This window comes from Pseudomonas sp. H3_C08 (genome assembly GCF_054669455.1).
The window spans coordinates 738,188-968,873 of record NZ_CP162803.1; the positions used below are offsets into that span (position 1 = coordinate 738,188).

186 protein-coding genes and 1 other RNA gene (2 of these 187 cut by a window edge) are annotated in these 230,686 nt (G+C 59.8%); 104 read left to right on the top strand and 83 right to left on the bottom strand.

All coding sequences use genetic code 11. The features are described 5' to 3' along the window. Positions 1–493: the 3' portion of an NACHT domain-containing protein gene (locus AB4N74_RS03525; RefSeq protein ID WP_460098223.1), read on the top strand. 1,316 nt of this gene lie to the left of the window's left edge; the window shows 493 of its 1,809 coding nt (coding positions 1,317–1,809); its start codon lies beyond the left edge, outside the window; its stop codon occupies positions 491–493. A gap of 227 nt (positions 494–720) precedes the next feature. On the opposite strand, the gene AB4N74_RS03530 is transcribed toward AB4N74_RS03525, so the two are convergent. The 9 genes from AB4N74_RS03530 to AB4N74_RS03570 all read right to left on the bottom strand — a co-directional run bounded on the left by AB4N74_RS03530 (position 721) and on the right by AB4N74_RS03570 (position 6,983). After that, the gene (locus AB4N74_RS03530) at positions 721–1,905 is read right to left on the bottom strand and encodes an Arm DNA-binding domain-containing protein (protein ID WP_460098226.1); all 1,185 of its coding nucleotides are present in this window, start codon (positions 1,903–1,905) and stop codon (positions 721–723) included. Positions 1,906–2,011: 106 nt separating this feature from the next. Further along, the gene (locus tag AB4N74_RS03535; protein WP_460098229.1) at positions 2,012–2,182 is read right to left on the bottom strand and encodes a hypothetical protein; all 171 of its coding nucleotides are present in this window, start codon (positions 2,180–2,182) and stop codon (positions 2,012–2,014) included. After that, entirely contained in the window at positions 2,172–2,423 is a 252-nt protein-coding gene (locus AB4N74_RS03540) for a hypothetical protein (protein ID WP_460098232.1), read from the bottom strand. The genes AB4N74_RS03535 and AB4N74_RS03540 overlap by 11 nt, the downstream gene beginning before the upstream one ends. A gap of 63 nt (positions 2,424–2,486) precedes the next feature. Continuing rightward, a complete protein-coding gene (locus AB4N74_RS03545) occupies positions 2,487–2,780 on the bottom strand; it encodes a hypothetical protein (protein ID WP_460098234.1) in 294 nt (97 codons plus the stop codon). A 15-nt stretch (positions 2,781–2,795) separates the two neighbouring features. Further along, positions 2,796–5,594 (bottom strand): toprim domain-containing protein, encoded by a 2,799-nt coding sequence (locus AB4N74_RS03550; RefSeq protein WP_460098237.1) that lies wholly within the window; start codon positions 5,592–5,594, stop codon positions 2,796–2,798. Positions 5,595–5,596: 2 nt separating this feature from the next. After that, positions 5,597–5,830 (bottom strand): hypothetical protein, encoded by a 234-nt coding sequence (locus AB4N74_RS03555; RefSeq protein WP_095050507.1) that lies wholly within the window; start codon positions 5,828–5,830, stop codon positions 5,597–5,599. 75 nt (positions 5,831–5,905) lie between these two features. After that, a complete protein-coding gene (locus AB4N74_RS03560) occupies positions 5,906–6,271 on the bottom strand; it encodes a hypothetical protein (protein WP_064392759.1) in 366 nt (121 codons plus the stop codon). Next, positions 6,268–6,741 carry a YmfL family putative regulatory protein gene (locus AB4N74_RS03565; RefSeq protein ID WP_460098241.1) on the bottom strand — a complete coding sequence of 158 codons (474 nt, stop codon included), beginning with the start codon at positions 6,739–6,741 and terminating at the stop codon, positions 6,268–6,270. The genes AB4N74_RS03560 and AB4N74_RS03565 overlap by 4 nt, the downstream gene beginning before the upstream one ends. 29 nt (positions 6,742–6,770) lie before the next feature. Next, on the bottom strand, positions 6,771–6,983 hold the full coding sequence (locus tag AB4N74_RS03570) for a helix-turn-helix domain-containing protein (RefSeq protein ID WP_460098244.1): 213 nt from the start codon (positions 6,981–6,983) through the stop codon (positions 6,771–6,773). Between the two features lie 78 nt (positions 6,984–7,061). Between AB4N74_RS03570 and AB4N74_RS03575 the strand changes: the two genes are divergently transcribed. Next, positions 7,062–7,418 carry a helix-turn-helix domain-containing protein gene (locus AB4N74_RS03575; protein ID WP_460098246.1) on the top strand — a complete coding sequence of 119 codons (357 nt, stop codon included), beginning with the start codon at positions 7,062–7,064 and terminating at the stop codon, positions 7,416–7,418. A 102-nt stretch (positions 7,419–7,520) separates the two neighbouring features. Further along, positions 7,521–7,706, top strand: coding sequence for a hypothetical protein (locus tag AB4N74_RS03580; RefSeq protein ID WP_220556597.1), 186 nt, complete (start codon positions 7,521–7,523; stop codon positions 7,704–7,706). A 55-nt stretch (positions 7,707–7,761) separates the two neighbouring features. On the opposite strand, the gene AB4N74_RS03585 is transcribed toward AB4N74_RS03580, so the two are convergent. The 3 genes from AB4N74_RS03585 to AB4N74_RS03595 all read right to left on the bottom strand — a co-directional run bounded on the left by AB4N74_RS03585 (position 7,762) and on the right by AB4N74_RS03595 (position 10,918). Next, on the bottom strand, positions 7,762–8,019 hold the full coding sequence (locus AB4N74_RS03585) for an ogr/Delta-like zinc finger family protein (protein ID WP_064392752.1): 258 nt from the start codon (positions 8,017–8,019) through the stop codon (positions 7,762–7,764). Between the two features lie 75 nt (positions 8,020–8,094). Further along, positions 8,095–8,964 (bottom strand): phage portal protein, encoded by an 870-nt coding sequence (locus AB4N74_RS03590; protein ID WP_460101053.1) that lies wholly within the window; start codon positions 8,962–8,964, stop codon positions 8,095–8,097. Continuing rightward, complete coding sequence (locus tag AB4N74_RS03595) at positions 8,876–10,918, bottom strand: terminase large subunit domain-containing protein (protein WP_460101055.1); 2,043 nt, start codon at positions 10,916–10,918, stop codon at positions 8,876–8,878. Before AB4N74_RS03595 ends, AB4N74_RS03590 begins: the two co-directional genes overlap by 89 nt. Positions 10,919–11,080: 162 nt before the next feature. Between AB4N74_RS03595 and AB4N74_RS03600 the strand changes: the two genes are divergently transcribed. The 24 genes from AB4N74_RS03600 to AB4N74_RS03715 all read left to right on the top strand — a co-directional run bounded on the left by AB4N74_RS03600 (position 11,081) and on the right by AB4N74_RS03715 (position 28,434). Then, entirely contained in the window at positions 11,081–12,007 is a 927-nt protein-coding gene (locus tag AB4N74_RS03600; RefSeq protein WP_460098249.1) for a GPO family capsid scaffolding protein, read from the top strand. 1 nt (position 12,008) lies between these two features. Further along, the gene (locus AB4N74_RS03605) at positions 12,009–13,028 is read left to right on the top strand and encodes a phage major capsid protein, P2 family (RefSeq protein ID WP_064392744.1); all 1,020 of its coding nucleotides are present in this window, start codon (positions 12,009–12,011) and stop codon (positions 13,026–13,028) included. Then, positions 13,025–13,747: a phage terminase small subunit gene (gene gpM / locus AB4N74_RS03610; RefSeq protein ID WP_460098251.1), complete on the top strand. Its 723-nt coding sequence runs from the start codon at positions 13,025–13,027 to the stop codon at positions 13,745–13,747. Before AB4N74_RS03605 ends, gpM begins: the two co-directional genes overlap by 4 nt. Before the next feature lie 96 nt (positions 13,748–13,843). Beyond that, a complete protein-coding gene (locus tag AB4N74_RS03615) occupies positions 13,844–14,305 on the top strand; it encodes a head completion/stabilization protein (RefSeq protein ID WP_460098253.1) in 462 nt (153 codons plus the stop codon). Next, positions 14,302–14,748: a phage tail protein gene (locus AB4N74_RS03620; RefSeq protein ID WP_460098255.1), complete on the top strand. Its 447-nt coding sequence runs from the start codon at positions 14,302–14,304 to the stop codon at positions 14,746–14,748. The genes AB4N74_RS03615 and AB4N74_RS03620 overlap by 4 nt, the downstream gene beginning before the upstream one ends. After that, positions 14,738–15,418, top strand: coding sequence for a phage virion morphogenesis protein (locus tag AB4N74_RS03625; protein WP_460101058.1), 681 nt, complete (start codon positions 14,738–14,740; stop codon positions 15,416–15,418). Before AB4N74_RS03620 ends, AB4N74_RS03625 begins: the two co-directional genes overlap by 11 nt. 11 nt (positions 15,419–15,429) lie before the next feature. Further along, on the top strand, positions 15,430–16,545 hold the full coding sequence (locus tag AB4N74_RS03630) for a DUF2586 domain-containing protein (RefSeq protein ID WP_460098257.1): 1,116 nt from the start codon (positions 15,430–15,432) through the stop codon (positions 16,543–16,545). Positions 16,546–16,550: 5 nt separating this feature from the next. After that, positions 16,551–17,000: a phage protein gene (locus tag AB4N74_RS03635; protein WP_460098259.1), complete on the top strand. Its 450-nt coding sequence runs from the start codon at positions 16,551–16,553 to the stop codon at positions 16,998–17,000. Continuing rightward, on the top strand, positions 17,000–17,212 hold the full coding sequence (locus tag AB4N74_RS03640; RefSeq protein ID WP_460098261.1) for a TraR/DksA family transcriptional regulator: 213 nt from the start codon (positions 17,000–17,002) through the stop codon (positions 17,210–17,212). Before AB4N74_RS03635 ends, AB4N74_RS03640 begins: the two co-directional genes overlap by 1 nt. Continuing rightward, a complete protein-coding gene (locus AB4N74_RS03645) occupies positions 17,209–17,415 on the top strand; it encodes a hypothetical protein (protein ID WP_217855665.1) in 207 nt (68 codons plus the stop codon). The genes AB4N74_RS03640 and AB4N74_RS03645 overlap by 4 nt, the downstream gene beginning before the upstream one ends. Then, complete coding sequence (locus AB4N74_RS03650; protein ID WP_460098263.1) at positions 17,412–17,945, top strand: lysozyme; 534 nt, start codon at positions 17,412–17,414, stop codon at positions 17,943–17,945. Before AB4N74_RS03645 ends, AB4N74_RS03650 begins: the two co-directional genes overlap by 4 nt. After that, positions 17,945–18,400: a lysis protein gene (locus AB4N74_RS03655; RefSeq protein ID WP_460098265.1), complete on the top strand. Its 456-nt coding sequence runs from the start codon at positions 17,945–17,947 to the stop codon at positions 18,398–18,400. The genes AB4N74_RS03650 and AB4N74_RS03655 overlap by 1 nt, the downstream gene beginning before the upstream one ends. A 41-nt stretch (positions 18,401–18,441) precedes the next feature. Continuing rightward, positions 18,442–18,735: a putative phage tail assembly chaperone gene (locus AB4N74_RS03660; protein WP_460098267.1), complete on the top strand. Its 294-nt coding sequence runs from the start codon at positions 18,442–18,444 to the stop codon at positions 18,733–18,735. A 23-nt stretch (positions 18,736–18,758) separates the two neighbouring features. Further along, positions 18,759–18,899, top strand: a complete 141-nt coding sequence (locus tag AB4N74_RS03665; protein ID WP_045123218.1) for a DUF6890 family protein — start codon at positions 18,759–18,761, stop codon at positions 18,897–18,899. Between the two features lie 6 nt (positions 18,900–18,905). Next, a complete protein-coding gene (locus AB4N74_RS03670) occupies positions 18,906–20,891 on the top strand; it encodes a phage tail tape measure protein (protein ID WP_460098269.1) in 1,986 nt (661 codons plus the stop codon). Beyond that, positions 20,888–21,205, top strand: a complete 318-nt coding sequence (locus AB4N74_RS03675) for a DUF2590 family protein (RefSeq protein ID WP_460098271.1) — start codon at positions 20,888–20,890, stop codon at positions 21,203–21,205. Before AB4N74_RS03670 ends, AB4N74_RS03675 begins: the two co-directional genes overlap by 4 nt. Then, the gene (locus AB4N74_RS03680; RefSeq protein ID WP_008084698.1) at positions 21,202–22,377 is read left to right on the top strand and encodes a baseplate J/gp47 family protein; all 1,176 of its coding nucleotides are present in this window, start codon (positions 21,202–21,204) and stop codon (positions 22,375–22,377) included. Before AB4N74_RS03675 ends, AB4N74_RS03680 begins: the two co-directional genes overlap by 4 nt. After that, a complete protein-coding gene (locus tag AB4N74_RS03685; protein WP_460098273.1) occupies positions 22,370–22,894 on the top strand; it encodes a phage tail protein in 525 nt (174 codons plus the stop codon). Before AB4N74_RS03680 ends, AB4N74_RS03685 begins: the two co-directional genes overlap by 8 nt. Positions 22,895–22,905: 11 nt before the next feature. Further along, on the top strand, positions 22,906–24,615 hold the full coding sequence (locus AB4N74_RS03690) for a phage tail protein (RefSeq protein WP_460098275.1): 1,710 nt from the start codon (positions 22,906–22,908) through the stop codon (positions 24,613–24,615). A gap of 7 nt (positions 24,616–24,622) precedes the next feature. Then, a complete protein-coding gene (locus AB4N74_RS03695) occupies positions 24,623–25,309 on the top strand; it encodes a DUF4376 domain-containing protein (protein WP_460098276.1) in 687 nt (228 codons plus the stop codon). Continuing rightward, complete coding sequence (locus tag AB4N74_RS03700) at positions 25,306–26,232, top strand: hypothetical protein (protein WP_460098278.1); 927 nt, start codon at positions 25,306–25,308, stop codon at positions 26,230–26,232. The genes AB4N74_RS03695 and AB4N74_RS03700 overlap by 4 nt, the downstream gene beginning before the upstream one ends. Continuing rightward, on the top strand, positions 26,229–26,783 hold the full coding sequence (locus tag AB4N74_RS03705) for a baseplate complex protein (RefSeq protein ID WP_460098280.1): 555 nt from the start codon (positions 26,229–26,231) through the stop codon (positions 26,781–26,783). Before AB4N74_RS03700 ends, AB4N74_RS03705 begins: the two co-directional genes overlap by 4 nt. Continuing rightward, entirely contained in the window at positions 26,780–27,484 is a 705-nt protein-coding gene (locus tag AB4N74_RS03710; protein WP_273877992.1) for a hypothetical protein, read from the top strand. Before AB4N74_RS03705 ends, AB4N74_RS03710 begins: the two co-directional genes overlap by 4 nt. Then, positions 27,457–28,434: a phage baseplate assembly protein V gene (locus AB4N74_RS03715; RefSeq protein WP_460098283.1), complete on the top strand. Its 978-nt coding sequence runs from the start codon at positions 27,457–27,459 to the stop codon at positions 28,432–28,434. The genes AB4N74_RS03710 and AB4N74_RS03715 overlap by 28 nt, the downstream gene beginning before the upstream one ends. Positions 28,435–28,555: 121 nt before the next feature. Here AB4N74_RS03715 and AB4N74_RS03720 read toward each other — a convergent pair whose 3' ends face one another. Further along, complete coding sequence (locus AB4N74_RS03720; protein ID WP_460098285.1) at positions 28,556–29,215, bottom strand: hypothetical protein; 660 nt, start codon at positions 29,213–29,215, stop codon at positions 28,556–28,558. Between the two features lie 2 nt (positions 29,216–29,217). Beyond that, positions 29,218–30,444, bottom strand: coding sequence for an AAA family ATPase (locus AB4N74_RS03725; protein ID WP_460098287.1), 1,227 nt, complete (start codon positions 30,442–30,444; stop codon positions 29,218–29,220). 1,184 nt (positions 30,445–31,628) lie between these two features. Here AB4N74_RS03725 and AB4N74_RS03730 point away from each other — a divergent pair. Further along, complete coding sequence (locus AB4N74_RS03730; protein ID WP_099758444.1) at positions 31,629–31,949, top strand: YbjQ family protein; 321 nt, start codon at positions 31,629–31,631, stop codon at positions 31,947–31,949. 61 nt (positions 31,950–32,010) lie between these two features. On the opposite strand, the gene AB4N74_RS03735 is transcribed toward AB4N74_RS03730, so the two are convergent. Next, the gene (locus AB4N74_RS03735) at positions 32,011–32,418 is read right to left on the bottom strand and encodes a hypothetical protein (RefSeq protein WP_460098289.1); all 408 of its coding nucleotides are present in this window, start codon (positions 32,416–32,418) and stop codon (positions 32,011–32,013) included. A 116-nt stretch (positions 32,419–32,534) separates the two neighbouring features. On the opposite strand from AB4N74_RS03735, the gene AB4N74_RS03740 reads away from it, so the two are divergent. From AB4N74_RS03740 to AB4N74_RS03755, 4 genes are all read left to right on the top strand, one after another. Further along, a complete protein-coding gene (locus tag AB4N74_RS03740) occupies positions 32,535–32,723 on the top strand; it encodes a hypothetical protein (RefSeq protein ID WP_093441821.1) in 189 nt (62 codons plus the stop codon). 324 nt (positions 32,724–33,047) lie between these two features. Then, positions 33,048–33,419 carry a glycine zipper domain-containing protein gene (locus tag AB4N74_RS03745; RefSeq protein WP_016983669.1) on the top strand — a complete coding sequence of 124 codons (372 nt, stop codon included), beginning with the start codon at positions 33,048–33,050 and terminating at the stop codon, positions 33,417–33,419. A 137-nt stretch (positions 33,420–33,556) separates the two neighbouring features. Then, positions 33,557–33,976: a YMGG-like glycine zipper-containing protein gene (locus AB4N74_RS03750; RefSeq protein ID WP_007914081.1), complete on the top strand. Its 420-nt coding sequence runs from the start codon at positions 33,557–33,559 to the stop codon at positions 33,974–33,976. Between the two features lie 122 nt (positions 33,977–34,098). Beyond that, positions 34,099–34,260 (top strand): hypothetical protein, encoded by a 162-nt coding sequence (locus tag AB4N74_RS03755; protein WP_163019620.1) that lies wholly within the window; start codon positions 34,099–34,101, stop codon positions 34,258–34,260. A 75-nt stretch (positions 34,261–34,335) separates the two neighbouring features. On the opposite strand, the gene AB4N74_RS03760 is transcribed toward AB4N74_RS03755, so the two are convergent. After that, complete coding sequence (locus AB4N74_RS03760; RefSeq protein WP_320337267.1) at positions 34,336–34,764, bottom strand: DUF6896 domain-containing protein; 429 nt, start codon at positions 34,762–34,764, stop codon at positions 34,336–34,338. Next, the gene (locus AB4N74_RS03765) at positions 34,761–39,536 is read right to left on the bottom strand and encodes an RHS repeat-associated core domain-containing protein (RefSeq protein ID WP_460098292.1); all 4,776 of its coding nucleotides are present in this window, start codon (positions 39,534–39,536) and stop codon (positions 34,761–34,763) included. Before AB4N74_RS03765 ends, AB4N74_RS03760 begins: the two co-directional genes overlap by 4 nt. A gap of 243 nt (positions 39,537–39,779) precedes the next feature. On the opposite strand from AB4N74_RS03765, the gene AB4N74_RS03770 reads away from it, so the two are divergent. Beyond that, complete coding sequence (locus AB4N74_RS03770; RefSeq protein ID WP_099758446.1) at positions 39,780–40,475, top strand: HAD-IA family hydrolase; 696 nt, start codon at positions 39,780–39,782, stop codon at positions 40,473–40,475. 73 nt (positions 40,476–40,548) lie between these two features. Here the strand turns inward: AB4N74_RS03770 and AB4N74_RS03775 are convergent, their stop codons facing one another. Then, complete coding sequence (locus tag AB4N74_RS03775) at positions 40,549–41,295, bottom strand: 3-oxoacyl-ACP reductase family protein (RefSeq protein WP_460098294.1); 747 nt, start codon at positions 41,293–41,295, stop codon at positions 40,549–40,551. 126 nt (positions 41,296–41,421) lie between these two features. Between AB4N74_RS03775 and AB4N74_RS03780 the strand changes: the two genes are divergently transcribed. Beyond that, on the top strand, positions 41,422–42,345 hold the full coding sequence (locus AB4N74_RS03780) for a LysR family transcriptional regulator (protein WP_093431729.1): 924 nt from the start codon (positions 41,422–41,424) through the stop codon (positions 42,343–42,345). Positions 42,346–42,465: 120 nt separating this feature from the next. Here AB4N74_RS03780 and AB4N74_RS03785 read toward each other — a convergent pair whose 3' ends face one another. The 3 genes from AB4N74_RS03785 to AB4N74_RS03795 all read right to left on the bottom strand — a co-directional run bounded on the left by AB4N74_RS03785 (position 42,466) and on the right by AB4N74_RS03795 (position 46,102). After that, positions 42,466–43,194: an aspartate/glutamate racemase family protein gene (locus AB4N74_RS03785; RefSeq protein ID WP_460098296.1), complete on the bottom strand. Its 729-nt coding sequence runs from the start codon at positions 43,192–43,194 to the stop codon at positions 42,466–42,468. A 55-nt stretch (positions 43,195–43,249) separates the two neighbouring features. Next, a complete protein-coding gene (locus AB4N74_RS03790; protein ID WP_099758447.1) occupies positions 43,250–44,788 on the bottom strand; it encodes an NCS1 family nucleobase:cation symporter-1 in 1,539 nt (512 codons plus the stop codon). Positions 44,789–45,367: 579 nt separating this feature from the next. Continuing rightward, a complete protein-coding gene (locus AB4N74_RS03795) occupies positions 45,368–46,102 on the bottom strand; it encodes a phosphoadenylyl-sulfate reductase (RefSeq protein WP_460098299.1) in 735 nt (244 codons plus the stop codon). A gap of 165 nt (positions 46,103–46,267) precedes the next feature. Between AB4N74_RS03795 and thrH the strand changes: the two genes are divergently transcribed. Then, positions 46,268–46,885, top strand: a complete 618-nt coding sequence (gene thrH / locus AB4N74_RS03800; protein WP_007916444.1) for a bifunctional phosphoserine phosphatase/homoserine phosphotransferase ThrH — start codon at positions 46,268–46,270, stop codon at positions 46,883–46,885. 86 nt (positions 46,886–46,971) lie between these two features. Here thrH and pabB read toward each other — a convergent pair whose 3' ends face one another. Beyond that, positions 46,972–48,315, bottom strand: coding sequence for an aminodeoxychorismate synthase component I (gene pabB / locus AB4N74_RS03805; RefSeq protein WP_460098301.1), 1,344 nt, complete (start codon positions 48,313–48,315; stop codon positions 46,972–46,974). 268 nt (positions 48,316–48,583) lie between these two features. Between pabB and AB4N74_RS03810 the strand changes: the two genes are divergently transcribed. After that, positions 48,584–49,285 (top strand): hypothetical protein, encoded by a 702-nt coding sequence (locus AB4N74_RS03810; RefSeq protein ID WP_460098303.1) that lies wholly within the window; start codon positions 48,584–48,586, stop codon positions 49,283–49,285. Between the two features lie 22 nt (positions 49,286–49,307). On the opposite strand, the gene AB4N74_RS03815 is transcribed toward AB4N74_RS03810, so the two are convergent. From AB4N74_RS03815 to rloA, 3 genes are read right to left on the bottom strand one after another with little or no spacing between them, the layout of a single operon-like run. Then, positions 49,308–50,294, bottom strand: a complete 987-nt coding sequence (locus tag AB4N74_RS03815; protein WP_093431747.1) for an alpha-L-glutamate ligase-like protein — start codon at positions 50,292–50,294, stop codon at positions 49,308–49,310. After that, complete coding sequence (rloB, locus tag AB4N74_RS03820; protein WP_093431750.1) at positions 50,294–51,829, bottom strand: osmotic stress tolerance membrane protein RloB; 1,536 nt, start codon at positions 51,827–51,829, stop codon at positions 50,294–50,296. The genes AB4N74_RS03815 and rloB overlap by 1 nt, the downstream gene beginning before the upstream one ends. A 5-nt stretch (positions 51,830–51,834) precedes the next feature. Beyond that, positions 51,835–52,371, bottom strand: a complete 537-nt coding sequence (gene rloA / locus AB4N74_RS03825) for a retropepsin-like aspartic peptidase RloA (RefSeq protein ID WP_053116866.1) — start codon at positions 52,369–52,371, stop codon at positions 51,835–51,837. A 357-nt stretch (positions 52,372–52,728) separates the two neighbouring features. On the opposite strand from rloA, the gene AB4N74_RS03830 reads away from it, so the two are divergent. From AB4N74_RS03830 to prpD, 6 genes are all read left to right on the top strand, one after another. Beyond that, complete coding sequence (locus AB4N74_RS03830) at positions 52,729–53,451, top strand: GntR family transcriptional regulator (protein ID WP_172828118.1); 723 nt, start codon at positions 52,729–52,731, stop codon at positions 53,449–53,451. Then, entirely contained in the window at positions 53,448–54,341 is an 894-nt protein-coding gene (prpB, locus tag AB4N74_RS03835; protein ID WP_093431754.1) for a methylisocitrate lyase, read from the top strand. The genes AB4N74_RS03830 and prpB overlap by 4 nt, the downstream gene beginning before the upstream one ends. 140 nt (positions 54,342–54,481) lie before the next feature. Continuing rightward, the gene (gene prpC, locus AB4N74_RS03840) at positions 54,482–55,609 is read left to right on the top strand and encodes a bifunctional 2-methylcitrate synthase/citrate synthase (RefSeq protein WP_116255222.1); all 1,128 of its coding nucleotides are present in this window, start codon (positions 54,482–54,484) and stop codon (positions 55,607–55,609) included. Positions 55,610–55,811: 202 nt separating this feature from the next. After that, entirely contained in the window at positions 55,812–58,406 is a 2,595-nt protein-coding gene (gene acnD, locus AB4N74_RS03845) for a Fe/S-dependent 2-methylisocitrate dehydratase AcnD (RefSeq protein ID WP_116255224.1), read from the top strand. 54 nt (positions 58,407–58,460) lie between these two features. Continuing rightward, positions 58,461–59,651, top strand: coding sequence for a 2-methylaconitate cis-trans isomerase PrpF (gene prpF, locus AB4N74_RS03850; protein WP_460098307.1), 1,191 nt, complete (start codon positions 58,461–58,463; stop codon positions 59,649–59,651). A 376-nt stretch (positions 59,652–60,027) separates the two neighbouring features. Then, entirely contained in the window at positions 60,028–61,512 is a 1,485-nt protein-coding gene (gene prpD, locus AB4N74_RS03855; RefSeq protein WP_320337273.1) for a 2-methylcitrate dehydratase, read from the top strand. On the opposite strand, the gene AB4N74_RS03860 is transcribed toward prpD, so the two are convergent. Beyond that, a complete protein-coding gene (locus tag AB4N74_RS03860; RefSeq protein WP_460101062.1) occupies positions 61,505–62,410 on the bottom strand; it encodes a DMT family transporter in 906 nt (301 codons plus the stop codon). The genes prpD and AB4N74_RS03860 overlap by 8 nt on opposite strands. Before the next feature lie 113 nt (positions 62,411–62,523). Here AB4N74_RS03860 and AB4N74_RS03865 point away from each other — a divergent pair, with 113 nt between their 5' ends. Further along, positions 62,524–63,933, top strand: coding sequence for an aminotransferase-like domain-containing protein (locus tag AB4N74_RS03865; protein ID WP_460098309.1), 1,410 nt, complete (start codon positions 62,524–62,526; stop codon positions 63,931–63,933). A gap of 114 nt (positions 63,934–64,047) precedes the next feature. On the opposite strand, the gene ppsR is transcribed toward AB4N74_RS03865, so the two are convergent. Next, the gene (ppsR, locus tag AB4N74_RS03870; RefSeq protein WP_016773826.1) at positions 64,048–64,866 is read right to left on the bottom strand and encodes a posphoenolpyruvate synthetase regulatory kinase/phosphorylase PpsR; all 819 of its coding nucleotides are present in this window, start codon (positions 64,864–64,866) and stop codon (positions 64,048–64,050) included. A gap of 174 nt (positions 64,867–65,040) precedes the next feature. Here ppsR and ppsA point away from each other — a divergent pair, with 174 nt between their 5' ends. From ppsA to AB4N74_RS03910, 8 genes are all read left to right on the top strand, one after another. Beyond that, positions 65,041–67,416 carry a phosphoenolpyruvate synthase gene (ppsA, locus tag AB4N74_RS03875; protein WP_099758458.1) on the top strand — a complete coding sequence of 792 codons (2,376 nt, stop codon included), beginning with the start codon at positions 65,041–65,043 and terminating at the stop codon, positions 67,414–67,416. A gap of 98 nt (positions 67,417–67,514) precedes the next feature. Next, positions 67,515–68,504 (top strand): alpha/beta fold hydrolase, encoded by a 990-nt coding sequence (locus AB4N74_RS03880; protein WP_093431775.1) that lies wholly within the window; start codon positions 67,515–67,517, stop codon positions 68,502–68,504. 224 nt (positions 68,505–68,728) lie between these two features. After that, positions 68,729–69,220, top strand: a complete 492-nt coding sequence (rraA, locus tag AB4N74_RS03885) for a ribonuclease E activity regulator RraA (RefSeq protein WP_093431777.1) — start codon at positions 68,729–68,731, stop codon at positions 69,218–69,220. A gap of 22 nt (positions 69,221–69,242) precedes the next feature. Continuing rightward, positions 69,243–70,238, top strand: a complete 996-nt coding sequence (locus AB4N74_RS03890; protein ID WP_460098312.1) for a zinc transporter ZntB — start codon at positions 69,243–69,245, stop codon at positions 70,236–70,238. Between the two features lie 63 nt (positions 70,239–70,301). Then, positions 70,302–70,550 (top strand): hypothetical protein, encoded by a 249-nt coding sequence (locus AB4N74_RS03895; RefSeq protein ID WP_008076827.1) that lies wholly within the window; start codon positions 70,302–70,304, stop codon positions 70,548–70,550. A gap of 2 nt (positions 70,551–70,552) precedes the next feature. Then, positions 70,553–71,377: a mechanosensitive ion channel family protein gene (locus AB4N74_RS03900; RefSeq protein WP_007916401.1), complete on the top strand. Its 825-nt coding sequence runs from the start codon at positions 70,553–70,555 to the stop codon at positions 71,375–71,377. Between the two features lie 90 nt (positions 71,378–71,467). Further along, on the top strand, positions 71,468–72,058 hold the full coding sequence (gene sigX / locus AB4N74_RS03905) for an RNA polymerase sigma factor SigX (RefSeq protein WP_011333251.1): 591 nt from the start codon (positions 71,468–71,470) through the stop codon (positions 72,056–72,058). A 107-nt stretch (positions 72,059–72,165) separates the two neighbouring features. After that, positions 72,166–73,200 (top strand): OmpA family protein, encoded by a 1,035-nt coding sequence (locus AB4N74_RS03910; protein WP_034152869.1) that lies wholly within the window; start codon positions 72,166–72,168, stop codon positions 73,198–73,200. 96 nt (positions 73,201–73,296) lie between these two features. Here the strand turns inward: AB4N74_RS03910 and cobA are convergent, their stop codons facing one another. The 8 genes from cobA to AB4N74_RS03950 all read right to left on the bottom strand — a co-directional run bounded on the left by cobA (position 73,297) and on the right by AB4N74_RS03950 (position 84,988). Beyond that, positions 73,297–74,064, bottom strand: coding sequence for a uroporphyrinogen-III C-methyltransferase (cobA, locus tag AB4N74_RS03915; protein WP_460098315.1), 768 nt, complete (start codon positions 74,062–74,064; stop codon positions 73,297–73,299). 13 nt (positions 74,065–74,077) lie between these two features. After that, positions 74,078–76,792, bottom strand: a complete 2,715-nt coding sequence (locus tag AB4N74_RS03920; RefSeq protein ID WP_460098317.1) for a nitrate reductase — start codon at positions 76,790–76,792, stop codon at positions 74,078–74,080. Beyond that, a complete protein-coding gene (gene nirD / locus AB4N74_RS03925) occupies positions 76,792–77,109 on the bottom strand; it encodes a nitrite reductase small subunit NirD (RefSeq protein WP_016985592.1) in 318 nt (105 codons plus the stop codon). Before nirD ends, AB4N74_RS03920 begins: the two co-directional genes overlap by 1 nt. Then, positions 77,106–79,559, bottom strand: a complete 2,454-nt coding sequence (gene nirB, locus AB4N74_RS03930; RefSeq protein WP_257357969.1) for a nitrite reductase large subunit NirB — start codon at positions 79,557–79,559, stop codon at positions 77,106–77,108. Before nirB ends, nirD begins: the two co-directional genes overlap by 4 nt. 421 nt (positions 79,560–79,980) lie before the next feature. Further along, complete coding sequence (locus tag AB4N74_RS03935; protein WP_460098320.1) at positions 79,981–81,651, bottom strand: protein kinase domain-containing protein; 1,671 nt, start codon at positions 81,649–81,651, stop codon at positions 79,981–79,983. 7 nt (positions 81,652–81,658) lie between these two features. Continuing rightward, the gene (locus AB4N74_RS03940) at positions 81,659–82,870 is read right to left on the bottom strand and encodes a nitrate/nitrite transporter (RefSeq protein WP_175554896.1); all 1,212 of its coding nucleotides are present in this window, start codon (positions 82,868–82,870) and stop codon (positions 81,659–81,661) included. A 315-nt stretch (positions 82,871–83,185) separates the two neighbouring features. After that, on the bottom strand, positions 83,186–83,761 hold the full coding sequence (locus tag AB4N74_RS03945) for an ANTAR domain-containing response regulator (protein ID WP_007916390.1): 576 nt from the start codon (positions 83,759–83,761) through the stop codon (positions 83,186–83,188). Positions 83,762–83,776: 15 nt separating this feature from the next. Continuing rightward, complete coding sequence (locus AB4N74_RS03950) at positions 83,777–84,988, bottom strand: CmpA/NrtA family ABC transporter substrate-binding protein (RefSeq protein ID WP_460098323.1); 1,212 nt, start codon at positions 84,986–84,988, stop codon at positions 83,777–83,779. 222 nt (positions 84,989–85,210) lie between these two features. Between AB4N74_RS03950 and AB4N74_RS03955 the strand changes: the two genes are divergently transcribed. After that, positions 85,211–86,230 (top strand): quinone-dependent dihydroorotate dehydrogenase, encoded by a 1,020-nt coding sequence (locus AB4N74_RS03955; RefSeq protein WP_034152862.1) that lies wholly within the window; start codon positions 85,211–85,213, stop codon positions 86,228–86,230. A 252-nt stretch (positions 86,231–86,482) separates the two neighbouring features. On the opposite strand, the gene rmf is transcribed toward AB4N74_RS03955, so the two are convergent. Further along, complete coding sequence (gene rmf, locus AB4N74_RS03960) at positions 86,483–86,698, bottom strand: ribosome modulation factor (protein WP_003223300.1); 216 nt, start codon at positions 86,696–86,698, stop codon at positions 86,483–86,485. A gap of 532 nt (positions 86,699–87,230) precedes the next feature. Between rmf and rlmKL the strand changes: the two genes are divergently transcribed. Together rlmKL and AB4N74_RS03970 are read left to right on the top strand one after the other, a co-directional pair. After that, a complete protein-coding gene (gene rlmKL / locus AB4N74_RS03965) occupies positions 87,231–89,501 on the top strand; it encodes a bifunctional 23S rRNA (guanine(2069)-N(7))-methyltransferase RlmK/23S rRNA (guanine(2445)-N(2))-methyltransferase RlmL (protein WP_116255232.1) in 2,271 nt (756 codons plus the stop codon). A 147-nt stretch (positions 89,502–89,648) separates the two neighbouring features. Then, the gene (locus AB4N74_RS03970; protein ID WP_460098326.1) at positions 89,649–92,030 is read left to right on the top strand and encodes a sensor domain-containing diguanylate cyclase; all 2,382 of its coding nucleotides are present in this window, start codon (positions 89,649–89,651) and stop codon (positions 92,028–92,030) included. Positions 92,031–92,150: 120 nt separating this feature from the next. On the opposite strand, the gene dacB is transcribed toward AB4N74_RS03970, so the two are convergent. Then, on the bottom strand, positions 92,151–93,611 hold the full coding sequence (gene dacB / locus AB4N74_RS03975; protein WP_116255233.1) for a D-alanyl-D-alanine carboxypeptidase/D-alanyl-D-alanine endopeptidase: 1,461 nt from the start codon (positions 93,609–93,611) through the stop codon (positions 92,151–92,153). 233 nt (positions 93,612–93,844) lie between these two features. On the opposite strand from dacB, the gene AB4N74_RS03980 reads away from it, so the two are divergent. Continuing rightward, on the top strand, positions 93,845–94,189 hold the full coding sequence (locus AB4N74_RS03980) for a YggL family protein (RefSeq protein WP_007916365.1): 345 nt from the start codon (positions 93,845–93,847) through the stop codon (positions 94,187–94,189). A 263-nt stretch (positions 94,190–94,452) separates the two neighbouring features. On the opposite strand, the gene AB4N74_RS03985 is transcribed toward AB4N74_RS03980, so the two are convergent. Next, positions 94,453–95,643: a benzoate/H(+) symporter BenE family transporter gene (locus AB4N74_RS03985; RefSeq protein WP_320337282.1), complete on the bottom strand. Its 1,191-nt coding sequence runs from the start codon at positions 95,641–95,643 to the stop codon at positions 94,453–94,455. Between the two features lie 357 nt (positions 95,644–96,000). On the opposite strand from AB4N74_RS03985, the gene AB4N74_RS03990 reads away from it, so the two are divergent. Beyond that, a complete protein-coding gene (locus tag AB4N74_RS03990; protein WP_007918375.1) occupies positions 96,001–96,765 on the top strand; it encodes a GntR family transcriptional regulator in 765 nt (254 codons plus the stop codon). Positions 96,766–96,924: 159 nt separating this feature from the next. Here the strand turns inward: AB4N74_RS03990 and guaD are convergent, their stop codons facing one another. From guaD to xdhA, 4 genes are all read right to left on the bottom strand, one after another. Further along, positions 96,925–98,229 carry a guanine deaminase gene (gene guaD, locus AB4N74_RS03995; protein ID WP_093431807.1) on the bottom strand — a complete coding sequence of 435 codons (1,305 nt, stop codon included), beginning with the start codon at positions 98,227–98,229 and terminating at the stop codon, positions 96,925–96,927. A 13-nt stretch (positions 98,230–98,242) separates the two neighbouring features. After that, the gene (gene xdhC / locus AB4N74_RS04000) at positions 98,243–99,100 is read right to left on the bottom strand and encodes a xanthine dehydrogenase accessory protein XdhC (RefSeq protein ID WP_122597606.1); all 858 of its coding nucleotides are present in this window, start codon (positions 99,098–99,100) and stop codon (positions 98,243–98,245) included. A gap of 118 nt (positions 99,101–99,218) precedes the next feature. Then, entirely contained in the window at positions 99,219–101,618 is a 2,400-nt protein-coding gene (xdhB, locus tag AB4N74_RS04005) for a xanthine dehydrogenase molybdopterin binding subunit (RefSeq protein WP_460098330.1), read from the bottom strand. After that, positions 101,611–103,065: a xanthine dehydrogenase small subunit gene (gene xdhA / locus AB4N74_RS04010; protein WP_095047730.1), complete on the bottom strand. Its 1,455-nt coding sequence runs from the start codon at positions 103,063–103,065 to the stop codon at positions 101,611–101,613. The genes xdhB and xdhA overlap by 8 nt, the downstream gene beginning before the upstream one ends. Positions 103,066–103,333: 268 nt before the next feature. On the opposite strand from xdhA, the gene AB4N74_RS04015 reads away from it, so the two are divergent. The 6 genes from AB4N74_RS04015 to ffs all read left to right on the top strand — a co-directional run bounded on the left by AB4N74_RS04015 (position 103,334) and on the right by ffs (position 112,699). Then, the gene (locus AB4N74_RS04015) at positions 103,334–103,993 is read left to right on the top strand and encodes a GntR family transcriptional regulator (protein WP_034152853.1); all 660 of its coding nucleotides are present in this window, start codon (positions 103,334–103,336) and stop codon (positions 103,991–103,993) included. 2 nt (positions 103,994–103,995) lie between these two features. Further along, a complete protein-coding gene (gene smc, locus AB4N74_RS04020; RefSeq protein WP_460098333.1) occupies positions 103,996–107,484 on the top strand; it encodes a chromosome segregation protein SMC in 3,489 nt (1,162 codons plus the stop codon). A gap of 261 nt (positions 107,485–107,745) precedes the next feature. Next, a complete protein-coding gene (gene zipA / locus AB4N74_RS04025) occupies positions 107,746–108,609 on the top strand; it encodes a cell division protein ZipA (protein ID WP_034152851.1) in 864 nt (287 codons plus the stop codon). A gap of 160 nt (positions 108,610–108,769) precedes the next feature. Next, positions 108,770–111,127, top strand: coding sequence for an NAD-dependent DNA ligase LigA (gene ligA, locus AB4N74_RS04030; RefSeq protein WP_257357994.1), 2,358 nt, complete (start codon positions 108,770–108,772; stop codon positions 111,125–111,127). A gap of 177 nt (positions 111,128–111,304) precedes the next feature. Continuing rightward, a complete protein-coding gene (locus AB4N74_RS04035) occupies positions 111,305–112,468 on the top strand; it encodes a zinc-binding metallopeptidase family protein (protein ID WP_460098336.1) in 1,164 nt (387 codons plus the stop codon). A gap of 134 nt (positions 112,469–112,602) precedes the next feature. Beyond that, positions 112,603–112,699, top strand: an RNA gene (gene ffs, locus AB4N74_RS04040) — signal recognition particle sRNA small type. 194 nt (positions 112,700–112,893) lie between these two features. Here ffs and AB4N74_RS04045 read toward each other — a convergent pair. Continuing rightward, positions 112,894–113,643: a substrate-binding periplasmic protein gene (locus tag AB4N74_RS04045; RefSeq protein ID WP_093431831.1), complete on the bottom strand. Its 750-nt coding sequence runs from the start codon at positions 113,641–113,643 to the stop codon at positions 112,894–112,896. Positions 113,644–113,788: 145 nt separating this feature from the next. Between AB4N74_RS04045 and dnaX the strand changes: the two genes are divergently transcribed. The 5 genes from dnaX (at position 113,789) to AB4N74_RS04070 (ending at position 119,623) form a co-directional block, all read left to right on the top strand. Then, positions 113,789–115,891: a DNA polymerase III subunit gamma/tau gene (gene dnaX, locus AB4N74_RS04050; RefSeq protein WP_460098339.1), complete on the top strand. Its 2,103-nt coding sequence runs from the start codon at positions 113,789–113,791 to the stop codon at positions 115,889–115,891. Between the two features lie 67 nt (positions 115,892–115,958). Next, positions 115,959–116,297 carry a YbaB/EbfC family nucleoid-associated protein gene (locus AB4N74_RS04055; RefSeq protein WP_016984747.1) on the top strand — a complete coding sequence of 113 codons (339 nt, stop codon included), beginning with the start codon at positions 115,959–115,961 and terminating at the stop codon, positions 116,295–116,297. Positions 116,298–116,578: 281 nt separating this feature from the next. Then, a complete protein-coding gene (locus tag AB4N74_RS04060) occupies positions 116,579–117,613 on the top strand; it encodes an NADP-dependent oxidoreductase (protein WP_194934562.1) in 1,035 nt (344 codons plus the stop codon). Between the two features lie 66 nt (positions 117,614–117,679). Next, a complete protein-coding gene (gene recR, locus AB4N74_RS04065; RefSeq protein WP_460098342.1) occupies positions 117,680–118,282 on the top strand; it encodes a recombination mediator RecR in 603 nt (200 codons plus the stop codon). Positions 118,283–118,474: 192 nt separating this feature from the next. Further along, positions 118,475–119,623, top strand: a complete 1,149-nt coding sequence (locus AB4N74_RS04070) for an acyl-CoA dehydrogenase family protein (protein WP_460098344.1) — start codon at positions 118,475–118,477, stop codon at positions 119,621–119,623. Positions 119,624–119,732: 109 nt separating this feature from the next. Here AB4N74_RS04070 and AB4N74_RS04075 read toward each other — a convergent pair whose 3' ends face one another. Together AB4N74_RS04075 and fnr are read right to left on the bottom strand one after the other, a co-directional pair. Beyond that, entirely contained in the window at positions 119,733–120,281 is a 549-nt protein-coding gene (locus AB4N74_RS04075; protein WP_034152844.1) for an adenine phosphoribosyltransferase, read from the bottom strand. Between the two features lie 78 nt (positions 120,282–120,359). Then, positions 120,360–121,094, bottom strand: coding sequence for a fumarate/nitrate reduction transcriptional regulator Fnr (gene fnr / locus AB4N74_RS04080; protein WP_007918332.1), 735 nt, complete (start codon positions 121,092–121,094; stop codon positions 120,360–120,362). 154 nt (positions 121,095–121,248) lie between these two features. Here fnr and AB4N74_RS04085 point away from each other — a divergent pair, with 154 nt between their 5' ends. Beyond that, positions 121,249–121,731, top strand: coding sequence for a hypothetical protein (locus AB4N74_RS04085; RefSeq protein ID WP_093431846.1), 483 nt, complete (start codon positions 121,249–121,251; stop codon positions 121,729–121,731). Here AB4N74_RS04085 and hemN read toward each other — a convergent pair. The 7 genes from hemN to AB4N74_RS04120 all read right to left on the bottom strand — a co-directional run bounded on the left by hemN (position 121,728) and on the right by AB4N74_RS04120 (position 129,170). Next, positions 121,728–123,110 carry an oxygen-independent coproporphyrinogen III oxidase gene (gene hemN, locus AB4N74_RS04090; protein WP_460098347.1) on the bottom strand — a complete coding sequence of 461 codons (1,383 nt, stop codon included), beginning with the start codon at positions 123,108–123,110 and terminating at the stop codon, positions 121,728–121,730. The two genes, AB4N74_RS04085 and hemN, sit on opposite strands and share 4 nt — an antisense overlap. A 200-nt stretch (positions 123,111–123,310) precedes the next feature. Continuing rightward, entirely contained in the window at positions 123,311–123,994 is a 684-nt protein-coding gene (locus AB4N74_RS04095) for a sulfite exporter TauE/SafE family protein (protein WP_064116888.1), read from the bottom strand. Continuing rightward, positions 123,987–124,199, bottom strand: a complete 213-nt coding sequence (ccoS, locus tag AB4N74_RS04100; RefSeq protein ID WP_093431851.1) for a cbb3-type cytochrome oxidase assembly protein CcoS — start codon at positions 124,197–124,199, stop codon at positions 123,987–123,989. Before ccoS ends, AB4N74_RS04095 begins: the two co-directional genes overlap by 8 nt. Positions 124,200–124,223: 24 nt before the next feature. Then, positions 124,224–126,674: a heavy metal translocating P-type ATPase gene (locus AB4N74_RS04105; protein WP_093431854.1), complete on the bottom strand. Its 2,451-nt coding sequence runs from the start codon at positions 126,672–126,674 to the stop codon at positions 124,224–124,226. 212 nt (positions 126,675–126,886) lie between these two features. After that, a complete protein-coding gene (locus AB4N74_RS04110) occupies positions 126,887–127,426 on the bottom strand; it encodes a FixH family protein (RefSeq protein WP_093431857.1) in 540 nt (179 codons plus the stop codon). 11 nt (positions 127,427–127,437) lie between these two features. Further along, positions 127,438–128,853, bottom strand: a complete 1,416-nt coding sequence (ccoG, locus tag AB4N74_RS04115; RefSeq protein ID WP_093431860.1) for a cytochrome c oxidase accessory protein CcoG — start codon at positions 128,851–128,853, stop codon at positions 127,438–127,440. Further along, on the bottom strand, positions 128,853–129,170 hold the full coding sequence (locus AB4N74_RS04120) for a hypothetical protein (protein WP_460098351.1): 318 nt from the start codon (positions 129,168–129,170) through the stop codon (positions 128,853–128,855). Before AB4N74_RS04120 ends, ccoG begins: the two co-directional genes overlap by 1 nt. A gap of 270 nt (positions 129,171–129,440) precedes the next feature. Between AB4N74_RS04120 and AB4N74_RS04125 the strand changes: the two genes are divergently transcribed. Beyond that, a complete protein-coding gene (locus tag AB4N74_RS04125; protein WP_460098353.1) occupies positions 129,441–130,445 on the top strand; it encodes a metallophosphoesterase family protein in 1,005 nt (334 codons plus the stop codon). A 38-nt stretch (positions 130,446–130,483) separates the two neighbouring features. On the opposite strand, the gene AB4N74_RS04130 is transcribed toward AB4N74_RS04125, so the two are convergent. The 10 genes from AB4N74_RS04130 to ccoN (AB4N74_RS04175) all read right to left on the bottom strand — a co-directional run bounded on the left by AB4N74_RS04130 (position 130,484) and on the right by ccoN (AB4N74_RS04175) (position 138,586). Further along, complete coding sequence (locus tag AB4N74_RS04130; RefSeq protein ID WP_093431866.1) at positions 130,484–130,903, bottom strand: type II toxin-antitoxin system VapC family toxin; 420 nt, start codon at positions 130,901–130,903, stop codon at positions 130,484–130,486. After that, the gene (locus AB4N74_RS04135) at positions 130,903–131,157 is read right to left on the bottom strand and encodes a type II toxin-antitoxin system Phd/YefM family antitoxin (protein WP_175559588.1); all 255 of its coding nucleotides are present in this window, start codon (positions 131,155–131,157) and stop codon (positions 130,903–130,905) included. Before AB4N74_RS04135 ends, AB4N74_RS04130 begins: the two co-directional genes overlap by 1 nt. Positions 131,158–131,687: 530 nt before the next feature. Beyond that, positions 131,688–132,671, bottom strand: coding sequence for a cytochrome-c oxidase, cbb3-type subunit III (gene ccoP / locus AB4N74_RS04140; protein ID WP_093431872.1), 984 nt, complete (start codon positions 132,669–132,671; stop codon positions 131,688–131,690). Continuing rightward, positions 132,668–132,853 carry a CcoQ/FixQ family Cbb3-type cytochrome c oxidase assembly chaperone gene (locus AB4N74_RS04145; RefSeq protein WP_003175465.1) on the bottom strand — a complete coding sequence of 62 codons (186 nt, stop codon included), beginning with the start codon at positions 132,851–132,853 and terminating at the stop codon, positions 132,668–132,670. The genes ccoP (AB4N74_RS04140) and AB4N74_RS04145 overlap by 4 nt, the downstream gene beginning before the upstream one ends. A gap of 5 nt (positions 132,854–132,858) precedes the next feature. Next, complete coding sequence (ccoO, locus tag AB4N74_RS04150; RefSeq protein ID WP_093431874.1) at positions 132,859–133,467, bottom strand: cytochrome-c oxidase, cbb3-type subunit II; 609 nt, start codon at positions 133,465–133,467, stop codon at positions 132,859–132,861. Then, entirely contained in the window at positions 133,467–134,909 is a 1,443-nt protein-coding gene (gene ccoN, locus AB4N74_RS04155; protein ID WP_093431876.1) for a cytochrome-c oxidase, cbb3-type subunit I, read from the bottom strand. Before ccoN (AB4N74_RS04155) ends, ccoO (AB4N74_RS04150) begins: the two co-directional genes overlap by 1 nt. A 482-nt stretch (positions 134,910–135,391) precedes the next feature. Next, positions 135,392–136,345 (bottom strand): cytochrome-c oxidase, cbb3-type subunit III, encoded by a 954-nt coding sequence (gene ccoP / locus AB4N74_RS04160; protein WP_460098356.1) that lies wholly within the window; start codon positions 136,343–136,345, stop codon positions 135,392–135,394. Next, positions 136,342–136,539: a cbb3-type cytochrome oxidase subunit 3 gene (locus tag AB4N74_RS04165; protein ID WP_095124863.1), complete on the bottom strand. Its 198-nt coding sequence runs from the start codon at positions 136,537–136,539 to the stop codon at positions 136,342–136,344. Before AB4N74_RS04165 ends, ccoP (AB4N74_RS04160) begins: the two co-directional genes overlap by 4 nt. Positions 136,540–136,542: 3 nt before the next feature. Beyond that, positions 136,543–137,151, bottom strand: a complete 609-nt coding sequence (gene ccoO / locus AB4N74_RS04170; protein WP_003223389.1) for a cytochrome-c oxidase, cbb3-type subunit II — start codon at positions 137,149–137,151, stop codon at positions 136,543–136,545. A 10-nt stretch (positions 137,152–137,161) separates the two neighbouring features. Beyond that, positions 137,162–138,586, bottom strand: coding sequence for a cytochrome-c oxidase, cbb3-type subunit I (gene ccoN / locus AB4N74_RS04175; RefSeq protein WP_008082029.1), 1,425 nt, complete (start codon positions 138,584–138,586; stop codon positions 137,162–137,164). 95 nt (positions 138,587–138,681) lie between these two features. On the opposite strand from ccoN (AB4N74_RS04175), the gene AB4N74_RS04180 reads away from it, so the two are divergent. Both AB4N74_RS04180 and AB4N74_RS04185 read left to right on the top strand, forming a co-directional pair. Then, positions 138,682–139,362: an alpha/beta family hydrolase gene (locus tag AB4N74_RS04180; RefSeq protein ID WP_460098358.1), complete on the top strand. Its 681-nt coding sequence runs from the start codon at positions 138,682–138,684 to the stop codon at positions 139,360–139,362. 710 nt (positions 139,363–140,072) lie between these two features. Continuing rightward, on the top strand, positions 140,073–140,438 hold the full coding sequence (locus AB4N74_RS04185; protein ID WP_099758482.1) for a DUF6124 family protein: 366 nt from the start codon (positions 140,073–140,075) through the stop codon (positions 140,436–140,438). 731 nt (positions 140,439–141,169) lie between these two features. On the opposite strand, the gene AB4N74_RS04190 is transcribed toward AB4N74_RS04185, so the two are convergent. From AB4N74_RS04190 to inhA, 3 genes are all read right to left on the bottom strand, one after another. Continuing rightward, positions 141,170–142,735: a methyl-accepting chemotaxis protein gene (locus tag AB4N74_RS04190; protein WP_460098360.1), complete on the bottom strand. Its 1,566-nt coding sequence runs from the start codon at positions 142,733–142,735 to the stop codon at positions 141,170–141,172. 101 nt (positions 142,736–142,836) lie between these two features. Next, a complete protein-coding gene (locus AB4N74_RS04195; protein WP_099758484.1) occupies positions 142,837–143,628 on the bottom strand; it encodes a CPBP family intramembrane glutamic endopeptidase in 792 nt (263 codons plus the stop codon). Positions 143,629–143,881: 253 nt separating this feature from the next. Next, positions 143,882–144,568: an isonitrile hydratase gene (gene inhA / locus AB4N74_RS04200; RefSeq protein WP_257358027.1), complete on the bottom strand. Its 687-nt coding sequence runs from the start codon at positions 144,566–144,568 to the stop codon at positions 143,882–143,884. 89 nt (positions 144,569–144,657) lie between these two features. Between inhA and AB4N74_RS04205 the strand changes: the two genes are divergently transcribed. Next, positions 144,658–145,641 (top strand): GlxA family transcriptional regulator, encoded by a 984-nt coding sequence (locus AB4N74_RS04205; RefSeq protein WP_099758485.1) that lies wholly within the window; start codon positions 144,658–144,660, stop codon positions 145,639–145,641. Here the strand turns inward: AB4N74_RS04205 and AB4N74_RS04210 are convergent. The 6 genes from AB4N74_RS04210 to AB4N74_RS04235 all read right to left on the bottom strand — a co-directional run bounded on the left by AB4N74_RS04210 (position 145,610) and on the right by AB4N74_RS04235 (position 151,630). Beyond that, positions 145,610–146,509: an alpha/beta fold hydrolase gene (locus AB4N74_RS04210; RefSeq protein ID WP_099758486.1), complete on the bottom strand. Its 900-nt coding sequence runs from the start codon at positions 146,507–146,509 to the stop codon at positions 145,610–145,612. The genes AB4N74_RS04205 and AB4N74_RS04210 overlap by 32 nt on opposite strands. 12 nt (positions 146,510–146,521) lie before the next feature. Beyond that, positions 146,522–147,154, bottom strand: a complete 633-nt coding sequence (locus tag AB4N74_RS04215) for a BRCT domain-containing protein (protein WP_099758487.1) — start codon at positions 147,152–147,154, stop codon at positions 146,522–146,524. A gap of 12 nt (positions 147,155–147,166) precedes the next feature. Further along, positions 147,167–147,556 carry a hypothetical protein gene (locus tag AB4N74_RS04220; RefSeq protein ID WP_093431912.1) on the bottom strand — a complete coding sequence of 130 codons (390 nt, stop codon included), beginning with the start codon at positions 147,554–147,556 and terminating at the stop codon, positions 147,167–147,169. Positions 147,557–147,950: 394 nt separating this feature from the next. Then, positions 147,951–149,777: a glycoside hydrolase family 15 protein gene (locus AB4N74_RS04225; protein WP_460098364.1), complete on the bottom strand. Its 1,827-nt coding sequence runs from the start codon at positions 149,775–149,777 to the stop codon at positions 147,951–147,953. Beyond that, a complete protein-coding gene (locus tag AB4N74_RS04230) occupies positions 149,770–150,570 on the bottom strand; it encodes a glucose 1-dehydrogenase (RefSeq protein ID WP_099758490.1) in 801 nt (266 codons plus the stop codon). Before AB4N74_RS04230 ends, AB4N74_RS04225 begins: the two co-directional genes overlap by 8 nt. A gap of 91 nt (positions 150,571–150,661) precedes the next feature. Continuing rightward, positions 150,662–151,630 (bottom strand): family 2 encapsulin nanocompartment cargo protein terpene cyclase, encoded by a 969-nt coding sequence (locus AB4N74_RS04235; protein ID WP_186623367.1) that lies wholly within the window; start codon positions 151,628–151,630, stop codon positions 150,662–150,664. 296 nt (positions 151,631–151,926) lie between these two features. Between AB4N74_RS04235 and AB4N74_RS04240 the strand changes: the two genes are divergently transcribed. From AB4N74_RS04240 to AB4N74_RS04270, 7 genes are all read left to right on the top strand, one after another. Continuing rightward, positions 151,927–153,099 carry an MFS transporter gene (locus AB4N74_RS04240; protein ID WP_093431924.1) on the top strand — a complete coding sequence of 391 codons (1,173 nt, stop codon included), beginning with the start codon at positions 151,927–151,929 and terminating at the stop codon, positions 153,097–153,099. A 72-nt stretch (positions 153,100–153,171) separates the two neighbouring features. Further along, positions 153,172–153,912, top strand: coding sequence for a thioesterase II family protein (locus tag AB4N74_RS04245; RefSeq protein WP_093431927.1), 741 nt, complete (start codon positions 153,172–153,174; stop codon positions 153,910–153,912). Positions 153,913–153,951: 39 nt separating this feature from the next. Next, positions 153,952–154,935, top strand: a complete 984-nt coding sequence (locus tag AB4N74_RS04250; RefSeq protein ID WP_460098367.1) for a TauD/TfdA family dioxygenase — start codon at positions 153,952–153,954, stop codon at positions 154,933–154,935. A 178-nt stretch (positions 154,936–155,113) separates the two neighbouring features. Further along, the gene (locus tag AB4N74_RS04255; RefSeq protein ID WP_460098369.1) at positions 155,114–158,515 is read left to right on the top strand and encodes an amino acid adenylation domain-containing protein; all 3,402 of its coding nucleotides are present in this window, start codon (positions 155,114–155,116) and stop codon (positions 158,513–158,515) included. Further along, entirely contained in the window at positions 158,512–166,335 is a 7,824-nt protein-coding gene (locus tag AB4N74_RS04260) for an amino acid adenylation domain-containing protein (RefSeq protein ID WP_460098371.1), read from the top strand. The genes AB4N74_RS04255 and AB4N74_RS04260 overlap by 4 nt, the downstream gene beginning before the upstream one ends. A gap of 13 nt (positions 166,336–166,348) precedes the next feature. Beyond that, positions 166,349–178,669 (top strand): non-ribosomal peptide synthase/polyketide synthase, encoded by a 12,321-nt coding sequence (locus AB4N74_RS04265; protein ID WP_460098373.1) that lies wholly within the window; start codon positions 166,349–166,351, stop codon positions 178,667–178,669. Positions 178,670–178,744: 75 nt separating this feature from the next. Further along, on the top strand, positions 178,745–179,701 hold the full coding sequence (locus AB4N74_RS04270) for an alpha/beta hydrolase (RefSeq protein WP_460098375.1): 957 nt from the start codon (positions 178,745–178,747) through the stop codon (positions 179,699–179,701). Positions 179,702–180,658: 957 nt separating this feature from the next. Here the strand turns inward: AB4N74_RS04270 and AB4N74_RS04275 are convergent. The 5 genes from AB4N74_RS04275 to pvdM form a co-directional block, all read right to left on the bottom strand. Beyond that, a complete protein-coding gene (locus AB4N74_RS04275; protein WP_460098377.1) occupies positions 180,659–183,139 on the bottom strand; it encodes a TonB-dependent siderophore receptor in 2,481 nt (826 codons plus the stop codon). A gap of 114 nt (positions 183,140–183,253) precedes the next feature. Beyond that, the gene (locus AB4N74_RS04280; RefSeq protein ID WP_460098379.1) at positions 183,254–184,903 is read right to left on the bottom strand and encodes a cyclic peptide export ABC transporter; all 1,650 of its coding nucleotides are present in this window, start codon (positions 184,901–184,903) and stop codon (positions 183,254–183,256) included. A 109-nt stretch (positions 184,904–185,012) separates the two neighbouring features. Further along, positions 185,013–185,906, bottom strand: a complete 894-nt coding sequence (gene pvdO / locus AB4N74_RS04285) for a dihydropyoverdine dehydrogenase (protein ID WP_460098381.1) — start codon at positions 185,904–185,906, stop codon at positions 185,013–185,015. 37 nt (positions 185,907–185,943) lie between these two features. Beyond that, on the bottom strand, positions 185,944–187,230 hold the full coding sequence (pvdN, locus tag AB4N74_RS04290) for a pyoverdine-tailoring periplasmic protein PvdN (protein ID WP_460098383.1): 1,287 nt from the start codon (positions 187,228–187,230) through the stop codon (positions 185,944–185,946). Then, positions 187,227–188,597: a pyoverdine-tailoring dipeptidase-like protein PvdM gene (gene pvdM, locus AB4N74_RS04295; RefSeq protein WP_095111778.1), complete on the bottom strand. Its 1,371-nt coding sequence runs from the start codon at positions 188,595–188,597 to the stop codon at positions 187,227–187,229. Before pvdM ends, pvdN begins: the two co-directional genes overlap by 4 nt. A 207-nt stretch (positions 188,598–188,804) precedes the next feature. Between pvdM and pvdP the strand changes: the two genes are divergently transcribed. Continuing rightward, positions 188,805–190,430 (top strand): pyoverdine maturation tyrosinase PvdP, encoded by a 1,626-nt coding sequence (gene pvdP, locus AB4N74_RS04300; RefSeq protein ID WP_116255266.1) that lies wholly within the window; start codon positions 188,805–188,807, stop codon positions 190,428–190,430. 160 nt (positions 190,431–190,590) lie between these two features. Here pvdP and AB4N74_RS04305 read toward each other — a convergent pair whose 3' ends face one another. The 3 genes from AB4N74_RS04305 to AB4N74_RS04315 are packed head-to-tail and all read right to left on the bottom strand — an operon-like array spanning position 190,591 to position 195,130. Next, entirely contained in the window at positions 190,591–191,985 is a 1,395-nt protein-coding gene (locus AB4N74_RS04305; protein ID WP_460098386.1) for an efflux transporter outer membrane subunit, read from the bottom strand. Between the two features lie 7 nt (positions 191,986–191,992). After that, positions 191,993–193,966, bottom strand: coding sequence for a MacB family efflux pump subunit (locus AB4N74_RS04310; RefSeq protein WP_460098388.1), 1,974 nt, complete (start codon positions 193,964–193,966; stop codon positions 191,993–191,995). Next, positions 193,967–195,130 (bottom strand): efflux RND transporter periplasmic adaptor subunit, encoded by a 1,164-nt coding sequence (locus tag AB4N74_RS04315; RefSeq protein WP_460098390.1) that lies wholly within the window; start codon positions 195,128–195,130, stop codon positions 193,967–193,969. Between the two features lie 322 nt (positions 195,131–195,452). Here AB4N74_RS04315 and AB4N74_RS04320 point away from each other — a divergent pair, with 322 nt between their 5' ends. The 19 genes from AB4N74_RS04320 to AB4N74_RS04410 all read left to right on the top strand — a co-directional run bounded on the left by AB4N74_RS04320 (position 195,453) and on the right by AB4N74_RS04410 (position 222,497). Next, complete coding sequence (locus AB4N74_RS04320) at positions 195,453–195,935, top strand: sigma-70 family RNA polymerase sigma factor (RefSeq protein WP_042704912.1); 483 nt, start codon at positions 195,453–195,455, stop codon at positions 195,933–195,935. A gap of 131 nt (positions 195,936–196,066) precedes the next feature. Further along, a complete protein-coding gene (locus AB4N74_RS04325) occupies positions 196,067–197,401 on the top strand; it encodes a lysine N(6)-hydroxylase/L-ornithine N(5)-oxygenase family protein (RefSeq protein WP_093431973.1) in 1,335 nt (444 codons plus the stop codon). Between the two features lie 573 nt (positions 197,402–197,974). Beyond that, positions 197,975–200,674, top strand: a complete 2,700-nt coding sequence (gene mgtA / locus AB4N74_RS04330) for a magnesium-translocating P-type ATPase (RefSeq protein ID WP_460098392.1) — start codon at positions 197,975–197,977, stop codon at positions 200,672–200,674. Positions 200,675–200,820: 146 nt separating this feature from the next. Beyond that, positions 200,821–201,537: an MgtC/SapB family protein gene (locus AB4N74_RS04335; protein WP_007913384.1), complete on the top strand. Its 717-nt coding sequence runs from the start codon at positions 200,821–200,823 to the stop codon at positions 201,535–201,537. A gap of 312 nt (positions 201,538–201,849) precedes the next feature. Beyond that, on the top strand, positions 201,850–202,383 hold the full coding sequence (locus AB4N74_RS04340) for a fimbrial protein (RefSeq protein WP_093431979.1): 534 nt from the start codon (positions 201,850–201,852) through the stop codon (positions 202,381–202,383). A 147-nt stretch (positions 202,384–202,530) separates the two neighbouring features. Continuing rightward, positions 202,531–204,912: a fimbria/pilus outer membrane usher protein gene (locus AB4N74_RS04345; protein ID WP_245398032.1), complete on the top strand. Its 2,382-nt coding sequence runs from the start codon at positions 202,531–202,533 to the stop codon at positions 204,910–204,912. Positions 204,913–204,941: 29 nt separating this feature from the next. Beyond that, positions 204,942–205,676, top strand: coding sequence for a fimbrial biogenesis chaperone (locus AB4N74_RS04350; protein ID WP_093431982.1), 735 nt, complete (start codon positions 204,942–204,944; stop codon positions 205,674–205,676). Beyond that, positions 205,673–206,695, top strand: coding sequence for a fimbrial protein (locus tag AB4N74_RS04355; RefSeq protein WP_256573864.1), 1,023 nt, complete (start codon positions 205,673–205,675; stop codon positions 206,693–206,695). The genes AB4N74_RS04350 and AB4N74_RS04355 overlap by 4 nt, the downstream gene beginning before the upstream one ends. 115 nt (positions 206,696–206,810) lie before the next feature. After that, positions 206,811–207,998, top strand: coding sequence for an EAL domain-containing response regulator (locus tag AB4N74_RS04360; protein WP_460098396.1), 1,188 nt, complete (start codon positions 206,811–206,813; stop codon positions 207,996–207,998). A 150-nt stretch (positions 207,999–208,148) separates the two neighbouring features. Further along, positions 208,149–208,775 carry a response regulator transcription factor gene (locus AB4N74_RS04365; RefSeq protein ID WP_093431991.1) on the top strand — a complete coding sequence of 209 codons (627 nt, stop codon included), beginning with the start codon at positions 208,149–208,151 and terminating at the stop codon, positions 208,773–208,775. After that, on the top strand, positions 208,776–212,411 hold the full coding sequence (locus AB4N74_RS04370) for a transporter substrate-binding domain-containing protein (RefSeq protein ID WP_460098398.1): 3,636 nt from the start codon (positions 208,776–208,778) through the stop codon (positions 212,409–212,411). It abuts the gene before it with no gap. Positions 212,412–212,541: 130 nt separating this feature from the next. Continuing rightward, complete coding sequence (locus AB4N74_RS04375; RefSeq protein ID WP_245398035.1) at positions 212,542–212,955, top strand: DUF4398 domain-containing protein; 414 nt, start codon at positions 212,542–212,544, stop codon at positions 212,953–212,955. Between the two features lie 10 nt (positions 212,956–212,965). Further along, the gene (locus AB4N74_RS04380; RefSeq protein WP_460098400.1) at positions 212,966–213,739 is read left to right on the top strand and encodes an OmpA family protein; all 774 of its coding nucleotides are present in this window, start codon (positions 212,966–212,968) and stop codon (positions 213,737–213,739) included. Positions 213,740–213,969: 230 nt separating this feature from the next. Then, a complete protein-coding gene (locus tag AB4N74_RS04385; RefSeq protein ID WP_320337321.1) occupies positions 213,970–216,108 on the top strand; it encodes an autotransporter outer membrane beta-barrel domain-containing protein in 2,139 nt (712 codons plus the stop codon). Between the two features lie 166 nt (positions 216,109–216,274). Then, positions 216,275–216,685 (top strand): hypothetical protein, encoded by a 411-nt coding sequence (locus AB4N74_RS04390; protein ID WP_093432000.1) that lies wholly within the window; start codon positions 216,275–216,277, stop codon positions 216,683–216,685. Continuing rightward, positions 216,657–217,967, top strand: coding sequence for an EAL domain-containing response regulator (locus AB4N74_RS04395; protein ID WP_460098402.1), 1,311 nt, complete (start codon positions 216,657–216,659; stop codon positions 217,965–217,967). Before AB4N74_RS04390 ends, AB4N74_RS04395 begins: the two co-directional genes overlap by 29 nt. Positions 217,968–218,056: 89 nt before the next feature. Further along, positions 218,057–218,500, top strand: coding sequence for a chemotaxis protein CheY (locus tag AB4N74_RS04400; protein ID WP_093432006.1), 444 nt, complete (start codon positions 218,057–218,059; stop codon positions 218,498–218,500). A gap of 135 nt (positions 218,501–218,635) precedes the next feature. After that, positions 218,636–219,262 carry a response regulator gene (locus tag AB4N74_RS04405; protein WP_460098404.1) on the top strand — a complete coding sequence of 209 codons (627 nt, stop codon included), beginning with the start codon at positions 218,636–218,638 and terminating at the stop codon, positions 219,260–219,262. A 10-nt stretch (positions 219,263–219,272) separates the two neighbouring features. Continuing rightward, on the top strand, positions 219,273–222,497 hold the full coding sequence (locus AB4N74_RS04410) for a transporter substrate-binding domain-containing protein (RefSeq protein WP_460098406.1): 3,225 nt from the start codon (positions 219,273–219,275) through the stop codon (positions 222,495–222,497). 11 nt (positions 222,498–222,508) lie between these two features. Here the strand turns inward: AB4N74_RS04410 and dkgB are convergent, their stop codons facing one another. Together dkgB and AB4N74_RS04420 are read right to left on the bottom strand one after the other, a co-directional pair. Beyond that, entirely contained in the window at positions 222,509–223,312 is an 804-nt protein-coding gene (gene dkgB / locus AB4N74_RS04415) for a 2,5-didehydrogluconate reductase DkgB (protein ID WP_460098408.1), read from the bottom strand. A gap of 228 nt (positions 223,313–223,540) precedes the next feature. Then, the gene (locus AB4N74_RS04420) at positions 223,541–224,449 is read right to left on the bottom strand and encodes a LysR substrate-binding domain-containing protein (protein ID WP_460098410.1); all 909 of its coding nucleotides are present in this window, start codon (positions 224,447–224,449) and stop codon (positions 223,541–223,543) included. A 105-nt stretch (positions 224,450–224,554) separates the two neighbouring features. Between AB4N74_RS04420 and AB4N74_RS04425 the strand changes: the two genes are divergently transcribed. The 3 genes from AB4N74_RS04425 (at position 224,555) to AB4N74_RS04435 (ending at position 228,030) form a co-directional block, all read left to right on the top strand. Next, positions 224,555–225,421, top strand: a complete 867-nt coding sequence (locus AB4N74_RS04425; RefSeq protein ID WP_099758515.1) for a pirin family protein — start codon at positions 224,555–224,557, stop codon at positions 225,419–225,421. 317 nt (positions 225,422–225,738) lie between these two features. Next, the gene (gene ycaC / locus AB4N74_RS04430; RefSeq protein ID WP_102900931.1) at positions 225,739–226,365 is read left to right on the top strand and encodes an isochorismate family cysteine hydrolase YcaC; all 627 of its coding nucleotides are present in this window, start codon (positions 225,739–225,741) and stop codon (positions 226,363–226,365) included. 222 nt (positions 226,366–226,587) lie between these two features. Continuing rightward, positions 226,588–228,030: a mechanosensitive ion channel family protein gene (locus tag AB4N74_RS04435; protein WP_093432023.1), complete on the top strand. Its 1,443-nt coding sequence runs from the start codon at positions 226,588–226,590 to the stop codon at positions 228,028–228,030. A 4-nt stretch (positions 228,031–228,034) separates the two neighbouring features. Here the strand turns inward: AB4N74_RS04435 and AB4N74_RS04440 are convergent, their stop codons facing one another. Then, positions 228,035–228,610, bottom strand: a complete 576-nt coding sequence (locus tag AB4N74_RS04440) for a GNAT family N-acetyltransferase (RefSeq protein WP_320337325.1) — start codon at positions 228,608–228,610, stop codon at positions 228,035–228,037. Positions 228,611–228,739: 129 nt separating this feature from the next. Here AB4N74_RS04440 and xth point away from each other — a divergent pair, with 129 nt between their 5' ends. Continuing rightward, entirely contained in the window at positions 228,740–229,534 is a 795-nt protein-coding gene (gene xth, locus AB4N74_RS04445) for an exodeoxyribonuclease III (RefSeq protein WP_116255279.1), read from the top strand. A 101-nt stretch (positions 229,535–229,635) separates the two neighbouring features. Continuing rightward, positions 229,636–230,469, top strand: coding sequence for an arylamine N-acetyltransferase family protein (locus tag AB4N74_RS04450; RefSeq protein ID WP_460098414.1), 834 nt, complete (start codon positions 229,636–229,638; stop codon positions 230,467–230,469). Here the strand turns inward: AB4N74_RS04450 and AB4N74_RS04455 are convergent. Further along, positions 230,466–230,686: the 3' portion of a BrnA antitoxin family protein gene (locus tag AB4N74_RS04455; RefSeq protein WP_099758519.1), read on the bottom strand. 106 nt of this gene lie beyond the right edge of the window; 221 of the gene's 327 nt are visible here — the last part of the coding sequence; its start codon lies off the right edge, out of view; the stop codon is at positions 230,466–230,468. The genes AB4N74_RS04450 and AB4N74_RS04455 overlap by 4 nt on opposite strands.

A 230,686-nucleotide genomic window follows, 5' to 3' on the forward strand; every position in this document is an offset into this window, starting at 1 on the left:
TGATTCGTATAGATTTAATAAGTTTTATTTTCTAAAGTTTGTATATGAAGATTGGTTGGAATGTCAGCAGGCTACCGAGCAATCCGATCCGGAAAAGTTTATAAAATACACCGATGAATTGTTTGAGGAAACTCGGATTGAAAAACGAGAGTCGGGCATGATGACTCACTTTAAACCAAAGGAAAGGACTGAATTCTCTCTGGCTTGCGTCAGGGCGATGTCAACTGGGTGCAATCGACCGATCATGTTGGATAACACCTTGGAGGGGATGAAGAATAAATTTATAGATGCTCCGGGTGTACACTTTGAACTTCTTGAGAATGGAGATATTGGATTTTCTCTAAAGAGTGCTCAATTAGTAATCGGTTGTGAGTCCATGATGCGCGAAGTTAAAGTTGTAGTTGATAAATATGAAGAGAGTTTTTCAAAGGCGCGCCAGGAGGTGGCGGCAGCAGAAGAGCGTGAGAGAATGATCGAGATGAATCTTGATTAACTGAGCGTAACTGAGTCATGACGTCAGGCGGCTAATGGTCATTGACCAATTGTTGCTGGCCTACTGCGACCGTTGACATTGATACCTTATGTTCAACAGGCCCCTACGCCGCAAGTCGGTGTGGGGGCATTTTTGGGGGGCGTGACTTTTTGGCTGATCAGGCGATTCCCTACTATCTGGTTAAATGGGACTGATCCTTTACAGAAAAATCCGTGGCATGAGCTGATTCAGTGTTTAGCTGTGACAGGTGGTAGCTTCAGGGCCAGCTGCAGCATTCCCACCACGTCCGGCCCGTCTTCGTTGATCCACGTCCCGTAGTGCTGGCGGATCATGTTGCCGTTGGTATGGCCCATCTGTTCGGCGATCCAGTCTATCGACGCCACCCCGGTGGTCAGCAACTGACTGGCGTAGGTGTGCCGGCACTGCCCGGGTCCCCGATAGCGAACGCCGGCCGTGTGCAGGTGCGCCTTGAAGAAACGATCGCGTACCACGAAATCATTGGCGTGCGGCAGGCCGCTTTTGGTGTTCAGGAACACAAAGTGCAGCTTGTGTTTTCGAACCGTCTTGTTGTCCCGCTCGACCACTTCCACAGTTTCCGCTTTGCGTTTGCGGGTCAACGCATCGATCTTCCGCAGCGCGTCCCACGCCGGGGCCAGCAGACGAACTCGGCGCGTCGATCGGCGGGTTTTCGTTACCCGGTAGGCGCCGCGTACCTTGGACCGGCGAAAGGTCACCGTGCCTTGCGCTAGGTCGACATCCTCCCAGGCCAGTGCGATCGTTTCCGACACCCGTGGGCCTGCCCATAACATGAACTGCACCATCAGCAGTTCATGCGTGCGGCTGGTGGGGGTGTCGAGGATCTGTTTGATTTCCGCTCGGGTGAACGGGTCCGGGGCTTCCGGATCGGGCAAACGCACCATCAAGCCCTCGGTCGGATCGTGCGCGACTTTCATCCGTGTGCGGTACAAGCGAAACACCTGACGCACGTTGCTGATGATGTCGCGAATGGTCTTGTTCTTCAGGGTTTTCGACAGCGTGTCCTGTATCCATTCCTGCAGGTCCAGGTGATCGATCTGGTTGATCTGGACCTTGCCCCAGCGCGGTCGCACATGCACCTCGGCCTTGTTGGCATAGCCCCGGTAACTCGAGGCCGCGACGCTGTTGGCCTTGATCTTCAACCACAGATCCAGGTAATGGCCGAAGGTGTTTTCCACCAGTCTGGGCGAGTTGGGAAAGTGCCGGGCGTAATCGAAGGTGCCGGTCTGGATCTCGTATTCAATGATGTCGGCCAGGCGTTTGGCTTGGGCCACGGTAGCCGGTGTGTTGACGCCCGGGACCGTTTCCCGGCATTTCTCCCCTTTGTATTGAAAATAGATTCTCACGGACTTGCCGCGAGCTTCGACCCCACTCATGTAAACCCCTAAAGCTGTACTCGTATTTCGACAGTCTGACGATCGGAAACAAAAAGGCCCGTTTCCGGGCCAAGTATCTGCAAGCGCGTTTTCTGGTGGACGCGGCTTATGATTTGGGCTTGTGCCGGCGCAGGTGGGCATTCAACAGCTGACGCCGCCGGCTGCAGGCCTGGTGATTGCCCTGGGCGCGCCACTTGCCACACTGGTCGCACACGCTGGTGTGATCCATGTTCCAGGGAAAGCGGCGCACCGGTGTTGCGGCAGGGTCATTGGTCATGGCGTAACACTCCCCGAGTGGCCGGGGTGGCCAGCAGTTGGCTGATCACGGCGACATCCGTGTCGCTCAGGTCGCCCAGGGTGCTGGCCATCTGGCTGAGGCTTTCCAGGCGCGTTCGGGCTTCAGGGGTTTTATGCACCAGGTAGCCGATGACGGCGGCGCCGATGATCGCGGTCGCCACCAGGTGCCGCGCCGGTGTGGTAGCCTTCGTGCCGCTGCTGCTGGGGTTCTGTGCTTGCATGGTATGGTCCTCGTAAGTGGTCGGGTGTCGAGGAGCTGCAACTCCTCGGCACTGTTTTTAAGATCAGTCCTTTCGTGCCAGGTGGATCACCAGGCCGTCAAAATCTGGCTCATGCTCAACACATGATTGCCATTCCAGTACCCGCAAGATTTGTTGCCTGCTGCAGTCGTCCACGAGGATTTCTCGCTGGCCAGCGGCTGCCCGCACTTCCAGAATCTGCAGCAAACCTTCCTCGCCGTACGCACCGGCCTGAATGATCGGTGCGCCTTGGCCGGCGAAGTCCAGCCGGTCCTGGACCGACTGGAGCTTGTTGGTTCGGCCGTCGCCGGCATTGCCCATAAACACTTGAATCTGCATCGGTGTTGCCCTCCTTTACGCCTTGAATGTCCAGCACTTGACGGTGGTCGGCCGGGGTTGTGAAACGGGGTTGCGGTGGTTGAAGGCGGCGCGTACGGCGCTGTGTACGGCCTTGTTGCTGTCGAGGAATTTGCGCGATCGCGACTCTTTGAGCAGGTCGCGCAACGTGGCCACGTCGGCCAGCTTCTGTTTGTGTTCGGCGGCGCGCTCGCAGAATTCGTTGAGGTTGATGGCGATCACGGCCGTGTCACTGCTGTGGTCGACTACAGGGTCCTCACTCAAGGATTCGAGGTAGTCGTAGACCTCCCAGAATTCGGCGACGGCAGGGTGGTCGGAACTGATCGAGGCTTGGCGCTCGATCGCCATACGGACGATTTGCCGTTGTGTGGCGGCGACTTGCGGATCACTCAATTTCAGCACCAGGCGCAGCCCGTCCAGCAGCGAGAGCAGTTGTGCGTGGTTCTTGCTGATCCGTTCCACGCGGATGTAACCGCGCAGGTCGTAGCCGCAGCTGCTGCAATTACCCTGCTCGCTGGTGTAGGCCGTAGCGCAGGCAAAACAGTGGGTGTGCAGGCGGCGCAGTTTGGCTTCGTGTTCGGGCATGCGCTGGGCGAACAGATCAAGTACAGCGGATTCTTTACCCACCGCTTTCAACAGGAAATGACTGAGGACACCGCCGTCCAGCGCATTCAACTGATCAGCGGCCGCACGGCTCTCCGGGGTCACGGTCGGGCGTACGAAGTGCAGTTTGACGATGCGCGTCATGATCGCTTCGTGGGCAATCACCGCCGCGTTCTGGCTGATGGCGATCGTTCCGCGAAAGGGCGGTTCGTACGTCTCGTTGCCTGCCGTCTTGACGCCTTTGGTGGCCAGCGTGCCGCCGCCGTAGAAGTCTTTCAGCTCATCCCATTCGAAGGTTTTTGCGTGTGCCCGATCGTCGCTGTGGCGATCAGCCTCAAGAAACACCACCGGCATACCGGACACCTGGCCCATCAGGCGCGAGCGTCCGGCCTTGGTCGATTTCATCGGGTCGAAGCCTTCATAGCCTTCGCGTCCGAGCAGTTTCCACAGCAGGTTGAGCAGGGTAGTTTTGCCGGCACCGGCTTCACCGGTGGCTTCCAGAAACGGGAAGGACTGGTAACGCGCGCGGATCTGTTCGCAGAACAACGAGCCGAAAAAGAACACCAGCGCGACGAAGCCCTGGGCGCCGAAGCAGGTCCACAGCAACCGCACCCACTGCTCGTTGAAGTCTTTGCCGTCACGCTGCAGCTTGATGGGGACGCCTTTCTGCAGGGTTTTCAGGCGCAGCTTGCCGAACTCGAAATAGTCTTCGCTGTTGACCTTGTAAGTGGTGCCGTCCTTGATTGCGATATCGCCGTAGACGTAGCAGGCGTATTCCTTGCTGTAACCCACGTAGTCGATGGTCGACACGGTTTTGATGCCGAACAACTGGTCCTTCATCAGCTTGTCGAGCTGCTGACCGCTGCCCGTGAACATGGCGCCGGCGGCCATGCCGAGCAGGCGCTTTTTGAATTCACTGGCGGCGGAAAGCTGGCCACTGGTGAAAGTGTTTTTCACGCTTTCGGAGTCGTGGGGGAAGTCCACGCGTAGGTAATACCAGGACTCGTCGGTGACTTCGTTGCGCTGAAAGTACAAGGCTTGCGGGTAGCAGTTGGCAATCTCTACGACGCTACCGGACTGCTGCAGCGCCTTCTCGCGCTGTTGCGCCTGGTTGAGCAACTGGTCGTCGTGGTTCTCGCTGTCCTCGATGTCGGACATGGCCCGGTTGAATTTCTCCATGTCCAACTTGAACCAGTACAGACGGCTGCCAAAGCCCAGGTGAAATTCCCCGCGCTTGTTCCAGTCGTACATGAGCAAGGCCTTTTCGGCTGCGCTCTCTGCCAGCAACAGGGCGCCCTGATGGCGGGCCTGTTTGAGGTCCGCTGCGATCTGTTCGGCGCGCTTGGTGTCGTCCTGAATAAAATTCCAGCGCTGGTGCAGGTCGTTCCAATCAGACTTGCGGCCGTCATGTTGCGGGATCTGTGCTGACTCGCAGACGAAACCGAGGGCACGGGCTTCGCGGACCCAGCGCCGAGTGTAGGCGTTGGCGCTCGGTTCGTTGTCCAGCGCCCAGACCAACTTGGGCAGCTTGCCGCCCTCACGGGTTTTGATCAGGGCCTTGAGCGAGTCCCCAGGGAACGCGTTGGAAGACATGGCCGATACGGCCGCGATGTCGTTGTGCACCAGAGCGATGGCGTCAAAGATCCCCTCGACAATCCAGATTTCCTTAACCTCGAGCAGGTCGACGCAAGGGGGGCACCACCAGGCGCCGCGATAGCTGTCCTTGGATTTGAAGCGTGCTTTCATCTTGCCGAAACGGTGCGGCTGATCGATCAGCCGTTCCCACCAGCCGCCTTTTTCCAGGGCGAAGCGCACCGTGGCGCTGCCCGCATTGTGTTCGGGCGAGTAGAAACTTTCCTGCGTGAACCATCCCTGGATCAGCTCAAATCGAAAGCCCCGGGCGTACTCCAGATAAGCCCGTGCAGTGGCGTTGGGGTGCTGGTCAGTCGCCGGCGCACGCTTGCTCCAGTCCTCAAACAGATCGTCGTACAGCTCTTTTACGTGCAGGGTATGGCCGCATTTTTCCGGGCGACCACAGATCACCATCCACGGTGTATCGAATCGGGAGTACAGCTCCTTTTTCTTGCACTTGGGGCAGGTGCCACCGCGCATGTAATCGGTGCCTACGCGGTGCTTCAGTCCGAAATCGAACTGGAGGCGTTGCAACACGTCGTGGCGGAGATCTTCTTTCATGATTACTTCACTGCTTTGAGGCTGAGGGAGAGGGCGGCCATCAGGCGTTTCTGGGCGGCCATCACCGGAGTTCTTTCGAGGATCGAGCTGTGCCGTTTTTCTTGCGGGACATACCGGTATTCATCCGCGTACCAGTAGTTGTTGAGGCTCAAGCGGTACTGCTCACGCATCGCAGCCAGAAGTGCTTCGGCCTCTGCAGGTGGCAGCTGGGTGGTCAGAATTACGGCGTTTCCCATCTTGAAACCTCGATTTCGGGCGCAGCTCACCCAAACCCACGGAGTGCGGGGCAGGCGTTTGTTTGAGGGGTGGTGTTACGAGTTGGCTAAGCGAAAGCGGCCAAGGTCCGGCGCGTTGATGATTCGCTCATAGATGAGGCTGACCGGTACGGCCCATTGTCGGCCGGTGACCGGATCAACGATCACGGTGTGCGTCGACGTGCTGCTCTGGATGTTCAGGCGTTGCCGATCGCGAACGGCGACCATGGTGGTGCCTGCCAGGTGAACGATCTTTTCAGCGACCTGCGTTTGCACGTCGTAGTCTGCAACCAGGTGTTGAACAGCCCGGCTGAAGAGTTGCTGATCGTCGCTCAGGTGTTCGCAGTGGTGACGCTCAAGAAACGCCAGCGCGGCGCTCTGCAGGACATCCTGGTATTCCGGTACTGCAGACAAATTGTTCATTGAGCCTTTCCTGCGTGGTAGAGAGCGATGGCAGCCAGCACTTCTGCGTGCCTTGCTGCTACGTGGAGGTTATGCGCGTCCATGATGAATTCAGCTTCTTCATCACTGATCGAACCGTCTTCTAGAGCGGCGGCAATTGCTTGATCAACACACCCTCGTTTTGCAGAAACATGCACGGAGCGTTTGTAGAGTTCGACATTGTCGAGCGTTTCAGGATCGGCCACCGGTACGAACAGTCCCCCGTACATCGAGGCGACGTAAGTAGGGAAGTGCTGAGTTCCACAGTCCTGCTCGAGCATGAAAACTTGTAAGTCGCTGAGGGGACTGCAACCAGCATTTTCGTAGGCATGGTTGTCGAATTTTTTGAGCTTCAGACCCAAGCGCGCAGCAGCGGCTTCGCGTCCGCCGGCGTAACTACGGATGATCTCGCTCACGACTTCTCTACGGGTATCTAGGATTGGACTTTTCAACTTCTACTTTTCCCTATGGAGCGCCGCGATTACTGTTCGATCACACCGTCTTTGATGCCGAGTAATACTGCGGCTCGGTGTGCCTCCCCACGGCGACACTGGCTTTGGCCACTCAGCACCGCGTATACGGTGCTGGGACTCAATTCATGTAGAAGTGCAAAGTCCTTCGCGGATTGCCCGCGCTTTTCTAAATCTTTCCGCGCTTTCTGGCGGGCTTGCTCGCTGATACTCATCTTCGGCATAGTGCAAATCCATGCAATTTCATGTGGTGTGAAATGCAGAATGATGCATCTTGATGCATTTGTAAATATTTGGGATGAATGATTTTGCATCTTTCTGAAGAAATTGGTTCTCGCCTGCAGGAAGAGCGGAAGCGCTGCGGCATGACACAGGGTGAGATTGCCGAAGCAATTGGCGTTGTGAAGCGAACCCAAGCAAATTACGAAGCAGGAACAAGTGATGCTCCCGCTCCGTATCTGAGCAAGGTTGCGCTTCAGTTCGGCTTTGACGTTCCTTACATCCTCACAGGTGTTCGTACAAACCTTGCTGAAAGTGATTTGAACGAAACCGAAGACTGTCTGATTAAGCAGTTCCGAAGCATTCCGAAAGACGATCAGAAGGCTATTCGCCGCATCCTTGAAGCGATGGCCGACGACGTCGCTCGGCACCGGTCTTAACTCGCAACAATCCCGCACAGTCATTGGGGTATCTCTTATTCCAATGCAGTTGCGCACACCCCATAAAGTCCATTCAGCAATGCACTTTATGGAGTAGTTAGCATGTTGGATCGCAAGAAGAACGATCACATCAACCTCGAACACGCCGGGTCGGAAACTACCGTACTCACGGACATTGAGCGTCGACTGATCGATCTGTATCGCCGGCTGAGCCGCATTGAACAGCAACAGGTTCGTCGCGTGGCCGAGATACTGGCAATCAACCCAAAGGAGAAAGTAGAGGGCTGACCGTCATTCCTTGAATGATCCCGATCGCCGGCGCTATAGCGTTGGCGGTTTGTAGCTACGCCACCGCCTGCGATCCCAGTTGCTCGAAAAGCTCCCGCTGCTTCGCTCGGGGCATTTCCCGCAAACGATCGATCAACATCCGCTCGAATGTCTGCGATGACGGACTGAGCGTGTGCGAGAACGTCAGATTTGCCACCCATGTGTGCCCGCACTTTGCGTCGAGGCACTGGCAGTACAGTTTGACAAAGGCTCTGGTTACCTCTTCCCGCGAGGCAATCCGGCCCTTGTGTCCGCAATTGCATACAACTCTCATTGTGTCCCTCCCCAGGGGCAGCTGATCGCCCCCATATTGCCACAATATGTAGTGGCTTTCTCTCCGCCTGGTTATTCATGTAGTGGTATCCACTGCTTCAGGAATAGGCTTCCAGCTAAAGCACCTGTCTTCTCGCAGCTTGTCATTCAGTTGGTTAAACAACTGGCAGATCGGCCGGATCTCGTTGCTGGTGTAAACGCGATCGATCTTTTCGATGTCTCCGAAACCACCGGTGTTTTCCGGGATGATGCCGGCCAGTGCCGGGTTCATGCGCCAGGCGGCGATAACGTCGTTTCGGGTGATGTTCTTCACCTTCTCCAGTTCGTCTTTCGCCTGGAAGTCACCCACGGGGATGATCTGGATCGCGTTTTCTTTGCCGTTGGGGATGTTGACGAACATCGAGCGGAAGTTGCCCACGCCCTTGCTGGCACTGATCTGTGCGCGCAGCTCGTCTTCGTCCTCCTCGGTCAGATCAGGATCGTTGGTGTAGAAGATGTAACCGGCGTGCGCGCCGTTGCTGTAGTACCGACGGCGGAAGAGGGTGGCCGCCTCATTGAGCAGCAGCGCCTGCAGACCGCCCAAATAATCCGGGATCCCGTAAATATTCTGCTCCACGTCGTAGTCCAGGACGTGGGAGATCTCGTGTTGTTCGAACTCCATTTCCTTGTTGTCGGGCAGCAGCATTACGAAACCGCCGTCGACCTTTACCCGCATATTGATAGCTGGAAGATGCTGCAGCTCCAGCACTTGGCCGAATGCATTGGTGTCGTTGTAGAAATACGATTCGCCAAACACCATGTAGTCCAGCCCGGCGCGCCCCATCGTCTCCGTGCTGCAGCCTTCCGACGGGATGAACTCACGCAACAGCAGGTTGCGTTTGAATTTTGGAATGGCGCCGTGGTGCGCGTTGGCGCGCAGAAGCTTGGCCAGACCAGCCCGTGACACCGGAGGTTTGTAGATCTTGCCGTCGTCGCTGGGGAACACGCCCACGTACTCGCCGATGTTGCCGGACAGCACCTGTTCCGGCTCCCCGAACGTAAACGAGCGCATCGGTTGCTGCGTTGGTTGGGCTACGTGTTGCTTTCTGCGCTTGTGGTTGGCCATGGCTGCTCTGGTTACTCGTGACGTAGCGGCTGCGACGCCGCTTGTTGGTGTTCAAAGGTTCGTTGGACAGGGCGTGCATCACCGCCCAAGCAATATCGGCGTGACCGGTGGCTTCGGTACGCGATGCGCTGTAGGTGATCTGGCCACTGTTAGTGGCGCCGCGCTTGATGGTCAGGAATGCCTGGGCGATATCGGTCCAGCCGGCGTCCCACTCGATGCGACTGCCTTGGATCGTGTCCTGGGCTTTGAGCACCAGTGCGTTTTTCGCCTCAAGGCTGTAGTGAATTGGCGTCGCCTTGGCGTAGAAGTCGCGCACCAGGTCGAACACGCCGTAACCCACGCCGGTGACGTCAATGCCGATGTGCTGGACGTTGAAGCGCTCGGTCAGCTTCTTGACCTGTGCAGCCTGGTAGGTGAACGAGTGGCCACGCCAGCTGTGCTTCTCCAGAATTCGGAACTTCGCCCCGGGTTCGAGTGGCGGCGCGATAACCACACAGGTGGCGTCGTCGCGGGTGCGACTTGGGTCGTAGCCCAGCCAAACCGGACTGTTGCCGAAAGCTCGTTCCAGCTCCGCGTTGTAGTCCTCCCACAACGACAGATCCGAGTAGCAGCGTTCCAGATCCTTGAGGCTGAATGCGCTTTGGGTGCTATCGATGAATTTGCAGTAGAACAGCTGCTGAAATTTGTCTTCGTCGTACTCCAGCTGCAACTGCTCCAGGTCGAACAGATCGCAGCCGCCGGCGATCGCATCGTCCAGGGTGATCGTCTTGCGCCACTGGCCGTCCGGACACAGCGCGCCCTTTGTGTAGGCCGCTTCGCTCGGCCAAACACCGCCGGCCTTCTTGCCGCGTTTGCTGTTGCGGAATTCATCGCCCGACCAGAATGGGTACGCCTGGTGCGACACGGCGCTGGGCGTCGAGAAATAGGTTTTGCGCCACTTCTTGTGTGTGCCCATAGCACTGGCCACGGTGCTGAGTTTTTCGAAGTCGCGAATCCAGAAGTATTCGTCCACGTAGACGTGGCCGTGGTAGCCCTGGGCGGTGCTGCTGTTGGTGCTGAGAAAGCGCAGTTCGGCGCCGTTACTCAGTGTGATCGGATTGCCCGTAAGCTCGATGCCGAACCACTGCTGGGCGAACTGGATGATGTAACTACGGAAGATCTCGGACTGCGATCGGCTGGCTGACAGAAACACCTGGTTGTCACCGCTCAGCACAGCGTCCATGAACGCTTCGCCGGCGAAGTAGTAAGTCAGACCGACCTGACGGCTTTTGAGGATGTTCCGGACACGGCGAGTCAGTGGGTTCTGTTTCGCCTCGAACAGCTCTTTCTGGTAGCCGTACATCTTCGAAATGAATTTATCGAGGAAGTCCAGTTCGGTCAGGCCACTGACGTCGTTTTTCGCCTTCTTTTCGCGCTTCTTGCCGCCGCCTTCGCCTCGTTCACGACGTTGACCAGGCTGGCGTTCGCGAGGCTCGTCCGGTGCGTCCGACGGCGCTGCCTGTGCAGGCTTGGCCGCAAGTTTTTTCAGCCGTTCAAGCAGGCTTGTCAGCCGCTCCAGTTCGTCCAGTTCGGCTTTCGTCAGCGGATCGATCTTTTCCAGGATCAGGGTTATTCGCCGGTTGACCGCGCTCAACGGTTCTTCATCCGTCAGCATCTCGTCCCAGCCGCCTTGGCGGATCCAGTAATAGACGATTCGGATGCTGGGCAGCTTCAAATGCGCCTGTATTTCCTTCACCGAACAGCGGCGCAGGTAGAGGCGTTTTGCGGCTTCTTTAACTTCGGTCGGGTAGTTCATGGGCCGCAGTCTATGCGGCGAAAACCCCGGAAACGCGGAGTTAAATGCTGCGATCCGCCTATCTCTCGAAAATAGGAGAACCATGAATTTCAACCGTTTGTTTGGCGGTAAACGGCTCCCTATCGTGGCGGCTCATTCAGCGATTGAGCGCAGTCACCACTCATGCCCCGTTCCCTTGTCTCCTACTGGAAACGTGTAGCCACCAGCGGCCCGACCGTCGATGGCCGCGAGATCCTTCCCCAGGAACTGCGCGACATCGCCGAGACCTACACGCCGACTTTGTACACCGCTGTTATCTGGTGTGAGCACGAACGCTGGTTCGGATCCCACGGAACGGTTTTCGCTGTGCGCCTAGTCGAGGAGGGCGACGATTTAGAACCTGGCCAAGTCGCCCTTGAAGCGCAACTGAAGCCAAACGACAAGCTGCTGCGCTTGAATGACGCCGGCGAAAAGCTGTTCACCAGCATAGAGATCAAGCCGAATTTCCGGGGCCGTGGCAAAGCCTACATGACCGGTATCGCCGTCACCGACGAACCCGCCAGCGTCGGTACGCAGGAACTCTACTTCTCCAGTCGCACCAGCCGCGATGCGTACTACGCCGCCTCCCAAGAACTCGGCCCTCTGCGCGAAACCGAAACGCAGGGCGAGATTGGTCGCCTTGTCGGCATGTTCACCCGCCTGTTCAAGCGTTTCGGCATTGACGACACCGCCGCCGAAACCACTCCGCAAACCCCAACCGAGAGCAAACCCCCAATGGATGAAGCTACCGCAACGGCTTTGAAAGCCCTGCTGGCCCAGCTGCTGGTCGTCGCTGCCGGCATTCAGGCCGTGATTGAGCCTGCAGCCGAAGACGCACCAGAACCCGATCAAACCCCGATCGATGACGTCAGCGCGGCAGTCGACGAGATCGTCACCACCGCCGAAGAAGAACGCGAATTCAAGCGTAACGGGGGCGCTTCCAATAAGGCCGTCTTGGCAGCTTTGACGAGCCTCCAGAAGCAGTTCACCACGCTGCAAAACACGGCCACTGGACGTCAGCTGCCGCGCTCCACCGGCGCAGCCGACAAAACCAAAGCGCGGGTACTCTGACATGGCCCGTTCCCTGAGCGCCTACGGCGCCAAGATGTATGCAGCCATGCAACTGGCCATGGCCGAAACCTATGGTGTCGAGCTGTCCAGCAAGATGTTCAGCGTTGAGCCGTCCATCACCCAAGAACTGAACGACGCCATCACCGCCAAGTCGGACTTCCTTTCGCGCATCAACGTCATTGGCGTAAGCGAAATCAAGGGCGAGAAGGTGTTCATCGGTGTGTCTGGCCCTGTCACCGGCCGCACCAACACCAAGACCACCGATCGCGAAGCGAAAGACGCTTCCGAGCTGGACAACACCACCTACGAACTCTCGTCCACCGAGTCGGACGTGGGTCTGCCGTACGCAAAAATCGACGCCTGGGCCAAATTCCCGGACTTCCATCAACGTTACTCGGCGGCTGTGCAGAAACAGATCGCTCTGGACCGCATCATGGTCGGTTTCCACGGCCTGAAAGCCGCTGCGCAGACCGATATTGCCGCTTACCCAATGCTGCAGGACGTGAACAAGGGCTGGCTGCAACAACTGCGCGAGCAAGCCCCACAGCAGGTACTCAAGGAAGGCAAAACCGCTGGCAAAGTAATCCTGGGACAGGGCGGTGATTACGCCAACCTGGACGCTCTGGTGCATGACACCAAGCAAATGGTGGACGAACGTCTGCGCGATGGCGGCGACCTGATCGCTATTATCGGCACCGACCTGTTAGCGGCTGACAAGGCCAAGCTGTACGCCAAGCAGGGTGATACACCCACCGAAAAAGAGCGCATCGAGGACGCCCAGGTGATCGCCACTTATGGTGGTCTGCCAAGCTTCAGCGTGCCGTTCTTCCCGGTTAACGGCGTGCTGGTCACCAGTTGGGACAACCTGTCGATCTACTTCCAGGACTCCAGCTGGCGCAAGCAAACCGTGGACAACCCGAAACGCTCCCGCGTCGAGGATTACAACAGCCGCAACGAAGGCTACGTGATCGAGCAGCTGGAAAAGATCGCGTTTACTGAAAACGTCGAGTTGGCCGCATGAGCCTGGCCCTTGCCCACAAGCGCCGTACTTTGGCACAGGGAACCGCTGCAGTAATCGCTGCAGCCGCCGCACCGCTGGCGTATTCGCCGGCGGAAGCCCTGAGCAGCCCGGCCAACGCGAAAAAGCACCTGCTGCTGATGGAAGCCTCTCTGGATCAGGATCTGCAGCGCCTAAGCGATATCAAGGGTCTCGCTGGGCGTCAGGCACTCAAGCGCGAGGAGCTGTTGCCCAAGTACCAGGATTTCATTCAGCGCTACATGGACTCGGGTCTGGTGATGCCGAATCGCGTTCTGGTGCAGGTGATGGTCTGGCTGTTCGACACCGAGCAGTTCGAAGACGGCCTAGCACTCGCGGACTTTGCGATCGGGCAGGGTCAGGAGATGCCCGAACGGTTTAAGCGCCGCGACGTGCAAACCTTCGTTGCGGACGCAGTGATCGACTGGGCTTACGCCGAATACAACGCGCAACGCAGCCCGGAGCCCTACCTGTCCGATCTGCTGCCGCGTGTCGACGGTGAATGGGAGCTGACCGAACAGATCCCGAGCAAGTACCACAAGTTGATCGGCATGCGCGCCATGGAGGCCGAGCAGTGGGAAACCGCGCTCCAGCACCTGGAGCGTTCAACCGAGCTGTACGCGAAGGCCGGCAACGAGACGCGCATTGCGAAGTGCCGCAAGGCATTGGCCAAACAACCACCCGCCGTCACCGGCGCCCAATAACCGACTACCCCCCCAGCGGGAACCTGTGGAAGTGAGCCGCCCATTTATGGACTGTCCCACTGAAAACAGGCTTCCCGCCCTATTTGAGCGGTCAGCATGAGCTTTTCAGGTAAACCCACCACTCTTGTGGAACTGGCGATCGAGAACGACGGCTTCTGGCCGAAGCTCGATGTGGCTGAGTTTCAGAAGGCGTATCGCCTGCCGGCGGAATACCTGGTGGAACTGCTGACTGCTGAGTTGACCACGGCGATGACCGAGGTCAACAGCGACCTGGCCAAGTGCAAGGCCCGTTGGCAGCGCGCAGGTGTCATTACCTTGGAATCTGCTGACCCTACGGTGCTGCGCGAGTCCACTTTTCACGTAGCGACGTACAAGCGCGCGGTGTACTGCAGGGCGAAAGCCAGTCTGTTGCCTCAATTCGTGTCGATCATCCGCCGCGACAGTGCCGAGAACCTGGGCAAAGAGTTGCCTGATCGTCCGGAGACTTTCCTGGAGTTCAGCCAGCAAGCTGTGCGCTCGCTGCAGGGCCGTGGCCGCATGACGGCGGCGCTGGTATGAACAAACTCCGCGCCCTGACCACCTACCTGATCAGCCTCAATCTGGTGCTGCCGGAGCAGATCGACAGCTGGGCCGAGCAGGTCAACCTTGATCTGATCTGGAAACCGGGCACCCAAGGCCTGCACATGGGCGATATGCGGTACCGCGCCGTCTTCCAGATCGATCGATTCGCCGGCAACCCGGCGTTGCTGATGGCGCTGCTCGGCGGCTGGCTGGAATCCAACGATCCCGACCGCGACGACGACCTGCCGGCGCCGATCTTTGCTGTCGACCAGATCACCCCCGACGAAGCCGACGTGGAACTGACGCTGGAGTTCGTCGAGCCCCAGCACCTGGCCGAGGATCCTGACGGCCTGGTCGATGCGTTTGGCAAAAAGTGGGGTCTGGTGCCGTTTGATCTTTGGACGGCCGAGCGAGGCGAGGTGCGCAACCGTGGCGAGTAGCGGTCTTGAGCTCGACCTGCAAGGGCAGTTGGGCGTGGACGCGCAATTGGCTTTGTTGAGTCTTGCGCCGCAGTTGCGCCGGCGACTGCTGAACAACGTCAGCAAGCGAGTCCGGACCATAAGCCGCAAGCGGATCCGCGAACAGCAGAACCTGGACGGCTCACCGTTCGATGCTCGCAAAGGCGACAGCAAGGGCAAAAAGAAGATGGAGGCCGGCCTGGGCAAGTTGCTTCAGGTCACCAACCTGACCCCCGACAGCGCGACCTTGGGCTGGCGTAACGGCTTGACCAGTTGGGTCGCCGCCCAACAACACCACGGTGCGTCAGAGCGCCGAACCGCCGCGCAGATGCGCCAGTGGAACCGTGTGCCGGAAGGTTTGGCAGCAACCGACAAGCAGGCCAAGCGCTTACGGAATCTGGGTTTCAAGGTGCGCCAGGCCGGCAAAAAAACCGCGAAGCGGCCGGCCGTAGCCTGGATTCAGCAGCACGTGAGTTATGCCAAGGCCGGGCTTCTGATCCGCATTTTGTCAGGCGAAAAAGCTGACGGCGCCGGCAAGCAGAGCTGGGAAATCATCCTGCCCAAGCGCCAGTTCCTGGGCGTCAGCACCGGACAGGAAACCAGTCAGCTGGTTAACCAGGTGTTTGAACAAATTCTTAACTCATCCCGCTAACGAGGCACTGCATGGCACTTGGCAAAGTCAGCGTAAACAATCTCAACCTCGGCCAAGGTGCCGTGACCGAGATCGAGCGCTATTTCCTATTCATCGGGCCCGGCGCAAAAAGCGTCGGTAGCCTGATTCCTTTGAACACCGACAGCGATCTGGACTTGATGCTGGGCTCTCCGTCGAGCGATCTGAAAACCCAGATCACCGCTGCACGCCAGAACGGCGGTGACCGTTGGGCTTGCCTGGCGGCGCCGATCGCGGCGGACGGCGAATGGGCCGATGCCCTCGAATTGGCCCAGCAAAATGGCTTCTCCGTTGAAGCGGTGGCAATCACCCAGCCGGTGACAGCCGGTGCACAGCTTTCGGTCATGCATGACGCGGCCGTGGCACTGAACAACAAATACGGCCGTCGTGTGTTCGTCATGGCCTGCAGTGCAGGCATCACCGGGCAACAGACCTGGTCGGACTATCTGCTCGAGCAGAAGGCAATTACAGAGGGCCTGGCAGCGCCGCGTGTCCTGGTCGTGCCGCAACTGCACGGTAACGACCAGGGCGTATTGGCGGGCCGACTGGCAGACGCTGCGGTCAGCATTGCGGACAGCCCGATGCGCGTTGCTTCCGGTGCATTGCTCGGTTTGGGCCCGGTTCCGGTCGACAAAGACGGCGTTCCACTGCCGTCTTCGATCCGCGCCGAGCTGGATAGCGCTCGTTTCTCCGTGTCGCAGACCTATCCCGATTACCCGGGTGTTTTCTGGGGTGACGGCAACATGCTCGATGCGCCGGCTAGCGACTACCAGGTGATCGAGTACCTGCGTCTTGCCGATAAGGCCGCTCGCCAAGTTCGCCCGCTGCTGATCCGCCGTGTCGGTGATCGTCGACTGAACAACTCGCCTAACAGCATGGCTGCGGCTATCAGCGCATTCATGAAGCCGCTGCGCCAGATGGCCAAGTCCACCACGTTCGCGGGTCAGGTGTTCCCGGGTGAAATCGAGTCCCCCAAGGACGGCGATATCGTCCTGACCTGGACGAGCAAAACCAAGGTCGAGATCTACATCAAGATCCGCCCGCTCAACTGCCCTAAAGATCTGACGGCGAACATCGCCCTGGATCTTTCCAACGACGATTCGGAGTAACCCCTATGTCCCGTATTGGCGGAAAAAACTTCGACATCAACCTGGGCGATCGGCAGATCCATATCGAAAGCTGCAGCTTGGACATCACCGACAACACCGCCGTAGCGCAATCGCGTGGCGTACCCAACGGCCACGTGGACGGTGACGTAGCCGCCAGCGGCGAGTTCGAGTTCGACAGCGGCAACTTCAATCTGCTGATCGAATCGGCGCGCTCTGCTGGCAGCTATCGCCAGCTCGAACCTTTCGATGTGGTGTTTTTTGCAAAAGCTGGAGACGAGGAACTGCGTATTGAGGCCTTCGGCTGCAAGTTGAAGGTGTCCAGCTTGCTCAGTATCGACCCTAAAGGCGGGGAGAAAACCAAGCACAAAGTACCTTTCGAGGTCACCAGTCCAGACTTTATCCGCATCAACGGCGTGCCATATCTGGCTGCGGCCGAGATCGAGGGCCTGCGCTGATGGTCTGCCCGTTCGATCGTGCCCAAGCGCTGGAGCAACGTCAGCGTGACCAGGCGATTGCCGCCCAGCTCGCCAAAGCGCGACCGAGCGGGCCCAGCCTGACCCACTGTGAAGACTGCGATCAGCCGATCCCGGAAAAACGCCAGGCGCTGGGCGGCATGACCCGCTGCGTGCCGTGCCAAACCATTTTTGAGAAAGAGGTTCTGCGATGAGCGCGGATCAGGTCGCCCAAGACACTGCCATTGCCTTGGCCAAGGCATCGCCCGCAATCGGCGTGGCCGCTACAGGTGTAACAGGAACCGTCGATTGGTCGGCGGTCGCTTACATGCTGACCGCGCTCTACATGGTGCTGCAGATCCTTCTGCTGGTTCCCAAGTATCGCCAGATGCTGCACGACTGGAAGGGCAAGTCGTGAACCTGCGTATCAAGATCGCCACCGGTGCGATCGTGCTGGCCAGCGCTCCGCTGCTCGCTTTCCTGGGCAAGTGGGAAGGCACCGGGCAGAACGTCGTTTATCCCGATCAGTTGGCTCGTGGTCTACCCACGGTGTGCAAGGGCATCACCCGTTACACCAGTCCGTATCCGCTGATCGTCGGTGACTACTGGTCGCCGGCGCGCTGCGCCGAGGTGGAACAGCTGGTGGTCGAGAAGGGCCAGTTGGCACTTGCCGACTGCCTGACCAATCCCGCGATCGGGCAGAACGCATTCGACGCGCTGAGCAGCCACGGCCACAACTTCGGCGTGCCCAGTACCTGCGCCAGTCGGGCCGTCGGTCTGATCAACGGCGGCCGGATTGCCGAGGGCTGCAAGGCGCTCGCGTGGGGGCCTGATGGCAAGACACCGGTGTGGTCATCCGTCACCGATGCCCAGGGCCGCAAGAAGTTTGTGCCAGGGCTGCACGCTCGCCGGCGCGCCGAAGCGGCCATGTGCGCGGAGGGCCTCTGATGCTGCGCGAGATCCTGTTTTTGCTGCTGCTGTGCCTCGCGGCCTTCGTTGGATTCGACATCCTGCAAGGCCAACGCGACACCGCACGCGCCGAACGTGATGCCGCCCAGTACGAAGCCAGCGGCCTGCGTGAAGCCGCCCGGATCAGCGGCGAAATGCTCGCCGACCGGGATGAGATCGATCGAGCCCGCACCGAGGAACTGAACCATGCACGCACTGAAATCGACACTTTGCGCCTTGATGTTGCCGATGGCCGTCAGCGGTTGCGCGTCAAAGCCACCTGCAGCGCTACCACGCCAGACGCCACCGGCGCCGGCGGCTTGGCTGATGCAGACACCGCCGAACTCGCAGCAGACGCTCGACCGGATTATTTCACCCTCAGAGACCAGCTTGCCCTCAGCCGGCAAATGATCCTGGGGCTGCAGGACTACGTGCGCCAGGTGTGCCTGCGCTAACCCGAATCACCCTTCAATCAACCACCACAACGGACACGAACATGAGCCAGATCCAATCCCGCGACATCACCCTGGAAGTCGGCAGCAAGGAATTCACTTTCACCCTGACGCCTCAGGACGTCACCAAGTACTTCAACGCCATGACCAACTCCAACAAGGTCGCGCCGTCCTTCAACTTGCTGAGCGGCACTGTGCTGCCGGCACAGAAAGGGGAGCTGCGCGAAATCATGGTTAACCCGGTGATGACCATGCAGATCGTCGGTGCGCTGCTCGAGGAGTACGCGCCTGACGTCGAGATCATCGTAAAAAAGCCCTCGAATACGCCGAGCGCCTGACCGAGGACGGTCTGGGCCAGTTGATGGCCCTGACCATGCGCTGGCTACCCGGTGCCGAGCCCAGCATTGAAAACATGGGAACGGCCAAGTGGCTGGATGACGAACACTGGAAACGCACGGAGTTTGCCGTGGCTAACGGCATCGCTCACGCATTGAATGGATAACCCCGCATGGCAGACCGTAGTGCCCGCCTCGATTTCATTCTGGCCCTGACTGACAAGGTCACCGCACCACTGGGCAAGGTGAAAATGAGCTTTTCCGAGCTGACCGAGCAAAGCGAAAAGAACATCAAGACGATGGGCATGGGCTTGGCGGGTGTTACCGGTGCGTTCGTCGGTATCAACGAATCGTTGCAGCCAGCGCTGGAGATGAACCGCGCCCTGGGCGAGGTCAAATCCTTGGGCGTGGCAGAAGACGCGCTAACGGCGCTGAATCAGAAGGCCCTTGAGTTCTCGATGAACTACGGCGAGAACGCCCGGGATTTTGTCGCCTCGGCGTACAGCATCGAGGGCGCCATCAAGGGCCTGACCGGCAGTCAGCTGGCCACCTTCACCAACACCAGCAACCTGCTGGCCAAGGCCACCAAATCCGACGCTGAAACCATGGGCTCCTACGTGGGCACCATGTACAACTTGTTCAAGGGCCAGGCCGACGCCATGGGCAAGGGTGAGTGGGTCGAAAAGCTGGGCGGCCAGACTGCTCTCGCGGTCCAGCTGTTCCGCACTGACGGGGCCCAGCTTAAAGACGCCTTCAAGGAAGTAGGGGCCATTGCTACAGCCAGCGGCGTGGATATTGCCGAGCAGTTCGCGGTGATCGGTTCGCTGTCCAGCACCATGGAGGGCGGCGACGCCGGCGGGCGCTACAAGGCTTTCTTTGAAAACCTCGGCGCGGCGTCCGAGAAGATGGGCATGAAGTTCACCGACGACCAGGGCAAGGCCCTGCCGATGTTGGACATCATGTCCAAGCTGGAAGGCAAGTTGGGCGATCTGACCACCGCGTCTGCCAGCGCAAAACTGGTGGAGGCGTTCGGTGGTGAAGGCGCCCAGGTGATCGGTGCCTTGTCCAAGGACAGCGATCGCTTGCGTAACAGCCTGGACAAACTGGGCAAGGTGCGCGGGCTCGAAGACGCCAAGAACATGGCTGATGCAATGGTCGATCCTTGGCAGCAGTTCACTGCAGCTGTTGAAGCGCTGCGCATCGTGTTCGGCCAGGTGTTGCTGCCGATACTCACGCCACTGATGGCCAAACTCAGCGGCATTGCCAGCACCATGGCTCGCTGGGCGCAGATCTTTCCCAACATTGCCCGCGTGATCGGCATCGTCACGCTGACCATTCTGGCGATCATTGCCGCCATGTCTTTGCTGACCTTGGCCGTCGGTATCAGCCGTATGGCCTGGCTCGCGATGGTGACCGTCTGGAAAGTCGTTCAACTGCTCAACCTGCGGGCAATCGCGGGCTTTCTGCTGCAGGCGACAGTGATCGCCTTGTTGGTCGCGGGGCTGGTGGTGATGTACACGACGATGGGTGTTATTCGAGCCGGCATGATGCTGTGGCAAGCCGCGATCTGGCTGGTCAATGCCGCGATGTTGGCCAACCCCGTGTTGCTGATCGTCGCGGGGATTGTGGCGTTGATCGCCGTGATCACCTTGGCAGTCGTGTACTGGGACGAATGGACGTCCGCGCTGATGAACAGTGAGGCCTTCAAGTGGGTCAGCGATCAGTTGTCGGCGCTGTCTGACTGGTTCACGTCGATGGGCGGCTGGAGTGGCATGGCCAAGGCCGCTTGGGACGGCATCGTCGCGATCTTTCACACCTCGATCAACAACCTGATCGAGATGCTGAACAAGATCCCAGGCGTGAACATCGAGACCAAATTCGGCGCCATGCCTGAGGTGCCCGGCACTGACATCGGCGTGAACAACGCCGACAGCGCTGCCGCCGCGCAGAAGGCTCAAAACACCATCAATGCAGCCATTCCGAGTTTGTCACCTGTGCGGCCCAATGCGGTGCCGCAGGGCGGCCTGCTGACCAGCATTCAGAACAACGACAGCAGCCAGAACAAAGGCACGCATGTGGAAACCCTGAACATCAACACCGCCAAACCGATAACCCCACTGGAGCTGGAAAACATGATGAGCATGTCGGTGCCTGGATGAGCGAATACATCGATCTGCTGATTCAGAACAACGACCTGGTGCTGGATCTTTCCCGCCAGCCGCTGCTCGTCGATGACCGGGCCAGCATCGCCCAGGACATCGCTCACATGATCCGCGACAGCGGTCTGCTCGTGACGCTGGTCGCGGAGCGCGATCGGCTTAAACAACGCGACTGCATCCAGCAGATGGAACTGCTGGTGGAGGCTGACGAACGCCTGGTACCGGGCACCGCGTTGATCACGCAGCTGCAGCCGGGTCAGTACCTGGTTACGGCGACCACCCTGAAATTCGGCAAGATCGAGGTAACGTTGTGAGCGACGTAGATTTTAAACAGGCCCTTGCGGACGCCGGCATCCCAACAACCGACGCGGGTCTGCGCCAGGCATGGGAAGCCGAGGTGAGTGCCCAGGGCAGCAAGCTGAGCAACACCAGCGCTTACTCACCGTTCTGGCGGGTTGTCACCGCGCTGGTGACCAAGCCCGTACTGTGGATCCTCGACTTTTTCGTCGCCACCGTGCTGCCGAACTTCTTTGTTAAAACGGCCGTGGATAGCTGGCTGGACATGTTGGCCTGGGCGGTCAACGTCGAGCGCAAGGGTGCAACCAAAGCACAGGGCGTTTTGCTGTTCACTCGAACGGCTCCAGGCGGGGCAATGGAGGTGCCTGCCCGCACGGTCGTGCAATCCGCCGCGATCAATGGACACATCTATCAACTGGTGACGACGGCGCCGGGATTGTTCACGGACGGCCTGATGCAGCTGCAGATCCCCGTTGAGGCGATCGAGACCGGCTCCGGTTTCAACCTTGCGCCTGGTTATTACGCGATCCTGCCCGAGCCGCTACCAGGCATTGCCCAAGTGGTGAATGCTGACGGCTGGTTGACCACGCCAGGCGCAGATCCAGAGCCGAATGAGGATCTGCGCTTGCGTACCCGCAACCAGTTCTCAGCGGTCAACCAGTGGCACACCGACGCGGTGTACCGAGCCATGATTTCCGCATTCCCTGGTGTGAGCCCGGACGGTGTGTATTTCGAGCATGGCGCACCACGCGGCCCAGGCAGTGCCAACGCGTACGTGTTGTTTGAGGCCGATGTGCCGGCGGCGACGTACCTGGAGCAAATCAATGCGCACATTCGAGATTCTGGCAATCATGGCCATGGCGACGATCTGCTGGTGATGGTGATGCCCGAAACCCAGCACGATGTGAGCGTCCAGATCTGGCCGCGCTCCTACCTGACAGCGGAGCAGCTGCAGGCCCTGGAGGAGGGTGTAACCCAGTTCATCCGTGCCGCGTTTCGCGAGAGTTCGACCAGCGACTATCAGCCGACGCGAACCCATCCGCAGTCGCGCTTTTCGTTCAGTCGCCTGGGCGAAGAACTCCATCTGCAGTTCGCTGGCATTGAGTCGCTGGACTTCGCCAACGCGGACATCGTCTCCGAGTTGAACATTCCCCGGATCCGCAGCCTGCAGGTACACCTGCATGATTAAGCTGAACCTCAAGTTCTGGCTGGCCGGTACCGAGCTGACCAAACTCAAGGATGCCGCCCAAAGCTGGTGGGAAAAGGTTGAGGGCTGGTTGCGCTGGCCGTTGATGCAGATGGACGCCGACACCTGCCATTTGATCGTGCTCGATCTCCTGGCCTGGCAGCGCGACATCACCCGCTTCAAGGGCGAGCCCGAAGCGCTCTACCGGCTGCGCGTGAAATTCGCCTTCATCAACGCGGTCGACGCCGGCAGCACGGCCGGTATGAAACGCATTCTGGTACGCCTGGGCGTGGGCTATGTCGAGATCGAGGAGCGCATGCCCGACCGGGATTGGGATGTTGTGCTGCTCCGTTTCTCCGACACCCAACTGTCCCAAAACCCCGAGCTGTTGCGCGTATTGATCCAGCAATACGGCCGCACATGCCGCCGTTATGACTTCGTGACCATCACGTCGGTGCCAATGGGCATTGCGGTGGTCGACTTCAACGACGACCAGCAAACGCTGGTTGCCAGCCTCTAGGAGCCCCGTCAATGGGAGCCAGTATTACCCTCGCCGGCGAGAGCCTGATTGCGCAAAAACTTGCTGCCCTGCAGGGGCTGGAAGTGCGTCGGTTCATCTTTGCCAAAGTCCCAGGGCTTGACCCGAACACTCCGGTCAATCGCTCGGCGCCGAAACCCGCCGCGGCTCAGATTGTGTATGTGCACGAAATTCCGGGGGATCACGCCGGCTATGTAAACCCCAACCAGGTGGTGTACAGCGCACAGATCGGGTCCGACGTGGGTGATTGGGACTTCAACTGGATCGGTCTGGAGTCGGCCGAGGGCATTCTGTTCGCGGTGGCCTACGTGCCACTGCAGCAGAAGCGCCGGAACATCCCGCCGCTGCAGATCGGCAACAACCTGACTCGCAACTTCCTGGTGGCCTTTGATGGAGCCCAGGCAATCACCGGTATCACCATTGATGCCAAGACCTGGCAACACGACTTCACCGTGCGCATGGCCGGCATCGATGAGCGTGAGCGGATGAGCAACCGCGATGTATTTGGCCGTGCATGTTTTTTCGGCACGTCGCTGCAGTTGGAGAAAGTGGGGGCGACCTATCAACTCAAACCCGGCACCGGTTATCTGGAAGGCATCCGGATTGAGCGTTCCTCGGTATTGGCCGTGGTGCCGCCGGCGTTTCCGACCACGGCGTGGCTGGATGTGTCCCTGCAACGCGAACTGAATGATGTCGTGGCCAGTTGGAAAGTGGTCTTTGGTGTGGACAAGGCCGATTACACCGACAGCGCTGGATCGCGTCATTACTGCGTGGCGATCGCGGATCTGCCGAATTCAAACACCGTGACTGATCGCCGGCCGGTGGAGCCGATCGGCGGACCACTGGTGAAGCACTTCGCGATTCGCAATGTGGTCACCAGTTTGGCGGCGGACACGACGTTGACCGGACTCAACCGGGGGCTGGTACTGATCGATGCGGCCGCATCCAATCGCACGGTGACGTTGCCGGTCGCTGATGCCGCCCTGGGCGTCATGGACATTCTTGTTCGGCGTGTAGATAACGCCGGAAACCGTCTGGTGATTGCTGCCCAAGGCATCGACAAGATCAAGTTTCACACCCACCTCAACGCGGCCGGGTATTCGTTCCTGGTGCTCATGGGCGCGGGTGATTTTTGGCACCTGCGCAGTGACGGCGCCGGCAGTTGGTGGCCCATCGCGCGGCACGACAATACGCCGCTCGGTCGACCGGTTTTCGAGACCACAACGCTGTTCAATCCGGGAGGCTACGGGCCGCTCAACGGTCGAGAGCTGGTCCGTGCCGAATGGCCGTGGTTGTGGGATCACGCACAACAATCGGGAATGTTGACCACCGAGGCGGCGCGCATCGGCAAGGAAGGCGGCTGGACGAGCGGCACCGGTGCGTTGACCTTCCGTGGTCCTGAGGGCCGCGGTGAGTTTCTTCGTGTGCTGGATGAAAGCCGGGCTGTGGATCTCAACCGCGTGGCCGGCAGCTCTCAAGGATCTGCACTGCAGCATCACCAACACTATTTGCCTACATCGGCCGGCGCCGACGGCGGTACCGCCCTGATCCTCGACACCGCCTGGGCATTCGCCCTGCCGAACAAATGGGCGAACGACACCATTCCCGCGCAGACGTTTTTTGACGGTTATCCAAGCGGCACATTTGCCACGGAAACCCGTCCACGCAACATCGCCTATCCCGGCCGAATCAAACTGATCTGAGGTCACCATGTTTAGCTATTTGATCGACAGCGCCGGTGCCTTGCAGGGGCCGGTAGAGTTTCCAGTTATTCCAGGTCTTGGCGATTCGCTGCCGAGCAACGCGATCCAGTTGGCCAAGCCGCTGTCGGCACCACCAACAGGCTTTGCCTGGGCGTTGGTGGGAAGCAAGCCGAAGCAGATCGTTGATCGGCGCGGTTTGGTCTACAGCACCGTCGATGGATCCGAGCAGCAGCATCTCGATCTGGGAGAGCTGCCTGCAGGACTGACAGCCACACCGCGACCGTCGCCGGCACACCATTGGCAGAGCGGTGAGTGGGTGGCTGATATCGGGCGAGTGTATGAGGTGAAAGTTGCCGAAGTGAACAAGGCCTGCGCTGTCGCGATCACCAAAGGTTTCTGGTCGTCGGCCTTGGGTGAGCCCCATCAATACACCAGTGAGTTCAGCGATCAACTGAACCTCACCGGCATGATCCTGCGCGGGATCGATGGCCCGTATGTAGGCCGGGACGAGCAGGGCATGCGAGACTTTCGCCTGCACACCGTGGCCCAGCTGCGTCAGGTCGGCGACGATTTCACGGACTACAAGCTCAAGATGCTGCAGCAAGCCAACCGCATGAAGCAGCAGCTGGATGAGGCACTGGCGGCGGGCGATCTTGCAACGCTTCAGGCAATAACCTGGGCAGATCCTCAATGACGACTTGGGCGCCTGTGACCATGCAATGGCCGGAGCAGGCCACGCACTGGATGGGCGAGCTATCTGCTGCCAAGGATCTTGCCGGTGGTGAGCTGGCCAGTACCGCGCAACGATTGGCGGGACTCGACGGGATGACCAGCACCAACCCGGGGCCGGTCGGTGCTGCCGCTGAAAGCGCGATCGCTGCCGGTCGCGCCGCGCTCGCCGGACAAATGGGCGAAGTCCCGGCCTGTTTGACGGTTACGCCGTTTCAAAGCGGTGTCGGCCAGGGACGCGGTCAGCAACGCTTTCTATCGGCGCCGAACTTGCTGCAGCAGCTGGCCAGCAAACTGGTCGACGCCGGTGATACCGGGCGCCCAACCGGGCCCCAATTTGCGCTGTCGCTGATGTTTCTGGGCACGCGCTACGACCAGTTCGCCGAAACCCTGGCGCGCTTCAATGCGCTGCTGCCGATCCCAGACCTGGTACGCACCGAGCGCCGGGCTCGCAACCTGTCGCGCCTCGAAACGGAAAAGTGGGTGATTCCCAGCGCCGGGCCGTTGCCGCGTTGGCAGACCTTGCCCCTTGAGCGCTGCACCCTGGTGAAAGCCGCCAAACAATCCATGTCCGGCCAGCTCGCCGTTCTGGAGAGCTACGCGGCCGACAGCTCGCCGATGGGTGAACTGGCGGCATTGGCCAGCCGCAAGGCTGCCCAGCAGTTGGGCCGCGACCAGCAGTTGAATGATCTGAAAGCGCTGCTGGCCGGCGGCAACGCAGACACCAGCATGCGCGCACGGATTGTTGGTCCCGGCGACAGCAGCGAATTGCGCCGGCTTCTGCTCGAGGGCGAAGCACCAGGTCATGAGTGGGTGTTGTCTGCTGGGGTGCTGCTGGTCGGTTCTCAGCAGGGTTTGAGCTTCGTTCGGGAGCTGGTCGGCCTATGACGCTACTTCTCGACGGCGAACAGATCCTGGGCAAGAAGATGAAGGTCACCGGCAACCTGCGGATCGAGGCCGCTGATATGTCTGGGCAGACCAGCAACACCCAGACCGCGCACAAAGGCTTCAAGCCAAAAACCTTGGCGGTATCGCTGATGATCCCCTTTGTCGACCAGGCGCAGCTGCGCACGATCATGCGTCTGGCGGAAGCCACCGCCGGCGGAGGTCAATTGAAAATGTACCGGATCGTCAACGACACCGCCGCCGCGTTCGGCATTCGTGAGGTGCAGTTCTCCGAAGGTATCAGTGCGCGGGAAGACGACACCCTGGCGGCGTGGCTGGTGCAGTTCACGCTGTCGGAAAAGGAATCGAACCCCGAGAAGGTCGAACAGCGGCGAGCGGCCAATGACGTCAGCTCGCAGTCAGCACCTGGTCAAGCAGTGGGTGGCTCTGGCGGTGCTGCCGGTGCCGGCAGCGAAGCCGGAAACGGCCAGGAGTTGAGCGGTTTCGAAAAAACCCTGAAAAAACTGGATGACTACCTGGCGCCGAAAACATGAAGTTGCATAAGGTTTTGACGATCGCCGGCCGCGTGTATCCGCTGATCACAGATGAAGTCCGCCTGGACATCAAAAGTCCCGGGCGTGCGACATTCTCCGTGCAAGCCAGCGAGGCCCTGAAGGGGCTGGTGACGCTCGATATTGGCTACAACGACAGCACGCTGCAGCGTCACTTTATCGGCTACGTCGAGCGGTCGACTGCCGCCAACAGCACTCAGCAGCTGGTCGCTTGCCGTGAGCTGTCCTCAATCCTGGCCAATCCCTTGCCGCTGAACCTGCGGCACGTCGACCTGCAGGCGGTGCTGGCCGAGATCAGCAACAAGACCGGGCTCGGCTTCCGGATCCCTGACAAGGCTTACACCAAGGTCAAAGCGCCGTTTTTCTACAGCCTGGCGTCGGGATATTTGGCCATGGACAGCTTGCCCGGCGTGTTCGGCATCCCCGACTTTATCTGGCAGCAGCAGGGCGATGGTGAAGTGTTTGTGGGCAGTTGGGCTGACAGTTTTTTCGGTGTCCGTCCTGCCCTGCAATTGCCTGTTGAACTGTTCGACGGCTACCAGGGCAATCAGAGCGCCATGATCGCGCCCCTTCCAGGGCTTCGACCAGGTGCAACCATCAATCAGGGCGAGCGGATCACCAGTGTGACCCTTGCCGGCAACCAAATGGCGATCAAATGGACGACGCAATCAAGCGCAGCGTAGCGCGCCAATTCCCTGAACTGAGCGGCGGTTATCACCTGCCGCGCTTTGGCCGCGTGGTCGCGGTACCGGACGCGCCTGCAGCGTCCAGTTTGTGCGATGACTTCCGACCGCGCTTCAGCGTCGACGTCGAGGTGCTGCGCGAGGACGGCGAACCAGATACGGATCTGCCGATTCTGACCGGCCTGCCGCTGCCGGCGCCGATGGGCGGGCAAGAAGCCGGCATGTTTGGCTTTCCGGAGGAGGGCACCACCGTGGTGGTCAGCTTCGCCTACGGCAAACCTCACAAACCCTTCATCACGCAGATCCTGCCCCACGGGTTGAGCCTGCCCCGCGTACCAAAGGGCGACCAGGTGTGGCAGCACAGTGAAGCCTGCCAGCAGCGTGTCGACGCAGACGGCAACTGGCTGCGCCAGACCGATGGCAAGATCCAGGACAAGGCGATCGAGCGCGAGGTTGAAGCCTTGGGCAATACCGAGGTTTTCCAGAGCCACACCAGGACGGTGGACGACCATTCGACCGAAACAGTGGGTGGCATCAAGAAAATCGAGGCGCTGGGCGCGCTTAAGCTGCTGTCGGGAGGATCCGCGAGCCTGGCGGCGGTCGACGATCTGCACCAGGCTACCGGGAGGGATCTGAACCTGGTGGTGGGGCAGAAGCACAACGCCACGGTGGGGGGAGATATGCAGGAGCGAATTGAAGGACTGCGCGAGAGCGTGGCGGCAGTCAGTCAGCGTATGCAGGCGCCGAAGAATTGGGTTGGCTCAGGTACAGTAAACCTATTCAAGGTGGTCTGTGACATGCTCGATCTAATTCAACAAATGAATGCACAGTTGGCGGCACACACGCATGCACCAGGGCCCACACCGAATACGAAAGATGCTACGGCATTTGCTGCAAACGCTGCCCAGGCTTTGAACCTTTCAGCAGCTTTAAAGCTGATCACTATCTAACGTTGGCTGCCTCATAAATCAGAGTTGAGGAACAGTGCGCCAAGTATTTTTAAAGCCCCTCAGTATGCTGGATAGATAGTTGGTGCACTGTTTGTGTATAGGCTTAATTTTTTTGTAGTGGTTAGTCAATTGCGTCTTTTACAAGTTCCAGAAGTGGGGGCGATTCTAACACCGCCCATCTTAAAAACGCTGAATATTCCTGGCGGCGGCTCATGAGATTTTTGATCTTTTCAAGTGCATAATTTTTTTCACTAAGCAGACTGTCCTCGTCTTCATAGATGTTCATCTGTTCGACAAGTTTTGCATAGCGTTTGAACACTTTTTTTCTAAGATAGGTGGCAGTTACAGATTTATTTCCCGTGTTGTCGTCGTTAAAAACTTTTCTTATTAGATTGGCTGTTTCTACGGTTTTTGGCTCATTGTTACTGGGTTCAATGATAACGCTTGCTGAAAAAGGAGTCAGTGGAGGGTGGTGCCTTATGAGTCGAAGAGCATCCACAGTAGGATCTGTGCAGTTTATTAAATTGTTGAATAGATGTCGTTTGATGTTGTTACATCTGGCACATGCGTAAAATAAGTTGTTCCAGTCGTACATTTTCAATTCGTCACCTCGGTGGGCGTCGAAATGCTCTACGTTCAGGCTAAGCGGATCCTTGGTTTCACATATATAACATTTATCCTCAAAGTCGCGCTTTAATGCCTCTATTACATCTGTTTCTGTCCATGATGTCTTTTCAGTAAGCGATGCAGGAGTTTGTCCGCTGCGAACGACATTGAACATTGCTACACTCCTTCTGCTTTTCGTTTTATTACCTTGTTTATTGCAATTTCATAAAACATCCTCGACTCTGCGTCTAGGGAGTCGGCATGCGGTGCGAGCTTGTTTAAAATAGACTCGGCTTCGGAAATTTCAAACTTCTTTGTTGATGTGATATTCGCTAGTTCTCGTATCGTTTCTAAAAGTTGCGTTGAAACAGAAGGTACACCGAGTAGCCCTTCAACGACCGCTTCAATCGAAAACATTGACAAGTCGTTACTCTCACTGCCAGTACTCAAGTCATATATCAACGCGTCATCCGTAGATGTGACTACGAATGGGGAATGGGTTGTGGCAATGAACTGAATATTCGGGAAAGAGTTAGTTAGAAATGGGAATATTTTTCGTTGTAATGATACGTGAAGGTGCACATCGATTTCATCAATCAGTACTACACCTTGTAATTCGGAAGGTGTTATATCTAAGTATTCCGTTCGCATAAGTAAATCTGCATATATGTCAAAAATCGCCAGATATCCTGATGAAAGCGTTTGGAATGTGTAAGTCTGTTTGCCTTTTTGCTCAATCTTGAAGCGTAGCTTGTCGGCGTCAAATTTTAAGTTTACAGAGTCGTCTTCAAATAGGTATCTAAGATTCTTAAGTAATTCGATAAACCAAACGTTTATTTGTTCGGATCTTTCACTTTTTTCTTTCATTTGGGCGCTAAGCGCGGAGCGCACCCGAAGATTTACGAGATGTTGTTCAAAGTTGGAGCTTAAATTTTGATCGATCTGGATTGTATCTATGTCTGGTTTTGATCCTGTCGCAGATATAACAGTATTTATCTGGGCTTTTCTGTTGGCTGGAAACATGCCGATTAGCGCAAGTCTTTGTTTTTTTAATTCGATTAAATTGCGGGGGTCGTAGTATGTGACAGTGTATGGATTGAAAATATCTAGCAGGCTGTTTCTTTGGTTGTCTAAATTTTGCTGGAAGTTTTGTTTTTGGTCTGCGTTGTATCGTGGGTCGGCGATTGCATCTTCCATCTCTTTAACGGCTTTTTCGTAAGCAGATATATTAAGAATGCTACCTTGTCCGATGTGTTTGCGTAATGCCACAAATAGTCCTTCTAGGAAAGAAGTTTTCCCCGACCCATTCCCCCCTACGATTAGAAGGTTTTTTCCTTCGATATTTATATTGAAATTACGAGTAGTGTTGGGGAGTACGCCACTAATGCTTTTTATCGCTTTCATTCGGTAGTCACCGTTTAAAGGTTTTCAAGTCTGGATATTGGATTTGCAAAGGTGATCGCTTTGAAGAAAGTGATAAATTATCACGGCAAAAAAAAAACATGCAAAAAACCACTTATCCCCCTCCCGCCGACGGGCTTTGCGTCCCTTTTTTGTGCAAAGGCCAGAGCAGTGCAACCACTGGCCCTGCCCAGGCCTGCTGCGGGGGCTGTGGATGCTGTAGCGATTGCACGCAATGCAAGGTTTTGCAAAAAAATGCAGCGGCGTTGCACAGCGATACGGAGCGTCGACGAATTGGCCAGAGGAGTGAGACGCCCAAAGGGCAGGGGCTGCGGCCTGGAAAACCTGCTGCGTAAGGTGTTTTCGTTTTCGGAACTGTTCGCACCAGCTGCGAATTCGGCACTGCGCCGTTCGTTTGAAAAACGGCTGTAAGGCCCAGCCTGCTTTGCTTTCCGGTGTTTGCCTGAATTGCACAGCGTCACCAAGAACTTTCTTGTTATCAGCGCGAATTTGCAGGGTGTGAAAAACGTCGAAAAGGGACGTCGCCTTGGCCATTTTTCGAACGTGGGCTGGGAAAAAGGTAATATTGGTAAGCGAAGTATAGAAATGGGCTACAGCCCTTGTGTTGCGCGGCCTTCAGTAATTACCTCAAGAGGTAATTTTAGGTAAGAGTTAGGGTAATAATTTCTGAAGTCCCCCATTTTACTGGGTTTGAGGGCTATCAGGGATTACTCATAGGAAAGGTAATTTTCTAACCTCATACTTACCAAATTATTACCTTTGAGGAATTCTCTCAACGCCCCGATTTACAAGGCTTCCAGAGGTCTGCTCACGCTGCATTACCAAAATTACCTTTTTCCCATGGGTCAACATGAAACGTCGAAATGGCTTTCGCGACCCTGTTCTGCAACCTGGTGCGCAAAACCCATGGGACTGACATGGGACTGAGATTAAAAATCTCGCTCCTCTGCAGCCCTTATAAACCGGGGTGGTGTGCCCAGAAAAGCGCAAACGGGTAGTTTCGAATCTCTCCTTCACCGCCATATTCAGTAAACACAAACCCCTGATTTCGAAAGAAGTCAGGGGTTTTGTGGTTTCTGGCGTCTGGATTTTATTGGCTACGGCTTGACGTTCGTCTTGAGCGATTACAATTGCGGATTTATTCATCCATATAGGGACGACATTCCATGATCATTTCCACCACTCACGCCATTGAAGGCCGGCAGATCGCGGCCTACCTGGATATCGTCAGTGCCGAATCGGTGCAGGGCGTCAATGTGATCCGTGACATGTTCGCTGGTATGCGCGACTTTTTTGGCGGCCGCTCGCAGACGCTGGAGCGGGCTTTGAAGGAGGCGCGTATTCAGGCGACCGAAGAAATACGGGAGCGTGCGCGCGCTCTGCAGGCGGATGCGGTGGTCGGGGTGGACTTTGAGATCAGTATGCCCGGCGGGAAGGGCGGGATGGTTGTTGTGTTTGCGACGGGTACGGCGGTGAAGTTGCGCTGAGTTTGTTTGACGGGTGTGTAAGCCCATTCAGAGGTTGAATGGGCTCAATCTTGCGGTGCAATCAGCCTTGTGGCTTGAGGATCACGGTGCCTCTTTCGTCATAGGTCAGTGGTGTGTCGACGGCGACGAGAGGGGGTGTATCAGAAGGCGGGTTGGGTTCGACTGGCTTGCTGGGATGGTAAATGACCCCTGGTTGCAGAACCGGTGTATCCGGACCCGGATACTTGATGGTGATTTCACCGGAAGCGATCTTCTCCTTGAGTTTTTCCGCGCCAGCCTTGCCGGCTGCGATCTGTTCGTCCGTGAGTTTTACGACAGGCATATTGGGGAATCCGTTGATTTGCATGTTCTCTCCTTGAGATTCATTTGTATGAAAAAGGGCAACGGCCTGGCTTTGGAATTCTTTAGCAATCTGGGACCAATGGTTCATCGTCTGTTTAAATTTTTCAGGCCATTCGTCGGGCATCATGGGATCTGAATCACAAGTCCAGGAATGACCAGCTAGTCTCAAAAGCCATGGAGGTCGATATTTTTTCAGGCAAAAGGGTTTTTGCCGGTGTCGATCTGTTGCGACGGGGCGAAGGTATGACTGATCCGTATATCGAAGACGATGGCGCTGAATTTTCCTTCAATAACTGCGTACGGTGCGGCCAGACCGAGTATCAGTCAGGTTTTGGCGAGGATCCGGTGCAGATCGGCAAAATCAAATCCGCGGCACCCAAGGGACCCAAGGCGAAATTTCTCCCCAGGGTCACCACGCGTTCCAGGAAATAATCGTTCTCTGCATAACCCTGCTACTGAGCGGGGTTTTTTATGGTTGTGGGTTTGAAGAATTTTCCTACAGGTGATGACGGAAAATCAGTCTACTTTCACAAACTTTTCACGTCTGCCGCAGTAGGGTGAAGCCATCCGTTAGAAAGCAAGTCTCCAGCCCGTTTCCCCAGCGGGCTTTTTTTTGCCTGCCACAAAACCTTTTCCAGAATTGCTGTCCAATCGGCGCCGAGTGCACGCGAGATCCGTGATTTTGGCTGGACTTTCGCGCGACGACGGCATTAAATCCCGGCCCTTTTTGTCATCCCAATTGTTGAGGTTTTCGTCATGCGTTTAACACTGCCTGCTCTGGTTCTGGGGCTTCTGGTTGCTCAAGGTGCAATGGCTGCCGGTGATGGCACTGCTGCGTTGGGCGGTGGTCTGGGTGGCGCACTGGGTAATGTCGTCGGCCAGAAAATGGGCGGCAGCACTGGCGCGGCCATTGGTGCCGGCGTAGCAGGCGCGGCGGGCAGCGCAATGGCGGCGCGCAAGGGTAGCCGGACCAAAGCGGCGATTGGCGGCGGCGTTGGCGCAGCCGGTGGTTCGGTGATCGGCAACAGCCTGGGCGGCAGAACCGGCGCCACGATTGGTGCAGGCCTGGGTGGCGCAGCTGGCGGCGCAGTGGGCAGCAACTTGTCCAAAGGTCACAAGCGTCACTGAGACTAATCCCTTGTCAGAAAAAGCCCGGCTCGATGTCGGGCTTTTTCATGGCTGAACGTTTTTCCCGTTTGCGTCTCCAATCTCACATAGGCCCATGTCTGGGCGGACTGTCCCGCTTCGGGAACTGTGAGGTTCATATGCGCTTGTCATTATCTGCACTGTTTTTCGGTTTGCTGGTAGCACAAGGGGCGATGGCCGCTGGTGATGGCACCGCCGCTGTGGGTGGCGGCTTGGGCGGCGCGCTCGGCAATGTGGTCGGTGGACAACTCGGTGGCAGTACTGGCGCGGCGGTAGGTGCGGGTGTTGGTGGCGCGGCCGGCAGTGCCGTCGGGGCGAATAAACGCAATCGAACTGAAGCGGCTATTGGCGGTGGTCTCGGCGCGGCAGGTGGCTCGGTCGTTGGCAACAGCCTTGGCGGGTCTACGGGTTCGACCATTGGCGCAGGGTTGGGCGGCGCGGCGGGTGGTGCGGTCGGTAATAACCTGGGTGACGATGGCGGATCTCATTCGGGTGGCGGTCACAAGCACAAGAACAAACATAAAAACCGCCATCATTGATGGAGGGTTAAGCGGAAACCCGGCTTTTTGCCGGGTTTTTTGCATTTGATCGTCAGACACCGGAACGATTGACTGTAGGGCTTTTCGAACCTCATACACTCCACCAGATGACGAGGTTTGCCATGACTCCCGAAACTGAAGGCAAGGAAGAGAAAGGTTCGAGTGGACTGCCGTTTATCAATGATCCGGGGAATGAGGATCCGGGGTCGTTGATGGATGATGCGACGGTGCCGTTGAATGATTCGGATGAGGCTGATATGGAGTATGAAGAGGATGAGCAGTGATGGGGAGTAGGGTGGATTAAGAGTTTGGAGTTGGTTTTAAGGGCCTGAGTGAACAGGCCCTTTTGGTGGTTATGTCTAATCGGTTTCTTTTGAGTCAGCCAATACATACAAGTTACTTATGCCTGACATTTTTTTGATTTTTTTTAGCTTCAGATATTCTTCGAGTTCTTTTTTAATGGTTTCTTCATCGCAAAATTTTCTATGTTTAGAGGGTCTGTCACGGGCAAAGTAGTATAAGCGCCGAGTATCAAACCCATTGATTTCACCGTTAGGGCCATAGTCGAAATCTACGCTTCCTGTCGATAAATTGATGCGGCAGCCAATACCATGCAATACATATTTAACGCCTCGAGTGACTCTCCCGCATCGCTTTATTGCTTTGGTGCGCCAAAGCCTTCGAATGTCACGAGTGCCAAATTTGCGCTCAAATATCAGTGTGCTGGACTCCACCATGGAGATAAAGTCATTTATCAGGATGTCCAAAGTTTCATTTTGATCAGTCATCTTCTTCTCCGATGCTCCAATCTGTCTAAACCTACGTTGTTTGCTGACTCTATTACATCTTCAATACTGTTTAGAGTTTTGTCGTACTTTATGAGGTCGGTTATTAGTTTAATTGTCACATTTGTCGAAGTTTGTCGTGCAGCTGCTGCGCGATGGTGTCCGTCCAGAATATATAGGTTGCCGTCATGTTCTATGACATCGATGGGATCTGTTGGATCGTATCCGTTGAGCATTTTATTTTTATAATCCTCGACTGTCTTGGTTGAGGTCTTTCCCTCTATTGTATGTATTCTCTTCAAAGTTTTCGGATCTATATTGTGAGCAATCGCCGGTAGGTTTGGATCTCCTTCATCAACCTTAACCCCATCACTTCCACCCGGCACCTCACACCCAGGCTTATTCGGCGGCGGACAATTGGAGTTCAGCCCCAACGGATCCACCCACCCCGTCGGATTCGGCACGTACTGGTACTGATTCAAGCCACCGGCCAATTTGATCGGATCCGGCGTCAAATACCGTCCCAACCTCGGGTCGTAGTACCGGTGCCGGTTGTAATGCAGGCCGCTTTCGCCGTCGAAATACTGCCCCTGAAAACGCAGCGGCTGGTTCAGGTAGTCCTCGCCGGCCAAGGTCAGTGCGGCGACTTTGCCGTAGGCGTCGTATTGCGCGGACCAGACGATGTCGCCGCTGTAGTCGGTGAGCTCCTGCGGGGTGCCGAGGTGGTCGAGCTGGTAATAAAACGGGCAGGCTTTTTTCGGGCCTTTGCCGTCGAGCAGTGCCAGCGGGCGGAAGGTGCCGGGTTCGTAGACGTAGCTGCGGTATTCGCTTTCGCTACTTTCGGCGACGAGGTGGTCGCCTTGCCAGAAGAACTCGGTGGTCTCGCCGTTGACGGTTTTGCGGATACGCCGGCCAAAGGCGTCGTATTGGTAACTGGCGGTCTGGCCGTCGGGGCGGGTCAGGCCGATCAGGCGGTGCTGGCTGTCGTAGCGGTATTCGGTGACGAGAGTCTGCGCGCGGCCGCGACGTTCGCGGATCAGGTTGCCGAAGGCGTCGTAGTCGTAATGACGATCGCCTTGCATCAGCAAGCGATTGCCCTGGATCTGGCTCGGACCGGGGCGGTCCTGCATCAGCAGGTTGCCGGCCGGGTCGTGGGCGAAGCTTTCCGGCAGTTCGTCGCGCGAGTGTCGTACGCGGATCAGCCGGTCGAGGGCGTCGTAGCCGTAGGTGCGCTGGCCGTGGCGGCTGTCGGCGATGTGCGCGAGATTGCCGTTGGCACTGTAGGCATAATCGCGGCGGTACAACGCATCGCGCTGATGGCCTACGGCGTGGGCGAGTAATCGTCCCTGATCGTCGTAGGAGTATTCGCTGAGCAGCAGACCTTGCTGGCGCTGCAGTTCGCGCCCGAACTGGTAGACGTGACGAGTCAGCGGCGTGCCGTTGAGGTCAATCCCGTTCAGCGCGCCGCCCTTGGCGTGGCGGTAGTCGAGCACGCTGTTGTCCGGCAGGCGCATGCGCTTGAGCTGGCCGCAGGCGTCGTAGCGGTAACGCAGGGTGCCCCAGCCCTGATGCTCGGTGATCAGCCGGTCCTGACGGTCGTACTCGAAGGCCAAAGGATGTTGCTGGCCGTCATCAACACTGATCAATCGGCCGAGTCGGTCGTACTGGTAACTGACCTTGATCCCGTCCGGCAGGGTTTTGACCAGCAGGCGCCCGGCCGCATCGCGCTCATAAGCGGTGAGCAAACAAGAGCCATCATCACCGAACTCGGTCTTTTCCAGCAGATGCCCGTTGAGGTCATAGGCGTACGCGGTGCGGCGGCCGTCAAAACCGCTTTCCTGACGAATCAGCCCGGTGGTGGTGTAATCCAGCCGGTACTTTTCCCCGGATTCGTTTTCAATCTCGGTGAGCAGCAGTTGCGCATGGTCATAGCGGTACTGCACCCGCGTGCCGTCGGGGTTGATCCGCCGCGAAACCAGGTGCAGATCGTCGTCATACTCATAACGGGTGATGTGCCCCTGTTCATCGCGCTCGGCGGTGACCTGACCGTAGGCGCCGTAGCTGTAGGCGCGGGTGCTGCCGCCAGGAAATGTCGTCTGAATCAGTCGGCCAACGGCGTCCCAATGCTGACGAGTGACTGCACCGTGTTCGTCGGCGGTTGTGGTACGTCGCCCCAGTGCGTCGTAGGAAAAGCGCCGCACGCCACCGTCGGGCAAGGTCTCTTCGGTCAACTGGCCGAGGCTATTCCAGACCAGCCGATGGCGGCTGCTGTCCGGGTAGCGGATCGACAGCAACTGGCCCCGGGTGTCGTAGTAGTAATGAGTAACCTGGCCGTCGGGGTCGACCGCTTCGGTGACATCGCCCTCGGCATTGCGCCGGTAGATCCACACCGCCTGTTCGCGAGAGCGTTTGTGCAGGAAACCGTTGCGATACTCGTAGGACGTTGGCGCCTCATCCGGTGGAATCAGCGCGATCAATCGTCCGACGTCGTCGTAGCGGTATTCGGTGACAGCGCCCAAGGCATCCTGCTCGGCAATCAAGCGTCCCGAGGCGTCATAAGCCTTGAGCTGCTCGCCACCGTCCGCCGAGACTTTACGCACCAGTCGCGCACGCTCATCGTGCACGTACGTCTCTTCGGTGCCATCGACGTAATGCACCGCGACACTGCCGTCGTCCGCCCAGACGTAACGCGTGTCCATCTGCGAAAACGACGCCCAGTGACGCACGCAGCGCGCGGCTTTCCCCGACCGTTCCCACTCCCAGAAGAAGCTCGCGCCACCGGCCAGTTGCCGCTGCAGAATCACGTGGGCATCGTCGTAGTCGTAGCGCTCGCTGTCACCGACGGCGTTGGTCGCTTCGATCAGGTGCTGATAGGCGTCGTAGCGGTAACTGACCAGCGCCTGTTCGGTGCCCCAGGCACCGTCGCGAAACACCTGGTAATCCACACCAACCAACTGCGCGCGGTCATAGCGCAACAACAGCGAACGCCCGGCGCCGTTGTCCAGTCGCTGCACCCGGTCAGAGTGATCGCGCTGCACCGTCAGACGATTGCCATAGACATCGCTGATCGCCGTCAGCCGTCCTGCACGAAAGTGATAAAAGCGCGCCGTGTCCCCGGCCAGCGCGAGGATCAGCTCTTCCGGCTCCTCGCCCAGAAAAATCGCCGCCCGCGACAAACTGTTGTGAATCGCCGGCCGCTCAACGCTCGGCAGCGGGAAACGGGTACGGCGGTTTTCGTGGTCGACCCAGACCACAAAGTCGCCTTCAAACGCCAGCCGATGCGCCAGCGAATGACTCCAGCCAAACCCCAACCCAATATCGATTTCGGCGGCGCTGGAGCGATACAAGCGGGTGAACTCAAACGGCAACACGCCATCGAGCAGCGCATCGTTCAGGGTCAGCAGTTCTTCGCCAGTAACCATCGACACCGGACAACCGTTGGTGCAGGTGCGCGGCACACAATCGGCGCTGTCGCCGTTGGGGTTTTTCGCCTGATCCGGCGAATCGTCGTGCGGCTCATGCCGTTCCATCCTGCTCGAACCGCCAGGCTTGTCCCGCACAACAGGCGCCGGGTTTGGCACGGTCAACACCAGCGAATCGGCCTGACGAATGTTCAGCGGTATCGCCGGTGTCGGTTTCAACTCAACGTCACGCACATTGAGCATCAGCGGCTTCAAAACGCTGGCATGCCGCGTCAAATCCGCCGAGGACGTCAGTTCGGCCAAGCGCAACGCCGAGGCCGCCAGCCACTCCCGCGCGCGCGGCGACTTGATCTTCGCCAGCACCTTGCTGCTCAAACGCAGCGGCACGCCGATGCCACCCGACACGCCCATCAACAGGAAGCTGATCAGCAATTCGACCCGCACCTCGGCCACCACTTCAGCCAGATACTGCGGCGGCAGCATCTTCAGCCAACTGGTAAACGCGGCCAGCTGAATGAACAGCAGCGGCTCGTCACTGAGGATCAACAGACCGTTGGCAATGGCGTCGCTGGAGGCATTCAATAACGCCTCAAGCTCGGCCTCGCTGAGGTATTCCAGCAACTTTTCACTGTTGGCCTGCAAGTCGGCGAGCAGGGCGAATACCTGTTTAATGTCATCCCAGACGCCATTCAGGGCTTTCTCGAATCCACGCCAGTCGGCCTGTTGCAACTGACCGTAACGCTCAAGAAATCCGGCGCTGGAAAATTCCTTCCACTGCGGCTGAAATTCACTCCATTCCCCGCGCAACCAGCCCTCCAGGCCATCGATGATGCCCTGATAGGAGGCGTACAACGTCTGCACATGTTCCGTGGACACATCGGGAAAGAAGGTGATGCGATAACGCTGGCCCCGATCGCAGTCGGTCACTTGCAGAATGCCGCTGGGGCCGATGGTGTAATGCAGCGGTTCGCCGAAAGTCAGCACGCCGCCGACATCGGCAAGCACCGGTTCGAGGGTTACCGGGGTGTTGCCAATCGGCACAAACCGCGCGGCCTCGAACATGTGCACCAGCGTCAGCGACCCGCTGGCCGAGCACATGGCCACGGATGAACTGAGCGGCTGGCGCGACTTGATCGGCGCGCTGAGGCGCACGTCGTTGCCGACGGTGAATACCTGCTCGACATCCAGTGCAGTCCCCGTCCAGAACTGCTCGGCCCAGACGTCGTAGTTGTTCAGGCACAGGCGGAACTCGCGGATCAGGTGTTCGAAGTCCGGCTCATCGGGATTCAAAGCAGCCACAACGAGCAGGCCGATGCTGTTGTTCAGGGCCAGCAGCTGATCGGTTGGAAGCATTCGCAGTCTCTCGCGCACGTCAAAAAGGTGCGGGGACTTTGCGGGGGATCAAACAGGAAAGAAGTCGGGCGAGTAGGCGATGCCTGTAGGGCATTTCGCTAAATATCTGCGAGTAGTTCATCGCTCAATAAACATTGGCCGTTGCTCAATGTCTGTCGCGCTCGTTATGCTGCTGAACCCTTTAATCAGATCCGAGCAGCGGTTCACCTGCCGCCTGGGATGTCTTTGTTAACGGATCCGATGATGAATGCACCGCTGAAGGCGTTCGGCCCGATCAAGGCCGTGATTTTCGATATGGACGGTTTGCTGCTGGACACCGAGGGCATTTACACCGAAGTCACTTCGCTGATTGCCCAGCGCTACGGGCGCACCTTCGACTGGAGCGTCAAGCAGAACATCATTGGTCGTGGAGCCAACGATCTGGCCAATTACGTGGTGCAGGCACTGGATCTGCCGATCACCGCCGAAGAGTTTCTGGTGATCCGCGAACCATTGATGCGCGAGCGTTTTCCCACGGCGCAAGCGATGCCGGGTGCCGAGGAGCTGATTCGCCACCTCAAGGCGCACAACATCCCCATCGCCGTCGGCACCAGTTCGTCGCGGCAATCGTTCGGACAAAAAACCACGCTGCACCGCGACTGGTTCGCGCTGTTCGACTTCATTGTCACGGCGGACGATCCGGAAGTCGGCGCGGCGAAACCGGCACCGGATATCTTCCTGACCGCTGCCCGCCGTCTGGGTGTTGCACCTGAGGACTGCCTGGTGTTCGAGGATTCGCCGTTTGGCGTGACCGCAGCGAAAGCCGCAGGCATGACGGCCATCGCCATCCCCGATGCCGCCATGGCCGATGAAAAGTACGCACACGCTGACGGGATTCTTCGGAGTTTGAAAGCGTTCACGCCAAGTGCCTGTGGTTTGCCGGCACTGGAATGGGCGTAAACATCTGAGACAAAAAAACGCCGCCCCTCTGTAAAAAGAGGAGCGGCGTTTTTCGTTCAGGCGACTCGGAAAATCAGGCGCCGAAACCACCGTCGATGGTCAGGCTGGCACCGGTGATGTAACCGGCTTCCGGGCCCGCCAGATAGGCGACGAAACTGGCGATTTCTTCGGCTTTACCGTAACGACCGACGGCCATCAACGGAATGAGGCTTTCGGCAAAGTCACCGTGCGCCGGGTTCATGTCGGTGTCGACCGGGCCAGGCTGGACGTTGTTGATGGTGATGCCGCGCGGGCCGAGGTCGCGGGCCAGACCTTTGGTCAAACCGACCAGCGCCGATTTGCTCATGGCGTACACACCGCCACCGGCGAAGGGCATGCGGTCGGCGTTGGTGCTGCCGATGTTGATGATACGCGAACCTTCGCCCATGTGCTTGGCGGCTTCTTGCGAGGCGATGAATACGCTGCGCACGTTGATGGCCAGGGTCTGGTCGAAATCTTCCAGGGTGAAAACTTCCAGCGGAGCGACAGCCAGCACACCAGCGTTGTTGACCAGGATGTCGAGTCGGCCAAAGGCTTCGACCGTGGCGCTGACCGCGTGGCGGATCGCTGCGGCGTCGGCGCTGTCGGCCTTGATCGCCAGGGCTTTACCGCCGCTGGTGGTGATGCTGTTCTGTAATTCTTCGGCTTTGGCGGTGGAGCTGACGTAAGTGAAGGCTACTGCAGCGCCTTCAGCGGCCAGGCGTTTGACGATGGCAGCGCCGATACCACGGGAACCGCCTTGAATCAGAGCGACTTTGCCGCCGAGGTGTTGAGTGGTCATGTTCGATCTCCAGACTATTCAAGGCGGGATGCCTTGTTGTTGGTGCCGAGTATCGGCCTCTGATCCACAACCGTGTAGACCCTGATTGCTATAGTCTGTGTAAACCAAAAGTTTATAGTGGCGGCCATGGAAACCTTCAGCAGTATCGAATGCTTTGTCCGTAGTGCTGAGGTCGGCAGCTTTGCCGAGGCGGCGCGGCGCTTGAGTCTGACCCCGGCAGCGGTTGGCAAAAGTGTCGCAAAGCTTGAGGTGCGGCTGGGTGTGCGGCTGTTTCAGCGCAGCACCCGCAGTCTGACGCTGACCGAGGCGGGGCAGCTGTTTTTGAGTGAAGTCAGTGCCAGTCTGACCACGATCCAGAATGCCGTGGCCAATCTGGCCAGTGCCGAAGGGCAGCCGATCGGCACCTTGAAAGTCAGCATGGGCACGGTGTTCGGGCGCCTTTATATAGTGCCGTTGCTCGGCGAGTTTCTGCGGCGCTTCCCGGCGATCAATCCGGACTGGCATTTCGATAATCGTCAGGTCGATCTGATCGGGCAGGGCTTTGATGCGGCGATTGGCGGCGGCTTTGAGCTGCCACAAGGTGTGGTGGCGCGCAGATTGACGCCAGCGCATCGGGTGTTGGTCGCTTCGCAGGATTATCTGAACGGCAATCCTGCGATCACTCATCCGGACGATCTCAAGCAGCACGACGGCATTCTGATTCGCTCACCGCAAACCGGGCGTGTGCGTTCATGGCAATTGACGCACCGCGATCAGCAGCACAGTCCGTTGATGCTCAAGGCCAGGATGACCATGAGCGATTCCGAAGCCGCGTGTGCGACAGCAGCGCAGGGCCTGGGGATTGCACTGGTGAGCATGCCTTTTGCGGTGGGGTATCTGCAGGCGGGTACGTTGCAGCGGGTGTTGCCGGACTGGTTTGTCGATGATGGCAACATCTCGATTTATTACGCCGAACATAAGTTGTTGCCGGGCAAGACGCGGGCGTTTGTCGATTATGTGATTGAACAGTTTGCGGAACAGGGATTGGCGCGGCGCTTTAGTGCGATTTGAGCAAGGCCTGGGAACAAGGTGAAGGCCTTCGCGAGCAGGCTCGCTCCCACAGGGAAATGCATTCCAAATGTGGGAGCGAGCTTGCTCGCGAATGGGGCGACTCGGTTTCCGATGATGAGCCTAGCGGGCAAACCGCCCCGGCCAACCAATGATGTTCTTCGGTCGGGGTGTTGCATACGTTCGCACTTTCGACGTCGACAAGCGCAAGCGCACCAGCGATTCCGCAATCGTTACCGCCGCCGTGACGCCATCCACCACCGGCACGCCAGTGCGCCGACGAATCTGTTCATCCAGCCCGGCCATGCCGCCGCAACCCAGGCAGATCACCTCGGCTTTGTCCTGCGTCACCGCCAGTTCTGCCTGATGCACGATGGCTTCCAAGGCACGCTGTGGCTCGTGTTCCAGTTCCAGAACGGCCAGACCACTGGCCCGTACCGATGCACAACGATCCCACAGGCCGGATAATTTCAGCCGATCTTCGATCAGCGGTACGGTGCGATCCAGCGTGGTCACCACCGAATAGGCGCGGCCGAGAAACATCGCCGTGCTCGCGGCCGCATCGGTGATATCCACCACTGGCACGTTGAGCAATTCCTGCAGACCTTCGCGACCGTGCTCGCCGTAGCCGGCCTGAATCACGGCATCGAACGGCTGGTCGTAGGCCATCACCCGATCCATCACCGCGATGGCCGCCAGATAGCTTTCGAAGTTGCCTTCAATCGAGTCGGCGCCGAAAAACGGTGTCAAACCGACGATTTCGGTACCGGGCGAGGCGACAGCCTGCGCCGAGCGGGCAATGGCCTCGGTGATGGATTCGGTGGTGTTGACGTTGACCACGAGAATACGCATGGGGAAATCCTTATAGCGGGCAGTTCGGCGGCCCGAAGTCCGGGCCACGAGGGAATTAATGGCAGACGTTGTCGACAGCGATCGATTCGCCGCTGATGTCGGCGTAGTGCGGCTGGCGTTTGGCGATGATCAGATAAAGCATTCCGGCGATCCCGGCGCCGATCAGCCAGGAGAACGGCGAGACGCTGTGGAAACCCGGCACGAGCGCCAGGACGATGGCGATCAGCGCCGCAGGAATAAATGCCGCCACCGCACGGAAATTCACCCCACGGCTGTAGTAATAAGCGCCGTCGGGATCTTCGCTGTAGAGCTGCGGGACGTTGATCCGGCCTTTGCGGATCAGCCAGTAGTCGACCATGATCACGCCGTACAACGGGCCGAGCAGGGCGCCGAGGCCAGACAGGAAGTACACGATCACCAGCGGGCTGTTGTAGAGATTCCACGGCAGGATCAGCACAGCGATGGTTGCGCTGATCAGCCCGGCGCGACGGAACGTCAGGTACTTCGGCGCCAGGTTGCTCAGCACGAATGCCGGGGCGACGAAGTTGGCCATGATGTTCACCGCCACAGTGACGATCAGGAATGCCAGGCAACCGAGCACCAGGAAGAAGGTGTTGGGAATCGAGGCGATGATCTCGGTCGGGCTCTCGATGATCCGGCCGTTGATCTGAAATTGCGCACCGCAGAGCAGCACGGTAATCGCGGCGAATACCAGAATATTCACCGGCAAACCCCAGAAGTTTCCTACTTTGATGGTCTTGCGGCACGGCGATGAGCGGGCGAAGTCGCAGAAATTCAGAATCAACGTGCCGTAGATCGCCAGCCACAGTGCGCCGCCGGCAAAAATGTTGCGCCACATCTCGCCACCGGTCAGTGGCTCGCGGATCGACCAGGCGATGGTCGCGTTGGCCTGGAAGTACATCCACGCGGCGAGGGCGGCAACGGTCAGCAGAATCACTGGCCCGGCAAACGCTTCGTAACGGCGGACCATTTCCATGCCGTAGGCGAGGATCGCCAGTTGCACGAACCAGATCGCCACGAAGCACACCCAACCCAGCGACGACAGACCAAGAATCGAATCGTGGTCGTATTCGGCGAATCCGGGATGGACTGCAGTGAGCAATACGCGAAATACCACTGACGCCAGATACGTCTGAATGCCGAACCAGGCGATGGCGATAACCGCGCGGATCAGTGCAGGAATTTGCGCGCCGTGGATGCCGAAACTGATCCGGCTGATCACTGGAAACGGCACCCCGGTTTTTTGTCCCATGTAACCGGACAGGTTCATGAAGAAATACACCAGCGCCGCGCCGATCCCCAGCGACAGCAGAATCTGCCAGCCCCCCAGGCCCAAGGCGTACAGACCGATGGCGAACGAGTAGTTGGCGATGTTGTGCACATCGTTGGTCCACAGGGCAAAGATGCTGTATTTGCCCCAGCGTCGACCTTCGGCCTTGGTTGGCGCCAGATCGCTGTTGTGCAGACGCGGACTGAGTTGTAACGGCTCGGCCAGACCGTCATGGGGTAACGGTTGGTCGAGAGCAGCGGCGGGCAGATTCAGCGCGATGTTGTTGGAGAGACTTGTACGCATTCCGGCAGGCTCCTGATGTTCAGGGCCGCGATGACTGTGCATGAGCCGTCAGGCTCGACAAATCTTCGTCGCGGCAGTGAAAGCATCACTGGTTACGGGGCATCTGCAGCCTGTACGGGATAGGGCGCTTCAGGCTTGCGGATCGAAAGTGGTTTTATGTTTTGCAGTTTTGTATACAAAACATGTATGCACCTAAGCCAGATCTGTGCCAGTCGTTGATCTATGTGCAGCCGTGCTCATTTCGAAAAGTTATCGATGTGCGCTAAGTGTCTGAAAATAATTGGCTAAAAATTGACCGGTTGAACAGGTATTTATTTTTGGCGGGGGATTTTGATGGCGGGCGGAGGCGAGGGATTTTTGGCAGGGATGTAACTTTTCAGGGCGCTTAAACAAAAAAGTGCACACATAAATGGCACCGATGGTGACATTCCTGTGTACACATTTATTGATTCGCTACAAAACCTTGTGGGAGCGAGCTTGCTCGCGAAGGCGGTGTGTCAGTTTAGGAAGATGCTGACTGACATTGCGCTTTCGCGAGCAAGCTCGCTCCCACAGGGAATGGGGTGACAATTAGAAGGATTACGCCTTTCTGATGATATTCCCGGCATGCAACCCGCACTCTTTCTGCGTTGCCTCTTCCCACCACCAGCGGCCTTCGCGCTCGTGCTGATTCGGCAGGACAGGGCGGGTGCACGGTTCGCAGCCGATACTGATAAAGCCGCGCTCATGCAGGCTGTTGTACGGCAACTCGAGCATGCGGATGTAACCCCAGATCTCTTCGCTGGTCATCTGCGCCAACGGGTTGAACTTGTACAGGGTGCGCTCGGGGGTGGAGAACGCGGTATCGATTTCCATCACCGCTACAGCACTACGAGTGCCCGGGCTCTGGTCGCGGCGCTGGCCGGTGGCCCAGGCTTTGACGGTGGACAATTTTCGGCGCAGCGGCTCGATCTTGCGGATACCGCAGCATTCGCCGTGGCCGTCCTTATAGAAACTGAACAGGCCTTTTTCCTTCACGAACGGTTCGAGTTTCGTGTAGTCCGGCGACACCAGTTCGATGTCGATCTTGTAGTGCTCGCGCACCTGATCGATGAAGCGGTAGGTCTCCGGGTGCAGACGGCCGGTGTCGAGGCTGAACACCTTGACGTTCTTGTTGAGCTTCCAGGCCATGTCCACCAGCACCACATCCTCGGCGCCGCTGAAAGATATCCACAAGTCATCGCCGAACTCGGCGAACGCGAGTTTGAGGATCTCTTGCGCGGATTTGTTGGCATAGGTCGTGGCGAGTTCCACGACGTCGAACGTTGCACTCATCAGGGCGGCTTCCTACAGGTCGGTGGCGCTGGGCGCTCTATATGGCGCTGATGGTAACAAAAAGCTGCACGGCTCGGGGACGTGCTGTGCGTTGCGCGTCTGCATGTGAGTCGCTAGAGTTCGGCCTCGCTCGACTCAAATAATCAATACAAACGGGAGTGTCTTGTGGAAATTGCTTGCCTGGATCTTGAAGGGGTGTTGGTGCCGGAAATCTGGATCGCCTTCGCCGAAAAAACCGGAATCGAATCCCTCAAGGCCACCACCCGGGACATTCCCGATTACGACGTGCTGATGAAGCAGCGCCTGCGCATCCTCGATGAGCACGGCTTGAAGCTGTCGGACATTCAGGAAGTGATCGCCACACTGAAGCCGCTGGACGGCGCGGTGGAGTTCGTCAACTGGCTGCGCGAACGCTTTCAGGTGGTGATTCTGTCGGATACGTTTTACGAGTTCTCGCAGCCGCTGATGCGGCAGCTGGGCTTTCCGACGTTGCTTTGCCATCGCCTGATTACTGACGAAACCGGGCGGGTGACCAGCTATCAGTTGCGCCAGAAAGATCCCAAGCGCCAGTCGGTACTGGCGTTCAAGAGCCTGTATTACCGGGTGATTGCGGCGGGGGATTCGTATAACGACACGACGATGCTGGGCGAGGCTGATGCGGGGATTCTGTTTCATGCGCCGGAGAATGTGATTCGTGAGTTCCCGCAGTTTCCTGCGGTGCATACCTTCGCCGAGTTGAAGCAGGAATTCCTCAAAGCCTCAAATCGCGACCTGAGTTTGTAGTCGTCTGGAAGGGCCCCTTCGCGAGCAGGCTCGCTCCCACTTTTGGAATGCATTCCCCTGTGGGAGCGAGCCTGCTCGCGAAGCTTTTAGAGGTTTTGCAGGGTTTCCAGCAGAACCTTCACTTTGGTAATCGACTCCTGATATTCAGCCTGCCAATCCGAATCGGCCACAATTCCGCCACCGCCCCAGCAGCACACCTGCCCATCCTTGACCAACAGACTGCGAATCGCGATGGAACTGTCCATCTCGCCGCGCACGTCCAGATACAGCAACGAGCCGCAATACAACCCACGCCGCGTCGGTTCCAGCTCATCGATGATTTGCATCGCGCGAATCTTCGGCGCGCCGGTAATCGAGCCACCGGGGAAGCTGCCGGCAATCAAATCCAGTGCGTCACGATCATCCGCCAGCTCACCGGTGACGCTACTGACCAAGTGATGCACGTTCGGATAGCTTTCCAGACTGAAAAGCTCCGGCACTCGCACCGAACCGATGCGGCAGGTGCGCCCGAGGTCGTTGCGCAGCAGGTCGACGATCATCAGGTTTTCCGCACGATCCTTGGGGCTGGCCAGCAGTTCGGCGGCGTTCGCGGCATCTTCGGCTGGCGTCAGGCCACGGGGGCGAGTGCCTTTGATTGGCCGGGTTTCCACCTGACGGTCGCTGACTTTGACGAAGCGCTCTGGCGACATACTCAAAACGGCACCGCCATCAGGCAGGCTCTGGAAACCGGAGAACGGCGTCGGGCAGGCTTCGCGCAATGCGCAATAAGCCAGCCACGGATCGCCTTGGCATGAAGCGCGAAAGCGCTGAGCGAAGTTGACCTGATAGCAATCGCCGGCCTGGATGTAATGCTGGATGCGCTCGAAGGCCTGACGATAATTGTCGGCCGAGAGGTCGGCGGTCATTGGCTGGTTCAGTTTGAACGGCGCCATCGACTCGACAAGCGGCTGGCTGAACAGCGCGATCAGCCGCTGTTTCTCGCTATCGATCACGGATGGATGAAACACCAGTTGGCTGCTGGCCGTCTGGTGATCGCTGATCAGCGCCCAGTCGTACAGGCCAAAGCGGGCATCCGGCAATTGCAGATCATCCAGCGCCTGGCTCGGCAGGTTTTCCAGATGCCGACCGAAATCGTAGCTCAGGTAGCCGATCAAACCGCCAGCGAATGGCAGGTCGAAACCCGTTGGCAAATCAGCCTTGCCCAGACGGGTCAGATTATCCCGCAGGCGCTGAAGGAATACGCCGCCGCTTTCGTCGGGCAACACCGCCAGATGTTCCAGCGGCCAGGCGCTGAGCAGGTCATAACGACCACGGCCGGCACTCGGCCGGCCACTGTCGAGCAGCACGGCGCCGGGCGCGTTGCGGATGGCCGCGAAATAGTCGGCGGGATTGGCACGGTAGGGCAGCGGGTGTACAGAGCAGGTCAACATGGGCGGGGCAGATCGGCCGTTGAGGCGGGGTGGGGATTGTAGTCCTCTCTCGGCTGTCAGATCAAAATCAAAAGCCTACCCCCTCACCCCAACCCTCTCCCCCAAGGGGGCGAGGGGAACGGGAGCAGATCTTCATGCTTTTCAAGACCCGAGTTCGGCTCGATATCTCAAGCTGGCGAGGGGGAAAGGGAGCAGATCTTCATGCTTTTCAAGATCCGAGTTCGGCTCGATATCTCAAGCTGGCGAGGGGGAAAGGGAGCAGATCTTCATGCTTTTCAAGATCCGAGTTCGGCTCGATATCTCAAGCTGGCGAGGGGAACGGGAGCAGAACTTCATGCTTTTCAAGATCCGAGTTCGGCTCGATATCTCAAGCTGGCGAGGGGGAAAGGGAGCAGATCTTCATGCTTTTCAAGACCCGAGTTCGGCTCGATATCTCAAGCTGGCGAGGGGGAAAGGGAGCAGATCTTCATGCTTTTCAAGACCCGAGTTCGGCTCGATATCTCAAGCTGGCGAGGGGGAAAGGGAGCAGATCTTCATGCTTTTCAAGATCCGAGTTCGGCTCGATATTTCAAGCTGGCGAGGGGGAAAGGGAGCAGATCTTCATGCTTTTCAAGATCCGAGTTCGGCTCGATATCTAAAGCTGGCGAGGGGAACGGGAGCAGATCTTCATGCTTTTCAAGACCCGAGTTCGGCTCGATATCTCAAGCTGGCGAGGGGGAAAGGGAGCAGATCTTCATGCTTTTCAAGATCCGAGTTCGGCTCGATATCTCAAGCTGGCGAGGGGGAAAGGGAGCAGATCTTCATGCTTTTCAAGATCCGAGTTCGGCTCGATATCTCAAGCTGGCGAGGGGAAAGGGAGCCGATCATCATGCTTTTCAATGCCGGAGTTCGACTCAAGACGTTCAGGTCGGCGTACCTCGAGCATCCACCTCGGTCAGTCCCCTCTCCCTTTGGGAGAGGGCTAGGGTGAGGGGCTTTTTGTTTTTCAGCTTTTAGCCTTCCACAGCAGGAATATGCCCGAACATCTCCTGCGTAAACGCCACCCGCTCTTCAACCGATTCCGTCACCCCACGCGCCTTCAGCTCTTCCAGCCGCGCTTCAACCGCATGGGTACGCAACGTCAGCCCACAATCATTGGCAATCTGAATATTCAGCCCAGGCCGCGCATTCAGCTCGAGAATCAGTGGGCCTTTCTCCTGATCAAGCACCATATCAACACCGATATAGCCCAACCCGCACAGCTCATAACAGCCAGCTGCGAGCTTCATGAAACCGTCCCAGTAGGGCAGTTGCACGCCGTCCACCGCGTTGGTGGTGTCAGGGTGTTTGGCGATGATGTTGTTCAGCCAGGTGCCGCGCAACGTCAGACCCGTGGCCAGGTCAACACCGACACCGATGGCGCCCTGATGCAGGTTGGCCTTGCCGCCGGACTGCCGGGTTGGCAGACGCAGCATCGCCATCACTGGATAACCCATCAAGACGATGATGCGGATGTCCGGCACGCCTTCATAGCTGATGCTCTTGAAGATCTGATCCGGGGTCACGCGGTATTCGATCAGCGCCCGATCACGGTGGCCGCCGAGCGAATACAGGCCAGTGAGGATGCTCGAGATGTGATGCTCCAGCTCTTCATGAGCGAGGATCTTGCCTGACACCGTGCGATAGCGGCCCTCGAAGCGGTCGGCAATCACGATGATGCCGTCACCGCCCGCGCCCTGCGCCGGTTTGATCACGAAGTCGTTGCGCCCGCCGATGATCTCGTCGAGCTTGTCGATTTCCTTCTCGGTGGAGATCACGCCGTACAGCTCCGGCACGTGAATGCCGGCCTCGATGGCGCGCTCCTTGGTGATGATCTTGTCATCGACAATCGGGTACAGGCTGCGCTTGTTGTACTTGAGCACGTAGTCGGCGTTACGCCGATTGATGCCCATGATGCCCCGCGCCTCCAGGGCCTTCCAGGTCTTCCAGAAACCGAACATCAGGCGTCAGCCTTCTTCAGGAAAGCCTTGAAGCGCACCAGCTCGGTCAGGCGGTAGCCGCGATAGCGCCCCATCGCCAGCATGAAACCGACCAGAATCAGCAGGATCGCCGGAAAGGTGAACACGAAGTAGACCAGCTCTGGCACGGTCATGATCAGGTGCGCGAGTGACGCCGCGAACAGCGTGCCGATCGCGACTTTCATCGCATGGCTGGCGCCGCGTTCTTCCCAGGTGATCGACAGACGTTCGATGGTCATGGTCAGAATCACCATCGGGAACAGCGCCACCGACAGCCCGCGTTCCAGGCCGAGTTTGTGGCTGAACAGGCTGATCGCCGCGATCAACACTACAACAAAGGTCAACACCACCGAGAGTCGCGGCAGCATTTGCAGCTTCAGGTGTTCCAGATACGAACGTAATGACAAGCCCAGCGCCGTTATCACGGTAAACAGCAGAATGCCGAAGCCCAGTTGCGTTTCGCGGAAGGCGAGGGCGATCAACACCGGGGTGAACGTGCCGAGTGTCTGCAGGCCGATCAGGTTGCGCAGAATCAGGATCACCAGCACGCCGATCGGGATCATCACCATGATCATGAACGTCTGCTGCGTCTGCAGCGGCAAGCCGTACAGCGAGTATTCGAGGAAGTTGGCGTCGGTGTTTTCGTCCGTCAGCTTGGCCAGACGAATCGCGTTCATCTCGCTGTTGTTCAGGCTGAAGGTCACGTTGGCTTTCTTGCCGCCGTCGACGGTGATCAGGTTTTCATCGCCGGTCCACCACAGCAGGCGGTCGGTCGGCAGGCCTTGCTCGCCGGTTTCCGGGTTGAAGTACAGCCAGTCGTTGCCGTTGAAGCTGCGCAGCCACAGTTCAGGCGTTTGCGGCTGGTCGGCGACGAGGCGGATGGTGTGGACTTTTTCCACCGGCACGTGGGCGATGGACAACAGCAGTTCAACGATTTTGGCTTTGTGCGGCGTCGACGGATCGCCGGCCAGCAGCAGTTTCACGTTGTCGTCGTTGACGTTGTTGACGCGTTTGATCGCCTCGCCAATAAAGGTTTCGACGTCGGCGGAATGCTGGCGGATCGGCGCGAGCAGGGCTTCGGCGGCGATTTTCTCAGGGCCTTCGATGGCGATGCTGTCGCGGAAGGTCGGGCCTTTGATCTTGGATTTTTCGGCGGTGTAACGCTTGGTCAGCACCAAACGGTAATAAAGCGTCTGGTTGCCCTTGGCCCGGCGCGCCGACCAGGTGACCTTGCGGTTGCCGTCGACGCGGTTGACGGCGACACCGTAGTTATTGGAGATAAAGCTTTCATTGAGGCTGACGTAATCGCGGCTCAACGGTGGCACGAACATCTGGATCTTCACCGGATCCTTGGTGCTGGCGACGAACTCGACCTTGGCGTCGATGTTCCACAAGTCGTCGGTGGCGTCTTCGGTCACCGGGATGCCGAGCACGAAAATCTGATAGGCCGTAACCGAAACGCCCAGGAGCACCAGAATGGTGATCAGGATTTTCAGGTGGAAGGTTAGAGAACGCATGGAAATTACTCGGCGGTATGAGCGGCGATGGTGCAGGCGGGTTTGCCGGCAGCGTATTTAAGGCTTGGATCGACCAGCGCATCGAAGCGTTTCAGCGCTTCGGAGCCAATCAAAAGCGGATATTGGAACGCACTTCGGTCGGTCAGGTTCACTTCGATGCTGCGCATCGCCGTGCCCATGCAGATATCCAGCTCGATCACCGGACGGGCGGTGTACTTCTTGCCTTCCTCCGGGTCGTAATCGCCGGCGCGGCGCTTGATTTTGCTGACCCGCGCCAGCGGCCGTTCGATCGGGTGCGAATGCGCGGCGTCGATGGCCAGGTAGAAACGTACCCAGGACTCACCGTTGCGTTTAAAGCGTTTGATGTCGCGGGCACTCAGCGATGCGGTTTTCGCACCGGTGTCGAGTTTTGCCGCAACTTCCAGGTTGATGCCGTCAAGCGAAGCGTATTCGTTGAGGCCGTACACGGTTTTTTCCCCCGCGGCGGCGAGGCCGGGCAGGCAAAACAGGGCAAAGAATGTGGGAAAAGGCTTGAGTCTCATAAATCCTGGTGCGCAGCGTTCCGTTTTCGGTTCAGGTCCTTGGCAAAACTTGCGCAAGACCCTTCGTGTGCCTGGCAGCTTTTTATGACAAGCCGTACAAATGGCCAGCAAATGCGGGCGGCATTCTAGCACGGTGGGTTTATGGCGCCAGCGCTTGGGCCGGTCTATAAAAGATCAGAAGATCGCAGCCTTCGGCAGCTCCTACATTGGATTTGCGTGCGCCCTGTAGGAGCTGCCGAAGGCTGCGATCTTTTAAGGTTATTAGACGATTGTCGACAATACCTATTTATCCTTTGACTGATGCGGGCGAATTGGCTAGTTTTTGCCGCATTGGATTTAAAGGTGTCGACAATCATGCTGGATCAACTCGATCCCCCGGTCATCAGCGGCGACGATTCCGAGACGCTCTCGGAAAACGTCTTCCGGCGTATTCAAGCGGCCATCGTCAAAGGTGAGATCGCCCCGGGCAGCAAGATCTCAGAGCCGGAGCTGGCGCGCACCTACGGCATCAGTCGCGGGCCGTTGCGCGAGGCGATTCATCGCCTGGAAGGCCAGCGCCTGCTGGTGCGTGTACCGCACGTCGGTGCGCGGGTGGTGTCGCTCAGTCATGCCGAATTGCTCGAACTCTACGAAATCCGCGAATCCCTCGAAGGCATGGCCTGCCGTCTGGCGGCCGAACGCATGAGCGTCGAAGAAATCGACGAACTGCGCCGGGTGCTGGAAACCCACGAGCGCGATGCGGCGTTTCAGGCCGGCGTTGGCTATTACCAGCAGGAAGGCGATTTCGACTTCCACTACCGGATCATCCAGGGCAGCGGCAACCGCACGCTGACGCAGATGCTCTGCGGCGAGCTGTATCAACTGGTGCGCATGTACCGCATCCAGTTCTCGACCACGCCGAACCGCCCGCGCCAGGCCTTTGCCGAACACCACCGGATTCTCGATGCCATCGCCGACCGTGACGGCGAACTCGCGGAATTGTTGATGCGCCGTCACATCGGCGCTTCGAAACGCAACATCGCCCGTCATTACCAGGACGGCGCCCACAACAAGACAGCCACTGAACGAGGTGAGTCATGAGTTCCAACCTGAACACTCCAGGCCAGCGTTTCCGCGATGCGGTCGCCAGCGAGCATCCATTGCAAGTGGTCGGCGCGATCAACGCCAACCACGCGCTGCTGGCCAAGCGCGCCGGTTTCAAGGCGATCTACCTGTCCGGTGGCGGCGTGGCCGCAGGCTCCCTCGGCGTGCCGGATCTGGGCATCACCGGTCTGGACGACGTGCTGACTGACGTGCGGCGCATCACCGATGTCTGCGATCTGCCGCTGCTGGTCGACGTCGACACCGGTTTCGGCTCGTCGGCGTTCAATGTGGCGCGCACGGTCAAGTCGATGATCAAGTTCGGCGCTGCGGCGATTCACATCGAGGACCAGGTTGGCGCCAAGCGTTGTGGCCACCGTCCTAATAAAGAGATCGTCAGCCAGCAGGAAATGGTTGATCGCATCAAGGCTGCGGTGGATGCGCGTACCGATGACAGCTTTGTGATCATGGCGCGAACCGATGCACTGGCGGTGGAAGGTCTGGAGTCGGCACTCGATCGCGCAGCCGCATGCATCGAGGCCGGCGCCGACATGATCTTCCCGGAAGCCATCACTGAACTGGAGATGTACAAGCTGTTCGCCAACCGTGTGAAAGCGCCGATTCTGGCCAATATCACCGAGTTCGGCGCGACGCCGCTGTACACCACCGAGCAACTGGCTGGCGCCGATGTGTCGCTGGTGCTGTATCCGCTGTCGGCGTTCCGCGCGATGAACAAGGCAGCAGAAAACGTTTACACCGCGATCCGCCGCGATGGCACGCAGCAGAATGTCATCGACACCATGCAGACTCGCATGGAGCTGTACGATCGCATCGACTATCACACCTTCGAGCAGAAGCTCGATGCGTTGTTTGCACAAAAGAAAGGCTGAACAAGATCCCCTGTGGGAGCGAGCCTGCTCGCGAAGACGGACTGACATCCAACATTGATGTCGACTGATCCAGCGCTTTCGCGAGCAGGCTCGCTCCCACAAGTTTTCCCCATACAAATTCAAAAAGATTGGAGAACACAATGGCCGAAGCAAAAGTACTCAGTGGTGCCGGGCTCCGTGGCCAGGTTGCCGGGCAAACCGCACTGTCCACCGTGGGCCAGGCCGGTGCCGGGCTGACCTATCGCGGCTACGACGTGCGCGAACTCGCTGCCGATGCACAATTTGAAGAAGTCGCCTACCTGCTGCTCTACGGCGAGCTGCCAACCCAGGCGCAACTCGACGAATACCAAGGCAAACTCAGCAAGCTGCGCGACCTGCCGCAAGCGCTGAAAGAAGTGCTCGAACGCATCCCCGCCGACGCCCACCCGATGGACGTGATGCGCACCGGTTGCTCGTTCCTTGGCAACCTCGAGCCGGAGCAAGACTTCTCCGAGCAGCGCGACAAGACTGACCGCTTGCTGGCCGCGTTCCCGGCGATCATGTGCTACTGGTATCGCTTCAGCCACGACGGCAAACGCATCAACTGCGTCAGTGACGAGCCGACTATCGGCGGTCACTTCCTGCACCTGCTGCACGACAAGAAGCCAAGCGAACTGCACGTCAAAGTGATGAACGTTTCGCTGATCCTCTACGCCGAACACGAATTCAACGCCTCGACCTTCACCGCGCGCGTTTGTGCGTCGACCCTGTCTGATCTTTATTCCTGCGTGACCGCCGCCATCGGTTCGCTGCGTGGCCCGTTGCACGGCGGCGCCAACGAAGCGGCGATGGAAATGATCGAGCGCTTCTCGTCGCCGGAAGAGGCGATCAAAGGCACCCTCGGCATGCTCGAGCGCAAGGACAAGATCATGGGCTTCGGCCACGCGATCTATAAGGACAGCGATCCGCGCAACGAGGTGATCAAGGGCTGGTCGAAAAAACTCGCGGACGAGGTCGGCGACAAGGTGTTGTTCGCGGTTTCCGAAGCCATCGACAAGACCATGTGGGAGCAGAAAAAACTGTTCCCCAACGCCGATTTCTACCATGCCTCGGCGTACCACTTCATGGGCATTCCGACCAAGCTGTTCACGCCGATCTTCGTCTGCTCGCGCCTGACCGGCTGGGCCGCGCACGTGTTCGAGCAGCGCGCCAACAACCGCATCATCCGTCCAAGCGCCGAATATATCGGCGTTGAACAGCGCAAGTTCGTGCCAATCGAACGTCGCTGAAATGGTGAGCTGACCCGAAGCGCAAGATCACCGCTAAACCCTGTAGGAGTGAGCCTGCTCGCGATGACGGACTGACATTCACCATCGATGTCGACTGATCTACCGCTATCGCGAGCAGGCTCACTCCTACAAGGGACGGTGTGAATCTTGAGTCTGGCGTCAGCCCACCCTTTGCAACCACCGTGACCCGAGTCCTGACCCGATGAACACAGAATTCCGTAAAACCCTGCCCGGCAGCCCTCTGGATTATTTCGACGCCCGCGCGGCGGTCGAGGCGATTCAGCCCGGCAGTTACGACACTTTGCCGTACACCTCCCGCGTGCTGGCGGAAAACCTCGTGCGTCGCTGCGACCCGGCCACGCTCACCGATTCCCTCAAGCAACTGATCGAACGTAAACGCGACCTCGATTTCCCGTGGTTCCCGGCGCGTGTGGTCTGCCACGATATTCTCGGCCAGACCGCACTGGTCGACCTCGCCGGCCTGCGCGACGCGATTGCGTTGCAGGGCGGCGACCCAGCGCAGGTCAACCCGGTTGTGCCGACGCAATTGATCGTCGACCACTCGCTGGCGGTAGAAGCGGGCGGTTTCGACAAGCAGGCGTTCGAGAAAAACCGCGCCATCGAAGACCGTCGCAACGAAGACCGTTTCCACTTCATCAACTGGACCAAAAAAGCCTTCAAGAACGTTGATGTGATCCCGCCGGGCAACGGCATCATGCATCAGATCAACCTGGAGAAAATGTCCCCGGTGATTCAGGTGCGTGAAGGCGTGGCGTTCCCCGACACTTGCGTCGGCACCGACAGCCACACCCCGCACGTCGATGCGTTGGGTGTAATCGCCATCGGCGTCGGCGGCCTCGAAGCCGAGAGCGTAATGCTCGGCCGCGCGTCGTGGATGCGCCTGCCGGAAAGCGTCGGCGTCGAACTGACCGGCAAGCTGCAACCGGGCATCACCGCCACTGACATGGTGCTGGCGCTGACCGAATACCTGCGCAAACAGAAAGTCGTCGGCGCCTGGCTGGAGTTCTTCGGCGAAGGTGCGGCGGCGCTGACCCTCGGCGACCGCGCGACCATCTCCAACATGGCCCCGGAATACGGCGCCACTGCAGCGATGTTCTACATTGACCAACAGACTATCGATTACCTGAAACTGACCGGTCGTGAAGACCAGCAAGTGCAGCTCGTCGAGCAGTACGCCAAGCTCACCGGCCTGTGGTCCGATAGCCTGAAAGGAGCGCAATACGAGCGCGGCCTGACTTTCGATCTGTCCTCGGTAGTGCGCAACATGGCCGGCCCGAGCAACCCGCACGCGCGCGTTGCGGTGGCGGATCTGGCGGCCAAAGGCATCTCCGGGCAGTGGGATGACGTGCCCGGGCAAATGCCCGACGGCGCGGTGATCATCGCCGCCATCACCAGTTGCACCAACACCAGTAACCCGCGCAACGTGATTGCCGCCGGACTGCTGGCGCGCAACGCCAACAAGCTTGGCCTGACCCGCAAGCCATGGGTGAAATCCTCGCTGGCGCCGGGTTCGAAAACCGTGGCGCTGTACCTCGACGAAGCGGGGCTGACCACTGAGCTGGAACAGCTCGGTTTCGGTGTTGTCGCCTTCGCTTGCACCACCTGCAACGGCATGTCCGGCGCGCTCGATCCGGTGATCCAGCAAGAGATCATCGACCGCGATCTGTACGCCACCGCCGTGCTTTCCGGCAACCGCAACTTCGACGGCCGCATTCACCCGTATGCCAAGCAAGCGTTCCTCGCTTCGCCGCCACTGGTGGTCGCATACGCCATCGCCGGGACCATCCGTTTCGACATCGAAAAAGATGTGTTGGGCGTGGTCGACGGCAAGGAAATCCGCCTGAAGGACATCTGGCCGAGCGACGAAGAAATCGACGCCGTGGTGAAATCTTCGGTCAAGCCTGAGCAGTTCCGTCAGGTCTACATTCCGATGTTCGCCGTCCACGAAGACACCGGTCCGAAAGTCACGCCGCTGTACGACTGGCGCGAAATGAGCACCTACATTCGCCGTCCACCGTACTGGGAAGGCGCGCTGGCCGGCGCCCGTCCGCTTAAAGGCATGCGCCCACTGGCCGTGCTTCCGGACAACATCACCACCGATCACCTGTCGCCATCCAACGCGATCATGCTCGACAGCGCCGCCGGCGAATACCTGGCGAAAATGGGCCTGCCGGAAGAGGACTTCAACTCGTACGCAACCCACCGTGGCGACCACTTGACCGCACAGCGCGCGACGTTTGCCAACCCGAAACTGTTCAATGAAATGGTCGTGGAAAACGGCAAGGTCAAACAGGGTTCGCTGGCCCGCGTCGAGCCGGAAGGCAAAGTGATGCGCATGTGGGAAGCCATCGAAACCTACATGGAGCGCAAGCAGCCGCTGATCATTATTGCCGGCGCCGATTACGGTCAGGGTTCGTCCCGCGACTGGGCGGCGAAAGGCGTGCGTCTGGCCGGTGTCGAGGCGATTGCCGCTGAAGGTTTCGAGCGCATTCACCGCACCAACCTGGTGGGCATGGGCGTGTTGCCGCTGGAGTTCAAGCCGGGCACTGACCGTCACACCCTGGCCATCGACGGCAGCGAAACCTACGACGTGATCGGCGAGCGCAAACCGCGCGCGGACCTGACGCTGGTGATCCATCGCAAGAACGGCGAGCGCGTTGACGTGCCGGTGACCTGCCGTCTGGATACCGCTGAAGAAGTGTCGATCTATGAGGCTGGCGGCGTGTTGCAGCGCTTCGCTCAGGACTTCCTCGAAGAGTCGGCGGTTGCCGTTTAAATCTACTGATGCAGTCGTGAGGCTTGGGTCTCACGTCTGTGGTTAAGGAGCACCATGGCTCACGCACCACAAATCAAAATCCCTGCGACCTACATGCGCGGCGGCACCAGCAAAGGCGTGTTCTTCAGCCTCAAGGATCTGCCCGAAGCGGCACAGATTCCCGGCCCGACCCGCGACGCTTTGCTGCTGCGCGTGATCGGCAGCCCCGACCCGTACGACAAACAAATTGATGGCATGGGCGGCGCCACGTCCAGCACCAGCAAAACCGTGATCCTGTCGAAAAGCATCAAGGCCGATCACGACGTCGATTACCTGTTCGGTCAGGTCTCCATCGACAAGCCGTTCGTGGACTGGAGCGGCAATTGCGGCAACCTCTCGGCAGCGGTCGGTTCGTTCGCCATCAGCAACGGTCTGGTCGACGCCAGCCGCATTCCGCACAACGGTGTTGCGGTGGTGCGCGTGTGGCAGGCCAACATCGGTAAAACGATTATTGCCCATGTGCCGATCACCAACGGCGAAGTGCAGGAAACCGGTGATTTCGAACTCGACGGCGTGACCTTTCCTGCGGCCGAAGTGCAAGTCGAATTCATCGACCCGGCAGCGGAAGAAGAGGGCGGCGGTGGTTCGATGTTTCCCACCGGCAATCTCATCGATGAGCTGGAAGTACCGGGTGTCGGCACGTTCAAGGCGACCATGATCAATGCTGGCATCCCGACGATTTTCGTCAATGCTGAAGACATCGGTTACACCGGTACCGAGTTGCAGAGCGCGATCAACAGCGATCCGCAAGCGCTGCAGATGTTCGAGACGATTCGGGCTTATGGCGCGTTGCGCATGGGTCTGATATCGAATCTCGATGAAGCGGCCAAACGTCAGCACACGCCGAAAGTCGCGTTTGTTGCCAAGCCTGCGGATTACGTCGCATCCAGTGGTAAAGCGGTTGGCGCCGGTGATGTGGATTTGCTGGTGCGCGCCTTGTCGATGGGCAAGTTGCATCACGCGATGATGGGCACGGCGGCGGTGGCGATTGGTACGGCGGCAGCCATTTCCGGGACATTGGTGAACCTTGCAGCGGGTGGTGTTGAACGTAGTGCCGTGCGTTTTGGGCATCCGTCCGGGACGTTGCGCGTTGGCGCCGAAGCCAGCCTGGAAAACGGCGAGTGGATCGTCAAAAAAGCCATCATGAGCCGTAGCGCGCGTGTCCTGATGGAGGGTTACGTGCGCATTCCCGGAGATTCGTTCTGATCCAAGAGCTTTACCCTCATCGGAACGCCGCCCGCCCAGCCCTCTCCCGGAGGGAGAGGCGGCCGACCGAGGTGTCAGGGGTTGTGCATCGACCTGAAAGATTGAGGCGATTACGGATCTGGGGGCTGATTGAGGTGTTTGAAGTTGTGCATTGATCAGATTGATTCTGGATTCAGCGCAGATCGCTCAAGTCGGTGAACCCCCACAGCATCCCCCAATCAGTCCCCTCTCCCTCGGGAGAGGGCTAGGGTGAGGGGACACTCTCTGAAAAAGCACAAAACCAGCAGGCACCCCAGACCTGCAATCAACCAGACCAACCCAGCCAAGCCCTGAGGAAGACCGCACCCACTCATCATTCCCGCACAGGAGAACCGCAATGAGCGCCAACGTCGACCTGAACAACCGCCCCGACTACGACCCTGTCCTGCAGGACATCGCCGACTACGTCCTCACCTTCAAAGTCACCTCCACCGAAGCCCTCGACACCGCCCGCAACTGCCTGATGGACACGCTGGGCTGCGGCCTGCTGGCGTTGCGCTTTCCCGAATGCACCAAGCATCTGGGCCCGATCGTCGAAGGCACCGTCGTCCCGTTCGGCGCACGCGTTCCCGGCACCTCCTATCGCCTCGACCCGGTCAAGGCCGCGTGGGACATCGGCAGCATCGTCCGCTGGCTCGACTACAACGACACCTGGCTCGCCGCCGAGTGGGGCCATCCATCCGACAACCTCGGCGGGATTCTCGCGGTGGCCGATCATCTTTCGCAGAAACGTCTGGCCAACGCTGAAGCACCGCTGACCATTCGCGATGTGCTGGAAGCGATGATCATGGCCCACGAAATTCAAGGCGTAATCGCCCTGGAAAACTCCTTCAATCGTGTAGGACTCGATCACGTCATTCTGGTGAAAGTCGCTTCAACCGCTGTCACCGCCAAACTGATGGGCGCCAATCGCGAGCAATTGCTGTCGGCGTTGTCCCACGCGTTCGCTGATGGTCAGGCGCTGCGCACTTATCGTCATGCACCTAACGCCGGTTCACGAAAATCCTGGGCGGCGGGGGATGCGACGAGTCGTGGTGTGCGTCTGGCCGACATCGCCATGCGCGGCGAAATGGGTATTCCCGGCGTTCTCACCGCCAGGCAATGGGGCTTTTATGACGTGCTGTTCAGCCACACCAATAGCGATCTGGCGCTGAAACCGGAGAATAAACGCGCCTTCAGTTTCTCGCGCTCGTTCGGCAGTTATGTGATGGAAAACGTGCTGTTCAAGATCAGTTTTCCCGCCGAATTCCACGCGCAAACCGCCTGCGAAGCCGCGGTGACCTTGCACCCGCAAGTGCGCAATCGTCTGCATGAAATCGACCGCATTGTCATCACCACCCACGAATCAGCGATCCGCATCATCTCCAAGGTCGGACCGTTGGCCAACGCTGCCGACCGCGACCACTGCATCCAGTACATGACCGCCGTGCCGCTGGCCTTCGGCAATCTGGTCGCCGAGCAATACGAAGACGATTTCCACCGGGCGCATCCGATCATCGATGTGCTGCGCGAAAAAATGGTCATCATCGAAGAGCCACGTTTCACCCGTGAATATCTGGAGCCCGACAAGCGCTCGATTGCCAATGCCGTGCAGGTGTTTTTCAAGGATGGCAGCAGCACTGAAAACGTCGTGGTGGAATACCCGATCGGTCATCGTCGCCGCCGTGTCGAGGGCATTCCATTACTGGAAGACAAGTTCAAGGCCAATCTGGCCACACGTTTCACCGGCCAGCGCAGCGGCGAAATCTTCGCGTTGTGCAAGGATTCGGCGCAGCTCGAAGCTACCCCGGTCAATCGTTTTGTGGATATGTTCGTTATCTGAACCACTTTTCCACAGGCAATTTGGTGATCGCAAACCCGCTCAACAAAACCGCCGAATAGATCATCAGCTCCCGGGACAGGGTTTGCCCCTCGTACCAGGCGCCGATGATCACGGCGAACACCGGAAAAATGATAAACACGAACGACAGAATGATCGGGCTCAAGCGTTTAAGCAGCAAAAAGTAAACGATGAATCCGCCCACTGATGCCGCCAGTCCCAGATACAGCAGGGCGCCCCACGAGCGCGCGCTGACATCGCTGAATACCGGCGTCTCAACGCTCAATCCGACAATAAATAACATCGCCCCGGCAATGCCGATTGGCAGCGTGTTGTAGGTGATCACGCTGATCGCGCTGCCGTGTTTTTTCGTCACTACGTAACACAGCGCATGCATCACCGCCGCACAGAGAATCGCCAATACTCCCAGCCATTCCGCTTGATCCAGATGCAGGCCCTGACTACGAATAATCATGAACAGACTGCCAAAACCAATGGCGATGCCGAGCATTTGTGACGGGTAGATTCTCTCGCGCAGAAACAGCGCGGAAAACAACAGGATAAACACCGGCATGCAACTGAACAGCAGGGCGGTCAGGCCGGACGATACGTGCATCTCACCGTAGTTGAGCAGGTAGTAAGGCAGGCTGAAATACGACAGCGTGACGAACACAAAGAACCAGCGACTTTGCCGGGGAAACAACAGCGGTTCCTTGCGCAACAGCGCGAAGCTCAGGAACAGCGGAAAAGCGATCAGAAAACGCAGCCCGGCGGCCGTCAGCGGCGGCACGCTTTCCACCGCAATCTTGATCCCCAGCCACGTCGTGCCCCAACTCAAACAGACGATGAGAAACAGCGTGCTGGTGATCAATCCGGCGAGCCAGGGTTTGCTGATGTGCATCGGTGTGCTGACGGCGGTCGACATGTGGCGTACTCCGAACGGTGGAATTGACCTGGTCGCGGAAACGGTCTATTTCTGATTGAACCTTTTTAAGCACGCTATTCGGGGCGAGAATGACTGTCAAAGTAAGTATTGCCATGGTGTCAATCCTCCGTGATGGTCTCGCCAATGGCGTGGGCGTGAAGTACAAACGCCTGGCGAATGCCGTCGCGCAAGCCATCGATGAGGGCGTCATCGATGCGGGATGCAAGTTGCCGCCGCACCGTTTGCTGGCGGACAGCCTGGGGGTGACCATCGGCACCATCAGCCGTGCCTACGGTGAACTTGAGCGTGTCGGATTGGTGGTGGCTCGCGTAGGAGATGGCACCTATGTGTGTCAGCGCGGGATGGAACGGCCGCAGGACAAAGGCTTTCGTAATGTCAGCGATGAGCCGTCAGCCTGCTTCGACATGAGCCGCAACCAGCCGATTCCCGCACAGGAAGCGGCGTTCATGAGCCAGAGTCTGCAGGAACTGGCCAGCGATCCTCGGGTGCTGCAACAGTTGACCGGGTACACCGCTGAAGCCGGGTTGGCGCGGCATCGTGTGGCGGGGGCGGTGTGGTTGCAGCATGCGGCGTATGTCCCGCATGCCGATCAGGTGTTGTGCGTCAACGGTGGCCAGCATGGTCTGCTGTGCACGTTGATGGGCTTGCTCAAGGCCGGCGACACCGTTGTGACCGAGCATTTGTCCTACCCGGGATTGATCGGCGTCGCACGCCAGCTCGGGATAAAACTCATTGGCGCGGCAATGGATGACGAAGGGCTTTTACCGTCGGCACTGGAGGATATCTGCCGTCAGCATCGGGTTTCGGCGGTGTATTGCACCCCGACGATCCAGAATCCTACGGCCGCTGTAATGTCGATCCCACGGCGCGAGGCGATTGCCGACCTCTGTCGTCAACACAATCTGCTGATTATCGAAGACGAGGCCCATGCCGTTCTGGATCGCCAGCGCCCATTGCCGCTCAGCTATTTTGCGCCGGAGCGATCGGTGTTGATTGGCAGCCTGAGCAAGGCTGTTTCGGCGGGGCTGCGCGTCGGTTATCTGCATGCGCCGCAAGCGTTGACCGGACGTTTGAGTGCCGCCATCCGCGCAACGTGCTGGATGGCCAATCCGTTATCGATGGAAGTCGCGAGCCTGTGGATTGAAAGCGGCATGGCCGAGCGTTTACTGGACGAGCAGATCAGCGAGATCGCTCGGCGCAAAGCGTTGGTGGCGCCTGTTCTGCAGGGTTTGAATTACAAGACTCACCCTTATAGCCCGCACTTCTGGGTAGAGGTACCTGAGCTGTGGCGGGCGTCGCAGATTGCGGCGGAGTTGAAGGAGAACAACTATCTGGTGGCCACCGCTGAGGCGTTTGCGGTGGGGCACGCAGCAGTGCCGCAATTTATTCGGGTGAGTGTGTGTAATGCGGTGGGGAATGATCGGTTGTTGCTGGCAGGTTTTGAAGCTCTGGCTAAGGCATTAACAGACACCGTGTGATCGTTCTTCGCGAGCAAGCTCGCTCCCACATTCGACCGCATTTCAACGGGATAAACGCGATCAAACTGTGGGAGCGAGCCTGCTCGCGAAGGCGTCAGATCAAGCAATACAGACCTATTTGAACCGCCGCTCCACACCTTTCTCCACCAGAATCTTCGCCGAAATCTCTTCCACCGAAAAATGCGTGGAGTTGATGTGCGGGATGTTCTCGCGGCGGAACAGGTTTTCCACTTCACGCACTTCGAATTCGCACTGGGCGTAGCTCGAATAACGGCTGTTGGGCTTGCGCTCGTTGCGGATTGCGGTGAGGCGGTCGGGGTCGATGGTCAGGCCGAACAGCTTGTGCTGATGAGCGCGCAGGGCCGTCGGCAGGGTCAGGCGTTCCATGTCGTCTTCGGTCAGCGGATAGTTGGCCGCGCGAATGCCGAACTGCATGGCCATGTACAGACACGTCGGCGTTTTGCCGCATCGCGACACGCCCACTAGTATCAAATCGGCTTTGTCGTAATAGTGCGTGCGCGCGCCGTCGTCGTTGTCGAGGGCAAAGTTAACCGCCTCGATACGTTCCATGTAGTTGGAGTTGTGGCCGATCGAATGCGACTTGCCGACGGTGTAGGAAGAGTGCTCGGTCAGTTCCTGCTCCAGCGGGGCAAGGAAGGTCGAGAAAATGTCGATCATGAAACCATTGGACGTTGCGAGAATCTCACGGATGTCCTGATTGACGATGGTGTCGAAGATGATCGGGCGAAAGCCGTCGGTTTCAGCGGCTTTGTTGATTTGTTGTACCATGGCCCGCGCTTTTTCAACGCTGTCGATGTACGGTCGCGTGAATTTGCTGAAGGTAATGTTTTCGAACTGCGCCAGAAGGCTTTGACCCAGGGTTTCGGCAGTGATGCCGGTGCCATCGGAGATGAAGAAAGCAGATCGTTTCATTTGCACCTTGGGCCTTAAGCTAATGAGCATTTCTGGATATGATAGGCGCGATTTGTCGGCCGCGACTGGCCCGCATTCTCACTTATTTTCCAGGTCCAGGCCATACAACCGGCCAAGGCTCCCCCGGGCCGCCGGTTTCTGAGCTTTTCCAACACAGTTAGTGGAGAGATCACCTTGGTAGAGTACGTAGTTTCCCTCGATAAGCTCGGCAAACACGATGTTGAGCATGTGGGGGGCAAGAACGCATCCCTGGGCGAGATGATCAGTAACCTGGCAGGCGCCGGTGTTTCGGTCCCCGGCGGCTTCGCCACGACGGCCCAGGCCTATCGTGATTTCCTCGAACTGAGCGGCCTCAACGACCAGATCCACAAGGCCCTCGACGCGCTCGACGTTGATGACGTCAACGCTCTGGCCAAGACCGGCGCCCAGATCCGTCAATGGATCATGGAAGCCGAATTCCCCGAAAAACTGAATGCCGAGATCCGCACCGCGTTCGCCGCGCTGTCGGCCGGCAATCCTGATGTGGCCGTGGCCGTGCGTTCTTCCGCCACCGCCGAAGACTTGCCGGACGCCTCGTTCGCCGGTCAGCAGGAAACCTTCCTGAACATCCGTGGTGTGGAAAACGTTATCCGCGCCGCCAAAGAGGTGTTCGCGTCGCTGTTCAACGACCGTGCGATCTCCTACCGCGTGCACCAGGGCTTCGACCACAAACTGGTCGCCCTGTCGGCTGGCGTGCAGCGCATGGTGCGTTCGGAAACCGGCACTGCCGGCGTGATGTTCACCCTCGACACCGAATCCGGTTTCCGTGACGTGGTGTTTATCACCGGCGCCTACGGCCTGGGCGAAACCGTCGTACAAGGCGCGGTCAACCCGGATGAGTTCTACGTGCACAAGGGCACGCTGGAGGCCGGTCGTCCGGCGATCCTGCGTCGCAACCTGGGCAGCAAAGCGATCAAGATGATCTATGGCGACGAGGCCAAGGCCGGTCGTTCGGTCAAGACCATTGACGTCGACAAGGCGGATCGCGCGCGTTTCTGTCTGTCCGACGCTGAAGTCAGCGAGCTGGCCAAACAAGCGATGATCATCGAGAAGCACTATGGCTGCCCGATGGACATCGAGTGGGCCAAGGACGGTGACGACGGCAAGCTCTACATCGTGCAGGCCCGTCCGGAAACCGTGAAAAGCCGCACCCAGGCCAACGTCATGGAACGTTACCTGCTGAAAGAAACCGGCACCGTGCTGGTTGAAGGTCGTGCGATTGGCCAGCGCATCGGCGCCGGTAAGGTTCGCATCATCAAAGACGTGTCCGAGATGGACAAAGTCCAGCCGGGCGACGTACTGGTTTCCGACATGACCGACCCGGACTGGGAACCGGTCATGAAGCGCGCCAGCGCCATCGTCACCAACCGTGGCGGCCGTACCTGCCACGCGGCGATCATCGCTCGTGAGCTGGGTATTCCGGCAGTGGTCGGTTGCGGCAACGCCACCCAACTGCTGAAAGATGGCCAGGGCGTGACCGTTTCGTGCGCCGAGGGCGACACCGGTTACATCTTCGAAGGCGAACTGGGCTTCGACATCAAGAAGAACTCCGTCGACGCCATGCCGGAGCTGCCGTTCAAAATCATGATGAACGTCGGCAACCCGGACCGCGCCTTCGACTTCGCGCAACTGCCGAACGCCGGTGTGGGCCTGGCCCGTCTGGAATTCATCATCAACCGCATGATCGGCGTCCACCCGAAAGCGCTGTTGAACTACGACGGTCTGCCGCAGGAAATCAAGGACAGCGTCGACAAGCGTATCGCCGGTTACGACGATCCGGTCGGCTTCTATGTCGAGAAACTGGTTGAAGGCATCAGCACCCTCGCGGCTGCGTTTGCACCGAAGAAAGTCATCGTGCGTCTGTCGGACTTCAAGTCCAACGAATACGCCAACCTGATCGGCGGCAAGCTCTACGAGCCGGAAGAAGAAAACCCGATGCTGGGCTTCCGTGGCGCTTCGCGTTACATCAGCGAATCGTTCCGTGACTGCTTCGAACTCGAATGCCGCGCGCTGAAACGTGTGCGCAACGAGATGGGCCTGACCAACGTCGAAATCATGGTGCCGTTTGTCCGTACTCTGGGCGAAGCCAGCCAGGTTGTTGATCTGCTCGCCGAGAACGGCTTGAAGCGCGGCGACAACGGTCTGCGCGTGATCATGATGTGCGAACTGCCATCCAACGCGATCCTTGCTGAAGAATTCCTCGAATTCTTCGACGGTTTCTCGATCGGTTCCAACGACCTGACTCAGCTGACCCTGGGTCTGGACCGCGATTCCGGTATCATCGCGCACCTGTTCGACGAGCGTAATCCGGCGGTCAAGAAGCTGTTGGCCAACGCGATTGCGGCATGCAACAAGGCCGGCAAGTACATCGGTATCTGCGGTCAGGGTCCTTCGGACCACCCGGATCTGGCCAAGTGGCTGATGGAGCAGGGCATCGAAAGCGTGTCGCTGAACCCGGACTCCGTGCTGGAAACCTGGTTCTTCCTCGCCGAAGGCCAGGCGCAGGCTTGATCAATATGTGAACGGCCTGTTCCCTCTCAGGGGGCGGGCCTTGAGATTCAAGTAGGGCGGGCTCCTGTAGATGCCGCCCTTTTTTGTGCAAGAGCATTATGCAAAGCAGCAGCAACTTATTTCCTGTCGCCCTGATCAGCGCCGAACGGCGTGGTGATCTGAGCGAAGACGTGTATCGCTTGAAACCCGGCAACAGTCCCGACTGGTCCGTGGAAATCGCTGTGACCCGTTTGGGCATGGCCGATGACTCGACGCCTCGCGGTGTGCCGGTGATTCTGCTGCACGGCAGTTTTTCCAATCGGCGCTTCTGGTTCTCACCCAAAGGCCTGGGCTTGGGCGCATATCTGACGCGCCTGGGGTTCGACGTTTGGATTCCGGAGATGCGCGGCCACGGCCTGTCGCAGCGCAATGAGGAATACCGGCGCAATCGCGTGGCCGACTATGCCCGCTACGACCTGCCGGCGATTGCCGCGTTCGTGCGTGAGCAGAGCGGACAGGTGCCGCACTGGATTGGTCATTCGCTGGGCGGCATCACCCTGGCGGCGGCGCTCGGTGGCGAATACCTGGGCGAGCCGGCAGTGGCTTCGGCGGCGTTTTTCGGCACCCAGGTCAGCCGCACCTACTGGCCGCTGAAAATCCCGCCAGTGGAGTGGAGCGGGCGCTTTATCCTCAAGCGTTTTGCGCAATTGTCGGGTTCGCGTCTCAAGCGTGGCCCGGAAGATGAGCCGATCGGTCTGGCGCTGGAAAGCATGCGCTGGTACGGCTTGTTCGGTCGTTTTGGCGACAAGGACAAGGATTGGTGGGCGGGGCTGGCCGATGTTCAAGTGCCAGTGCTGGCGGTGACCGCAGCAGGGGATCATCAGGATCCGGCCTGGGCCTGTCGCAAATTGTTCGAGCAGATCGGCTCCGAGCACAAGCAGTTCATCAATCTGGGGCGCGAGCAGGGCTTCAACGATAATTTCGGCCATGTCGAGATGTTGGTGAGCAAAGCGGCGCAGACCGAGGTCTGGCCATTGGTGGCGCTTTGGTTGAACGATCAGCACACGCCATTGCTGGGCGAGAAGCCGGATCTGGCCGCTGCCGTGTGAGTGCGAAGGCCTTGAAGGGATTTCGTTCGGGTTGGCTTGCGGCTAAGATATGACGCAATGTGCGGATCTGGTCATTTTTGGTGGCGCTTTAGCTATTACGTTTCAGGGTTTGTTCAGGTTCGTTCAGCGACCATGGGATGGACTAAGGTAAACAACGACCACCGAAACTCGTCTCCTCAGAACGCAGCATCCTTGATCGTTTTCCTTTTTACAGGAGTTTTTCGATGAACCATTACCTTACGCCTGATCTGTGCGACGCCTATCCGGAGCTGGTACAGGTGCTGGAACCGATGTTCAGCAATTTCGGCGGCCGTGATTCGTTCGGCGGCGAAATCGTGACCATCAAATGCTTCGAAGACAACTCGCTGGTCAAGGAACAGGCTGAACTCAAGGGCAGCGGCAAGGTGCTGGTGGTCGATGGCGGCGGTTCGCTGCGCCGTGCGCTGCTGGGCGACATGATCGCCGAGAAGGCGGCGAAAAACGGTTGGGAAGGGCTGGTGATCTACGGCTGCATCCGTGACGTTGACGTCATCGCCCAGACCGATCTGGGCGTGCAGGCGCTGGCCAGCCATCCGATGAAAACTGAAAAACGTGGTATTGGCGACCTCAACGTCCCGGTGACTTTCGCCGGTGTGACGTTCCACCCGGGCCACTACATTTATGCGGACAACAACGGCGTGATCATCTCGCCGAGTCCGCTGAAGATGCCTGAATAAGCTTTTCGACAAAGGGATGCGGATGTTCGAGGAAGAAAACGCGCAGTGGGGGCTAGTGCATGCCCTGGTGCTGGACGGAAAAGGCGGTGCGCGTTCGATAGCCCGGACTGAGCTCGACGATTTGCAGCTGCAGGCCCATGAAAGCCTGTGGCTGCATTGGGATCGCAGCCATCCGCAGACCCAGACCTGGCTGCGCAAATCCAGCGGGCTCAATGAATTCACCTGTGATCTGCTGCTGGAAGAGAACACCCGGCCGCGCCTGTTGCCGCTGCCGGATGCCGAACTGTTGCTGTTTCTGCGCGGGGTCAATCTCAACCCGGGCGCCGAGCCGGAAGACATGGTCTCGGTGCGGATTTTCGCTTCTGCCCAACGGGTGATTTCCCTGCGTTTGCGCCCGTTGCGCGCCACCGATGAGCTGCTGGCGCAATTGGCCGACGGCAACGGCCCGAAAACCTCCTCCGAACTGATCCTTTATCTGGCGCAGTTCCTCACCAACAAGGTGCAGGATCTGGTCACTTGCCTCTCGGAAATCGCCGATGAGGAAGAAGAAAAGATGGATGCCGACGAACGGTATACTCCCGAGCATGGCGCCATTTTGCACATCCGTCGCCGGGCGGCCGGACTAAAGCGTTTTCTTGCACCGCAGCGGGATATTTTCGGACAACTCACGCGGATAAAACTGCAGTGGTTTGTCGATGACGATGCCGATTACTGGAACGAACTGAACAACAGTCTGACCCGCTATCTCGAAGAGCTCGAATTGACCCGAGAGCGCGTGGGGCTTGTGCTGGAGGCTGAAGACCGGCGCTTGAGCGAGCGCATGAATCGCACGATGTACCGCTTCGGGATCATCACCTGCATCTTTTTGCCGATGAGTTTTATCACCGGTTTGCTGGGTATAAACGTCGGCGGAATTCCGTTCTCCAGCAGCCCTTATGGTTTCCTGATTGCCTGTTTGACGGTGCTCGCCCTGGCCTTTGGTCAGTGGTGGTTATTCCGTCGTTTGCGCTGGGTATGAAGATGGCGCATGTGACCCGACCAAATCTGCCCGCGTCTTTCACAGACATCACGAGAGGTGCGTATGCACGATCCGTTTGAACAGTCTTTGCGCGACATGCTCAACGCTTCGCCGTCCAGCCGCGACGACGATGCGTGCCTGGGCCGCGTACTCAAAACCGCCAACCGCCAGGTTGGCGCCGGTGATCTGTTCAGCCTGCTGGGCCGCTGGCTGCCCGCGCTGATGATCGCCCTGAATAATGGATCGGCGCATGTCTCGCCGGTTTCCCGTCTTCGTAAACCTACCGCTCGCACTGCTGATAAGGCTGATTGAATATGGAACTTGATCTCTGGACTCAGAGCCTCGTCACGGCAATGACTGCGTTGTGGACCAAAGTCGCCAACTTCATCCCGAACCTGTTCGGCGCACTGGTCGTGCTGCTGTTGGGTTTCGTCGTGGCCAAGCTGCTCGATACCCTGCTGTCCAAACTGCTCGCCAAGCTCGGTCTTGATCGCCTGATGGGCGGCACCGGGCTGACCAAGTTGATGTCGCGCGCCGGGTTGCAAGTTCCGATCTCGACCCTGATCGGCAAGATCGTTTATTGGTTCGTCCTGCTGATTTTCCTGGTTTCTGCAGCAGAATCCCTTGGCCTTGAGCGAGTTTCGGCTACGCTGGATATGTTGGCGCTCTATTTGCCGAAAGTATTCGGCGCGGCGCTGGTGTTGCTGGTAGGTGTTTTGCTCGCGCAACTGGCCAACGGGCTGGTGCGCGGGGCGGCAGAAGGCGTGGGCCTGGACTACGCTTCGGGGCTGGGGCGAATTGCGCAAGGGCTGGTGATCATCATCAGCATCTCGGTCGCGATCAGTCAGCTTGAGGTCAAGACTGACCTGCTGAACCATGTGATCGTCATCGTTTTGATTACCGTTGGTCTGGCCGTTGCGCTGGCCATGGGTTTGGGAAGCCGGGAAATTGCCGGTCAGATTCTTGCGGGAATCTATGTGCGTGAGTTGTATCAGGTTGGGCAACAAGTGCGTGTTGGCGAGGTCGAAGGCCAGATCGAGGAGATCGGCACGGTTAAAACCACATTGCTGACCGATGAGGGTGAGCTAGTCTCTCTTTCCAATCGGATCCTGCTGGAACAGCATGTGAGTAGCCGCTAATCCGGCAAACCCTGCTAATGTATGCCGCCGCAAAATGCCAGCTGATGCTGGTTGCGGCGGACATTGACCTGACTGTCGGCACGACTTGTTTTGAATAAAGCCCAAACGCTATCCACGCGCTACGACCCCCGCGAGCTCTCTGATGAGGAGTTGGTCGCGCGCTCGCATACCGAGCTTTTTCACGTAACGCGCGCCTATGAAGAACTGATGCGGCGTTACCAGCGAACATTATTTAACGTTTGTGCGAGATATCTTGGGAACGATCGCGACGCAGACGATGTCTGTCAGGAAGTCATGTTGAAGGTGCTGTATGGCCTGAAGAACTTCGAGGGGAAATCGAAGTTCAAAACGTGGCTCTACAGCATCACGTACAACGAATGTATTACGCAGTATCGGAAGGAACGGCGAAAGCGTCGCTTGATGGACGCATTGAGTCTTGACCCCCTCGAGGAAGCGTCCGAAGAAAAGGCGCCGAAACCCGAGGAGAAGGGCGGGCTTGATCGCTGGCTGGTGTATGTGAACCCGATTGACCGTGAAATTCTGGTGCTTCGATTTGTCGCAGAGCTGGAATTTCAGGAGATCGCAGACATCATGCACATGGGTTTGAGTGCGACAAAAATGCGTTACAAACGTGCTCTAGATAAATTGCGTGAGAAATTTGCAGGCATTGCTGAAACTTAGTTCAGCGCAAATATCTCTTACGTGTAGGCAAGTTCTGATAGACTTGCCGCCGAGTTGTCCCCCGGTTTGCGGGACTGCTTCACAATCACCAGATGGGGATTTAACGGATGAAACTGAAAAACACCTTGGGCTTGGCCATTGGTTCTCTGATTGCCGCCACTTCGTTCGGCGCTCTGGCACAAGGCCAAGGCGCAGTTGAAATCGAAGGCTTCGCAAAGAAAGAACAATTCGACAGCGCTCGTAACTTCAAGAACAACGGCAACCTGTTCGGCGGCTCGATCGGTTACTTCCTGACCGACGACGTTGAACTGCGTCTGGGCTACGACGAAGTGCACAACGTGCGTTCCGACGACGGTCGTAACATCAAGGGCGCTAACACCGCTCTGGACGCTCTGTACCACTTCAACAACCCAGGCGACATGCTGCGTCCATACGTATCGGCTGGTTTCTCCGATCAGAGCATCGGTCAGAACGGTTCCGGCGGTCGTGACCGCTCCACCTTCGCCAACGTTGGCGCTGGTGCCAAGCTGTACTTCACCGACAACTTCTACGCCCGTGCTGGCGTTGAAGCTCAGTACAACATCGACCAGGGCGACACCGAGTGGGCTCCTAGCGTCGGTATCGGTGTGAACTTCGGTGGCGGCTCCAAGCCTGCTGCTGCTCCAGTTCCAGCACCAGCTGAAGTCTGCTCCGACAGCGACAACGATGGCGTTTGCGACAACGTTGACAAGTGCCCGGACACCCCAGCCAACGTAACTGTTGACGCTGACGGCTGCCCAGCAGTTGCTGAAGTTGTTCGTGTTGAGCTGGACGTTAAGTTCGACTTCGACAAGTCGGTTGTGAAGCCAAACAGCTACGGCGACATCAAAAACCTGGCTGACTTCATGAAGCAGTACCCATCCACCACCACTACTGTTGAAGGTCACACTGACTCCGTCGGTCCTGACGCTTACAACCAGAAACTGTCCGAGCGTCGTGCAAACGCCGTTAAGCAAGTTCTGACCAACCAGTACGGTGTTGAATCGTCCCGCGTTCAGTCTGTTGGCTACGGCGAATCCCGCCCAGTTGCTGACAACAAAACTGAAGCTGGCCGCGCTGTAAACCGTCGCGTAGAAGCGCAGGTTGAAGCTCAAGCTAAGTAATTAGCTGCCGCTCTGAGAAAAGCCCGGCTTAGGCCGGGCTTTTCTTTGCCTGCAATTTGCTTTGCAGCTTTAAAAGGTCGCAGCCTGCGTCAGCTCCTACAGGACCAATGCAGATCCAAAGTAGGAGCTGCCGCAGGCTGCGATCTTTTGCTCTTCAACAACAGCCGCCACCGCCCCGATCACCAGAATCGCCGGGCTTTTCAATCCAAACGCACACGCGTCATCACTCATGCTCGCCAGATCACTCCGGCATTCGCGCTGCTCTGGCAACGATGCATTCTCGATCATCGCCACCGGCGTATCCGCCGCCATCCCGCCTGCCAGCAGTTGATCGCGAATCTCCCCCAGCTTGGCCACGCCCATATAAACCACCAGCGTCGTACCCCCCTGTGCCAGCGCCTGCCAGTTCAACTGGCTGTCGTCCTGGGTGTGTGCAGTCACCAGCGTCACCCCGCGCGCCACACCGCGTAACGTCAGCGGAATATCGCACTGCGTCGCCCCGGCCAGCCCAGCGGTAATGCCATTGACCAGTTCCACCTCAACTCCGCGCTCACGCAGCCACTGCGCCTCTTCGCCGCCACGGCCGAAGATGCACGGATCGCCGCCCTTGAGCCGCACCACACACTTGCCATGGCGGGCATAGCGCAGCATCAGCCGATGGATAAACGCTTGCGGTGTCGAACGGCAGCCGCCGCGTTTACCCACTGCAATGATGCGGGCGTCAAGGCAGTGTTCCAGCACCGCGTCGTTGACCAGATCATCGATCAGCACCACATCGGCCTCGCGCAGGGCGCGCACCGCTTTGAGGGTCAGCAGTTCCGGATCACCCGGTCCCGCGCCGACCAGCCAGACTTTTGCGTTCATGGTGTTTTCCTCATCAGATGATGGCGGCTGGCTGCACGTCGGCAGCCAGTAAGCGTTTTATTTCCGGGACGCACGAGCCGCATTGCGTGCCGCAGCCCAGTTGGTTTTTCAAGCCCTGCAGATCCAGACCTTGGCGAATGCCGGCGCAGACCGTGTTGAGGCTGACGTTCTTGCAGTTGCACAGGGTTTTATCCACAGCCATTTGCGCCCCGACACTGCCCGGCGGCGCACTCATTGGCGCCAATAGCCAGCGCCGCAGTTGCTCATCCGCACGGCCTTCCAGCCACAACCCTTGCAGCCAATGCTGAGCGAGGGTTTCACCGGCTAACCGGATCGCAGTGATCCGGCCGTTTTCAATGCGCACGCGTTTGCCAATGGCGCGGCGAGGATCGTCATAAGCCAATACCGGGCCGTCGATCAGTGACAGGCATTGGTCGATTTCACCGAGCAATTGCGCATTCGGAGCTTCGCTGCTGGCCGCGCGTATCAGCAATGCCGATCGTTCACGTCCGACAAGGCTGAGACTCACGTAGGAAAATGCCTCACAGAGCGGTCGTAGCGTCTCGAAATGCCGTTGAACATCACCCTCGATCAGTGCGAAAAGTTGCCACGGCAGACTGACCGGCTCGAGGCGCACACCGTTGTGTTTGAGTTCCGGTTGCTTCGACAGCGGATCAAAGTCCGGCAGGGTCAGGCTGTTCACACCGCCCTTGAGAAAACGGTCGCCCCAGTGCATCGGCAGAAACGCTTGCCCCGGACGTACGCTGTCATCGCTGTCAACCGCGACGATTACCGCGCCGCGACGACTTTTAAGGTTGACCAGATCGCCCGGCTGCAAACGATGCCGGCGCATTTCGTCCGGGTGCAGGCTCAACACCGCTTCGCTGACATGCCCGAACAATTGCGCTGCCGTGCCAGTGCGGCTCATACCGTGCCATTGATCGCGCAAGCGGCCAGTGATCAACGTCAGTGGAAAGCGAGCATCGCGCTGCTCTTTAGCGGCGCGATACGGGTCGGATATGAATTGCGCGCGTCCGTTGGCGGTCGGAAAAATCCCGTCCTCGTACAGTCGTGGCGTTCCTTGCCGCGCTCCGACAGGGAAGGGCCATTGCTGCGGTCCGATCTCGTCGATCAGCGCGTGGCTGATCCCGGACATATCCAGATCCCGTCCACGGGTCAGCCCTTTGAATTCATCGAACAACTGCGCGGGCTGAGCAAACGCAAACAGGCTTGGTTCAGCGGGACGCAGACGTTTCTCCAGACGTTGTGCGAAATCTACCGTGATCGCCCAGTCCGGCCGCGCCTCACCCGGTGGGAGGATGGCTTTACGCACGTGGGAAATGCGTCGCTCGGAATTGGTCACCGAGCCTTCTTTCTCGCCCCAACTGGCGGCAGGCAGCAGGAGATCGGCGAATGCTGCGGTTTCGGTGGTGCGAAAGGCTTCTTGCAGAACCACAAACGGGCAGGTCTCAAGCGCTGCTCGCACAGCATGTTGGTCCGGCATCGATTGCGCAGGGTTGGTGCAGGCAATCCACAACGCCTTGATCTTGCTGTTGCGCATTTGCTCGAACAGTTCGATGGCACTGAGACCAGTATTTTCCGGCAACCGATCAACGCCCCAATAAGCCGCCACTTCGGCACGGTGTTCAGGGTTGGCCGGGTCTCGATGGCCCGGCAACAGATTCGACAAACTGCCCGTTTCACGCCCGCCCATGGCATTTGGCTGACCGGTAAGGGAGAAAGGTCCTGCACCCGGACGGCCGATTTGCCCGGTGGCCAAGTGCAGATTGATCAGCGCGCTGTTCTTCGCGCTGCCAGCGGTGGACTGGTTCAGGCCCATGCACCACAGCGACAGAAAACTCGGCGAGGTGCCCACCCATTCAGCGCACTGCTGCAGTTGCTCGACACTGATCCCGCACAGTTGCGAAACCATTTGCGGGGTGTAATCGCGCACCAGATTTTTCAAGTCGGCGAGGCCACCGGTGTGCGCCTTGATGAAGTCACGGTCGATCCAGTCTTCCCACAACAACAGATGCAGAATTCCGTGAAACAACGCGACATCGGTGCCCGGCAGAATTGCCAGATGCAGATCGGCGAGGTCGCAGGTGTCGGTGCGCCGTGGATCAATGACGATGACTTTCATCTGTGCGCGACGGGATTTTGCCTCTTCCAGTCGACGGAAAAGTACCGGATGGGCGTAGGCCATGTTACTGCCGACGATCATCACGCAATCGCTGAGTTCCAGGTCTTCATAACTGCACGGAGGAGCATCGGCGCCGAGGCTGCGTTTGTAGCCGACCACTGCTGAAGACATGCACAGGCGCGAATTGCTGTCGATGTTGTTGGTCCCGACCAACGCCCGCGCCAGTTTGTTGAAAGCGTAATAGTCCTCGGTCAGTAACTGCCCGGAGATATAGAACGCCACGCTGTCCGGGCCGTGCTCGGCAATGGTCTCGGCGAACACGTTGGCAGCGTGTTCCAGTGCCGTATCCCAATTCGTTCGGCTGCGCGCCAGGCCTTTGCCCAGACGCAGTTCCGGGTACAGCGCGCGAGCCGCGAGGTCGCCGGTCAGGTGCAGGGTTGAGCCTTTGCTGCACAGTTTGCCGAAGTTGGCCGGGTGCGCCGGATCGCCGCTGACGCCGAGGATGCGCTCGCCGTCATGCTCGATCAGCACGCCACAGCCGACCCCGCAATAACAGCAGGTCGAGGCGGTCGTCTGGCGGCTCATCAGATGGCGTCCCGCAGGGCCAGTTGTACACGACCGTTTTCGACCCGCGCCGGGTGATGGTGCGCGCAACCGATATCCGGCGCCTGAGCTTCGCCAGATTCGAGGTCGATTTGCCAGTTGTGCAACGGGCAGGCCACACGTTTGCCGTAGATCAAACCTTGCGACAATGGCCCGCCCTTGTGCGGGCAGCGGTCGTCGAGGGCGAAAACCTCATCGTCGCTTGTACGAAAAATCGCGATGTCACCTTTCGGCCCGGCAATGATTCGCGAACCGAGGGCATTGATCTCGTCGAGGGCACAGATATCCAGCCAGTTCATGCCGGCACCTCCAGGTTTTTCACGGGAATTACGTCGAATTCTTTCTTCAGTTGCGGCTGCGCCAGACGCTCTTTCCAAGGGTCTTGCTCGAACGACAGAGAGAATTGCAGGCGCTCGTTCAGGGCCTTGCGACGCTCGGGGTCTTCGAGCACGGCTTTCTTGATGTGCTCCATGCCGACCCGTTGCAGGTAGTGCACGGTGCGTTCGAGGTAGAAGGCTTCTTCGCGGTAGAGCTGCAGGAACGCGCCGTTGTATTCGCGGACTTCCTCGGCGGTTTTCAGCTTGACGAAGAACTCAGCGACCTCGGTTTTGATTCCGCCGTTACCGCCGATGTACATCTCCCAACCGGAGTCGACACCGATAATTCCTACGTCTTTGATCCCCGCTTCCGAGCAGTTGCGTGGGCAACCGGAGACGGCGAGTTTCACTTTGTGCGGCGACCACATGTTGAACAGATCGTGCTCGAGCTCGATGCCCAGTTGTGTCGAGTTTTGCGTGCCGAAGCGGCAGAACTCGCTGCCGACGCAGGTCTTCACGGTACGGATGGATTTGCCGTAGGCATGCCCGGACGGCATGTCGAGGTCTTTCCAGACGCCGGGCAAATCCTGCTTCTTGATGCCGAGCAAGTCGATGCGCTGACCGCCGGTGACCTTGACCATCGGCACGTTGTACTTGTCGGCCACGTCGGCAATCCGCCGCAGTTCCGAAGGATTGGTCACGCCGCCCCACATCCGTGGCACCACCGAATAGGTGCCGTCCTTCTGAATGTTGGCGTGGGCGCGTTCGTTGATCAGGCGCGATTGCGGATCGTCCTTGGCTTCGCCGGGCCAAGTGGAAATCAGGTAATAGTTGAGGGCAGGGCGGCATGTTGCGCAGCCGTTCGGCGTGCGCCAGTTGAGGTAGCTCATGGTGCCGGCGATGGTCAGCAGATGTTGCTCGCGGATGGCCTGACGGATCTGCCCGTGATTGAGGTCGCTGCAACCGCAGATGGCTTTTTCGCTCTTCGGTTTGACGTCCGCCGCACCGCCGACGGTGTTGATCAGGATCTGTTCGACCAGCCCGGCGCAGGAGCCGCAGGAGCTGGCAGCCTTGGTATGTTTCTTCACCTCATCGACGCTGAACAGGCCGTGTTCCTGAATGGCTTTGACGATGGTGCCTTTGCACACGCCATTGCAGCCGCAGACTTCGGCGCTGTCGGCCATGACCATGGCTTTGTCCTGGCCCTGATGTCCTACGTCTCCGAGTGCGTTTTCTCCGAACATGAGGTGATCACGGATCTCGCCGATGGCGTGATTCTCACGAATCTGCCGGAAATACCAACCGCCATCTGCCGTATCGCCGTACAGACAGGCGCCGACCAGCACGTCATCCTTGATCACCAATTTTTTGTACACACCGCCGATCGGGTCGGAGAGGGTGATGGTTTCCGTGCCTTCGCCGCCCATGAAATCGCCGGCAGAAAACAGATCGATGCCGGTGACTTTCAACTTGGTCGAGGTCACCGAACCCTGATAACGGGCGAAGCCCAGTTGTGCGAGGTGGTTGGCGCAGACCTTGGCCTGTTCGAACAACGGCGCGACCAGACCGTAGGCAATGCCGCGGTGGCTGGCGCACTCGCCGATGGCATAAATGCGCGGGTCGTAGGTTTGCAGCGTGTCGTTGACCAGAATCCCGCGATTGCACGGGATGCCGGCCTTTTCCGCCAATTCTGTGTTGGGACGAATACCGGCAGCCATTACCACCAGATCGGCGGGGATGATCTCGCCGTTCTTGAACTGCACCGAGCCGACCCGGCCATTGCCTGCGTCGTGCAGCGCCTGAGTCTGTTCGGACAGACGGAAGTGCAGGCCACGGGATTCAAGAGCGTTTTGCAGCAGTTGGCCGCTGGTTTTGTCGAGTTGACGTTCCAGCAACCACTCACCGATGTGCACCACGGTGACGTGCATGCCGCGCAGCATCAGGCCATTGGCGGCTTCGAGCCCGAGCAGACCGCCACCGATGACCACCGCGTGTTTGTGGGTTTTAGCGGTGTCGATCATTGCCTGGGTATCGGCGATGTCGCGATAGCCGATCACTCCGTGCAAGGTGTTGCCGGGGATCGGCAGGATGAACGGCGTCGAACCGGTGGCGATCAGCAGGCGATCGTATTCGGCTTCGGTGCCGTCCTCGGCGATCACCCGGCGTTTGACCCGGTCGATCTCCACCACTTTGCGGTTGAGCAGCAACTTGATGTTGTTTTCCAGGTACCAGTCGAGGTCGTTGAGGACGATCTCTTCGAAGGTTTGCTCACCGGCCAGCACCGGCGACAGCAGGATGCGGTTGTAGTTGGTGTGCGGTTCGGCGCCGAAGACCGTGATGTCGTACAGCTCGTTGCTCAGCTTGAGCAGTTCTTCGAGGGTGCGGACCCCGGCCATGCCATTGCCGATCATCACCAGTTTGAGTTTTTTCATCAGGTTCTCCGGGGAGCTGCGGCTGGCCTCTTGTGGGCAGTCAGGCCTTGCTCGAGAAATTTTGCGCAAACAAAAAAAGGCGTCCCGCTAGTTGCCTAGCGAGGACGCCTTTGTCCTGGTCCCGTTCTCTCGGGAAGCGCAGCCTTCGTCGTTGAAGGTTGGGCTTTATGTGTGTGTTGAGTGGGGTAATGCAGTGGTTGTGCCAAGTGGGGGAATGGCGTGTTTATTGGGGTTTGGCAGTTTTTGAGGGTAATTTTTTGCACTGAATCGAGGCGGGTTGCTCGTTCGTGGGGCATTCAGGCAGGTGGATTTGTAGTGATTGGGCGGGCCCCTTCGCGAGCAAGCTCGCTCCCACAGGGGATTCGTGTCGTTCGTAAATCTCCTGTGGGAGCGAGCTTGCTCGCGAATGGCGCGACGCGGTTCAACTGTGAAACAACAAAACCAGCAGCGCCACATTTCCGAGCAACGCCAGCAACGCGATCGTCCGCCAGACCTTCAATGGCTCACGCTCCAATAATGGTCTGGGCCGCACACTCAAACTCCGCCGCTCACCCTGTTCCAGCACCAACAGCCATTCCTCAGCCGTTTCAAACCGTTGTTGCGGATCAGCCGCCACCCCACGCTCCAGACTCTGCGCCAGCCATTCCGGCAGATCCGGCCGATAGCGACTGGCGCTCACCGGCAGACCAAAGCGCGGTCGTTGAAACGCTTCAATTTCGCCATAGGGAAAATGCCCTGTCAGCAGGAAATACAGGGTCACGCCGACCGCATACAAATCCTGCGGCACACTTGGCGGATCACCGCGAAATGCTTCCGGAGCGATGTAAGTGGGTGTCCCGGGCAACGTTGACGGCGCGTCTTCGGACAAGCCTGGGCAGTACGCCAGGCCAAAATCCAGCAGACGCAATTCGCCGTCGTCGCCCACGTGCAGATTTTCCGGTTTGATGTCCCGGTGCAGGATCTGCCGCCGATGCAACAGCCCGACCGCACGCAACAGGCGCTCGGCGATGTCCTGCCACTGTGCCAACGGCAGCGGGCCTGACTGTTGAAACAGCTGTGCCAGCGTCGCCCCGGAATATTCCCGCATCACGTAGTACAAATGCTGACGCTGCTGGCAGGCATGGACTTCAGGAAAGTGGCGACCGGCTACGCGTTTCAGAAACCATTCCTCGGACAACAGTGCTTGCCCGGCGTAGGAATCATCGGCGGAACGCGTGGGTAGGGTTTTCAGAAGCCACGTTTGACCTTGTCCATCAAGCACCCGATACAGCAGCGATTGCTGGCTCTGAGCGACAACCTCCAGCACTTGCCAGCCTTCGAACGACTGACCGGGTTTCAACGGTGGCGGCAGGGGCCATTGCTGCAGATGAATCAGCGCATCGCCGATACTCGCCTCACCGACCGCATCCACCCGCACCAGCAAAGCACTGGCATTGTCCTGGCTCCCCGCCAGATGCGCGGCGTTGATCAGCGTCTGCGCGGCACTGTGCAGATCCGGTTGATCACGCAGAATCGCCGCGATGGCGGTATCGCCGAGTGTCGACCAGACCCCGTCGCTGAGCAGTACGAAACACTCACCCTCGCGCAGTTCACCGTCGAGAAAATCCAGCACCAGATGCTGATCCAGGCCCAGCGCACGCTTGAGCACATGCTGCATGCCCGGCTGATCCCAGACGTGGTCTTCGCTGATTCGCTGCAAGCTGTCGGCGTGCCAGCGATACACCCGGCAATCGCCGACGTGGGCGAGGGTGAAACGCCGACCACGCATGACCAAGGCGCTGACCGTGGTGAGCAACGGTTGCCCACCACCGTTGGCCTGCAACCAGCGGTTTTGCGCGAGCAGCAGGCGATCCAGTGCCTGGGCCACGCTCCAGGTTTCCGGTGTGGCGTAGTAGTCCAGCGCCAAGGCTTGCAAGGTCGAACGCGCAGCCAGTCCGCCATCGGCACACTGGCTGACGCCGTCGGCGATGGCGAACAGATAACCCTTGCTCGCCGCCAGCGCCGGCGCGGGCGTGACCAGACGCAAAGCGTCCTGATTCTCCGCGCGCGGACCGGTGGCGCTGGCTTCGGCGAAACTCAGTTGCAGGGCCATCGAAGGTTCAGACCCGCGCCGCCGTCACTGCCGCCGACCCCCAGGTGGTTCTCCAGCGACGCTTGACGCCGTGCAGGCCAAACCACGCCAGCACGCCAAGGCTGGCGAACAACCACAGGGCCAGTTGATAGCTGCCGGTGCTCTGCTTGATCGCGCCCATGCCAGCGGCCAAGGCAAAACCGCCGATGCCGCCGGCCATGCCGATCAGCCCGGTCATCACGCCGATCTCCAGACGAAAACGCTGCGGTACCAGTTGGAAAACTGCGCCGTTGCCTGCCCCTAAACCGAGCATGGTGCAGACGAAAAGCGCCAGAGCAGCGTAGGAACTTGGCAGGTTGAAACCGACGGCCGCGATGCACACGGCGGCGACGGTGTACATCGCCAGCAACGTGCGAATACCACCGAAGCGATCAGCCAGTGCGCCACCCAGCGGCCGCATCAAGCTGCCGCCGAACACGCAGGCTGCGGTGTAGTAGCCAGCGGTCACCGGGCTTAAACCGTACTGATCGTTGAAGTAGCCGGGCAGGGCGCTGGCCAGGCCGATAAAGCCGCCGAAGGTCACGCTGTAGAAAAACATGAACCACCAGCTGTCACGGTCGCCCAGCGCCTTGAAGTAGTCGGCCATGGCTTTGGCTTTCGGCCGTTGTGGCGCGTTTTTCGCCAGCCAGGCGAACAGCACCAGCGTCAGGATCAATGGAATCAGGGCGAAACCGAAAACATTGCTCCAGCCGAACGCGGCGGCGAGCACCGGCGCGAGCAGAGCGGCAAACACGGTGCCGGAGTTGCCCGCACCGGCGATGCCCATGGCTTTGCCTTGATGCTGCGGCGGGTACCACTGCGACGCCAACGGCAGGGCGACGGCGAACGAGGCGCCGGCCATGCCGAGGAACAGGCCGAGAATCAACGCCTGCTCGTAGCTATGAATGCCGATTTTCCAGGCACCGAACAGCGCGCAAATCACGATGACCTGACCGATCAGCCCAGCAGTTTTCGGTGACAGCCGATCGGCGAGCATGCCCATCACAAAACGCAGCACTGCACCGGCGAGGATCGGCGTGGCGACCACGAGGCCGCGTTGCTGCGTGGTCAGGTGCAGGTCGGCAGCAATCTGCACCGCCAATGGGCCGAGCAGGTACCAGACCATGAAGCTCAGGTCGAAATACAGGAAGGCTGCGAACAATGTCGGGGTGTGGCCGGATTTCCAGAAGCTTGAATTCATCGCGCACCTCAGCTGAAAAGAGTCTCGAAAGGAGTCATGCAACAGCAGGTGGGGCGCCGCCACGGCCGCACCACCGGCCCCGGTCTGTGGGGCCAAAACGCAAAAACGCCGCTCCCTGATGCGCCGGTTGGGCGAACGGGTGAGCGACGTCTTTGTCGTAGGTGGGGCAACCGCCGTTGGTTACCTGTGCGTTTTACTTAGCGAGATTTGTGCCAACAGCCGGAAAATCAAAAGCCCCTCACCCTAGCCCTCCCGAAACGTCGGACCGCCCAGAGGGAGGGCTAGGGTGAGGGGCTTTTCAAGCGTTCAGCGCTTTCAGCCCAACAACTCACTCATGGCAATAATCTGCTCCGCCACCTGAATCAGCTTCTGCTGCCGACTCATCGCCTGGCGCCGCATCAAGGTGTAAGCCTCTTCCTCATTGCAATCCTTCATCTTCATCAACAAACCCTTGGCCAGCTCAATACGCTTGCGCTCAGCCAATTGCTGGTCACGCGCCTGCAACTGCGCGCGCAAAGCCTGATCACTCTCGAATCGTGCCATCGCCACATCGAGAATCGGCTGTAAACGTTGTGCATGAATGCCTTCGACGATGTAGGCGCTGACCCCGGACTTGATCGCCTGACGCATCACACCGGGGTCATGCTCGTCGGTAAACATCACGATTGGCCGTGGCTGGTCGCGGCTGACCAGTACCACTTGCTCCATGACATCGCGGCTCGGTGACTCGGTATCGATCAGGATCACGTCCGGGCGCACCGTTTCGACGCGCGCGGGCAGGTCGATGGTCAGGCCGGACTCGTCGATCACCTCGAAACCGGCCTCGGTCAACGCAGCTTTCAGGCGTCCGACTTTTTTCGCTGTGTCGTTGATCAACAGAATGCGCAACATGTTCGCGGTCTCCTGTCAGCGGCGGGCGAGAAGGGGGGCGTCGTCGTTCAACGCGTGCAACTTGAAACTGCGCGCGTAAGCGGCCGGGTCGCTGCCGTCCCAGACCTTGCCGTCGAGCAATTGGCTGCTGCGCATGTCGGTGCCCCATGCGGCGATGCCGACAGCGGTGGCGGCGTCGCGGTAGACGTCCAGCCGCTGAACCTGGCTGGCGACGCCGAGGTAGTCCGGATCTTCGCGCAGCAAACCCCAGCGGCGGAACTGGGTCATGAACCACATGCCATCGGACAAGTACGGCAAATTCACTTCACCGTTGCCGTGAAAGCGCAGCGCATGAGGATCCTGCCAACGATTGCCCAGCCCATCGGCATAGTCACCGAGAAAACGCGGTTCGATGCACGCAAGCGGCGCGTCCAGATACTCCGGCGCGCTGAGCAATTGCGCGGTGCTGCGACGATTTTCCGGGCTCTCTTCGATAAAGCGGCTGGCTTCAAGGATCGCCATCACCAGCGCTCGTGCGGTGTTCGGGTATTGCTCGACAAATTCGCGAGTGCAGCCAAGGACTTTTTCCGGGTGATCGGGCCAGATGGTCTGGCTGGTCGCGAGCGTGAAACCAAGATCCTGCTGCACCGCGCTGGCCGCCCAAGGCTCGCCGACACAAAAACCGTCGATGCGTCCGGCTTGCAGGTGCGCGACCATTTGCGGCGGCGGCACCACCACGCTGTCGACATCCTGAAGTGGATGAATGCCCTGACTCGCCAGCCAGTAATACAGCCACATGGCATGAGTGCCGGTAGGGAAGGTCTGCGCGAAGGTGAGTTTTGCGCGGCTTTGGTGCACGTGCCGATCGAGCGCTTCAGGACTGGTCACGCCGAGGTTTTGCAGGCCGTGAGAGAGGTTGAGGCTCTGACCGTTCTGATTCAGGCCCATCAGCACGGCCATATCGGTCGGGGCGACCCCGCCGATACCCAGGTGCACGGCGTAGATCAGTCCGTACAAACTGTGCGCGGCGTCGAGTTCGCCGCTGACCAGATTGTCGCGCAGATTCGCCCATGAGCTCTGGCGCTTGAGGTTCAGCGTCAATCCATAAGGCTGGGCGAAGCCCTGTGTGGCTGCGACCACCATCGACGCGCAATCGCTCAGGGCCATGAAGCCGAGGTTGATCGCGCTTTTTTCCGGGGCATCGCTGCCATTGACCCAGGCCAGTGGCTCTACCGAAGGTTCATTCATCCAACGTACCTCGAAAAAAAGCGCCGCCCCGGACTTTGCGCAGGCAAACCCCGAAGACGACGCCATTGTCCGTGCCCGCCTGCCGTCATTGACCGGCGCGCTGATAGCCAGGAGGGTGCAAGGCATATGCCAGAGACAGCGATTTGCGCGTGCGCCTCGCGCCGCAGGTCGATGCCCGGCTATAATCGCCGCCTCTTTTCGCCGCCCGAGTCATCGCCGCCCATGTACACCCTGGCCCGTCAGCTGTTGTTCAAACTTTCCCCGGAAACCTCCCACGATCTGTCGCTGGATCTGATCGGCGCGGGTGGGCGTTTGGGCCTCAACGGCTTGCTGTGCAAGGCGCCGGCGAAGAAGCCGGTGACGGTCATGGGCCTGGAGTTTCCGAACCCGGTGGGTCTGGCGGCCGGTCTGGACAAGAACGGTGCGGCCATCGATGGCTTCGCGCAACTGGGTTTCGGTTTTGTTGAAATCGGCACCGTGACCCCACGCCCGCAGCCGGGCAACCCGAAACCACGGATCTTCCGTCTGCCGGAAGCCGAGGCGATCATCAACCGCATGGGTTTCAACAACCTCGGTGTCGATAACCTGCTGGCGCGTGTGGCAGCGGCGAAATACAAAGGCGTGCTGGGCATCAACATCGGCAAGAACTTCGATACGCCGGTTGAGCGCGCGGTCGACGATTACCTGATCTGCCTGGACAAGGTTTACGCCCACGCCAGCTATGTGACAGTCAACGTCAGCTCGCCGAACACTCCGGGCCTGCGCAGCCTGCAATTTGGTGATTCGCTCAAGCAGTTGCTCGCCGATCTGGCTACCCGCCGCGCCGAACTGGCCTTGCGTCACGGCAAGCATGTGCCGCTGGCGATCAAGATCGCGCCGGACATGACCGATGAAGAAACCGCACAGGTTGCTCAGGCGCTGATCGAAACCGGCATGGACGCGGTGATCGCGACCAACACCACCCTGAGCCGTGTTGGCGTCGAAGGCATGGAGCATGGCGACGAGGCGGGCGGTTTGTCCGGCGCACCAGTGCGGGAGAAGAGCACCAATACCGTGAAGGTGCTGGCGGGTGAGTTGGCTGGGCGGTTGCCGATCATTGCGGCTGGCGGGATTACCGAAGGCAAGCATGCTGCCGAGAAGATTCTGGCCGGTGCGAGCCTGGTGCAGATCTACTCTGGCTTTATCTATAAAGGCCCGGCGCTGATTCGTGAATCGGTAGACGCGATCGCCGCCCTGCGCTGATCCATAGACACCACTGTTCCCTTGTAGGAGTGAGCCTGCTCGCGATAGCTTTCTTTCGGTCACTTCATCAGCGACTGACAGACCGCTATCGCGAGCAGGCTCACTCCTACAGGTTATGCGCTCGGCACAAAAATCCATGCAATAAAAAGGGCTCCTCGAAGGAGCCCCTGGGCCGCAGCCCGCCGTCCGGGAAGGACGTGCATGGTAAGTCGTTACAAATTCAGATTGTCGTGTCGGAATTAATGCCCTGTGTCAGCCGACGGCGTGAAGTTCGTTGAGTCTGTGGATTCCCGCAGTGCCGGTCATACCGTCCCAGTTGTCGCCGCGTCCTTCTCGCCAGCCGTTAATCCAGGCTTGGCGTACCGACGGTAGAGTAAATGGGCAAAGCTCACGGGATTTGCCACCAACGCCATATTGATATCCGCGCAAAAATGCTCTTTCCAACGGATCACGCTTAAGTCTTCTCATAGGGTGTTTCCCTCACTTGTTGACTGTTTTGTGTCGCGTTGACCTCAACTGAGGTCTGGCAGAAGAAACCTGCCATGGTGCGGCTCGCTGCCGGCGTGGCGAGCCAAGGTGTTGACGCCGTTGCGACGTCAACCTGTGTTCAGTTCTAACCAATGAGTCACACCGAGGGAATGATCGTTTTGTCATAAGGACGTAACGAAATTGGTGCTACAGCCATAAGTAACGACGGGTTTCATGCACGGTTTTTCAGCAAACCCCGGTATGATCGGCCCCGCGCTGCATGATGGGGTTAATTCTTTAGTGAGAATGACCCACGTTTGCGCTGGGGTATAAAGCGACGAAGGGTCGCTTTAAGACTTTTTGTTTCATCAACTTTTTTATCTGTCCCGGCATCTAAGCTCTTTTAACCCGAGCAGCGGGGATGGAACGGCACACCTTCGTGCCACGCGGGCGTTCTTTTAGAAAAGCGCCTGATTGAAAACCGGATCGGCAATGCGTTGCCGATTCACTAGCCAAAGGCTCTGGAAATACCATGTCCGACCGTTTCGAACTCTTCCTCACTTGCCCTAAAGGTCTTGAAGGCCTGCTCATCGAGGAAGCCGTCGGGCTTGGCCTTGAAGAAGCGCGCGAGCACACTTCCGCCGTGCGTGGCATGGCGACCATGGAAACCGCTTATCGCCTGTGCCTCTGGTCGCGTCTGGCCAACCGCGTGTTGCTGGTACTCAAGCGTTTCCCGATGAAAGACGCTGAAGACCTGTACCACGGTGTGCTCGACATCGAGTGGCAGGATCACATGCTCAGCGACGGTACCCTGGCCGTTGAATTCAGCGGCCACGGCTCAGGCATCGACAACACCCACTTCGGTGCCCTGAAGGTCAAAGACGCCATCGTCGACAAACTGCGCACGCCGCAGGGCGACCGTCCTTCGATCGATAAGCTCAACCCGGACCTGCGCATTCACCTGCGTCTGGATCGCGGCGAAGCGATTCTGTCCCTCGACCTCTCCGGCCACAGCCTGCACCAGCGCGGTTACCGTCTGCAGCAGGGCGCGGCGCCGCTGAAGGAAAACCTCGCGGCGGCGATCCTGATCCGTTCCGGCTGGCCGCGCATTGCCGCTGAAGGCGGCGCGCTGGCTGACCCGATGTGCGGTGTCGGTACGTTCCTCGTCGAAGCCGGCATGATCGCCGCTGATATGGCGCCGAACCTGCGCCGTGAGCAGTGGGGCTTCACCGCATGGCTGGGTCACGTGCCGGCGCTGTGGAAAAAGCTCCACGAAGAAGCCGTCGAGCGTGCCGCTGCCGGTCTGGCCAAGCCACCGCTGTGGATTCGTGGTTATGAAGCTGACCCACGTCTGATTCAGCCAGGCCGCAACAACGTTGAGCGTGCTGGCCTGAGCGAGTGGATCAAGATCTACCAGGGCGAAGTCGCGACCTTCGAGCCGCGTCCGGATCAGAACCAGAAAGGTCTGGTCATCTGCAACCCGCCGTACGGCGAGCGTCTCGGCGACGAAGCCAGCCTGCTGTATCTCTACCAGAACCTCGGCGAGCGCCTGCGTCAGGCTTGCCTGAACTGGGAAGCGGCGGTGTTCACCGGCGCCCCGGATCTGGGCAAGCGCATGGGCATTCGTAGCCACAAACAGTATTCGTTCTGGAACGGCGCGCTGCCGTGCAAACTGCTGTTGATCAAAGTGCTGCCGGATCAGTTCGTCACCGGCGAGCGGCGTACCCCGGAACAGCGTCAGGCCGAGCGTGAGCAAGCGGCTTACGACCAGACCCCGGACGAGCCGCAAGAGCGCAAGTTCAACAAGAACGGTAACCCGATCAAGCCGACGCCAGCCCCGGCACCGGTGATCGAGCAACCGCGCTTGAGCGAAGGCGGACAGATGTTTGCCAACCGCCTGCAAAAGAACCTCAAGGCCATGGGCAAGTGGGTCAAGCGCGAAGGCATCGATTGCTACCGCGTCTACGATGCCGACATGCCTGAATATGCGATGGCCATCGACCTGTACCACGATTGGGTGCACGTCCAGGAATACGCCGCGCCAAAATCGATCGACCCGGAAAAAGCCTCGGCGCGCATGTTCGACGCGCTGGCGGCCATTCCGCAGGCGCTGAACGTTGACAAGAGCCGCGTGGTGGTCAAACGCCGCGAGCGCCAGAGCGGCACCAAGCAGTACGAGCGTCAGGCTGCACAGGGCAAGTTCAATGAAGTCAGCGAGGGCGGCGTGAAGTTGCTGGTCAACCTCACCGACTACCTCGACACCGGCCTGTTCCTCGATCACCGGCCAATGCGCATGCGTATTCAGAAAGAGGCCGCCGGCAAGCGCTTCCTCAATCTGTTCTGCTACACCGCGACCGCCAGCGTGCACGCGGCCAAGGGCGGTGCGCGCAGCACCACCAGTGTCGACCTGTCGAAAACCTACCTCGACTGGGCGCGCCGCAACCTGTCGCTGAACGGCTTCTCGGACAAGAACCGTCTGGAGCAGGGCGATGTGATGGCTTGGCTGGAAAGCAGCCGTGACGAGTACGACCTGATCTTCATCGATCCGCCGACCTTCTCCAACTCCAAGCGCATGGAAGGCATCTTCGACGTGCAACGTGACCAGGTGCAGTTGATCGACTTGGCCATGGCGCGTCTGGCGCCGGGCGGTGTGCTGTATTTCTCCAACAACTTCCGCAAGTTCCAGTTGGAAGAAAACCTCGCCGAGCGTTACGCGGTCGAGGAAATCAGCGCGCAGACCATCGACCCGGATTTTGCCCGTAACACCAAGATTCACCGCGCCTGGAAAATCACGGCTCGTTGACGCTTGGCGCAATTGGATCCACAGAGCCTTGATTTTTAAAGGCTCCGTGGATCTGCCCGCGCTAGCTAAATTAGTGGCTAATAGCTATAACTCACACACGGTCAATGGGGTTTTCCCGTAAATGCTGGCGTAGTGTGAGTTGTCTTTATGTCGTTGCACCCCGTGCGCCCAAAGATTCTGGGTTTCATCAGTGAAGACGTCTCGGCCTGGCTGGTCGCGCTGCTGGTATTGCTCGCCGGCGGGATTCTCACGGGGCTGCTCGCCTGGGCCACTCTCAATCAGTTCCAGCAACAAACCCGTCAGCGTTTCCAATTGCTGGCCAACGAACGTTACACCCGCATCGAAGAACGCTTTCAGGATCAGGAACAACGCCTAGACGGCCTGCGCCGCTTCTTCGCCAACTCTGAATCGGTGTCTCGCGCCGAATTCGACGGTTACACCCAACCCTTATTGATGCGTACCCAGGCCTATTCGTTTGCCCTCAAGGTCAATGGAGCCGAGCGCGCCGCATTCGAGCAGCGGGTGCGTGATGAAGGTCTGACCAACTTTTCCCTCCGAGAATTGAGTGCTCAGGGCGAGCTGCAACTGGCTGGCGTGCGCGATGAATACGTGCCGGTGCTCTATAGCCAGACGCAAAGTCGGCTCGGCTCACCGTTAGGCTATGACCTGCTGGCGCAACCCTTGCGCCGGGACACCCTGCAACGTGCCGACAAACGCGGCGGGCTGGCGGTGTCGCAACCGATGCACCTAGTCAGTATCGAGCCGTCCTATGCGCGCGGTGTGCTGCTGGTGGCGCCAGTGAGCCACAGTGGCGAGCGCCAATCCTTTGGCTACGTGATGGCGGTAATCAGCATGCGCCAGTTGCTGGCCGACGGTCTGCCTGATGCCTTCCATGACTATCTGTCGGTGCGCATTCTCGACATGTCGACCCATGATCAGCACGAAGTGTTGTTCGAGTCGACCAACGAGCCGGCGCCGAGCGACCTGTCGGCCACGCGGTTACTGCGCATGGCCGATCACGACTATCAGGTCGATATTCTGCCGAGCGACGCCTTCGCGCAGGCCAATCATTCGTCGGTCGGTAGCGTGATCATTCTGGGCAGCTTGCTCAGTTTGCTGCTCAGCGCCTTGCTCTACGTGTTGGTCAGTCAGCGTCAGCGCGCCTTGCGCATGGTCGAACTGCGCACGCAGGAGCTGCACGCCAGCGAACAGGAATTGCGCGGCACCCACGGCCAGTTACGCGGCGTGCTGAATGCGGCGACGCAGGTGGCGATCATTGCCACCGACTTGCGCGGCGTGATCAACACCTTCAACCCCGGCGCCGAACAAATGCTCGGTTACAGCAGTGCCGAAGTCGTCGGGCACATGACCCTGGAAAACCTGCACCTGCCCCGTGAGCTGATGGCCCGCGCTGCCGAGTTGAGTGCGCGCTACGGGAAAAGCATCCCGACCTGCCACGCGATGCTGGTCGAGGGCGGCGAAGTCGGCGGCCACGAAGCCCGGGAGTGGACGCTGGTGCGCAGCGATGGCAGTCATTTGCCGGTGAACATGCTCGCCACGCCGGTGCTCGATGAACAAGGGTTGTGGGTCGGGCATCTGGCGATCTGCATCGACATCACCGAGCGCAAGCGCGTGCACGAGGTGCTGGCGGCGCGGGATGTGTTGCTGAAGAAACTCAGCGCGCACGTGCCCGGCGGTATTTATCAATTCAGGATGGAATTCGATGGGCGCTTCAGCGTGATCTACGCCAGCGACGGCATCCGCGAGATCTACGAGCTGGAGCCGGACGTGCTGTTGTTCAACGCCGAAGCCATCTTCACGCGCATTCATCCACAGGACGTTACTCGTGTGCGCTCTTCCATTCGCGCCTCGGCCGACAGCCTCAGCCCATGGCGCGAGGAATACCGCGTGCAACTGCCCGAGCGCGGCCTGCGCTGGGTGCGCGGCGAGGCGACGCCGGAAGAGCTGCCGGGCGGCGGCGTGCTGTGGCACGGCTATATCTCGGATATTTCTGACCTCAAACGCGTCGAGGAAGAGTTGCGGGCGCTGTCGGTGACCGATTCGCTGACCGGCATCCACAACCGTCGCTACTTCCAGGAACGCCTGACCACGGAAATGGCCCGGGTCGAGCGCGGCGGCGGCGAGCTGTCGGTGATCATGCTCGACATCGACCATTTCAAACGTATCAACGATCAGTACGGCCACGCTGTGGGCGACCGGGTGCTGCAAGCGGTGTGCGAACGCATCGGCCATCGATTGCGGCGCACCGATGTGTTCTGTCGCTTGGGCGGCGAGGAATTCATGGTGCTGTGCCCGGACATCGACGGCGAGCATGCGCACACGCTGGCGGTTGAGTTGTGGCAGGGTTTGCGCAGTGCGCCGGTGGATGTAGTTGGCGTGGTGACCGCGAGTTTCGGTATCGCCAGTTGGCGACCGGGGGAGGGCGCGGACGCGCTGCTGTTGCGGGCGGATTCGGGCGTGTATATGGCGAAGCAGCGCGGGCGTGATCGCGTCGAACAGATGAGCTAAGCCGCGACGCTGTTCCCTTGTAGGAGTGAGCCTGCTCGCGATTGCGGTATGTCAGTCACACATGATGTATCTGGACTGACGCTATCGCGAGCAGGCTCACTCCTACAGGAGCCGCGGTGATCAGAGAACCGAAGCGGTCTGCGCCAGTTTCGGCTGCTTGTACAGATCCAGCAGCACCTGATCGAGCACCGACGATGCCCCAAACGGTGCCTTGTCGTTGAGGATCGCCACCACCGCCCAGGTGTTGCCATTGACGTCGCGGCTGAAGCCGGCGATCGCCCGCACGGTGTTCAAAGTACCGGTCTTGACGTGCGCCTCACCGCGCATCGCCGTGGTTTTCAGGCGTTTACGCATGGTGCCGTCAGTACCGGCAATCGGTAGCGAGCTGATGTACTCGGCAGCATACGGGCTGTGCCACGCCGCTTGCAGCATGCTCGCCATCTCACGGGCGCTGACACGTTCGGCGCGAGACAAACCGGAGCCGTTCTCCATCACCAGATGTGGTGCAGTGATGCCTTTCTTCGCCATCCACTGACGCACTACGCGTTGCGCTGCCTTGGCGTCATCACCGTCGGCGTCGTTGCGGAAGCGTTGGCCAAGGCTGAGGAACAGCTGCTGGGCCATGGTGTTGTTACTGTATTTGTTGATGTCGCGGATGATTTCCGCCAGATCCGGCGAGTAGGCACGAGCCAGCAGTTTCGCGTTGCTCGGGGTCGAGGCCAGACGATCCTTGCCCTGAATGCTGCCACCCAGTTCTTTCCAGATCGCGCGCACGGCGCCGGCGGTGTAGGTCGCGTGGTCGAGCAGCGACAGATAAGTCTGCGAACTGCAACCTTCGCCCAACTGGCCGGCCACGGTCACGGTCACGCTGCCATCGGCCTGCGGCACCGGGTTGTAGCGCACGCCGCCGGTGCATTGTTTGGAAGGCAGCGCTTTGACAGTGTTTTCGATACGCACGCTGGCAATCGGCGGCTCAACCGAGATCAGCACCCGGCCGTTATCGTTACGGGCAACAAAGCGCAGGGCCTTGAGGTTGACCAGCAAGGAGTCGGGTTTGACCAAGAACGGCTTGTTCTCGTCATTACCGTCATCGTTGAATTCCGGCAGCACTGGCTGCACGAAGAAGTTACGGTCGAGGATCAGATCACCGGTGATTTGCGTCACACCGTTGGCGCGCAGGTCGCGCATCAGCAGCCAGAGCTTTTCCATGTTCAGCTTTGGATCGCCGCCGCCCTTGAGGTAGAGGTTGCCGTTGAGGATACCGCCGTTCAGGTCGCCATCGGTGTAGAACTCGGTCTTCCACTGATGGTTGGGGCCGAGCATTTCCAGCGCCGCGTAAGTGGTCACCAGTTTCATGGTCGAGGCCGGGTTGACCGACACGTCGGCGTTGAACACGGTCGGCGTGCCCGGGCCGTCCAGCGGCACCATCACCAGCGACAGGGCGCTGGGCTGTAGCTTGCTGGCTTTGAGGGCTTTTTCGACATTCGGGGTGAGGGAAGTATTGATGGTGGCAGCGGAAACAGGCAGGGCCAGGGGCAAAAGAAGGCCGGCTAGAAATAGAGGACGCAACGATTTGATCATATGAAATAAAACCCTACAGTCGAGGGGAAAATAACGAGGACATGGATGAAAAAGCCCTCAGCGGTCATGAAAGTGTCGGCATTATGCCCCAAGGTGTTACAGCTTGTGCCTTGTCCGGGCCGGCCAATACGTTATTTTTTTACAGGCGGTCGGCTTCAGGGGCCAGAGAGGCGGGCAATCGACGGCTTAAACTGGTAAAGTGCCGGCCGTTAATACTTATGAGGATTGTTCCAATGGCGACTAACCGTTCCCAGCGTCTGCGCAAAAAACTGTGCGTTGATGAATTTCAAGAGCTGGGTTTCGAACTGAACCTGGACTTCAAAGAAGACTTGTCCGAAGAAGCCATTGACGCTTTCCTCGAAGCCTTCATCAAAGAAGCCATGGAAGCCAATGGTCTGGGTTATGTGGGCGGCGACGACTTCGGTCTGGTTTGCCTGCAGAAGCGTGGCTCGGTCAACGAAGAGCAGCGCGCTGCCGTTGAAGCCTGGCTGAAAACCCGCTCCGAGCTGACCAAGTATGAAGTCAGCCCGTTGCTGGACGTTTGGTATCCGGAAAAGCCGATCAACGCGGCTAAGTGATACTGAAAAAAACGGCGACCTGAGGGTCGCCGTTTTTTTTCGTCTGGTGGTTGGGGGTTCGGTTTTGGTTTGGCGGTGAATCTACCCCTCACCCCAGCCCTCTCCCCCTGGAGAGGGGGCCGATTTATGAGCTTTTCAAAATTTGAGTTCGACTCGGGATCACATGTCGCTAAAACTCCCGCATACAACGCGGTCAGTCCCCTCTCCCTCCGGGAGAGGGATAGGCGGGCGGCGTTCCGATGAGGGGCTTTTGATCTTTTGCCTTAAACTTTGCGCCAATTGAGGATCAGCAAGGTCAAAACCCCCGCCACAATCCCCCAAAACGCCGACCCAATGGAAAACAGCGTCAACCCCGACGCCGTGACCATAAAGGTAATCAGCGCCGCCTCCCGTTCCTTCACCTCGGTCATGGCAATGCTCAAGCCATTGATGATCGAACCGAACAGCGCCAGCGCGGCAATCGACAGCACCAGTTCCTTCGGCAGCGCGGCAAACAGCGCCGCCAACGTGGCGCCGAACACCCCGGCAATCCCGTAGAAAATCCCGCACCACACCGCAGCGGTGTAGCGCTTGTTGCGATCTTCGTGGGCGTGCGGCCCGGTGCAGATCGCCGCGCTGATCGCTGCGAGGTTGATGCCGTGGGAGCCGAATGGCGCCAGCAGCAGCGAGGCAATACCGGTGGTGGTGATCAGCGGTGAGGCCGGCACGTTGTAACCGTCGGCGCGCAGCACGGCGATCCCGGGCATGTTCTGCGAGGTCATCGCGACTACGAACAGCGGAATGCCGATGCTGATGGTCGCCGCCAGCGAGAAGTGCGGGGTGGTCCACACCGGTGTCGCCACTTCCAGATGAAAACCGCTGAAGTCGAGCAGACCCATAAAGCCTGACAGCGCGGTGCCGATCAGCAGCGCGGCGAGCACGGCATAACGCGGCGACAGGCGTTTGATCAGCAGATAAGTGAAGAACATCCCCAGCACCAGCCCGGTGCGGTGCTGCGCGGCGACGAAGATCTCACTGCCGATCTTGAACAGAATCCCTGCCAACAATGCCGCCGCCAGTGAAGCGGGGATCTTTTTCACCAGCCGTTCGAAGCTGCCGGTCAGGCCGCAGATCGTCACCAGCACGGCGCAGGTGATGTAGGCGCCAATGGCCTCGCCATAGCTCACGCCGCCGAGGCTGGTGATCAGTAACGCTGCGCCCGGTGTCGACCAGGCGATGGTGATGGGCGTGCGATAACGCAGCGACAAACCAATCGAACAGACCGCCATACCGATCGAGATCGCCCAGATCCACGAAGAAATCTGCCCGCTGGTCAGACCCGCCGCTTGCCCGGCCTGGAACATCAGCACCAGCGAGCTGGTGTAGCCAGTCATCATCGCGATGAATCCCGCGACGATCGCCGATGGTGATGTGTCGGCCAGTGGGCGCAGTTGAGTGTGCGTGGCGTCGTTCATGACGGCGGTGTTCCTTATACCAATGAAGATGTCCCCTGTACGCCAAACCCCTGTGGGAGCGAGCCTGCTCGCGAAAGCGGTGTGTCAGTCGACATTCATTTTGAATGTGAAACGGCTTTCGCGAGCAGGCTCGCTCCCACAGGGGATTGTGGTCGACCAGCGGATTCTGTGATCAAGCCTAAACTCAAACGTAACGGATCGTTGCAATACAGCGGAAGTCACAAACAGCCGTACAGTCGTGTTGCCACCTTCCATTGTGTACAATCGCGCTGTTTTTTACGCGATACTTGCCAGCGACCTACTGTGCCGTATTACAGTCACGGTCTATTCGCCGCAGTTCTCCCGACTCGAGTGCCCATGAACGAACAGTTGCAACCCCTCAAGAAACAACCGCGAGCAGGCAAAGCCGGCCGCAGCGGAACCCAGGACGATATTGTCTACGCGCATATCTTCGAGGCCATCCTCGAACAGCGTCTGGCGCCCGGCACCAAGTTGAGCGAAGAAGCGCTGGGGGAAATCTTTGGGGTCAGCCGCACCATCATTCGCCGCGCGCTCTCGCGTCTGGCCCATGAAGGCGTGGTGCTGTTGCGGCCGAACCGTGGCGCCGTGGTTGCCAGCCCGAGCGTTGAAGAAGCCCGTCAGGTGTTTCTCGCACGCCGTCTGGTCGAACGCGCGATCACTGAGTTGGCGGTGCAACACGCCACCGCCGAGCAGATCGCCGAGCTGCGGCAGATGGTCAACGACGAGCGCGACAGCTTCTCCCGTGGCGATCGCGGCGCCGGTATTCGTCTGTCGGGCGAATTCCACCTGAAACTGGCGGAAGCGGCGATGAACGCCCCGTTGATCAGCTTTCAGCGCAGCCTGGTTTCGCAGACGTCGCTGATCATTGCCCAGTATGAAAGCGGCAACCGCTCGCACTGCTCGTACGACGAACACACCCAGTTGATCGACGCGATCGAGAAGCGTGATGGTGAGTTGGCGGTGAATCTGATGATGCATCACATGGATCACATCGACAGCAAGCTCAACCTCGACGAGGAAGGCGCGTCGGATGATCTGCATGCGGTGTTCTCGCATTTGTTGCAGACCAAGAAGCCGGGGCGTCCTGCGGCCAAGCTCTAAGCTGATACCGAGTCAACCCCTTCGCGAGCAGGCTCGCTCCCACAGGGGAATGCATTTCAAATGTGGGAGTGAGCCTGCTCGCGAAGGCGATCTTACAGGCAACAAAAAATCCCCCGGGGCTGAACACCACCGGGGGATTTTTTATGCCCTGGAAAAAGCTTAGCGCTGATGCACCAAAGCCCCCGCCGCATACGTCTGCTGCACCGTGCGGTCATCACCCAGCGTCATCAACACAAACAACGTCTCGGCAATGTTGTTGGCCTGCTTCAAACGGTAGCTCAGCAGCGGCGTCGCGTTGTAATCGAGCACCAGGAAGTCAGCGTCGGAACCCGGTTGCAGGTTGCCGATCTTGTCTTCCAGACGCAGCGCCCGCGCGCCACCCAAGGTCGCCAGGTACAGCGACTTGAACGGGCTCAGGCGCGCACCTTGCAGTTGCATCACTTTGTACGCTTCGTTCAGCGTTTGCAGCAGCGAGAAACTGGTGCCGCCGCCAACGTCAGTGCCCAGACCGACATTGAGCTTGTGCTTCTCGGCCATCGGCAGGTTGAACAGGCCGCTACCCAAGAAGAAGTTCGAGGTCGGGCAGAACGAGATCGCCGAACCGGTTTCCGCCAGTCGTGCGCATTCGTCGTCGCACAGGTGCACGCCGTGGGCGAACACCGAGCGCTCGCCGAGCAGTTTGTAGTGATCGTAAACGTCGAGGTAGCCCTTGCGCTCAGGGAACAGCTCCTTGACCCACTCGATTTCCTTGAGGTTTTCGCTGATGTGGGTCTGCATGTACAGATCCGGGTATTCGGTCAGCAGTTGCCCGGCGAGGGTCAGTTGTTCCGGGGTGCTGGTCGGCGCGAAGCGCGGGGTGACCGCGTAGTGCAGGCGGCCCTTGCCGTGCCAGCGTTCGATCAGCGCCTTGCTTTCGACGTAGCTCGATTCGGCGGTGTCGGTCAGGTAGTCCGGGGCGTTGCGGTCCATCATCACCTTGCCGGCGATCATGCGCAGGTCGAGCTTCTCGGCCGCTTCGAATAACGAGTTCACCGATTGCGGGTGCACGCTGCCAAACACCAATGCGGTAGTGGTGCCGTTGCGCAGCAGCTCCTTGACGAAAATGTCAGCGACTTCGTCGGCGTGGGCCTTGTCGCCGAACTGGCTTTCGCACGGGAAGGTGTAGGTGTTCAGCCAGTCGAGCAATTGCTCGCCGTAGGCACCGACCATGCCGGTTTGCGGAAAGTGAATGTGGGTGTCGATGAAGCCCGGGGTGATCAACGCGTCCTGGTAATGCTCGATTTCGATGTCCGCCGGCAGGGTCGGCAGCAAATCACTGGCATGGCCAAGGGCGCTGATCTTGCCGCCATCGACCACCAGCAGGCCGTCCTCGAAATATTCGTAGGAGGCTTCGATCCCGACTTCGGCGGGGTCGGCGATGCTGTGCAGGATGGCGGCGCGGTAGGCTTTGCGAGTCAGAGGCATGAGGGTTCTCTAATCAGTTTGAGGCTTTGAGTTTGGTCGCTTGACTGCGCCGCGACACCGGCAACAGTTTGGCAATCGGTTCGGCGCTGGCAGTCTGCTGGCCGAAGTTGGCGTTGTAGGTGGCGATGATTTCGCCGGCGATGGAGATGGCAATTTCCACAGGCAGTTTGCCTTTGACTTCGCCGATGCCCATCGGGCAGCGCATGCGTTGCACGACGCCGCTGTCGAAACCGCGATCACGTAAACGGTGTTCGAACTTCGCGCGTTTGGTCTTCGAACCGATCAGGCCGAAGTAGGCGAAGTCGTTGCGCTTGAGAATTGCGGCAGTGAGTTCAAGGTCGAGTTGATGGTTGTGGGTCATGACGATGCAGTAACTGCCGGCGGGCAGTTCATCGATTTCATCCACAGGCTCTTCGGAAACGATTTTACGCACGCCGTGGGGGATGTGTTCGGGGAATTCGGCCTCGCGCGAATCGATCCAGCGCACCCGGCAGGGCAGGCTGGCGAGCAGCGGCACCAAGGCGCGGCCAACGTGACCGGCCCCGAACACGGCGATTTGCGCCTGCACCTGGCCCATCGGTTCGAACAGCAACACGGTGGCGCCGCCGCAGCACTGGCCCAGGCTGGCGCCGAGGCTGAAGCGCTCCAGATGAGTGTCCTGCTTGCCGCTGGCGAGCATCTCGCGGGCGATCTGCATGGCTTTGTATTCCAGATGCCCGCCACCGATGGTGTCGAAACTCTGATTGGCACTGATGACCATTTTCGAGCCGGCATTGCGTGGCGTCGAGCCGAGCTCTTCGATGATCGTCACTAGAACGCAGGGTTCACCCTGGTTCTGCAGGTCGGCGAGGGCGTCGATCCAGTTGTACATAGTTCACCCCTACAACATCGTTGTCTGTTCGGGCCTCTTCGCGAGCAGGCTCGCTCCCACAGGGAAATGCATTCCAAATGTGGGAGCGAGCCTGCTCGCGAATAGCCGCGCCTCGGTCCTAGAGCGGAGCCAACTCGGTTTCAGCCGCAACCGCTTTCACAGTCTTGAGCTGACGCATCTGCTCACAACCCCACAACACCCGCTCCGGTGTCGCCGGCGCATCGATCTGCGGCTGATGCTTGTAGTCACCGAGACTCGCCACCGCATCCTTGATCGCGCACCACGAAGCAATCCCGAGCATGAACGGCGGCTCGCCGACAGCCTTGGAATGGAACACCGTGTCTTCCGGGTTCTTGCGGTTTTCCACCAGCTTCACCCGCAGGTCCAGCGGCATGTCCGCCACGGCCGGGATCTTGTAGCTGGCCGGGCCGTTGGTCATCAGCTTGCCTTTGTTGTTCCAGACCAGCTCTTCCATGGTCAGCCAACCCATGCCCTGAATGAAACCACCCTCGACCTGACCGATGTCGATGGACGGGTTCAGCGAGGCGCCGACGTCGTGAAGAATGTCGGTGCGCAGCATCTTGTACTCGCCGGTCAGGGTGTCGACGATCACTTCGCAGCACGCCGCGCCGAAGGCAAAGTAGTAGAACGGACGACCACGCGCCTGGCTGCGGTCGTAGTAGATTTTCGGGGTCTTGTAGAAGCCAGTGCTCGACAGTGAAACCTGATTGAAATACGCCTGCTGGATCAGCGCTTCAAAGGTCAGGATATGGTCGCGAACACGCACGTGACCGTTGTGGAATTCAACGTCTTCTTCAGTGACTTTGAAGTGACGCGCAGCGAATTCGATCAGGCGTTTCTTGATGATTTCCGCCGCGTTCTGCGCCGCTTTACCGTTCAAGTCGGCGCCGCTGGACGCTGCCGTCGGCGAGGTGTTTGGCACCTTGTCGGTGTTGGTCGCAGTGATCTGCACACGGTCGATTTCGACCTGGAACACTTCGGCCACGACCTGCGCGACTTTGGTGTTCAGGCCCTGACCCATTTCGGTGCCGCCATGGTTCAGGTGGATGCTGCCATCGGTGTAGATGTGGATCAGCGCACCGGCCTGGTTCAAGAAACTGGCGGTGAAGGAAATGCCGAATTTCACCGGGGTCAGCGCCAGGCCTTTTTTCAGGATCGGGCTGTTGGCGTTGTAGCGACGAATCGCTTCACGGCGCTCGTGGTACTGGCTGCTTTCTTCCAGTTCGGCGGTCATCTCTTCGAGCATGTTGTGCTCGACGGTCTGGTAGTAGTGGGTGACGTTGCGTTCGGTCTTGCCGTAGTAGTTGGCCTTGCGCACCGCGAGTGGGTCGAGTTGCAAATGACGGGCAATCGCGTCCATCACTTCCTCGATCGCGACCATGCCTTGTGGGCCACCGAAACCACGGTAAGCGGTGTTCGACGCGGTGTTGGTCTTGCAGCGGTGACCATTGATGGTCGCATCGCCGAGGTAGTACGAGTTGTCCGAGTGAAACATCGCCCGGTCAACGATCGACGCGGACAGGTCCGGCGAGCAGCCGCAGTTGCCGGCCAGGTCCATGTTGATCCCGTGCAGGCGCCCGGTGCTGTCGAAGCCGACGTCGTACTCGACGTAGAACGGGTGACGCTTACCGGTCATCAGCATGTCTTCGACGCGCGGCAGGCGCATCTTCGTTGGTTGGCCGGTGAGGTGCGCAACCACCGCGCACAGGCAGGCCGGGCTGGCGGCTTGAGTTTCCTTGCCACCGAAACCACCGCCCATGCGGCGCATGTCGACAACGATTTTGTTCATCGACACGTCGAGCACTTCGGCAACCAGTTTCTGTACTTCGGTCGGGTTCTGCGTCGAGCAGTAAACGATCATGCCGCCGTCTTCGGTGGGCATTACCGAGGAGATTTGCGTCTCCAGGTAGAAGTGTTCCTGACCGCCGATGTGCAGCGTGCCTTGGATGCGGTGTTCAGCGGTTGCCAGCGCAGAAACCGAATCGCCGCGATGGTGGGTGTGGCTGTCAAGGACGAAGTGGCGCTTGCGCAGGGCTTCGACTACGTCGAGCACAGGTTCGAGATCTTCGTATTCGATGATCGCCGCCATCGCGGCTTTGCGCGCGGTTTCCAGATCCTTCGCGGCCACCGCGAGCACCGGTTGGCCGACGAACTGCACGTCATCGATGGCCAGCAACGGGTCGCCTGGCATCAGCGGGCCGATGTCTTTCAGGCCTGGCACGTCTTCGTGGGTGATGGCGATGCGCACGCCTTCGAAGGCGTAACACGGCGAGGTGTCGATGCTGATGATCTTCGCGTGGGCGCGGTCCGACATGCGTGCATACAGGTGCAACTGGTTGGGAAATTCCAAGCGATCATCGATGTACTGCGCTTCACCGGACACGTGCTTGGCGGCGCTGTCGTGCTTGACGCTGCGGCCGACGCCAGAGGTCAGATCCTTGGCGAACAGTTCAGCCAGTTCAGCCTGGGTTTTTTCTACGCCGTGATGGTTAGACATAAGCGGTCACCCGAGTCTCGATGTGCGGTGTTTGCAGTTCGATGAAGTATTTGCGCAGCAGGTTCTGCGCGCTGAGCAGGCGATATTCCTTGCTGGCGCGGAAGTCCGAGAGCGGCGTGAAATCTTCCGCCAGTGCGGCGCAGGCGCGTTCGACCACCGTGTTGGTGAACGGCGCACCGATCAGCGCGGCTTCACAGTGGGCAGCGCGTTTCGGGATCGCGGCCATACCGCCGAAAGCCATGCGTGCATCGGTGATCACGCCGTTTTCGACGCGCAGGTTGAACGCGGCGCAGACGGCGGAGATGTCATCGTCCAGACGCTTGGAGACTTTGTAGGCACGGAACAATTGCTCGGCGCTGGCGCGCGGGACGATGATCTTCTCGATGAATTCACTTTCCTGACGGGCCGTGACTTTGTAATCGATGAAGTAATCTTCCAGGTTCAGGGTGCGGCGGGTTTCGCCTTTACACAGCACGACCTGCGCGCCGAGGGCGATCAGCAGCGGTGGCGAGTCACCGATCGGCGAGGCGTTGCCGATGTTGCCGCCGAGGGTGCCCTGGTTGCGGATTTGCAGCGAGGCGAAGCGGTGCAGCAGTTCGCCGAAGTCCGGGTACTCGGCGTTCAACGCTTCGTAGCAGTCGGAGAGGGCGGTGGCGGCGCCGATTTCGATGCGGTCTTCGAAGGTGTCGATGCGCTTCATTTCCGCGACGTTGCCGACGTAGATCATCACCGGCAGGGTGCGGTGGAATTGGGTGACTTCCAGCGCCAGATCGGTACCGCCAGCGAGCAGACGCGCTTGTGGGTACGCGTCGTAGAGATCGGCAAGGTCGGCGACAGTCAGCGGCACCAGGCAGCGTTTGTCGCCGCTGTTGAGTTCGCCGATATCGGTCGGGGCGATGGCTTTGAGGCGCGCAATGGTCTCCGCTTCGCGGGCATCGAACTGATCTGGTTGCTTGCCGCAGCAGGATTGCTCGGCAGCGGCCAGAATAGGCCGGTAGCCGGTGCAACGGCAGAGGTTGCCGGCCAGCGCTTCGTGGGCCTTGGCGTGATCCGGTGCATCACTGTTCTTTTGCAGGGCGAACAGCGACATGACGAAACCGGGGGTGCAGAAACCGCACTGCGAGCCGTGGCACTCGACCATGGCTTTCTGCACGCTGTGCAGTTCGCCTTTGTGTTTGAGGTCTTCGACGCTGATCAGTTGTTTGCCGTGTAGTGACGACACGAACGTCAGGCACGAGTTGAGGCTGCGATAGCGAATGTGTTCGCGGCCAGCGTCATCCGTTTGCAACTCGCCGACCACCACGGTGCAGGCGCCGCAGTCACCGCTGGCGCAACCTTCTTTGGTGCCGGATTTGCCGACGTGTTCACGCAGGTAATTGAGCACAGTCAGATTCGGGTCCAGGGCGTGCTCGCTACGGAGTTCCTGGTTAAGTAAAAACTGGATCACGGAAGGCCTCGCAGACTCATTATTGTTGTTAACCGACGTGAACCGAATTTAGCAGGTCTGACTTTTCGGTCAATGGTTTTCTGACTTAAAGGTCAGGAAAAAGCATTTCGTCGATCAACAACGTGTCTATTCAGTATTGACCCTCATTGGATCCCCTGCTTTTTTGCGGGAATCGTGCCAAAAACCGCTGAGTGGGCACTCCGCCATGAGCCTGCATTTGCGCTACACTGCGCCGCTTGTGCAGATCGATAGAGTTTGAAGGACAACCATGACGTTCAAGGCGCCGGACAGCCTCGCCGAGCAAATCGCTCACCACCTCGCCGAACGCATCATTCGTGGCGAAATGAAGCCGGGAGAGCGCATCCAGGAACAGAAGGTCACGCTGGCACTGAATGTCAGCCGCGGTTCGGTCCGTGAAGCCTTGCTGATCCTTGAGCGCCGCCACCTGATCGCGATCCTGCCGCGCCGTGGTGCGCACGTCACCGAGCTGACGCCGCACAAGGTGCAGAGCCTGTGCACGCTGATGAGCGAGCTGTACATCCTGCTCGGCAACGCAGTGGCCAATGGCTGGCAAGTGCAATCGGACATGGCGCCGTTCGTGCAGATCCAGCAGCGCCTGACCGCCAGCTACGAGCGTCAGGATATCCGCAGCTTCGTCGACGACAGCTTCGCCGTAATGCGCGCCGCCTATCCGTTCGCCAACAATCCGTACCTGCAAGAGACCGTCGAGAACCTGCAACCGGCCATGAGCCGTGCGTACTTCCTCGCCCTCGAACAGCGCAAGGCTTCAATGAGCGAGTTCCTCGAACTGTTCGAACGCCTGCTCGCCGCCGTGCTCGCCCGTGATTTGCCGCAGATCCGCATCGTGCTGACGGCTTACGCCCAGCGCAGCTGCGATCTGGTGGTTTCCGCCCTGACGGTTGCCTAAGCGTGCGGCTCAAGTGCATCAAACTGGCGGGATTCAAATCCTTCGTCGACCCGACCACGGTGAACTTCCCCAGTAACATGGCGGCGGTCGTCGGGCCGAACGGTTGCGGCAAGTCGAACATCATCGACGCCGTACGCTGGGTGATGGGCGAAAGTTCGGCGAAGAACCTCCGTGGCGAGTCGATGACCGACGTCATCTTCAACGGCTCGACCAGCCGCAAACCGGTGAGTCAGGCCAGTATCGAGCTGGTTTTCGACAACTCCGACGGCACGCTGCTGGGCGAGTACGCCGCCTACGCCGAGATTTCCATCCGCCGTAAAGTCACCCGCGACAGCCAGACCACGTATTACCTCAACGGCACCAAATGCCGGCGTCGCGACATCACCGATATCTTCCTCGGCACCGGTCTGGGCCCGCGCAGTTACTCGATCATCGAGCAGGGGATGATCTCCAAGCTGATCGAGTCCAAACCCGAAGACCTGCGCAACTTTATCGAAGAAGCTGCCGGCATCTCCAAGTACAAGGAGCGTCGCCGCGAGACCGAAAACCGTATCCGTCGCACCCACGAAAACCTCGCGCGTCTGACTGACCTGCGCGAAGAGCTCGAGCGTCAACTCGAGCGCCTGCACCGCCAGGCCGAAGCGGCGAAGAAGTATCAGGAATTCAAAGCCGAGGAGCGTCAGCTCAAGGCACAACTGTCGGCCCTGCGCTGGCAGGATCTCAACGAACAGGTCGGCCAGCGCGAGTCGATCATCGGCACCCAGGAAATCAGTTTCGAAGCGCTGGTCGCCGAGCAGCGTAATGCTGACGCGGCCATTGAGCGTCTGCGTGATGGTCACCATGACCTGTCCGAGCGCTTCAATCTGGTGCAAGGGCGCTTCTATTCGGTCGGCGGCGATATCGCCCGCGTCGAGCAAAGCATCCAGCACGGCCAGCAACGCTTGCGGCAGTTGCAGGACGACTTGAAAGAAGCCGAGCGCGCACGCCTTGAAACCGAATCACACCTGGGCCACGACCGCACGTTGCTGCTGACCCTCGGCGAAGAGCTGGACATGCTCACCCCCGAGCAGGAAGTCACCAGCGCTGCCGCCGAAGAAGCCGCCGCTGCACTGGAAGATTCCGAATCGGTCATGCACGGCTGGCAGGAGCAGTGGGACGCCTTCAACCTGACCGCTGCCGAACCGCGCCGTCAGGCTGAAGTGCAGCAGTCGCGCATCCAGCAGCTGGAAACCAGCATGGAGCGTCTGGCCGACCGGCAAAAGCGTCTCGGCGAAGAGCGCGCGCTGCTCTCGGCTGACCCGGAAGACGCGGCGATCATGGAACTCAATGAGCAGCTCGCCGAGTCCGAAGCGACCCTCGAAGATTTGCAGACCAGCGAAGAAGCGCAGGTCGAAAAACTCGAACAACTGCGGCAGGAATTGCAGCAGGCGCTGACCGCGCAACAACAGGCGCAGGGCGATTTGCAGCGACTTAACGGTCGCCTCGCGTCCCTCGAAGCCTTGCAGCAAGCCGCGCTCGACCCGGGCACCGGCACTGCCGAATGGCTGAAAGAACACAACCTCGCCGAGCGCCCGCGTCTGGCCGAGGGCTTGAAGGTCGAGGCCGGTTGGGAGCTGGCGGTGGAAACCGTGCTCGGCGCCGATCTGCAAGCGGTGCTGGTCGACGACTTCAGCGGCTTCGATTTGTCCGGTTTTACTCAGGGCGATCTGCGCCTGCTCAGCCCTGCCAGCGATGGCGTGCGCGTGGCCGGCAGCTTGCTCGACAAGGTTGATGCGCAGATCGATCTGTCGCCGTGGCTCGGTCAGGTCAAGCCGGTCGACAGCCTCGAGCAAGCCTTGGCCTTGCGCGGGCAATTGAGCGCCGGCGAGAGCTTGATCAGCCGCGACGGTTACTGGGTCGGTCGGCACTTCCTGCGCGTGCGCCGGGCCAGCGAAGCGGAAAGCGGCATGCTCGCCCGTGGCCAGGAAATCGAAGCGCTGCACCTCGAACGTGAAGAAAAAGAAGCCACGGTCGAGGCCATGGAAACCCGTCTGCAAACCCTGCGTGCGCAACAGCGTCAGCAGGAAAACGGCCGCGAACATTTGCGCCGTTTGCTGCAAGACGAAGCGCGCCAGCAAGGCGAATTGAAAGCACAGCTGTCCGCCGGTAAAGCCAAGGCCGAACAGCTGACTTTGCGTCGCACCCGCCTCGATGAAGAACTGGTCGAGCTCGGCGAACAACGCGAACTCGAGCACGAACAGATCGGCGAAGCGCGCATGCAATTGCAGAAAGCGCTGGATGCCATGGCGCTGGACACTGAACAGCGCGAGTTGCTGTTGGCCCAGCGCGACAGCCTGCGCGAGCGCCTTGACCGCGTGCGCCAGGAGGCGCGGCAGCACAAGGATCACGCTCATCAATTGGCCGTGCGTCTTGGCTCTTTGCGCGCGCAGCATGACTCCACGCGTCAGGCGCTGGAACGTCTGGAAATGCAGGCCGAGCGCCTGACTGAAAAGCGCGAACAGTTGAGTCTGAATCTGGAGGAGGGCGAGGCACCGCTGGAAGAGCTGCGCCTGAAACTCGAAGAACTGCTCGATAAGCGCATGACCGTCGATGAAGAACTGAAGACCGCGCAGATCGCTTTGGAGGATGCCGATCGCGAATTGCGCGACGCGGAAAAGCGCCGGACTCAGGCCGAGCAGCAATCGCAGTTGATTCGCGGTCAGCTCGAACAGCAACGCATGGAATGGCAAGCCCTGACCGTGCGCCGCAAGGCTTTGCAGGATCAGTTGCTGGAAGACGGCTACGATCTTAACGGCGTGCTCGCGACATTAACCGCGCAAGCCAGTGAACGCGAAGCCGAAGAAGAACTCGAACGCATCAACGCGCGGATTCAGCGCCTGGGTGCGATCAACCTCGCGGCCATCGATGAATACACGCAACAGTCTGAGCGTAAGCGGTATCTGGATGCCCAGGACGCCGATCTGGTCGAAGCACTGGAGACCCTGGAAAACGTAATCCGCAAGATCGACAAGGAAACCCGTAACCGTTTCAAAGATACCTTTGATCAGATCAACGGTGGTTTACAGGCACTTTTTCCAAAAGTTTTCGGTGGCGGGCGCGCGTATTTGGAACTGACGGGCGAAGATCTACTCGATACAGGGGTAACGATCATGGCGCAGCCGCCAGGGAAGAAGAACAGCACCATCCATTTGCTCTCCGGCGGGGAAAAAGCCCTGACCGCACTGGCACTGGTGTTTGCCATCTTCAAATTGAACCCGGCGCCGTTCTGCATGCTCGATGAGGTTGACGCGCCACTGGATGACGCTAACGTTGGACGCTACGCACGCTTGGTCAAAGAGATGTCGCAGACCGTGCAGTTCATCTATATCACCCACAACAAGATCGCCATGGAAATGGCCGAGCAGTTGATGGGCGTAACGATGCATGAACCGGGTTGTTCGCGACTGGTAGCCGTAGATGTCGAGGAGGCGATGGCGATGGTGGACGCCTGAGTCAGCGTGGTGTCGGAAAAGGTAATTCAGGTCTGTAGGACTTTTTTACCAACTGCGACTTGCTGGCCAATCGACATATTCGCGCAAGTCAAATGAGACAGACGGTGTAAAGTTGTCTTTGGTCGTGCTAGTTTAATGTCAATTTTTCGTATACGTGGGCAAAACGCCTGTCAGAACATAGAGTTGGCGCCACGTTTTAAAGCGGTTTGCACAATGTAAACCCCTTATTTTTCAGCATTTTTTATAGAGGCACGGGATTACATGGAAATCGGTCTGCGCGAGTGGCTGATCGTCATCGGCATCATTGTGATAGCCGGTATTCTTTTCGATGGCTGGCGCCGTATGCGCGGCGGCAAGGGAAAACTGAAATTCCGTCTTGACCGAAGTCTGTCCAACCTGCCGGACGAGGACACCAGCGCTGAGCTGTTGGGCCCGGCTCGCGTGCTGGACACTCACAAAGAGCCGCAACTGGACGAACACGACCTGCCGTCGGTGAGCATGCCGGCCCGCGAAGCACGCGAGCCTCGCGAATCCGGTTCGAAACGTGGCAAGCGTGGCAGCAACGGTCCGGCGCAGGGTGACCTGAACCTCGATCTGGATCTGGACGGCGGCCCGAGCTTCAGCAGCCGTGACAACGATTTCGTTGAAGACAGCAAGCCCGCGCCGGCGATGGCCGACAAGGATCAGCCGCAAGCTGAAGAAGTATTGGTCATCAGCGTGATCTGCCGTGATGCCGCTGGCTTCAAAGGCCCGGCGCTGTTGCAGAACATTCTCGAAAGCGGTCTGCGTTTCGGCGAGATGGATATTTTCCACCGTCACGAAAGCATGGCCGGCAATGGTGAAGTGCTGTTCTCCATGGCCAACGCGGTCAAGCCGGGCATCTTTGATCTGGACGACATCGACCATTTCAGCACCCCGGCGGTAAGCTTCTTCCTCGGCCTGCCAGGCCCGCGTCATCCGAAGCAAGCCTTCGACGTGATGGTGGCTGCAGCCCGCAAGCTGTCGCAGGAATTGAACGGCGAACTGAAAGATGACCAGCGCAGCGTCCTGACCGCGCAGACCATCGAACACTACCGTCAGCGCATCGTCGAATTCGAACGTCGCGCCTTGACCCAGAAGCGCTAAGGCCAAGATCAAAAGATCGCAGCCTCGTTTCACTCGACAGCTCCTACAGGTTTGCGATGTCTGTAAGAGCTGCCGAAGGTTGCGATTTTTTGCTTCTGCTGCCAGAGATAGATGAATTAGAGCAGCCTCGGCTGCTCTTTTGCTTTTTGAGAGACCACCCATGACCGCCGCCAAAAACCGCATTCTCGAGCTACGCGCTGAACTCGATCAGCACAACTACCGTTACCACGTACTCGACGAGCCGAGCATTCCGGACGCCGAGTACGACCGGTTGTTCCACGAGCTCAAAGCGCTGGAGGCGGCCAACCCGGAACTGATCACCAGCGATTCGCCGACCCAGCGCGTCGGCAGCGTGGCGCTCACCGCGTTCACCCAGGTGCGTCACGAAGTGCCGATGCTCAGCCTCGGCAACGCTTTCGAAGAAACCGACATGCGCGAATTTGATCGCCGGGTGACCGAAGGTCTGGACCTGCCGGCCGGCGATCTGTTCGGTGGCGGTGCTGCGGTGGAGTACAGCTGCGAGCCGAAACTCGATGGCCTGGCGGTCAGCCTGCTTTATCAGGACGGCGTGCTGGTACGCGGCGCCACGCGCGGCGACGGCACCACTGGCGAAGACATCAGCGTCAACGTGCGCACCGTGCGCAACATTCCCCTGAAACTGCATGGCGAAGGCTGGCCGGCGACCCTGGAAGTGCGCGGTGAAGTGTTCATGTCCAAGGCCGGCTTCGAGCGTCTCAACGCCTCGCAACTGGAAATCGGCGGCAAGACCTTCGCCAATCCACGCAACGCTGCCGCTGGTAGCCTGCGCCAGCTCGACTCGAAGATCACCGCCAACCGTCCGCTGGAGTTTTGCTGCTACGGCATCGGCCAGGTCTCCCAAGATATTTCCGATACGCACATCGGCAACCTCAAGCAGTTGCAGAAGTGGGGCATGCCGATCAGTCACGAACTGAAACTGGCCAAGGGCATCGGCGAATGTCTCGATTACTACCGCGACATCGGCGCGCGCCGTAACGCGCTCGCCTACGAAATTGACGGCGTGGTGTTCAAGGTCAACAGCATTGCCGATCAACGCGAACTGGGCTTCCGCGCCCGCGAACCGCGTTGGGCGATCGCGCACAAATTCCCGGCTATGGAAGAACTCACCGAGCTGCTCGACGTCGAGTTTCAAGTCGGTCGTACCGGTGCTGTCACCCCGGTCGCTCGTTTGAAACCGGTCAAGGTCGCCGGCGTCACCGTGGCCAACGCTACGCTGCACAACATGGATGAGGTCGCGCGTCTGGGCCTGATGATCGGCGACACCGTGATCATCCGTCGCGCCGGTGATGTGATTCCGCAGGTGGTGCAAGTGGTCATGGATCGCCGTCCCGAAAATGCGCGCGCGGTGCAGATTCCCGAGAGCTGCCCGGTGTGCGGCTCGCACGTCGAGCGCACGCAACTGATCAAGCGCAGCAAAGGCAAGGAAACCGTCAGCGAAGGCGCGGTGTATCGCTGTGTGGGCCGACTGGCCTGTGGCGCGCAACTGAAGCAGGCGATCATTCACTTCGTCTCGCGTCGGGCGATGGACATCGAAGGCTTGGGCGACAAAAGCGTGGAGCAACTGGTCGATGAAGGTCTGGTCAGTTCGCCGGCCGATCTGTATGCGCTGAAGTTCGATGACATCGTCGATCTGGAAGGTTTTGCCGAGGTATCGAGCAACAAACTGCTGGCGGCCATCGAAGACAGCAAGAAACCGGGGCTGGCGCGTTTTATCTATGCACTGGGTATCCCTGATGTCGGCGAGGAGACTGCCAAGGTCCTGGCGCGCTCGCTGGGTTCGCTGGAGCGCGTGCAGCAGGCGCTGCCGCAAGTGCTGACCTATCTGCCGGATGTGGGGCTGGAAGTGGCGCACGAGATTCACAGCTTCTTTGAAGATGCGCATAACCAGCAGGTCATCGCTGAGTTGCTGGGCCATGGTCTGCAGATTCAGGATCAGGGTGAGTTGGGCGCCGAGTTCGCGGCCAGCACTACGTTGGGTGGCTTTCTCGACAAGCTGCACATTCCTTCGGTCGGCCCCGGTGGCGCGCAGAAGCTGGCGGACAAGTTCGGTTCGCTGGAAGCGGTGATGAATGCTGACTGGCTGGACATGCGTCAGGCCTTGCCGGAGAAACAGGCGAATTCGGTTCGCGAGTTTTTTGCGCTGCCTGAGAACCGGCAACTGGCTGAGGCATCCGAAAAGCAACTGCGTGATTTCGGCATGCACTGGCAGAGCGAGAAGAAGGTTGTTGAGGGCTTGCCGCTGTCCGGCGAGACCTGGGTGCTGACCGGCAAGGTTGAGTTGATGAGCCGTGATGTCGCCAAGGAACATCTGGAAAGCCTTGGCGCCAAGGTTGCCGGTTCCGTGTCGGCGAAGACTCATTGTGTGGTCGCAGGCCCCGGCGCTGGTTCCAAACTGACCAAGGCCAATGAGCTGGGCGTGAAAGTGATGGACGAAGAAACCTTCATCGCCTTCCTCAAAACTCACGGCGTCGCCGTTTAAGATTGATCGTTCCCACGCTCCCGCGTGGGAATGCCGCTCCGGACGCTCCGCGTCCGCTGTGACGCAGAGCGTCACTGGATGCATTCCCACGCAGAGCGTTGGAACGATCAGCAAAGCGCGGGAACGATGTTGTCACGGGAATGATCTAGTCTTGGCAAGCCCCAGGGAGAGATCGCCATGCACCGCTTTTTCGAGCAGCTCAGTTCCCGCATCATCGCGCCGTTCATGGGCGAATCCTCACGCAACAGCAAAGTCTGGCCGTGCCGCTGCGGCCAGTCGCTGTTCTTTCGCAACAGCCAGTGTCTGGCCTGTAATGCGTTACTCGGTTATCAAGCCGAAGAAAGTCGCCTGACCTCGCTGCAGCCGGGGCCGTATGAGGGCACCTGGACGCTCGATGCCGACCCCGAGGCCGGCCTGTTCCGCCGCTGCGCCAACCTCGACAAAGCCGCCGCGTGCAACTGGCTGCTGCCGGCCAACGATCACGACAGCCTGTGCATCGCCTGCAGCCTCAACCGCACCATCCCCGACCTGTCCGCCCCGGACAACCCTGAGCGTTGGCGCAAAGTCGAAATCGCCAAGCGTCGCCTCGTTGCGCAACTGATCACCCTCGGCCTGCAAGTCATCCCGAAAACCGTTGATGAAGACACTGGGCTGGCCTTCGACTTCATCGGCGTCGACCTCGAAGGCAACGCACCGATGACCGGCCACGCCAATGGCCTGATCACCCTCGACATCAAAGAAGCCGACGACGCCCACCGCGAGCAGGTGAGGGCGGCGATGCATGAACCCTACCGCACATTGCTCGGGCATTTTCGTCATGAGGTTGGCCATTACTACTGGGATCGCCTGATCGCCAACGGCCCCTGGCTCGGCTCATTCCGCAGCCTGTTCGGCGACGAACGCGCCAGTTATGCCGAGGCGCTGGACCGTCACTACCAACAAGGCGCACCTCAGGACTGGCCGCAGCACTACGTCAGCGCCTACGCAACCATGCACCCGTGGGAAGACTGGGCGGAAACCTGGGCGCACTACCTGCACATGATGGATGCGGTGGACACCGCGCTGGGTTTTGGCATGAGCGCGCGGGAAATGGATTTCGACTACCAGCCGTTTCCGCCCAGCACGCTGTACGACCCGGAGCATCCCGGTGGCGAGGCGTTCCTGTCATTCGTCAACGCGTGGATCGAACTGGCCGGCATGCTCAATGAACTGTCACGGAGCATGGGCCAGCCGGATTTTTACCCTTTCGTGCTGCCGGCGCCAGCGATTGCCAAACTGCACTTCATTCATCTGGTGATCCAGCAGGCGGGCGGCAGGGCGGATGAAGTTCTGGCCCTGTAGGCGCTGCCGCAGGCTGCGATCTTTATGTCCTTGAACCCGTTCATATTTTTAATCTGCAACCAACGGTTGTAACTTCGTCTCAGATAGGTACAATGGCGCGGCTCGCCGACAGGCAAGCGTCGTTATGGTGACCCCATCGGTCCCCCCGCAACGATTACCCGTGAACCTGGTCAGAGCCGGAAGGCAGCAGCCACAGCGGGAACATTGTGTGCCGGGGTGTGGCTGGTGGGGTTACCACCTTAACGAACAATCGAACGCTTAAACAGAACTGCATGGGTTTCGCCCACTGCGGTTTTTTTGTGTCTGCGATTTGGCCAGTGCCCTGAGTTAACTGTGGGAGCGAGCCTGCTCGCGAAGGCGTCAGACCTGCCAGAGATGAGTTGACTGAGACACCGCTTTCGCGAGCAGGCTCACTCCTACAGGGGTTATGGGGTGGCTTCAGAGGACCCGGTATAGAGCCGGATAATCTCATCAATCTCCCCCGACATTTTCATCCGCAACAACGTGCGCAATATTCGCTGCACCGGTACCTTCGGATCATTCCTCACGTAACAACCGACCTTCTGCTCCTGTAAAACCGCCACCCCCTGCAACTGTTGCTCAGGGAGCAGGCGCTGGTTAAACCAGTCCAGCGTCCACTGATTGCTCACCGCATAGCGATAACGCCCGGCCAGCAGTTTCTCCAGCACCTGCTCCTGATTGCGCGCATCTTCACGTTGCAGCCGATCCGCATCAAACAGCGGTTGCAGAGTCGGGTAGGTGTAGCCCAGAACGGTGCCGATGGATTGGCGGGGCAAATGCGCGGGGACGACACTGTTAGGTTGATCTTTGCGGCTGATCAGCAGATCGCGCTGGAAGAACAACGGCAGACTCCAGATGTAATCCCCCGACTGATTTGGCAGCCATGACTGTGCGGCATAGCAGCGCACGTCGATCTCGCCGTGTTCCATGGCGGTCTGCACGCGGGCGCGGGGCAGGACGTGAAACTCGGCCGGTACGCCGACCTGCGTGGCCAGGCTGAGCATCAGGTCGTAGAGAATGCCTTGGGTCGGTCGGCCGCGTTCGAATTGCACCATCGGCATTGCCCAGCTGTCGGGCATGGCGAAGCGCAACGGGGTTTCCGCTGCCGTCACGTTCAGGCTGATTCCCAGCAACGCCCCTAAGGCCCACCGCATAAACGCTCCGGTAATTCCCGATCCCGAGCCGATAAAAGCCTCTGCTCATGCAGCTTAGCCATATTAGACGAGGACACCGGATGCAATTTTGCCCTTGCTCCGCTAGCATTAGCCGCTTCAGCTTCCTTCGTTGCGACGGTTTTCGATGAGTTATCAGGTTCTTGCACGTAAATGGCGTCCGCGCTCGTTCCGCGAAATGGTCGGCCAGACCCATGTGCTCAAGGCTCTGATCAATGCCTTGGACAGCCAGCGGCTGCACCACGCGTACCTGTTCACCGGTACGCGCGGGGTGGGTAAAACCACGATTGCGCGGATCATTGCCAAATGCCTGAACTGTGAGACAGGTATCACTTCCAGCCCGTGCGGCGAGTGTTCGGTGTGCCGTGAAATCGACGAGGGGCGCTTCGTCGACCTGATCGAGATCGACGCCGCGAGCCGCACCAAGGTCGAAGACACCCGCGAACTGCTCGACAACGTGCAGTACGCGCCAAGCCGTGGGCGCTTCAAGGTCTACCTGATCGACGAAGTGCACATGCTCTCCAGCCATTCCTTCAATGCGCTGCTGAAAACCCTCGAAGAGCCGCCGCCGTACGTCAAGTTCATCCTGGCGACCACTGATCCGCAGAAACTTCCTGCAACGATTTTGTCGCGCTGCCTGCAGTTCTCGCTGAAGAACATGACGCCGGAGCGTGTGGTCGAGCATTTGACCCACGTTCTCACTGCCGAAAACGTGCCGTTTGAAGACGATGCACTGTGGCTGCTCGGTCGCGCCGCTGACGGTTCGATGCGTGACGCCATGAGCCTCACCGATCAGGCGATTGCTTTCGGTGAAGGCAAGGTTCTCGCTACCGACGTGCGGGCGATGCTCGGCACGCTGGATCACGGTCAGGTCTATGACGTCCTGCATTCATTGATCGAAGGCGACGCCAAGGCGTTGCTCGAAGCCGTACGTCACCTGGCCGAACAAGGCCCGGACTGGAATGGCGTGCTCTCGGAAATTCTTAATGTGCTGCACCGCGTGGCCATCGCCCAGGCGCTGCCGGAAGGCGTCGACAACGGCCATGGCGACCGCGATCGCGTATTGGCACTGGCGCAGGCCTTGCCGGCCGAAGACGTGCAGTTCTATTACCAGATGGGCCTGATCGGCCGCCGCGATTTACCGCTGGCGCCGGACCCGCGTGGTGGCTTCGAAATGGTCCTGCTGCGGATGCTGGCCTTCCGGCCGGCAGATACGGCAGACGCACCGAGGCAACCGCTAAAGCCAGTGGGGATCAGCCAGGCCACAGTTGATTCCGCAAACTCCGTGGCTGCCGCGCCTAAACCTGCGCCGGTAGTCGCTGCGGCTGTTGCGCCGACGCCTGCTGTAGCGCCTGCGCCTGCGCCAGTGGCTGTACCTGCACCGGCTCCCGAGCCGGCGCCGGTTGCTCCTGTTGCCGCGCCAGAACCTGAGCCAGCGCCTCTCGTCGCTGAAGAAGTCGTCGACCTGCCGTGGAATGACCCGGTGGAACCCGAGGCCGACCCCGAGCCTGCACAGCAACCCGCCGTCGAACCAGTGCTAGAAACCACCGCCGAGCAACCCGAGTTGCCGCCGATGCCGCTGCCGACACCGGACAGCGTCGTTCCGGAAGCGCCTGAGTGGGCCGCCGCGCCGATTCCCGAGCCGTCGGTCGCCGACGTCGATGCCGCCACCCCAGGCATGGACCTGGACGACGAGCCGCCGCTGGATGAGGATTACATCGAGCCGGACATCGATTCGGCCTACAGCTACCTCGACGAACTGGCCAGCGAACACGCTGCCGAGCCTGCCCCGGAACCCGAGCCAGAGCCGGCTGCGGCGCCGGCCACAGGTCTGGCGTTGCAGTGGCTGGAACTGTTCCCGAAACTGCCGATCTCCGGCATGACCGGCAGCATCGCCGCCAACTGCACATTGATCGCCGTCGATGGCGACCATTGGCTGATGCACCTCGACCCGGCGCACAGCGCACTGTTCAACGCCACGCAGCAGCGTCGTCTCAACGATGCCTTGAACCAGTTCCACGGTCGCACGCTGAGCCTGACCATCGAGCTGATCAAGCCCGAGCAGGAAACCCCGGCCCAGGCCGCCTCCCGTCGGCGCGCCAACCGTCAGCGCGAGGCGGAGGAATCGATCCACGGCGATCCGTTCATCCAGCAGATGGTTCAGCAGTTCGGCGCGGTGGTGCGACACGATACTATTGAACCTGTCGACGCCTTGGTCACCCAAGGCTAATAACTGAAGGTGCCCGGCCGCGCTGGCCGGGCGCTGTTTTGATCCAAGTACTTTTGAGGTGATTCCCATGATGAAAGGTGGCATGGCCGGCCTGATGAAGCAGGCACAGCAGATGCAGGAAAAAATGGCCAAGATGCAGGAAGAACTGGCCAACGCCGAAGTCACCGGTAAGGCCGGCGGCGATATGGTCACCGTGGTGATGACCGGTCGTCACGACGTCAAAAGCGTGAGCATCGACCCAAGCCTGGTTGAAGGCATGAGCGAAGATGACAAAGAAATGCTGGAAGCGGTCATCGCCTCCGCCGTCAACGACGCAGTGCGCAAGATCGAAAAGAACAGCCAGGACAAAATGGGCAACATGACTGCTGGCATGAACCTGCCGGCCGGTATGAAACTGCCATTCTGATTCGCCAACCGGCGGCAGATGAGCTACACAAAATGCCAGGCATTGCGCCTGGCATTTTTGTTTCTGGCCGATCGTTCCCACGCTCTGCGTGGGAATGCAGCCCGGGACGCTCCGCGTTCCAAGTCCAGAGCCGAACGCGGAGCGTCCGTTGCGGCATTCCCACGCGGAGCATGGGAACGATCAACTCACCTCGGTCCACCGGAATAAACATCGAACGCGCAAAAGCCTCAACGGTCTGCTCCCTATACCCGCTGAATTAACCTTTCACAGGAGACGCTGACATGTCCGACTCTCTTACCCTCAACCAACGCTTCGTCCTCGCCTCGCGGCCGGTTGGCGCGCCGACCCCGGAAAACTTCCGCCTCGAACGCGAAGCCTTGCCGGATCTGCAGGACGGTCAGGTATTGTTGAAAACCCTGTACCTGTCCCTCGATCCCTACATGCGCGGGCGCATGAGCGACGCACCGTCCTACGCCGCGCCGGTACAAATCGGTGAAGTGATGACCGGCGGCGCGGTCAGCCGTGTCGAGGATTCACGTCATCCGAAATTCCATAAAGGTGATCTGGTGGTCGGCGCGACCGGTTGGCAGAGCCACAGCATCAGCGATGGCCGTGACATCATCCCGATCCCTGCCGGGTTGCCGAGCCCGTCGATGGCGCTGGGTGTGTTGGGCATGCCCGGCATGACCGCGTACATGGGGCTGATGGACATCGGTCAGCCGAAAGAAGGCGAAACGCTGGTGGTGGCGGCTGCGTCCGGCGCGGTCGGCTCGGTAGTCGGCCAGGTGGCAAAGATCAAAGGCCTGCGCTCGGTCGGCGTGGCCGGCGGTGCCGAGAAGTGCAAGTACGTGGTCGAAGAGCTGGGTTTCGATGCCTGCATCGATCACAAAGCCGCCGACTTCGCCGAGCAACTGGCCAAGGCCTGCCCCAACGGCATCGACATCTATTACGAGAACGTCGGTGGTCATGTATTCGATGCCGTGGTGCCGCTGCTCAATCCCAAGGCGCGCATTCCGTTGTGCGGACTGATCGCTGGTTACAACGCCTCCGAAGCGCCAAAAGGCCCGGATCGCCTGCCGATGCTGCAACGCACGCTGCTGACCAAACGCGTGCGCATTCAGGGCTTCATCGTGTTCGACGATTACGGTGATCGTCAGCCGGAGTTCATCAGCCACATGGTGCCGTGGGTACGCGATGGCAAGGTGAAATTCCGCGAGGACGTGGTCGAAGGCCTTGAGCAGGCGCCCGAGGCGTTTATCGGTCTGCTGGAAGGGCGCAACTTCGGCAAACTGGTGGTGAAGGTCGCCCAGGACTGAGTATTTGACGCTGGCCAGAGGCGCGGGTATAAACCGCGTCTCGTTGTTTTGTCGGACTTTTTACCCATGAGCTTCAGCCCTTTGATTCGCCAACTGATCGACGCCTTGCGCACTTTGCCGGGCGTGGGGCAGAAAACCGCTCAGCGCATGGCGTTGCAGATGCTTGAGCGTGACCGCAGCGGCGGCTTGCGCCTGGCCCAGGCCCTCAGCCAGGCCATGGAAGGGGTCGGTCACTGCCGTCAGTGCCGCACGCTGACCGAAGACGATCTGTGCCCGCAATGCGCCGATACCCGCCGTGACGATACGTTGCTGTGCGTGGTGGAAGGGCCGATGGATGTGTATGCGGTCGAGCAGACCGGTTTCCGTGGCCGCTACTTTGTGCTCAAGGGGCATTTGTCGCCGCTCGATGGCCTGGGGCCTGAGGCGATCGGCATTCCGCAGTTGATGATGCGGATCGAAGAGGCGGGCACGTTTACCGAAGTCATCCTCGCGACCAACCCGACCGTGGAAGGTGAGGCGACGGCGCATTACATTGCTCAGCTGTTGAGCAACAAAGGCCTGATCGCCTCGCGGATTGCCCACGGCGTGCCGTTGGGTGGTGAACTGGAACTGGTCGATGGCGGCACGCTGGCGCATTCGTTTGCCGGGCGTAAACCGATTTCTCTCTGAATTTGCAGTGTCTGAGCTGACGCCTTCGCGAGCAAGCTCGCTCCCACATTGGTTTTGTGTCATTCACAAATCCCCTGTGGGAGCGAGCTTGCTCGCGAATGGGGTGACTCGGTTTGGCTGATTCACACAATTGAGTTGAAAACCAAGCAAGCGCTCGGTTAAGTTCGGCGAACCTTTCCGTGGAGCTCGCCCATGCCTGCCTTTCAGGAATACTTCGACCCCAGCCACCAATTGGTCCGCGACAGCGTCAGACGTTTCGTCGAACGCGAGATCCTGCCGGACATCGATCAGTGGGAAGAAGCCGAAAGCTTTCCCCGTGAGCTGTACCTGAAGGCTGGCGCGGCAGGCATCCTCGGCATCGGTTATCCGGAAGCGCTGGGAGGCAGCCATGCAGGCGATCTGTTCGCCAAGGTCGCCGCCAGTGAGGAGTTGATGCGCTGCGGCTCTGGCGGCCTGGTAGCGGGGCTGGGATCGCTGGATATCGGCCTGCCACCGATCGTCAAATGGGCCCGTCCCGAGGTGCGTGATCACGTTGTGCCGCAAGTGCTCAGCGGCGAAAAGATCAGTGCCCTGGCCGTCACCGAACCCGGCGGCGGCTCCGACGTCGCCAACCTGCAAACCCGCGCGGTGCGTGACGGCGATGCCTATCGCGTCAGCGGCAGCAAAACCTTTATCACCAGTGGCGTGCGCGCCGATTTCTACACCGTCGCGGTACGCACCGGTGCGCCGGGGTTTGGCGGCATCAGTCTGCTGCTGATCGAGAAGGGTACGCCGGGCTTCACCGTTGGCCGTCAGTTGAAAAAAATGGGCTGGTGGGCGTCGGATACGGCTGAGTTGTTCTTCGACGATTGCCGCGTGCCTGCAGGAAACCTGATCGGCGCCGAGAACATGGGCTTCGCCTGCATCATGGGCAATTTCCAGAGCGAACGGCTGGCGTTGGCGCTGATGGCCAACATGACCTCACAGCTTGCACTGGAGCAAAGCCTGAAGTGGGCGCGCGAGCGCGAAGCGTTTGGCAAGCCGATCGGCAAATTTCAGGTGATCAAGCATCGCCTCGCCGAAATGGCGACTGCGCTCGAAGTCGCACGCGAATTTACTTACCGGCAAGCGGCGAAGATGGCGGCGGGACAGAGTGTGATCAAGGAAATTTCCATGGCGAAGAACTTTGCCACGGACACCTCGGACCGGATCACCACCGAGGCAGTGCAGATTCTTGGTGGGCTGGGTTATATGCGCGAAAGTCTGGTGGAGCGGCTGTATCGGGATAACCGCATTCTGTCGATTGGCGGCGGGACGCGGGAAGTGATGAACGAGATCATTAGCAAGCAGATGGGGCTATAGGTTTTGCGTTGAGGCGACCGACGCCTTCGCGAGCAGGCTCGCTCCCACAGGAGAATGCATTCCAATGTGGGAGCGAGCCTGCTCGCGAAAGCGGTCTGACAGGCGCTACTTATTTATCGGTCAACGCAAACTGCGTCAGGCAGAAGCTAGGAATGCCCATGTCCTCAAGACGCTGCGAACCACCCAGCTCCGGCAAATCAATAATCGCCGCCGCCTCATGCACCCGTGCGCCCATGCGGCGAATCAGGTTCGCGGCGGCGATCAACGTCCCGCCCGTGGCAATCAAATCATCGAACATCACCACCGAATCGCCTTCACACAGGCTGTCGGCGTGCACTTCCAGGAACGCTTCGCCGTACTCGGTTGCGTAACCTTCGGCCAGTACGTCCGCCGGCAGTTTGCCTTGCTTGCGGAACAGCACCAGCGGCTTGTTCAACTGATAGGCCAACACCGAGCCGATCAGGAAGCCACGGGCATCCATCGCGCCAATGTGGGTGAAATCAGCTTCGACGTAGCGGTGGGCGAAACTGTCCATCACCAGGCGCAGAGCCGTCGGCGACTGAAACAGCGGGGTGATGTCGCGAAAGATCACGCCCGGTTTCGGGAAGTCGATCACAGGGCGGATAAGCGATTTGATGTCGAAGGAGTCGAAGACCATCGTCGAGGTGTCCTGGCAGGGCTGCAAACGGCGCAGTATACCCGCGGCTGAAACGCTTCGCTCAACCGCGGATCGAGATCAGCCTTCGATCGAGCCACCGGCCAGCGCGCAGAGCTGGATCGGGTCGAGGATGTGAATCTCTTTACCCTCGGCGGCGATCAGTTCGTTCTGCTGAAAACGGGTGAAGACCCGCGACACGGTTTCCACCGCCAGACCGAGGTAGTTACCGATTTCATTGCGCGACATGCTCAGACGGAACTGGTTGGCCGAAAATCCGCGAGCGCGGAAGCGGGCCGAGAGGTTGACCAGGAAGGTAGCGATGCGCTCGTCGGCGGTTTTTTTCGACAGCAGCAACATCATTTGCTGGTCGTCGCGAATTTCCCGGCTCATGACGCGCATCAACTGGCGGCGTAGCTGCGGCAGTTGCAGGGCCAGTTCGTCGAGACGTTCAAAAGGGATTTCGCAGACCGAAGTGGTTTCCAGTGCTTGGGCGGAGACCGGGTGTTTCTCGGTGTCCATGCCGGACAGGCCGACCAGTTCGCTCGGCAGGTGGAAACCCGTCAACTGCTCTTCGCCGCTGTCGCTGAGGCTGAAGGTCTTCAGGGCGCCGGAGCGTACTGCATAAACGGAATCGAACGTGTCGCCCTGGCGGAACAGGAACTCGCCCTTTTTCAGCGGGCGGCCGCGTTTAACGATTTCGTCCAGCGCATCCATGTCTTCCAGATTCAGAGAAAGTGGCAGGCAGAGAGGGGCCAGGCTGCAATCCTTGCAATGGGCCTGGTTGTGAGCGCGCAGTTTAACTGGCTCGGACATTTCTTGGATCCTTGTGGGAAAACACACATAAGCCGTAAGGGTAACTCACGGGAGGACATTCAGGCCAGTCTGGGGCGACTTTGCCCTACAGCCATAAAGCCACAGGGCCAGCAGCCGATAAACAGGTATCAAAGTGCATACAAGGAACGATTCGATGGCCGCCATTGGTACGCTGGGCCCCGCTAGCAGCGACGTTGCGGCAACGCCGGAAGCGTTTAAAGCTGCGTCCGGCAATGCACGCGATCCAGGCTCGCCCGAAGAGGCAACCCCGACCTTGGTCGAGGGCGTCAAAGTGTCGCTGTCCGGCGCATCGATCGAAAAGGCCGCCAGTATCGGTGGCGAAAACAGCGACATCGAGAACAGTGGCTTGCCAGAGAACATCCAGCAATTGCTGAAGATGATCCGCAAACTGCAAAAACAGATTGCCGAGAAAAAGGCACTCATCGAAGCGGTCATGGCCGACAAGCGCCTTTCCAACGAAGAAAAGATCATCAAGGCTGCCGCGCTGCGAGGCGCTATCGCCGCGTTGAATACCGGCCTGATCACGGCCAATCTGGCTTTGTCCAAAGTGGTCGGGCAGTCCGGGTTGACCGCGGATCAGAACCTGAGCGTCGGTTCGTTGCTGACGAAAAACTAGATCACCCGCGAAAAACGCTGACGGTTCTGCTGTTCCAGGTAGGCATCGAACACCATGCACACCGAGCGCACCAGCAGACGACCCGCCGGCAAAACGGCGATCCGCTCGCGATCCAGCGCGATCAGGCCATCACTGGCCATACCCTGCAACTGCGGCCACAGCGCGCCGAAATAGCCCTGAAAATCGATGTTGAACTGCTGCTCGATCTCGGCGAACTCCAGGCTGAAATTGCAGATCAGTTGCTGAATCACCGCTCGGCGCAAGCGATCATCGGCGTTACACACCAGGCCCCGGCTGGTCGCCAGTTGTGCGGCGGCGAGGGTGTTCTGGTACTCGTTGAGATCGCTGCTGTTCTGGCAGTACAGATCGCCGATCTGGCTGATCGCGGAAACCCCCAGACCAATCAGATCGCAGTGGCCATGAGTGGTGTAACCCTGGAAGTTGCGTTGCAGGGTTTGTTCTTCCTGAGCAATCGCCAGCTCGTCATCGGGCAGGGCGAAGTGATCCATGCCGATGTAGCGATAGCCGGCGGCGGTGAGCTGCTCGATGGTGCGCTCAAGCATTTCCAGCTTCTGCGCGGGCGCCGGTAACTCATTGCCGTTGATCCGTCGCTGCGGCATGAAACGCTCGGGCAGGTGCGCATAGTTGAACACCGAGAGCCGGTCCGGTTGCAGGCTGATGACTTCTTCAACGGTGCGGGCGAAATTTTCCGGGGTCTGTTTGGGCAAGCCGTAGATCAAATCGATATTGATCGAGCGAAATTGCAGAGTACGCGCAGCATCGATCACCGCGCGGGTTTCTTCCAGACTTTGCAGGCGATTGACCGCGCGCTGCACCGCTGGATCAAGGTCTTGCAGGCCGATGCTGACCCGGTTGAAACCCAGTTCGCGCAGCAGGCCCATGGTCGACCAGTCGGCTTCACGCGGGTCGATCTCGATGCCGTAATCACCGGAGTCGTCATCCAGTAAATTGAAATGCTTGCGCAGGTGCGCCATCAACTGACGCAGTTCGTCGTGGCTGAGAAAGGTCGGCGTGCCGCCACCGAAGTGCAGTTGTTCGACCTTCTGCGCCGGGTCGAGGTGGCAGGCGATCAACTGGATTTCCTGCTCCAGCCGCTGCAGGTAGGGCAGGGCGCGACCACGATCCTTGGTGATGACTTTGTTGCAGGCGCAGTAGTAGCAAATGTTCGCGCAGAACGGCACATGCACATACAACGACAACGGGCGCAGGGCCTTGCGGCTGTCGCGCAGGGCATGAAACAGGTCGAAGGTGCCGACCTGACTGTGAAATTGCACGGCCGTCGGATACGAGGTGTAGCGCGGCCCCGCCAAGTCGTAGCGGCGGATCAGATCAGAGTCCCAACGAATGGCGTCGAGCATGCGGGCATTCCCCCGGATAGGCTGGCAGTGTGGGCGAGTCTATAGGGCGGCGGCGATGGGGCTTTTGATTTGCATCAACGGGGAGAAGTGTGGTGTTAGTGCGGGCCTCTTCGCGAGCAGGCTCGCTGCCACATTGGATCGGTGGTGCAACACAAATCCCCTGTGGGAGCGAGCCTGCTCGCGAAGGCCGCGCCGCCGATCTAATGGCCCATGAGCCAATGCTGATGTGGGCCGGGTAATGTCCAGATCCCGAACAGGATCACCAGCAGTCCACCCGCCATGCGCACGCTGCGTTTGCGCAAAATGGCAGTCACGCGTTCCGCCGCAAGCCCCGTCGCCAGCAAAACCGGCCAGGTGCCGAGGCCGAACGCGAGCATCAACAACGCACTGTCCAGCGCATTGCCCTGACTCGCCGACCACAGCAATGTGCTGTAAACCAGTCCGCACGGCAGCCAGCCCCACAACGCGCCAAGTAGTAACGCGCGCGGCACACTCGACACCGGCAGCAAGCGGTTGGCCACCGGTTGAATGTAACGCCACAGCCCGCGCCCCAAACTTTCAATGCGCGTCAGCCCACTCCACCATCCGGCCAGATACAAACCCATGGCGATCAGCAACAACCCGGCCAGCACACGCATGAACAATGCGGCTGGACTGTTCGCCACCGCCCATCCCGCCAGCCCGATCAGCAAGCCCGCCGTGGCATAACTGAGGATTCGGCCCAGGTTATACGCCAGCAACAAGCGGAAACGCCGGCTGCGCTGTTCCTTGGGAATCGCCAGGGTCAGCGCGCCCATCAAACCGCCGCACATGCCCAGGCAATGACCGCCACCGAGCAGGCCGAGGATCAATGCCGATACCAACAGCGGCGCCAGTTCAAGCATGAGGTGGGGCCTTGTCGTCCGGTTTGTCGGGGTTGGCTTCGTCCACGGCGGCGGTGTGGTTCGGATCCTGATCATCGAACAGGATGCTGTGCGCCGGTCCGTCGAGGTCGTCGTACTGACCGCTGTCCACCGCCCAGAAAAAGATGTAAACGGCGATGGCCACGATCAGCAGGGCGGCCGGGATCATCACGTAGAGAGCTGGCATCTGTACTCCAGGTGCCCGCGCGGCTCAGGCCGGCAGCGGGCGGGTGTGCGATCGGGTGCTGGCGGGCGGCGGACTCGGCAGACGAGTCAGGCGCAGGGCATTGAGCACCACGGTCAACGAACTGATCGACATGCCGACGGCGGCCCACACCGGAGTGATCCAGCCGAGGGCGGCGAACGGCAACATGAGGCCATTGTACAGCGCCGCCCACAGCAGGTTCTCGATGATGACCCGACGGGTCCGCCGCGCGAGCGTGAAGGCTTGGATCAAGGCGTCGAGGCGGTTGGACAGCAACACCGCATCGGCACTGGTTTTCGCCAGATCGGTGGCCGAACCCATGGCCACGCTGATGTCGGCCGCGGCGAGTACCGGCACGTCATTGACGCCATCGCCGAGCATCAGCACTTTGCGACCTTCCCGGTGCAGCTGTTGCAGGACCTGCAGTTTGTCGTCCGGACGCAAACCGCCACGAGCTTCATCAATGCCCAATTCCGCTGCCACACTGGCGACCATTGGCGAGCTGTCGCCGGACAACAACAGCGTACGCCAGCCGCGCGCCTTGCACGCGGCGAGCAGCGCGGGGGCGTCATCACGCAAGCGGTCGTCGAGAACGAACCACGCCAGCGGCCCTTGAGTGTCGCCGAGCAGCAACCATTGGCCGGCCTCATTCGGCATGGCGGGCACGTTCGCACCGCTGAGGGCGCAGACAAATTCTGCCTGACCGATGCGCAAACGCTGTCCGCCCACCAAGCCTTCGAGGCCAAGCCCCGGCGTGCTGTGAACTTCTTCAGCGGCCAGCGGCGCACGGCCAAAGGCACGGGCAATCGGGTGTTCCGAACGGTTTTCCAGTGCGGCGGCAAGGCTCAGGCATTCATCGCTGTCGCGCGCGCCGAGCGGGCGAATCGAGCGCAGCACCAGTCGGCCTTCGGTGAGGGTGCCGGTCTTGTCGAAGATCACCGTGTCGATTTGATTCAAGCCTTCCAGCACGTGACCACGGGTCAGCAGCAAACCGAGTTTGTGCAATGTCCCGGTGGCTGCGGTGAGCGCGGTCGGTGTGGCCAGCGACAGCGCGCACGGGCAGGTCGCAACGAGCATGGCGAGGACGATCCAGAATGCGCGCGATGAATCCAGCTCCCACCAGAGCAGGCCGATGGCCGCGGCGGCAATCAGTGATAACAGCAAAAACCATTGCGCGGCGCGGTCGGCGATTTCCGCCAGTCGCGGTTTTTCCGCCTGGGCGCGGTCGAGCAGACGGACGATGGCCGACAGGCGCGTGTCTTGGCCCAGCGCCTGAACTTCCACGGTCAACGCGCCTTCGACATTCAGCGTGCCGGCAGTGACCGTGTCGCCGAGGGTACGCGGTTGCGGCAGGTATTCGCCGGTGAGCAGCGATTCGTCGATGCTCGATTGGCCGTCGATGATCTTGCCGTCCGCCGGCAGAATCGAGCCGGCCTGCACCAGAATCCGCTCGCCGAGGCGCAGTTCGCTGAGCAGGATGCGTTCGCTCTGGCCGGCTGCATCAAGGCGCAGGCAGGAGGCAGGCAACAGATTGACCAATTGCGCGGTGGCGGCAGCGGTGCGTTCGCGGGCACGGCGTTCGAGATAGCGGCCGGCGAGCAGGAACAGTGCAAACATCCCCACCGCGTCGAAATACAACTCGCCGACCCCGGTGATCGAGGTCCAGATCCCGGCAATGTAGGCACTGCCGATCGCCAGCGACACCGAGACATCCATGGTCAGGTGGCGTGTGCGCAGATCGCGCATCGCGCCTTTGAAGAACGGCGCGCAGCTGTAGAACACGATCGGTGTGGTCAGGAACAGCGCGACCCAGCGCAGGATCGTGTGCAGCTCGGGGCTGAGGTCGATGTTGAATTCCGGCCAGGTGGCCATGGTCGCCATCATCGCCTGGAACCACAGCAGCCCGGCGACGCCGAGCTGACGCAGGGCCAGGCGGTTTTCGCTGGCCAGTTGTTCGCTGGCGCGATCGGCCTGATACGGGTGGGCGGCGTAGCCGATGTGGCGCAGTTCGGCGAGTACTTGGCTCAGCGGTAATTGCGCGTCGGCCCAGCGCACATGCAGGCGATGGTTGGACAGGTTCAGCCGCGCTTCGGCCACGGCGGGCAGCGTGCGCAGGTGTTTTTCGATCAGCCAGCCGCAGGCGGCACAACTGATGCCTTCCATCAACAGGGTGGTTTCAGCCAGTTCGCCTTCATGGCGGACGAAGGGTTGCTGCACATCGGCGCGGTCGTACAGGGCCAGCTCATCGACCAATTGCACCGGCAATGCTTCGGGGTTGGCCGAGGCTTCGCTGCGGTGTTGGTAATAGCTTTCCAGGCCGCCGGCGACGATGGCTTCGGCCACGGCCTGACAGCCCGGGCAGCAGAATTCGCGGGATTGCCCGAGTACGACGGCAGTGAAGCGGCTGCCGGACGGGACCGGCAGGGCGCAGTGATAGCAGGGGAGTGGGGTGGTCATGGCATCGTTGAGGGGTTAAGCCCTTGCATTGGGGTTGTCCGCTTGCCCTCACCCCAGCCCTCTCCCGGAGGGAGAGGGAGCCGATCGGTGTGAGCCGGAAAAACTGGTTCAGTCGACTGGATCTTCACTGTCATACACAAAACGTGCAAACGCTCGAGATCAGTTCCCTCTCCAGGGGGAGAGGGCTAGGGTGAGGGGGCTTTTGAAGTTGTTTACTTCTTCAAGTCTTCGGCACCTTGCAGCGGCTCGTCACCCAGCAACAAATCCTTGTCATGGTTAACCAATTCTTCCTCGAACATCCGCCAGACGTGATCATCCTGACTGCCCAGCAACTCGACAAACCGGCGACCTTCAACTTTGTCACCCAATTGACCGATGTAACGCCCGGTTTCAGTCTCGCTGCGGGTCAGGACAATCTTGCGATCCTTCTCCGGCTGCGTCGGTGAAATCAGGTTCAGCTCCAGGGTCTTTGGCTGACTGTCACCGCTCAAGCGCAAATCAACTTCACCGGTCACGTCATCCAGATGCACAGCGGCGCGCATTTTCAGAGTCTGTGCCAACAGTTCACGGTCCAGCGAACGGTTGATGCCTTTGCCGGCCTCGTAGTAGTTGTCGTTGACCAGGTTGTCCGGGTTGTTCACCGCAATGGTCACCATGGACAGGGTCAGGGTCACCGAACAGGCCAGAATCCCGATGATGATCCATGGCCAAAGGTGCTTGTACCAGGGACTTGCGGCGTTTGCTGCGGGCATGTTCAGTTCTCTCAACGGATTTGTGGGCCGATGAATCGGCTCTTGGCTTCAACGTGGACGCTGTCGTCATCGGCATCCTTGAGGATGAATTTCACCTCGTTGGTGCTCGATGGCAGTTGCTCCGGTGCGCTCGACAACTCGACCGGCATGCTGACGATATCGCCGGCCGCGACTTTGATCTCGCGTTTGCCTTGCAGGCGCAGGTCGGGCAGGCCCGCGGCTTCCAGCACGTAAGTGTGGTCGCGCTGATCCTTGTTCATGATCTTCAGGCTGTAGACGTTTTCGATCCGGCCTTCGGCGTTTTCGCGGTACAGCACGCGGTCCTTGCTAACGTCGAAGCCGACCAGCGAGCGCATCACGAATGCAGTGACCAACAGGCTGATCATCGCCAGCAACACTACGGCATAGCCGATCAGGCGTGGCCGCAGTTTATGGGTTTTCTGCCCGGACAGGTTGTGTTCGGTGGTGTAGCTGATCAGCCCGCGCGGGTAATCCATCTTGTCCATGATGCTGTCGCAGGCGTCGATGCAGGCCGCGCAGCCAATGCACTCGATCTGCAGGCCGTCGCGGATGTCGATGCCGGTCGGGCACACCTGAACGCACATGGTGCAATCGATGCAATCGCCCAGCCCCTGGGCCTTGTAATCGACGCCTTTCTTGCGCGGGCCACGGCTTTCACCGCGACGCGGGTCGTAGGAAACAATCAGCGTGTCCTTGTCGAACATCACGCTCTGGAAGCGTGCGTACGGGCACATGTAAATGCACACCTGCTCACGCAGCCAACCGGCGTTGCCGTAAGTGGCGAGGGTGAAGAAACCGACCCAGAAATACGACCAGCCATCGGCCTGGCCGGTGAAGAATTCGAAGACCAGTTCACGGATCGGCGAGAAGTAGCCAACGAAGGTCATGCCGGTGACAAAACCGATCAACAGCCACAGCGCGTGTTTGGCGAATTTGCGCGCGAATTTGTTGGTGCTCATCGGCGTCTTGTCGAGCTTGATGCGCTGATTGCGGTCGCCTTCGGTGACCTTCTCGCACCACATGAAAATCCACGTCCACACACTTTGCGGACAGGTGTAGCCGCACCAGACCCGGCCGGCGTACACGGTAATGAAGAACAGGCCGAACGCGGCAATGATCAACAGGCCCGAGAGCAGAATGAAATCCTGTGGCCAGAAAGTGGCGCCGAAGATGAAGAACTTGCGCTCCGGCAGGTTCCACCACACGGCCTGATGACCGCCCCAGTTCAGCCACACCGTACCGAAATACAGCAGGAACAATGCCGCACCGCCCATCATCCGCAGATTGCGGAACAGGCCGGTGAACGCGCGGGTGTAGATTTTTTCTCGAGAGGCGTAAAGGTCAACGCTGTTGTTCGCGTTTTTGCTCGGTGGTGTGACGTCGTGTACCGGAATCTGGTTGCTCATCATTGCATCCCACGGCAGTGGAAAAATGCCTCGGTCGATACGTGCCAACCCAGGTCAGAAAGGGGTGTTGCAGTGGCGCAATGATACGCCGGTCGCTCTGGATCAAGGGTGCGACCTTTGGTCGCGTTGGGTAAAAAACCTGAATGGTGTAGCGAATGCAGCAAAGCATGATGCAGGTCAATTGACTTGTTGAGTATGGACGGTTTTGGCTTGAGGGCTAATTCATTGTTTCCACGGGAGAACAGTCCGCCGCTGCGGTCATTGCGTGTTTCATAAAAAAGCCTGGTCAGATTGGACGCACGCACGAATGGCGTCACGTTCAGGGTTTCCTTTGCACAACTCGACGCGTGTCTGGCCTGAAAGAAAACTTTGAATGTGGTTTTGCGTGGGCCACGCCACGTTGAATGGAACTTGTCATGTTTATTTTCAGTGCTCTGCAGGTTATTAAACTTGTGCGGCTAGTGTCTCTGAAATAAATCCAATTGATTGTTCTTTGTGAGTGCTTTGAAGTTTTCTGTTTTTTCGAATAAGTTCTGTTTGCGCGAAAAGTTTGCGCCTGATTGATTAATTTAAACGGAATTTAATGTATGGCTTTTAACAAGTTTGCAAGCGTTGTGCTGGGTGTGTGTTTGTGGGCGACGGGTGTATCGGCGCAGGCTATAACCGGAACACCGAAACACATGGTTTTTGCCTCGGATACTCAATATCCCTGGACCGACAAGACCGATGACCGGGAGCCGGAATCCGACGCCGAATTCGATGTTCGTTCGAAATGGCTGGTTGATACTCAGCTTGGGAGTATTGCCGAGTTCAGAAATCAGCACGGCTCTCAAGCCCAGGTGCCTTTGATGATCAATGGCGATATAACCGCTTTTGGTCATGGCTGGCAGCGTTCGTTCATGAAGGATTTACTGACCAAACACTTCAAAGGTGAGTATTTGTACGGCTTGGGTAATCACGATTATGAAAACAATGTTGATGATTGTTTTAGTAATAGCTGTGCAGCTGGAAGTATCGTCGAGTTCAAAGAGCATCATGAGGGTAAAGTCGACAGCTTTGATCTGAAAATCACCAGTGGGTTTCTCAGTAAAAAGTACTCTGGCAGTCTCGCCTATTCAAAAAACATCGGCGAAGTTCATATGGTTCAACTCAATAACGAACCGACGTATACCACCCGGATTGCTCATCCATTGAACCCGACGACATTTGAAATCAACGATGCGCTCGACTGGCTCGAGACGGACCTCAGACTGGCTCGAGCCTCGGGGTACGCCATCATCATCAATATGCATAAACCGTTGCGCCACCAGGGGACCCAGGCGCAACAGAAACGCTTCACCGATATGGTCAATAAATATCAAGTGACGGCGATCTTTGCCGGCCATTTGCATAAGGATGGAGGTGATGCCTATTGGGAGGGTAGCGTACCCATCTACCTGAGCGGCAGTACGTCTCAGCAAACCTATCTGATTGCCAGTTTCACCGAGGACCGCAAGCAGTTGCAGGTCTATCTGGTGAAGAACAATCAGTGGCGCAATCGAACGCTGATCGATACGACGCCGGTGCATTCAATCTTTGCCAAGCGCCCATAAAAAAAGCCCCGCCAGTGATTAGGCGGGGCTTTGGACGATCAGTGATTGGCCGCGTTCCATGGATTGATCAGATGAACGCCGCTGAGTTGGAAGTCGGCAACATTACGGGTGACCAGCGTCAGACCATGAACAAGCGCGGTGGCGGCGATCAAAGCGTCGCATTCATTGCTGCGATCAGGCACGTGCAGCTGTGCACATCGGCTAGCGACGGCGCTATCGACCGAGAGGATTCTTCCCGAGAATGCGGGTTTGACATGACGCTCGAGCCAGTTGCGCAGCATCCCTCCTTGTGGCGGGTCGCGGCGTTCGATACGCAGAATGCCGGTTTCCAGCTCCAGCACAGTGATGGCCGATAAATACAGGCTGGCCGGGGCGACGCTGTTTGCCCATGTCACCACCTGCTTGTTGGCCTGGGGTTTTCGCAGTTCGGAAACTACATTGGTATCCAGTAGAAACATCAGGACAGGTCCACGCTGCGAGGAGTGATGACGGCGCGCTCGGTTTCGAATTCGATGTCAGGCGCATTCGGCATGACCAGCAGATCGACGATGCTGGTCTGGCTACCGGTCAGTTTCTGGTATTCCTCGATGCTCAGCAGTACATGGGCAGGCTTGCCACGATCGGTAATGATGACCGGGCCCTGATGCGCGGCTTTTTTGGCGGCACTGGTGTCCTGGTTGAATTCGCGGCTGGAAATGGTCGTGATGGCCATCATGTTCGGCCTCCGGTGATTCTGGTGTAGAAACGTTACTACTTTGGGGTTTGCCCAGCAATCGAAAAGGTGGGTTGCGGACGATCGGTTTATCACTGTCATAACGGCACCGGCGAAAGCGCCCCGGCCAAAGGGCAGGGGCGCAGGATATTGGACGTAAATTCGCTGTGTTTTGCTGCCCCCTGTCAGGGCAATCTGCCGCCGCCAAGACCGTCCAGACCGCCGCTGTTACCTGGGCGACCTACAGGGTTTGGTGAGGGTGAGCGTGCGGGTGCCACAGGCCTATTCACCGCCGTTGCTTCATGATCATGGAGGGGCTGCAAACGTTTTGGCAGTGTGGTTTCGTCATTCTTTGACATGTAGGCTTCATCCTTGAAGGTTGACCCGATGCTGTTCATCGGAGTGGGAAAAACCTACAGGGCAGTGCTGCTCAGGTCTATTGAGCATATGTCTCAAGGCATGAATGCCAGCATGAAAAAAGGCCCCGCCAATCAACATTGGCGGGGCCTTTTGTACTTCAAGCGCTGGCCTTACTCGGCGTTCGCTTCGGGTGCTTTTTCACCGTGGGACAGGCTGTAAACATATGCCGCCAGCAGGTGCACCTTGTCGTTGCCTTGCAGTTGTTCCTGCGCAGGCATCTGGCCCTGACGGCCGTAACGGATGGTCTGCTGCAGTTGCGCGAAGCTCGAACCGTAGATGAACGCGCCCGGGTGGGTCAGGTCAGGCGCGCCCATGGCGGGGGTGCCTTTGCCGGCCGGACCGTGGCAGGCCACGCAGTTGGCGGCGAACAGTTTGCCGCCGTTGGCCGGATCAGCCTTGGTGCCTTCCGGCAGCTTGCGGCCATCCAGGTTGGTCACAACGAATGCTGCTACGTCGGCAACACCTTGCTCACCGATGACTTCAGCCCAGGCCGGCATCACTGCGTGACGACCGCCCATGATGGTGGTCTTGATGGTTTCCGGCTCGCCGCCCCAGCGCCAGTCGGCGTCGGTCAGGTTAGGGAAACCGTAGGCGCCCTTGGCGTCGGAACCGTGGCACACCGAGCAGTTGGAGGCGAACAGACGGCCACCCATCTTCAGTGCTTGCGGATCCTTGGCCACTTCTTCGATTGGCATGGCAGCGAACTTGGCGAAGATCGGACCGAACTTAGCGTCCGAACGAGCCATTTCCTTTTCCCACTCGTGCACGCCGGTCCAGCCGGTCTGGCCGTTGGCGAACGCGGTCTGCTTGTCGTTATCGAGGTAGTTGTAGCCCGGCAGCAGGCCTTTCCAGTTGCCCAGGCCCGGGTACAGCACCAGGTAACCCAAGGCAAAAATGATGGTGCCGACAAACAGCATGAACCACCATTTCGGCAGTGGGTTGTCGTACTCCTCGATCCCGTCGAAAGAGTGCCCGACCGTCTCGTCCGTCTGTTCGCTGCGCTGGCCCTTGCGGGTCGACAGCAGCAGCCAGGTCAGGGAAAAGATCGTACCGAGACTGAGGACTGTGACGTACAGACTCCAGAATGTAGTCATTCTTTGTTACTCCTAGAAGCTTGCTCGACGTGCTTGATGGCTTCGGGATCATCCGCAAAAGGCAACAAGGTCGCGTCTTCAAACTCCGACTTGCGCTTGGGGCTGAACACCCACAGCGCCAGACCGATGAAGGCCACCATCACGACAACGGTGCCCAGGCCACGAATCATCCCGATATCCATCCAGATCACCGTTTGCTTTTGATGATGGTGCCCAGGCCTTGCAGATAGGCCACCAGCGCGTCCATTTCGGTTTTGCCCTTCACGGCATCCTTGGCCCCGGCGATGTCTTCGTCGGTGTAAGGAACGCCGAGCGTGCGCAACACTTCCATCTTCCTGGCAGTGTCTTTGCCGTCGAGCTTGTTTTCTACGAGGAACGGGTAAGCCGGCATTTTCGACTCAGGCACGACGTTGCGCGGGTTGTACAAGTGCGCACGTTGCCAGTCATCGGAGTAACGACCGCCGACACGGGCCAGATCTGGCCCGGTACGTTTGGAACCCCACAGGAACGGGTGATCCCAGACGCTTTCACCGGCGACCGAGTAGTGCCCATAGCGTTCGGTTTCGGCACGGAACGGACGGATCATCTGCGAGTGGCAGCCGACACAGCCGTTGGCGATGTAAACGTCGCGGCCTTCCAGTTCCAGCGCCGAACGCGGCTTCATGCCTTCGACCGGCTTGTTGGTGACGTCCTGGAAAAACAGCGGAACGATTTGGGTCAGGCCGCCAACGCTGACGGCGATGACCATGAAGAAGGCCAGCAGGCCAATATTCTTCTCGACAGCTTCATGCTTCATCAGTGAGCTCCAACGACAGCGATCTGGGCAGCGGCTTCGGCTTCAGCCGGGTTCGAGGCGCGCACGGTGCGCCAGACGTTGTAAGCCATCAGGAACATGCCGCTGGCGAAGAAAGCACCGCCCAAGGCGCGAACGATGTAGCCCGGGTGGCTGGCTTGCAGCGCTTCAACGAACGAGTAGGTGAGGGTGCCGTCGTCGTTGATTGCACGCCACATCAGGCCCTGCGTGATACCGTTGACCCACATCGAAGCGATGTACAGCACGGTGCCGATGGTCGCGAGCCAGAAGTGCGCGTTGATCAGGCCGACACTGTGCATCTGCGCACGCCCGAACAGACGCGGGATCATGTGGTAGATCGCGCCGATCGAGATCATCGCGACCCAACCGAGAGCGCCAGCGTGTACGTGGCCGATGGTCCAGTCGGTGTAGTGCGAGAGCGAGTTGACGGTCTTGATCGCCATCATCGGCCCTTCGAAGGTCGACATGCCGTAGAACGCCAACGAAACCACGAGGAAGCGCAGGATCGGGTCGGTGCGCAACTTATGCCAGGCGCCCGACAGGGTCATCATGCCGTTGATCATGCCGCCCCAGCTTGGCGCCAGGAGGATGATCGACATCGCCATGCCCAGCGATTGTGCCCAATCCGGCAATGCGGTGTAGTGCAGGTGGTGCGGGCCGGCCCAGATGTACAGGGTGATCAGCGCCCAGAAGTGCACGATCGACAGACGATAGGAGTAGATCGGACGTTCGGCCTGTTTCGGCACGAAGTAGTACATCATCCCGAGGAAACCGGTGGTCAGGAAGAAGCCCACTGCGTTGTGGCCGTACCACCACTGGATCATCGCATCGGTCGCGCCGGAGTAGGCGGAGTAGGACTTGAAGAAGCTCACCGGCAGGGAGGCGTGGTTGACGATGTGCAGCATCGCCGTGACCACGATGAACGCACCGTAGAACCAGTTACCCACATAAATGTGCTTGGTTTTGCGCTTGGTAATGGTGCCAAAGAACACCAGACCGTAGGTGACCCAGACAATCGCCAGCAGAATAGCCAGTGGCCATTCCAGTTCCGCGTATTCCTTGGTGGTGGTGTAACCCAGCGGCAAGGTGATGATTGCGCCGACGATCACCGCTTGCCAGCCCCAGAAGGTGAAGGCCGCGAGGCTGTCGGAAATCAGTCGCGTCTGGCAGGTTCGCTGCACGACATAGTAGGAAGTGGCAAACAGTGCACAACCACCGAAGGCGAAAATCACCAGGTTTGTGTGCAACGGGCGCAGGCGTCCAAAGCTCGTCCACGGCAGACCGAAGTTCAACTCCGGCCAGACCAGTTGCGAGGCGATGAAGACACCGAGCCCCATGCCAAGGATCCCCCAGACCACCGTCATGATGGCGAACTGGCGGACTACCTTATAGTTATAAGCAGTCGGACTGATTGCTGTGCTCATTCTAAGGTTCCACGGTTTGGGTGTTTTATTAGGATTAAAATCGGCCGCAAGTATGCAGAGAGCAGGGGGTCATTGCAACGCGCCATGACCTGGTTCAATGCTTTCCAACGCTGATTCTGCGGCCTTTCCATGCGCCGCGTAAGGACAAAATTGGCCTCGGACAAAATGTCGCAGCGGACGAAAAAAGCGAGGGGTTCAGGTCGCTTGTAACGGAGTGTGTTCAAACGCTCAGTTCGGGTGACGGACGGTAAATGGCACGACAGCCGGTATCTACCGGCGTTTGCGGCCACATCAGTCAGCCGGTTCGCGGAACACAGCAGTCAGCGTTGACCTGGAACCGGCACAAGCCAGTCCGCATCGAGCAAGCGTAGACCCGAATCAGAGGAACCGAAAGGAGAGGGTGTGAAGGGGTGCGACAATGCGTCGCAAAGGGGCTGGATGCTGCCGCACCGAGAATGGTGCGGCAGAGGTGTACGCAATGATTACTTCTTGTTGTCTTCAGTAATCAGTTTTTCTGTATTCAATCCATGTGACAGGTTGTACACATAAGCGGCAAGCAATTGCACTTTATCGTTGCCCAACAGCTCGTTCTGCGCCGGCATGTGACCCTGGCGACCATGGCGAATGGTCTGCTCGAGTTGGGTCAGGCTGGTGCCATAGATAAACCCGGCCGGGTGCGTCAGATTCGGCGCGCCCATGGCTTCAGTACCTTGGCCGGTCGCCCCATGACAGGCCACGCAAGTAGTGCTGAACGCTTGCTGTCCGGCTTGCAGGTCAGCCTTGTTGTCGGCTGGCAATGGCAAACCGGCCAGTTCGTGACGCACATAAGCGGCCACGTTCTTCACCCCGGCTTCGCCCAACACTTCGCCCCAGGCCGGCATCGCCGCCATCCGGCCACCCATGATGGTGGTCTTGATGGTGTCGGCGTCGCCGCCCCAGCGCCAGTCGCTGTCGGCAAGGTTAGGGAAACCGAACGCGCCTTTGGCATCGGAACCGTGGCACACCGAACAATTGGAAGCGAACAAGCGGCCACCCATTTTCAGTGCCTGCGGATCCTTCGCCACTTCTTCCACCGGCATGGCGGCGAACTTGGCGAAGATCGGCCCGAATTTGGCGTCGGCCTTATTCATTTCCTTTTCCCACTCGTGCACACCGGTCCAACCATCCTCGTAACCGGGAAGAATGCCTTTCCAGTTGCCCAGGCCCGGATAGAGGATCAGATAGCCCACGGAAAACACCAGCGTGCCGGCGAACAGCATGAACCACCACTGCGGCAGCGGGTTGTCGTACTCCTCGATGCCGTCGAAGCTGTGGCCCATGGTCTGGTCGACGCTGCCCTTGGTCTCGCCCCGGCGGGTGCCGATCAGCAGCCATGTCAGGCCGATCAGGCTGCCGATGGTCAGTACGCAGATCCACGTACTCCAGAAGGTGGTCATGGCCGGGTACTCCTTGTCTCATTTACTGGGGTTGTGTCGGGTTGCGGCTCGTCGGCGAACGGCAGCAGACGCGCTTCGGCGAACTCCGGGGTGCGCTTGCGGTTGAACACCCACAAAGTCAAACCGACGAAAGCTACAAACACGACAACGGTGCCTAAACCACGGATCAGCCCTGTGCTCATTTCAATGACCATGGCTCACCTCTTGCTCTTGATCGCAGTGCCGAGCACTTGCAGGTAGGAGACGAGGGCGTCCATTTCGGTCTTGCCCTTGAGGCTGGCCACCGCGCCGCTGATGTCGTCGTCGGTGTACGGCACGCCGAGGGTGCGCATGGTCTTGAGCTTGGTTTCGGTGTGGCTGCTGTCGACCGCTTGCGTGACCAGCCACGGATAGGCGGGCATTTTCGATTCCGGCACAACGTTGCGCGGGTTGTACAAGTGCGCACGGTGCCAGTCATCCGAGTAACGCGCGCCGACCCGGGCGAGGTCCGGACCGGTACGTTTCGAACCCCACAGGAACGGGTGATCCCAAACGCTTTCGCCGGCCACCGAGTAGTGCCCGTAGCGCTCTGTTTCGGCGCGGAACGGCCGGATCATCTGGGAGTGGCAACCGACGCAGCCTTCGCGGATGTAGATGTCGCGGCCTTCCAGTTGCAGCGCGGTGTAGGGCTTCATGCCTTCCACCGGTTTGTTGGTGACGTCCTGGAAGAACAGCGGGACGATCTGGGTCAGGCCGCCGATGCTCACGGCGAACACCATGAGCAACATCAACAGGCCGACGTTCTTTTCAATCGTTTCGTGTTTCATGGCGGACTCCTCAGGCCATCTGCGCGGCAGCAACGACGTCAGCAGGCTGCGAGGCCCGCACGGTGCGCCAGGTGTTGTAAGCCATCAGGAACATGCCGCTGAGGAAGATCGCCCCACCAATCAGCCGCACGACAAAGCCTGGGTGGCTGGCCACCAGGGTTTCGACGAAGGAGTAGGTCAGCGTGCCGTCCTCGTTCACCGCGCGCCACATCAGGCCTTGGGCGATGCCGTTGACCCACATCGAGGCGATGTAGAGCACGGTGCCGATGGTCGCGAGCCAGAAGTGCGCGTTGATCAAACCGACGCTGTGCATCTGCGCCTTGCCGAAGATTTTCGGGATCATGTGGTACAGCGCGCCGATCGAGATCATCGCTACCCAGCCGAGAGCGCCGGCGTGTACGTGGCCGATGGTCCAGTCGGTGTAGTGGGAGAGGGCGTTGACGGTCTTGATCGCCATCATCGGACCTTCGAAGGTCGACATGCCGTAGAACGCCAGCGAGACCACAAGGAAGCGCAGGATCGGGTCGCTGCGCAACTTATGCCAGGCGCCCGAGAGGGTCATCATGCCGTTGATCATGCCGCCCCAGCTCGGTGCCAGCAGAATCAGCGACATCACCATGCCCAGCGACTGTGCCCAGTCCGGCAGCGCGGTGTAGTGCAAGTGGTGCGGGCCGGCCCAGATGTACAGGGTGATCAAGGCCCAGAAGTGCACGATCGACAGGCGATACGAATACACCGGACGCTCGGCCTGTTTCGGCACGAAGTAGTACATCATCCCGAGGAAACCGGCGGTGAGGAAAAAGCCTACGGCGTTGTGGCCGTACCACCATTGCACCATCGCGTCGGTTGCACCGGCGTACACCGAGTACGACTTGGTGAAACTCACTGGCAACTCAAGGTTGTTGACGATGTGCAGAATCGCCACGGTGATGATGAACGCGCCGAAGAACCAGTTGCCCACGTAGATGTGCTTGGTCTTGCGCTGCATGATCGTGCCGAAGAACACGATGGCGTAGGCGACCCAGACGATGGTGATCAGGATGTCGATCGGCCATTCCAGCTCGGCGTATTCCTTGGAGCTGGTGTAACCCAGTGGCAGGCTGATCGCCGCCAACAGGATCACCAGTTGCCAGCCCCAGAAGCAGAACGCGGCGATTTTCGGCGCAAACAATTGGGTTTGGCAGGTGCGTTGCACCGAGTAGAACGAACTGGCGAACAGCGCACAGCCACCGAACGCGAAGATCACCGCGTTGGTGTGCAGCGGGCGCAGACGGCCGAAACTGGTCCAGGGCAAATTGAAGTTGAGTTCGGGCCAGACCAATTGGGCCGCGAGAAAAACCCCGAGGCCCATGCCGACGATGCCCCACACCACCGTCATAATGGCGAATTGGCGGACCACCTTGTAGTTGTAGGCGGTACTGATAGAAGTGTTCATGGTTCCCCATCCACGGTTCAGCCGAAGTGAGCGCGCGCAAGACACGCGGCGAATCCTTCGTCTGGAGTTATAGGCAGACTAAAAGCGAGGCAAGCATGGACAAACAGCACAAGGCCAGTATTGACGGGGATCAATGGGCGCAGTGCGTGCGTGATCATGGGTGGCTTTGGGATGCCGCTGAGGGTAAGGCGTCGGCGACGTTGATCCTTGCTCACGGGGCGGGGGCGCCGATGGATAGCGATTGGATGAACGATATGGCTGGGCGCCTTGCCGGGCTTGGGGTGAATGTGTTGCGCTTTGAGTTTGCGTATATGGCGCAGCGGCGCGTTGATGGCGTTAAACGTCCGCCGAATCCTGCTGCGAAACTGCAGGAATGTTGGCGTGAGGTGTATGCCGAGGTGCGGCGTCATGTCGCTGGGGTTTTGGCCATTGGCGGGAAGTCGATGGGCGGGCGGATGGCGAGTCTTTTGGCTGACGAATTGGGTGCCGATGCGTTGGTGTGTCTGGGGTATCCGTTTTATGCGGTGGGGAAGCCGGAGAAGCCTCGGTTTGAGCATTTGGCTTCTTTGCAGACGCGGACGTTGATTGTGCAGGGCGAGCGGGATGCGCTGGGTAATCGGGAGGCGGTTGAGGCTTACACCTTGTCACCGAGTATTGAGGTGACGTGGCTCGCGGCCGGGGATCATGATCTCAAGCCATTAAAGGTTTCCGGGTTTACCCATGAACAGCATTTGGCGAGCGCCGCGCAGAAAGTATTCGAGTTTCTCAGCAAGTGACCGAGCCGGGCTGAGATTTTGAACTGCATGAAGATCTGCTCCCTTTCCCCTCGCCCCCATGGGGGAGAGGGCTGGGGTGAGGGGGTAGATCTTGAACGCGACCCATTTTTCGATCTGAGTGCATATCTGTTGCTGCGGTAACGGCCGCTCAGGGTTCCGCCCTTACGGCGGGTCACTTTTTCCAGACGCCGAAAAAGTAACCAAAAAATGCTTGCTCCTACGTGCGGCCCGCTCGCTAAAGCTCGGGGTCCCTTCGCTCCGGGAGAGGGTTAGGGTGAGGGGCAATTTCGCTGACACGATAAAGAACTGGAAGCGCTCACTGTCCGGCATTTCCCTTGCACAAACGTGATTTTGTGAGCACGTTTAAATTACACAACTCGTTACGCCACGGGGCCTACAACACCTTGCGCCGTTACCTACGCGTACGCCAGAATCCGCCGGCTTACACGACTACAGGCCGGGCTATATCGTTTCCTTGTCACTGAAAAACAGTGATCGGGTTTGGTAGCCCGCCTTAAATTGTCGTTGTTGCGACACTGTCGATGCTGTCTCCTTTTTGAGATATGGCTTTGTATGGTGGGCATGCGTGGGGCTCCTCTGTGAGCGCCGGGTTACCCAATTTGACCGGTCTACCAACCCGCGCATGGCCGCCACCCGCCGTTTGGTAGCGAGGGTGATGGCTCCCGTTTTTTCAAATTGGAGCTTTATCTATGTTCAAAATCACACCAAACCCACCACCCACTGATCCAATCCCCCACGACCCAGCGCTCAGCCCGCAAAAGATCAAAGAAGCAACCGACCGCGCCCTCGACTATTACCTCAGACCCGAAGCACTGGGGGCTCCACCGAGCTCGCCCAAGTTTCGTCCGGTCTATCTCGTCGACCCCACGCTGGATGACGAAACCCTGCTGGTCGAGGCGAGCGAGTCGCTTTCATACGCCCATGCCATGGCCGGCAACATCGCCAACTCAATAGGCGGCCCGGAGCGCAAACCGCTGCTGGCGCTGCAACAGGTGATCATGCTCAACGAGCTGTTGGTCAATCGACTGCTGGATAAGCTGAAGTTGCCTCAGTAATTTCGCTGGCTGTTATGGCCTCATCGCGAGCAGGCTCGCTCCCACAGGGGATTGTTGTCGGGCACATAATCTATGACCACCGCAGATCCAATGTAGGAGTGAGCCTGCTCGCGATGACGGTATGACAAGCGACATCAATTTCAGACAGGTGATAAAAAAGCCCGAATGCTTTCGCTTTCCGGGCTTCCACGATCAAAAGATCGCAGCCTTCGGCAGCTCCTACCGTGATCGGTGTAATAGCTGCCGAAGGCTGCGATCTTTTAATTTACTTTGCAGTGTGTAGCCTGCCAGTGATCAAAAATTTATCGAACAATTTCTGGCCATCACGCGCGGCTTGCCGAACATCAAGGAATGTCAGGTCATCACAAGTTTTCTGTTTTGCGGGTTTTCGGACGGAGATTTTATTCATGCTTGCCGGTCTGCGTGATTGAGTAGCGACCGGCAAACGATAGAACCTGGCATCAACGAGCACCAGTCGGTGCACTCTGGCGAAGCTGTAGGCAGTTTCTGCATTGCTTGAGTGAGATCGTCGTTGGCAGAGAAGGCCTCTTCGCGAGCAGGCTCGTTCCCACAGGGGATTGTCGTCGGACACAAAACTGTGGTCCCGAGCAGTTCCAATGTGGGAGCGAGCCTGCTCGCGAAAGCGGCCTGCCAAACAACGTCTATTTCAGACAGGCAACAAAAAACCCGGAAGCTCTCGCTTTCCGGGTTTTTTGTTATCGCCAGTTCAATCAGCGGTTAAACCGCTCCACCAACGAGTACTGCGTATTCGCTGTCTTCGTCAGCTCTTCACTCAACAACGCCGAGTTATGCGCCTGTTCCGACGTCTGATCCGCCAGTTCCGAAATATTGCTGATGTTGCGGCTGATCTCTTCAGCCACCGCACTTTGCTCTTCCGTCGCTGCAGCAATCTGCGTGGTCATGTCGGTGATGTTGGCCACCGCTTCACTGATACCTACCAACGCCTGATCCGCTTCCAGCACCCGCGCTACACCTTCTTCAGCCTGACGATGTCCGGCTTCCATGGTTTGCACGGCACTCGAAGCCGTCTGCTGCAACTTGGCGATCAGGGCATGAATCTGCCCGGTCGATTCGCTGGTGCGTTGCGCCAGTTGGCGAACTTCGTCAGCCACCACGGCAAAACCACGGCCCATCTCGCCGGCACGGGCTGCCTCGATGGCGGCGTTGAGAGCGAGCAGGTTGGTCTGGTCGGCGATGCCTTTGATCACATCAACCACGCCGCCGATTTCGTCGCTGTCCTTGGCCAGTTGCGTCACGGTCAGACCGGTTTCCCCGACGACTACAGACAGACGCTGAATGGCTTCGCGGGTTTCGCCGGCGATGTCACGGCCGCGACCGGTCAGGCGATTGGCTTCCTGAGTGGCGTCAGCGGTGCGCTGGACATGGCTCGCCACTTCCTGAGTGGTCGCGGCCATCTGGTTGACGGCGGTGGCGACCTGTTCGGTTTCCACGCGTTGACGTTCCAGGCCGGTCGAGCTGCTGTGCGCCAGGGCGTCGGACTGCTTGGCCTGATCGGTCAGGTGTTCGGCGGTGTCCTGCAGACGGGTCAGGCAGGTTTTCAGGCGTGCTTCCTGGCTGAGGATCGACATTTCCAGACGCGCCTGGGCGCCACGGCTGTCGGTGTACATCTGCGCGATAAGCGGGTCGGAAGTGGTCTGCTCGGCCAAGCGCAGCAGGCGTTTCAGCCCGCGTTGCTGCCATTGCAGGCCCATCAGGCCCAGTGGCACCGACAGACCGGCGGCGAGGGCGAAGCCCCAGTGCGAGTTGAGGGTCGCGCCGATCACGAAGCTCAGTTGGCTGACCAGAATGAACGGCAGCCAGTCTTGCAGCACCGGCAGCCATTTATCGGTGGACGGGATCGCCGACTTGCCCTGGTTGATGCGTTGGTAGAGCGCTTCGGCGCGGCGGATCTGTTCGGCGGTGGGTTTGATCCGCACCGACTCGTAACCGACCACCTGATTGCCGTCGAACACCGGAGTCACATAGGCGTTCACCCAGTAGTGGTCACCGGATTTGCAGCGATTCTTGACAATGCCCATCCATGGCAAGCCTTGTTTCAATGTGCCCCACATGTGCGAAAACACCGCCGCCGGTACGTCTGGGTGACGGACCAGGTTGTGCGGCGCACGGATCAGTTCCTCACGCGAAAACCCGCTGATCTCGACGAAAGCGTCGTTGCAGTAGGTGATCACGCCCTTGGCGTCGGTTGTGGAAATCAACCGCTGCTGAGCCGGGAAAGTCCGTTCGCGTTGTGTAATGGGCTGGTTGTTACGCATGGTTTTTCAATCCGCAAGGCTTTGAAAGGTTGTCGGCGGTGACAGCTTTTTATTGAAATTTTTTTCAATAATCAGCACGGCGTCGCAAAACGGCGCTTGCTTCAGCCGGCGAGCATCGGATAAGTGAACAAACCAAAATGCAGCAGGTTCAGCCCGAAATGCGTGGCGATCGCCGCGCCGAGCCCGCCAAAACGGTAGGCCAGACCATAGCCGACACCCGCCAGCCCTGCCAGCAACACCCAGGTCCAGCCTGCGCCGGCATGCACCAGTCCAAACAGCAAAGAGGCCAGCAGCAGGGCGAGATTTTCTCCGTAGGGCAGATTTTTGAAACGCTGACTGAGGCCGCCCTGTATATAGCCGCGAAACAGCGCTTCCTCGACCAAGGTCACCAGCAGCAGATTGTTCAGCACCCACAGCCACGCTTGATCAGGCCACTTCGGTGCCCAGGCGATCACGCCCAGCAACAGCGCGCCGCCAATGGCAAGAACCGCGCTCAGCGTCAGGGCGAGGGCGGTGGCGTAGACGCTCAGGCGCAACGAACGTCGCCCGACAATCCACGGGCACACCAGCAACAACCAGAAGCCAACCAGCGGTTTGTCGAGGTTCAGGTACATCGCGAACGGCACGGCGTTGTCGGTGAAGCGTTGCGGATCAATGGCGCGACCGTTGGCGAAGCCCGGTAGCCAGTGCAATGCCAACGCCACGGCCAGCACGATGAACAGGCCATGGCCGAGAAAACGTGCGACCGGCACTTTCTGCAGATGCACGGCGAAACCTGCGAACACCAGCAGCCCAATGGAGATCAGCGCCAGCCAGCCGAGGTGGCCGTAACTCAGCGCCCATCCGTAACCGAGGCTGAGAAGCGCCAGATAGAGCCATGGCAAAGCCTTCATCGAAAGTCCCTGTGCAAATTTGTGGAAGGGCTTTCTACACGGACGAGCGGCGGGGGACAAGTGAAGGTGAGGCGGCAAACCGGGACAACTCCAATACCGTTGGCCAAACATAAATCCCAATGTGGGAGCGAGCTTGCTCGCGAAAGCGGTGTGACAGGCAATAGTTGTTTCGACTGATACACCGCATTCGCGAGCAAGCTCGCTCCCACAGGGGATTGGTATTCCAGAAAGGGTTTTGCGTTTGGCGTGGGATCTAGCGCAAGTTAAGTTTCGCCGCCGCACGCTCGGTTATTTCCGTGCGCAGCTTCAGCGATGGCGCTGCACGCAAACGTGCTTCATCGACAATCTCACTCGGCGCAGTCTCCGGGCTGCCCGAGTTGAACGGCGGTGCCGGGGCATATTCCAATTGCAACTGGATCAGCTGCGCCGCGTCGGCACCCACCAACTCTTCAGCCAGCACCAGCGCAAAATCAATCCCCGCCGTGATCCCGCCGCCGGTAAACAGATTGCCGTCACGCACCACCCGATCCTTCACCGCGATCGCCCCCAGCGTCGGCAGCAGATCGTGATACGCCCAATGCGTGGTCGCCCGTTTGCCTTGCAGCAGACCCGCTGCGCCGAGCACCAGCGAACCGGTGCACACCGATGTCACGTACTTCGCCTGCGCAGCCTGACGCTTGATGAAAGCCAGCGTCAGCTCATCTTCCATCAGCGCGCCGACGCCACCACCACCCGGTACACAGATCACATCCAGATCCGGGCAATCCTCAAACGTGGTGGTTGGTTTCAGCAGCAGTCCGGTGCTGGCGGTGACCGGCATCAGATCCTTCCAGATCAAGTGCACCTGCACGCCCGGCAGCGAGGCGAGCACGTCATACGGCCCGGTCAGGTCGAGTTGCTGAACCTGCGGAAACAACAGAAAACCGATCTGCAACGTCATCGTTCTTACTCCATGAAAAGGGCTGGACGGCTTCACTGTAGGCGCGTAGGTTCTGGCGCATACGCCAATAACCCCACGAATTACGCCAAATGCCCAAAGCCATCCACGTACTCGCGTTTGCCAACATGCAGATCCTCGACGTCACCGGCCCCTTGCAGGTGTTCGCCTCGGCCAACGACATCGCCCGTCAGCGCGGCTTGCCGATCCCGTATGCGCCGAGCGTGATTGCCAGCGGCGGCGGGGCGGTGATGTCGTCGGCGGGTCTGGCGGTGTTGGCCGAACCGTTGCCCGAAGCGCCCAGCGACACGTTGATCATCGCCGGTGGCTGGGGCATTTATCCGGCGGCCGAAGATGTGCTGTTGGTGGATTGGGTGCGCGAACACGCGGGCAAATGTCGACGCGTGGCCTCCGTGTGTACGGGGGCATTTCTGTTGGCGGCGAGCGGCTGGCTCGATGGCCGTCGCGTGGTCACCCACTGGACGCGATGCGAACAACTGGCGCAGCAACATCCGAATCTGCACGTTGAGGCCAATCCGATTTTCATCAATGACGGCCCGGTCTGGACCTCGGCGGGGGTTACGGCCGGCATCGATCTGGCCTTGGCCATGGTTGAAGAGGATCTGGGCAGCGACATCGCCCTGGACGTCGCCAGGCATCTGGTGGTGTTTCTCAAGCGCCCGGGCGGGCAATCGCAGTTCAGCGTGACCTTATCCTTGCAGAATCAGGGCAATCGCTTTGATGAACTGCACGCGTGGATCGCCGAAAACCTCACCTGCGACCTCGGCATCCCGACCCTCGCAGAACAAGCCGGCATGAGCGAACGCAGTTTCGTCCGCCACTACCGCGCCGACACCGGCCAGACCCCGGCGCGGGCGATCGAATTGATTCGCGTCGAAACCGCCCGGCGATTGCTCAGTGACACCGGTTTACCGGTCAAACGCATCGCCGCCAATTGCGGGTTTGGCAGTGAAGAGACATTGCGCCGAAGTTTCCTGCGGGCTATCGGGGTGACGCCGCAGGCTTATCGGGAGCGGTTTTCGGTCAGCGCTGCAACAGATCCAGTAATGCCTTGAGGGTTTGTTCAGGAGCTTCCTCGGGAATGTTATGGCCGACATCGGGCAACACACGCCGCTCATAAAAACCGGTGAAATGCTCTGCGTCTTCATCCTCTTGTGGCGCAGGGCCGACACCGTCGTCGGCACCGCACAAAGAAATGGTCGGCACACCAATGGTCGGTTGCCGAATCAGCAAATCTTCCATCAACTCAAACGCCGGATCTCCCGCGACATACATGAAGCGGTGGCGATAGGAGTGGATCACCACGTCAACGAAATCAGGGTTGTCGAAGGCAGGCGCGGTCAGGGGAAAACGCTTGGCAGCGTGCGACCAGGTCGGAGACCAAAGCCTCCAGAGCAGCTCACAAAACTCCCGACGATTGTGCTTCAGGCCCTCAACGCCACGTGGCGTGTGGAAGTAATACTGATACCAGAACCGATGTTCGGTTTCGGGATCCAGCGGTCGAATCGAGTTGGGGATGTCCTGCAGGTTGTAGCCATCACCGGTCACCAAGCCGTGCACTCGTTCCGGAAATAACGCCGCGACGATGCATGCCGCGCGACCACCCCAGTCATACCCGCAGAGCGTGGCTTGTTCGATGGAGAGTGCATCCATCAAATTCAACAAATCCTGAGCGAGTGCGGCTTGCTGGCCTGAGCGCAGTGTTTGTGCATCGTTGAAGCGAGTCTGCCCATAACCGCGCAGGTACGGAACGATGACTCGGTAACCCTGAGCGGCGAGGAGCGGCGCGATTTCATCGTAAGCGCGAGGGGAATAGGGGAAGCCATGAAGGAGGATCACCGGCACACCGGTTTCCGGGCCATGCGCCTCATAGGCAATGGTCAGGCTAGCGGTTTTGCAGAACAGAATCGCTTTTCCACTCATACCTGGCTCCTGTTATCCGAACAGCACCTTCTGCCAATGATCTTCACTGATGATGGCGATTGGCACGCCGCTGTCTCTCAGCTCAACGGCTTTTTTGATCTTCGTACCATAGCTGCTGTGCAGCCACTGTTCATTGCCGATGCTGCCGATCACTAGATAATGGATTTTCTTGCTGACACCTGCACCTATCATTCCGCCGCGTTCTACGATCAGCGATTCACACGCTTTGCGCGGCCCGTAAGCCATAACACCGGTAAACAGAAAAACACGATTGGCACAGTCCAGAGTTGGGGCTGGACTATCGAGCGGCAGGCTGTTGGGCACACTGAAGGTTTGTGCTGCGCCCACTGGCAGGCCGGCGAACTGATGAAGAATCTCCAGCAATTCCACCGATTCATCGGCATCCAATAAACCGTCGCTAAGCATGCCCTCAAGACGCTTGTAGAGAATATTTACCACCGGATCCCCCAAGTGAACCAAGTGGGTTTCGATCCAGGTCTTGAGAAACTCGGCTTCCTGCTGATTGATCTTGCCATCAGCGGCTAGCCCGGCAGCGACCCCTGCCAGTGCGTCGGCCGAACGCCTGTCAATCCGCGCTTCGTGAAAGAAACGGCTGTTTTGAAATTCCTGATGCAAATCGACCATCGCTGTTTCTCCTTAAACCTCAGCTTCCGCCACCTGATTGAAATACTTCGTTCGATCCGGGGTAAACGTCACCCGCATCTTCGTTCGCGAGCAGGTCAACGAGCGTTCTTCGCTCAGATCAATATCCAGATCCTCACCGCGCAAGCCTTGCCACTGCGCCAGATACTTCAGCGAGCCATATTTCTCGTTTTTCTTCAGGCTGCGGCTCACGCCACCTTTCCAGCCGAGCACGGGCAGTTCGCCGGCGAGACATTTTTGCGCGAGGTCGGGGAAGCGGGTGGCGCGCTGGCGGCCGATTTCCCAGCACTTGATCAGGCCTTTGTCCGCGGCTTCCCAGAGTTGGGTGCGGGTCAGGCCGCTGCGAAGCGGCGTGTCGATGGTGCGCTGGACGTGCTGGGACATTCTGGTTCCTTGAATTCGGGTTTTATTGGACAGCTCCGCTGTGCCCGTTGCGGTGGATGGTAGGGGTGGATGTAACAGCTGGCAACAGGGTATTTCCGGGTGTGACTGCGAGTTGCAGGGCAGGCACGGTTCGGAGGATGTTGACCATTTGTAGTCTTACGGCAGTTGAAAACTGTGCTGAGGGAGCTTGCTCCCGCTCGGCTGTGCAGCAGGCGCAAAGTCAGGCAACCCGGTGCTTCAGTGGGATTGGGGAGGCAGATTTCAGGGCCGCTTCGCGCCCCGGCGGGAGCAAGCTCCCTCGCCATAGGGGGTGGGAGTGAGCCTGCTTTTGCGTAGGTGTCAGTCCTACAATTGGTTGTTGATGCAGACTATTTCCTACAGTCTTTGGTGACAATTACGGCTGCCAGTAACTCTTTTCCCCACTCAGCTTGCGGTCGAGAAAACTCGCCGCACTGATCAACGCCAGATGCGTCAAGGCTTGCGGGGTATTACCCAAGTGCCGGCCATGGGCGTCGAACTCTTCGGCGTAGAGACCCAGCGGATTGGCATAGCGCAGCAATTGCTCAAACTCCAGATGGGCTTTTTCAACCTGCCCCGCGCGAGCCAGGCATTCGACATACCAGAACGAACACGCGGCGAAGGCGCCTTCAGTGCCGGCCAGGCCATCGATATTGCTGTCGTCATTGCGATAGCGATAAACCAGGCCGTCGCGCACCAGGGTCTTTTCGATGGCCGCAAGGGTCGACAGCCAGCGCGGATCCTTGGCGCTGACGAAACGCACCAACGGCATCAACAACATCGAGCCATCCAGCGCGGTGCCGCCCTTGTACTGGACGAAATGCCCGCGCTCCTCATTCCAGAAGTTGTCCCAGATGTCGGCGTAGATCGCCTGCCGGGTCGAGTCCCATTGCGCAAACGGTGCCGGTAACGAGCGTTTCGAGGCCAAGCGAATCGCCCGGTCCAGCGCTACCCAGCACATCAGCCGTGAGTGCAGGAAGTGATGCTGCTCACCGCGCATTTCCCAAATGCCGACATCGGCGGTCTGCCACGTTTCACAGACTTGATCGACCACTTCGCGCACATGTTTCCAGCCTTCATGGGAAATCGCGTCGCCGTACTTGTTGACCAGATACACCGCATCCATCAGCTCGCCGAAGATATCCAGCTGAATCTGATCGTAAGCGCCGTTGCCGATGCGCACCGGTTGCGCACCGCCGTGACCGGACAGGTGCGACAGCTCGGTTTCCGGCAATTCCTGACGACCATCGATGGCGTACAGAATGTTCAACTTCATCGGCTTGCCGCAGCAGTCGCTGACCCGTCCGCGCAGCCAGCCCATATAGGCGTTGGCCTCGCCGACAAAGCCCAGGCGCATGAACGCGTACACCGTGAACGAGGCATCGCGGATCCATGTGTAGCGGTAGTCCCAGTTACGTTCGCCGCCCGGCGTTTCCGGTAGACCGAAAGTGGCGGCGGCGAGAATCGCGCCGTGTTTGCGTGAGGTCAGCAGCTTCAACGCGAGGGCCGAGCGGTTGACCATTTCCCGCCAGCGCCCGCGGTAAATCGACTGACCGATCCAGTCGCGCCAGAACTTCAATGTGCGTTCCATGCACAAGTGTCCGGCGCCTTCGGCGAATCGTGGATCATCGGTCGCCCCGAGCATGAACGCCGCCGTTTCATCTTGCTTGAGCGTGAATTGTGCCACCGCCGCTTGCGCGTCGATCTGCATCGGCTGGTCCGAAGCCAGGCGCAGTGACGGTTGGCCGGAAGCGCTAAACGTCACGTCTTGTTGATCCATCTCAGCTCGGGTGTCGGCTCGGGCGTAATCGTGGCGCACGGCGCAGCGCATGGTGAAAGTCGCTTCGCCGCTGACCACGCGCACCCGACGCATCAACAGCGGCAGGTCATCGGCGTTGTCCGCCACTGGCAGCAGATCGGTGACTTCGACCACGGCGCGTTCACTCAGCCAGCGGGTTTGCAGAACGTTAGTGTCGGGCAGGTAAATCTGTTCGCGGCGCGCGTCGGGCAAGTCCGGCGCCAACTGGAAAATCCCCGCGTCCGGGGTGTCCAGCAACGAACAGAAAATCGACGGACTGTCGAATTCCGGCCAGCAGAAAAAATCCACACTGCCACGGTCGTTGACCAGTGCTGCACTGCGCATGTCGCCGATGATGCCGTGGGCGTCGATCGGGCTTTGTCGTTCCAGGTGATGCTCAGCCATTGCCGCGAAACTCCGGATAGAGGCTCATGCCGCCGTCGATAAACAGGGTGGTGCCAACGATGTAATCGGCGGCATCCGAGGCGAGAAAGACCACGGCGTTGGCGACGTCTTGCGCGTCGCCGATGCGCCCGTAGGGAATCAGATCAAGCAGCTTTTCGCCGGCAGCGCCTTCGGTGGCGTCTTTGTTGATCGCCGTGCGAATCGCCCCCGGCGCGATGCCGTTGATGCGAATGCGTTGATGGCTGACTTCCTGTGCAAGGGTCTGCATCAACTGATCGACACCACCCTTGGACGCGGCGTAATTGACGTGCCCGGCCCAGGGAATGCGCTGGTGCACAGAGCTCATGTGGATGATCTTGCCGGCCGCGCGGGACACGCCTTCACGAACGCCCTGGCGATTGAAAATCCGCAGGGCAGCGCGGGCGCAGAGAAACTGCCCGGTGAGGTTGACGCCGATCACCGCGTTCCAGTCGTCGAGGGTCATGTCCACAGCGGCGGCATCTTTTTGCATACCCGAGTTGGCCAGCAGAATATCCAGCGAACCGAAGGCATCGATGGCCGCCGAGAACAGCCGCTCAACCTCGTCTTCCTTGGAGACATCAGCGCGAATGGCGATGGCCTGCCCACCGTCAGCGATGATTTGCCGGGCCAGTGCTTCGGCAGGCTCGGCCTGGCGGTTGTAGTTGATGACCACCGCCGCGCCGGCAGCGGCCAGGGCTTTGGCGCACGCCTGGCCGATGCCGGAGCTGGCGCCGGTGATCAGGGCTGTTTGTCGGGCGAGGGAAATATGCATGCAAAATCGCGCCTGGGGTCAGTGGGCTTATTTAGCTGACTGACGGGCGGCGGCGAGAGTTCATCTTGCGATCATGAAAAGATCGACAGCTTCAGACCTGATAGCGACCACTGGTGCGATGCCATTCCACATTGCCGGCCAGCCAGCTCTTGACTCCGCCCAGGTAACGTATGAGCGGCGCTGATGCGTGCGGCAGTACGGCCTGTTCTGCGGCCTCATACAAATGCATGATCTCGTCGTGAATGGCGGCACTTTGCGCCATTGCTTGTTCCGGCGAGCAGTGCTGTTCGCGGATCAACAGCAAGGGCAGGTTGAAGTCACCGATTCCGGCTTGCTGCTCCTTCAGCGCCGAAAACAGATCATTGGCAATGATCGTCGCGCTGGCGGCCAGTGCCGTCACGCGTCGCACGTCGGGTGCGCTATACACATTGGCCGGTAGTTCGTAGCCTGCAATGATGTCGATCAACGACAGGCACGGCAGGAAACTGTTGACCTGACGGTGGGCCAGATATTCCCAAAGTGCTGGCGTGAGACCTTCGGTGCGCCAGGCCGCTTCGGCGCTCATGGTCACGAACATGGCGATGATTTCATGGCGCACGCGTGCCACCTGTGCCGGTGTGGCGAAGGACTCCACCCGCGCCAGATACCCGCGCAGAGCGACCAATACCGGATCGCCGCTCAATGCCCGCTCAAGGCCGGGGCGGAACCGTTCGCTCAAGTAAACCGGTTCCAGCGCTGCCAGCGCCACGGACAGGCGTGGGCCGACCATTTTCGGTTCAGATCCGGTTCTCTCGTCATCGCAGTAGTAATCATCGACGGCGAACAGGGCGGCAAAACATTGCGCCGCCAGCAGCAGGCGGTCCGGATCATCCGTATCGTTATGACAAAGCACAGCGAAGCGCCCGAAGCCCATCGCCCGCACTTTTTTGTGCTGGCCTGGAAAAATCCCGACCTGCTCGATCCACGGCATGAGGCGATCATCCACTTCTGCCGCCAGAGACGGGTCGACTCTAAAAGGGGCAAGTCCATACAGCGGCGGGACAGTCCAGGGCGATTGCATCGGCGATTCCTTCGCGGTTGAGCGCAGGGTCATCAGAGCCCGATTGGCGAAAAAAGGCACCTGTCAGACCTGACAGGTCTGCGCGCTTTGCGACAGATGGTCATCCTGGATCCAGAGTCTGACGGAGGTTTCTGTCGGTCTGGTCAGTTGCCAGCGGCAGGCCGGCAGGGGCGACTGAGCCATCTGTTCAGCGAAACGACCCGGGGCTTCGCACCTTCACATTCCACCAACAATTCCCTGCTTCCACGCCACCCGACCCTATGGCAACTTGGCGGCCCTTGATGAGGCTGCAGTCCATGGCAAACCCCTACCGCGAATTGTTCAACGCCCCCGGCGCACGGAATTTTGTCCTGGCCGGAATGATCGCGCGCATGCCGATCTCCATGACCGGTATCGGCGTGATCACCATGCTCTCGCAGTTGAAGGGCGGGTATGCGCTGGCCGGCGCGGTGGCGGCAACCTTTGCCCTGGCCACAGCGTTTTGCGCGCCGCAGGTATCGCGTCTGGTTGACCGTTATGGGCAGCGACGCATTCTGCCGGTATCGGCATTGATCGGCGGCGGGGCGCTGCTGCTGTTGCTGCTGTGCACGCGGTTGCAGGCGCCGAACTGGACGCTGTTTATCTTTGCCGCACTGGCCGGGTGCATGCCGAGCATGTCGGCGATGGTGCGGGCGCGCTGGACGGAGATCTATCGTGGCCAGCCGCAGTTACAGACGGCTTATGCGTTGGAGTCAGTACTCGATGAAGTCTGCTTTATCGTCGGTGCGCCGCTGTCGGTGGGGCTGTGCGTGACGCTGTTTCCCGAGGCCGGACCACTGGCGGGACTATTGATGCTGGCGGTCGGCGTCACCGCGTTTGTCGCCCAGCGCAGCACGGAGCCCTCGGTGCATCCGCATGAGCCACACCATCAAGGCTCGATCATTCGCTCCACGGACATGCAATGGCTGCTGTTGTTGATGACCGCCATGGGCGTCATCGTCGGTGTGATTGATGTGGTCAGCGTCGCGTTCGCCCAGCAACAGGGGCAGCCGGCGGCGGCGAGCATCGTGTTGTCGGTGTACGGAATCGGTTCTTTCCTGTCCGGTATCGCGTTTGGTGCGATGCGCTCGAAGCTGCCGTTGCCGCAGCTGTTTTTGTACGGTGGAGTGGCGACGGCGGTGACCACATTGCCGCTGTTGCTGGCGAGCAATATTGTTGGATTGTCGGTGGCGGTGTTCGTCGCCGGGCTGTTCTTCTCACCGACGCTGATTGTGGCGATGGCGTTGATCGAGCGCATCGTACCGCCGGCCAAGCTCACTGAAGGCCTGACCTGGCTGGTGACCGGTTTGAGTATCGGCGTGGCGGTGGGCGCCGCCGGCGCAGGTGCGCTGGTCGATGCCTTCGGCGCGCGCAGCGGCTTCTGGCTGGCGATTGCTGCCGGGGCGGTAGTCCTCGCATCGGCGGTGCAGAGTTTCCGTCATCTGAAGTGATCGGCTAACCGACTAATTCCCGCGCTATCTCATCCGTTCTCTTTTACAGATAACCCTATTGAGGTAAACGCGGTGACAAAGCTGACACTGCTGTGCCTGCCCTATTCGGGCGCCAGCGCCATGGTCTACAGCCGCTGGCGGCGCCAACTGCCGTCGTGGCTGCACTTGCAACCGGTGGAGCTGCCCGGGCGCGGTGCCCGTTTCGACGAACCCCTGCAAATCGACATGCGTGCGCTGGCCCGGCAACTGGCCCGCGAGCACAAGGCTGGCTTGCAGACGCCTTACGCACTGTTCGGGCATAGCCTCGGCGCGCTGCTAGCGTGCGAGATGGCGCATGCCTTTCGCGAACTCGGAGTACCGGAACCGGTGGCGTTGTTCGCTTCCGGTACTGCTGCGCCGACGATGCGCAGTGACTACGATCGCGGCTTTGCCGAAGCGCGCAGCGATGAGGAATTGATCGATCAGCTGCGCACCTTCCAGGGCACCAGCGAAGAAGTGCTGGCCAACAAAGAACTGATGAGCCTGACCCTGCCGGTGCTGCGCGCCGACTTCATGATGTGCGGGCGCTTCACGCCGGCGCAGCGTTCCTTGCTCAATTGCCCGGTGCACGTGCTGGGTGGCAAGGAAGACCGCGCGACCACCGAGCAACTGATCGGCTGGAGCAAGGAAACCCTGGGCAGTTTTTCCGTGGACATGATGACCGGTGGGCATTTCTTCATTCATGAACACGAAGCCCGGGTCATTCGCACGATCAAGACCCATCTGGAAGTCCATCAGCGCCGTCATGCGCAGGCTACGGCACCGGCGTTTTAGCGCGCGGTTCACCTATCGAGTGATTACAGGAGGCCAGTCATGGCTGTTGCTGTGGGATTTTCCGTTCGGCCACTGCTGCCGCAACGGGGGCGCTTGCCGTTGTTGGTGGAAGCGACCGATGCGGACACTGACTTGTTGGCGGTGTTCGATGAATTGAAAGAACTGGTGGACGAGCATCTGCTGCGCGACGGCGGGGTGCTGTTTCGCGGCTTCCGTCTGAACGGTGCCGAACAGTTCCGGCAGTTCGCGGCCAGTTTTGGCCATCCGTTGTTGAACTATGAATTCGGTTCGACGCCGCGCACCAACGTGACGCAGGGCGTGTACACCTCCACCGAATACCCGGCGCACCAGAGCATTCCGCTGCACAACGAGCAGGCTTATTCCCGCGACTGGCCGATGAAGATCTGGTTCTACAGCATGATCGCCGCCAAGTCCGGCGGCGAGACGCCGATTGCCGACAGCCGTGAAGTTTATCGGCGCATTCCGTTGGCGATTCGCGAGCGCTTCGTCAGCAAAGGGCTGATGTATGTGCGCAACTTCGGCAACGGTTTGGATGTGGCTTGGGAAGACGTGTTCAACAGCGACGATCGCGAGGTTGTCGAGGCCTACTGCAAGGCTCACGGCATTGTCTGCGAATGGAAGGACGACGGTGAATTGCGCACCCGCCAGACTTGTCAGGCGGTGGCGGTGCATCCGGTGACCGGCGACAACGTCTGGTTCAATCAGGCGCACCTGTTCCACATTTCCAATCTGCAAGCGGAAGTGCGCGAAAGCCTGCTCGATATCGTCGACGAAGAGGACTTGCCGCGTAACGTCTATTACGGCGATGGTTCGGCGATTGAAGACGAGGTGCTGGCGCAGATTCGTGCGGTGCTCGATGAGTGCGCGATCAGCTTCCCCTGGCAGGAGGGCGATGTGCTGATGCTCGACAACATGCTCTCGGCACACGCGCGTTCGCCATTCGAGGGGCCGCGCAAAGTGATTGTCGCCATGGCTGAAGGGCATTCACAGGGGCCGCTCTGAGCCATCCCCACACCTGGTGGTAAAGCAGTCGAAGCCGGTCTCGTACCGGCTTCGGCGTTTGTGTGCCTAGCGTCGGGCCGCTGTTGCGCCAGCGCGCTAAATCATCGCGTTTGTCATTCGTTCTTGTTGATACGACCGGGTCTCCTGGTCACGCCGCCGATCAGCAAGGACCCCATGCATGAATGCCGCAGACGCCCAGAAACTAGCCCGTCGCTTTATCGAACTGCCACAGGACAAACGCCGTTTGTTCCTCGCCGGCATGGCCCGTGAGGGCATCGATTTTGCGCAGCTTCCCATGACTGCCTGTGACGGAATCGCCGAGCGCGACGGGCTTTCGTACGCCCAGCAGCGGATGTGGTTTCTTTGGCAACTGGACCCGCACAGTGCCGCTTACAACTTGCCGATGGCGGTGCGCCTGACGGGCGATCTGCAAGCACAGGCGCTGGAGCAGGCGTTCAGTCTGCTGGCGGCGCGGCACGAGTGCTTGCGCACCACCTTCGGTCAGGAAGGTGAGCGCGCGTTTCAGCGCGTCGCCGAACCGCAGCCGTTGAAACTGCCGATCACCGATCTCAGTGCGCTGCCCGAGGCCCAGCGCTGGCCGCTGGCGCAGCAGCACATGATGGCTGAGGCCGCTCAGGCCTTCGATCTCGAGAACGGTCCGCTGCTCAGCCTGCGCCTTTTGCGCCTGGCCGAGCAGGAGCATGTGTTGCTGCTGACCTTGCACCACATCATCGCTGATGGCTGGTCGATGAACATTCTCATCGATGAATTCATGCGCACTTACGATGCTCTGGTGGCGGGGCGCGAGCCGTCATTGCCGGCACTTACCGTGCACTACCGCGATTTCGCCCTGTGGCAACGCAGTTGGCTGGAGGCCGGAGAGCGCGAGCGTCAGCTGGATTACTGGCGTGCACAATTGGGCGACGAGCATCCGCTGCTTGAGCTGCCGACCGATCGTGCCTATCTGGCGCAATCCAGTCATCAGGGCGCGCGTCTGGAAACGGTGATCGACGCAGCGCTGCGCCAAGCGCTGAAAAGCCTCGCGCAACGCCAAGGTGTGACGCTGTTCGTGGTGCTGTTGGCGGCGTTCAAAACCTTGCTGCATCGCTACAGCGGCCAGACCGACATCCGCGTCGGCGGGCTGATTGCCAACCGTACTCGCAGCGAAACCGAAGGGCTGATCGGCTTCTTCGTCAACACGCAGATCCTGCGCAGTGAAGTCACCGCACAAACCCGTTTTGCCGATCTGTTGCAGAGCCTGCGTCAGGCCGCGCTCGGCGCCCAGGTTCATCAGGATCTGCCGTTCGATGCCTTGATCGAAGCCTTACAACCGGCGCGCAGCCAAAGCCACAACCCGCTGTTCCAAGTGATGTTCAACCACCAGCCTCTGGTGACCGACTTACACGATGTGCAACTGGAGTCCGGCTTGCAGGTGGGCTATTTGACTGAGGAGCAATTGGCCGGCAGCGGTCGCCAACATGCCGCCACCAGCGACCTGATGCTCGATACCCGTGAGGAGGGCGAGCAGTTGTTCGCGGCCTTCACCTACGCCACCGATATTTTTGATGCCGCGACCATTGCCGCGATGGCCGGGCATTGGCGCAACATCCTCGCGTCCGTGTGTCGCGATCCGCAGCAAGTCGTCGGCGAAGTCGAACTGCTGGCGGCGGCGGAACGTGCACAACTGATTCAGGCCACCGAAGCAGAACCTGAGTTCGCCAGCGTGCAGAGCCTGTTCGAAGCGCAAGTAGCGCGCACGCCACAGGCATCGGCAGTGATTCTGACGACCGAGCCGTCGCCGGCACTCAGCTATGCCGAGTTGAACAGCCGCAGTAATCGTCTGGCCCATCAGTTGCGCGCTCGCGGTGTTGGCCCTGACGTGCTGGTCGGCGTGGCGCTGGGGCGCTCGCTGGAACTGGCGGTGGCATTGCTGGCGGTGCTCAAGGCCGGCGGCGCCTACGTGCCGCTGGATCCGCAAACCCCGGCCGAACGTTTGCGCCATGTGCTTGATGACAGTGGCTTGAAACTGTTGCTGACCGATCACGCCGGCCTCGCCAGCCTGCCGGATCTGGATGACGTCGATTGCCTGTGCCTGGAGCAACTGGCCGAGAGTGATCGGGCCGACAATCTGCCGGTGACGGTCGCCGCGCAAAACCTCGCCTATGTGATTTACACCTCCGGTTCCACCGGGCGCCCGAAAGGCGTCGCCGTCAGCCACGGCGCGCTGAGCGAGTTCATCGCCCGCGCCATCGATTACAGCGACCTGCGTGAAGGCGATCGCGTTCTGCAGTTCGCCACCAGCAGCTTCGACGGCTTTGTCGAGCAGTTTTTCCCGCCGCTGTGCCACGGCGCCGCAGTCGTCCTGCGCGATGCGCGGTTGTGGGACAGCGCGGCGTTGCATCAAGTGATTGTCGATCACGGCATCACCCTGGCCGACTTGCCGGCCGCTTATTGGTATTGGCTGGTGCAGGAATATGCCGCTAATCCACCGAGCGGCTTCGGTGCGCTGCGGCAGATTCACGTCGGTGGTGAAGCGATGGCGGTGGACGGTTTGCGCCTTTGGCAACAGGTCGGTTTGGGCCATGTGCGCTTGCTCAATACCTACGGGCCGACCGAAGCCACGGTGGTGTCGAGCATTCACGACTGCACGGCGCTGACGGCGGACGCCGTGTCGTGGCGCGGCATTCCGATCGGCCACGGTCTCGACGCGCGGCGTTTATACGTGCTGGACGATGATTTGAACCTGCTGCCGCAAGGCGCGGTGGGTGAGTTGTACATCGGTGGTCCGGGCCTGGCGCGGGGTTATCACCGCCAGCCGATGCTCAGCGCCGAGCGTTTTATCGCCGACCCGTTTGCCGATGGCCAGCGCCTGTACCGCACCGGTGACCGCGCGCGCTTGCGACCTGACGGAGCCGTGGAGTACATCGGTCGGGTCGATCATCAAGTGAAGATTCGCGGTTTCCGCATCGAGCTGGGCGAAATCGAATCGCGCCTGCAGCAATGCCCTGGCGTTCGCGAAGCCGTGGTGCTGGCGGTGCCGCTCAGCGGCGGCCAGCAACTGGTGGCCTACGTAGTCGCCGATCACGCCACGCTCGAAAACGCCGCGACGCAAGCGGCGTTCCGTCAGCAAATTCGCGCTGCCCTGCAAGCCCATTTGCCGGACTACATGGTGCCGGGCCACTTGCTGTTGCTGGCGAACCTGCCGCTGACACCCAGCGGCAAGCTCGATCGCAAGGCGTTGCCGGCGCCGGATCCGAGTCAACTGCAAGGCGACTATCGCCCGCCGCAAACAGTCACCGAACAACAACTGGCGCAGATCTGGGCGGATGTCCTGCAAGTTTCGCGGGTCGGTCTGGACGATCACTTCTTTGAACTGGGCGGCCATTCGTTGCTGGCGGCGCAGGTGATCGCGCGCATCAAAACTCAATTGGGCGTGGTGCTGCCGCTGCGCAGCCTGTTCGAGAAGCCGCTGCTGACCGAGCTGGCCGCCGTGCTGGCGCAACTGGCAGATGGCGCAACGAACGACGACTGGTCCGACATGGATCAGTTCATCAATGCTTTGGAAGGAGAGGAAGTATGAGCGGCACCATGGCGGAACGTATCGCGAAGAGGTTCGTCGGCTTGCCGCTGGAACAGCGTCGACTGTTTCTGGCCAAGTTGCGCGAAGATGGCAAGGACTTCAGCCTGTTGCCGCTGCCGATCAGTCGTCACGATATCGCGCCGATTCCGTTGTCGTTCGCTCAGCAGCGCCTGCTGTTTCTCTGGCAACTCGAACCGCAAAGCGCTGCCTACAACATGGCCGCCGGCCTGCGCCTGAACGGGCGTCTGGACGAAGTGGCACTGCAGCGTTCGTTCGATCATCTGGTGGCGCGCCATGAGGTCCTGCGCACGGTGTTCCAGACTGACGGTGATCAGCCGCATCAGGTGATCCTTGCGCAGCAACCGCTGGCCGTGGAACGCATCGACCTGACGGACTTGCCGGCAGCAGAACGCGAGCAAGCGTTGGCGCAACAGGTGCAGACCGTCACCGCACGACCATTCGATTTGCGCCACGGGCCGCTGCTGCGCGCGAGTTTGTTTGCCTTGGCCGACGAGGAATTCGTGCTGGTGGTGAGCATGCACCACATCGTCTCTGACGGCTGGTCGATGGACGTAATGGTCAAGGAATTCGTCCAGTGCTATCAGGCCTTCAGCCTCGAACGCGAACCGCAATTGCCGGCGCTGGCGCTGCAATACGCCGACTATGCAATCTGGCAACGCCGCTGGCTGGAAGCCGGCGAGGGCGAGCGTCAACTCGATTACTGGCGTCAGCAATTGGGTGAAGAGCATCCGCTGCTGGAAGTGGCACCGGACTTCGCCCGGCCACTGACGCAAAGCTTCGAAGGCCAGACCCTGAGTTTTGATTTCGGTGCGCCGCTGTCCCTGCAACTCAACGCTTTTGCCCGTAGCCAAGGCATCAGTCTGTTCATGCTGGTGCTGGCCGGGTTCTCGTTGTTCCTGTCGCGGCAGGCCGGGCAGCGCGACATTCGCGTCGGCGTGCCCAATGCCAACCGTGGCCGCGCTGAAGTCGAAGGGCTGATCGGCTTTTTCGTCAACACCCAAGTGCTGCGTTGCGAGGTGGATGAGCGCGGCAGTTTCGAGGATTTGCTGGCGCGGGTGCGTGAAGCTTCGTTCGGCGCGCAGGCGCATCAGGAGTTGCCGTTCGAGCAACTGGTGGATGAGTTGGTCGCCGAACGCACCCTCGGCCACAACCCGCTGTTCCAGGCCAAGTTCAACCAGAACGTCGGCATGCAGAAACAGCGCGCGATGGCTCTGCCAGGGCTGACGGTTGCCGAATATCCGCTGGACAAGGACGGCACTCACTTCGATCTGGCGCTGGACATCACCGATGACGGCACGCTGATTCACGGTCAGATGACCTATGCCAGCGACCTCTATCGTCCGCAGACCGTCGAAGCTTTCGTGCCGGCCTTGCTCGGTCTGTTCAGCGAATTGCTGAAAGCGCCGCAGGCACCGTTGCACCGTGTTGCGTTGATCTCGCCAGCGCCGCTCCCGGCACCCGCCGAACCGGCGTTGTTGGTGTTGCAGCACTGGGATCGTGAAGTCGCGCGCCAGCCCGAAGCATTGGCCGCGCGCGACTTGAATCAGGCCTTGAGTTTTCAGGCGCTGGATCAGGCGGCCAATCGACTGGCCCATCATTTGCGCGCCCAAGGCGTGCGCGACGGCGAGCCGGTGGCAGTGCTGATGGAGCGTTCGCTGGACTGGCTGACCTGTGTGCTGGCGATCTTCAAGGCGGGCGCGGTGTACATGCCGCTGGACGTCAAGGCGCCGGACGCACGTTTGCAGCAGATGCTCGGCGCTGCGAAAGCACGGCTGCTGTTGTGCGCCGAAGGCGATGCGCGTGTCTGCGCGCTGGCGGTCGATGGCTGTCAGGGCATCGCCTTTGCAGCGTTGCAGTGGCAGTCAATGCCGGACACTTGCCCAGCCGTGACGCGGTGTGCGCAATCACCGGCGTACGTGATTCACACCTCCGGTTCCACCGGGCAACCGAAAGGCGTACTGGTCAGCCACGGTGCGCTGGGCAGTTATGTGCGCGGAGTGCTGGAACGGATGGCGCCGACGGCGGACAGCAGCATGGCGCTGGTCTCGACCATCGCTGCGGATCTTGGTTTTACCGTGCTCTTCGGTGCGCTGTGTTCCGGGCGCCTGTTACATGTCTTGCCGGAAGAATTGGGCTTCGATCCGGACCGCTTTGCCGAGTACATGGCCGCGCATCAAGTGGGCATGCTGAAAATCGTTCCCGGCCATCTGGCCGCGTTATTACAGGCCGCGCGGGCTGCCGACGTGCTGCCGGAACACGCGTTGATTGTCGGCGGTGAAGCGTGCTCGCCGGCGCTGGTCGAGCGCGTGCGCCAGCTCAAACCGGGCTGCCGCCTCATCAACCACTACGGGCCGAGTGAAACCACGGTGGGCGTGCTGGCCCATGAAGTCGGTGATCTGACCCTGACGCGCAGCGTACCGGTCGGTAGCGCACTGGCCGGCGCTCACGTTTACGTGCTCGACGATGTGCTGAACAACGTTGCCGATCAGGTGGCCGGCGAGTTGTATATCGGTGGTGACAGCGTGGCGCTGGGCTACCTGAATCAGCCGGGGCTGACGGCCGAGCGCTTCCTCCCGGATCCGTTCGGTTCGCCGGGTGCGCGGGTGTATCGCAGTGGTGACCGGGTACGCCGCAATCGTCAGCAAACGGTGGAGTTCATCGGCCGCGCCGACGATCAGGTCAAGGTGCGCGGTTATCGCGTGGAGCCGGCGGAAGTCGCGCGGGTGTTGCTGGGCCTCGACGGCATCAGTGAAGCGGCGGTGCTGGCGCTGTCACTGGATGACGACCCGACGCGTCTGCAACTGGTCGCGTGGTGTGTGCCGGCGGCGGGGCGGACCATGCAGGCGCAGGCGCTGCGCGAGCAATTGCAGGCGTGCCTGCCGGATTACATGGTGCCGGCGCAGATTGTGCTGCTGGAAACATTGCCGCTGACCGCCAACGGCAAGCTCGACAAACGTGCCTTGCCGGTGCCGGGCGTGGTCACTCAGCACTTCGTCGCGCCACAAGGTGAAGTTGAAGAGAAACTCGCGGCGATCTGGGCCGATGTGCTCAAGCTTGAACGCGTGGGCAGCAGCGACAACTTCTTCGAACTGGGCGGTGATTCGATCCTCAGCTTGCAGATCATTGCCCGGGCCAAACGCCAGGGCATCAAGCTGAGCCCCAAGCAATTGTTCGAAAAACAGACCATCGGCCAACTGGCTGCGGTGGCCAAGTTGATCGAAGCCAAAGCCGTCGCGGCGGCACCGGTCGCTCGCGGACCGTTGCCGCTGTTGCCGATTCAGGCACGTTTCTTCGCAACCGCGATTGCCCAGCGTCAGCACTGGAACCAGTCGGTGATGTTGCAGCCGACCACGCCGCTCGACGCCGCGCATCTGCGCACAGCGCTGGCGGCGTTGATCGAACAGCACGATGCGCTGGCGATGAATTTCCAGGCGTCCGCTGACACGTGGCAGGCAATGCCACAGCCCCAGCGTGATCCGCAGCTATTGTGGGTGCGTGAGCTGGACAGCCTGGACGCTTTGCCGGCACTCGCCGACGACGCCCAGCGCAGTCTCGATCTGCAACAAGGGCACTTGGTGCGGGCGGTGTTGGTGAACCTGCCGAATGCTGAGCAACGCCTGTTGCTGGTTATCCATCACCTGGTGGTCGACGGTGTGTCGTGGCGCATTCTGCTGGAAGATCTGCAGCACGCTTACACTGCGCTGGCGGCGGGCACGCCGCTGGTCTTGCCGGGCAAAAGCAGCTCGCTGCACAGCTGGGCCGAGCATTTGCACCGTTACGGGCAAAGCGCAGCGCTGGCCGCTGAGAGCGCCTACTGGCGGCAAACCCTGGCGGCGGGCGACGCGCAACTGCCACGGGATTTCCCGCAGGACACCCAGACCCGCGCACAAGCGGCCCGGGCCAGCACGCGCTTGAGTCAGGCGCTGACCCATAAGCTGCTGAAAGTGGCGCCAGCGGCGTATCGCACGCAGATCAACGACCTGTTGCTGACGGCGCTGGCGCGGGTGTTGTGTGACTGGAGCGAACAGCCTTCGGTACTGATTCAGCTCGAAGGTCATGGTCGTGAAGACTTGTTCGACGACATCGACTTGAGCCGCACTGTGGGCTGGTTCAGCAGCTTGTTTCCGGTGCGCCTGACCCCTGAATCGACGCCGGGTGCGTCGCTGTGCGCGATCAAGGAACAGTTGCGGGCGGTGCCGGGCAAAGGCATCGGGTTTGGCGTGCTGCGTTACTTGAGCCAATCCGCCGAGTTGCAAGGATTGCCGCAGCCGCGCGTGACCTTCAACTACCTCGGCCAGTTCGACGGCGCGTTCAACGCCGACGCGGGTGCGCTGTTCGTGCCAAGCGGCGAAAGCACCGGCGCCAATCAGGACGCGGCCGCGCCGCTGGGTAACTGGCTGAGCGTTGACGGTCAGGTCTACGGCGGTGAGCTGGAATTGACCTGGACCTTCGGCAGCGGCATGTATCGCGCAGAAACCGTCGCGGCGCTGGCCGAAGCCTATCGTCGCGAGCTGGAGCGTTTGATCGAACATTGCTGCGACAGTGGCGAGGTGGCTGTGACGCCGTCGGACTTCAGTCTGGCAACGCTGACCCAGGCACAACTGTCGGCGCTGCCGATCCCGGCCCGCGACATCGTCGACCTCTATCCGCTGTCGCCGATGCAGCAGGGCATTCTGTTCCACAGCGTCAACGATCCGGACAGCCCGGCGTACACCAATCAATTGCGTGTGGATGTGCAACAACTCGACGTCGAGCGTTTCCGTCAGGCCTGGCAGCAAACCGTTGATGCCCACGAGATCCTGCGCACGGCATTTGTCTGGCCACAAGACGCTGCCGCCGCAGTACAAGTGGTGCGTCAGAGTGCGCAGATGCCATGGCGCGTGCAGGACTGGCGCGGTCGTGCTGACCTCGGCACGGCGCTGGAGCAACTGGCCGGCGAGGACTTGGCCAACGGTTTCGACCTGACCGGCGCGCCGCTGTTGCGGGTGACGCTGGTGCGCACCGACGAGGCCACGCATCACCTGATTTACACCTGCCATCACATCCTCATGGACGGCTGGAGCACCTCGCAGTTGTTCGGCGAAGTGCTGCAGCGGTATGCCGGCATGACCCCGGTGGCCGGGCAGGGGCGTTATCGCGATTACATCGAATGGCTGGGTCAGCGCGATCAGCAGGCCAGCCGTGATTTCTGGACGACGGCCCTCGCTGATCTTGATGAGCCGACGCGTCTGGCCAGTGCCGTGTCGGGCGGGCAGCACGCGGCCAGCGGTTACGCCGATCACGAGCATGTATTCAGCGAGACCTTGACCGCTGAGTTGAACCGCTTCGCCCGCGAGCAGAAAGTCACCCTCAACACCTTGGTGCAAGCGGCGTGGCTGGTGCTGTTGCAGCGTTACACCGGGCAGGACCATGTGGCGTTCGGCGCCACGGTTGCCGGGCGTCCGACGGATTTGCCGGGTGTCGAGCAGCAGATCGGCCTGTTCATCAACACCTTGCCGGTGGTCGCGGCGCCGTCCTCCGAGATCGTCGTCAGCCAGTGGCTGCAACAGGTGCAGGACGTCAATCTGGCCCTGCGTGAACACGAGCACACGCCGCTCTACGACATTCAGCGTTGGGCCGGTGCCGGTAACGGCGCGTTGTTCGACAGCATTCTGGTGTTCGAAAACTACCCGATGGCCGAAGCGCTGCAACAGGGCCCGGCCACCGGTCTGACGTTCTCGGCGATTCGTCGTCAGGAACAGACCAACTACCCGTTGACGCTGGTGGCGGTCACCGGGCGTGAACTGAGCCTGGGGATCAGTTACGACCGGGCCAGTTTCGATGCGGCCGCAATCAGCGGTTTGAGCGCGCAACTGGAGAGCCTGCTGACGCAGTTCCTCGCCGATGCTTCTCTGCCGCTGGGCGAGTTGCAATTGCTTGCAGAACCGCAGCGTCAACAAGCCATCGCTTGGGGCAAAGCTGACCTCACGGCAACGGACGCGCGCACGGTGCTGGAACACCTCGCCGCGCAAGTGCAGCGCCAACCGCAAGCGCATGCAGTGCTGTTCGCCGAACAACAGATCGATTACCAAAGCCTCGATGCTCGGGCCAATCGTCTGGCGCACAAGCTGCAGGCACTGGGCGTCGGGCCGGAAGTGCGCGTCGGCGTGTGCATGCGACGCACGCCAGATATGCTCGTGGCGTTGTTGGCCATTCTCAAGGCCGGTGGCGCCTATGTGCCGCTGGATCCGGACTACCCGCAGGAACGCTTGCTGCACATGCTCGATGACAGCCGCGCCGCCGTGCTGATCACCGAACCGGCCGCACTGGCGCTGCTGCCTGAAAACTTGAGTGCGCAGGTGTTGTTGGTGGAAGAGGGTGCGTTGAGTTCGTTCCCGGCAACTGCGCCGCTGATGAATGTCACTGCGCAGAATCTGGCGTACGTCATCTACACCTCCGGTTCCACCGGCAAACCGAAAGGCGTAGCCATCACCCACGGCAACCTGTCGGCGCTGATTCAGTGGTCGGCCGGGGTCTATCGCGAAGAACAGTTGCGTGGCGTGCTGGCGTCGACGTCGATCTGCTTCGACCTGTCGGTCTGGGAGATTTTCGTCACTCTGGCTTGCGGAGGTTGCCTGGTGCTGGCGGATAACGCGCTGGCGCTGGCCGATTTGCCGGCCCGCGAACAGGTCACCCTGATCAACACGGTGCCGTCGGCGATTGCCGCGCTGCAACGGGCCGGGCAGATTCCGCTTTCGGTGGCGACCATCAACCTGGCCGGCGAACCGCTCAAGCAAAGCCTGGTCGACACGTTGTACGCGAGCACGTCGGTGCAACAGGTCTACGACCTCTACGGGCCGTCGGAAGACACCACCTATTCGACCTTCACCCTGCGCACCCCGCAGGGGCAGGCGAACATCGGCCGGCCGTTGCCGAACACCGTGGCCTATCTGCTCGACAGCCAGTTGCAAGTACTGCCGAGTGGCGTGCCTGCCGAGTTGTACCTGGGCGGTGCCGGTGTCACCCGGGGTTATCTGCTGCGCGCGGCACTGACCGCCGAACGTTTTGTGCCGAACCCGTACGCCAGCAACGGCGAGCGCCTGTACCGCACTGGCGATCTGGTGCGCCAGGGCGGCGACGACAACATCGAGTACATCGGCCGGGCCGACCATCAGGTGAAGATTCGCGGCTTCCGTATCGAACTCAGCGAAATCGAAGCACGGCTGCTGGAGCAGGATGAGATCCGTGAAGCCGTGGTGCTCGCGCAGGACGGAGCCGCCGGCAAACACCTGCACGCCTATGTGGTGGTGGCGCAGGCAGTGGTCGATCAAACGGTGTTGGCGGAACGCTTGCGCAATGCGCTGGCCAGTCGCTTGCCGGCGCACATGGTGCCGGGCCACTTGCACCTGATCGACGCCATTCCGCTGACTCCCAACGGCAAGCTCGATCGCAAGGCGCTGATGGCCTTGGGCGACGGCCCGACGCAGCAGCACTATCAGGCGCCGCAAAGCGATTTGCAGTGGGCTGTGGCGACGATCTGGCAGGAGGTGCTGGAGGTCGAGCAGGTGGGCCTCGCGGACAACTTCTTCCAGCTCGGTGGGCATTCGTTGCTGGCCACGCTGGTGGTGACCCGGATCAAGGAACGTCTGGGCGACAAGGTGCCGCTTAAAGAGTTGTTCGAAACCGATACCCTCAAGGCGTTCTGCGCGCGAATCGAGGCTCTGCGCGTCGAAATGTCGCCCGTTCAGGATGAATTGGCTAAATCCCTGGAGGCCCTCAAACGTCTATCCCTCGATGATCTGGAAAAACTGATTTCTTGAGAGGGAAAAACGCGTGCAAGAGTTAATCGAGTCGGTAGGACAACTTTCGGCTAAGCAAAGAAAGGCTCTGGCGGTTCTGCTCAAGCAGAAAGGCGTCAACCTCTTTGACATTGCCCCGGTTTTCAAGCGCACGGCCGAAGAGCCGTTGCTGCTGTCCTACGCTCAGCAGCGTCAGTGGTTTCTCTGGCAGTGGGCGCCGCACAGTGCGGCCTACAACATTCCGACGGCCCTGCGTTTGCAGGGCCCGCTGGATGTCAGCGCGCTGGAGCGCAGCGTCGAGGCGCTGATCGAACGACACGAAACCTTGCGCACGGTGTTCTCCCAGGAAACCGCGCAACCTTTGCAAGTGGTCCTGCCCGCAGGGCCCTTTGCACTGGAGATTCATCAACTGAACGCTGAGCTGGCCAGCGACGCGGAGGCCTCGATCCAGGCGTTCGTACAGACCCAGAGCCAGAAAACTTTCGACCTGCAGCACGGCCCGCTTTTGCGCGCAGCGCTGCTGCAAGTCAGCCCCAATGACCATGTGCTGGTGCTGACCCTGCACCACATCGTCTCCGATGGCTGGTCGCTGCAAGTGATGATCGAGGAACTGGTGCAGCTCTACGCCGGTTTCAACCTCGATCACGACGCCGGTCTGCCGGCGCTGCCGATTCAATACGCCGACTACGCCTTGTGGCAGCGGCAGTGGATGGAGGCCGGTGAACAGGAGCGGCAACTGGCCTACTGGCAAGAGAAACTCGGTGGCGAACAACCGGTGCTGGAACTGCCGATGGATCGCCCGCGCACCATCGAGCAAAGCTTCGCTGGCGCCAGCCATAACCTGATTCTCGACCCGGCGCTGAGCAACGCGCTCAAAGCCTTCGCCCGGCAAGAAAACGTCACCCTGTTCGTGGTCTTGCTGGCCTCGTTCCAGGCCTTGTTGCATCGCTACAGCGGTCAGGCCGACATCCGCGTCGGCGTGCCAAATGCCAACCGTGGCCGGGTAGAGATCGAGCGGCTGATCGGCTTCTTCGTCAACACTCAGGTGCTCAAGGCCGACATCGATGGGCAGATGTCCTTTGTCGATCTGCTGCGTCAGGTCAAACAGACCGCGCAAGAAGCGCAGGCCCATCAGGACTTGCCGTTCGAGCAACTGGTCGAAGCACTGGAACCGGGCCGCAGCCTCAGTCACAGCCCGCTGTTCCAGGTGATGTTCAACCATCAGGCCGAGCGCCGCGCGAGTGTCGAAACCCGTTTGAATGGCCTGAGCATCGAACCGCTGGAATGGCAGAGCCAGACCGCGCAGTTCGACCTGACCCTCAACACCACCGAACAGGCGCATGGCATCGAAGCCGTGCTGAAGTACGCCACCGATCTGTTCGACGCCGCGACCATTGAGCGTCTGGCACAACACTGGAATGCGCTGTTGCAGGCCATCGTCGCCGCGCCGACCCAGCGCATTGGCCAGTTGCTGATGCTCGATGCCGGCCAGCAGCAACAATTGCTCGCGCAGTGGAACCCTGAGCGCATCGAACATCCGCTGGAGCAGTGCATTCACCAAGCCATTGAAGCGCAGGCCGAGCGTTATCCCGACGCGATCGCCGTGACGTACGACGGGCAACGCCTGACGTACGCCGAATTCAATCGCCGCGCCAATCAGTGGGCGCATGTGTTGATCGCCCGTGGCGTCGGCCCGGACGTGCGCGTTGGCGTGGCGGTCGAGCGTTCGCTGGACATGATTGTCGCCATCCTTGCCGTGCTCAAGGCCGGTGGCGCTTATGTGCCGCTGGATCCGGGCTACCCGGATGATCGCTTGAGCTACATGATCGCGGACAGTGGCATCGAGCTGCTGCTGACCCAGGGTCATCTGCTCGCGCAACTGCCGGTACCGTCGGGGTTGGCGTGCCTCGATCTGGATCAGGCGCCAGAGCCCGGCAACGAAGCCAACCCGCTGTGCCTGACCACGCCGGACAGCCTGGCGTACGTCATCTACACCTCCGGTTCCACCGGTAAACCGAAAGGCGCATTGCTGCCGCACGGCAACGTCATGCGGTTGTTCAGCGCCACCGAACACTGGTTCGATTTCGGCCCGCAGGACAGCTGGACGCTGTTCCATTCCTACGCTTTCGACTTCTCGGTCTGGGAGATTTTCGGCGCGCTGTTGTATGGCGGCAAACTGGTGGTGGTGCCCCATGACATCAGCCGTTCTCCGGAAGATTTCTACACGCTGCTGTGCGATGAAAACGTCACCGTGCTGAACCAGACGCCGTCGGCGTTCAAGCCATTGATGCAGGTCGCCAGCGAGTCGACGCGCAATAACTCTCTACGCTACGTGGTGTTCGGCGGCGAGGCGCTGGAAGTGCAGAGCCTGCGCCCGTGGTTCGAACGCTTCGGCGACCGTGCGCCGACGCTGATCAACATGTACGGCATCACTGAAACCACGGTGCACGTGACCTACCGGCCGTTGTCGATGGCCGATCTTGAACAAAGCCACAGCAGCCCGATTGGCGAGCCGATTGTCGACCTGTCGTGGTACTTGCTCGATGGCTCGCTGAACCTGGTGCCACAAGGTTGCATCGGTGAGTTGTACATCGCCGGTGCCGGTCTGGCGCGGGGTTATCTGAATCAGGCCGGCATGACCGCAACACGTTTTGTGCCAGACCCGTTCAATCCGCAGGCCGGCGAGCGTCTGTATCGCACCGGCGACCTGGCGCGGCTGCGCGGCGACGGGGTGATTGAGTACATCGGCCGTATCGACCATCAGGTGAAGATTCGCGGCTTCCGTATCGAGTTGGGTGAAATCGAAGCGCAACTGCTCAAGCATGCCGATGTGCGCGAAGCCGTGGTGCTGGCGGTCGACGGTATCAGCGGCCAGCAACTGGCGACGTGGATTGTCGCGAACGAAGAACTGGACGGCGAAGGGCAGGGCGCACTGCGCGATTCGATCAAGGCGCATTTGCGCGAAACCCTGCCGGATTACATGGTTCCGGTCAGTTGGGCGTTCCTTGAGCGTCTGCCGCTGACCGCCAACGGCAAACTCGATCGCAAGCAACTGCCGCACCCGGAAGTTGCGCAGGTGCAGGAAGTCTATGCCGCGCCGCGCAACCAACTGGAGCAGCGTCTGGCCGAGATCTGGCAGGAGGTGTTGAAGGTCGAGCGTGTCGGCCTAAACGACAACTTCTTCGAGCTGGGCGGCGACTCGATCATTTCGATTCAAGTGGTCAGCCGCGCGCGTCAGGCCGGCATTCGCTTCAGCCCCAAAGACATCTTTCAGCACCAGACCGTGCAGCGTCTGGCGACCGTCGCGCAACAGAGTGACGCGGTGCAGATGCAGCAGGGCGAAGTACTCGGCGACGCGCTGCTGACACCGATCCAGCATTACTTTTTCAACAGCGACATTCCGGCGCGGCATCACTGGAACCAGTCGATCCTGCTGACCCCGGCCACCGCGCTGCGCGCGGCGCCGCTGGAGCAGGCGCTGGTGCAGTTGCAGCGCCACCACGACGCCTTGCGCCTGCGCTACCGGCAAACCAACGATGGCTGGCAGCAGAGCCACGCGCCGGCGGATCAGGCGCAAGGTTTGCTGCGCACGGTCACGCTGGACGACAGCGCAGCATTGCCAGCGCTGTGCCTGGACTTGCAACGCAGCCTCGATCTGCTCGATGGCCCGCTGATTCGCGCAGCATTGGTCGACTTGCCGGACGCCAGTCAGCGTCTGTTGCTGGTGATCCACCACCTGGTGGTCGATGGCGTGTCGTGGCGGATCCTCCTCGAAGATCTGCAAAGCGCTTATCAACAACTGAGTAGCGGTCAGCCTGTGCGTCTGCCGGCCAAGACCAGCGCGTTCAAGGATTGGGGCAAGCGTCTGCAGGCGCATGCCCGTAGCACTGAACTGGAAAGCGAACTGGATTACTGGCGCGGGCAACTGCGCGAGGTGTCCGTCGAGCTGCCGCTGGACAACCCGCAGGGCCAGTTGAGCAACCGTTTCGAGCGCAGCGTCGATACGCGTCTCGACGCCGAACGCACTCGCCAGTTGCTGCAACAGGCACCGGCGGTTTATCGCACCCAGGTCAACGACCTGCTGCTGACCGCGCTGGCCCGCGTGCTGTGCCAGTGGACGAACACCGACAGCGCCCTGGTGCAGCTTGAAGGTCACGGTCGCGAAGACCTGTTCGATGACGTCGACCTCAGCCGCACGGTAGGTTGGTTCACCAGCATGTTCCCGGTGCGCCTGACCCCGGACGCGAGTCTGGAAACCTCGATCAAAGGCATCAAGGAGCAACTGCGCGCGATCCCGAACAAAGGCATCGGTTATGGCTTGCTGCGTCATCTGGGCTGCGCCGAGTCGCAAGGGGTCTTGAACGAACTGGCGCAACCGAAGGTGACGTTCAACTACCTCGGCCAGTTCGACAACAACTTCGATGAACACGCCCTGTGGGTGCCGGCCACTGAAGACAAGGGCGCCGGTCAGGACGAAAACGCGCCGATGGCCAACTGGCTGACCATCGATGGCCGGGTTTATCAGGGCCAGTTGAGCCTGACCTGGACCTACAGCGGTGATGTCTTCGAAGAGAGCACCATCAACGCGTTGGCCCGCGCCTACGAAGTGGCGCTGGGCGAGTTGATCGACCATTGCCTGAGCCATCCGAGCGGTGGTTTGACACCATCGGACGTGCCGTTGGCCGGGTTGTCCCAGGCGCATCTGGATAGCTTGCCGATCGCCGCCCAGCGCATCGAGGACATCTATCCACTGGCGCCGATGCAGCAAGGCATCCTGTTTCACAGCCTGTACGACGCCGATGCCAGCGCCTATGTCTATCAGATGCTGCTGGATATCGACGGCCTCGACGTGGCGCGTTTCCAGCAGGCCTGGCAGCGCGTGGTGGATCGCCATGAAGTGCTGCGTGCCGGTTTTATCTGGGGCCGCGATGGCCTCGATGCGCCGCTGCAAGTGATCAATCGCCAGTTGACCCTGGAAATGCCCGAAGTCGATGTGCGCGGTATGGCGGACTTGCCGGCCGTGCTCGAAGCGCGGGCGCAGGCTGATCGCGCACGCGGTTTCGATCTGCAGAATCCGCCGCTGCTGCGCCTGTGCCTGCTGCGCACGGCCGATGATCGCCATCGCCTGATTTTCACCTGCCACCATATCCTCATGGATGGCTGGAGCAACTCGCGGATGTTTGGCGAGGTGTTGCAGGATTACGCCGGTCAGCCGGTGCCAAGCGCGCAGGGCCGTTATCGCGACTTCCTCGTCTGGCTGCAAGGTCAGGACAAGGCGGGCGCAGAGGATTTCTGGCGCGGACAACTGGCCGCACTTGACGAGCCGACCCGACTGGCTTCGGCCTGTCACGGGCGTACCGTGCCGGGGCCGGGCAAACAGATGCATCGCCTGCATTTCGACCAAGCCTTCACTCAGCGCCTGAACGGTTTCTCCCGTCAGCAGCAAGTTACCCTCAATAGTTTGGTGCAAGCCGCGTGGTTGCTGGTGTTGCAACGCTACACCGGTCAGGCCACGGTGGCCTTTGGTGCGACCGTGTCCGGACGTCCGGTGGATCTGCCGGGCATCGAGCAGCAATTGGGCCTGTTCATCAACACCTTGCCGGTGATCGCCAGCCCGCAGGCCACGCTCAGCGTCGGCGACTGGGTGCGCAGCGTGCAGGACAAAAACCTGTTGCTGCGCGACTACGAGCAGACGCCGTTGCAGGACATCCAGCGTCTGGCCCAGCTGAGTGGCGGAGCGCTGTTCGATACCTTGCTGGTGTTTGAAAACTATCCGGTGTCCGAAGCGCTGGAAGCCAACCCGGGCGGTCTGCGTTTCGCTGGCCTGGAGCACCGCGAGCAAACCAACTACGGTCTGACCCTGATCGCCGGGGCCAGCGATGTCTTGAACCTGGATTTCAACTACCTCACCGAACACTTTGCCGAACGCAGCGTGCTCGGTCTGGCGGGGCATCTGGAAGAAGTGCTGCGGCAATTCATCGAGGCGCCGCAGCGTCTGCTCGGTGAGATCGGCCTGTTGCCACTCGCCGAACGCCAGACCCTGGCGCGATGGAACGACCATCAGGCCGCGTATCCGGCTGAGCGGTTGATCCCGCAAAGTTTTGAACGTCGCGTCGCGGCGCATCCGCAGGCACTGGCCCTGAGTCATGCGGGCGTCGCCCTGAGCTATGCCGAGCTCAATCAACGCGCCAACCAGTTGGCTCATCATCTTGTCGCACTGGGTGTCGGGGCGGAAATCCGTGTCGGCGTGGCGATGCCGCGTTCGGCGGAGCTGGTCATTGCCCTGATGGCGGTGCTCAAGGCCGGTGGCACCTATGTGCCGCTGGACCCGGATTACCCGGCGGATCGCGTGGCCTACATGCTCGACGACAGTCAGGCGAAAGTATTGCTCACGCAGCAGTCGCTGCTGGCGCAACTGCCGCAGACCGATGCGCAGGTGGTGCTGGTCGAGGCGGGTGGTGCAGCATTTGCCGAGCAGCCTGCGGACAATCTTCCTGCGCGCGGGGATTCAGCCAATCTGGCCTACGTGATCTACACCTCCGGCTCTACCGGCAAGCCGAAAGGCGTGGCCATTGCCCATCGCAACGTGCAGGCGCTGATTCACTGGTCCGCCGAGGTCTACAGCGAAGACGATCTGCAAGGGGTGCTGGCGTCGACGTCGGTGTGCTTCGACCTGTCGGTGTGGGAGATCTTCGTCACCCTCGCACGCGGCGGCTCGATCGTCATGGCGCGCAATGCCCTGGAACTGCCGGACTTGCCGGAGCGCGATCAGGTGCGCCTGATCAACACCGTGCCGTCGGCGATTGCCGCGCTGCAACGCACCGGGCAAATTCCGCCGGGCGTGCGCATCATCAACCTCGCCGGTGAGCCGCTGAAGCAGAGCCTGGTCGACACGCTCTACCGCGAAACGGCGGTGGCGCATGTCTACGACCTGTACGGGCCGTCGGAAGACACCACCTATTCGACCTGCACCCGCCGCGAACTGGGTGGTCAGGCGAACATCGGCCGGCCGCTGGTCAACACCACGGCGTATATGCTCGACGGTCAATTACAGCAAGCGCCGCTGGGCGTGGCGGCTGAGCTGTATTTGGCCGGCGACGGCATCACCCGTGGCTACCTGTTCCGCCCGGGCCTGACCGCCGAACGTTTCGTGCCCAATCCATTCTCGAGCAGCGGCGAACGCATGTACCGCACCGGCGACCTGACCCGCTTCAGCGATGACGGCCGGATCGAATACGTCGGCCGCATCGATCATCAGGTCAAGGTGCGCGGTTTCCGCATCGAACTGGGTGAAATCGAAGCGCGTCTGCTCGCTCAGGACACTGTGCGCGAGGGCGTGGTGCTGGCGGTGGATGGCCACAGCGGTCAGCAACTGGTGGCGTATGTGGTGCCGAGTGACAGCAGCCTCAGCCTCGAACAATTGGACGATCTGAGTGAAACGCTGCAGGCCGCGCTGAAGGCGCATCTGCCGGAATACATGGTGCCGGCGCAGTGGCTGTTCCTCGAACAGTTGCCGCTGACCCCCAACGGCAAACTCGACCGCAAGGCCTTGCCGGCAGCGGACCTCAGCCAGTCGCAGCGCGAATACGTGGCGCCATCGACGCCGTTGGAGCAGCAACTGGCGGAGGTCTGGCAGGACATTCTGAAGATCGAACGGGTCGGCGTGACCGACAACTACTTTGCGCTGGGCGGCGATTCGATCATCTCGATCCAACTGGTCAGCCGTGCGCGCCAGCAGGGGATTCGCTTCACCCCCAAAGACCTGTTCCAGCAGCAGACCGTGCAGAAACTCGCCGCTGTGGTTGCGCTCGAGTCGTCGACCGACGAGGCGCCGTTGGATTATCCGCTGGCGCAACTCGATCAGGCGCAGCTCGATGCGTTGCCGGTGCCGGCCGACCAGATCGAGGATGTCTACCCGCTGTCGCCGATGCAGGAAGGCATGCTCTTCCACACGCTGTCGGATAACGGCAGCAGCCTTTACGTGCAACAGGTCAGCCTGCCGATCAAGGGCCTGGACGTGGAGCGCTTCCGCCAGGCGTGGGAATTCGTCATCGCCCGTCAGGCGATTCTGCGCACCAGTTTCCATTGGCAGGACGGCCTGGCCAAACCGTTGCAGGTGGTGCATCGCCATGCGCCGTTGCAAATGCAGGTGCTCGATTGGCGTGAGCGCGAAACCAGTGAAGAACTGATTGCCGAGTTCGCCAGCGCTGACCGTGCGCTCGGTTTCAATCTGGCCGATGCGCGTTTGTTGCGGGTGACCCTGCTGCGCCTGAGCGACGATCAGTACCAGATGATCTGGACCAGCCACCACATCCTCATGGACGGCTGGAGCAGTTCGCGGCTGTTCGGCGAGGTGCTGCAGTATTACGCCAAGGGCGAAATCATCGGCGAGAACGGTCGTTACCGCGACTTTATTGCCTGGTTGCAGGCGCAGGATCAGGACGCCCAGGAGCTGTTCTGGAAGGCGCGACTGGCGGCGGTCAACGAGCCGACGGCACTGAGCCAGGCGATGCACCCGCGCCACAGCGCCGATGTCGCCGGTCACGATGCGATCTATTCGAACTGGGATAAAGCGCAGACCGCGCGGCTGTTGCAGTTCTGCCGCGACCTGCGGATCACCCCCAACACGCTGATTCAGGGTGCATGGTTGCTGCTGTTGCAACGCTACACCGGGCAGCAGACGGTGACCTTTGGCGCCACGGTGTCGGGGCGTCCGGAAAGCCTGGCGAATGTCGGCAACATGCTCGGTCTGTTTATCAACACCTTGCCGATCATTCAGACCCCGCAAGCCGATCAGCGTCTGGCTGACTGGCTGGGCGAAGTGCAGGCCTACAACCTCGACATCCGTGATTATTCCCAGGCGCCGCTGGCGGATGTACAGCGCTGGTCCAGCCTCGGTGGGCAGGCGTTGTTCGACAGCATCGTGGTGTTCGAAAACTTCCCGATCGACGATCGCTTGCAGGAAGACAACGACACCGATCTGACCTTCGGCAAATCCATCGGCCATGGCGTGACCAACGTGCCGATGGACCTCGCGGTGATGCTCGGCGACGAGTTGTCGATCGAATACCTGTACCTGCGCAGCCACTTCAGCGCCGAGGCGGTTGTCGGTATTCGCCAGACCATGGAAAATACCCTCGCCGCGATGCTGGCGGCGCCATACGAGCGCCTCGGTAATTTGCAGCGCCTGAGCGGCGAGCAATGGCAAGCGGCGCAAGCCTGGAGTGCCGAGCCGACGCACACCCATCATGCCGCGCTGTTGCCGGAACTTATCAGCCGTCACGCGCAACAGCAGCCGCAGGCTATCGCCCTGCAATGCGCCGGGATGAACCTGACTTACGCCGAACTCGAGCAACGGGCCAACCGACTGGCGCACTGCCTGATCGAACACGGCGCCGGGCCGGAAGTGGTGATCGGCGTAGCCTTGCCGCGTTCGCTGGAAATGGTCGTGAGCTTCCTCGCCGTGCTCAAGAGCGGGGCGGCGTACGTGCCGCTGGACATCGATTATCCGCCGGAGCGTCTGGCCTACATGATCGAAGATTCCGGCATGGCGCTGTTGCTGACCCAGAGCAGTCTGCGCAGCACGTTGCCGGCGCGGCAAGGCCTGCTGCGTCTGGAAATCGATCACCTCGATGAAAGCCGTTATGCCGACCACGCCCCCGACTGCCGCGTGCAGGAACAGGGCTTGGCCTATCTGGTTTACACCTCGGGTTCCACCGGGCGACCGAAAGGCGTCGCGGTGACCCAAGGCCCGCTGAGCATGCACTGTCAGGCCATCGCCGAGCTGTACGAAATGGACGCCAGCAGTTGCGAGCTGCACTTCATGTCGTTCGCCTTCGACGGGGCCCATGAGCGCTGGTTGAGCACCTTGTACAGCGGCGGCCGTCTGCTGATTCGCGACGGTTGCCTGTGGACACCGGAGCAGACCTATCAGGCGCTGCACGACTACGGCATCACCATTGCCTGCTTCCCGCCGGCCTATCTCAAACAACTGGCCGAGTACGCGGCGGCCAGCGGTATTGCACCGCCACCCGTGCGCATCTATTGCTTCGGCGGTGACGCGGTGCCGGATCAGACCTTCGAGCAGGTCAAGGCTGCGCTGCGTCCGCAGTACTTCACCAACGGCTACGGCCCGACCGAAACCGTGGTCACACCGATGCTCTGGAAAGTCCCGGTCAGCCAGCATTGCGAAGCGGCGTACGCGCCGATCGGCCGTGCCGTGGGCGCGCGCTCGCTGTACGTGCTGGACGAAGACCTGAACCCGCTGCCGCCAGGCTTTGCCGGTGAGCTGTACATCGGCGGCTATGGCGTCGCCCGGGGTTATCACGGCCGTCCGGACCTGACCTGCGAGCGCTTCGTGCCCAACCCGTTCGCGGCGGGCGAGCGCCTGTATCGCAGCGGCGATCTGGTGCGTTTACGCGCCGACGGTGTGGTCGATTACGTCGGCCGCATCGACCATCAGGTCAAGGTGCGCGGCTTCCGCATCGAACTGGGTGAAGTCGAGGCCAGTCTGCGCCAGTTGCCGTCGGTCACCGATGCACTGGTGATCGCCCGCGACAATGCCTCGGGCAAGCAACTGATCGGTTATGTGGTCACCGCAAGCGGCGAGGACATCGGCGATGAACTCAAGGCGGGCCTGCGCGCCTCGTTGCCGGAATACATGGTGCCGGCGCAGATCGTCTGCCTGAACGCTTTCCCGGTAACGCCTAACGGCAAGCTGGATCGCAAGGCGCTGCCGGAACCTGAGTTCAAAACCGAGCAATACCTGCCTCCGCGCAACGAGCAGGAAAGCCTGCTCGCGGACATCTGGGCGCAGGTGCTGCAGGTCGAACAAGTGGGCATCAGCGACAACTTCTTCGAACTGGGCGGCGATTCGATTCTGAGTTTGCAAGTGATCTCCCGCGTCAGAAACCACCCGACGTTGCAGATGGATCTCAAGCTGCGCGACCTGATGCGTTATCAGACCATCGCCGGCATCGTCGAGCAGGAAGCGGCGAAGGAGGGCACGGCACAACCGCAGACGGACGTCACGCACGTGGCCGCCGAGGGCTTGTTCAATCTCTTGCCGATTCAGGAGTGGTTCTTTGCTGAAGGCATGGCCGAGGCGCATCACTACAACCAGTCATTGCTGTTGAGCGCGCGCCAGCCGCTGGACCTCGATGCGCTGGAGCAGGCATTGGGCTGGATCGCGCAACATCACGACTCGTTGCGCCTGCGTTTCTCCCACGAAGGCGGGCGCTGGATGCAGCGTTACTGCGACCTCAGTGAACAGGGCGAGACGTTGCTCTGGCGCCGCGAGGCGGACAACAGCGAGCAGGTCGAAGCCTTGGCCAACCTTGCCCAGCGCAGCTTGAAACTCGATGACGGGCCGGTCTGGCGGGTGATGCACGTCGCCTTGCCGGATGGCCAGGCGCGCCTGCTCGTGGTGATTCACCACTTGGTGGTCGACACCGTGTCGTGGCGAATTCTGCTTGATGATTTGAAAGTGGCGTACGAGGCGTGCGTGCAGGGGCTGCAGCCGAAACTGCCGATTCGCACCAGCAGTTACCGATCGTTCGCCGAAGCCTTGCAGGCGCAGGCGCCGGTGATTGCCGAGCAGGAACTGGGGTATTGGCTGGAGCAACTGGATCAGCCGGGCGTCGATTTGCCATGCGACAACCTGCGCGGCAAAAACCTCGTGCGTCAGCAGGCACAGGCGCGGCTCAAATTGTCCCGCGAGCACACGGAACAACTGCTCAAACAGGCCCCGGCGGTGTATGGCACGCAGATCAACGACCTGCTGTTGTCGGCGCTCAGCCGTGCCCTGTGCCGCTGGAGTCAACAACCGTCGGCGTTGATCCTGCTCGAAGGCCATGGTCGTGAAGACCTGTTCGAGTCCATCGACCTGAGCCGCAGCCTCGGCTGGTTCACCAGCATGTTCCCGGTGCGTTTGCGCCCCGACAGCGACGACATCGGCCAGTCGATCATCAATGTGCAGGCACAGTTGGCAGCGGTGCCGCAGAAAGGCATCGGCTATGGCGTGTTGCGGCATCTGGCAGGCGCTGAGGTGTCGAGGCAACTGGCCGAGCTGCCGCAAGCGCGGGTCACGTTCAACTACCTGGGGCAATTCGACCAGAGCTTCGACGAGCAGGCCCTGCTGGTGCCGGCGCTGGAAGAAACCGGTGACAACTACAGCCTCAAAGCCAATCTGGGCAACTGGCTGGAAATTGTCGGCCAGGTCTATGACGGTCAGTTGGCCTTGCGTTGCATCTACAGCAGCCAGCGCTATCGCGCCGGCACCATGGATGCCTTGATGAGCGATTACCAGTGTGAGCTGGAAGCGTTGATCGAACATTGCATGGCACGCGCGGGCTGATCGCCACGCGTTCAGTCATCTTCGGGGGCGCTGCCGCGGCGCGCCCCTTTTTTTGCCGATACAAGGATTTTAGCGATGTCGTTACACCCTGATCTGGAAGCCTTTCTCGACCTGGCCCAAGACAGCCAGGACGCCGGCCTGCCGGCCATGCACCAAATGACCCCGAGCGAAGCCCGCGCGACTTTCGAACAGACCACGGCGCAACTGCGCTGGCCGGCGCCTGAAGACCTGTTGGTCAGCGAAATCGACACGTCGGCACGTGATGGTGCGCCGCTGGCACTGCGTCTGTATCGACCCAATGCTGCGGTCTCGCCGATGCCGGTGCTGGTGTATTTCCATGGTGGTGGTTTTGTTGTCGGCAGCCTCGACTCTCACGACGGTGTGTGCCGCGAGTTTTGCCAGCGCACGCCGTGTGCGGTGTTGTCGGTCGGCTATCGACTGGCCCCGGAGCATCGTTTTCCAACGGCACTGGAGGATGGCGAAGACGCTTTGTCGTGGTTAGCGGAAAACGCCGTGAGTCTTGGGCTTGATACCTCGCGCGTGGCGTTTGGTGGTGATAGTGCCGGCGCGACGTTGGCTACGGTGCTGGCGATTCAGGCGGTGGTGCAACCGCATACTGTGGCCATCGCGCCGAAGGCGCAGTTGTTGTGCTATCCGGTGACCGATGCTTCGCGCGTGCACGATTCGCGGTTGTTGTTCAGCGAGGGGTATTTGTTGGAGAGCGATACGCTTGACTGGTTTTATCAGCATTACGCTCGCAGTCCGGAAGATTATCTGGATTGGCGCTTTTCGCCGTTGTTGGCGGAGGATCTGCAGGGGGTGGCGCCGGCGATTGTGTTGTTGGCGGGTTTTGATCCGTTGCTTGATGAGGGGCAGGCTTACGCTGATAAGTTGTGGGGGCAGGGGGTGAGTGTTGAGGTTGAGCATTGTCCTGGGCTGACGCATGATCTGCTGCGGATGGCTTCGGTGATGCCTGATGTTTTGCGGGTGCATGAAGGCCTGAGCCGGGCGTTGGCGCGGGTGTTGGTTTGATTTTTGAGGGGGGTGGTTTTTGGGTGAATATCCGTTGCTGCGGTAACGGCTGCTTGGGGTTCCGCCCTTACGGCGGGTCACTTTTTACAAACGCCTAAAAAGTAACCAAAAACGCTTGCTCCTACGTGCGGCCCGCTCGCTGGGGCTCGGGGTTCCTTCGCTGCGGGATCGATCCGGGCGCAGCGTCTCCGGTTTGCTTCGCTGCACCTACTCCCGCTGTGTTTGGCTGCGCCAAACGGTCGCTGCGCTCCCACGCCCGGATCAATCCCTCCACTCAGCCTTCCGACGTCGCCTTACAGATCAAGAGCTGCAGCCGAGCTAACGCTCATCCTGTTGAGTGGTGAAGAGCACAGCGCGGTCGGCTGTGGTTTTGTGTTGGATTCGCCCCTCACCCCAGCCCTCTCCCGAGGGAGAGGGAGCCGATGGTGAGCTTTTCAAAATTTGTGTTCAACGCGGTATTGCACGTCGGCGTACCTCTCCCAAACACCTCGGTCAGTCCCCTCTCCCTCCGGGAGAGGGCTAGGGTGAGGGGCTCTTGATCTAGCTTTTGATCTTGCTTTGGCTTTGGCTTTGGCTTTGGCTCTTGATCTTTTGCCCCATCGGCAGGCCGAGCGTAGGTGTTCATCCGGGGGTTAGGCGCGCAGCGCCGTGCGGCGTAGCCGCATACATCGAGAGGAGGTGTAGCGAAGCCAACCGTAGGCGATGCCCCCGGATGGACACCGTAGCGAGGGAACACTGAGCCTCAGCGAAGTGCCGTACGCCGGGGCAAAGCCTTTTAGGTTACCTTTTCGGCGTTTGGAAAAGGTGACTCGCTGTAAGAGCGAAACCGCCATCGGCAACACCCGCAGCAACGGATATGCCCCCAAAATCCAAAGAGCATGGTCGGCCCGAAGGCCGCCAAGACCAACAGGCGAAAAAAAGCCCCACCAAAGCGGGGCTCTCTCACATCACACCCAATCAGAAATCAGCCTTGACCGACATCACGAAGTTACGCGGATCACCATAGAAATTACCGAACCCTTCGGTACCAATGGTCGAGTAGTAACGCTTGTCAAACAGGTTATTCCCGTTAAGCGCCACCGACCAGGTGTCATCGATACGGTAGCCAATGCGACCGTTCCAGACCGCATAACCGGCGCCATCAATGTTGTCACCGCCCAAAGGCGAAGTCCGGTAGTTGCCCGTCTGCGCGTTGACACCCGCACCGATCGTCACGCGATCCAGCGGACCGCTCAGGCTGTAGTCACCCCAGACACGCAGCAAATGGCGCGGCACGTAGGAGTTGTAAACCACGCCATCCTGCGTGGCGTCGGCATCTTCCAGCACCTTGGTCTGGGTGTAGGTGTAACCGGCGAGCAATTGCAGGCGATCAATCACCTCACCGCTGACTTCAGCCTCGAAGCCCTGCGCGCGAACCTTGCCGGAGTTGATCGAGCAAGAACTGTCTTCGCAACGCGGGTCATCCTGGGCGGCATCTTTCTGAAGGGTGCGGAACAGGTTGAAGGAGCTGTTCAGACGACCGTCGAACCACTCACCCTTGATCCCCAGCTCGTAGCTCTGGCCAACCAATGGCTTGAGGGTGCTGCCATCGATGGTCTTGTAAGCGCCTTGCGGGGTGAAGATGTCGGTGTAGCTGGCGTAGGCGGTCAGGTTGTCGTTGAGGTCGAACAGCACACCGGCGAACGGCGTGACCTGGCCGGTTTCGGTGGACTTGGTGTCGACCTGGGTGCCTTCGCCACGGAAGTACTGCACCGAGTCGGTGTCGGACTTGTACCAGCTGACACGGCTGCCCAGTACCAGGGTCAGCGGATCAGCCAGTTTCAGGCGGGCGATCGAGTAGGCGCCGTATTGCTTGATGTGCATGTCCACCGGGCCGCCACGGGAAGCGTTGGCCAGGTAGTAGCTTTCGTCCGGTTGCGGGATGTGGTGGTTGGGGTCGAGCACGTTCTGCCGTTGGGGCAGGGCGGCGACGGCGTAGAAGTCATCCTTGTGCGAGCGGCTGGCGTTGGCGCCGATGGTCAGTTCATGTTGCTGGCCGAAGGCGTCGAATTTGCCGTCGACATAGGCATCGAAGCCGTAGTCGCGCTGGTCGTAGTCGTAAATACTGCCCAGCATCAGGGTATTGGTGGCGGTGGCACCGACCGGCACGGCGCCGCTCGGGAAGGCATATTCCATGTCCTGGGTGTTGCGCGAATACACCCCGGCGACTTTCAGCGACCAGTCGTCGTTGAACTGGTGTTTCAGGTCGGCGAAGTAGGTGGCGCGTTTGCTGCGCTGGTTGTTCCACGCGGTGTTCAGGCAGGTGGAGCGCTTGAGGTGCAGGTCGGAGCCGTCGGCGTAACGCGGCAGACCGCCCCAGCATGGCGTGGCGTCGACGTCTTCCCAGGCGAAACCCAGCCCCAGGGTGGTGTCGGGGCTGAGGTCGAAGTCCAGGGCGCCGTAGTAGATCTGGTCCTTGCGGCTGGCCACGTCATAGAAATATTGACGGGTCTGTTCGGTGACCACGGCGCGACCACGGATGGTCCCGGAATCGTTGAGCGGGCCGCCGGTATCGACCTGGCCACGATAGTTGTCCCAGGTGCCTGCCGACAACGACAGTTGTGTGTGCGCGGTGTCCTGGCCGCGTTTGCGCACGAAGTTGACGCCACCGGCGGTGCCGCCTGCGCCTTTCATCATGCCGGCTGCGCCACGCAGAACTTCCACGCGGTCATAAATGGCCATGTCGCTGTTGAAGCTGTCGGCCTGCACGTAGCTGCTGCCGATATCCAGCGGCACGCCGTCGTACTGGTACTGGCCAGTCATACGGAAGCCGCGGGAGTAGAAATACTTGCCGCCCATGGGCGAGTCATACACGGTAATGCCCGGGGTCTTCTCCATCACCTGTTCGATGGTGTTGAGGTTCTGGTCATCGAGCATCTTGCGGGTCATCACCGTGACCGACTGCGGGGTTTCCTTCAGCGAGTGCACGCCCTTGCCAATGGTCACGCCGCCGGTGGTGTAGGAGTTGCTGCCCTCGGTGGTGGCACCGAGGCGGCTGGCGTTGACGTTGGTCGGGGCCAGTTCCATCGCGCTGCCGGTGGCCGGGCCGAGCACGGTCACGGTGTTGCCGTCACGCTGGTAGCGGATGCCGGTGCCGTTAAGCATCGCCTTGAGTGACTCGTCGTCCTGGTAGCGGCCGTTGAGCGCGGTCGAACGCAAACCTTGCAGGCTTTCCGGACTGTAGATGATTTGCAGGCTGGTCTGCTGGCCAAGGGTTTGCAGTGCCTGGGCCAGTGGCTGCGACGGGATGTTCAGGGTCCATTCCTGGGCCTGAACATACGACGCTGCCGTGAATGTCAGTGCCAGACCAAGGCCGGTGCCGGCCAGTCGAGTGCGTGTCGCGCCGTGCATCAGCAGGGCTCGAGTCAGAGGGCGAAGCATGAAACGGGATGCGGACATGAGGTTAAGACCTTGGCAGGTATAGTTGTTAATGGTTCTTATTCATCTCATTAAGACGAGGAAGCCGCGGCAAACCGGAAAATTATTTTTCCGCCCCGGCCGCGGCCTCGTCGATCAAGCGGTTTGCAGTTCGCTCTTGACCTTGCCGGCCTCCATGCGCACCAGTTGATCGGCGACGTCGAAGTAACGGTCATCGTGGGAAATGACGATGATGGTCTTGCCCAGACGTTTGAGGTCAGGCAGCAACTCGGTGTAGAAAATTCGCCGGAAGGTCGGGTCCTGATCGGCCGCCCATTCATCGAACACCAGCACCGGCCGCTCTTCGAGCCAGGCATTGACCAGGGCCAGGCGCTTGCGCTGGCCGGTGGACAAATCGGTGGTGCTGAACGCGCCGTCGCGCACGCTGACCTTGTGCGCGATCTCCAGACGTTCGAGGTAGCGGGTCGCGTCCTGCGGGACTTCGCGGTCGCCCTGAATCAGATCGTCGAACAGGTAGTAGTCGGCAAAAATCGTGGTGAAATTCTGCCGGTAGTCATCGCGATTAAGCGCGGTGATCGGCTGATCGTTGACGCGGATTTCGCCTTCGGTTGGCGCGTACAAGCCCAGCAGCAGTTTGATCAGCGTGGTTTTGCCGCAGCCGTTTTCACCGACGATAAACACGATGTCGCCCTGTTCGATGCGCAGGTTGACCGGCCCCAGACGGAACGGTTCGCTGCCTTCCACGGGTGGGAAGGCGTAACGCACGTTGTGCAGTTCCAGGCTGTTGACCGCACCGGGTTTCTTGCCTTTGTCTTCCAGCAGCAGATGCGGTTCGGGCGAGGAGAATTGCTCGCTCAGTTCGGCGATGCGGCGGAAGGCAATCTGCGCACGGCTGATGATCGGCAAGGTGCTTACCAGGTGCTCCAGCGGCCCCTTCATGTACAGCAGCACCAGGACGAAGCCGCTCATCACTGCTTTGTCGCCGCTGGGCCAGAAGGATTGCAGGGCCAGGGCCATGCCGATCACCACGAAGAACAGCATCGAACCGAAGGACTTGGCGATGACGAAGGTGTTGATGGATTTGATCTGGGTGTCGCAGATCTTCTCGGCGGTTTTCTGAATACCGGCGACAAACATGCGCTGGCGACGCGGACGGTGAATGCGCAGTTCCTTGGCGCCTTCGGCAATCGCGTTGTAGTGCTTTTGCAGTTCATCCTCAGAGTCGCGTGCGGCGTAGAAACCGCGCATGCCCTTGGCCCGGGCAATCGCTTGAATGGTCGTGCCGATGGCAATGGCCACCAGCATCATCAGGAACATCGGCCAGGACAGCATGGCCAGATAGCCGAGACAGCCGAGGGTAACGGTCATGGAAATTGCCAGCGGGGCAAAGGCGAAGGCGAAGTCGCTGATGGTGTCGACGTCGTGGGTCAGTACCGGGATCAACCGATGGCTGCGGTAGCGTTCGATCTGGTCGATCGGCGCCGACAGGACCTTCTCCCCCAGCTCTTTGCGCAATTTGGCGATGATGTGCTGGCCGACGTAGTTGGTGCCGATGTCGGACAAAATCGTCGTCAACAAGGCCAACGCACAGAGGCCCGCGAAGATCATTACCACGGTGCGGGTCAGGCCGTCGTCGGAATGCAGGGCGTTGTTGATGGTCGCCAGCAGCACGGTGACGCTCAGGCCGCCGATCATGCCGAGCACGATGGACACAGAGACGATCAGGCGGAAGGGCTTGAGCAAGGCGAACAATTCGTTGATCGCCCCACGCGTAGGCTTGGTCATGGAGGATTCCTGCTTCGGTGCGGAGGGAGTGCCGGTACTTAAGGAAAACGAATGGTCACGGACTTTCTTTAAACGACCGCAGGCGGGGCTGCGGTCGGGATGGGCAGGATCAGAGGTCGCGCACTACGCGAAACCCGAGCCAGTCGCCTTTGCTGGTCGGCCAGCTGCTGTTGCGGTTGCCGGAGCGCGAGAACACCGGCGCCTCGCCCCAATCGTTACCGCGCATGACCTGACGCTCGCAGTTTTCCTGGGTCCATGGGCGACCGTCGTTGGGTACGCCGGAGTAGTCCTTGTGATAACAGTCGGCGGTCCATTCGTAGACGTTGCCGTGGGCGTCGTAAACGCCGAAGGCATTGGCCGGGAACGTCCCGGCTGGTGACGTGAAGTTGTAACCGTCGGCGGCACCATAGGTGTTGGCATGTTTGGAAATCTGGTAGTTGTTGCCTTCATCGAACGGGAAAGGGAAGGGCCCGGTGCTGCCGCCGCGTGCGGCGTACTCGCGGATCGATTCGCTTTGCAGGCGATACGCGTGGCCGGTCTTTTTCGATAACCAATCGATGTAGCCCTGGGCTTCGGCGACGTTCATGCACACGGCCGGGTCGCGGGCGCTCTGTTTGAATTCCGGTTTGCCGGCGGTGCAGCGGCGACCCGGGCGATCATCGAAGTCGTAAGGCTTGTTGCCGGTTTCGCGCACATACGCGTCCCACTCGCCGGCCAGCACCTGAAAGCGGCTGATGGCGAAGGGTTTGCTGAAGGTCACTGCGTGGCGCGGGCCTTCGTCCGGTTCGCGGCCGACTTCGTCATCCGGAGTACCCATGGTGAAGGTGCCGGTCGGCAGCACGACCATTTCCGGGCAGTCCTTGCAGTCCTTGAACACTTTGCCCGGCGCCGGCGCCGGCGCTGTCGCCGCTTGAGCTGCACCGGGCAGCAGGCCGGCGCACAGCGCGGTCAGGGCCAGCGCGGGCAAGGCCTTGAAGGTGAAACAGGCGTGAGGCTTTTTCATGAGTCGTCTCTGTGAAAGGAAAACGGGAGGCGAAGGTTCAGGCGCGCAGTTTTTTGCCGAGGATGGCCATGAAGCGGTCCACTTCGGCTTCGTTGTTGAGCAGGCCGGGCGCGGTGCGAATCACCGGGCCGACATCACGGCTGACCGCATCGCAGATCACCCGGTTTTGCATCAGGTAGGTGGCGACTGCATCACTGTCCTGACCCTTGACCCGGAAGAACGTGAAACCGGCAGAAAACTGCGGATCGAGCGGGGTCACCAGTTCGATATTCGCCTGCTCGCGCAGGCGCTGCTTCAGGTAGCTGTTGAGCTGATGAATGCGCGCCTGAACCTCGGCCTTGCCCAGTTGCAGGTGCAACTTGAACGCTTCGTCCACCGCCCAGCGATGCTCGAAAGCGTGGTAACCGCCCGGGGTCATGATCGTGGCGAAAGAGGTGGCTTCGGAGAACGTCGGCACGCTCGGGCTGACGTATTTCAGCTCTTCGCTGCGGCTGCACACGATGCCGGTGCCGCGCGGGCCGAACATCCACTTGTGGGTGCCGGCGATAAAGAAGTCGCAGTTCATCTGCGGGAAACTCAGGTCATCGACACCGAAACCGTGCACGCCGTCGACCACGTAGATCAGGCGATCCTTGTCGTCACGTTGACGGTTGTGTTCATCAACCAGCCGCGAGATGTCGCTGATCGGCAATTTCACACCGCTGCCCGAATGCACCCAGGTCATGCCGAGGACGCGGGTCTCAGGGCGGATGTTGCGGTTGATGGTGTCGAGCACCTGATCCAGGGAAATGCTTTGCGGCGTTTCGAACAGCCTGAGTTTGCGCACCCGGGTGCCATCGCGGCGGCTGCGGAAATCGAGGATGTTGCGGGTGGAATAGTGCTCGTGTTCGGTGGTGAGGATTTCCTGATCAGGGCGCACCTGCACGCTGCCATAAATCATCGCCAGCCCTTCGGTGGTGCTGCCGGTGAGCGCGATCTGGCCGGGCTTGGCTTGCAGGTATTGGCCGGCCCAGACCCGCACGTTTTCCTGCAATTGTTCGTCGCTCCCCAAATCCCAGTCCATGGCCAGCCCCGGGTTCAGGTCAAGCGCGGCGCGATGGCGTTCGATGGCCTCGCGCACGGGTTTGGGGTGAGAGGTAATCAGGAAATTGGCGAAGTGGATCGCCTGTGGATCCTGATCGAACAACTGGCGCAATTGCGTCCATTTGTTCGCGGAGGCCACGGGGGCGGTCGTCGCCATGGCCGGTGCTGTCAGGCTGGCGCCAAGCGGCAGGGCGGCCGCGACCACGCCAGCCTGTTTCAGAAAAGTCCGGCGGTCTGTCATGGCTTGGCAGTGTCCTGACGGGAGATCAATGCCGGTTTTGCGGCTTTCTGCACCTGATCCCAGACGCGCATGAAGTTGCCGCCCCACAGCTTGGCGATGTCCGCTTCGGAGTAGCCGCGCTGGATCAGTTCGGCGGTGACGTTGCGGATTTCGCCAACGTTTTCCCAACCCTTGATGCCGCCGCCGTCGTTGAAGTCGGACGAGATGCCAACATGGTCGATGCCGATTTTGCGCACGGTGTAATCGATGGCGTCGCCGAGATCCTTGAGGGTGGCTTTCGGCTCTTCTTCAAGGATGCCGTAGAGGCCGCTGGCGTACTGACCGAGTTTCTGTTCCGACCATGCGGTGATGATCGGATCGCCCGGCATCAGCGCCATGGCCAGGTTTGGCAGTGGCGGCAGATCGAAGCGTGCGCGCAGGGCATTGAGTTTGTCCTGCGTGCCCTGAGTCAGCGGTTTGAGGTACTGCGAGAAGCCGACCACCTGAACCACGCCGCCGCTGTTCTTGATCAGCTGCAATTCCTTGTCGCTGAGGTTGCGCGGAATATCCACCGCCGCACGCGGCGCCGAGTGCGAGGCCACCAGCGGTGTGCGGCTCAGCTGTGCAACCTGTTCCAGGCCTTTGGTCGACATCTGCGAAACGTCGATGATCACGCCCAGATCGTTCAAACGCTGCACTGCTTGCTTGCCGATATCTGAGAGACCGTCGAGGGCGTCCGGCGAGTCATTGAAGAACGGCAGCGGCCGCGAGGAGTCCGCCCAGCTGTTGTTGCCGATGTAGCTGAAACCGAACATGCGCATGCCGCGTCCGGCCCACAGGTCCAGTTTGCTCAGGTCGTTGCCCAGCGGGTAGGCGTTGAGCATGCTGATGAAAATCGCAAACTTGCCTTCGCCATGCAGGCGGCGGAAATCATCCGGGGTGTAGGCGATGCCGACCTGATTGGGGAAGTCGCGGACCATGCCGGTGATGATCTTGTAACGGACTTCCTGTTGGTTGCGGGCCTCTTCGACAAAACCTTCGGTGGGGCGATGTGGGGCGTTCGGGCCGTTCCACATTTCCGGCCAGCCGAACACCGTCAGCGCAGCGCCCGACAAGCGCCCGCGATTGGCCTTGATCAGGTCGAACTGGCCGGAGCCGTCCTTGTCGGCTTCGTTGCCGTGGGCGCCGAAACTCAGCGGTACGGTGATGTGGCTGTCGAAGGAGAGAATGCGATCCTGCAACTCGGTCGCCTGTTTCATCACTTTTACCGGGTAGCCAGGGTTGTCCCGAAACCAGTAATCCCAAGCCAGAAACCCTGCGCCGGCGCTGATCGCCAAGGCCAGCGGCAGGCCGATAAATAGAGCCTTTTTCGAACGCGGTTTTGTCATTGCCATCTCATTCAGGTTCGCCGTCGAGGTGCAGGCGCAGGGGCCTTTGCTATCTGGGAGGAACGAGTGGCCGGGCGGGTAATTTAGTCGCGCGCAGGAAAAGCGCTGACGGCGCGTAGCGATCTTTTGCCGGGGCCGTAAATTTCCCCGGCGAGCAAACGTTCTAGCTTGGATAAAGCCTGCTTCATGGCTGACACAGGTAGGGCAATGACGATCTCTCGACGCTGGTTCATGGCGGGCATGGCACTCACGGGCGCCGCGCTGCCTGCCGCTTTTTATGCACATCGTGAGCTGACCCGCGAGGAGTTTCCGATCACCCCGGGCGAGGCTACGGTCGATCTGGCCGATACCGCCGGACAGCAGTTGGCGGACAACCTGCGCGGCGTCTGGGATATCCGTTTCAGCGGATCTGCGGCCGGGCTTGATGGCTTGCCACGCGACGGCCTCGAGTTGTTTCTCGACATTGCCCACCGGGGGCGCGGTTTGCGCGGGTTTCTCGATACCGGTGCCAACCTGCGCTCAGAAGCGCCTGCGCGTTACCAAGTGATCGGCGATCTGGCGCCGGGCAACGGCGCCGAAATGTACTGGCGGCTGATGCGCACCGATGCGCCGCAAGCGCCGCCGGTCTACGAATTCAAAGTCAAACTCGACGAAGTCTGGGCGGCGTTCGGCAATGCCGGCAGCGGCACGTTCACCGGGCAAGTGTTGCGCCTCGATCGGCCGTTGGCGCTGCCTGAACTGGACAATCATTTCATCGCCATCAAGCGACGTTTTCCCGAGGCCCGCGAACGCACCGGTTTGAACCCGACGCTGTTGGCGTGGCTGGTGGCGCCGGAACATCGCCTGTTCCACCAGCTCTGGCACGCCAGCCGCGACAAGTGGCACAAGCTCTCGGAGAAAAAACGCGACGCCCTGCGCGGTATTGGCTGGCAACCCGGCCCCCGTGACAAGGAGCGCGATGCCCGTGGGCCCAGCAAGGATCGTAACGGCTCTGGTATCGATTTTTTCTTCATGCACCGGCACATGCTCGGCAAGGCCCGTTCGATGCAGGATTTGCCGTCATGGCAGGCCTTCCCGATGCCGCAGCCGGAACTGGAGCGTGACCGCCAGGGCTTCGCCCGTTACTTCGACAATCACGACGGCGATGCACTACCACCGACGTGGCTGACTGAAGGTGACGACGAGTACACCAAGTGGGTCAGCGATATCAAAGCGGCCGAGACCTATCACAGTAATTTCCAGGTGTGGGAATCGCAGTACCGCGACCCGCGCTACCTGGCGAAACTCAGCCTCGGCCAGTTCGGTTCGGAAGTCGAATTGGGTCTGCACGACTGGCTGCACATGCGCTGGGCGTCGGTGGCGCGGGATCCGTCCAACGACATTCCGGTGCCGATGGCGCGCGATCAGGCAGATTTTGCCGCGCGCTGGTATGCGCCGGAAAACGACTTTCTCGGCGACCCGTTTTCCTCGCACGTGAACCCGGTGTTCTGGCGTTTCCACGGCTGGATCGATGATCGCATCGAAGACTGGTTCCGCGCCCACGAGCGTTTTCATCCGGGCGAAGTCAGCCGGCTGGAAGTCAACGGTGTGCCGTGGTTTGCGCCGGGGCGCTGGGTTGAGGTCGATGACCCGTGGCTGGGGCCGGACACCCATGGCTGCAGCACCGTGCCGGGGTTGCAGATCGGGCGCTCGGTGGAGATGGATCCTGAGACGATGAAGCTGGCGTTGCGCATCACCTTTGGCGATGAAGACAACATGGCCGACCTGTTCCGCAAAGTGCCGCAGCGACCGTGGTACGCGCGGCATCTGAAAGTGAAAGGGCGGCAACTCTGAGCGCAAAAAAATCGCAGCCCGGTGCTGCGATTTTTTTTGCCTAGGGATCTTGGTTGCCTGACCTGGCGCCTTCGCGAGCAGGGGGGCTTTGTAAACGACGCAGATCCAATGTGGGAGCGAGCCTGCTCGCGAAGGCGTCAGTCCTGTCGATAATTTTCGCTCAGATAACCTGCCAACCCCCGCCCAGCGCCTTGTACAGGGCAATGCTGGCCTGCAAGCGCGAAAGGCGCAGTTGCACATTCATATCCTGCGCCGCATACAAGGTGCGCTGGGTTTGCAGCACCGTCAGCAAGTCTTCGGCACCGGCCTGATAACGGCTCTGGGCAATGTCGAACGCGGTCTGCGCCTGGCTCAGTTCCTCGCTTTGCCACTGGCGCTGTTCATCGAGGCCGCGAATGCTGCTCAGGGCTTTTTCCACGTCGGCAAAGCCATTGATGATCGCCCCGCGATAGGTTTCCAGCAATTCGTCCTGACGCGCCTTGGCCTTGTCGCGCTCGGCGCTCAGGCGGCCGTTGTTGAAGATTGGCGCGGTCAATCCGGAAGACAGGTTGTAGAACGTGGTGCGCAGCAGGTCCGCCGCCAGATCGGCGCCGGTGCCGAGGCTGGCGGTCAGGGTGATTTTCGGCAGCATGGCGGCGCGGGCCACGCTGACGTCAGCCTGGGCCGCCGCCAGTTTGGCTTCGGCGCTGGCGATGTCCGGACGCCGGCTCAGCAGATCGCTGGGCACGCCACTGGCGATGTTCGGCCATTGCAACTGTTCGAATGACTGTTGCGGTGCCGACACTGCCTGTACCGGTTGGCCGAGCAGGGCGGCGAGGGTGATCAAGGCTTCGCGGGCCTGTTGCTGCACCAGTGGCAATTTGCGCTGCTGTTCGGCGACGAGGCTTTTTTGCTGGGCCAGTTCCAGCGCGGTGGCGCTGCCGGCGTCGAAGCGGGTTTGCACCAGGTGCAGAACGTTCTGCGCATTGGCCAGATTGAGCTCGGCAATGCGTGCCTGTTCGCGCAACGCCAAGGCTTGGGTGTAACTGCTGGCCACGCCGCTTTGCAGGGTCAGTTCGACGGTGGCACGGTCGAATTCGCTGGCCTGTACACCGAACACGGCGCTGTCGCGTGCCGCGCGTTTACCGCCCCAGAAGTCGATTTCGTAACTGGCGCTCAGCTCGGCGTCGTAGTAATCCAGCGAGCGATTATCCGGGCTGACGTCGAGTTGGCTGTAGCCTTTGCCGTGCAACAGTTTCTGCCGATTGGCATTGAGACCGGCCTTGATTTCCGGGAGCAGCGGGGCGCCGGCAATCGTCGCACTGGCCTGGGCTTGTCTGACCCGGGCGACGGCGGCGCCGAGGTCATGGCTGCCCACTCGCGCCTGTTCGACCAGACGATCCAGCTCGGGGCTGCCGAACTGCGTCCACCATTGGCGGTTGCTCTGCACGGCACCGGGCTGCTCAGGCGATTGCCACGCGGCCGGAGGCTGCACGCCGCTGTCGGGGCGTGGCGCAGGGCTGTTGCAGGCCGCCAGCAACAGGCTGGCGGCAAGGATGGTCAGTGGCGCTTTCATAGGTCGATCATTCACTGGTAAGGGCCGTGACCGGGTCGAGCCGGGCAGCCTTGCGGGCAGGCATGAAGCCGAAGAGGACGCCGGTGGCCAGCGCGCAGGCGAACGCACCGATGACGGCCAGCCATTGAAACGCGATCGCCACGCCGCTGAACAACAGCACGCCGCCGACCAGCATCGCCAGGCTGATACCGGCCAGGCCACCAACCACCGAAAGCATCACCGCTTCGGTGAGAAACTGGCGCAGTATGTCGCGCTGACGCGCCCCGGTGGCCATGCGGATACCGATTTCCCGGGTGCGTTCGCGCACGGTCATGAGCATGATGTTCATCACCCCGATACCGCCGACCAGCAACGAGATCGCGGCGATGGCGCCAAGCATCAGCGACAGCGTGCCCTGCGTGCGTGCTTCGGCTTGAATCATTGCGGCGTTGTTGGTCAGTTCGAAATCCTTCTTGCCATTGTGTCGCCGAAGCATCGCCTGTTCGATCGCCTGCTCGGCGTCTTTGACCTTGCGTGCGTCCTTGGCGGCGATCACCACGTATTCCGGATTACGGCTGCCGAACAGGCGCGTGCTGGCCGCCGAGTAGGGCACGGCGATGCGGTTATCGCTGTCGGAGTCGCCGGAGCTCGAGCCCTTTTCCGCCAGAACACCGAGCACCTGAAACGGCACGTTTTCGATGAGGATGTATTGGCCGATCGGGTCGGCGACATCCTTGAGCAGCTTGTCGCGCACCTTGGTGCCGATCACCGCCACGGCGGCGGCGCTGTCTTCATCGGCCTGGCTGAAGTAACTGCCCTGAACCACCGGCCAGTTGAAGATGCTCGGGAAATTGGTGTCGTTGCCACCGACGTAACTGCTGTGGTCGGCATTGCCGAAACGCACGCCAGCGGTCGAGCCGTTGACCGGCATGATCCGCTCGACCTGGGGCAGGGCAGCCAGCTCGGCGACGTCGTCGAGGGTGATGATGCCCGGTGGTGTGCGCGGATTGGGTGCGGCGCCGCTGAGGTAGATGATGTTGGAACCGAAGGCGCCCATTTGCGCCATCACCTGGCGTTTGCTGCCTTCGCCCACCGCGAGCATCACCACCACCGAGGCCACGCCGATGACGATCCCGAGCAGGGTCAGCGCGGTGCGAAAACGATTGATCCACATGACCCGCCACGCCGCTTGCACGGCGTCGACCAGTTCACCTTTCCAGGCGCCGGTCTGGGTGCTGCCGCTGCTCAGGCGCTGGCGCAGATCCACCGCTTGCAAGGCGCCGGGATTGGCGCTGCGTGGTGGCGCTGACGGCTGTTCGGCGGTGTCGCTGATGATCAGGCCGTCACGAATCTCGATGATGCGCTTGGCTCGTTGTGCGACTTCGCGGTCGTGGGTGATGAGAATCACCACATGGCCCTGACTGGCGAGTTCGTCGAGCAGGGTCATGACCTCGGCGCCGCTGTGGCTGTCGAGGGCGCCGGTGGGTTCGTCGGCGAGGATGATGTGGCCGCCGTTCATCAGCGCCCGGGCAATCGACACCCGTTGTTGCTGACCACCGGAAAGCTGATGCGGGCGGTTGCCGGTGCGGCTGCCCAGGCCGAGCCGCTCCAGCAAGGCACTGGCCCGGGCGTGGCGTTCGGCGGCCGGGGTACCAGCGTAGATGGCCGGCATCTCGACGTTTTCCTGGGCAGAACCGGACGGAATCAGGTGATAACCCTGGAACACAAAACCAAACGCTTCGCGGCGCAGCCAGGCCAGCGCATCGCTGTCGAGTCGGGCGACGTCTTCTCCGGCGAAGCGATATTCGCCGCTGGTAGGGCGGTCGAGGCAGCCGAGGATATTCATTAATGTCGACTTGCCGGAGCCGGACGCCCCGACGATGGCGACGAACTCACCGGCATGAATCGACAGATCAATGCCGCGTAATACTTCCACCAGCGGGCTGTCATTGCCGCCGTAGGCTTTGCTGATCTGCCGCAGGTCAATCAGTGGCGTTTGCATTCAGCCTCCGCTGCCGGTGGCCGGCGCGCTGAGGATGTGATCGCCTTCGGCCAGACCTTCAAGCACTTGGGTGCGCAAGCGGTCGCTGATGCCGGTGCGCACTTCGCGGGACTGGATTTCGCCATTGGCGGCGACGACCTGCGCCCGCTGCCATTGTGGGCGTGAGCCGGGTTGCAGGGCGGCGCTCGGCACGGTGAGGGTGTCTTGCGCCTGTTGCGCCACAAAGAACACCTGCGCAGTCATGTCGGTCATCAGGCTGTTGTCGGCGTTGTCGACGTCGAGCAATACGGTGTAGAGCACCACGCGTTCGCTGCCGCTGCGACCGCTGGTGGGGCTGCCGCCCTGATTCTGTTCGAGCGGGCGCGGCGGCACCGGCAGAATTTGCCGGACGGTGCTGCTCCAGCGCCGAGCGCCGCCGCTGAGCGTGGTGAAGTAGGCGGTCATGCCGGGTTTGACGTGGCCGATGTCCGCTTCGGAAACCTCGGCCCACACGGTCATCGGTGAGAGCCGGGCGATGCGCAGAATCAGCGGGGTTTGCTGCTGCGCGTTGAGCGTCTGGCCTTCGCGGGCGCCGACGGCGACGACCGTGCCGCTCATCGGCGCATAAATACGCGTGTAGCCGAGCTCCGCTTCATCACTGCGCAGGCTGGCTTGAGCCTGGCGGATCTGAGCCTGGAACATGTCGATGCGTGCCTGGGTCGCGCGGACTTCGGCGCGGGCGGTCTGCACGTCTTCCTCACGGGTGGCGCCACCGGCGGCGAGTTTCTGCTGGCGTTGGTATTTCTGTTGCGCGAGGTCGTGCTGGGCGCGTTGCTCCTGCAACTGTGCCTTGAGGTTTTCGATGGAAAACCGCCCGGCATCCAGTTTGGCCTTTTGCGTGGACGGATCGATCTCTACCAGTAACTGGCCTTCCTTGACCGTGTCGCCAGCCTCGACATGAATCTTCTGGATCTGCCCGGAGGCCTGCGCACCAACGTCCACATAACGACGTGGCTGCAACGTGCCCAGTGCGGTCACGCTGTTTTCGATACTGCTGCGGGTCACCTGCACCGTGGCGAGGGCGTCGCGCCCAGGCGGCAGGACTTGCCACGCGGCAACGGCGATCACGGGAATCAGGCAAAGGGCGGCGAACAGAGCGCGTCGGGCGGGGCGGGGACGTTTCATGCAGGGTTCCGGCCAGTGGAATCGGCCCGTCATTCGGCCAGTACACAGGCGTGCAGAGGCGCTGAACGCTGTCGCATGGCACGACAGATACGGGGAGCTGTCCTGTAAACGATGAATGCACAAGGGAATTTAAGCGCCGTACACATCAAGTAACAGGTAGCCAGACGCGACTATTTGGGGCGGATGTGGAAACAGCGCTTTAAATCTATATGAGAATTACTATAAATTACGCACCTCACGTTGCCACTATCTTGCTACTGCGTTTGCGGCGGCTGGATCAGTGTGCTCAAGGACAGGAACTGCATCGATGCGGTCGGGAGTCATGTTGGAAAACTACTATCGCGAGCTGGTGTGTTTCCTTAACGCCAAGCTGGGCAACCGTCAGGTGGCCGAAGATGTGGTGCATGACGCTTATGTGCGGGTACTGGAGCGTTCCAGCGACACACCGATCGAACAACCGCGGGCCTTCCTTTATCGCACGGCATTGAACCTGGTTATCGATGATCATCGGCGCAACGCCTTGCGCCAGGTCGAATCGCTCGATGTGCTGGACAGCGAAGAGCGCTATTTCACCCCGTCGCCCCACGGCACCCTCGACCACGGTCAACGTCTGGAAATGCTTCAGCGCGCGTTGGCCGAGTTGCCGCCGCGCTGCCGGGAAAGTTTTCTGCTGCGCAAGATCGAAGGTCTGTCCCATCCGGAAATTGCCGAGCACCTGGGGATTTCCAAGGCGTTGGTGGAAAAGCACATCGTCAACGCTATGAAACATTGCCGCTTGCGCATCAAACAATGGGACGCCCATTGATCCTTGCTGGTTAAATTTCCGTTCATCGTCCTCGTTCCTACTCAACAGACGACCTGCTGACCTGATTCAGGCCGGTCAGGTCACCCAGGCTTTATCCCCGCGTTGAGGGGTTCATCCAGAGGACACTGGAAATGACACAGGCAATTGCATCGCCCATCGTTCACGACCTGATCGGCGTCGGTTTCGGCCCTTCGAACCTGGCGCTGGCCATCGCTCTGCAAGAGCGCGGCCCGACCCAGGGTGAGCTGGATGTGCTGTTCCTCGACAAGCAGGCCAACTACAGCTGGCACGGCAACACCTTGTCGACGCAGAGCGAGCTGCAGATTTCCTTCCTCAAGGATCTGGTGACCCTGCGCAACCCGACCAGCCCGTACTCGTTCGTCAATTACCTCAAGTATCACGGTCGTCTGGTCGACTTCATCAACCTCGGCACCTTCTATCCGTGCCGCATGGAGTACAACGACTACCTGCGCTGGGTCGCCGGGCAGTTCACCGAGCAGAGCCGTTACGGCGAAGAAGTGCTGACCATCGAGCCCGTGCTGCACAACCACCAGGTTGAAGCGCTGCGGGTGATTTCCCGCGATAGCCAGGGCCTGCAACATGTGCGGACCACCCGTTCGGTGGTGGTCAGCGCCGGTGGCACACCGCGTATTCCGGAGGCGTTCAAAGCGCTGAAGGGCGATAGCCGCGTGTTCCACCACTCGCAATACCTCTCGCAAATGGCCAAGCAGCCGTGCGTGAACAATCAGCCGATGAGCATCGCGATCATTGGTGGCGGGCAGAGCGCGGCGGAGGCCTTTATCGATCTGAACGATTCGTTCCCGTCGGTGCAGGTCGACATGATCCTGCGCGGCTCGGCCTTGAAGCCCGCCGACGACAGCCCGTTCGTCAACGAAGTGTTCTCGCCTGAGTTCACTGATCTGGTGTTCCAGCAGAACAGCGTCGAGCGTGAGCGTCTGGTCAACGAGTACCACAACACCAACTATTCGGTGGTCGACATCGACCTGATCGAACGCATCTACGGCATCTTCTATCGGCAGAAAGTCTCGGGTGTTGCCCGTCATGCGTTCCGTACCCTGACCACCGTCGAGAAAGCCACCGCCACCGAAAACGGTATCGAGTTGGCTGTGCGCAACAACGCCACTGGCGAAGTCAGCGTACGCAACTACGATGCGGTGGTCCTGGCCACTGGTTACGAGCGGCAGATGCACCGCAAACTGCTGGCGCCGCTGGAAGAATACCTGGGCGACTTCGAGGTCGATCGCAATTACAAACTGATCACCGACGAACGCTGCCAGGCCGGCATCTACATGCAGGGCTTCTGCCAGGCCAGCCATGGTCTGAGCGATACGCTGCTGTCGGTGCTGCCGATTCGTGCGGACGAGATTGCCGGTTCTTTGTATGACCATGGCAAGAACCGTGGGCATCGGTCGATGGAGGATCTGCTGTTGGCGACGGCCAGTTGATTTTTTAGCGCCTCACATACCGCTTTCGCGAGCAAGCTCGCTCCCACAATGGTTCTGTGTACGCCGGACAAATGTGGGAGCGAGCTTGCTCGCGAAGGGGCCTTCAAGAACACCGCAAAAATTCGTTCCTGAACCCTTCCTGAACATCCCCCACATTCCCCGACACACCCCCTTTTGCGGGTTTACTCTCCAGACATCGGGGCGTAAGCTTCGCGCGTTTTCATCAATAGCGGAGACCCACAGTGGGTACTTGTTCGAGTGACAGTTGTCGGCCGGTCTCGGTAACCGGCAGATTCTCGGCAAGATAACGCGCAGCCTTTCTCTGCCGTTGTCTCGCCGTAACAGCGAGCAGCGGCATCCCGTGCATGACCCGTCCTGGGCCATGTCTGGACGTTCCTTCTCATCGACGCTGAACAGAGCGTGATTGCGACTTTATTGTCGTCATCGCAGCCCTATCGACACGCCTGTCGTTTCTGACCGGCGCGCCAGGCCTTGCCGTGCCGGTTGTTCCGGCGGACGAGGCGCGGCCGTACCTGCTTGACGGTTTCCCGGCTGACCATAGGGGCAACAGCCATGAAACTTACGCTCAAGGAATTCTTCGCAGGTTTTCTGCGGACCCGCCACATCGCCCGGCACTTCCGTCGTCTGGCGCTGCTGGAATCGATCAACGACACCACGGTCAGCCGTGAAGTCCCGCCGACTTTGGCCAACACCCTGGTCGATGCCGCGCATTGCGACAGCGGTGTGTTGCTGTCGTCACTCGGCACGCATTCCGATGGCCTCACCGATTTCGAAGTCGATGCGCTGCGTGCGCAATACGGTCTCAACGAAGTCGAACACGAGCAGCCGCTGCCATGGTGGATTCACCTGTGGCACTGCTACAAAAACCCGTTCAACTTGCTGCTGACGTTGTTGGCGGTGATCTCGTGGCTGACCGAAGACCTCAAGGCCGCCGTGGTGATTTTCTCCATGGTGGTGCTGTCGACGCTGCTGCGTTTCTGGCAGGAAAGCAAATCCAACCAGGCTGCCGACGCGCTGAAAGCCATGGTCAGCAACACCGCTACGGTGATGCGCCGTGACGCGCCGCGCAGCGAATTGCCCATCAAACAACTGGTGCCGGGCGATCTGATCGTGCTCTCGGCCGGCGACATGATTCCCGCTGATTGCCGGGTGCTCAGTGCCAAAGATCTGTTCGTCAGCCAGGCGGCGATGACCGGTGAATCGATGCCGGTGGAAAAATTTCCGCGTCAGCAGGATCGCGACACGCGCAATCCTCTGGAGCTGGACAACATCCTGTTCATGGGCACCAACGTCGTCTCCGGCACGGCGGTGGCGGTGATTCTCACCACGGGCAACAGCACCTATTTCGGTGCGCTGGCCCAGCGTGTCGGCGCAACCGATCGCGCGGTGACTTCGTTCCAGCAAGGCGTCAACAAAGTCAGCTGGCTGTTGATCCGTTTCATGTTCGTCATGGCGCCGCTGGTGCTGTTCATCAACGGTTTCACCAAGGGTGACTGGACCGAAGCATTGCTGTTCGCGCTGTCGATTGCCGTCGGCCTGACCCCGGAAATGCTGCCGATGATCGTCACCTCGACGCTGGCCAAAGGCGCGGTGTTCCTGTCGCGTAAAAAAGTCATCGTCAAACGTCTCGATGCGATCCAGAACTTCGGCGCCATGGACGTGCTGTGCACCGACAAGACCGGCACGCTGACCCAGGACAAGATCTTCCTCGCGCGCAATGTCGATGTCTGGGGCGAAGACTCCGATGACGTGCTGGAAATGGCTTACCTGAACAGCTACTACCAGACCGGTCTGAAAAACCTGCTCGATGTCGCGGTGCTGGAACACGTGGAAATCCACCGTGAACTGAAAGTCGGCACGACGTTTCGCAAGGTCGATGAGATCCCGTTCGACTTCAATCGTCGGCGTATGTCGGTGGTGGTCGAAGGACGTGGCCAGCCACATCAACTGATCTGCAAAGGTGCCGTGGAAGAAGTCCTGGCGGTGTGCAGCCGCGTGCGTCACGGCGAGGTCGATGAAGCCTTGAGCGATGAATTGCTGACCCGGATTCGTCAGGTCACCGCAGCATTCAACGCTGAAGGCTTGCGCGTGGTGGCGGTGGCCGCTCGCTCGATGCCGGAAGGTCGCGAAGTTTATAGCCTGGCCGATGAAAACGAACTGACGCTGATCGGTTACGTGGCGTTCCTTGATCCACCGAAAGAAAGCACCGCGCCGGCGCTCAAAGCCTTGGCCGAACATGGCGTAGCGGTGAAAGTGCTGACCGGTGACAACGAACTGGTGACTGCGAAGATCTGCCGCGAAGTCGGCCTCGCGCAACAAGGCCTGCTGCTGGGCAATGACGTCGAGCGCATGAGCGATGCCGAACTGGCCGTGGCCGTGGAAACCACCAACGTCTTCGCCAAACTGACGCCGTCGCACAAGGAGCGCATCGTGCGCATCCTCAAGGGCAACGGCCATGTGGTCGGGTTCATGGGCGACGGCATCAACGATGCCCCCGCGCTGCGTACGGCTGACATCGGTATTTCGGTGGACAGCGCGGTGGACATCGCCAAGGAAGCGGCGGACATCATCCTGTTGGAAAAGAGCCTGATGGTGCTGGAGGAGGGCGTGCTCGAAGGGCGGCGCACCTTCGCCAACATGCTCAAGTACATCAAGATGACCGCCAGCTCCAACTTCGGCAACGTGTTCTCGGTGCTGGTCGCCAGTGCGTTCATTCCGTTCCTGCCGATGCTGCCGATGCACCTGCTGGTGCAGAACCTGCTCTACGACATTTCGCAGATCGCCATTCCGTTCGATAACGTCGACGAGGACATGCTGAAAAAACCACAACGCTGGCAGCCGGGTGACGTTGGGCGCTTCATGCTGTTCTTCGGCCCGATCAGTTCGATCTTCGACATCACCACATTCGCCTTGATGTGGTACGTATTCGATGCCAACACCCCGGATCACCAGACGCTGTTCCAGTCCGGCTGGTTCGTGGTCGGTTTGCTGACCCAGACGCTGATCGTGCACATGATCCGCACGCCGAAGATTCCGTTCCTGCAAAGCCGTGCAGCCATGCCGCTGCTGGTGATGACCGGGATCATCATGGCGGTCGGCATCTTCCTGCCGATGGGGCCGCTGGCGCATTACTTCAAACTGCAGGCGCTGCCGTCGCTGTACTTCGTGTTCCTGCCGGTGATTCTGCTGGCGTACATGGCGCTGACCCAGGCGGTGAAAGGGTTCTACATCCGCCGGTTTGGCTGGCAATAACAGCACGGCCAACACGGTTTCCCCTGTGGGAGCGAGCGTGCTCGCGAAGGCGTCCTGTCAGTTAATCATCTGTTAGCTGACCCACCGCTTTCGCGAGCAAGCTCGCTCCCACAAGGAGTTGATGCGTTCTCAAGAGGGAGATACACATGCAAGCCATCAACAACCTCAATCTCGATTCGCTGCTCGACACCCTCGTCAGCCTCAGTGCCGCCTTTATCCTCGGTGGCCTGATCGGTTTCGAACGTCAGTACCGGCAACGCACCGCCGGCCTGCGCACCAACGTGCTGGTCGCGGTCGGCGCGGCGATATTCGTCGACATGGCCAACCGTCTCGCTGGCGCCGAAGGTGCGGTGCGCGTGGTTGCTTACGTGGTCTCCGGCATCGGCTTTCTCGGCGCCGGGGTGATCATGCGCGAAGAGGGCAACGTGCGCGGTCTCAATACCGCCGCGACCCTGTGGACCTCCGCAGCGGTCGGTGCCTGTGCCGGGGCCGATCTGCTCGCCGAAGCCGTACTCGGCACGCTATTCATTCTGGCCGCCAACACCTTGCTGCGGCCGATCGTCAACAACATCAACCGCCAGCCACTGGACGTGGTCTCGGCGGAAGTCACCAACATCGTTTACGTCATCGCCCGGCGCTCGCAGCAAACCGCCGTGTTCGCCTTGCTTGAGGCCGAGCTTGAACGCAGCAACTACCCGGCCAGCGATGTTGATGTGCATGCCTTCGGCGCCGATGAAATCGAAATCGAAGCGACGCTGGCGACGACGTCGGTCGATGGTGATGAACTGGATGCGCTGGTGGCGCGGATTTCCACATCGGCGCTGGTGGTGCAGGCGTTCTGGAGTCCGAGTACCACGGAATGATCGTTTTCGGTTGCTGAGAATTGTCCTACAAGGCGGCAAGAAAGAGCCTACATTTTCACCCTTGGGTCTCGATCACTATTTGTTCCGGAGCAGAGATGCCCGGCGTCCTGATGACTCGATGCGTTATTACGGAAGTGCAATGAATACCTGGAAAGTTCGGCAGGGAATGGCCGGAAAGAGGGGGGAACCATTCGTTGCAGATTCCGTGATGAAGGTTGTTCGCTACAGCGAGCAAGCCTGTTGTCGCTGATGAGTAATTGGGAGAGCCAGGCCGCTGGGCCGAATAAACAACTATCCCAAGAGATGTAAAAAATGAAAAAGATCGTCGCTGTTACCGCCGCTACCGTTGTCATGGGTCTCGCTTCTTTCGCCAATGCTGCGACGCCGGCTTCCGGCAACCCTGGCACCGTACGTTTCAATGGTGAAATCGTATCCGGCGCCTGCGGTATCGACGCCAGCTCTCTGGACCAGACCGTTTCCCTGGGGCAGGTGCCATCGAACCAGTTCAAGGCGATCGGTGATCGTTCGACGCCGACCAAGTTCGACATCATCCTGACCGACTGCGACACCACCACCCAGAAGAACGCCCGCTTCACCTTCAGCGGTGTGCAGGATCCAGCGGTTCCGGGCCTGTTCGCCACTACCGGTCTGGCGCAGAACGTCGGCATCCGTCTGCAGGCCAGCGCTGGCGAAATGCTCGATAACGGCACCGAGCAGGTCGCTCCGGTTGTGCTGCAAAACGGCAACAACACCGTGACCTTCGCCGCCATGTATGAAGCCACCTCTGCGACCGTCACCACCGGTGAAGCAGACAGCGTTGCGAACTTCACCGTGGCCTACAACTGATACCTCGGTATCGCACGTTGTAAGAGAAAGGGGTGAAAACCCCTTTTTTCTTTTCCGTCAAAGTTCTGATAAAGGCTATTTCCCGTGTACGGCCGAAAACTTTTCGTGTCTTGCGTGTTGATCTCCTGTGCGCGTTATTCAAACGCTGTGGAGTTTAATTCGGAGTTCCTGAATATCGATAAAAACGACGATATCAGTCTCGGACAGTTTGCCCACGCCCAATATACTGTGCCCGGTCGTTACTTGCTGGATATCACCGTCAATCAGCGTTATTTCGGCTCACGTTCGATCGAGTTCAAGAGCGGCGCCAACCCTCAAGAAAGTTACGCCTGTCTGCCCGAAGACCTGGTGGCGACCTTTGGTCTCAAGCCTGCGTTGCTCAAAAGCCTGCCGCGTCTGGCTGAGGGGCAATGTGTGGATTTGCGTGGCATTGAAAATGCCTCGATCAAGTACATGAAAAACCTTGGACGTCTGTCGATCAGCCTGCCACAGGCCTCGTTCGAGTATGACGATCCCAACTACATTCCGCCTGCCGCCTGGAGCGACGGGCTCAACGGCGCGTTGCTTGATTACCGAGTGATCGCCAACAGCCGCGAAACCAATACGCCGTCCGGCGATTCGCGTTCATTGCAAAGCTATGGCACGGCCGGGGTCAACCTCGATGCCTGGCGCATCCGCGCCGATTATCAGGCGCGGCAAGAGTCAGGTAGCCAGAATAATGATCCCCACGGCGAAGCGTTCCAGTTGAACCGCTTGTACGCCTATCGCGCGTTGCCATCGATACGTTCGAAGCTGTCGGTCGGTGAGGACTATCTGAACTCCGATGTGTTCGACACCTTCGCCTTGCGCGGTGCGACCCTGAGCAGCGACGACCGCATGTTGCCGCCGAACCTGCGCGGTTATGCGCCGCTGATCAGTGGCGTGGCGCGTACCAACGCGACCGTCACCGTGTCCCAGCAGGGCCGTGTGTTGTACTCGACCACGGTGACGCCGGGCGCGTTCAGCCTTCAGGATCTCAACAGCAGCGTGCAAGGCACACTGGATGTGACCGTGCGCGAAGAGGATGGCAGCGAACAAACGTTTACCGTAGCCACCGCCGCAGTTCCGTTTCTGTCCCGTGAAGGCGAGTTGCGTTACAAGGTTTCCGCCGGCCAGCCGCGCCTGACCGGTAACGGCGGCACAGAGCCTGAGTTTGTCGCCTCGGAAGCGGCCTATGGTCTGCCAAGGGACTGGACGATCTACGGTGGCGTGCTGGCTGCCTCGGGTTATCAGTCGAATGCCATCGGTATCGGCAAGGACCTTGGCGTATTCGGCGCAGTGTCTGGTGATGTCACCACGTCTCGGGCGAAGCTGCGCTGGAACGGCGAAACCGTGGCCGGCAACTCTTACAGAATCAACTATTCCAAGCGTTTTGACGCCATTGGCACCGACCTGCGGTTTCTGGGTTATCGCTTTTCCGACAAGACCTTCACCAACTTTTCGCAGTTTGTCGGCGATGCTGATTCCTATGCGATGAACTCGGGCAAGCAACGTTATTCGGTGACCCTGGCCAAGCATTTTTCCTGGTTATCGACGAGTTTTTCCTACGACCATTCGACTTATTGGGACGCGCCGGCAGCTGATCGTTTCGGCATGACCGTGGCGCGCAGTTTTTCCCTTGGCAACGTCAAGAACATCACCGCAAACCTGTCGGCTTACCAGACGCAAAACAGTCGGCAGAATGACTCGCAGATCTACCTCGGTGTGACGGTGCCACTGGGGGGCAATTCGATGGCCTCCAGTAACCTGCAGCGCTCGGGCTCCGGCGATTCGTCCGCCAGTGTCGGCTACAGCCATGACGACGGCGAAGGCGTGAACTATCAGGTGTATGGCGGCGTTGGCGACAACCGCTACGTCAACGCCTATGTCGGTAAACGTGCGTCGAGTTACCGCGCCAACGCGTCGGCCTCCACCGATGGCAGCACCTATCGCTCGCTGACCGGCGAACTCGACAGCTCACTGGTCGCCACCCGTTATGGAGTCTCGGCCCATGGCAATGGCACCAATGGCGATACGCGCCTGCTGGTGTCCACCGATGGCGTACCGGACGTGGCCTTCACCGGGCAGACCCGCACCAACCGGGACGGCTATGCGGTGATGGATGGCTTGCCCTCGTTTCAGGCTTACGAAGCGCGGGTCAACGTCGAAAAACTGCCGCTCAACACCGAAGTGTCCAACCCGATCCAGCGTCTGGCGCTGACCGAGGGGGCCATCGGCTACGTCAATTTCGCCACGGGGCAGGGCCGCAACGCATTTGTTGTGTTGACCCGCAACGACGGTAAACCGGTGCCTTTCGGCGCATCGGTGCAGGACAAGAACACCAACCGGGAGGTGGGCATCGTCGGCGAGGCGGGCGTCACTTATCTGTTGGGCATCAAGGTTGGGGCTGAACTGGTAGCGCGTTGGGATGACGCCGGCCAATGCAGTCTGGCCAAACTCCCTGAGGAGGACGTGGTTAGCAATATCGCCAAGCCTGCCCAGTGTCTGTAACCGCGTCTTCCAATAAACCCGGAGTCATCATGTCTCGTTTTGCCTTGTTTACTGCTCACCGTCTGTTTCTGGCCGCGGGCCTTGCTCTGCCGCTGTTGGCCAGCGCCGCTGTGGTGCCGGATCGCACCCGGCTGGTGTTCGAGGAAAGTGCACCATCGGTCAGCGTCACAGTCAGCAACAAAAACCCGCAACTGCCATTTATTGTGCAGTCGTGGATCGAAAACGAGAGTGGCCAGAAAGTCACCTCACCGTTCATGGTCCTGCCACCGCTGCAGCGCATCGAGCCGAACGAAAGCAGTGTGTTGCGTATCGTGAAATTGCCCGAACTGGCCCTGCCGGCGGACCGCGAGTCGGTGTTCTATTTGAACATTCGCGAGATTCCGCCGAAGAGCCAGGCCGTCAACTCGATGCAGATCGCCTTGCAGTCGAAGATCAAATTGTTCTATCGCCCGGCAGCGGTGAAGCGTGAGCGTGGCGAAGACCTCGCGCTGGGCCTGAACCTGAAAATCGACCCGGCAGCGAAACAGCTGATTGTCGATAACCCGACACCGTTTCACATCACTGTGGTCGGGCTGCTGGCCGGCCCGGAAAAAACCAGAATGCCGATCGATACGGTGATGATCGCGCCACGCGGCAATGCGCGCTTTGCCCTGAGCAACACCGCGTTCAGCACCTTGCGGGTGTCGAACATGAATGACTTTGGTGGCCAGTCCGATACGTTGTTCAACTGCGTGGCGAACGTCTGCAAAGGTGTGAGACCGTGAGCCTGTTCTCTACGCTGACCCGGCTGGCCGCGGCCGCAGTGCTGCTGGGCGCGTCGCAGTTGGCTTCGGCGATGGTCTGCAAGTCGCTGGACGGCGGCAGCTACCTGAGCGAATACATTGGCCCGGTGTCGGTGCCGGACACCGTGCCGGACGGCACGATCATCTGGCGCTCGAAAACCCATGTGGTGCCGGCCGACTGCTGGAAACTCTTCGATCTGCACTTCAGGGAAGACGACCCGATCTACTTCTATGGCAACCCGGCAGGACTCAATGCCACCCCGTGGGGCATCGAATTCGGTCTGGTGTATCGCGGCGTGACAGCCTGGGACGGCGACTGGAGCTCCAACCCGACCCAGGGCGTGAACAGCGGATTCGTATCCCGTGGTTGCCCGGACGCGACCAGCGGCGCTGACATGCTCGCGTGTTCACGGGTGACGCCCAGCATTGCGTTTCAGGTGGTGATCCGCAAACGCGGATTGTTGCCCTTGCAGCGTCCCTCGCAAGACACCTACGACGTGTTCCAGTTCGACGGTCTCTATGGCTTGAATGGCGGGCCGAGCAACCCGGCGGGCAACTTCCGCTTTCAACTCTCCGGGTTGCAGAACATTGTCGGCACCGCGTGCACGGTCGATGTCACAGTGACGCCGGAGCCGGGCATTGTCGACTTTGGCGTGATCCAGAAAACCACCACCGGGTTCTCGCCGCCCAATCCGACCCGGCCCTTCAGCCTCGCGCTGGAAAAGAAGTGCAGCAGTGCGATCAACATCGGTGCGACGTTTGTCACCGCCAACCAGCAGGGGCTTTACAACATTCTGCCGACGGCGGGCAGCCAGTTCGGCATTCAGGTGCGCGATGCCCACAACAATCTGGTGCAGATCAACGAGCCTTTCCCTCTGGCGAATTTTCCGGCGGACGTCAGCCATATCGATGTGCCGTTCAGCGCGTCGGTGGTGTCGCTGGGCGATCCCGAAGTCGGACCGTTCGAAGCGATCATGGTTGTGCAGATCGTTTACTACTGATGACGCATTAGCCTCTGGGAAATTTCCTACATTGACGCAGGATAAGTCCTGCGTTCAACCCTGCTGGCGCAGGCCACTATCCGGTCTCCCAGGTCAATTGAGTGATTAAAGGAAGATGACCTCCCCACGTATTCTGGTGCTGGAAAATCATGAGTTTGCCCGCAACGTGCTGGTCAGGATGTTGCAACGCCTGAGCGTGCGTGACGTGTTGCAAGCACCGGATGCCGAGCAGGCCATGGTGCAGATGCACCTGCAGGGCGGGGTCGATATCGTGATCTGCGATCTCACTGACCGGGGCCTCGATTGCCTGGAGTTCCTCCGTGTTGCCAGCCACAGCGGTATGGTGCGCGCGGTGTTGCTGTGCAGTGAACTCCCCCCGGAGCTGGCGCGCACCTTGGGGCAAATGGCCTCGCTGGGCGGTCTGCAATTGCTCGGAGTGCTGAGCCGGCCGGTGCAGCTGCGTGCCTTGAACCGCCTGTTGTATCGCTATAAACACGGGCGGATCCCGCCGGTGCTGGCGCCACCGAGCAAAGAGTTGCCCCAAGAAGATGAAGTGCGCCGCGGGCTGGCGCTGGGTGAGTTTCGGGCGTGGTTTCAGCCGCAGTTTCAATTAAACAGTGGTGCGGTGATCGGCGTGGAAGCGTTGGTGCGTTGGCAGCATCCTGCGCGCGGGACGCTGTTGCCTTGCGACTTTCTCTCCGCCGTGCTGGCGTATGACTTGACCGACCAGATGTTCAAACAGTTGCTCGAACAGGGCCTGAACCTGCTGGGCATTTTGCGTCATCGTGGTGTGGCCTTGCAGTTGGCGTTCAATCTGCATGCCTCGCAACTGACCCATAGTGCTCTGGTGGAACACATCAAACGGGCGCTGGAGCGGCACGGGTTCAACGGATCGGTTCTGATGCTCGAACTGGCGGAGAACGGTTTGCTCGATTGCCCGCCCGGCACGCAGGAGAACTTGTTGCGTTTGCGCCTGCTGGGCTGCGGATTAGCGGTCGACGACTTCGGTGTCGGGTTTTCCTCGTTGAAGCTGATGTGCCAGTTACCGTTCACCCAGATAAAACTCGATGGCCGTTTTGTCCAGCACCTCGACCGTCAACGCAACCGGGCGATGGTCGCCAGTACGAGGGTGCTGGCTCGTTCGTTAGGAATGGATCTGGTGATCGAAGGCATCAGCAGCCCAAAGGTGCTTGAACATGTGCGCGAGCTGGAGTGCGAAATGGGTCAGGGTTATTACCTGGCCCGTCCCATGAACGGACATGACTTGCTGCAATGGCTGGAGAAGCCAGAGGGCGAGCGCTGATCGTTGTGCGGTGCTGTGCGGTGTTTTCCAAGAATTTTCCTACAATTCTGTGGTGCTCGTGTATGTTCTGCACGTGGAGCATCTGGACTGCTGTCCCATTGTTATTTGTGGCGTTGCCAAGTAGTTGATCAACGTCTTACAGGGGTTTTTATGTTGAAAGCGATCATCGTGGACGATCACCCGTTCATTCGCTCTGCGGTCAAGATGCTGTTGAAACAGGAACATTTCGAAGTCGTCGCGGAAGCGGACAATGGCGCCGATGCTGTGCAGCTAGCCCGCGAACATACCCCCGACCTGATCATTCTGGACATCGCCATGCCCAAGCTCGACGGCCTGGAGGTGATCTCGCGTATCCGCGCGCTGAACCTGTCTTGCAAGGTCCTGGTGCTGACGTCGCAGTCGGCACAGTTCTATTCCATGCGCTGCATGAAGGCTGGCGCAGCCGGATACATGTCGAAAACCAACGACCTCGACGAGTTGGTCAAAGCCATCAAGGTGGTGATGGACGGCTATACCTTCTTCCCCAATCTGGCCAGCAGCTCGGTGCGCCGCAGCGATGCGCAGGCCACCGATCTGGAACTGATTCAGAGTCTGTCTGATCGCGAGTTGACGATCCTGCAGCAACTGGCCAAGGGTTTGAGCAACAAGGAAATCGGCGAAGCCATGCTGTTGAGCAACAAAACCGTCAGCACTTACAAGACGCGGCTGATTGAGAAACTCAACGTCAAGTCGGTGGTGTACCTCGCCGATTTTGCCAAGCGTAACAACCTGCTCTAGATGATTATTTTCGTCAGAAATTGCCTGGCCGGTCTGGCACTGTTCGGCTCAATGTCGTTGCTGCAGGCCATGGCCGCGACGCAGCCCGATACATTGCAATTGCTCGGTCGCTCGGATGTCGACGAGTATGCCGTGCCACTCGATGAGCCGGACTGGAGCTGGTTGCGCCGCAAGGGGCGTCTGTTGCTCGGCGACAGCAGCCCTGATTACGCGCCTTTTGCGATCACCGGCAACGGCAATGATTACGAAGGTCTGACGGCCGATTACGCACAACTGATCGAACAATTGCTGCACGTCACGGTCGAGGTCCGGCGCTACGCCTCGCGCGGCGATCTGCTGACGGCGCTGAAGCACGGCCAGATCGATATGATCGGCACTGCTAACGGTTTTGAGGCGGCGGACCCCGAACTGGCAATCTCTTCGCCTTACGCTGACGATAACCCGACCCTGGTGACGCGCATCGATGAGAGTCACAACCTGCCGGAAGACCTGGCGGGCAAACGAGTGGCGATGCTCTATCACTACCTGCCACCGGAAACGGTCAAGGCGTTTTACCCAAAAGCCGACGTGCAACTGTATCCCTCGACACTGACGGCGATCGGTGCCGTGGCGTTCGGTCAGGCTGACGTCTATCTGGGCGACCTGCTCAGCTCCAATTACCTGGTCAAGAAGAACTACCTCAACAACGTTCAGCTCAGCGATTTTTCGCGTATGGAAACCCAGCCCTTCAGTTTTGCCGTGACCCGGGACAACACTCGGTTGTTGCACATTCTCGATGCGGCGTTGAAGGTCATTCCTGCGGAAGAGCGTATGAGCATCCGGCGCCGCTGGAGTGTCGGCGGGGTGGCCATTCCCGGCCAGCATCGACTGCATTTCAGCGTGAACGAACAGCGTTGGCTGGATCACCATCCGCGTATCAAAGTCGCGATCAACGAAAACTTTCTGCCGTTGACCTTTGTCGATGAAGCCGGAAAGTTTCGCGGCATCAGTGCTGATGTGCTGGCCAAGATCAGCCTGCGCACGGGCCTGCAATTCGATATACAGCGTGTTGAGTCGGTGGGCGACCTGATCGGTGAGGTGACCAGCGGCAAGGCCGACATGCTGGCGGCGTTCACGCCGAGCACCGAGCGCGAAGGTCAATTGCGCTTTACCCGGCCGTACCTGATCAACCCGTTCGTGCTGGTCACTCGCCGTGGCGGCGAACCGATGACGCTGGATCAGATGGCCGGCAAGCGCCTGGCGCTGATCAGCGGCAACATTCTGCGCGAGTACCTCATCGAGCAATTCCCCAAGGTGCAACTGGTGACGGCAGGCAACGCCGCCGAGGCCATGGAGATGGTCGCGTTGGGCAAGGCCGACGGCGCGATCAATTCGCTGGTCAGCGCGCGCTATTTGATCTCGCGCCAGTACCGCGACACTTTGCAGGTCACCAGCACGGTCGGCACCCAGCCTGCACGCATCGCACTGGCCACCAATCGCGGTGCGCTGGAGTTGTACTCGATCCTCGACAAGGCACTGTTGAGCATCAGTCCGGAAGAAATGGACGAGTTGACCAACCGCTGGCGCAGCGAAGTGGTGGTGGACGACAGTTACTGGCTGCGCAATCGCGCGATGATCATCCAGGGCTTCGTGATCGCCGGCGTGTTGCTGTTGGTGGCGCTGGGCTGGATCGCCTATCTGCGTCTGTTGATGCGCAAGCGCCGTCAGGCTGAAATTGCGCTGAACGATCAGATGGAGTTCATGCGCGTGCTGATCGACGGCACGCCGCATCCGATCTACGTGCGCGATCGCGAAGGTCGCCTGGTGATCTGCAACAGTGGTTATCTGCAAGTGTTTGGTACCGAGCGCGAAGCGGTCATCGGCAAGTTGGTCACGGACGGCGTGCTCAGCGATATGCAGCAGGCACAGACGTTTCAGGATGATTATCTACGGGTGATGGAGGACGGCTTGCCGAGCATCCAGGACCGTAGCCTGAATCTGGCGGACGGCCGCGCGCTGACCATCTACCACTGGATGCTGCCGTATCGTGGCAGCGACGGTGCAGTCAACGGCATGATCGCTGGCTGGATCGATGTCAGCGAGCGTCAGCATCTGTTGCAGGAACTGCAAATCGCCAAAGATGTTGCCGATGACGCCAACCGCGCCAAAACCACGTTCCTGGCAACCATGAGCCATGAAATTCGGACGCCGATGAACGCCATCATTGGCATGCTCGAACTGGCGCTGAAAAAGGCCGATCAAGGTGTACTGGATCGCTTTGCCGTTGAAGTGGCCTCGGGCGCAGCGCGGGGCTTGCTGGACCTGATTGGCGACATTCTCGATATTGCACGGATCGAGTCCGGGCGCCTGTCGCTGGCGCCGGAGCGCGCCAATCTGCGTGAACTGATTGAATCGGTTGCGCGCATTTTTGAAGGCCTGGCGCGCCAGAAACAGTTGCGTCTGCAACTGGACCTGGATGCCCTGAGCAACGTCGACGTGTTGATCGATCCGCTGCGTTTCAAGCAAGTGTTGTCGAACCTGTTGAGCAATGCGATCAAGTTCACCGATGTGGGCAAGGTGGTATTGAGCGTGCAGGTCGAGACCGGCAGAGATGATCGACTGCGCCTTTGCTTGCGCGTAACCGACAGTGGGCGCGGCATCTCGCTTGTGGATCAGGCGCAATTGTTCACGCCGTTTTCCCAGGCTGCCAACCATGGTCAGTCGGCCCAGGGCGGCTCCGGGCTGGGGCTGATGATCAGTCGCACCTTGTGCGAAATGATGGGCGGCAGCCTCGCGCTGACCAGCGAATTGGGGCAGGGCACGCAGATCGAGGTGCGGTTGAATCTACCGACACTCGATCCTCTGGACGCCGCGCCGGTCGAGGAAAACGTGGCACTGCAGGCCAGCCACTGTCTGAATATTCTGGTGATCGACGACTACCCGGCCAACCGTCTGCTGCTGTCGCAGCAGTTGAGTTATCTGGGCCACCGGGTGACGGATGCCGAGGACGGCGCCCATGGCCTGCGTGCCTGGCGCAACCAGACGTTCGACGTGGTCATCACCGACTGCAACATGCCGATCATGAATGGTTACGAATTGGCTCGGGCGATCCGCGATGAAGAGGCGACGCGAGGATTGGCGCGCAGCCTGGTGTTGGGGTTTACCGCCAATGCGCTGGCCGAGGAGAAGGATCGTTGCGCCGAGGCCGGCATGGACGATTGCCTGTTCAAACCGATCAGCCTCAGGGATCTGAATCTGCGTCTGGCCGCAGTCGTTCCACGGCCTCGTTCACCGACTGAAGACGAGCCCGGCGATGTCGGCACCGGTGACATCGATCTGGGCAGCCTCGAACAATTGACCCGTGGCGACCGCGCGTCGATCAACAGTCTGTTGAGCGATCTGGCCACGAGCAATGCGCAGGACATGGCCAAACTGATGCGCCTGTTTACCCAGCACGACATGCCCGGGCTCGCCAATCTGGCCCACCGGGTCAAGGGTGGCGCACGCATTATCAAGGCGCACTCACTGATCCAGGCTTGTGAAGCGCTGGAGGTTGCCAGCGAAGGTCTCGACACGCAGGTTCTGACCGAAGCGGTGGATGCCTTGCAGCAATCGATGGAGCGTTTGGCGGAGCAACTGGACGAGCGCCTGGCGTAACAAACTATTTCCAGTTTCCCTGTGTTTCTTGCGAATTTTCCTACATTCGTCACTGGCTCTCTGTCGCTAACGTGCGGTGGTCTCGGCATACAGCCGAGCTCACTTCACTGGTTAACATTTGGAGCTGTTGATGACCCTTCCACGTATGTCTTCCCGTGCACGATTGGCCGTCTGTGGACTGGCCGTTGCTGCGGCGTTGAGTGCCTGCGCCAGCGCGCCGCTGCCAGAGCAACAGATCAGCTTGTCCAAGGACGCGGTCAACCGTGCGGTGTCGGCCGAAGCAACCCAATACGCACCTTTGGAAATGAAGGCAGCGCAAGACAAGATGTTCCAGATGGAACGCGCCCTCGGTGAGAAAAACTACCCGCAAGCCAAGTTGTTGGCCGAACAGATCGAAGCCGATGCCAACCTCGCCGAACGTAAATCGCGCGCTGTGAAATGGCAGAAACAACTGGCTGACGCGCGCAATGGCATTGAGGTGCTCAAGCAGGAAATGCTGCAAGACCCGGTCACCGGTTTCAATCCGCCAGCCAGCGCTCAATAAGGACTTGTTCATGTCGAATTTCAAACTGTTACCCATCGCTTCGCTGATCGCTCTGACACTGGCCGGTTGCGCCACGCCGCCTGAAAACCCGCAACTGCTGCAAGCCCGCGAACAGTTCGCGGCGCTGCAAAACAAGCCGGAAGCCAACACCCTCGCAGCCATTGAAACCAAGTCTGCCTTTACGGCGTTGAACGCGGCCGACCAGGCGTCGCAGAAGGACCGCCAGGCACCGCAAGTCGATCAATTGGCCTATCTGGCCAGCCAGAAAATCGCCCTGGCCGAGCAGACCATTGCCGGCCGCCAGGCCGAGGCGGGTCTGAAGAAAATTGACGCCGAGCGGACTCAGGTGCAACTCGACGTGCGCACTCAGCAGCTCAAGGCGCTGCAAGCGATGAAAGCGCAGAAAACCCAGCGCGGGGAAGTCGTGACCTTCGGCGATGTGCTGTTCGACACCGGCAAGGCCGATCTCAAGTACGGCAGCCAGCGCAACTTCGAACAACTGGCGCAGTATCTAGCGGCCAACCCTGAACGCAAGGTGCGTATCGAAGGGTTTACCGACGATGTCGGCGGTGACGATTTCAATCAGCGTCTGTCGGAGCAGCGTGCGGACGCCGTGGCTTTCGCGCTCAAGCAAATGGGCATAGGCGCTGATCGGCTGATCACCAAAGGCTACGGCAAGCAATTTCCGATTGCCGATAACGGCAATGCCCGCTCCCGTCAGCTCAACCGTCGGGTGGAGGTCATCATCTCTTACGGTTCAAGCGTGGTCGGTGCACGCGGCTGATGAGCGATCAAGCGAGCCTGCAACGGGCTCGCTTTCTTGCATCTGAGCATGGGTCAAGACCGATCAATGCCCTTAGGAAATTTCCTACAAAGACAAGGAAAAATCCTACTCAGAAAGTCCCTTCGATTCTCTAAATTGCCGGTTCCCCGAGTGCGAACCGGTTCCCTCAAAGGTTCTGACTCAACTCGATTTACGCCGTTGCCCAAGAGGGCGCACGTGAGGTTCTGTTGATGAAAACCCGTTCCCCGTTGTTCCAGCGCAACCCTGTCGCCGTGGCCGTCGCCATTGCGTTTTTGCTGCCACTGCACGCCAGTGCCTATACCTCTTCAGTCAATGGCGGGGCAGTGATTTATGACGAAAGCGTTACCACCGGCGGGCAATCGATCGGAACCAACGGCACGGCCCATCGCACCACGGTCAGCGCTAGTGGGACGCAGAGCGTATTTCAGAACGGTGTGACCTACGACACCGTAGTGGACGGTGCGACACAAAACGTTCTCAGTGGCGTCAGCCATGGCACGGTGGTCAATAACGGCGGCTCACAGATGGTGGGCACCAGCGGTATTGCCAATGACACCGTGCTCAATGCCAGTCAGCAGACCGTCACTCGCTCCACGGCCAACCGCACGCTGATCAATGCGGGCAGCGTACAGACGCTGGATATCATGGCGATTGCCAACGATAGCCAGGTCGGTGCTGGCGGTACGCAAAACCTGATCAACATGGCGGTGGCTAACGGCAGCGTGATTAACGCAGGCGGTGAGCAAACCCTGCGCCGTGGCTTGGTCGGCGGGGCGGTGGCCAATGACACGCGCGTGCAGGGTGGTACCCAAAGCGTGTACGCCACTGGCACGGCCAATAACAGTACGGTCAGCAACGGTGGTCAGGTCAATCTCTACACGGGTGCCCAAGCCAATGGCCTTGTGGCAGACGCAGGTGGCACGGTGAATGTCATGGAGAACGGCGTGAACACGGTGGACTCGCTGACCCTCAATGGCGGGCGTCTGGCATTCGCGCCGGGCAGCGACGGTACGTTCAAGACGCTTACGGTCAATGCTCTTTCCGGTAGCGGCAGCATTTTGATGAATACCGATATCGCCAATCAGCGTGATGATTTGCTGATCGTGCAAGGCGCCGGCATGGCCAGTGGTGATCACACGTTGATCGTCGGCGATAGTGGTCATGAACCGACGACCTCCGATGGTCGCTTGCTGTTGGTCGATACGAACGGCGGCAGCGCGAAATTCGCCCTGTATGGCGGCCACGTCGATGCGGGTGCATTCCGCTATACCTTGCGCCAACAGGGTGATGACTGGGTACTGGCGAGCGGGGGAGCGATTCCGGTTGATCCGGTAACGCCGGTGGATCCAGTGACGCCAGTTGATCCGGTCAATCCCGTGGATCCGGTGGGCCCTGTGACGCCACCGCCGCGCCCGATCGACCCGGCGCCGGAAAACCTCTCCAAAGGGGCCAACGCCGCCATTGCCGCACACACCGCCGGCGCCAGCCTGTGGAACGCGCAGATGAACGCTCTGGTCAAGCGCCTCGGCGAGTTGCGCATGGGCGAGGATGACGGGGGGCTCTGGACCCGCGCCATCGGCAAGCGTTTCGATGTCAGCGAGCATTCCAGCCGCGCCTACTCCCAGGACGTCAGCGGTTTGGAAATCGGTGCCGACAAGGCTTTCGCAGTGGACAGCGGCAAGATTTATGTCGGTGGCATGGTCGGTACTGCGCGTTCCGATCTGGATTTCGGTGAAGGGGCGTCGGGCGATATCGACAGCCGCATGTTCGGCATTTACGCCACCTACCTCAATGACAATGGCGTCTACGTTGACAGCGTCTTGAAGTACAGCCGTTTCGATACGGACATCAAAACGCCGAACAATCTGGGGCAAGCGGTAAAAGGTTCCTACAGCACTAATGGTGTCGGTGCTGATATCGAGGTTGGCAAGCGCATCAATCTGAAGGATGGCTGGTTCGTCGAGCCGCAACTGGAAATCACTGCGACCCGCACCCAAGGGGCCAGTTACACCGCCAGCAACGGTCTGCGCGTCAAGTCCGATGATCTGGATTCACTGCAAAGCCGTGTCGGTTCGCTGTTCGGTCGCAGCCTGGAGCTAAGCAATGGCATGAAGGCCCAACCGTATGTCAAAGCGTCGTACATCACCGAGCATGCCGGCAGCAGCAAGGTCAGCGTCAATGGCAACAAACTCGATGCCGAGCTGCCGGGCAACCGCGTCGAACTCGGCTTCGGCGGCGTATTGCAGGTCAGTGAGAAAAGCAAGATCTCGCTGGATGCCGAGTACGCCAAGGGCAATGGCATCGAACAGCCATTCGGAGTGAGCCTGGGATATCGCTACCTTTGGTGAGGCGGTTGCCACGTCGGATCCTTCCGACGTGGCGTTGTTCTTCAAAGGGCGTCGGAGATTTCTTGGTATTTTTTCAGACTCGTCCTACATGCTTTGACGACTGTTTTGCCTAGTGTGTCGCCTCTTACGCCGCGAGCGGCGACCTTTTCTACCTCTGTCGAAACCAATGTCCTACAAAAGCTGGCGAATTCTGATTGCCGACGAGGAGCCTGCGTTGCACGCCCGAATCGGCAAGACCTTTAAAGAACTGGGCTGTCGCGAACTGACGCGGGTGCACTCGTTTCGTGAGTTGTTGGGCGTGACCCATTACTCCAGCGAGCCCTTCCAGCACTTTGACCTGATGATCATCAACGCGGGGTTGATCGCCGCCACTGGCGTGGATTGGGTGCGGTTCTTTGCAAGCAATGCACAGATTCGCCACGGCGTGATTCATGACACTGTTCGCGGCCAGCCGCAGGCTCAGACGATTTATGCCAACCACCGACGACAGTTGATGCTGATCCGTACCCCGGACCGGCAAACCCTTGGCCCTTTGCTGGAGCACCTCGATGTTCAGGAACAATCCCACAACCGTTGAGACCTCTGCTGGCGAGTCGAATACGCCATTGGCCACGACACACCGTGCTCCCGGCATCGACGACTCAATCGCCGTGCCTGCTCTGCCGCTGCGTGTGTTGGTGTTGGAAGACCATGCGTTCCAGCGCTCGGTGGCGGTCAACATGCTGCGTACGCTGGGTTGTCGCGAAATCTTCGAGGCCAGTGACGGAGCTCAGGCGCTGGCGCTCTTGCAGGAAGTCGGTACGGTCGATGTCGCCCTGTGCGATTTGCAGATGGAGGGGATGGACGGGCTGGAGTTTCTGCAGCGGGTGGGGGCCTCGGGGCAGGTCAAGTCGGTGATCATCAGTAGTTCGCTGTCGGCAGACCTGCGTCGTGCGGTGCATCAGATGGTGGCGTTGCTTGGCCTGGAACTGCTGGGCGATGTAGGCAAGCCTTTGCATGTGCAAGTGCTGGCGAATCTGCTGAGCAAATCCCTCGACAGGCCTGCTCTGGCGCAACCCACGGCCGCTGCCGTGACGCTGGCCAGTGAGACATCGGTTCGTCAGGCGTTGGCGCAGCAGCAATTGCAGGCCTGGTATCAGCCCAAATTCAACCTGCAGACCGGTGAGGTCTGTGGTGTAGAGGTGCTATGCCGCTGGCTCCATCCAACCCACGGCATCCTTTCGCCCGCTTTGTTCATGCCTGTGCTGGAGCGTTGCGGATTACTCGACGAGCTATTGTTTGCGCAGATCGATCAGGCGCTGGGTGTGCAACGACGTGCCCGTGCGCAGGGAGTTTTCCTGAATGTTGCGTTCAATCTGCACGCTGTGCAGTTGGCCAATGCGCAGCTCACGACCACGTTGAAAAACCTTCTGGTGCACCACGGTGCTTGCGGTGCAGGCCTGACTTTCGAACTGACCGAAAGCGGTCTGCTAGAAGCGCCGGCCACCAGCCTGGAAAGCCTCGTCCGCCTGCGCATGATGGGCTGTCGTCTGTCGATCGATGACTTCGGCGCCGGCTTCTCATCTTTGCAGCGCTTGTGTCAGTTGCCGTTCAACGAGATCAAGCTCGACGCCGAATTCATCCGCAATCTTGAGCACGAACCGCGATGCCGGGCGGCGATCAGCAGCACGCTGGCGCTGGGAGAAACCCTCGGCATGAGCGTGGTGATCGAAGGAATCGAGACCGATGCACAGCGTCGTGAACTGTTGGCATTAGGGTGTTCCCAAGGGCAGGGCTACTGGTATGCGCGGCCGATGTCGGGGGCTGATTTGTTGCTTTGGTTGCAGCAGCACAGTGATCGGCGTGACTCGGATGAGTGAACCTTCTTTTAGGAAAAGTCCTACAGAACCTGTCGTGTGGCTTGCGTAGTCTTGCCGCACCCAGAAACCGTGACACCGGGAGATTGAACATGATCAATAAAGCCCTGCGCATCCTGATTGCAGACTCGCAGCATTTCCACCGGATGAAAATCGAGCGTCTGTTCAACAGCCTCGATTACTACCGCGTGGCCCCGGTGCAAAGCCTCACTGAACTGTTGACGCTGGTGGACTACGGTTGTGAGCCGTTCGATGTGGTGGTCATCAATGCCGAGCTGGCGGCGCGTTCGCTGGATCTGTTGGGGTTTTTCCTTGATAACCCGCAGATTCGTCAGGCGTTGATCTACAACGAAGGCACGGCGCCGTTGCAACAGACCTCGGGGTTCGCTCAGGAGAATGTGCAGATCAGTCATTTGATGTTGCCTTCAAAGCAGTCGATCAGTCAGTTGATGGCGCTGGTCGATGTGCCCGCAAAGCCAGGTAAACCGGTCGCTCACAAGCCACACCCGCTGATGCAGTACGTTGCGCATGCATAAAAAGTCCGCGGCCGCAACTGTCAGACCTGACAGGTGCTTTGCTCCCCGTTCCATGCAACAGTCCCTGTGCAGCCACTGAGTCTGGATCAGCCCCCATCGGTGGCCTGCCCGTCAGCCTTTGCACCGGGAGTGGCCATGAATTTAGCGCTGATCGTCGACGATCATCCGGTGGTGCGTGCCGCCATCCGGATCGTGTTGCAAGCCGAAGGATTCAAGCAGATATACGAGGCGTCCGAAGGCAACGAGGTGATCTCGCTTATTCGTGAACACAAGCCTCAATTGGTGATCCTCGACCTGAACTTGCCAGTGCTCGGCGGGCTGGAGGTGCTGGCCCGGATCAAGGCCAATGATCTTCATTGCCGAGTGCTGGTGTTCAGTACACACGAGCCGATGTTCTATCAGGAACGCTGTGTGCGCGCTGGGGCCATGGCCTACGTGACCAAAACCAATCAGCTGGAGCAGTTGCGCAATGCCATCCGGGCGGTGGTGTCGGGGCATACCTTTTTCTCTGCGCTCCCGGACCATTTCAGTACGCTGAATGCCGTACAGATCACGGAAAAACAGATGATCGAGCAGCTCTCCGACCGTGAGTTGAGCATTTTCGCGCAACTGGGGCGGGGCAAGTCCAACAAAGCGATTGCTGAGGACATGCACCTGAGTCACAAAACCGTCAGCACCTATAAGACCCGTCTGATGAAAAAACTCGGGGTGAACTCAGCAGTACACTTGCGCGATTTCGCCAAGCGCAATCATGTGATCTGAGCGGACAGACATGAGGCAGGGGCGCCGGATTGTCTGGCTGTGGCTGTGGCTGACGCTGATGACCACTTGTTGGGCAAGCGATACGCCGCAGGTGCTGCAAGTGCTGACCCGTACCGGACTGGAAAATGTCCAGATGCGCCTGGATGAACAGGACCGGCAATGGCTGCGTCAGCACCCGGTGTTGCGCATGGGCATTTCCGGGCCGGATTACCCGCCGTTCGAGATCACCCGTAATCAACAGGAACTCGAAGGGCTGACCGCCGATTACGCCGACCTGCTGGGGCAGTTGCTCGGCGTGCGCATCGAAGTCCGCCGTTTCGCCAACCGCGATGCCGTGATGGCGGCACTCAAACGCGGCGATCTCGATCTGCTGGGAACCTCCAACAGTTTTGAAGCCGCCGACCCGGCCTTCATCCTGTCCCGTGCCTACGCCGAAGATCAGCCGATGCTGGTGACTCGACTCGATGAACAATTGCCCACCGATCTGGCCGGCAAGCGCCTGGCCATGGTCGAGGACTATCTGCCTCGGGCCAGCGTGCAGGCGTTTTATCCCCGGGCAAGTGTGCAGCGTTACCCGTCGGCGATGGATGCGCTCGGTGCGGTGGCCTTCGGCGCGGACGATGTTTATCTGGGCGACTTCATCAGTGCCAACTACCTGATCAACACCAATTATCGTAACGACCTGCAATTGGCCGGTCCGGCCGGGCTGGACGCCAATTCGTTCGGCTTCGCGCTGTTGCGCAGTGATGGGCGCCTCAAACGCATCGTCGACAAGGCATTGACGGCCATCCCCATGGAGCGGCGCCAGCGCATCGAGCTACGCTGGAGCGTCGGCCTCGCCGATATGGCTGAACAGTCGCGGGTGCAGCTCAGTGCGAATGAGCAGGAATGGCTGGACCAGCATCCAGTTGTCCGGGTCGGAGCCATCGAAGATTTCGCACCGCTGACGTTTTTCGATGCCGATGGCCGTTTCAGCGGACTGTCGGCGCAACTGCTGAGTCTGATCAGCCAGCGCAGCGGCTTGAACTTCGAGATCGTACGCGGGGCGTCGCTGGATCGGCAGATCGAACAGCTCAAGGCCGGTGAACTGGATGTATTGCCGGTGGTGACACCGAGCAGCGAGCGCGAAGCCGAACTGCAATTTACCCGCGCCTACCTGAATAATCCGTTTGTGCTGGTCAGCGCAATCACCGCGCAGGGACCGCTCAACCTCGATGATCTGGCCGATAAACGGTTGGCGATTTATCGCGGCCATCCGTTACGTGCTTACCTGTTGAGCCGCGTGCCGCGCATCCGTCTGGTCGAAGTCAAAAGCCCCGCTGAAGGCATGGCGTTGATTGCCAAGGGGCAGGTCGATGCCACGGTAAGTTCATTGCTGGTGGCGCGCTTTCTGATCGCACGTCACTACCGTGAGCGTCTGCGCATTACCGGCACCATCGGCGATCAACCGGCGCGCATTGCGTTGGCGACGGCACCGCAGATGCCGGCATTGCATTCGATCCTGAACAAGGCGCTGTTGAGCATCGCCCCGCCACAGATGGACGAACTGGTGGAGCGCTGGAGCCACGATGTGGTGGTGGAAGACAGTTATTGGTTACGCCATCGTCGCGAGATTCTCCTCGGTTTTGCTGGTGCGGCGGTGTTGCTGGCGCTTGCGCTGGCCTGGATCGTTTTTCAGCGCCAACAGATTCGCCGGCGCCAGCAATGGCTGCAGCAATTGCAGGAAGCCAAGGACGCGGCAGACGATGCCAATCGCGCCAAGACCACGTTTCTGGCGACCATGAGCCATGAAATCCGCACGCCAATGAACGCCTTGATCGGCATGCTCGAACTGGCCTTGAAGCGCGCCGAGGAGGGCGTGATCGATCGCTTGGCGATCCAGGTGGCATCCAACGCCGGGCAACAGTTGCTGGCGTTGATCGGCGACATCCTCGACATCGCGCGGATCGAGACCGGGCATTTGTCCCTCGTGCCTGAGCGTGCCAACCTGCGTGAGCAGGTGGTGTCGGTGTGTCGGGTGTTTGAAGGGCTGGCGCGGCAGAAGCGTTTGTTGTGGCACATCGAACTTGATGCCCGCAGCAACATTGACGTGTTGATTGATCCGACGCGCTTCAAACAAGTGCTGTCGAACCTGTTGAGCAACGCGATCAAGTTCACCGAGGAGGGCGAGGTCAGTCTACGGCTGACGGTGACCACCGTGACGGCGGAACGCCTGACCGTGAAAGTGCTTATTGAAGACAGCGGGGTGGGGATCAACGCCGACGACCGACGACGGCTGTTCAACCCTTTCGTGCAGGCGAGCCATGACTCGCAATCAGCCCGCAGTGGTTCCGGGCTGGGTCTGGTCATCAGTCGCAACCTCTGTGAAATGATGGGCGGTACGCTGCGGCTTGACAGTGCACCGGGTGAAGGCACACGCGTCGAAGTCAGTCTTGAACTGCCGTTGTTGGCTGCTCTGGCTCGCGCGCCAAGTGCTCCGCAAGCAGCGCTTGCGGTAACGTCGTCACTGAGTGTTCTGGTGGTGGACGATCATCCGGTGAACCGATTGCTGTTGTGCTGGCAGTTGAGTGAGCTCGGCCATCGCACCGTCGACACCGAGAACGGTGATGAAGGCCTGAAGCAGTGGCGGGCGCAGGCGTTCGATGTGGTGATCACCGATTGCAACATGCCGCGGCGCAACGGTTACCAACTGGCGCGGGCCATCCGCGATGCCGAGTCGCATGCCGGCCGCAAGCCTTGTCTGATCCTCGGTTTTACCGCCAATGCGCAAGCCGAGGAAAGGACGCGCTGCCTGAATGCCGGCATGGACGAATGCCTGTTCAAACCGATCCGCTTGCACGACCTGGCGCAGGCGTTGACGGCTGCCAGTCATTGCGAGAAGACGGTGGACCCCGGCGAGGTGGCCGCGCTGACGGAAATCGACCTGAGCACGCTGGAGCAAATGGCCGGGGATGATCGTGCCTTGATCGAACAGTTGCGCAAGGAAGTGTTGAACAGCGTGCGCCTCGATCTGCAACGTCTGGAGATTTTGCAGCAGGAGCAGGATCGCGCAGGGCTGCGCGAGCTGGCGCATCACATCAAGGGTGGGGCGCAGATGGTCGGCGCGGCGCGGGTGGTGGCGGCATGTGTAGCGCTCGAGCAGGCGTGTCGCGAGACGCACGCGGCGCCGCTGGACGTGGCGAGCGAGACGTTACGCGAGGCCATGGCCGGACTCGCGCAACGCTTGCAAATCTGACGGGCGCCGGCTCAGTCCCAGTGCGGCGCGATGCCTTTCGGGCTGGTCAGGCGATGGCCGCGATCAAGCGTGGCAATCAGCGCCATATCGGCGTCGCTCAGTGTCAGCGCCGTAGCGGCAAGGTTGCTTTGCAGGTTGGCGCGTTTGGTCGACGACGGAATCACCGCGTAGCCAGACTGCATGGCCCAGGCCAGGGTGACTTGCGCCGGGGTGGCTTGCAGGCGCTGGGCGATCTGCCGGATCAGCGGATCTTGCAGCACTTCGCCGTAGGCGAGGGTCATGTACGAGGTGATGTGGATGCCTTGGCTCTGGGCGAACTCGACCACTTTGCGGTTTTGCAGGTACGGGTGCAGTTCAATCTGATTAGTGGCGATGTTGTCGGCACCGACCGTCGTGATTGCCTGTTGCATCAGCTCGATGGTGAAGTTGGAAACACCGATCTGTCGGGTCAGGCCCAGACGCTTGGCTTCGAGCAGGGCGCCCATGAACTCTTCGACCGGTACCTGGTTTTCCGGCGACGGCCAGTGAATCAGCGTCAGGTCGAGGTAGTCGGTCTGCAGTTTTTGCAGGCTTTCCTTGAGGCTGTCGATCAAGCGATCCTGGGCGAAGTTGGCGACCCAGATCTTGCTGGTGATGAACAGCTCTTCGCGGGGGATACCGCTGGCCGCAATGGCATGGCCGACGTCGGCTTCGTTTTCGTAGATTTGCGCGGTGTCGATGGCCCGGTAGCCGAGTTCGAGAGCGGTGCTCACCGAATCAATGACGACCTGGCCTTGCAGGCGAAATGTACCCAGACCAAAAACGGGAACAGACATGAAAAACTCCAGGGTTGCAGTGGGAATGGGCAGGAGTATCCGCGTCCGGATGGTTGAGAAAAACCGTTGGTGGGACAAAGCACTGTTGATCAGAAGTCATGAATCATTTTCAGGATTTGTGTTGTCCGGGCTGGCCTCTTCGCGAGCAGGCTCGCTCCCACAGGAGATCTGTGGTGTTCACAAAATCCTTGTGGGAGCGAGCCTGCTCGCGAAGGGCGCACCACCGATTCAGGCAATGTCACTGTGGGCAAATTCCTCGCCGAGAAAATCAATCAACGTGCGCACCGACGGCAATAACCCGCGCCGCGAAGGGAAAATCGCATGCACCAACCCGCACTTCGGCGCCCAACCGGGAATCAACTCCACCACACGGCCGGCCGCAATGTCCTCACGCACCACTACACTCGGCAAATGCGCCACGCCAACGCCGGCAATCACCGCCTGACGCAAGGCAATCAAATCATCAGTGACCATGCGTGGCGTATGGCGAATCAGTGCCGTGTTGTCATTCGGCCCGAGCAGCTCCCATTGATATTCGCGCTGCGCCGCGCCCCAGTGCAGGCTCGGCAAGCCATTGAGGTCGGCAGGTGAGGGCGGTGAAGACAGGCGTTCGACAAACTGCGGGCTGCCGACCACTGACTGTGTGCTGTTGCCCAGCACCTTCATGATCATGTCGGTGTTCTCCAACGGCGGAAAACGCACGCGCAAGGCAATGTCGAAGCCTTCGTGCAGCAGATCGACGCGGCGGTTGGTGCTCTCGATAAACAATTCCACCAGCGGGTATTTGAGCATGTAACGGGTGAGCATCGGCCCGACCCACGAGTTGAGCAGCGCTGTCGGGCAACTCAGGCGCACCAGCCCCTGCGGTTCGGAGCGGTTGCGTTCGATCAGCTCGGCCGCGCTTTCGGCTTCGACGCGCATGGCCAGGCAGCGCTGGTAATAGGCCTGACCGATTTCGGTCAACGAACAATGGCGGCTGGTGCGGTGCAGCAGGCGCACGCCGAGGCGTTCTTCCAGTTCGGAAATACGCCGGCTGAGTTTCGATTTGGGCATGTCCAGTGCGCGCCCGGCGGCGGCGAAACCATGATGTTCGACCACTTGGGTGAAGTAGTAGAGGGTGTTGAGGTCTTCCACCATCGTTCTCCATATAGAACGCTAAGGCTGATTTTTGCAGTCTAGTGCATTAATGGCTACGGATTTAAGCTTGATCCATCGCGTCACTCACCCAAATTGGAGACAACCATGAAAAACATCATCGGTATCTACACCAGCCCGCGCGGCCATTGGGTCGGCGATGGCTTCCCGGTTCGCACGCTGTTTTCCTACGACAACCTGGGCAAACACATCAGCCCGTTCCTGCTGCTCGATCACGCCGGCCCGGCCGATTTCACCCCGACCACCGAGCGCCGTGGCGTTGGTCAGCATCCGCACCGTGGTTTCGAAACCGTGACTATCGTTTATGAAGGCGAAGTGCAGCACCGCGACTCGACCGGTAGTGGCGGCGTGATCGGCCCGGGCGATGTGCAATGGATGACCGCCGCTTCCGGGATCCTCCACGAGGAATTCCATTCGGAAAACTTCGCCAAAACCGGCGGCAAACTGGAAATGGTCCAGTTGTGGGTCAACCTGCCGGCCAAGGACAAAATGGCCGCGCCGGGCTACCAGACCATTCTCGACAGCGACATCCCGAGCATTGCGCTCAAGGACAACGCCGGTCGCCTGCGCCTGATCGCCGGCGAATTCGATGGCCACACCGGCCCGTCGCGGACTTTCACACCGATTGATGTGTGGGATCTGCGCCTGAACGCCGGCAAGTTGCTGACGCTGGATCTGCACGAAGGCCGCAATACCGCGCTGGTGGTGCTCAAAGGCTCGGTGCAGGTCAACGGTGTGGAATCGGTGCGTGAAGGGCAGTTGGCGCTGTTCGAACGTGACGGCCATCAGCTGACACTCGAAGCCAGCCAGGACGCGGTGGTGTTGCTGCTCAGCGGTGAGCCGATCGACGAACCGATCGTCGGCCACGGCCCGTTCGTGATGAACACCGAGCAGGAAATCCACCAGGCCTTCGCCGACTTCCAGTCCGGCCGCTTCGGCCAGATGCACGCTTAACGCACAACCACTGCGCTCTACACAGGACGCGTAGGCCGGTTCGCAGGCCAGGGATGGCTGTTGCCTGCAGAAAAGCGACAACTGCGAGGTTGCTTGCCGTGGTCGATGCATCCGGCAATCAACCCAGACCGGCCGCTGATCCGACAGTTGCCCGTCTGTCCCGGGCCTGGGTGGTGCCGGTCGTCATCATGGCTACGCTTTCCGGGCTGCAAGGCTCGACATGTCGCGAACGAACACGAAGCGCTGGAATCCCGGCGCTGACCGTTTCCCCCACGCCGATCAAAAGTCGGCTTCGACAACACGCGAGGATTACTGCAATGACCACTCAATACAAACGTCTGGACAAGAACAACGCTGCGGTGCTGCTGGTTGACCATCAGGCCGGGTTGCTGTCGCTGGTGCGCGACATTGAACCGGACAAATTCAAGAATAACGTGCTGGCGCTGGCCGATCTGGCCAAGTACTTCAAGTTGCCGACGATCCTCACCACCAGTTTTGAAACCGGCCCCAACGGCCCGCTGGTGCCGGAGCTGAAAGCACTGTTCCCGGACGCGCCGTATATCGCCCGTCCGGGCCAGATCAACGCCTGGGACAACGAAGATTTCGTCAAGGCGATCAAGGCCACTGGCAAGAAGCAATTGATCATTGCCGGTGTGGTGACTGAGGTTTGCGTGGCGTTCCCGGCGCTGTCGGCGCTAGAAGAGGGCTTCGATGTGTTCGTGGTGACGGACGCCTCCGGCACGTTCAACGAACTGACCCGTGAATCGGCGTGGAACCGTATGTCCAGCGCTGGCGCGCAATTGATGACCTGGTTCGGGCTGGCCTGCGAACTGCACCGCGACTGGCGCAACGATATTGAAGGGCTGGGCACGCTGTTCTCCAACCACATCCCGGACTACCGCAACCTGATGACCAGCTACAGCACCCTGACTAACGGTAAATAACCCAGGCCACACGCAGTCCCCTCCGTGGGAGCGAGCCTGCTCGCGAAGGCGTCATGTCAGTCGATGCACCTTTGACTGATCGACCGCATTCGCGAGCAGGCTCGTTCCCACATTTGGTTTTGTGGTGTTTTTGCGGGCGTGTTCATCCTCTGAAATCAATTACTCCTACACTTGCTCAATCTGTGCGATCTTCTCGCGATTGGCCCCTGTCGGAGTTGTTTGATGCTGTCTCTGCTCACCGAACATCCGTTGTTCTGCGCGTTGATCCTGATCCTCCTTGATCTGGGTTTATGGCGTCTGATCAGTTCCCATGGCAGCGAGTGGAAACTGCTGGTGCGGGTGCTGATTTTCAGCCTGTTCAGCGTGCTGCTGTTCAACGAAGGCCTCAATCCGATGGAGCCGGCGCCGTGGGCCGACAACGTGCCGCTGCACCTGGCGGCGACTGGCCTGCAGATTGGCTGGTGGCTGTTCGGTGCGCGCACCCTGACGGTGTTGATCGGTGCGGTAATGATGCAGCGGGTCGGCCACACCGGGCGGTTGTTGCAGGACTTGCTCGGCGCGGTGATTTTCCTCATCGCGATCATCGCGGCGCTGGCCTATGTGCTGGATCTGCCGGTCAAAGGCGTACTGGCGACCTCCGGGGCGTTGGCGATCATTGTCGGTCTGGCCTTGCAGAGCACGCTCAGCGATGTGTTTTCCGGAATCGTCCTCAACACCACCAAGCCTTATCAACTCGATGACTGGATTTCCATCGACGGCACCGAAGGCCGGGTCACCGATATCGACTGGCGCGCCACGCGCTTGCAAACCAGTCAGGGCAGCATGGCGGTGATCCCCAACTCGCTGGCGGCCAAGGCCAAGATCATCAATTTCAGTCGGCCGAGCAATATGTTCGGCGTCGCGGTCAGCGTGCAAGTCAGCCCGCATGCGCGGCCCAGTTCGGTGATCGATGCGCTGGAGCGGGCGATGCAGGGCTGTCGCCAGTTGCTCGACACACCTGCGCCGAGCGTCGCACTGAAAAGCTCCGGCAGCAGTGGCGCGGAATACGAGATCAGCGGTTTCGTCGCCTCGATGGGCGAGAAGCGCGTGGTGCGCAATCAGTTGTTCGATCTGGCCTATCGGCACTTGCAGGCCTCCGGGGTCAATCTGCTGTCGAGCGATGAAAGTGCTGCGCCGACCAACCTGTCGCGGCCCCGGGCGTTGCTCGACAGCTCGCCGATTTTCTCCACCCTGCGCCAGGAAGAGAAGGACACCTTCAGCCAGAACATGAGCCTGCAAACCTTCCGTGCCGGCGAAGTCATTCTGGCGGGTGGGGAGGTCAGCGATCATTTGTTCATTATCGAGTCCGGTGTGGTGTCGGTGACGTTGAAGCGCCACGGCACACCGTTCGAGTCCGGGCGCATGGGGCCGGGCGAGGTGATTGGCGAGGCAGGGATCTTGTCCGATTCCGCATTGCCGGCGGACTTTTCGGCGAAGACCTTTTGCGCGTTGTATCGCATCGAGAAGTCGTACCTCAAACCGTGCCTCGATGCGCGTCATGATATCCACGACGCGATGCAGACGCTGCTCGATTTCCGCCTGCACAAGGCGCAATCCCTGACCGAGGAAGCGCCGGCGGTTGTACCCAAAAGAGGCTTTTTGCAGTGGCTGCGTAATCGCGCCTGAAGGGTCAAGTAGCGAGTTTCTGCTCCAGATGCAAGCGCACCTGCGGCCACTCGTCGTCGATGATGCTGAAGCGCACCGAGTTGCGCTTGCGCCCGTCCGGCATGATCCGCTCATGCCGGACGATGCCTTCTTGCTGCGCGCCAAGGCGCAAGATCGCATTACGTGATTTCTGGTTGTTCTCGTCGGTGGTGAACTGCACGCGCACGCAGTTGAGCGCTTCGAAGGCGTGTCGCAGCATCAGGTATTTGGCTTCGGTGTTGACGAAGGATTTCTGCCAGCTCGCGGCGATCCAGCTGCTGCCGATTTCCAGCTTGCGATTGAGCGGGTCGATCTTCCAGAAACGCGTTGAGCCGAGCACTTCGCCAGTGTCTTTGAGCACAATGACAAACGGCATCACCGTGCCGGCATCACGGCCATCGAGGGCTTTTTTCAGATAACTGTCGACAGTGCTGGGCGAAGGCACCACGGTGACGGTGAGGTTCCACAACTCGCCGTCAGCGGCAGCGTGGAGCAGGGCGTCGGCATCTGAATACTGGAGCGGGCGCAAGAGGATGCGCTGACCTTGCAGCGTGGTTTGCATGGGATTCCGGTCTCGGCAGTGCGGGCGAATGGCGAGCGCCCATTACGCCGCACGAGACTGATCCGATGCAACCGGCACGATGATCACGGGGTCACAATTTTTACAGCCCTTGGGCAGGAGCCTCAGCCGATGAAAAACCTGCGAATCGCCACTTACAACGTCAACGGCTTACGCGCGCGTTTGCCGAACCTGCTGGATTGGCTCAAGCGCGAGCAGCCGGATATCGCCTGCCTGCAAGAACTCAAATCCGTCGACACTGCATTCCCCGTCGCTGAACTGGAAGCCGCCGGTTACGGCGCGATCTGGCAGGGCCAGGCCTCCTGGAACGGTGTAGCAATTCTCGCCCGCGATGCGCAGCCGCTGGAGAGCCGGCGCGGTCTGCCGGGTGATCCCGATGACAAGCACAGTCGTTATCTGGAAGCGGCGGTGCACGGCGTGCTGGTCGGCTGCCTGTACCTGCCCAACGGCAACCCGCAACCGGGGCCGAAATTCGATTACAAACTAGCGTGGTTCGAACGGCTGATCAGCTATGCAAAAGACCTGCAAAGCAGCGATCACCCGGTGGTGCTGGCCGGCGACTACAACGTCGTGCCCACCGACATGGACATCTACAACACCCGCTCGTGGCTCAAGGATGCGCTGCTGCAACCCGAGAGCCGCGAGTGTTATCAGCGCTTGCTCGATCAAGGCTGGACCGATTCGCTGCGGCATCTGTATCCCGAGGATCGGCTCTATACGTTTTGGGATTACTTTCGGCAGCATTGGCAAACCAACTCCGGTCTGCGCATCGATCATCTATTGCTCAACCCGGCGCTGAGTCCGTATTTGCATGACGCCGGTGTAGATGCCTGGGTGCGCAATGAACCGCACGCCAGTGACCATGCGCCGACATGGATTCGCATCGGTTCCCGCAAGAAACGCTAGCGGGCGATTGGCGAAATCAATTGTCGAAAGCAGTGCCTGATCCCGTATACATGGCGACCATCAACGCAGTGACCTGCGGCCCCATGCATAAGGATCGAGCAATGAGTGAGCCACGCCTGACGAATCTGAAGCTGTACCTGCAACGTCTGGGTTTTGAAACGCCACCGGAACCGACAGTGGCGACCCTGCGCCTGCTGCAACTGCGCCATACCGGCGTGTTCCCTTTCGAGAATCTGGCGACGATTACCGGCGCGGCGGTATTGATCGATCTGCCATCCATTGAAGAGAAAGTCCTGCTCGGTGGACGCGGTGGTTACTGCTACGAGCTCAATAACCTGTTCTTTTCCCTGTTGCTGGAACTGGGCTTCGACGCTCGGGCCATCAGCGGGCGCGTGGTAATGAATCAGCCCGAAGGCAGCTGGACAGCGCGCACACACCGTTTGAGTCTGGTGACCATCGACGACGTGCGCTACATCACAGATGTCGGCTTCGGCGGCATGGTGCCGACCGCGCCGCTGCTGCTCGATACCGAGACCGAGCAAGCGACCCCTCACGAACCTTATCGCATTGAAAAACAGGCCGACGGCTACATGCTACGTGCCAATGTGGCGGGTGAATGGCGGCCGATGTACCTGTTCGATCTGCAACGCCAGGAAGACATCGATTACACCATTGGCAACTGGTATGTCTCGACTCACCCTGAGTCACCGTTTGCACAGCGCCTGATGGTGGCGCGCACCGGGGATGGCTGGCGCAAGACCCTGAACAATGGCAGTTTCGCGATGCATCGCATGGGCGTCAGCAGTGAGCGGCGCGAGGTGGCGGACGTCGGTGAGTTGATTGAATTGCTGGCGCGCGAGTTTGATCTGCACCTGGCTGATGTACCTCACGTGCGGCAGTCTTTGGCGCGGATAATCACGCCGGTCTCCGCCTAGGGTTTGACGTCGGGCTCCAGCACTCGACGGATTTCCCCAACCGCTGCCGACAGCTTTTTCTCCAGGCTCTTGAGATCGGCGGCGGTGATGCCCTTCTTGAATTGCCCGCTCGATTCGACTGGCTCCGGTTTTGCAGCGGCATCCAGCAGCGCATGACGCAGGGTGTTGTTGATCACCGTCTGATAACCGAACCCCTCGTTCTCCGCGACCACACGCG

What these genes read in the sequence shown, in the direction of transcription:
- AB4N74_RS03530 (WP_460098226.1), bottom strand. Translation starts at nt 1,905, where the DNA reads ATGAGTGGGGTCGAAGCTCGCGGCAAGTCCGTGAGAATCTATTTTCAA.
- AB4N74_RS03535 (WP_460098229.1), bottom strand. Translation starts at nt 2,182, where the DNA reads ATGACCAATGACCCTGCCGCAACACCGGTGCGCCGCTTTCCCTGGAAC.
- AB4N74_RS03540 (WP_460098232.1), bottom strand. Translation starts at nt 2,423, where the DNA reads ATGCAAGCACAGAACCCCAGCAGCAGCGGCACGAAGGCTACCACACCG.
- AB4N74_RS03545 (WP_460098234.1), bottom strand. Translation starts at nt 2,780, where the DNA reads ATGCAGATTCAAGTGTTTATGGGCAATGCCGGCGACGGCCGAACCAAC.
- AB4N74_RS03550 (WP_460098237.1), bottom strand. Translation starts at nt 5,594, where the DNA reads ATGAAAGAAGATCTCCGCCACGACGTGTTGCAACGCCTCCAGTTCGAT.
- AB4N74_RS03555 (WP_095050507.1), bottom strand. Translation starts at nt 5,830, where the DNA reads ATGGGAAACGCCGTAATTCTGACCACCCAGCTGCCACCTGCAGAGGCC.
- AB4N74_RS03560 (WP_064392759.1), bottom strand. Translation starts at nt 6,271, where the DNA reads ATGAACAATTTGTCTGCAGTACCGGAATACCAGGATGTCCTGCAGAGC.
- AB4N74_RS03570 (WP_460098244.1), bottom strand. Translation starts at nt 6,983, where the DNA reads ATGCCGAAGATGAGTATCAGCGAGCAAGCCCGCCAGAAAGCGCGGAAA.
- AB4N74_RS03575 (WP_460098246.1), top strand. Translation starts at nt 7,062, where the DNA reads ATGATTTTGCATCTTTCTGAAGAAATTGGTTCTCGCCTGCAGGAAGAG.
- AB4N74_RS03580 (WP_220556597.1), top strand. Translation starts at nt 7,521, where the DNA reads ATGTTGGATCGCAAGAAGAACGATCACATCAACCTCGAACACGCCGGG.
- AB4N74_RS03585 (WP_064392752.1), bottom strand. Translation starts at nt 8,019, where the DNA reads ATGAGAGTTGTATGCAATTGCGGACACAAGGGCCGGATTGCCTCGCGG.
- AB4N74_RS03595 (WP_460101055.1), bottom strand. Translation starts at nt 10,918, where the DNA reads ATGAACTACCCGACCGAAGTTAAAGAAGCCGCAAAACGCCTCTACCTG.
- AB4N74_RS03600 (WP_460098249.1), top strand. Translation starts at nt 11,081, where the DNA reads ATGCCCCGTTCCCTTGTCTCCTACTGGAAACGTGTAGCCACCAGCGGC.
- AB4N74_RS03605 (WP_064392744.1), top strand. Translation starts at nt 12,009, where the DNA reads ATGGCCCGTTCCCTGAGCGCCTACGGCGCCAAGATGTATGCAGCCATG.
- gpM (WP_460098251.1), top strand. Translation starts at nt 13,025, where the DNA reads ATGAGCCTGGCCCTTGCCCACAAGCGCCGTACTTTGGCACAGGGAACC.
- AB4N74_RS03615 (WP_460098253.1), top strand. Translation starts at nt 13,844, where the DNA reads ATGAGCTTTTCAGGTAAACCCACCACTCTTGTGGAACTGGCGATCGAG.
- AB4N74_RS03620 (WP_460098255.1), top strand. Translation starts at nt 14,302, where the DNA reads ATGAACAAACTCCGCGCCCTGACCACCTACCTGATCAGCCTCAATCTG.
- AB4N74_RS03630 (WP_460098257.1), top strand. Translation starts at nt 15,430, where the DNA reads ATGGCACTTGGCAAAGTCAGCGTAAACAATCTCAACCTCGGCCAAGGT.
- AB4N74_RS03635 (WP_460098259.1), top strand. Translation starts at nt 16,551, where the DNA reads ATGTCCCGTATTGGCGGAAAAAACTTCGACATCAACCTGGGCGATCGG.
- AB4N74_RS03640 (WP_460098261.1), top strand. Translation starts at nt 17,000, where the DNA reads ATGGTCTGCCCGTTCGATCGTGCCCAAGCGCTGGAGCAACGTCAGCGT.
- AB4N74_RS03645 (WP_217855665.1), top strand. Translation starts at nt 17,209, where the DNA reads ATGAGCGCGGATCAGGTCGCCCAAGACACTGCCATTGCCTTGGCCAAG.
- AB4N74_RS03655 (WP_460098265.1), top strand. Translation starts at nt 17,945, where the DNA reads ATGCTGCGCGAGATCCTGTTTTTGCTGCTGCTGTGCCTCGCGGCCTTC.
- AB4N74_RS03660 (WP_460098267.1), top strand. Translation starts at nt 18,442, where the DNA reads ATGAGCCAGATCCAATCCCGCGACATCACCCTGGAAGTCGGCAGCAAG.
- AB4N74_RS03665 (WP_045123218.1), top strand. Translation starts at nt 18,759, where the DNA reads ATGGCCCTGACCATGCGCTGGCTACCCGGTGCCGAGCCCAGCATTGAA.
- AB4N74_RS03670 (WP_460098269.1), top strand. Translation starts at nt 18,906, where the DNA reads ATGGCAGACCGTAGTGCCCGCCTCGATTTCATTCTGGCCCTGACTGAC.
- AB4N74_RS03675 (WP_460098271.1), top strand. Translation starts at nt 20,888, where the DNA reads ATGAGCGAATACATCGATCTGCTGATTCAGAACAACGACCTGGTGCTG.
- AB4N74_RS03685 (WP_460098273.1), top strand. Translation starts at nt 22,370, where the DNA reads ATGATTAAGCTGAACCTCAAGTTCTGGCTGGCCGGTACCGAGCTGACC.
- AB4N74_RS03690 (WP_460098275.1), top strand. Translation starts at nt 22,906, where the DNA reads ATGGGAGCCAGTATTACCCTCGCCGGCGAGAGCCTGATTGCGCAAAAA.
- AB4N74_RS03695 (WP_460098276.1), top strand. Translation starts at nt 24,623, where the DNA reads ATGTTTAGCTATTTGATCGACAGCGCCGGTGCCTTGCAGGGGCCGGTA.
- AB4N74_RS03700 (WP_460098278.1), top strand. Translation starts at nt 25,306, where the DNA reads ATGACGACTTGGGCGCCTGTGACCATGCAATGGCCGGAGCAGGCCACG.
- AB4N74_RS03705 (WP_460098280.1), top strand. Translation starts at nt 26,229, where the DNA reads ATGACGCTACTTCTCGACGGCGAACAGATCCTGGGCAAGAAGATGAAG.
- AB4N74_RS03710 (WP_273877992.1), top strand. Translation starts at nt 26,780, where the DNA reads ATGAAGTTGCATAAGGTTTTGACGATCGCCGGCCGCGTGTATCCGCTG.
- AB4N74_RS03715 (WP_460098283.1), top strand. Translation starts at nt 27,457, where the DNA reads ATGGACGACGCAATCAAGCGCAGCGTAGCGCGCCAATTCCCTGAACTG.
- AB4N74_RS03720 (WP_460098285.1), bottom strand. Translation starts at nt 29,215, where the DNA reads ATGTTCAATGTCGTTCGCAGCGGACAAACTCCTGCATCGCTTACTGAA.
- AB4N74_RS03725 (WP_460098287.1), bottom strand. Translation starts at nt 30,444, where the DNA reads ATGAAAGCGATAAAAAGCATTAGTGGCGTACTCCCCAACACTACTCGT.
- AB4N74_RS03730 (WP_099758444.1), top strand. Translation starts at nt 31,629, where the DNA reads ATGATCATTTCCACCACTCACGCCATTGAAGGCCGGCAGATCGCGGCC.
- AB4N74_RS03735 (WP_460098289.1), bottom strand. Translation starts at nt 32,418, where the DNA reads ATGATGCCCGACGAATGGCCTGAAAAATTTAAACAGACGATGAACCAT.
- AB4N74_RS03740 (WP_093441821.1), top strand. Translation starts at nt 32,535, where the DNA reads ATGACTGATCCGTATATCGAAGACGATGGCGCTGAATTTTCCTTCAAT.
- AB4N74_RS03745 (WP_016983669.1), top strand. Translation starts at nt 33,048, where the DNA reads ATGCGTTTAACACTGCCTGCTCTGGTTCTGGGGCTTCTGGTTGCTCAA.
- AB4N74_RS03750 (WP_007914081.1), top strand. Translation starts at nt 33,557, where the DNA reads ATGCGCTTGTCATTATCTGCACTGTTTTTCGGTTTGCTGGTAGCACAA.
- AB4N74_RS03755 (WP_163019620.1), top strand. Translation starts at nt 34,099, where the DNA reads ATGACTCCCGAAACTGAAGGCAAGGAAGAGAAAGGTTCGAGTGGACTG.
- AB4N74_RS03760 (WP_320337267.1), bottom strand. Translation starts at nt 34,764, where the DNA reads ATGACTGATCAAAATGAAACTTTGGACATCCTGATAAATGACTTTATC.
- AB4N74_RS03765 (WP_460098292.1), bottom strand. Translation starts at nt 39,536, where the DNA reads ATGCTTCCAACCGATCAGCTGCTGGCCCTGAACAACAGCATCGGCCTG.
- AB4N74_RS03770 (WP_099758446.1), top strand. Translation starts at nt 39,780, where the DNA reads ATGAATGCACCGCTGAAGGCGTTCGGCCCGATCAAGGCCGTGATTTTC.
- AB4N74_RS03775 (WP_460098294.1), bottom strand. Translation starts at nt 41,295, where the DNA reads ATGACCACTCAACACCTCGGCGGCAAAGTCGCTCTGATTCAAGGCGGT.
- AB4N74_RS03780 (WP_093431729.1), top strand. Translation starts at nt 41,422, where the DNA reads ATGGAAACCTTCAGCAGTATCGAATGCTTTGTCCGTAGTGCTGAGGTC.
- AB4N74_RS03785 (WP_460098296.1), bottom strand. Translation starts at nt 43,194, where the DNA reads ATGCGTATTCTCGTGGTCAACGTCAACACCACCGAATCCATCACCGAG.
- AB4N74_RS03790 (WP_099758447.1), bottom strand. Translation starts at nt 44,788, where the DNA reads ATGCGTACAAGTCTCTCCAACAACATCGCGCTGAATCTGCCCGCCGCT.
- AB4N74_RS03795 (WP_460098299.1), bottom strand. Translation starts at nt 46,102, where the DNA reads ATGAGTGCAACGTTCGACGTCGTGGAACTCGCCACGACCTATGCCAAC.
- pabB (WP_460098301.1), bottom strand. Translation starts at nt 48,315, where the DNA reads ATGTTGACCTGCTCTGTACACCCGCTGCCCTACCGTGCCAATCCCGCC.
- AB4N74_RS03810 (WP_460098303.1), top strand. Translation starts at nt 48,584, where the DNA reads ATGCTTTTCAAGATCCGAGTTCGGCTCGATATCTCAAGCTGGCGAGGG.
- AB4N74_RS03815 (WP_093431747.1), bottom strand. Translation starts at nt 50,294, where the DNA reads ATGTTCGGTTTCTGGAAGACCTGGAAGGCCCTGGAGGCGCGGGGCATC.
- rloB (WP_093431750.1), bottom strand. Translation starts at nt 51,829, where the DNA reads ATGCGTTCTCTAACCTTCCACCTGAAAATCCTGATCACCATTCTGGTG.
- rloA (WP_053116866.1), bottom strand. Translation starts at nt 52,371, where the DNA reads ATGAGACTCAAGCCTTTTCCCACATTCTTTGCCCTGTTTTGCCTGCCC.
- prpB (WP_093431754.1), top strand. Translation starts at nt 53,448, where the DNA reads ATGAGTTCCAACCTGAACACTCCAGGCCAGCGTTTCCGCGATGCGGTC.
- prpC (WP_116255222.1), top strand. Translation starts at nt 54,482, where the DNA reads ATGGCCGAAGCAAAAGTACTCAGTGGTGCCGGGCTCCGTGGCCAGGTT.
- acnD (WP_116255224.1), top strand. Translation starts at nt 55,812, where the DNA reads ATGAACACAGAATTCCGTAAAACCCTGCCCGGCAGCCCTCTGGATTAT.
- prpF (WP_460098307.1), top strand. Translation starts at nt 58,461, where the DNA reads ATGGCTCACGCACCACAAATCAAAATCCCTGCGACCTACATGCGCGGC.
- prpD (WP_320337273.1), top strand. Translation starts at nt 60,028, where the DNA reads ATGAGCGCCAACGTCGACCTGAACAACCGCCCCGACTACGACCCTGTC.
- AB4N74_RS03860 (WP_460101062.1), bottom strand. Translation starts at nt 62,410, where the DNA reads ATGCACATCAGCAAACCCTGGCTCGCCGGATTGATCACCAGCACGCTG.
- AB4N74_RS03865 (WP_460098309.1), top strand. Translation starts at nt 62,524, where the DNA reads ATGACTGTCAAAGTAAGTATTGCCATGGTGTCAATCCTCCGTGATGGT.
- ppsR (WP_016773826.1), bottom strand. Translation starts at nt 64,866, where the DNA reads ATGAAACGATCTGCTTTCTTCATCTCCGATGGCACCGGCATCACTGCC.
- AB4N74_RS03880 (WP_093431775.1), top strand. Translation starts at nt 67,515, where the DNA reads ATGCAAAGCAGCAGCAACTTATTTCCTGTCGCCCTGATCAGCGCCGAA.
- rraA (WP_093431777.1), top strand. Translation starts at nt 68,729, where the DNA reads ATGAACCATTACCTTACGCCTGATCTGTGCGACGCCTATCCGGAGCTG.
- AB4N74_RS03890 (WP_460098312.1), top strand. Translation starts at nt 69,243, where the DNA reads ATGTTCGAGGAAGAAAACGCGCAGTGGGGGCTAGTGCATGCCCTGGTG.
- AB4N74_RS03895 (WP_008076827.1), top strand. Translation starts at nt 70,302, where the DNA reads ATGCACGATCCGTTTGAACAGTCTTTGCGCGACATGCTCAACGCTTCG.
- AB4N74_RS03900 (WP_007916401.1), top strand. Translation starts at nt 70,553, where the DNA reads ATGGAACTTGATCTCTGGACTCAGAGCCTCGTCACGGCAATGACTGCG.
- AB4N74_RS03910 (WP_034152869.1), top strand. Translation starts at nt 72,166, where the DNA reads ATGAAACTGAAAAACACCTTGGGCTTGGCCATTGGTTCTCTGATTGCC.
- cobA (WP_460098315.1), bottom strand. Translation starts at nt 74,064, where the DNA reads ATGAACGCAAAAGTCTGGCTGGTCGGCGCGGGACCGGGTGATCCGGAA.
- AB4N74_RS03920 (WP_460098317.1), bottom strand. Translation starts at nt 76,792, where the DNA reads ATGAGCCGCCAGACGACCGCCTCGACCTGCTGTTATTGCGGGGTCGGC.
- nirD (WP_016985592.1), bottom strand. Translation starts at nt 77,109, where the DNA reads ATGAACTGGCTGGATATCTGTGCCCTCGACGAGATCAATGCCCTCGGT.
- nirB (WP_257357969.1), bottom strand. Translation starts at nt 79,559, where the DNA reads ATGAAAAAACTCAAACTGGTGATGATCGGCAATGGCATGGCCGGGGTC.
- AB4N74_RS03935 (WP_460098320.1), bottom strand. Translation starts at nt 81,651, where the DNA reads ATGGCCCTGCAACTGAGTTTCGCCGAAGCCAGCGCCACCGGTCCGCGC.
- AB4N74_RS03940 (WP_175554896.1), bottom strand. Translation starts at nt 82,870, where the DNA reads ATGAATTCAAGCTTCTGGAAATCCGGCCACACCCCGACATTGTTCGCA.
- AB4N74_RS03945 (WP_007916390.1), bottom strand. Translation starts at nt 83,761, where the DNA reads ATGTTGCGCATTCTGTTGATCAACGACACAGCGAAAAAAGTCGGACGC.
- AB4N74_RS03950 (WP_460098323.1), bottom strand. Translation starts at nt 84,988, where the DNA reads ATGAATGAACCTTCGGTAGAGCCACTGGCCTGGGTCAATGGCAGCGAT.
- AB4N74_RS03955 (WP_034152862.1), top strand. Translation starts at nt 85,211, where the DNA reads ATGTACACCCTGGCCCGTCAGCTGTTGTTCAAACTTTCCCCGGAAACC.
- rmf (WP_003223300.1), bottom strand. Translation starts at nt 86,698, where the DNA reads ATGAGAAGACTTAAGCGTGATCCGTTGGAAAGAGCATTTTTGCGCGGA.
- rlmKL (WP_116255232.1), top strand. Translation starts at nt 87,231, where the DNA reads ATGTCCGACCGTTTCGAACTCTTCCTCACTTGCCCTAAAGGTCTTGAA.
- AB4N74_RS03970 (WP_460098326.1), top strand. Translation starts at nt 89,649, where the DNA reads ATGTCGTTGCACCCCGTGCGCCCAAAGATTCTGGGTTTCATCAGTGAA.
- dacB (WP_116255233.1), bottom strand. Translation starts at nt 93,611, where the DNA reads ATGATCAAATCGTTGCGTCCTCTATTTCTAGCCGGCCTTCTTTTGCCC.
- AB4N74_RS03980 (WP_007916365.1), top strand. Translation starts at nt 93,845, where the DNA reads ATGGCGACTAACCGTTCCCAGCGTCTGCGCAAAAAACTGTGCGTTGAT.
- AB4N74_RS03985 (WP_320337282.1), bottom strand. Translation starts at nt 95,643, where the DNA reads ATGAACGACGCCACGCACACTCAACTGCGCCCACTGGCCGACACATCA.
- AB4N74_RS03990 (WP_007918375.1), top strand. Translation starts at nt 96,001, where the DNA reads ATGAACGAACAGTTGCAACCCCTCAAGAAACAACCGCGAGCAGGCAAA.
- guaD (WP_093431807.1), bottom strand. Translation starts at nt 98,229, where the DNA reads ATGCCTCTGACTCGCAAAGCCTACCGCGCCGCCATCCTGCACAGCATC.
- xdhC (WP_122597606.1), bottom strand. Translation starts at nt 99,100, where the DNA reads ATGTACAACTGGATCGACGCCCTCGCCGACCTGCAGAACCAGGGTGAA.
- xdhB (WP_460098330.1), bottom strand. Translation starts at nt 101,618, where the DNA reads ATGTCTAACCATCACGGCGTAGAAAAAACCCAGGCTGAACTGGCTGAA.
- AB4N74_RS04015 (WP_034152853.1), top strand. Translation starts at nt 103,334, where the DNA reads ATGACGTTCAAGGCGCCGGACAGCCTCGCCGAGCAAATCGCTCACCAC.
- zipA (WP_034152851.1), top strand. Translation starts at nt 107,746, where the DNA reads ATGGAAATCGGTCTGCGCGAGTGGCTGATCGTCATCGGCATCATTGTG.
- ligA (WP_257357994.1), top strand. Translation starts at nt 108,770, where the DNA reads ATGACCGCCGCCAAAAACCGCATTCTCGAGCTACGCGCTGAACTCGAT.
- AB4N74_RS04035 (WP_460098336.1), top strand. Translation starts at nt 111,305, where the DNA reads ATGCACCGCTTTTTCGAGCAGCTCAGTTCCCGCATCATCGCGCCGTTC.
- AB4N74_RS04045 (WP_093431831.1), bottom strand. Translation starts at nt 113,643, where the DNA reads ATGCGGTGGGCCTTAGGGGCGTTGCTGGGAATCAGCCTGAACGTGACG.
- dnaX (WP_460098339.1), top strand. Translation starts at nt 113,789, where the DNA reads ATGAGTTATCAGGTTCTTGCACGTAAATGGCGTCCGCGCTCGTTCCGC.
- AB4N74_RS04055 (WP_016984747.1), top strand. Translation starts at nt 115,959, where the DNA reads ATGATGAAAGGTGGCATGGCCGGCCTGATGAAGCAGGCACAGCAGATG.
- AB4N74_RS04060 (WP_194934562.1), top strand. Translation starts at nt 116,579, where the DNA reads ATGTCCGACTCTCTTACCCTCAACCAACGCTTCGTCCTCGCCTCGCGG.
- recR (WP_460098342.1), top strand. Translation starts at nt 117,680, where the DNA reads ATGAGCTTCAGCCCTTTGATTCGCCAACTGATCGACGCCTTGCGCACT.
- AB4N74_RS04070 (WP_460098344.1), top strand. Translation starts at nt 118,475, where the DNA reads ATGCCTGCCTTTCAGGAATACTTCGACCCCAGCCACCAATTGGTCCGC.
- AB4N74_RS04075 (WP_034152844.1), bottom strand. Translation starts at nt 120,281, where the DNA reads ATGGTCTTCGACTCCTTCGACATCAAATCGCTTATCCGCCCTGTGATC.
- fnr (WP_007918332.1), bottom strand. Translation starts at nt 121,094, where the DNA reads ATGTCCGAGCCAGTTAAACTGCGCGCTCACAACCAGGCCCATTGCAAG.
- AB4N74_RS04085 (WP_093431846.1), top strand. Translation starts at nt 121,249, where the DNA reads ATGGCCGCCATTGGTACGCTGGGCCCCGCTAGCAGCGACGTTGCGGCA.
- hemN (WP_460098347.1), bottom strand. Translation starts at nt 123,110, where the DNA reads ATGCTCGACGCCATTCGTTGGGACTCTGATCTGATCCGCCGCTACGAC.
- AB4N74_RS04095 (WP_064116888.1), bottom strand. Translation starts at nt 123,994, where the DNA reads ATGCTTGAACTGGCGCCGCTGTTGGTATCGGCATTGATCCTCGGCCTG.
- ccoS (WP_093431851.1), bottom strand. Translation starts at nt 124,199, where the DNA reads ATGCCAGCTCTCTACGTGATGATCCCGGCCGCCCTGCTGATCGTGGCC.
- AB4N74_RS04105 (WP_093431854.1), bottom strand. Translation starts at nt 126,674, where the DNA reads ATGACCACCCCACTCCCCTGCTATCACTGCGCCCTGCCGGTCCCGTCC.
- AB4N74_RS04110 (WP_093431857.1), bottom strand. Translation starts at nt 127,426, where the DNA reads ATGCCCGCAGCAAACGCCGCAAGTCCCTGGTACAAGCACCTTTGGCCA.
- ccoG (WP_093431860.1), bottom strand. Translation starts at nt 128,853, where the DNA reads ATGAGCAACCAGATTCCGGTACACGACGTCACACCACCGAGCAAAAAC.
- AB4N74_RS04125 (WP_460098353.1), top strand. Translation starts at nt 129,441, where the DNA reads ATGGCTTTTAACAAGTTTGCAAGCGTTGTGCTGGGTGTGTGTTTGTGG.
- AB4N74_RS04130 (WP_093431866.1), bottom strand. Translation starts at nt 130,903, where the DNA reads ATGTTTCTACTGGATACCAATGTAGTTTCCGAACTGCGAAAACCCCAG.
- AB4N74_RS04135 (WP_175559588.1), bottom strand. Translation starts at nt 131,157, where the DNA reads ATGGCCATCACGACCATTTCCAGCCGCGAATTCAACCAGGACACCAGT.
- ccoP (WP_093431872.1), bottom strand. Translation starts at nt 132,671, where the DNA reads ATGACTACATTCTGGAGTCTGTACGTCACAGTCCTCAGTCTCGGTACG.
- AB4N74_RS04145 (WP_003175465.1), bottom strand. Translation starts at nt 132,853, where the DNA reads ATGGATATCGGGATGATTCGTGGCCTGGGCACCGTTGTCGTGATGGTG.
- ccoO (WP_093431874.1), bottom strand. Translation starts at nt 133,467, where the DNA reads ATGAAGCATGAAGCTGTCGAGAAGAATATTGGCCTGCTGGCCTTCTTC.
- ccoN (WP_093431876.1), bottom strand. Translation starts at nt 134,909, where the DNA reads ATGAGCACAGCAATCAGTCCGACTGCTTATAACTATAAGGTAGTCCGC.
- ccoP (WP_460098356.1), bottom strand. Translation starts at nt 136,345, where the DNA reads ATGACCACCTTCTGGAGTACGTGGATCTGCGTACTGACCATCGGCAGC.
- AB4N74_RS04165 (WP_095124863.1), bottom strand. Translation starts at nt 136,539, where the DNA reads ATGGTCATTGAAATGAGCACAGGGCTGATCCGTGGTTTAGGCACCGTT.
- ccoO (WP_003223389.1), bottom strand. Translation starts at nt 137,151, where the DNA reads ATGAAACACGAAACGATTGAAAAGAACGTCGGCCTGTTGATGTTGCTC.
- ccoN (WP_008082029.1), bottom strand. Translation starts at nt 138,586, where the DNA reads ATGAACACTTCTATCAGTACCGCCTACAACTACAAGGTGGTCCGCCAA.
- AB4N74_RS04180 (WP_460098358.1), top strand. Translation starts at nt 138,682, where the DNA reads ATGGACAAACAGCACAAGGCCAGTATTGACGGGGATCAATGGGCGCAG.
- AB4N74_RS04185 (WP_099758482.1), top strand. Translation starts at nt 140,073, where the DNA reads ATGTTCAAAATCACACCAAACCCACCACCCACTGATCCAATCCCCCAC.
- AB4N74_RS04190 (WP_460098360.1), bottom strand. Translation starts at nt 142,735, where the DNA reads ATGCGTAACAACCAGCCCATTACACAACGCGAACGGACTTTCCCGGCT.
- AB4N74_RS04195 (WP_099758484.1), bottom strand. Translation starts at nt 143,628, where the DNA reads ATGAAGGCTTTGCCATGGCTCTATCTGGCGCTTCTCAGCCTCGGTTAC.
- inhA (WP_257358027.1), bottom strand. Translation starts at nt 144,568, where the DNA reads ATGACGTTGCAGATCGGTTTTCTGTTGTTTCCGCAGGTTCAGCAACTC.
- AB4N74_RS04205 (WP_099758485.1), top strand. Translation starts at nt 144,658, where the DNA reads ATGCCCAAAGCCATCCACGTACTCGCGTTTGCCAACATGCAGATCCTC.
- AB4N74_RS04210 (WP_099758486.1), bottom strand. Translation starts at nt 146,509, where the DNA reads ATGAGTGGAAAAGCGATTCTGTTCTGCAAAACCGCTAGCCTGACCATT.
- AB4N74_RS04215 (WP_099758487.1), bottom strand. Translation starts at nt 147,154, where the DNA reads ATGGTCGATTTGCATCAGGAATTTCAAAACAGCCGTTTCTTTCACGAA.
- AB4N74_RS04220 (WP_093431912.1), bottom strand. Translation starts at nt 147,556, where the DNA reads ATGTCCCAGCACGTCCAGCGCACCATCGACACGCCGCTTCGCAGCGGC.
- AB4N74_RS04225 (WP_460098364.1), bottom strand. Translation starts at nt 149,777, where the DNA reads ATGGCTGAGCATCACCTGGAACGACAAAGCCCGATCGACGCCCACGGC.
- AB4N74_RS04230 (WP_099758490.1), bottom strand. Translation starts at nt 150,570, where the DNA reads ATGCATATTTCCCTCGCCCGACAAACAGCCCTGATCACCGGCGCCAGC.
- AB4N74_RS04235 (WP_186623367.1), bottom strand. Translation starts at nt 151,630, where the DNA reads ATGCAATCGCCCTGGACTGTCCCGCCGCTGTATGGACTTGCCCCTTTT.
- AB4N74_RS04240 (WP_093431924.1), top strand. Translation starts at nt 151,927, where the DNA reads ATGGCAAACCCCTACCGCGAATTGTTCAACGCCCCCGGCGCACGGAAT.
- AB4N74_RS04250 (WP_460098367.1), top strand. Translation starts at nt 153,952, where the DNA reads ATGGCTGTTGCTGTGGGATTTTCCGTTCGGCCACTGCTGCCGCAACGG.
- AB4N74_RS04255 (WP_460098369.1), top strand. Translation starts at nt 155,114, where the DNA reads ATGAATGCCGCAGACGCCCAGAAACTAGCCCGTCGCTTTATCGAACTG.
- AB4N74_RS04260 (WP_460098371.1), top strand. Translation starts at nt 158,512, where the DNA reads ATGAGCGGCACCATGGCGGAACGTATCGCGAAGAGGTTCGTCGGCTTG.
- AB4N74_RS04270 (WP_460098375.1), top strand. Translation starts at nt 178,745, where the DNA reads ATGTCGTTACACCCTGATCTGGAAGCCTTTCTCGACCTGGCCCAAGAC.
- AB4N74_RS04275 (WP_460098377.1), bottom strand. Translation starts at nt 183,139, where the DNA reads ATGTCCGCATCCCGTTTCATGCTTCGCCCTCTGACTCGAGCCCTGCTG.
- AB4N74_RS04280 (WP_460098379.1), bottom strand. Translation starts at nt 184,903, where the DNA reads ATGACCAAGCCTACGCGTGGGGCGATCAACGAATTGTTCGCCTTGCTC.
- pvdO (WP_460098381.1), bottom strand. Translation starts at nt 185,906, where the DNA reads ATGAAAAAGCCTCACGCCTGTTTCACCTTCAAGGCCTTGCCCGCGCTG.
- pvdN (WP_460098383.1), bottom strand. Translation starts at nt 187,230, where the DNA reads ATGACAGACCGCCGGACTTTTCTGAAACAGGCTGGCGTGGTCGCGGCC.
- pvdM (WP_095111778.1), bottom strand. Translation starts at nt 188,597, where the DNA reads ATGACAAAACCGCGTTCGAAAAAGGCTCTATTTATCGGCCTGCCGCTG.
- pvdP (WP_116255266.1), top strand. Translation starts at nt 188,805, where the DNA reads ATGACGATCTCTCGACGCTGGTTCATGGCGGGCATGGCACTCACGGGC.
- AB4N74_RS04305 (WP_460098386.1), bottom strand. Translation starts at nt 191,985, where the DNA reads ATGAAAGCGCCACTGACCATCCTTGCCGCCAGCCTGTTGCTGGCGGCC.
- AB4N74_RS04310 (WP_460098388.1), bottom strand. Translation starts at nt 193,966, where the DNA reads ATGCAAACGCCACTGATTGACCTGCGGCAGATCAGCAAAGCCTACGGC.
- AB4N74_RS04315 (WP_460098390.1), bottom strand. Translation starts at nt 195,130, where the DNA reads ATGAAACGTCCCCGCCCCGCCCGACGCGCTCTGTTCGCCGCCCTTTGC.
- AB4N74_RS04320 (WP_042704912.1), top strand. Translation starts at nt 195,453, where the DNA reads ATGTTGGAAAACTACTATCGCGAGCTGGTGTGTTTCCTTAACGCCAAG.
- AB4N74_RS04325 (WP_093431973.1), top strand. Translation starts at nt 196,067, where the DNA reads ATGACACAGGCAATTGCATCGCCCATCGTTCACGACCTGATCGGCGTC.
- mgtA (WP_460098392.1), top strand. Translation starts at nt 197,975, where the DNA reads ATGAAACTTACGCTCAAGGAATTCTTCGCAGGTTTTCTGCGGACCCGC.
- AB4N74_RS04335 (WP_007913384.1), top strand. Translation starts at nt 200,821, where the DNA reads ATGCAAGCCATCAACAACCTCAATCTCGATTCGCTGCTCGACACCCTC.
- AB4N74_RS04340 (WP_093431979.1), top strand. Translation starts at nt 201,850, where the DNA reads ATGAAAAAGATCGTCGCTGTTACCGCCGCTACCGTTGTCATGGGTCTC.
- AB4N74_RS04350 (WP_093431982.1), top strand. Translation starts at nt 204,942, where the DNA reads ATGTCTCGTTTTGCCTTGTTTACTGCTCACCGTCTGTTTCTGGCCGCG.
- AB4N74_RS04360 (WP_460098396.1), top strand. Translation starts at nt 206,811, where the DNA reads ATGACCTCCCCACGTATTCTGGTGCTGGAAAATCATGAGTTTGCCCGC.
- AB4N74_RS04365 (WP_093431991.1), top strand. Translation starts at nt 208,149, where the DNA reads ATGTTGAAAGCGATCATCGTGGACGATCACCCGTTCATTCGCTCTGCG.
- AB4N74_RS04370 (WP_460098398.1), top strand. Translation starts at nt 208,776, where the DNA reads ATGATTATTTTCGTCAGAAATTGCCTGGCCGGTCTGGCACTGTTCGGC.
- AB4N74_RS04375 (WP_245398035.1), top strand. Translation starts at nt 212,542, where the DNA reads ATGACCCTTCCACGTATGTCTTCCCGTGCACGATTGGCCGTCTGTGGA.
- AB4N74_RS04380 (WP_460098400.1), top strand. Translation starts at nt 212,966, where the DNA reads ATGTCGAATTTCAAACTGTTACCCATCGCTTCGCTGATCGCTCTGACA.
- AB4N74_RS04385 (WP_320337321.1), top strand. Translation starts at nt 213,970, where the DNA reads ATGAAAACCCGTTCCCCGTTGTTCCAGCGCAACCCTGTCGCCGTGGCC.
- AB4N74_RS04390 (WP_093432000.1), top strand. Translation starts at nt 216,275, where the DNA reads ATGTCCTACAAAAGCTGGCGAATTCTGATTGCCGACGAGGAGCCTGCG.
- AB4N74_RS04395 (WP_460098402.1), top strand. Translation starts at nt 216,657, where the DNA reads ATGTTCAGGAACAATCCCACAACCGTTGAGACCTCTGCTGGCGAGTCG.
- AB4N74_RS04400 (WP_093432006.1), top strand. Translation starts at nt 218,057, where the DNA reads ATGATCAATAAAGCCCTGCGCATCCTGATTGCAGACTCGCAGCATTTC.
- AB4N74_RS04405 (WP_460098404.1), top strand. Translation starts at nt 218,636, where the DNA reads ATGAATTTAGCGCTGATCGTCGACGATCATCCGGTGGTGCGTGCCGCC.
- AB4N74_RS04410 (WP_460098406.1), top strand. Translation starts at nt 219,273, where the DNA reads ATGAGGCAGGGGCGCCGGATTGTCTGGCTGTGGCTGTGGCTGACGCTG.
- dkgB (WP_460098408.1), bottom strand. Translation starts at nt 223,312, where the DNA reads ATGTCTGTTCCCGTTTTTGGTCTGGGTACATTTCGCCTGCAAGGCCAG.
- AB4N74_RS04420 (WP_460098410.1), bottom strand. Translation starts at nt 224,449, where the DNA reads ATGGTGGAAGACCTCAACACCCTCTACTACTTCACCCAAGTGGTCGAA.
- AB4N74_RS04425 (WP_099758515.1), top strand. Translation starts at nt 224,555, where the DNA reads ATGAAAAACATCATCGGTATCTACACCAGCCCGCGCGGCCATTGGGTC.
- ycaC (WP_102900931.1), top strand. Translation starts at nt 225,739, where the DNA reads ATGACCACTCAATACAAACGTCTGGACAAGAACAACGCTGCGGTGCTG.
- AB4N74_RS04435 (WP_093432023.1), top strand. Translation starts at nt 226,588, where the DNA reads ATGCTGTCTCTGCTCACCGAACATCCGTTGTTCTGCGCGTTGATCCTG.
- AB4N74_RS04440 (WP_320337325.1), bottom strand. Translation starts at nt 228,610, where the DNA reads ATGCAAACCACGCTGCAAGGTCAGCGCATCCTCTTGCGCCCGCTCCAG.
- xth (WP_116255279.1), top strand. Translation starts at nt 228,740, where the DNA reads ATGAAAAACCTGCGAATCGCCACTTACAACGTCAACGGCTTACGCGCG.
- AB4N74_RS04450 (WP_460098414.1), top strand. Translation starts at nt 229,636, where the DNA reads ATGAGTGAGCCACGCCTGACGAATCTGAAGCTGTACCTGCAACGTCTG.